We start from the raw sequence: 222,479 nt of genomic DNA, 5'->3' as shown, positions 1-222,479 counted from the left end.
CAAGAAGAAAGCCGATGAGGCCGGGCTGGTGCAGCTGGCCGTGGCCGGCGAGGACACCACTGCCCTGGCCCAGGGCCAGGCCATCGCCGCCGGCGTCGAGTTCGCCCGTGAACTGGGCAACCTGCCGCCGAACTACTGCACCCCGGCCCATCTGGCCGAGGTGGCGGTGAAGTTCGCCGCCGAACACGACGGCGCCGAGGCGGACATCCTGGACGAGCACCAGATGGAAGCGCTGGGCATGGGCTCGCTGCTGGCCGTGGCCCGCGGTTCGGCCAACCGCCCGCGCCTGGTCGTGCTGAAGTGGACGGGCGGCGGCGACGCCAAGCCCTATGTGCTGGTCGGCAAGGGCATCACCTTCGATACCGGTGGCGTCAACCTGAAGACCCAGGGCGGCATCGAGGAAATGAAGTACGACATGTGCGGTGGCGCCAACGTCATCGGCACCTTCGTGGCCGCCGTGAAGGCGCAGCTGCCGCTGAACCTGGTGGTGGTGGTCCCGGCCGTCGAGAACGCCATCGACGGCAATGCCTACCGCCCGTCCGACGTGATCACCTCGATGTCGGGCAAGACCATCGAAGTGGGCAACACCGACGCCGAAGGCCGCCTGATCCTGTGCGACGCGCTGACCTACGCGCAGCGCTTCGAGCCGCAGGCCCTGGTGGATGTGGCGACCCTGACCGGCGCCTGCATGGTGGCCCTGGGCCACCAGACGGCCGGCCTGATGACCAAGCACGACGACCTGGCCAACGAGCTGCTGGCCGCCGGCGAGCACGTGTTCGACCGCGCCTGGCGCCTGCCGCTGTGGGATGAGTACCAGCCGATGCTGGATTCGACCTTCGCCGATGTCTACAACATCGGCGGCCGCTGGGCCGGTGCCATCACCGCCGGCTGCTTCCTGTCGCGCTTCACCGAAGGCCAGCGCTGGGCCCATCTGGACATCGCCGGCGTGGCCAGCGATGAAGGCAAGCGTGGCATGGCCACCGGCCGCCCGGTCGGCCTGCTGAGCCAGTGGCTGCTGGACCAGGCCGCCGCCTGACGCCGTTGTCGACCCTGGTGGGCATCTGCCCGCCAGGGCCTCGCCCGGCATGGCCGGGCCCCTGCCCCGCCCTGGACCCGCCATGCCCCGCGCCGACTTCTACCTGATCGCCAAGCCCCGCTTCCTGACCGAGCCGCTGCGCCTGGTCTGCGAACTGGCCCGCAAGGCCAACGACGCCGGCCTGCCGACCCTGGTGCTGGCCCGTGACCAGACCCAGGCCGAAGAACTGGACGAGCTGCTGTGGGCCTTCGACGAGGAAGCCTATATTCCGCACCAGATCGCCGGTGAGGATGTGGACGAGGAGGAAGCCGTGGTGCTGATCGCCGCCCCCGGTACCGACACCCCGGCCCGGCCGCTGGTCATCAACCTGCGCGACGATCCCTGGCTGGGCCAGTGCGAACGGGTGCTGGAAGTGGTGCCGGCCGACCCGGAAGCGCGCGAACCGCTGCGCGAGCGCTGGCGCCAGTACAAGAACGCCGGTTACGACCTGTCCAAGCACGACATGTAAGTCACCCTGCCCGACACGGAGCCCCTTGATGCGCCTGCTCATCGCCCTGATCCTTCCCTGGCTGGCCTTTTTCACCATCGGCCGCCCCCTGGCCGGCATCGTCTGCCTGGTCCTGCAGGTCACCCTGATCGGCTGGGTGCCTGCGGCCATCTGGGCCGCCTATGCGGTCAGCCAGTACCACACCGACCAGAAGATCCGCCGCGCGCTCGGCGCGCGCTGATCTTCCCTCTCTCTTCCTTTCCGGTTCCCCCGCATGACCCAACTCGCCTCCAGCTACGACCCCAAGACCTTTGAAACCGAGCTGTACGACGGTTGGGAAAAGGCCGGCCACTTCAAGCCGTCCGGCCAGGGCGAGCCGTACACCATCCTGCTGCCGCCGCCGAACGTGACCGGCACGCTGCACATGGGCCATGCCTTCCAGCAGACCCTGATGGATGCGCTGGTGCGCTACCACCGCATGCGCGGCTACGACACGCTGTGGCAGGTGGGCACCGACCACGCCGGCATCGCCACCGAAATGGTGGTCAGCCGCAACCTGGCGCTGGAAGGCAAGGGGGAAACCCGCGATTCGCTGGGCCGCGAAGGCTTCATCAACAAGGTCTGGGAATGGAAGCAGCACTCCGGTGACACCATCGAGCGCCAGATGCGCCGCCTGGGCACCTCGGCCGACTGGTCGCGCAGCACCTTCACCATGGACCCGCAGCCGTCGACGGCGGTGATCGAAGCCTTCGTGCGCTGGTACGAACAGGGCCTGATCTACCGTGGCCAGCGCCTGGTCAACTGGGACCCGGTGCTGAAGACCGCCATTTCCGACCTGGAAGTGGAAAGCGCCGAGGAAGACGGCTTCCTGTGGTCGATCGCCTATGCGCTGGAAGACGGTGCCAGCTACGAGCACGTCGAGCGCGATGCCGACGGCAACGAGACCCTGCGCGAAACCCGCAGCTACCTGGTCGTGGCCACCACCCGCCCGGAAACCCTGCTGGGTGATACCGCGGTGATGGTGCACCCGGAAGACGAACGCTACGTGCACCTGATCGGCAAGCAGGTCGTGCTGCCGCTGACCGGCCGCCGCGTGCCGGTGATCGCCGATGACTACGTGGACCGTGCCTTCGGCACCGGCGTGGTCAAGGTCACCCCGGCGCACGATTTCAACGACTACCAGGTGGGCGTGCGCCACAACCTGCCGATGATCAACCTGTTCACCCCGGTGGCGGCGATCAACGAAAACGCGCCCGAGCGCTTCCAGGGCCTGGACCGCTACGCCGCGCGCAAGGCCGTGCTGGCCGAACTGGAAAACCTGCAGATCCTGCTGGAAGCCAAGCCGCACAAGCTGCAGGTGCCGCGCGGCGACCGCACCGGCCAGGTGATCGAGCCCTACCTGACCGACCAGTGGTTCGTGAAGATGGACGAACTGGCCAAGCGCGGCCTGGCGCTGGTGGAAGACGGAAGCATTTCCTTCGTGCCGCCGAACTGGATCAACACCTACCGCCACTGGATGTCCAACATCCAGGACTGGTGCATCAGCCGCCAGCTGTGGTGGGGCCACCGCATCCCGGCCTGGTTCGATGCCGCCACCGGCAGCTGCTACGTGGGCCGTAGCGAGGACGAGGTGCGCACAACGCACAACCTCGGCCCGGAAGTGGCGCTGCGCCAGGAAAGCGACGTGCTGGAGACCTGGTTCTCCTCGCAGTTGTGGCCGTTCTCGACCCTGGGCTGGCCCGACGCGCAGGCGATGGCCGAGCGCGGCTTCGACCGCTACCTGCCATCGTCGGTGCTGGTCACCGGCTTTGACATCATCTTCTTCTGGGTGGCGCGCATGATCATGGCCACCGACAACCTGACCGGGAAGATTCCGTTCAAGGACGTCTACTTCACCGGCCTGATCCGCGATGCGCGCGGCCAGAAGATGTCCAAGAGCAAGGGCAACGTGCTCGACCCGCTGGACATCATCGATGGCATTTCGCTGGAGGACCTGCTGGCCAAGCGCACCAATGGGTTGATGAAGCCCAAGGATGCCGAGCGCATCGCCAAGGAAACCCGCAAGGACTACCCCGAGGGCATCGCCGCCCACGGTGCCGACGCACTGCGCTTCACCATCGCCGCGCTGGCCACCCACGGCCGCGACATCAAGTTCGACATGAACCGCGCCGAGGGTTACAAGAACTTCTGCAACAAGCTGTGGAACGCCAGCCGCTTCGCGCTGATGAACACCGAGGGCGCGGCCTTCAGCGGCGTGCCGACGCCGCGCACCGATGCCGAGCGCTGGATTCTTTCGCGCCTGGCCGCCGTGTCCAGCGAAGCGCAGGGCCATTTCGCCGCCTACCGCTTCGACCTGCTGGCGCAGTGCCTGTATGAGTTCGCCTGGAATGAGTTCTGCGACTGGTTCCTGGAACTGAGCAAGCCGGCCCTGAACGGGGGCGACGCCGCCGATGCGGAAAGCACCCGCCACACCCTGCTGTACGTGCTGGAAGCGCTGCTGCGCCTGCTGCACCCGCTGACCCCGTTCATCAGCGAACAGCTGTGGCAGCAGGTGGCCCCGCGCCTGGGCCTGACCGACGCGACCCTGTCGCTGCGTCCCTACCCCACCGCCACCGAATTCGCCGGCGACTACGCCCAGGCCGAAGCCGACGTGGAATGGCTCAAGGCGGTGATCAGTGCCGTGCGCCGCGTGCGCAGCGAACTGAACGTGGCCCCGTCCCGGCTGGTGCCGCTGCGCCTGCAGGCGGGCCTCGAACTGGACCGCGTGCGCATCGAGCGCTTCAGCGCTTCGCTGTCGTTCCTGCTGAAGCTGGACAGCATCCAGTGGCTGGGTGACGGCGAAAGCGCGCCGCCGGCCGCCCCCGCGATCGTCGGCGAACTGAAGCTGCTGGTGCCGCTGGAAGGCCTGGTGGATCTGGACGCCGAGCGCACGCGCCTGGACAAGGAGATCAAGCGCGTGGAAGGCGAAAAGGAAAAGAGCGAAGCCAAGCTGGCCAAGTTCACCGACAAGGTGCCGCCGGCGGTGGTCGAGCAGGAACGCGTGCGCCTGGTGGACTGGAACACGCAGCTGGACGGCCTGCGCGACCAGCGCGCCAAGCTGTAACGCCTGCCGGGCCGGTGCCAACCCAGGTTGGCATCTACCGGTGCGGCACCGGAAACGCCGGGCACTGCCCGGCGTTTCCTTTTGTCCCGCATGGCATCATCGGCCGATGCCGCTTTCCCTCTTCCTGCTGGTCCTGCTTGCCGCGGCGCTGCACGCCAGCTGGAACGCCATCGTCAAGCGCGGGCCGGACAAGTTCCTCGGCACGGTGCTGGTCACCGGCAGCGCCGCGCTGCTGTCCGCTGCGGTGCTGCCCTGGCTGCCACTGCCCGCGCCGCAGAGCCTGCCCTGGCTGGCCGCCTCGGTCATGCTGCAGGTGGCCTACTACGCGCTGGTGGCGCGCTGCTACCAGCAGGTGGACATGAGCCTGGCCTACCCGCTGATGCGCGGCTGCGCGCCGATCCTGGTGGCGCTGGCCGGCAGCCTGCTGGGCCAGCCGCTGCCGCCGCTGGCCTGGGCCGGCATCGTGCTGGTCAGTACCGGCATCCTGTGCATGGCGCTGGGCGCGCGCGGCGGCCAGCTGCGCCTGCCGCTGCTGACCGCCCTGATGATCGCCACCTACACCCTGGTCGATGCGCAGGGCGCGCGCCTGTCCGGGCATGCGCTCGGCTACACGTTGTGGCTGTTCCTGCTGTCCGGCCTGCCACTGCCGCTGTGGGCGCTGCTGCGTCGCCACCGCCAGGTGCTGGCCTATGCACGCGCGCACTGGCCGTTGGGCGTGGTCGGTGGCATCGGCACCACCGCCTCGTATGCGATGGCCCTGTGGGCGATGACCCAGGTACCGGTGGCGATGGTCTCGGCACTGCGCGAATCGTCGATCCTGTTCGCGCTGCTGATCTCGGTGTTCCTGCTGCACGAACGCGTCCCACGCGTGCGCTGGCTGGCGGCCACACTGATGGTCTGCGGCGTGGTCGTGCTGCGGCAGGTGTGACCGGCAGCGTGTCGCTGCCGCAGTTACAGCGGCGGCATCACCTGCACGTCGTCGGCCACCAGTTCGATGGCCATCACCAGCGCATCCTCACGCCCTTCGGCGGCCGGGTAGTAACGCGGGCGGCGGCCGATCTCGTTGAAGCCCTCGCTGTGGTACAGCGCCACCGCCGGTGTGTTGGACGGCCGCACTTCCAGGAAGACGCGCTGCGCGCCACGCGCGCGCGCCAGTGCCACCAGTGCACGCAGCAGCTGCCTGCCCAGGCCCCGCGACTGCACCAGCGGGTCGATGCAGACGTTCAGCACATGCGCCTCGTCGGCGGCCAGGCTGATGACCCCGTATCCCACCAGCAGGCCATCACGCTCCATGGCCAGGCCGGGATAGCCCGCGCGCAGGCAGTCCACGAAGATGCCGCGCGTCCACGGGAAGGGATAGCCGCGGACCTCGATGGCCATCACCGTGTTCAGGTCGCGCTCGCACAGGGGGCGCAGTGTCACCACATCGCGCTGGCCAACCGCACTCACTGGCGGGCCTGCCGGCGCAGGGCACGCAGGACCGGCCACAACGCACGCTTGGCGGCCGGATCGCGGCGCAGCTGGTCCAGCGGCCAGCTGTCCATCACGGCCTGCGTGGCCGGATCGTTGGGGTTGCAACCGGAAGCACGCAGCAGGGCGATCTGCAGGCGGTCCGGCAGGCGCACGGCCGGTTGCCGGGTACCACTGCCGGCAGCGGCGGCGCGCACCGGCGACGGTGCCGCATCCGGCGCGGTATCCGGCGTGGACACCGGCGGACGACGACGCGTTTCCGCACTGCGGGCGGCAGCCGGCCCGGGCACCGGCGCATGCGGCGGCGGGGCCGGCTCCGGTGCCGACGGTGCGGCCTGCGCCACGCTCAGCTGCAGTGCGGCATCCAGTTCGGCCGCCAGCTGGCCATCGTGGTAGACCGTATAGCCCATGGCCTGCAGCCAGGCCTGCTGGGCCGGGGACCACAACACGGGCAGGTCCTGGCTCACGCGGCCTCGGGCTTCTTGCGCAGGCGCTGCACCGCCCAGGCCACCGGGCCGGACAGCGCGTACAGGATGCCCACCGCGAACAGCACGCGGGGCAGGTCGATCACGGCGATGGCAATGCCGATCGGCACCAGCGCCAGCACCAGGAACGGCACGCGGTCGGCACGGCCGCCCTTGGCCGCGCCCCCCTTGAAGCTCCAGAAGCGGATGCGGCTGACCATCAACAATGCCGCGACGATGGTCACCGCCAGGGCCACGTAGCGCAGCTGGTTGCCATCCCAGCCCAGCGTGCCGTCGGCGAAGGCCCAGACAAAGGACATCATCAGGCCGGCAGCGGCCGGGCTGGCCAGGCCGACGAACCAGCGCTTGTCCACCACCGCCACCTGGGTGTTGAAGCGGGCCAGGCGCAGTGCGGCGCAGGCGGCATACAGGAACGCCACCGCCCAGCCGAGGCGGCCGGCCAGTTCGCCATCGAACTTCAGTTCCGACAACGACCAGTGGTACATCACCAGCGCCGGGGCCATGCCGAAGCTGACCAGATCGGCCAGCGAGTCGTACTGCACGCCGAATTCGCTGCTGGTGCCGGTCATGCGCGCGACGCGGCCATCCAGGCCGTCCATCACCGCGGCCACGAATACCGCGATGGCGGCATTGACGAACTGCTCGTTGGCAGCGGCAATGATGGCGTAGAAGCCGGAGAACAGCCCGGCCGTGGTGAACAGGTTGGGCAGCAGGTAAATCGTGCGCGAGCGCGGCGGCGGTGTGATCGGGTCCATGGAATCCAGTTTAATCGACTTGCCAGCCGTCGGCGGCAATGCTGCAATCGGCGTCCTGCGCCCATTCCGTGGAGTCTGCCATGCGTACCCTGTCCTGCCTGGGATGCCTGTTGCTGCTGGCCAGTGCCCCGGTCGTGGCGGCACCGGTCTACAAATGGAAGGACGCCAACGGCGTCACCCAGTATTCGGAAACCCCGCCTGCCGGCAAGGCATTCGAAACCCGCGAACAGGCCCGTGGCCCGGCCAGCCGTGCCAGCACGGCCGAAACCACCGAAACACCGGTGCCCGAGCAGTGTGCCAATGCCCGCGCCAACCTGGCCCTGCTGGACGGCAAGGGGCCGGTGGTGGTGCGTGATGCCGAGGGCAAGGCCGCCGCGCCCTTGACCGAAGAACAGCGTGCCACGCAGCGGGGTCTGGCCGACGCGGCCATCAAGGCCTACTGCCCGCCGGCAGGCTGAGCAGGGCCGGGCAGATCCACCGGCATTCCGACCTGGCGTGGCGCTGCATGCGCCGTGGACAGTCAATCGACACCGGGGTGGCCCGGTTGCCAGGGCCTTGGCGCCCTGGGCCCCTGCCCTGCCCCGGCGGGCCAGGCAGGGTGCCGGCCTGCCGCCATCCCAATACCCCTCCCCCCGGCCGGGCTGGCAGAATAGAGGTCTCTGCCGTTATCCGAAGCCGACGATGCGCCTGTCCCAGTTCCACCTGCATACCACCAAGGAAACCCCCAGCGACGCCGAGCTGACCAGCCACCGGCTGATGCTGCGCGCGGGCATGATCCGCAAGCTCGCTTCCGGCCTGTATACCTGGTCGCCGCTGGGCCTGCGCGTGCTGCGCAAGGTGGAACGCATCGTGCGCGAGGAAATGGACCGCGCCGGCGCGGTGGAATTCCAGATTCCCACGATCCAGCCCAAGGAACTGTGGGAGCAGACCGGCCGCTGGGAAAAGTTCGGCCCGCAGCTGCTGAAGATCAAGGACCGCAAGGACCAGGTGTTCTGCTACAGCCCCACCGCCGAGGAAGCCGCGGCCGATTTCGCCCGCAACGAGCTGTCCAGCTACAAGCAGCTGCCGGTCAACTTCTACCAGATCCAGACCAAGTTCCGCGACGAGATCCGCCCGCGTTTCGGCGTGATGCGCGCACGCGAATTCCTGATGAAGGACGCCTATTCGTTCCACCTGCACGACGCCGACCTGGTGCGTGAATACGAGAACATGAAGGCCGCCTACAGCCGCATCTTCACCCGCCTGGGCCTGGATTTCCGCATGGTGCAGGCCGATTCGGGTGCCATCGGCGGCGATGCTTCGCAGGAGTTCCATGTCATTGCCGATTCCGGCGAGGACGCCCTGGTGTTTTCCACCGGTTCGGATTATGCGGCCAACATGGAAGCGGCCATTGCCGCTGAACCGGCCGCACGTGCGGCCGCTGGCGAATCGCTGCGCAAGGTGGATACGCCCACGCAGAAAACCTGCGAGGACGTGGCCGCCCTGCTGGGCATCGCGCTGCAGCGCACGGTCAAGTCGGTGGCGCTGATGGCCGGCGAGGACCCGGCGCAGCAGTTCGTGCTGGCGCTGGTGCGTGGCGACCACGAGGTCAACGAAATCAAGCTGGCCAAGGTACCCGGCCTGGCCACCTACCGCTTTGCCAGCGAGGCGGAAATCGCCGAGCACCTGGGCAGCGTACCGGGCTTCCTCGGCCCGGTCGGCCCGGCCAAGGCGATCCGCGTGGTCGCCGACCGCGAGGTGGCGGCGATGGCCGACTTCGTCGTGGGCGCGAACGAGGCCGGTTTCCACCTGGCCGGTGTCAACTGGGGCCGTGACCTGCCCGAGCCGGACGTGGCCGACCTGCGCAACGTGCGCGAAGGCGATCGCGCCGTCGATGGCGGCGAACTGAAAATCGCCCGGGGCATCGAAGTGGGCCATGTGTTCCAGCTCGGCCGCAAGTACGCGCAGGCGCTGGACGCCACCGTGCTGGATGAGAACGGCAAGGCCGCGGTGATGAGCATGGGCTGCTACGGCATCGGCATTTCCCGCGTGGTTGCCGCCGCCATCGAGCAGAACCACGATGACGCCGGCATCATCTGGCCCGACGCGATGGCGCCGTGGCAGGTGGTGGTGTGCGTGATCAACCCCAAGGGCGATGCGGCCGTGGCCGACGCCGCCACGGCGCTGCTGCAGGAACTGCGCGACGCCGGCCTGGACGCGGCACTGGACGACCGTGGCCTGCGCCCGGGCGCGATGTTCGCCGACATGGAACTGATCGGCGTACCGCACCGCGTGGTGGTCAGCGAACGCGGCCTGGCGGCCGGTACATTCGAATACCGTGCCCGCCGTGCCAGCGACGCCGAGAGCCTGGACAAGGCGGCCCTGTTCGGGCGCCTGAAGGACTGAGCGGAATGACAACCGGGGCCGCAAGGCCCCGGTTTTTTTTACCCCCTGGCGGAATAATGGACAGGCCGCTGGACATAATCCGGCCAAAATCGCCGCCATTTGCCTGACCGCACGCCAGCGAATGGCCTGCGGTATTTGTGCTGGCAATAATTCATCCTTATCCTGTGGGCCGACGCCACGGACCGGCTCGTCCCTGTCCCTATTAGTTTCCGGAGTAATTGTTGATGAGCATCGATCTGACCGGTCTGTCCGCGCGTGAGCTTGGCGCCCTGATCCGCACCGCCAAGAAGCAGCAGACCATCGTGGCCAAGCGTCGCCCGATCGCCAAGGTCCGGGCCCAGCTGAGCAAGCTGGCCAAGGCCGAGGGTTATACCCTGGAGGAACTGTTCGGCGGCGCCCCGGCACCGCGCGCGCGCAAGGTTGCCAAGGCGGCACCGGCCAAGACTGCCGGCCGCAAGCTGGGCAAGGTCGCGCCGAAGTACCGCAACCCGGCCAACGCCAAGGAAACCTGGACCGGCCGTGGCAAGCAGCCGCGCTGGATGGCCGAGCTGACCGCCAAGGGCAAGAAGCCGGAAGATTTCCTGATCAAGAAGGCCTGATACCAGGCCCTGCAGGAAGCGGAAACGCCGGCGGATGCCGGCGTTTTCGCATGCGTCCGCCCCGGCCGCGCCCGCTCACAGCGTCTTGCGCGCCGGGATGAGCAGGTTGCCGAACAGCAGGCCGGCCACCAGCGCCATCACCACGTTGAGCACGGTCAGGAACACGCCCTGGCCGGCACCGACGTCCTGCTGCTGCACCAGGGTCAGCACGCCGCGCAGGCTGGTGCTGCCGGGCACCATCATGATGATGCCCGGCAGGCGGATGATCGCGCCGGGCCGCTGCACGAGACGGCCGAACAGGTTACCGGCGGCGGTCAGCACCATCGCCGACAGGAAGATGCCCGCCGGTGCGCCCCAGGCATGGCCACCGAACTTGGAGATGGCATAACCGGCCACCGAAGCGGCGATCACCCATGGGAAATCGCGCCGGTTGGCCTTGAACAGCATCGCGAACGCGAAGGCCGCCAGCAGCAGCGAGGTCCACTCCACCCACGCCCCCTGCGGCCGTGACGCGCGCACCATCGGTTCCAGGCCGAGGATGTCGGCCAGGGTCACCGCGATCATCGCGCCGACGGTGAGCTTCATGATGGTGGTCAGCGCACCGGCCACGCGCGCGGTGCCCGAGACCCAATGCTGGCTGGCCAGTTCGTTCACCGCATTGGTCAGCGACATGCCCGGCAGCAGCACCACCAGCGAGGCGATCACCACCGTATTGAGATTGAGCGCGCCGATGAAGCTGGCCACCACGGTGGCCACCAGGCCGGCCAGCAGCGCGGCCAGTGCCTCGCTGGCCTCGCGGGTGGCCGGGCGCGCGGCGGTGACCAGGCTGAGCAGGCCGATCAGCAGCCCGATCACGCCTGCGGTGGCGATATCCAGCCAGGGCAGTTTCCACAGCCCGGCCACGCCGGCCGCGCCCAGGCTGAACGACAGAATCATCTTCAGCTTGCCGCGCAGGCCCGGATCCTTGTCCAGTTGCCGCAGTGCGGTGTGGCCCTGGGCAATGCTCATCCGGCCATTGGCCACATCATCGGCGATGCGGTCGGCCACGCTGAGTTTGTGCAGGTCGTTTTCCCCGGGCGCCAGGCGGATCACCCGGGTGATGTCGCTGGAGCCGATCGCACGCGCCGGGTCGCTGAAGCTGAGGATGATGCCGGTCGGGTTCGACCACGGTTCACAGTCCAGGTCCAGCTGCTGGGCCAGCGCCACCACGGCCGCCTCCAGGCGCTGGGCGGTGGTGCCATAGCTGTGCAGGCGCCCGGCGATTTCGGAAACGAAGGCCACGCGCTGCGCGTAGGTGGCCTGGGGCGTGGCGATCGTGTGAGCATCGGCGGACATGCGCCGTAGTATCACCTGATATCCCGCCCCGCAGGCTAGTCCCCTGCACCCGTGATCACGGCTTTTCATCGATTGCAGGTATGCTGCCGACCGGATGGCAACCATGACCCCACCCCACGCCCCCCAGCTTGAACGCGATGCACAGGACCCCGGGCTGATCCGGCTGTCCGGGCATTGGACCCTGCGCACCGCCCTGGCGGCGGCGGAGGTGCTGCGTGGCGCCCCCGAACGGCTGACCAGCATCGACGCCACCGGCATCGACCAGCTCGACTCGGCCGGCGTGCTGCAGGTGCTGCGCGTCGCCCACCGCGCCGACCTGGGCGAGGATGCGCTGCGTTTCCGCGAAGAACACCAGGCGCTGGTGTGCACGATCGAAGAAGTTGCCGACGACCGCCCCAAGCCCAAGCGCGACTTCGGCGTGCTGGCCGCCCTGGAGCGGCTGGGCATCAGCATGCACGGCACCGGCCACAACATCGTGGCCCTGGCCAGCTTCCTGGGCGAGGCCCTGGTCAAGGGCGCGCGGCTGATCAAGCAACCGCGCCGCTTCCGGATGACCGCCACCGTGCACCAGATGGAGCAGGTCGGGCTGGATGCGGTCCCGCTGGTGGCCCTGCTGTCCTACCTGGTCGGTGCGGTGATCGCCTTCCTCGGCTCGACCATCCTGCGCGACTTCGGTGCGGAGATCTACGTGGTCGAACTGGTCAACATCGCTTTCCTGCGCGAGTTCGCCGTGCTGCTGACCGCCATCGTGCTGGCCGGCCGCACCGCAAGTGCGTTCACCGCGCAGATCGGCGCGATGAAGGCACGCGAGGAAATCGATGCGATGAAGACCCTCGGCCTGGACCCGATGGACCTGCTGGTGCTGCCACGGCTGGTGGCGCTGCTGGTCACCCTGCCCCTGCTGACCTTCATCGCGATGGTGGCCGGCCTGGCCGGCGGCATCACCGTCGGCGCGTTCGACCTGGACATCCCGCCGCAGATGTACATCGCGCGCATGCACGACACCATGGAAGTGCGGCACATGCTGGTGGGCCTGTCCAAGGCACCGGTGTTCGCGCTGGTGATCGGGCTGATCGGCTGCCTGGAGGGCCTGAAGGTCACCGGCACCGCGCAGTCGGTGGGCGAGCGCACGACCTCCAGCGTGGTGCAGACCATCTCGCTGGTCATCATCATCGACGCCTTCGCGGCGTTGTGGTTCATGCATATGGACTGGTGAGCATGAACGAGACCCCTGTTTCCACCGACGACGAGCGCAACCTGGCCATCCGCGTACGCGGCCTGGTCAACCGCTTCGGCAGCCAGACCGTGCACGAAGGGCTGGACCTGGACGTGCGCCGTGGCGAGATCCTCGGCGTGGTCGGCGGTTCGGGCACCGGCAAATCGGTGCTGATGCGTTCGATCCTGGGCCTGCGCACGCCCGACGAAGGGCAGATCGAGGTACTCGGCCGTGATGCCCGCGCCGCCGACGCCGAGAGCCGGCTGCACATCGAGCGCAACACCGGCGTGCTGTTCCAGGACGGCGCGCTGTTCTCCTCGCTGAGCGTGGGCGAGAACGTGCAGGTGCCGCTGAAGGAACACCACCGCGAGCTGCCCGAGCGCTGGCATTACGAACTGGCCCTGCTGAAGGTCAAGCTGGCCGGCCTGCCCGCCGATGCCATCGACAAGCTGCCTTCGCAGCTGTCCGGCGGCATGCGCAAGCGCGCCGGGCTGGCGCGCGCGCTGGCGCTGGACCCGCCGCTGCTGTTCCTGGACGAACCCACCGCCGGCCTGGACCCGATCGGCGCGGCCGCCTTCGACCGCCTGATCAAGACCCTGCAGGAAGCACTGGGGCTGACCGTGTTCCTGATCACCCACGACCTGGACACGCTGTATGCGATCTGCGACCGGGTGGCGGTGCTGGCCGACCGCAAGGTGATCGCCAATGCGCCGCTGCGCGAGATCGAACGACTGGACCACCCGTGGATCCAGGAATACTTCCACGGCCCCCGTGCGCGTGCCGCGCGCGGCGAACAGACCGAGAGTGCCTGAGCAATGGAAACCAAAGCGAACTACGTGCTGATCGGCGCGTTCACCCTGGTCACCGGCCTGGCCCTGCTGGCCTTCGGCCTGTGGGCGGCCAAGTACTCCTCCGACCGCACCTGGCAGGAATACCGCGTGGTGTTCCGCGAAGCGGTCACCGGCCTGACGGTGGGCAGCCCGGTGCAGTACAACGGCATTGCAGTGGGCTCGATCACCGAGCTGAACCTGGTGCCGGATGACCCGCGCCAGGTGGTCGCGCGCATCCGCCTGAACTCCAATACCCCGGTCAAGACCGATACCCGCGCCAAGCTGGCCATCACCAGCCTGACCGGCCCGTCGATCATCCAGCTCAGTGGCGGCACGCCGCAGGCGCCGACGCTGACCACGGTCAACAAGGACCCGGCCCCGATCATCCCGACCACGCCCTCGGCGCTGCAGAACATCACCGACGTGGCCAACCGCATCGTCGAGCGCATGGACCAGATCCTCAGCGACCGCAACGTGGCGTCGATCAACGCCACCCTGGCCAACCTGGAAACCATCAGCGGCGGCCTGGCCGACCGCGACCAGGGCACCCAGGCGCTGCTGCTCAGCGCGCGCGATGCCGCGCGCAGCCTGGACACCACGCTGAAGACCACCAACGGCACCATCGAGCGCCTGGACAAGAACCTGGTGCAGCAGCTGCCGGGCATCATCGACAAGCTCGATGCCACGCTGGGCAAGCTCGATTCGGCCGCCGGCAACGCCGATTCGATCCTGGGCGAGAACCGCGCGGCCATCAACAGCTTCGCCAACGACGGCCTGGGCCAGCTCGGCCCGACGCTGACCGAACTGCGCGGCCTGATCCGCGACCTGCGCCGGGTCAGCGACCGCCTTGAGAACAACCCCGCGCGCTACCTGCTGGGCCGCGATGCACCGAAGGAGTTCGAACCCAAATGAGCCCGATGACCCTTCCGCGCCTGCTGCTGGCCGCCACCACGATCGCCCTGCTGGGCGGCTGCTCGATCCTGGGCAGCGGCGACAAGAATCCCGTCACCCTGTATTCGCCATCCGTGCAGGTGAAGGTGGACCCGAGCTGGCCGCAGGCCAGCTGGCAGCTGGTGCTGGCCAAGCCCAGCGCCGCGCGCATGGTCGACAGCCCGCGCATCAACGTGCGCCCTTCGCCCAACGAGCTGGAGATCTACAAGGGCGCCAGCTGGGCACAGCCGGCCACCGACATGATGGAAGATGCCCTGCTGCGGGGCTTCGAGGATTCCGGCCGCATCCGTGGCGTGGCCCGCAGCGCCGCCGGCATCCGTGCCGACTACAAGCTGACCACCGACATCCGCCGCTTCGAATCCGATTACCAGGGCCAGGCCACGCCGACGGTGGTGATCGAACTCAACGCCAAGCTGATCCACGTGGCCGACCAGCGGGTGGTGGCCGACCGGACCTTCCGCCAGCAGCAGCCGGTGGGCAGCACCGACGTGCCGGCCGTGGCCAACGCCTTCCAGGCCGGCCTGCAGCAGCTCACCCAGGATGTGGTCGGCTGGACGCTGCTGAGTGGACAGAACGACACGGTGGCGGCCAAGCGCTGACCGCCGGCCGCTGTCCTCGCCGGGCATGGCCCGGCGGCTTCGCATCAACGGGGCTGGACCCAACGGAACGTCAGGTTGATGCGCTCCCCCTGCACACGCGCCATCTTCGGCAGCGCGTGCTGGTAGAAACGCTGGGTCTGCCCGGCCATCACCAGCAGGTCGCCATGGCCCAGCAGGTACTCGGCCTTGCGCGTGGGATCGTCACGGCGGCGCAGCAGGAAACGCCGTGCCGCCCCCAGGCTCAGCGAGGCGATCGACGGCTCGCTGCCCAGTTCGGGCTCATCATCGCTGTGCCAGCCCATGCTGTCGCTGCCATCGCGGTAGCGGTTGGCCAGCACGCTGTTGAAACGTGCCCCGGTGGCCTGCTGCAGGCGTGCGCGCACGCCACGCAGCACCGGTGGCCAGGGGTGCGGTGCGAAGTCAGCACCGGAATAGCGGTAATGCGCATCGGCATCGCCCATCCAGCTGCTCAGCCGCGGCGAATCGACCCAGCGGCCGAACAGGTGGATGCGGTGTGTTTCCCACGCCACCTGTTCCTGCAGTGCGCGCTGCAGGGCATCGGCTTCGGCCGCCGCCAGCCAGCGCGGCAGGTGGCGGACATCGGCGTCGGGCAGGTCGTGGGGAAACAGCATGGCCCAGGGTATCACCCGGCCGGTTTGCCGTGGCGGCGGAGATTGCCGGAAAATGACCGCAGTCCCGTCGCTGGTTCCCGATGATGCACCGCGCCTTCCCTGCCAGGTCCCGCCCATGAGCTCTGCCGCCTCCGGCGCCCGGCAACTCGCCTTCTCGGTCCTGCGGGCCCTGTTCCGGGCCGTGCCGATGCCCGGCGCGCTGCGCGACCGGTTGCGCAACCGTGGGCTGGACCATATCGGTGGCTGGAGCCCCCCGCCGCCGCGCGGGCGGACCGGCGGAACGGACGATGGCGCACGCGTGCTGGTGCGGGCCGATGAACGGGCCATCGGGTACGCCGCGCCCGTGTCGGCGGCGCTGCCGGCACCACTGCCGGCAACGCTTGTCGCCTTCTACCTGCCCCAGTTCCACCCCTTTGCCGAAAACGATGCCTGGTGGGGAAAGGGCTTCACTGAATGGCGCAACGTCAGCCGGGCGCTGCCGCAGTTCGAAGGTCACGCGCAGCCGCGCCTGCCGGGCGAACTGGGCTTCTACGACCTGCGCGTGGCCGAAGTCATGCGCGAGCAGGCACGCCTGGCCAGCGATCATGGCATCGGCGCCTTCTGCTTCTACTTCTACTGGTTCAGTGGCCGCACGCTGATGGAACAGCCGCTGCGCCAGTGGTTGGCCGACAGCACGATCGAGCTGCCGTTCTGCCTGTGCTGGGCCAATGAGAACTGGACGCGGCGCTGGGATGGCCGCAACCAGGACGTGCTGATCGGGCAGCAGCACAGCGCGCAGGACGACCTGGCCTTCATTGCCCATGTTGCCGATTACCTGCGCGACCGCCGTGCCCTGAAGGTCGATGGCCGCCCTGTCCTGCTGCTGTACCGCCCGCAGCTGCTGCCGGACCCGAAAGCCACGGCCGCCCGCTGGCGGGGCTGGTGCCGCGACAACGGCATCGGCGAGATCCACCTGGCCTATGTACAGAGCTTCGAACGTCCTGACCCGCGCGATATCGGCTTCGATGCAGCCGTCGAGTTCCCACCGAACATCGCCGCGCCGCGCCAGCTGAACAGCGCACAGTTCCTGCTCAACCCCGATTACGCAGGCGACGTACGCGACTGGCGCGAGCTGGCCGCGCAGATGCGGGCGGCGCCCCTGCCGGACTACCCGCTGTATCCCGGCGTCAACCCCGGCTGGGACAACGAGGCCCGACGCCCCGGCCGCGGGCGTGTGCTGCTGCATGCTTCACCACGCGGTTACGGCGACTGGCTGCACGACACCGTGCATGGGCGCCTGCGCGCCATACCACGCGGGCAACGGCTGGTGTTCATCAATGCGTGGAACGAGTGGGCCGAAAGCGCCGTGCTGGAACCCGATGCGCGGCTGGGGCATGCCTGGCTGCAGGCAACCCGCCAGGCGCTGTCACCCCGCCCTGCGCCCCCCACGCGTCCCTGCATCGTCATTCATGCCTGGTACCTGGACGTACTGGAGGAGTTGCTGGCGTCGGTGGCGGCCAGTGGACTGCAGGCACGGCTGGTGATCACCACCGATACCGGGCGGCAGGCCCAGGTCCAGGCCATCGCCGACGCTTGCGGCATCACGGCCGAGGTCTGGACCTTCGACAACCATGGGCGCGACATCCTGCCGTTCCTGCATGCTGCCGACCGCCTGCTGCAGGAAAACGAATCGCTGGTGCTGAAGCTGCATACCAAACGCTCCACCCACCGCGACAACGGCGACCAGTGGCGCCGCGACATGGTCGACCTGCTGCTGGGCCCAGCGCAGGCCGCCCGCACGCTGGCCCACCTGCAGGCACACCCGGACATCGGCCTGATGGCGCCTGCCGGCCATCTGCTGCCCGTTGCCGACTACCTGGGCGGCAACGCAGCACGCATGGAGCGGCTGTGGGCACAGCTGGGCCTGGACGGGCAACCACAGGATGGGCAATTCGCTTCCGGCAGCATGTACTGGGCGCGCCTTCCCGCGCTGCGCCCACTGCTGGACGCGCATCTGCTGCCTGGCAGCTTCGAAGCGGAGGCCGGCCAGATCGACGGCACCCTGGCCCACGCCATCGAGCGCGCCACCGGCGCGGTGATCACCACCGCCGGTTACCGGATCGTGGACACCGCCCAGGTGGAGGGCGCCCCGGCATCACCGGGGCCTGCGGACTATCCTTTCGCCCGCAGGCACTGAATGCACCCGGCTCAGGCGTGCGCGAACGGCACGCCGGTCTTTTCCTTCAGCTCATCGGCACTGACGCCCGGCGCGGTTTCCACCAGCACCAGGCCCGCATCGGTGACGTCGAACACCGCCAGGTCGGTGATGATGCGGTCGACCACGCCCACGCCGGTCAGCGGCAGCGTGCACGCGGGCAGGATCTTGTGCTCGCCGCCCTTGGCGGTGTGCTCCATCAGCACCACCACGCGCTGCACGCCGGCCACCAGATCCATCGCCCCGCCCATGCCCTTGACCATCTTGCCCGGCACCATCCAGTTGGCCAGGTCGCCCGTGTCGGTCACCTGCATGGCCCCCAGGATGGCCAGGTTGACGTGGCCGCCACGGATCATCGCGAAGCTGTCGTCGCTGCCGAAGTAGCTGGCACCGGCACGCGCGGTGACCGTCTGCTTGCCGGCGTTGATCAGGTCGGCGTCGATCTCCGCCTCGGTCGGGAACGGGCCGATGCCAAGCAGGCCGTTTTCCGACTGCAGCCAGACATCCATGCCCTCGGGAATATGGTTGGCCACCAGCGTCGGCAGGCCGATGCCCAGGTTCACGTAGGCACCATCGGTCAGTTCGCGGGCGGCACGGGCCGCCATCTCATCACGGGTCCACGCCATGTCAGTTGCCCTCCGCGCGGACGGTGCGCTGTTCGATGCGTTTTTCCGGTTGCGGGTTGTGCACGATGCGGTGCACGTAGATGCCCGGCAGGTGCACCTGGTCCGGGTCGAAGCTGCCGACCGGCACGACCTCTTCCACTTCGGCGATGCAGACCTTGCCGGCCATCGCGCAGGCCGGGTTGAAGTTGCGCGCGGTCTTGCGGAACACCAGGTTGCCGGCCTCGTCGGCCTTCCAGGCCTTGACCAGGGCGACGTCGGCGCGCAGTGCGGTTTCCATCACGTAGTGCTTGCCGTCGAATTCGCGGGTTTCCTTGCCCTGTGCCACCACCGTGCCGTAGCCGGTAGCGGTGAAGAAGGCCGGGATGCCCGCCCCGCCCGCACGCAGGCGCTCGGCCAGGGTGCCCTGCGGGTTGAACTCCAACTCCAGCTCGCCGGCCAGGTACTGCCGTTCGAATTCCTTGTTCTCGCCCACGTAGGACGAAATCATCTTGCGGATCTGCCGGGTGGCCAGCAGCTGGCCCAGGCCGAACCCGTCCACGCCGGCGTTGTTGGAGATCACCGTCAGGCCGCTGGCGCCGCTGTCACGCAGCGCGGCGATCAGTGCCTCGGGAATGCCGCACAGGCCGAACCCGCCCACGGCCAGGGTCTGGCCATCGGCGACCACGCCCTGCAGGGCTTCCGCCGCGCTGGCAAAGCGCTTGCCGCGCTTGCCGCCGGTCGTTGCCGGATTGCTCATCTACGCCCTCACATCGTTGATGTACTGGCGCTCATTCTAGGCCACCGTGACGGCCGGTCACGTGGCGTTGCGGCATGGAAACGCTTCCCGCACATCGGCAGGATTACACTAGGGACCTTGAAGCCAACAAGGAATTCCATCGATGCCCCTGCCCGCGTTCAAGGCCTACGATATCCGTGGCCGTGTTCCCGAGGAACTCAATGAGGACCTGGCCCGCCGCATCGGCAAAGCGTTGGCGGCCCAGCTGCAGCCCGGCAAGGTGGTCCTGGGCCACGATGTGCGCCTGACCAGCCCGGCCCTGCAGGACGCCCTGGCCGCAGGCCTGCGCGGCGCCGGCCGCGAGATCATCGATATCGGCCTGTGCGGCACCGAGGAAGTCTATTTCCAGACCGACCACCTGGGCGCGGCAGGCGGGGTGATGGTCACCGCCAGCCACAACCCGATGGACTACAACGGCATGAAGCTGGTCAAGGAGCAGGCCCGCCCGATCAGCTCCGATACCGGCCTGTTCGCGATCTCCGACGTGGTGGCCGCCGATGACGCCCCGGCCGCGCCGCTGCGCGCCGGGCAGTCCGCCCAGCACGACAAGGCCGCCTACATCGCGCACCTGCTGTCCTATGTGAACACCGCTGCGCTCAAGCCGCTCAAGCTGGTGGTCAACGCGGGCAACGGCGGGGCCGGTGCGATCGTCGACCTGCTCGCGCCGCACCTGCCGTTCGACTTCATCCGCATCTGCCACGAACCCGATGGCAGCTTCCCCAATGGCATCCCCAACCCGCTGCTGCCGGAAAACCGCGCCGCCACGGCTGACGCCGTGCGCGCGCATGGCGCCGACTTCGGCATCGCCTGGGATGGCGATTTCGACCGCTGCTTCTTCTTCGACCATACCGGCCGCTTCATCGAAGGCTATTACCTGGTCGGCCTGCTGGCCAAGGCCATCCTGGCCCGCAACCCGGGCGGGAAGATCGTGCACGACCCGCGCCTGGTCTGGAACACCGTCGAGATGGTCGAACAGGCCGGTGGCGTGCCGGTGCAGTGCAAGAGCGGCCATGCCTTCATCAAGGAAAAGATGCGCGCCGAAGATGCCGTCTACGGCGGCGAGATGAGCGCCCACCACTATTTCCGCGAATTCGCCTATGCCGACTCGGGCATGATTCCCTGGCTGCTGATCGCGCAGCTGGTCTCCGAAAGCGGCCGCTCCCTGGCCGACTGGGTCGAAGACCGCATGGCGGCCTATCCGTGCAGCGGCGAGATCAACTTCAAGGTGGCCGATGCCAAGGCCGCCGTCGCCCGCGTGATGGAGCACTTCGCCGCCCGGTCGCCGGTGCTGGATTCCACCGATGGCATCAGCGCCGATTTCGGCGACTGGCGCTTCAACCTGCGCAGTTCCAATACCGAACCGCTGCTGCGGCTGAACGTCGAAGCACGCGGCGATGCGGCGCTGATGCAGGCCCGTACCGATGAGATCGCCGCCCTGCTGAAGGCCTGAGTGGAACCTGCCCGATGACCAGTACCGTCCAGCCTGTGATCCTGTCCGGCGGCTCCGGCACCCGCCTGTGGCCGCTGTCGCGCGAAGCCTACCCGAAGCAGTTCCTGCCCCTGGCCGGTGCGGTGACCATGCTGCAGGCCACCTGGCAGCGGGTGGCGCCCATCGCCGCCGGCGGGCCGCTGGTCATCGCCAACGAGGAACACCGTTTCGTTGCCGCCGAACAGTTGCAGCAGGTCGGCGCGGAACCCGCCGCGATCATCCTCGAACCGATCGGCCGCAATACGGCCCCGGCGATTGCAGTGGCTGCACTGGAAGCCAGCCGCCAGGAGGGCGATGCGTTGCTGCTGGTGCTGCCTTCGGACCATGTGATCACCGACGAAGCCACTTTCCGCGCGACCGTGCAGGCCGCGGCCGGCGCGGCCGAGGCTGGCAAGCTGGTGACATTCGGCATCGTTCCGACCGGCCCGGAAACCGGCTACGGCTACATCAAGGCTGCCGACGGCCAGGGCGTGCGCGCGGTCGAGCGCTTCGTCGAGAAGCCCGACCTGGCCACCGCAACCGGCTACGTCGCCAGCGGGCAGTATTACTGGAACAGTGGCATGTTCCTGTTCAAGGCATCGCGCTACCTGGAAGAACTGGGGCGCTTCAACCCGCAGATGCTGGCGGCCTGCCGCCAGGCCTGGGAAGGGGCACGCCGTGATGCCGACTTCACCCGCCTGGACAAGGAGGCCTTCGCCGCCGTGCCATCGGATTCCATCGACTACGCCGTGATGGAAAAGACCGCCGATGCGGTGGTGGTGCCGCTGGATGCCGGCTGGAACGATGTCGGCTCATGGACGGCGCTGCGCGATGTGTCGCAGCAGGATGGCAACGGCAACGCCCACCAGGGGGATGTGATCGCCATCGACTGCCGCAACACCTACGCCTATGGCCAGCGCCTGGTGGCACTGGTCGGGCTGGACGATGTCATCGTTGTCGAAACCGACGATGCCGTGCTGGTCGGCAAGGCCGACCGCATGCAGGAGGTCAAGGAAGTGGTGGCCCGCCTGAAGGCCGAAGGCCGCAGCGAGGCGACCTGGCACCGCAAGGTCTACCGTCCGTGGGGTGCTTACGACTCGATCGACAATGGTGAGCGCTTCCAGGTCAAGCGCATCACGGTCAAACCTGGCGGCACGCTCAGCCTGCAGATGCACCACCACCGTGCCGAGCATTGGGTGGTGGTCAGCGGCACGGCCGAAGTCACCCGCGGCAACGAGGTGATCCTGCTGGGCGAAAACCAGAGTACCTACATCCCGCTGGGGGTGACCCACCGCCTGCGCAACCCGGGCAAGCTGCCGCTGGAACTGATCGAAGTGCAGTCCGGCAGCTACCTGGGCGAAGACGACATCGTACGCTTCGAAGACACCTACGGCCGAAGCTGAGCGCCGGACGGCACGCCGGCAGGCCGCTATGGCGGCCCTGCCGCGCTGTCGATGGACACCGGCAGTATCCGCCGGATCACCGGGTCATCCAGCTGTGCCTTGAGGCGGGCCGCGTCGGGATACGGCAACTCGAACTCGCCGACATCCAGCGCATGGGGATCACCGCTGCGCAGGTAACGCACGACGTTGTCCTGTTGCAGCATGCAATCGGCCTTGAACTGGCGCATCTTGCTGAAATCCTTCGGAACCTGCCCCAGCAGGCCACCGGCGAACAACACCGCGAACAGCACCACGCCGGTACGCGCGGCCGTACGCAGCCGCGACGGCGCAGGGACCAGCCGCCAGAGCTGAAGCGCAAACCATGCATTGCCGAACAGGCCGGGTACGAACAGTTCCGTATAGCGCGACGCCGGAACGCGCATGGCGTCATGGCCGCGCCCATAGGCGATGGCCAGCCCCTGCAGTGCGGACCAGATGCACAGCCCGGCGATCAACAGGTCGGTGCGGCTGGCGCTGCGGCGCACCAGCATGCGCCCGATCATCACTACGCTGGGCAGCCACACGATGACAACCACCCAGTTCGAGCGCGCCGGCCAGGCCAGCGTATGCGTCGCCGCCAGCAGCACTTCGCCCAGGTTCTGGGCACGCAGCATGCTGTGGCCTTCCACGACCGGCAGCGTGCAGTAGGCCAGCAGCGCGATGGCCGCCAGCGCGCCGGTGGCCACGAGCGCCGGCAGGCGTCGCCCGGGCAGCAGCAGGCAGGCCAGCACGCAGGTGATGCCGACGGCTACGGCAGTGAGCATGCCCGATGCCAGGGTCACGCTGGCCAGCAGGCTCAGCACCACTGCGGCAAACAGCGCCGGCAGGCTCTGGTGGTGCCTGGCCACCAGGGCGATGGCCAGCAGGCTCGACAGGATCAGGAAATAGAACTGGCTCTGGAAGCCGACCAGGAAGTTCTCGCGGGCAAAGGGCAGCACCGACACCAGCACGGCGGCCGGCACCATCAGCCAGCGGCCGGCTGCAGTACCCGCATCGCGCAGCGCATACCAGACCAGCAAGGCCGGAATGAAGCAGTACACCACGGCACTGACCTGCGCTTCATACACGTTGTTCCACTGCCCGGTCACCAGGTAGCTGGCCAAGGTCACCAGGCGGGTCGGCAGGATCCGGTGCTCGTTATGCGGCGTGAGCAGTGTGTTCCATTGCAGGGTCCCATCCAGCCACGGCTTGAGCGCGGTCGCGCCCTCGCCATCCCACTGGTCCCAGAACGGCATGGGCGTGCTGAAGAAATGGATGTAGAGCAGGCGCACCAGCAATGCGAGCACTCCCACGCCCACCGCCAAAGCCAGTGGTGACAGGCCGCTCTTTGCAGCAGGCGCTGGAACAGCGTTGCTCATGCTTTCTTCCCGATGACGATGAATGCGCCGCGCGATGGTGGGGCCAATCGCAGCGGGCTGTCAAAGGAACGGACGCGCCGCGGTCATACCGCGTGCGCGCCCCGCTGCATGCATGCCGTCAGCCGTTGGCCGCGGCGACCTCGGCGATCACCCGCGCCAGCCCGTCCTGCCAGGCCGGCAGCACGATGCCGGCATCCTGCTGCAGCTTGCGGTTGTCCAGCACGGACCAGGCCGGGCGCTGCGCCGGCGTCGGGTACTCGCTGCTGGGAATCGCCTCCACGGCCGGCACGCGGGCCAGTACGCCGGCCGCATGGGCCTGGGCAAAGATCGCTTCGGCGAAGCCATGCCAGCTGGTCTGCCCGCTGGCGGTCAGGTGCCAGGTACCCGACAACTGCCCGGGATGCTGCAGCACCTGCGCGGTGACATCGGCGATCAGCGCGGCCGGCGTCGGCGTGCCGATCTGGTCGGCCACCACCCGCAGCTGGTCACGTTCGGCCCCCACGCGCAGCATCGTGCGCAGGAAGTTGGCACCATGCGAGGCATACACCCACGCCGTGCGGAAGATCAGGTGGCGGCCACCGGCAGCGCGCACCGCTTCCTCGCCATCACGCTTGCTGGTGCCGTACACGCCCAGCGGTGCGGTCGCTTCGTCTTCGCGGTAGGGCGCACTGCCCTGGCCATCGAACACGTAGTCGGTGGAGTAATGCACGAACGGCACGCCATGCGCCGCACACCAGCGCGCGATCACGCCCGGCGCCTGCGCATTGGCCGCGAACGCGGCCTCCACGTCCTGTTCGGCACGGTCCACGGCGGTGTAGGCCGCGGCATTGACCACCACCGACGGCTGCAGGCGATCCAGCAGTGCCGGCAGGCTGTCGGGCTGGCCGAAGTCGGCCACCTCGCAGGCGCTGCCGTCGGGCAGCTGGCCACTGCGGGTGGTGGCCACCACCGGCCCCAGCGGGGCCAGCGCGCGCAGCAGCTCCTGGCCGACCTGGCCGTTGCCGCCGAAGACCAGCACGGTCATGGCGCGCCCTGTGCAGCGATGTAGACCGGCAGGCGGTCTTCGGCGATATCCTTCAGGAACGGCGCGTTCTCGTCCTTGGCCGACAGGGTCGGCGCACTCACCGGCCAGTCCACCGCGATGTCGGCATCGTTCCAGCGCACGCCGGCATCGAAGTCCTTCAGGTAGACCTCGGTGCACAGGTAGCTGAACACCGCACGCTCGGACAGCACGGCAAATCCGTGGGCGAAGCCTTCCGGAATCCAGAACTGCTTCTTGTTCTCTGCACTGAGCACCACCGCTTCCCACTGGCCGAAGGTCGGCGAGCCGCGGCGGATGTCCACGGCCACGTCATACACCTCGCCTTCAAGCACGCTGACCAGCTTGCCCTGCGGGCGCGGCCACTGGTAATGCAGGCCACGCAGCACGCCCTGGGCCGAGGTGGAGACGTTGCTCTGCACGAAGCGGTCCGGCAAGCCCTGCGCCGCGAAACGCTCGGCGTTCCAGGTTTCAAAGAAATAACCGCGGGCATCGCCGAACACGGCCGGCTCGATCACCACGCAGCCGGGCAACTTGGTTTCAATCACTTTCACGGAACGACTCCACGCAGGGCGAGCTTGTGCAGGTACTGGCCATAGCCATTCTTGATCAGCGGTGCGGCCAGCGCTTCCAGCTGTTCGGCGCTGATCCAGCCCTTGCCGAAGGCGATTTCCTCCGGGCAGCAGACCTGCAGGCCCTGGCGGGTCTGGATGGTCTCGATGAAGTTGGACGCTTCCAGCAGCGACTGGTGAGTGCCGGTATCCAGCCAGGCATAACCGCGGCCCAGCGCTTCCAGATGCAGGTTGCCCTCGGCCAGGTAGCGCTTGTTGAGATCGGTGATCTCCAGTTCGCCACGCGGCGACGGCTTCAGTTCGGCCGCGTAGTCGCTGGCATGGCCGTCGTAGAAATACAGGCCGGTCACAGCGTAGTTGGAGCGCGGGTTCTCCGGCTTCTCCACCAGGTCGATCACCTTGCCGCTGTTGTCGAACTCGGCCACGCCGTAACGCTCCGGGTCATTCACCCAGTAGCCGAACACGGTGGAGCCGTCCACGCGCTCGTCGGCGCGCTTGAGCACCTCGCGCAGGCCATGGCCATGGAAGATGTTGTCACCCAGCACCAGGCAGCTCGGCTTGCCGGCCACGAAATCGCGGCCGATCAGGTAGGCCTGGGCCAGCCCGTCCGGGCTGGGCTGCACGGCGTACTGGATGTCCATGCCCCACTGCGAGCCGTCGCCCAGCAGCTGCTGGAACAGGGCCTGTTCGTGCGGGGTGTTGATGATGAGCACTTCGCGGATGCCCGCCAGCATCAGCACGCTGAGCGGGTAGTAGATCATCGGCTTGTCATACACCGGCAGCAGCTGCTTGCTGACGCCCTTGGTGATCGGGTACAGGCGGGTGCCGGAGCCCCCGGCCAGGATGATGCCTTTGCGTTGGGTCATGTTCTCTCCTGGTCTCAGACCGCGGTGCCGATGCGCTGCAGGCGATAGCTGCCGTCGAGCACGCCGTTGACCCAGTCCTGGTTGTCCAGGTACCAGTCCACGGTGAAGGCGATGCCCTGCTCGAAGGTGTAGGCCGGTTCCCAGCCCAGGTCGTTCTTCAGCTTGGAGGCATCGATCGCATAGCGGCGGTCATGGCCGGGGCGATCGGCCACGTAGGTGATCTGGCTGCTGCGCGGCTGGCCATCGGCGCGCGGGCGGCGCGCATCGAGCAGCGCGCAGATGGCCTGCACCACCTCGATGTTCTGCTTTTCCGAATTGCCGCCGACGTTGTAGGTCTCCCCGACCTGGCCCTTGGCCAGCACGGTGCGGATCGCCTCGCAATGGTCGGTGACGAACAGCCAGTCGCGCACCTGCTTGCCATCGCCGTACACCGGCAGCGGCTCACCGGCCAGCGCCTTGGCGATCACCAGCGGGATCAGCTTCTCGGGGAAGTGGTACGGGCCGTAGTTGTTGGAGCAGTTGGTGGTCAGCACCGGCAGCCCGTAGGTGTGGTGGAACGCACGCACCAGATGGTCCGAGGCCGCCTTGGACGCCGAGTACGGCGAATTGGGCGCATACGGGGTGGTTTCGCTGAACTTGCCGGTTTCACCCAGGGTGCCGTACACCTCGTCGGTGGACACGTGCAGGAAGCGGAAAGCCGCCCCCTGTTCGGCCGGCAGGCCCTTCCAATGGTCGCGCACGGCTTCCAGCAGGCCCAGGGTGCCGACCACGTTGGTCTGGATGAATGCGCCCGGCCCATCGATGGAACGATCGACGTGGCTTTCGGCGGCGAAATTCAGCACGGCATCGGGCTGGTGTTCGGCCAGCAGGCGGGCCACCAGGGCGCGGTCGCCGATGTCGCCCTGCACGAACACGTGGTCCGGGTTGCCGTCCAGGCTGGACAGGGTCTTCAGGTTGCCGGCGTAGGTGAGCACATCCAGGTTCACGACCTTGATGCCGCGGGCGACGGCTTCGAGAACGAAGTTACCGCCAATGAATCCGGCACCGCCGGTGACAAGCCAAGTGGGCACTACCTGTTCTCCTGTTCTCTGAAAGCATTCCTGGCGTGCCCGCAGGCACCCCGACACAGCGGCACAGCATACATGCCAGCCGTCTTCACGACTGCCTGCTGGACGTGAACGACACCCCGGGGGGAGCACACCGGCTGCCGCGCCGCAGCAAAACCATACGCATTCGCATGGTTGCCCCAAGCCCGCTAGAATCGGGATCCCACCCCCGAACCGGTTGCTGTTGCAGGACCGGACGTTCTCCCTGTTACTGAAGGACCCCGTACCAGATGAAAATCCTCGTCGCGTACAAGCGCGTGGTGGACTACAACGTCCGCATTCAGGTCAAGCCGGACGGTTCCGGCGTGGTCACCGACGGCGTCAAGCTGTCCCCCAACCCCTTCGATGAAATCGCCCTGGAAGAAGCCCTGCGCCTGCGCGACAAGGGCATCGCCAGCGAGGTGGTGGTCGCTACCATCGCCCCGGCCGACGCCCAGGCCCACCTGCGCAACGGCCTGGCCATGGGTGCCAACCGCGCCATCCACGTCGTCACCGACCAAGCCATCCAGCCGCTGACCGCCGCCCGTGCCCTGCTCAAGCTGATCGAGAAGGAACAGCCGGAACTGGTCATCCTCGGCAAGCAGGCCATCGACGACGACGCCAGCCAGACCGGCCAGATGCTGGCCACGCTCTGGGGCCGCCCGCAGGCGACCTTCGCCAGCAAGCTGGACATCGCCGACGGCAAGGCCACGGTGGTGCGCGAAGTCGATGCCGGCCTGGAAACGCTGGAAGTGGACCTGCCGGCCGTGGTCACCACCGACCTGCGCCTGAACGAGCCGCGCTTCATCAAGCTGCCGGACATCATGAAGGCCAAGGCCAAGCCGCTGGAAACCCTGCCGCTGGCCGAGCTGGGCGTTGATGCCGCCGATACCCTGAAGATCACCCACTACGCCGCGCCGTCCAAGCGCAGCAAGGGCGTGATGGTCAAGGACGCCGCCGAACTGGTGGCCGCACTCAAGCAGAAGGGGTTGCTGTAATGAGCAAGGTTCTCGTCATCGCAGAACACCACGACGGCAAGCTCAACGCCGCCACCGCCAAGACCGTCAGTGCGGCCGCGGCCATCAGCGGCGCGCAGATCGACGTGCTGGTGCTGGCCGCCGACCCGGCCGCAGCCGCAGCCGAAGCGGCGAAGATCAGCGGCGTGACCCAGGTGCGGACCGTGGCCAATGCCGCCAATGCGCACCCGGTCGCACAGGTGCTGGCCCCGCAGATCGCCAAGGCCGCCGCCGGCTACAGCCACGTGTTCGGCCCGTCCACCACCTTCGGCAAGGACCTGATGCCGTGCGTGGCCGCCCTGCTGGGCGTGGCCCAGGTCTCGGACCTGATGGCCGTGGAAGGCAGCCATACCTTCAAGCGCCCGATCTATGCCGGCAACGCCATCATCACCGTGGAGGCCCCGGCCGACCAGACCGTGGTCGCCACCGTGCGCACCGCCTCCTGGCCGGAAGCGGCCCAGGGCGGCAACGCCAGCGTGGAAGCGATCAGCGTGGATGCGGCCCTGCCGGCCCACACCCGCTTCGTCGGCCTGGCCGCGGCCAGCAGCGACCGCCCGGACCTGCAGAGCGCCAAGCGCGTGGTCTCCGGTGGCCGTGGCGTCGGCTCGGAAGAAAACTTCAAGGTGATCTACCAGCTGGCCGACAAGCTCGGTGCCGCCGTGGGCGCCTCGCGCGCCGCCGTGGATGCCGGCTACGTGCCCAATGAGCTGCAGGTCGGCCAGACCGGCAAGATCATCGCGCCGGAACTGTACGTGGCCGTGGGCATCAGCGGTGCCATCCAGCACCTGACCGGCATCAAGGACGCCGGCACCATTGTCGCGATCAACAAGGACGGCGACGCGCCGATCTTCGAGATCGCCGACATCGGCCTGGTGGGGGATCTGTTCACCCTGCTGCCGGAGCTGGAAGCGGCACTCTGATGACGGATCGCACGCCCCCGGCACCGGCAACGCCGGCCCGCCGGGGGCGCGCGGCGGGCTGGGTGCTGGCCGTCGCGGCCATCTACCTGGCCGCCCTGTGGTACCTGGACCGCGACCGCAACATCCTGTCACGGCTGCTGGACCTTGCCGCACCGCTCGCAGCCTGCAGCCTGCTGGTCCTGGCCAGCTACATCGCACGTTACCAGCGCTGGCGCCAGGTGCTGGGCACGCTGGGCCATCCGCTGCACGGCTGGGCACCGGGCCTGCTGGCCTACCTGGCAGGCTTCGCCTTCACCGCTTCGCCCGGCAAGGCCGGCGAACTGCTGCGCATCCGCTACTTCAACTGGCAGGGAATTCCTCCGGCCACGACGTTGACGGCCTTCATCTTCGAGCGTGCGCTGGACCTGCTGGTCATCACCGCGATGGCCGTGGGTGCCGCCGCGCTGGTGCCGGTGTTCGGCATGCTCGCTGCCATCATCCTGGGCATCCTGCTGGCCCTGGCGGCGATGGGATGCCTTCCCGTCCTGGCCCGTGGCACCCACCGCGCCATCGAACACCTGCCGGGACTGCCGGTACGGCGCCTGGCGCACTTTCTGGTGGGGGGTGCCAGTGCCCTGGGCCCCTTGCTGCGTCCACGCGTGCTGGCACCGGGAACCCTGCTGGGCCTGCTCGCCTGGCTGCTGACAGCCCTGGCCTTCACCCTGCTGTGCCATGCGCAGGGCATCACGCTTGCGTGGCCGCTGGCACTGGGCATCTATCCCCTGGCCATGCTGGTCGGCGCGCTCTCCTTCGTCCCCGGGGGCGTCGGCACCACCGAAGCGGCCATTGTCCTGATGCTGGCGGCCAGTGGCGTCCCGACCGACACCGCGCTGGCCGTGGCCATCGGCATCCGCTTGGCCAGCCTGTGGCTGGCCGTGCTGGTCGGCATGTTCTCGGCCGCACTGCTGGAACTCCGCTTCCGCCCGCGGCACGCCCCATGAGCCGCAGCCCGCCTGCGCGCTGCGCCTGCAGGCGGCTTCCTTTATCATTCGCGCTGAATCCAATGGCAGCAGAAGAGGGTCCCATGCCGTACCGCGCATCCTTCCGGGCTGGGGCAGCTTCACCGTGACGGCATCACGCCCCCTGTGTGTCGATCTTGATGGCACCCTGCTCCGTTCGGACATCCTCTACGAATCGTTGCTGGCCCTGCTGGCACGCAACCCGCTGTACGTGTTCCTGCTGCCGTTCTGGCTGCTCAAGGGCAAAGCCTTCGTCAAGCGCCAACTGGCGACCCGGGTGCAGCTGCCGGCTGAAACACTGCCCTACGACGAACGCGTCCTGGACATCCTGCGCACCACCCCGCAGCGCCCGCGGGTGCTGTGCACCGCATCGGACCGCCTGCTGGTGCAACCCATCGCCGATCACCTGGGCCTGTTCGACGAGGTGATGGCCAGCGACGGCAAGACCAACCTGTCCGGCTCCCACAAGGGCGAGGCACTGGCCGCCCGGTTCGGTGAGCGTGGTTTCGACTACATGGGCAATGGCCGCGTCGACCTGAAGGTCTGGGCCCATGCCGGCGGGGCCATCGTGGTCAACAACGGCGCGGCGCTGGCCCGCGATGCCGCCCGGCAGACCGAGGTGCTGGCACACCTGCCCCCGCAGAATGGCGGGCTGCTGACCTGGCTCAAGGCGTTGCGTGTCTACCAGTGGCTGAAGAACCTGCTGGTGCTGGTGCCCCTGCTGACGGCCCACCGCTTCCTGGAACCGGTGGCCATCATCGATGCCGGCATCGCCTTCCTGGCCTTCGGCCTGTGCGCGTCGGGCGTCTACCTGCTCAACGACCTGCTGGATCTGACACCGGACCGCATGCATCCGCGCAAGCGCAAGCGGCCGTTTGCCGCCGGCACCCTGCCGCTGCTGCACGGCCTGCTGCTGGCGCCGTTGATCACCCTGGCCGGCTTCGCGCTGGCCCTGCTGTGCAGCCCCGCCTTCGCCGGCGTGCTGCTCTGCTACTACGTGATGACCCTGAGCTACTCGCTCAAGCTCAAGCGCATCGTCATGATCGATGTGGTGCTGCTGGCCGCCCTCTATACCGTACGCATCATCGGCGGTGCCATCGCGATCGATTCGGAACTGTCGTTCTGGCTGCTGGCCTTCTCGATGTTCGTGTTCCTCAGCCTGGCCATGCTCAAGCGCTACACCGAACTGGCCTCGGCCCTGGCCAACGGCAAGGAAATGGCCATCGGCCGTGGCTACGCCGTTGCCGACCTGCCGCTGGTGCAGTCACTGGGTGCGGCGGCCGGCTATATCGGGGTGCTGGTGTTCGCGTTGTACATCAACAGCCCGGAAAGCCTGGAGCTGTATGGCCACCCCAAGCTGCTGTGGCTGCTGTGCCCGATCCTGCTGTACTGGATCAGCCGCATGTGGATCGTCTCCCACCGCGGCGACATGCATGATGACCCGATCGTATTCGCCGCGACGGACCGTGGCAGCCAGATCGTCATCAGCCTGTGCGTGCTCATCGTGCTGGCAGCGATATGACCCCAGCGGCCGGCCAATCCTGGGGGCGCTACCCCCGGGCCGAGCAGCAGATCATTCCCGTACACGACCGTGGGGGTGCCCTGCCCCTGCCGCCCGATGGCAGCAGCGTGCTGCCACATGGCAATGGCCGCAGCTATGGCGACAGCTGCCTCAACCCCGGCGGTACGCTGCTGCACAGCGGTGCGCTGGACCGCTTCATCGCCTTTGATCCGGCCACGGGCATCGTGCGCTGTGAATCCGGCGCCACCCTGGCCGACATCCTGGCCATCGCGCTGCCACAGGGCTGGTTCCTGCCCGTCACCCCGGGTACCCGCTACGCCACGATCGGCGGTGCGATCGGCAACGACGTGCATGGCAAGAACCACCACCGTGCCGGCACCTTCGGCCACCACGTGCGTTGCCTGGAACTGCTGCGTAGCGATGGATCGCGCCGGCGGCTGTCGCCAGCCGATGACGATGGCCTGTTCAGCGCGACACTGGGCGGCCTGGGCCTGACCGGTTTCATCACCTGGGCCGAACTGCAGCTGCGGCGTGTGCCCGGCCCATGGATCGACACCGAATCGATCCGCTTCGGCAACCTGGACGAGTTCTTCGCGCTCTCGCGCGCATCCGCAGCGGATTTCGAATACACCGTCGCCTGGATCGACTGCCTGGCCAGTGGCCGGCAACTGGGGCGCGGGCATTTCCTGCGCGGCGACCATGCACCCGGCGACGCCCTTGCAGCCACGCCCAGTTCGGCACCGCGCCGCAGCATGCCGGTGGTGCCCCCGGTCTCGCTGGTGAACCGCCTGACCCTGCGGCCCTTCAACACGCTCTACTACTGGCGGCAGCCGGCACGGCAGGCACGCCGCCTGTCCCATTACCAAAGCTATTTCTACCCGCTTGATGGCATCAACCACTGGAACCGCATGTACGGTCCACGGGGTTTCCTGCAGCACCAGTGCGTCCTGCCCCCCCAGCATGCGCGCGAGGCAACGGCCGCCCTGCTGGCGGAAATCGCACGCAGCGGCCGCGGTTCGTTCCTGGCCGTGCTCAAGGAATTTGGTGATCGGCCTTCGCCGGGCCTGTTGTCGTTCCCGCGCCCCGGCACCACGCTGGCCCTGGATTTCCCCAATGACGGCCCGGGCCTGCTGACGATGCTCGACCGGCTGGACGCCATCGTCAGCGAAGCAGGCGGTGCCGTCTACCCGGCCAAGGATGCCCGCATGTCCGGTGCCTTGTTCCGCCAGGCATTCCCGGCGTGGGAAGCATTCTCCCGCTTCATCGACCCTCGATTCTCATCCGGCTTCTGGCGCCGGGTGATGGAGTAAGCATGCAGAAGATCCTCATCATCGGCGCCACCTCGGCGATTGCAGAGGCTGTCGCCCGTTTGTATGCCACCCGTGCGGCTGCAATCTATCTGGTGGGTCGCAATGCCGGCCGCCTGGATGCCATCGCTGCCGATCTACGGGTGCGCGGCGCACAGCGCGCCGAGTACGGTGTGCTCGACGTCAACGATGTAGGCGCACACGGTGCGCTGCTCGATGCGGCGTGGAACGCGCTGGGCGGTGTCGACACCGTGCTCATCGCGCACGGCACCCTGCCCGACCAGGCGGCCTGCGATGCCTCGGTCGAGCTGTCCCTGCGTGAGTTCGCCACCAACGGCACCTCCACCATCGCGCTGGCGGCAGCGCTGGCGCAGCGCCTGCAGCATGGTGCGACACTCGCGGTGATCTCGTCGGTGGCCGGTGACCGTGGCCGTGCCAGCAACTATCTGTATGGCAGTGCCAAGGCGGCCGTCACCGCATACCTGAGCGGGCTGGGCCAGCGGCTGCGCCCTCTGGGCGTGAACGTCCTGGTGATCAAGCCCGGCTTCGTCGATACACCGATGACCGCGGCCTTCAAGAAGGGCGCGCTTTGGGCAACCCCGGACAAGGTCGCTGCGGGCATTCTGAAAGCCATCGGCAAGCGCAAGGCCGTGGCGTACCTGCCGGGCTTCTGGTGGGCCATCATGATGGTCATCAAGAACATTCCCGAATTCGTGTTCCGCAGGATCAAGCTCTGACATGGCCGGCAACCGCCCGTCCGTGCTGGCTGTCATCGTGCGCCCCCTCCTGGTGGCCCTGTTGTGCGCCGCCGTGCTGCTGCTCGGCGGCTGCGCTGCAGCGACCGATCCCGCACTGCGCGTGGACGGTGGCTGCACGCCCGAGCATTCGCCGTTCCTGTCCCCCGACCCTGCTGTCACAGGGCGCATCACCTTCTGCGAAGGCGATGATGGCTGGACCGGTACGATCACCTCCGGCTCCTACCCTCCGGGCACGCAGCACGTTGAAGTCATGCTGGCCGGCTATCCCACCACGCCCGGGGTGACTGTCAGCGCCGTCGGCAGCGATGGACAGGCCCGGTTCGATTTTTCCACGCACCAGCCCAGGGAACGCTGGGAGCGGGTGCAGCTGGAAATACCCGCCGATATCGCACGCAGCGGCTTCTACCTGCAGATCGATGACCGCTCGACGGAAAAGTTCGGCTGGGCAGGATTCGGCGCATCCAACATAACGGCCTCGGCCGCCTTCACCCGGCACGCGCTGCCGATGCTGCTGGCCATCGTGGTGGGCAACGCATGGCTGCTGGCCTTGTCGCTGTGCCTGCCCGGTCCCCGCCGCCCTGCGCTGGAGCGTTTGCTGCAGGGCATGCTGGCGGCCGGTTGCCTGTGGCTGCTCATCTTCATCGCCTATGTCAGGTCGCCGCAGCTGGGCAGCACAACCGCCCTGCTGGTACTGGCGCTGCCCTTCCCCGCCGCGGCACTCCTCGCCCGGCGGCGCCAGGGCCCTGTGATGGCAGACATCGCAGGCCTGCAGAAAGCGTTGCTGCCGGTGCTCGCGCTGTCGTTGCTGGTGCTCTGGATCGGCCTCTATCCGTTCACCTGGAATGGCCACCCCAACGGGGACCCCGCTCTGCGCTGGCCGCACCTGTCCACCGATGCCTGGCTGCCCCTGATGTTCGGCGAAATGCTGGCGCGCGGGGCATTGGACGTGCCGATGGTGGGCGATTGGCTCAGCAGCGACCGGCCGCCCCTGCAGGTGGGTACCTATCTGCTGGTACGCGCGCTGGTGCCGGGCAGCCATGAGCTGGTTTACCAGGGCATTTCCACCTGGGCACAGGCTCTGGTCCTGCTGCCGCTTGCAGCGCTGCTGGGGCGTTTCATGGGCCGACGTGCGCAGGCCATCGCCCTGTTCACGCTGTGCCTGTCCCCCCTGATGCTGCTCAACACGCTCTATGTCTGGCCCAAGCTGCTGGCAGCGGCGTTCTCATTGATCTTCTTCATCGCCCTGTTCCCACCGCGGGGTGCCCCCAGACAGTGGGGGCTGGCGGGCATCGCCTCGGCGATGGCGCTGCTGTCACATGGCGGCTCGCTGTTCTTCCTGGTCGGCGCGGCATTGACCAGCCTGGCCTGGCATCGCCGCCAGAGCTTCATGCTGCTGCTGCGCAGCGCGCCGGTCGCGCTGGCCCTGTACCTGCCCTGGGTTGCCTACCAGAAATTCATCGACCCGCCGGGAGACCGGCTGATCAAATGGCATTTCGGCGGGCAGGTGCCCATCAGCAGCGAAGGAGCACTGCAGACCATCGCCAATGCCTACCGGCATGTCACCCCGTGGGATTGGCTTTGCGCGCGCATCGACAACCTGGCCATCGTGTTCAAGGGCACCTTCACCGGGCCGCTCGATGCCGTGCGCATCACCTACCTGCATGATGCCACCACGTGGAAGCAGTTCATCGACAACGATTTCTTCCACACGTTCCATTCCCTGTGGTTCGCCTCACCCCTGCTGTTGATTCCCTGCCTGGCCGTGCTGTACGCACGGGGGCGGCGTGTACGCATGCCCGTGCCTGTGCTGCCCTCGCTGCTGCAGATGGTCATCACCACCGCGCTGTTCATCCTGGTCTGGACGACGGCCATCTTCGAGGGCGGCACGACCACCATCAACACCGGCGCCTATGCCGGCCAGCTGATGCTGCAGCTGGCCGTGCTGGCCGCAGCCTGGTGCACGCGCAGCGCCCTGTTCTACGTGATCTGCTCGGCAAACATCGTGGTCGCGGCAACGGCCTACGTACTGGACCGCCACCTGCTGCCGGGGCAGCAGGCGTTCTACCTGCTCGGCGCGGTACTCTTCGCCGGTGGCCTGCTGCTGTCCTTGATCGCAGCAACACAGGAGACGGACCGCAACCACGCTTTGGCATGACCCGCTCCCGGTCCCTTTGACTCGCGCAGTGGTGCCACGCACTCTAGCCAGGGAAACGCCGGACCCGCTGATCCACTGCCCATTCATGTTTCAACAACGAAAAGAATCAGGACGATGCCCGATATTGATCTCGATCTAGATGTTCTCTACCAGCACCGGTTCCCGGAAGAGGAACTGGCCAACAAGAACCGGATCTGGAAAGTACTGTGCACCGGCTACCTGAATCGTTATGTCGCGCCCAGCGACACCGTTGTCGACATCGGGGCCGGCTACTGCGAGTTCATCAACAACATCCCCGCGGCGAACAAGATCGCCGTGGACCTCAATCCGGATATCCGCCGGTTCGCCCACGATGACGTCCACATCATCAATGAATCGTGCACGGCCGTCAGTTCGATCCCCAGCGAGAGCGTGGACGCGGTGTTCATGAGCAATTTCCTGGAGCACCTGCCCAGCAAGGACCTGGTGCTGCAGACGCTCCGCGAAAGCGCGCGCATGCTCAAGCCGGGGGGACGCGCCATCATCCTGCAGCCGAACATCCGCTTCCTGTATGACGAGTACTGGGATTACTTCGACCACCACACCGCGCTCAGTGACCGCAGCCTGGTGGAAGGGGTGCTGATGGCCGGGCTGGAGCCCCGGGTGGTGATTCCGCGCTTCCTGCCCTACACCACCAAGAGCAGGTTGCCGCAGGCACCCTGGCTGGTATCGCTGTACCTGCGCATCCCGCTGGCCTGGCGTGTGCTGGGCAAGCAGGCACTGGTCGTGGCCTACAAGCCCGGCTGAGTTTCCGTCAACGTATTCCGAGTTCGTCCATGGCACAGAAGCATGAAAAAATCGTCCTGACCGGGGCTGCAGGCCTGGTGGGGCAGAACCTGATCGTCGAGATGAAGCAACAGGGCTATACGCACCTGGTCGCCATCGACAAGCACGCGCACAACCTCCAGATGCTGCGTGACCTTCATCCCGATGTGCAGACGGTGCTGGCGGACCTGGCCGAACCCGGTGACTGGGCCGAGGCCTTCGAGGGCGCCCGCCTGGTCGTACAGCTGCATGCGCAGATCACCGGCAAGACCACCGACCTGTTCGTGCGCAACAACCTCACCGCGACGCAGCACGTGCTGGCAGCCTGCAAGGCAGCCGCCGTGCCCTTCATGGTCCACATCAGCTCTTCGGTGGTGAACTCGGTGGCCAAGGATGACTACACCGACACCAAGCGCGAGCAGGAAGCCATGGTGGCCGCCAGCGGCCAACCCCACTGCGTGCTGCGGCCGACGCTGATGTTCGGCTGGTTCGACCCCAAGCACCTGGGCTGGCTGTCGCGCTTCATGGCACGCACGCCGGTGTTCCCGATCCCCGGTGATGGCCGGTTCATGCGGCAGCCGTTGTACGAACGTGACTTCTGCCGGTGCATCGCCCGATGCATCGACACCGAGCCGCAGGGCCAGGTCTTTGACATCGTCGGCGACACCCGCGTGGATTACATCGACATCATCCGCACGATCAAGCGCGTGAAGAAGCTGCGCACCCTGATCGTGCACATCCCGATCGGCTTCTTCGCATTCCTGCTGCGTACGTTCGCCCTCTTCAGCAAGAAACCCCCCTTCACCGCCGACCAGCTCAAGGCGCTCAGCGCCGGTGATGACTTCAAGGGCATCGATACCCAGGCCGTGTTCGGCGTGACGCAGACGCCATTCGAGGACGCCATCCGGGAAAGCTATACCGATCCGCGCTACAGCCACATCGTGCTGCAGCGCTGAGCCCAGAAAAACCAGACGGAAGAAGATTGGAATGAGCAAATTCGCCATCATCGGCAGCGGCCCCATGGGGCTCATGGCAGCGCTCGAGCTGCTCAAGCAGGGCCGCCAGGTCGATGTCTACGAACGCGACGACCGCATCGGCGGCATGTCCGCGGACTTTGACTTCGATGGCCTGCGCATCGAACGCTACTACCACTTCATCTGCAAGACCGACTACCCCCTGTTCGCGCTGCTGGAGGAGATGCAGCTGTCCGACCGCCTGCACTGGACGGACACGAAGATGGGGTACTACTACCAGGGCAAGCTGCACAAGTGGGGCACGCCGTTCGCGCTGCTGGGCTTCCCGCACCTTGGCCTGGTCGACAAGGTCCGCTACGCCCTGCACGTGATGCACACCAAGGGCATCCAGGACTGGACCGCGCTGGACAAGGAAAACGCGCGTGACTGGATCACGCGCTGGATCGGCCCGAAGGCCTACAAGGTCATGTGGGAGAAAGCCTTCGCCCTGAAGTTCTTCGAATACCAGAACGACCTGTCGGCGTCGTGGATCGGTACCCGCATCAAGCGCGTGGCGCTGTCGCGCCGCAACCTGTTCAACGAAAGCATGGGTTACCTGGAAGGGGGCTCGGCCGTGCTGCTGGAGAAAATGGCAGCCGAGGTGACCCGCCGCGGTGGGCGGATCCTGCTGTCACGGCCGATCGAGGAAGTCACCGCCGTGGACGGGAAAGTCACCGGCATCCGCACGGCCGATGGGCACCAGGACTATGACGTGGTGGTTTCCACGGCGCCGATCCAGTACGTGCCGAAGATGGTTCCCGCGCTGCCCGATGCCTTCGCGCAGCAGGTCGGTGCCATCGAGAACATTCCCGTGGCATGCGTGATCCTGAAGCTGTCGCAGCCGGTCAGCGAGAACTTCTGGATGAACATCAGCGATGACCGCATCACCATTCCCGGCCTGATCGAATACAGCAACCTCAACCCCGGCAAGGGCCCCGGCGAGCACATCGTGTATGCCCCGTACTACATGCCCAAGACCCACCCCAAGTGGCAATGGAGCAACCAGCAGCTGATCGAGGAAGTCATCAGCTACCTGCCGATGATCAACCCGGCGTTCAAGCCGGAGTGGATCCGGGCCACGCACTGCCATCGCTACGAGTTCGCCCAGACCATCTGCCCGCCCGGCTTCCAGGACAGGCTGCCGCCCATGAGGACGCCGCTGCAAGGCTTCTTCATGGCCGACACCGCCTATTACTACCCGGAAGACCGCTCGATCAACGAAAGCATCGCCGTCGGCAGCACCCTGGCCAAGGCGGCACTGCAGGGGACGGCCAGCCCGTGAGCACCGCTGCGTCTTCGCGCCAGTTCGTGCTGTTCCTGGCGGCAGGCGGCCTTGCCGCCGCCGTCAACTTCGGCTCGCGTATCGTGCTGGGCCATTGGATGGGCTATGTCCCGTCCATCGTCATCGCCTACCTCCTGGGCATGATCACCGCGTTCACGCTCAACAAGCTGTTCGTGTTCGGGCAGGCCAGCAACCGCGTCCACCACCAGATCATGTGGTTCGTGGCGGTCAACCTGGCCGCCGTGGTGCAGACCATCGCGATCAGCCTGCTGTTCGCGCACTGGCTGCTGCCACTGCTGGGCGTGGATTTCCACAATGAGACCATCGCCCATGCCATCGGCGTGGCGGTTCCGGTGTTCACCAGCTACATCGGGCACAAGCGCCTGTCATTCCGGGCATGAGCGTGCCGTGCAGACCCTCATGACCCTCCTTCCCATCGCCCAGCACCGCATGGAGAACAGACCTGCGTGAACCAGAACATCCTGGACAATCGCGCCCCCGGCGGCGCCACCCGGTCCGCCGCCACCGCCGATGCCCCACGCTGGCACCGGCGGGTGGGAGCACTGTGGTTGCTGGGAGGGCTGGCGATCCTGTTGACCACGGTCATCGGCGTCGTCATGCACTTCTCGTCCACGCTCTACATGGACGAGTGGGACGGCATGATCGGCTTCTGGCAGAAGATCAACAACGGTGATGCCGGGGCCTGGTGGGCACAGCACAACGAGCACCGCATCGTCCTGACGCGGTCGCTGTTCTGGCTCGACCTGCACTTCTTCAAGGGCCAGGGCTACCTGCTCATCCCGGCCAACGTCCTGCTTCACCTGGCCATTGCCGGTGTCTTCATCATCGGGTACATCCGCTTCGCCACCCAGCGCCATTCACTGGCGGTCATTGCCGGCGTGGTGCTGCTGGGGCGGTTCCTGTGGATGCAGGACGACAACCTGACCTGGGGGTTCCAGAGCCAGTTCATCGCCGTCTACTTCTTCGCCATCGCCGCCTTCCTGGTCTACAGCCGTGCACGCGCCGATGGCAGCTGGGTACCGCAGGGCGCTGGACTGCTGCTGGCGCTGGTGTCGATGCTCAGCATGAGCAACGGCCTGATCGCCTTCCCGATCCTGGTCGCGATGTCATTCATGCTCGGGTTGAAGTGGAAGCACCGGGTGCTGTCGATCATCGCCATGGCAGCCGCCTGGGCGATCTACTTCCGTGGCTACCACAGCCCCCCCTACCACGCCTCCCCGGTGGATGGCCTGCTGCACCACCCCCTGCAGGTAGCCCATTACGCACTGAATTTCCTGGGCTCCCCCATCGCCTTCCTCGGCGCCGGCCAGGCATCGGCCTTCGTGGCTGGCATCCTGCTGCTGGCGGCCATGTTGGCGATGAGCCTGCACCTGCTGCGCCGTGGCACGTTGAACAGCTACCGCCTCTACATCGGCGCCACCTTCGCCTTCGCGGCTGCGGCCGCCGTGCTGGCCGGCAGCGGGCGCTACAACCTGGGCATCGAGACCGCAGTGGCCAGCCGCTACACCACGCCGGCCCTCATCGCCTGGGTCAGTGCCTTCCTGCTGTTTGCCGATATCGCCAGCAAGGCACGGTTCTGGGCCGTGGCCGCCGTGCTGGCGGCCACCATGCTGCCGGCAGGCCTGTGGAGCCAGCACGCCATGCTGACCATGCCACCGCAGCCTTTCTACCGGGATGTCGCGGTACTGGGCGTCAAGATGGGGGTCCGCGATGGCAGCTACATCGACTGGATGTTCCCGCGTTCCGGCCAGGACATCGTGGTACCGCTGATGAACTACGCCGACTCGCAGGGCCTGTCGGTCTATGGCAGGGACTGGGCGAGGTCGATCGGAACACTGGCGTTCGCACGCGATCGTGTCGATGCATCGGTATGCCAGGGCTCGCTGGACGATGCCAGGGCAATCGAGGGTGCGTGGCTGCTCAACGGCTGGGCCCGGGCACCTGCCGATGCGTCGGCCAAGTTGATCGTGCTGACCGGACGGGATGACGCTACGGTGGGCTACGGCGTGCTGGGCGAGGTCCGCCCCGATGTCGCCCGCAGTGTCGCCGGTGCATCCGGAACGACAGGCTGGCGGGGCTACGTCATCCACGCAGAAGGCCCTGTCAGTGCCTGGCTGTATACCCGCGGCCACTTCTGCCCGCTCGCCGCCAACATCGATTTCCGCCCATGATCCGCACATCACTCCTGGCGCTCGCCCTCTGCCTGGCCACCGGATGCACGCGCGCACCCACGCCGGTGGTGGCGCCCCCCCAGGCGGCGGCAGCGACCCCGGCTCCCGCCGGTCCGCCGTGCCTGGCGGCGGTGATCCACGACCTGCAGCAGCAGTGGCCCGGCAACGCCACGGTCAACATCGTCGCGTTCGGGCACAGCGTGCCCGCAGGCTACGGCACCACCCCGCAGGTTCAGAAGCGTGATGCCTATCCGCGGCTGCTGGAAGATGCCCTTGCCAACGCGTACCCGTATGCCGTGCTGAATGTCATCACCGCAGGCGTGGGGGGCGAGAACTCCACGCAGGGCCGTGCACGCTTCCAGCGCGATGCGCTGGACCATCACCCCCGGGTGGTGCTGATCGACTATGGCTTGAACGATCGCGCGCTTCCATTGGCCGAATCCACGGCCAACCTCGAAAAGATGATCGAAGCCAGCCGTGCGGCCGGCGCCTGCCCGGTCCTGCTGACCCCGACCTGGGACGAACAGGCCGATCCGCAACGCAGCGACGACACGCTTGCACAGCAGGCAACGATGATCCGGCAGCTGGGGCACGATGCGCAGGTTCCCGTCGCCGACAGCCTGGCTGCATTCCAGGCCTATCCCGGCGACCGCGCTGCACTGATGGCACAGTTCAACCACCCCAACCGCCAGGGCCACCAGCTCGTCCTGGAACGGTTGCTGCCGCTGTTCCTGCCCACCCCGCCATGACCGGCCCGTGCCGGCGCACGCAGGCCCGCTAGCGGGGCGTGGGCGCGTCGGTACGGTGCAGGGACACGGCCGCTGTGCTGCACAGCCGCTGCTGGCTGCCATCTGCCTGCACCAGGCGGATCTGCGCATCCCCCGCCAGGCGACTTACGTCCAGATACGCCTCGAACCCCGCATATTCCAGGCCGGGCTGCTGGAAATAGGCGGCCACGTCGGGGCGCGCCACACGGCGTGCCGTCACCGTATGCCAGCTACCGTCCTGCCCGGTTGCCAGCAGCAGGGTGCCCTGGTTCGGCACGCCCTTCACCGCATCCACGGCCGCCCATCCGCGCACCAGCACCATGCCGGCCGCCGCATCCATCGGCGCTGCGGCCACCGGTCGGTGGTCGAACTCATCGATGCTGCAGTTGCCGCCGGTGGCGTAATGCTCCGGTGCCATGGCCGCCTGCTGCCGGCCCAGCAGCACCGCATCGGCCTGCTCCGACGGCGGCACGGCCAGCGGTGCAAAGCGCAGGTGGTACGCCTGCTGCCAAAGCAGGCGCGTTCCACTGCCACCGGATACGCCCATCGCCACAACCCGCCGTTTTCCAAGCAGCGCCTGCCGGTGATGGGAGGCCAATGCCACGTACTCGTCGGCGCGGGTGAGGGTCGGGGAAAGCAGGAATCCCGTCCGTGCCATGCCCGCAACGAGGCGGAACCGGGCGGTGTCCCCGTTCTCGTAGCGCACCCACAGCGACAGCGGAGGGGCCTTGTAGGCCATCGACGCCAGGCGCCCGGCCAATGTGGGCTGGATGTCCAGGGTGATCCACACCGGGTCGTCCCAGGCAGGCACCGGCACTTCCTGCCCCAGCACTGCAGCCACCTGCACGCCATTGCCGGGAACCAGCGCGCTCCCGTTCCCGGGCCGCCGCTCCAGGACCGCGAATTCCCCCTCGATCGCCACGGGAGCGAACGTTCCCAGCAGCGGAAGCCAGCTCGCGCCGTCCTCGATCGAGGGGTATCGCCCGTCGATCGGGTTCAGGTTGAAGTACACGCGCTGGGGTGGGTTGCGCTGCAGGTGCAGGGCATTGGCCTGCACCAGTCCCGGGGTGTAGGCCGAGTAGCTCTGCAGGATCGGGCGTGGCGCCCAGGGCTGCCCGGCGGCGATCATCGGGGTCAGATCCCACGGATAGACATCCGCGCGCATCGTCGCCCGGGCAAAGGGCGGCCGGTCGCCCAGCCGCGAGGTTTCCTGCCTGAAGCGGGCCGCAAGCTCGCCAGGGTGCGCGATACGGGTCCAGAGGCCGGCGATGGGGCTGCGCACCATCTCCAGCAGGCGGGCCTGCATGGCCTGCGGCGCCATCGGCACATAGCCATGGGAAATCACGGCCCATCCCATACAGCCAAGCAGCAGCGCCACCGGCCCCCTCCCCGCGCCCGCGCCGGGGCTGAAGCAGATCAGCAGGCCGAGCAGCAGCAATGCTGCCGCAGCGATGACGGCATGCTGTTCATCGTGGCGGACGAAGCTCGATTTGAAGATCAGGAACAGATACGCCGCCACCAGCAGGGGAACATGCCGCTGCCCGCGCCCCGCGGCAAGCACCGCAACGCCGAACATCAGGCCCCCCGCCACGAGGAACACCACGATGTCGCGTGACCGCCCCTGAACCGACATCGCCTCGGTGTACCCGGAAATGATCGGCACCTGCGCCAGGAAGTAGCCTGGCAGGTCGGCCAATGCCTGGCCGCACGCCCACCATGCCAGGAGCATCACCAGCAGCACGATTGCCGGCATCGCCACTGCCCGTGCCGGTGAGGCGCGCCGGCTCAACCACATCGCGACGGCCATGGAGAAGACGACCATCACGGTGACATTGCCCTTGGCCAAGGGAAGAATCGCCATGGCCGCACACAGCAGGCAGATCACCAGCAGGTGGGCCGCCCTGCCCAGCCGCTGCCGCGCGACAACGCAGGGCAGCAGCACCGGCAGGAACAGGAACAGCGCGTCCCGCCATCCATGCCAGGCCGAGGACCAGATCAGTGCGAGCACCACCGGCAGAAGCAGCAGCAGGGCCCGGCGGGACGGCGCCAGCAGCGCGAAGAAACCTGCCGACACCGCAAGCCCGGCAAGCAGGGAGCCGACGATCATCAGCGTGTCGGTCGCCGGATGGAAAAGCCCGGTGTAGACCGATGCCCAGGGGCCGAACGTGAAGACAATGTCCTTGCCAAACCGCAGATGCTCGGCGACAGCAACGTTCATGGCATAGGCCCAGGAACCATCCACGCCCGTTACCGGCATCGCCGGATTGAACGGAACAACCCACAGCAGGGTCAGGATGCATGCCAGCGCGGCGGCAAGCCCCTGCCATGTGCTGCTGCCACTCTTGGCGCCGCCGATATCGTTGTTCATGCTCGCCCTGATGGTTCACGGTGCCTGGCACCCATGCGGCAACGTCGTGGCCCGCCTGCTGGCGGGGCCGGCGACGGAACGCCCGGGCTCTGGCGGACGATTGTACGTCCACTGCAGGGCATGGCATGCGTTGCGGTTCCCGCTCCAGCGACAGCGCGGCCGGTGCACTGGCCCTACCCGGGACCGGGGCCGATCAGGGAGGCAGCACGGCGATGCCCTGGTCTTCGTAATCGTCGTGGCACAGCCGTTCGCCCGGCGCCCGTGTGGTCCCGGCGAAATAGCCGGCCTGTTCAATCCACAACACGAACAGCCGCTCGATCACGTGGGCCAGCGTGGCATCGAGCTGCCCCGCTTCGGGATCGAATTCCCCCAGGGAGATCGCACGTTCACGCAGCGCATTCAAGGCCGCTGGACGGAACCAGAACATCGTGCCGGCGAAGAAGCCAAGCCGGATGCATGCATCCTCGATGCCGGTCTCGGCCGCCAGCCGCCGCAGGCGCTCCTCGTTGCCGCCCCAGAACCGGGCATTGCTGACATAGGCCCGTTCCGGGCCGACAATGCCGCACCCGGGTTCATGCGTGAACGCCTGCAGGATCTTCAGCACCGTATGCGAGGACCCCAGCAGCGATTTCATCAGGTCGTCGCGCCACTGGCCGCCAGCACCGTGGTAGACGCTTTTCTTGGAATGCAGCTTGCACACCGCGTCATAACGATCGAGCAGGCCGGTGTTGAGCAGACTGACGAACGGGCCCACGTCACGGCCGATGTTGGGGTGCACATAGACGAACGCCCGCACGTTGCGTTCCTGGAAGAAACGGACGGCGACCCGCCGGTCGGCCACCGACTTCACTGAAACGAACAGATCATGGTCGACGATCATGTTGCGCATGTAGCCATGGATCGCACCGATCAGGTCCATGTGGTACAGGTGCAGCACAATCGCAAAACGCGCCTTGAGGCTGTCGGCCCGGATCGCCGTGACACCATAGCGCTGCAGTTCGTCCTGCGTCGGTGCGTCGCCGCGGGTGGTCACCAGTGGCATCGCGGTACTGCGCGTTGAGCGCATCCGTGCCACCTCTTCCTCCACGCGGGCCAGCATCGCAGGGTCGTCGATCAGGTTGGACAGGCCCACATCGGCAACGCCGTTGGGGTCATCGCGCAGCACTTCGGTCTTGATGAACCCGAACTGCCGGTACAGGTCGTCCCAGAGGTAATGGACGGGGTTGGCCTGCTGGATGTCGAACTTCCCCGGGGGCCCCACCCGGGCCGGGGCGGCATCACGCTCACGCTTGCGCTTCAGCCGGGCGGTCAGCTTGCGCATGCCCTGCGCATCGGGCTCGAACGCCGATGCGATCCGCACGCCGTGATGCAGCAGCCACTGCGTCAGGCCGATCTCATAGGAAAGAATGATCTCCCACTTGTCATCGAGCACGCGCACATCGCGCCAGAACTGGTGGAAGTACTGGCTGAAGAACACATTCCTGCGGAACACCAGGAAATAGGACTGCAGGTGGCGGCTGACCTGGCGGGACTCGGTCATGCCCCAGACACCGCAATCGACGTTGCGCATCTTCGCGAAGGCCCGGTCCAGGCCTGCCGGGTCGATCATCAGCACGCTGTCATTGGCGATGATCAGCTCGTCGTAGGAATACAGCCCTTCCACGGCCAGCACGCCGGTGCGGAAGGAATAGAAGTCGTAACCGACGTTCTCGCGGATGATGACCGTGATCCGCGCATCCAGGCTTTCCGCCGCGTCCGGCGAAAGCCGGGTGGACACCAGCACGATGCGCTCGGCATGCTGCAGCAGGCCGTCCAGCAGGTCGCGGGTGAAACGGGTCAGCCGGCCTTCGGCATCGAAATGGGCAACAACAGCAACGCGGCGGACCGCCTTCATGCCTTCCACGCGTGATAGACCCGCACCGCGAACGTGCGCAGGCGGGGGAACGGGCGCAGGCAGCGTCCGACCAGCGCACGCAGGCCCGGGCGCGGCACCGACGAAATGCCCTGCGGATTGGTCCGCCGCACTTCGGCCGACAGCAGCACCACGTCGTTGACAAGGCGTTCACGGTCTTCCAGCAGGGCCTTCATGCGCTCACCACCCACCGCATGCAGCAGGCCCTTGTCCTTCATCAGCACATCCTGGGCGGCCGGTGTTCCATGAAGCGCCGCATGCGTGGCCTCCAGGTAACCCAGCCCGTTCTTCAGGTCCGGCTCGAGGTGGCAGCCTTCGCCCCACTCGTTCCAGGCATTGATGAACACCAGCTGGTCCTCCGGCGCGTTGTTCACGCGCGTGTACTCCACCAGCCGGGTGAGCCAGTACTGGTAGATCGACGGTGATGCGCCGACCAGCGTGTGCGAAGTGTGCTGGCGCCGCGCCGTGTTGTCCCAGGAAGGCACGATGCCGCGATACCAGCGGAAGTCCGGCTTGGGACGGCTGATCGACTGGGCGACCACCTTGCGGTAGTCCACCAGGCCGCCGCGGAACTCCGGGTTGGTGATCTCCACGGCGTGGGTCACCCGGTTTTCAGCACCGATGAACGTATGCGGCGGGAACTCGACCGCTGCATCGAACCCCCACTCGTGCGGGTCCACGATGCCATAGAACTGCACGGCCGCCAGGTGGATTTCGCCAACACCGTGCTCACGGGCCACCGTGCGCCAGCGTTCAACGGTCTCCTTCGCATCGGGGAACAGGTCGGCGCGGTACACCAGCAGCATGGGCTTGCCATCGACCTTGATGGCCCGGCGGTCCTTCAGCAGCGGCAGGATGTCTTCCATGAAGCGGCGGTCTTCATCGGCGCCATGCTTCTGTTCCAGCAGCACATCCTTTTCCAGGCCGTCCCAGGTGCGCGTCCAGTTCTCGTTGGCCCAGCACACGCAGAACGGGAATTCGATGTCGCTCTTGAGATAGTTGTCCAATGGCAGCTCCAGGATGCGGCGGCCATCGAACCAGTAGTAGTAGAAGCAGAAGCCATGGATGCCATACAGCGCGGCCAGCTCGGCCTGCGCACGCATGTTGTCGATCAACCGCAGGTCATAGAAGCCCAGCTCGCGCGGAATATGCGGCTGGTAGTGCCCGACGAAGTTGGGCCGGCCTTTTGCAACATTGGTCCATTCGGTAAAGCCCGGGCCCCACCACTCGGAGTTTTCCGCTACGGGGTGGTATTGAGGCAGATAGAAGCAGATAGGCTTGACGTCAGACATATTCATCCCAAAAAAGCGGTTCATGCACCCCGGCACGGGGCTGGAAGGCGTTGAATCCAGGGGGTTTTTTCCTCGCCGCCAGAGCACCGGGGCGGGGGGATTCCTCGATCCCCGGGCAGCCTAGCAGCCGCCCTGTGGGCGTGGCGTCGATCAACGACGCCACCAGGGCCGCAGCAGCTTGTCCAGCTTCTGCTTCTGGGCATCGAGCTGCGTGCTCAACAGCGCCTGCACGTCCTCCGTGGACCGGGTCCGCTCCTCGGCCACGACGCGGCGCAGCCCTTCCATGGTCACCGCACTCTGTTCGGCCTGCTGGCGCTGCAGCTGCAGCTGCTCTTCGGCCAGGCGCACGCGCTCACGGCCGTCACGCACCTCCTGTTCCAGCTGCAGGCAGCGTTGCTGCAGCTCGTGGCCCAGCGTACCCAGGCGGTTCACTTCGCTGCGGGCATCGGTCAAACCGGCCTGGACACGCTCGATTTCCTCGGCACGCTTGATGTTGCTGCCCAGGACATCGAACAGGCGGTTGATCGGGGCGAAGCCGCCAGCGCCGGCACGGGCCGCCAGGTCGGCCAGCGCCGGGACGTGCTGCCTGCCCACCAGCAGAACCCCCAGCCCATGGGTATGGGTGAATTCAAACGCCGGGTACTGCCTGCTGATTTCGGACCAGTACTGCCAGACGCCGAAACCGCGTTCACGGACGCAGGTGTCGTGGAAGATCACCACGGCACGGTCGGAAAGCTTCGGCAGCCAGCTCTCGAAGTCCTCGCGCACGGCGTCATACGTATGCAGACCATCGATGTGCAGCAGGTCAACGCTGCCATCGGCGAAATAGGGAAGGGCCTCATTGAAGCGCATGCGCAGCATCTCGGAAATGCCCGCATAGTTGCGCTGCTGGTAATCGCGCAGCGTGTTGTAGATCTCATCGCCATAGTAGCCGGCGTGCTCATCCCCTTCCCAGGTATCGATGGCGAACACGCGCGTGGTCTGCCCCTGTTCCTGCACCGCCTGGCAGAAGGCCAGGAACGACGAACCGCGATGGGTGCCCAGCTCGACGATCGACTGCGGCTGCAGCTGCTCCACCAGCCAGGAGGCAAAAGGAATATGCCCCAGCCATGCGCTAAACGACACCTCGCGCGGGGAAATCAGCATGCTGTTCGAAAGCGGGAAATCGTTCATGGGGCGCTTGGGTTCTTGGAAGTCAATAACAGGGTCAGGCCACGGCGGCGGAAATGAACGCCTCGACGTCCCCTCCGCACAGTAGGGACTCGAACAAACGGATGCGGTCGATCGGCCAGTTCCACCAGGCGATGGCCTGCAGGCGGGCCACCGTCTGCGCGTCATAGCGGGTGCGTACGACCCTGGCGGGATTGCCGGCAACGATGGCATAGGGCGGCACATCACGCGCGACTACCGCACCGGCACCGATGCAGGCGCCATCACCGATGGTTACCCCCGAGACGATCATGGCGCCATGGCCGATCCAGACATCGTTGCCGATGACGGTCGGCCCCTTCGTGTGCGGGTGGCCGTCATGGCCGGCGCCGGGAGAATTGAGCGCGATGCGCAGCGGGTAGGTGGTCACCCAGTCCAGCCGGTGTTCACCACCGCCGAAGATCACCACGTCATCGGCGATCGAACAGAACGCGCCGATCTGGATGCGTTCGCCTTCGGACCACACCTTCAGCTGCGGCGACCCGTAGGTATAGCGCCCCACGCTGATGCGCGGGTCGGTGCTGGCCAGGGGCGGAATGAAGCCGTGCGCCTCGGTCACGCGGGGCGTGCCGGTGCTCATTGCGGTTCTCCGGCGCGCGTCATGGTCACTTCATCGAAGGGGATGCCCACCAGGCCATAGCGCAGCTTCGGCGACGCCACCCGGATCAGCACCGCGTCATGCAACCATGCATGCTGCGTGTTGGTATACGGATCGCCGTCGGCGATGGATACGGTCATCGAATATTCGCCATTGGGCAGCAGTGGCAGGGTGAACCGGAACGAGGCCTCCAGGCGCGTACCGCCCTCCACTTCCATGGGAGGCTGGATGTAGGTATAGGTGTGCTCACCGAACAGCGACTGGCCCAGGCGGTCCTTGACGAAGAAGCCGATCAGCGGGCTCTTCAGCGGCTCGTGCGCCGTCGCCCGGATTTTCAGCACCACGTGCTCGCCACCGGCGAACGTGGTGAACGGCTCGCCCTGGTCGTTGCACAGGGTGACCGCATCGATGCTGGCCACGCCGGACTGCCATCCCGCCGAATTGGCCACATTGTCGAACAGCTCGACCTTCAGTTCCTTTTCCACGCGTGCCGGCGCAGGTACGCCCGGCGTGGCCGCCGCACTGGCTGCTGCCTGCCGCGACTGCAGCTTTACGGTATCGCCGTAGACTTCCTGGGAACAGTATTCGATGTAGGCATTGCAGGTTTCCTGCGCGGTGCCATGCATGCGCATGTCGCCACGATCCAGCCAGACCGCACTCTGGCAGAAATTCAGCACGGAAGACGTGTCGTGGCTGACGAACAGCAGGGTCCCGTTCTCGCGGAACTTGCGCAGGTAACGCATGCACTTCTGCACGAAAATGGCATCGCCCACCGCCAACGCTTCGTCGATCACCAGGATGTCCGCATCCACATGGGCGATCACGGCAAAGGCCAGGCGCACGTACATGCCGCTGGAATAGGTCTTTACCGGCTGCTCGAGGAAATCACCGATGTCGGCAAAGGCGACGATATCGTCGTACTTGCGGTCGATATCCTCGCGCGACAGGCCCAGGATCGAGGCGCTCATGTAGACGTTCTCGCGCCCGGTGAATTCGGGGTTGAAGCCGGCACCGAGCTCCAGCAGGGCCGCCACGCGGCCGCGGACGCTGACCTCGCCGGTCGTGGCCTGCAGCGTGCCGCAGATGATCTGCAGCAGGGTGGATTTGCCCGAGCCGTTGCGGCCGATGATGCCGACCGTGTCGCCACGCCGGACCTCGAAGTCGATGCCCTTCAGCGCCCAGAACTCGCGGTAGTACATTCCCGCCGGACGCCCCAGGAAGCGCGACAGGCGCGGCAGCAGTGCCTGCTTCAAGCGGTCCTGCGGCTGTGCGTAGACCTGGAAGCACTTGGTGACACCGGAAACGCGGATCGCCAGATCGTCCGGTTCCCGCGGGGAGGCGTTAGATGACATCGGCAAAACCTCGGCGCATCTTGTGGAAGCAGACATAGCCGAGCCAGGCAACGACCGCAGCGAGCAGCGCGTACTTGCCCAGGCCGATGAAATCCGGCGTCTTGCCCCAGATCAGCACGTCACGGGCCTGCTCGATGATGAAGGTGAGCGGATTGAGGTAGATCCATTTGCGCATGGATTCGGGCAGGGCGTGGACGGGATAGAACACCGGCGCCAGGAACAGCAGGACCGTGGTGAAGATGCCGGTCATCTGCCCGATATCGCGGACGAAGACACCCAGCGCCGACAACAGCCAGGCCAGCCCCATCGTGAACAGCACCAACGGGAAAATGACCAGCGGGAAGTAAAGCGCGGTCACCGGCAGGACGCCCCGGATCAACAGCTGGGCCAGCAGCAGCACGACCAGGGTCACCAGGGCATGGAACAGCGCTGCGCCCATGGCCACCCAGGGCAGCGTGTCCAGCGGGAACACCACGCGTTTGACATAGCTGGCATTGCCGACGATCAGGCTGGGGGCACGGTTCACGCACTCGGCAAAGATACCGTGCACCAGGATGCCCACGAACAGGATGATCGCGAAATCCCCACGGTGCGCCGTGTCCCCGCCCCAGCGGGCGTTGAACACGACCGAGAACACGAAGGTATAGACGGCCAGCATCAGCAACGGGTTGAAGAAGGACCATGCCAGGCCCATCAACGAGCCCCGGTAGCGGCTGATCACCTCGCGCTTGGCCAGCTGGTAGATCAGCACGCGATTGCTGGCAAAGCTGCGGACCAGCGCCAGCGGCGAAACCGAAACACCGGCGGATGACACGGTCATCTGGTTCACGCGGTGGCACCTGCCAGCGTCCGCTCCAGATCCACCTGCAGGTCCCCCAGCTCTTCCACGCCCACGCTCAGGCGCACCAGCGCATCGCTGATGCCCAGCTGTTCACGGCGCGCGACCGGGATCGAGGCGTGGGTCATCACCGCCGGGTGGTTGACCAGGCTTTCCACGCCGCCCAGCGATTCGGCCAGGGTGAACAGCTCGGTCTTCTCGCAGAAGCGCTTGGCCGCCTCGAAACCGCCCTTGAGCACGATCGAGACGATGCCGCCGTAACCGGCCATCTGCGTGCCGGCCAGCGCGTGCTGCGGGTGCGAGGGCAGGCCCGGGTAGATCACCTTCTCGATGGCCGGGTGCGTTTCCAGCCACTGCGCCAGGGCCAGCGCGTTGGCGCAGTGCGCCTTCATGCGCAGCGGCAGGGTCTTCAGGCCACGCAGCGCCAGGAAGCTGTCGAACGGGCCCTGCACGCCGCCGATGGAGTTCTGCAGGAAGGCCATCTGCTCGGCCAGTTCGGCGTTGTCACCGACCACCACCATGCCACCGACCATGTCCGAATGGCCGTTGAGGTACTTGGTGGCCGAGTGCAGCACCAGGTCCGCGCCCAGCGCCAGCGGGCGCTGCAGCATCGGCGAGGCGAAGGTGTTGTCCACCACCACGATCAGGCCATGGCGCTTGGCGATGGCGGCCACCGCGGCGATGTCCACGATCTTGAGCATCGGGTTGGTCGGGGTTTCGATCCAGACCATCTTCGTCTTCGGCGTGATCGACGCTTCGAAGGCGGCCAGGTCGGTCAGGTCCACGAAGCTGAAATCCAGCCCGGCGGTGCGGCGGCGCACGCGCTCGAACAGGCGGAAGCTGCCCCCGTAGATGTCATCCATCGCCACCACATGGCTGCCGGCATCGAGCAGCTCGATCACGGTGGAACTGGCGGCCATGCCCGAGGCGAAGGCGAAACCGCGGGTACCGCCTTCCAGCGCGGCCACGCAGCGCTCATAGGCAAAGCGCGTCGGGTTGTGGGTACGCGAATACTCGAAGCCCTGGTGCTCGCCCGGGCTGGACTGCGCATAGGTGGAGGTCGCATAGATCGGCGGCATCACCGCACCGGTGCTGGGGTCGGGCGACTGCCCGCCATGGATGGCCAGGGTGGCCAGGGCCAGCGAACGGGTGGAGGTATCGGACATGGCGTTTCCTGCTTGGCGCCCGTGCGGGGCGCCGTCAAAGGAGCGGAAGTCTACCAGCGCGTCCTTAACGGACTTTGACGCGGATAAACACGAATTGAGTCGATATCTGCGGCAAACGTCGCGTTACTGGACGCGGCGGCGCAGATAGTTCAGCAGGTCGATACGGGTGATCAGGCCCAGGAAGACATCCCCGTTCATGACGATGGCCACCTGGCCACGGTCGAACACCGGCAGCAGCGCCTCGATGGGCGATTTCACGTCCAGGCGGTCCAGCTTGCTGACCATGGCGGTGGACACCGTGTCGCGGAAACGCGATTCGTCGCCATACACGTGCAGCAGCACGTCGCTTTCATCGACGATGCCGACCAGCTGGTCGCCGTCCATCACCGGCAGCTGCGACACGTCATACAGCTTCATGCGCTGGTAGGCCGTGGTCAGCAGGTCGTTCGGGCCGATCACGACAGTATCGCGCTGGCCGTAGGGACGCAGGATCAGGTCGCGCAGATCGCCGTGCTGCGGGCGCTGCAGGAAGCCGTTGTCCAGCATCCAGTAGTCGTTGTACATCTTGGACAGGTACTTGTTGCCGGTGTCCGGCACCAGCACCAGCACCTTTTTCGGCGTGGTCTGCTCACGGCAGTACTTCAGCGCCGCGGCCAGCAGGGTGCCGGTGGACGAACCGCCCAGGATGCCTTCCTTGCCCAGCAGCTCGCGCGCGGTGTGGAAGCTCTCGCCGTCGGTGATGGCGTAGGCCTTCTTGACGCGGCTGAAATCGGAGATCGACGGCAGGAAATCCTCGCCGATGCCTTCCACCAGCCAGCTGCCCGACTTGTCGTTGAGGTTGCCGTCGTTGATGTACTCGGCCAGGATCGAGCCGACCGGGTCGGCCAGCACCAGCTCGGTCTTCGGCGACAGCTTGGCGAAGGCGCGCGACAGGCCGGTCATGGTGCCCGAGCTGCCGCAGCCGAACACGATCGCGTCCAGGTCGCCCTCCATCTGTTCCAGGATTTCCGGGCCGGTGCCGAACTCATGCGCGGCCGGGTTGTCCGGGTTGCCGAACTGGTTGATGAAGTAGGCGCCCGGGGTCTGCTCGGCGATGGTCTTTGCCAGATCCTGGTAGTACTCCGGGTGGCCCTTGGCCACGTCCGACCGGGTCAGGCGTACCTCGGCCCCCATGGCCTTGAGGTTGAAGATCTTTTCCCGGCTCATCTTGTCCGGGACCACCAGGATCAGCTTGTAGCCCTTCTGCTGGGCCACCAGCGCCAGGCCCAGGCCGGTGTTGCCGGCGGTGCCTTCCACCAGGGTGGCCCCGGGGCTCAGTTCGCCGCGCTTTTCCGCCGCCTCGATCATCGACAGGCCGATGCGATCCTTGATCGACCCGCCCGGGTTGGCGCTTTCGAGCTTCAGGTACAGCTCGCACACCCCCGCATCCAGGCGCTGGGCCTTGACGATCGGGGTCTGGCCAATGAGTTCGAGAACGGAAGAATGGATGGGCATTCGGAGACTTTCGATTCGCGCCACGCAGGGCCGGACAGTCGATTATCCGACGGATGACGCCGAAAGTCAGGGGTAGCAATGGCCTATCGACGGGCACATCCGGCCCGGATCGGGCAGGTCGGGGGATGCGGGCGGTCCCGCCCGACGAGGAGACCGGTACCGCCCGCATCGTTGGGACATACCACCCGGGCACCGCCGTCATGGGGTGCCCGGGCACAGCCGGCACAGGGGCCTGGCTGCAGGGCCTTCAGTGGCCGGGCCGCGCCGGTCCAGGCGCGGCCCCGGGAGATCCTCAGGGGGCGGCGGACGCCGACGGCAACGGCGTTTCGTACATGCGCAGGAGGCGTTGCTTGGCCAGAAGCTTCTCGCGCTTCATGCGACCCAGGGTGACATCATCGATCGGGAGCACGCCCAGTTCGGCATCCATGCACTTCTTGTTCAACTTCCGGTGCTGGTCATGGAGGAGCCTGAACTCGGGATCTCGCGCACGACGGGCGTCGATCTCGCTCTGGGGCTGATCTTCAAACATGGTGGACCTCCTTCTGCAGAAACACGAACGCCCCGGCCGCAAGGCACGGGGCGTTGAACAGGGAAGAGTGCCGGTCGACACCGGGAACGGCGACCACGGCAGCCTGCGGCACTGGCCTGCGCACGTCGGCCTGCTGCGGTTGGCGCCCTGATTGCATCGGCCCGGCCCTCCCTACGTCCGGGTCCGCGGCATTGCGTCCCGGACGATTGACCCTACGCCTGTGCGGGGGCGGCTTCAAGCACCTGCGACAAAAAGACCGAACCCCGCCGTGGCGGGGTTCAGCCTGAATGCACGGGACAACGAAAAACAAACAGAATCAGTCGGTTACGGCACCACGATCAGTTCAGCCGAACGGGCCTTGGTGGAGGGCGCCTTCTTGCCGACCACCTGCACCCGGCTGCTGGCGACACCGCCGGCCACCAGGGCATCGCGCAGGGCTTCGGCACGCTTCTGGCCGACCCCGTTGGCATTGTCGTAGGCCTCGATGCGGACCCGGCCCTTCTTGCCGATATTCAGGTACTCGGCCAGTGCCTTGGCCTGGTTCTTCGCGCCACCGGACAGGCCGGCGGCACCGGCGGCGAAGGCATCGCCCGCGAAAGTGAACACTTCGCCGCGGCTGTCGAACTTCGCCCCCGGCAGCTTCTGCCCGGACACCAGCTCGGCTTCCTCGCGGGCCAGCTTGGCCGCGTTCTGCTGGGCGCTGCTCAGGCGCTGCTGCTGCTTGCCGGCCACGCTGCTCAGCGCGGCCTCGGCATCCTGCCGGGCCAGGGCCTCGGCCTCGGCGGCCTGGCGCTGGCGCTCGGCTTCCTCGGCCTGCATCTGTGCCTGCATGCGCAGCTGCTCGGCTTCCTGGCGGGCACGGGCGGCATCGCGGCGGCTGGCTTCGATCAGCAGGTCGCTGCGGGTGCGCTCCAGGCGGTCCACCTCGCGCGCGGCCAGCGCCGAACGCACGGTGGTTTCGGCGATCTCGACACGGCGCTCGGCCAGGTAGGCAGCCAGCTCGCGGTCGCGGCGCTTGGCCTGGACCAGGGTGGTGATGGCCTGCTGGGCCTGCATGCGCTCGAAGGCTGCCAGCTCGGCGGTGTCGGGATTGGCCTGGATGCTCACCAGGCGCTGGGTCAGCTGGCCCACCAGCGGGTCTTCAGCGGCAACGGCCAGCAGCGGCGCGGCCAGCAGGCCGGCCAGGATCAGCGTGCGGATCGGCTTCAACGGCGGTCCTCCCCGGTCCCCAGCTGGCGCTGCAGCTTGGTGACTTCGTTGCGGCGCAGCTGCAGCTGCGCGGTGGTGGTGGCTTCCTCGCTGCGGGCGCGGGCCAGATCGGCGTCCGCGGCGGCACGCAGGGCCAGCGCCGGGGCGTTCTTGCGTTCCCGGCGGTCGCCGGCGGCACGCTGGGCCTGTTCCAGGCCCTGCCGGGCCATGTCCAGCAGGTCCGGCGCGTACTGGTCGGCATCGGCCTGGGTGGCGCGGTCCACCGCCTGGCGGGCCTGGGCCAGTTCCAGGGCGCCATCCTGCGCCATCACCGGGCCAGAGGCCGCGAATGCAAAGGCCATCACATACAGGCCCTGGCGCATTTGTGCGAAGCTAAGTCGTTTCATTGGGGAGGCCGTGCCCGGTTGTCGGTACGCGGCCATTGTCGTCAAGCTGGCGCCGTGCTTGCAATGGTGCCCGGCGGTTTCGTTGGGGAAAATTCGCGATGGATATCGGCTACTTCCTGAAGCTGATGACCGAAAAGAACGCCTCGGACATGTTCCTGACCACCGGGGCACCGGTCTATATCAAGATCGAAGGCAAGCTGTATCCGCTGGGCAATACCGGCCTGCCGCCGGGCATGGTCAAGAAGATCGCCTACTCGCTGATGGACGAGGGCCAGGTGCCCCAGTTCGAGCGCGAGCTGGAACTGAACATGGCCATCGCCCTGCCCGACGCCGGGCGCTTCCGCGTCAACGTGTTCAAGCAGCGCGGCGAAGTGGGCATGGTCATCCGCGCCATCCGCAGCAAGATTCCCAGCATCGAAGAGCTGAACCTGCCGCAGGTGCTCAAGGACGTCATCATGACCCCGCGCGGGCTGGTGCTGGTGGTCGGCTCCACCGGCTCGGGCAAGTCGACCTCGCTGGCCTCGATGATCGACCACCGCAACAGCACGACCACCGGGCACATCCTCACCATCGAGGACCCGATCGAGTACCTGCACAAGCACAAGCTGTCCATCGTCAACCAGCGCGAGGTCGGGCTGGACACCCATGCCTTCCACAACGCGCTGAAGAACGCGATGCGTGAAGCCCCGGACGTGATCCTGATCGGCGAGATCCTGGATGCGGAAACGATGGAGGCGGCCATCGCCTTCGCCGAGACCGGCCACCTGTGCCTGGCCACGCTGCACTCCAACAATGCCGACCAGACGATCGAGCGCATCCTCAACTTCTTCCCGGAAAGCGCGCACCGCAACGTGCTGATGAACCTGTCGCTGAACCTGCGCGCGGTGATCAGCCAGCGCCTGGTGAAGAACAAGGACGGGCGCCGGCTGCCGGCCACCGAGGTGCTGATCAACACCCCGCTGATCCGCGACCTGCTGCGCCGCGGCCAGGTGCACGAGATCAAGGCCGCGATGGAGGCCTCGCTGGAGGAAGGCATGGAAAGCTTCGACCAGTGCCTGTTCCGGCTGGCCAAGGCCGGCACCATCGACCAGGAAGAAGCGCTGCGCGCGGCCGATTCACGCGACGGGCTGGCGTTGAAGTTCCGCCTGTCCGAGGGCAGCAGCGGCGAACACGACCCGTATGCGGATTACTCGGCTGGCCAGCCGACGATCACCCACGGATTCTGACCGGGAGGCTGCCGGGGAGTGCCCGGCGAACCCCGCAGTACCTCAGGCGGCGTCGGCCTGGTTTTCCGGCCGTGCCTGCACGAAGGCGTCCAGCGCCTGGCAGGCGGCCTCGATGCGGCGCAGGGTCGGGTACGGCGCCAGGTCCACGTTGAAGCGGTGGGCGTTGTACAGCTGCGGCAGCAGGCAGGCATCGGCCAGGCCGGGGCGGTCGCCGTGGCAGAACGTGCCGGTAGCGGCGCTGCCGGCCAGCATCGCTTCCATCGCGGCGAAGCCTTCCACCATCCAGTGCGCGGTCCACTGCGTGCGGGCCGGTGCCGGCAGCTGCAGGTCGCGCTCCAGGTACTGCATGACCCGCAGGTTGTTGATCGGATGGATGTCGCAGGCCACCAGCTGGGCCAGTGCCCGCACCCGCGCCCGCCCGGCCGCATCGGCCGGCAGCAGCGGCACCTGCGGGAAGCGCTCGTCCAGGTATTCCAGGATGGCCAGCGACTGGGTCAGCACCTGCCCCTCGTGCTCCAGGGTCGGTACCAGCTGCTGCGGATTGAGCGCCCGGTACGCCGCGCCGTGCTGCTCGCCGCCGTCACGCACCAGGTGCACCGGCCGCGCCTGCCAGGCCAGGCCCTTCAGGGCCAGGCCGATCCGCACGCGGTAGGCGGCGCTGGAACGCCAGTAGGTATGCAGGACGATGCCATCGTCCACCTCGATCACCATCGCCGCCTCCGCGCTCAGGGCTTGGCGGCCTGTTCGATGCGCTGTTCGATCGCACCGAAGAGGCTGTTGCCTGCCGCATCAAGCATCTCGATACGGACCACATCGCCGAAGGACATGAACGGCGTGCTCGGCTTGCCGTCGCGCAGGGTTTCCACCGTGCGCTGCTCGGCAAAACAGGATGCGCCCTTGCTGGTGTCCTCGTTGGCGATGGTGCCCGAGCCGACGATGGTGCCGGCGCCGAGCGGACGGGTTTTCGCTGCGTGCGCCACCAGCTGGGCGAAGTTGAACTGCATGTCCACGCCCGCTTCCGGTGCGCCGAACCAGGCGCCGTTGATGTGGGTCAGCAGCGGCAGGTGCACCTTGCTGTCCTGCCAGGCCCCGCCCAGCTCATCGGGGGTGACGAACACCGGCGACAGCGCCGAGCGCGGCTTGGACTGCAGGAAGCCGAAGCCCTTGGCCAGTTCGCCCGGGATCAGGTTGCGCAGCGAGACATCGTTGACCAGGCCGATCAGCTGGATATGGCCGGCGGCCTGCTCCGGGGTGACCGCCATCGGCACGTCGTCGGTGATGACCACCAGCTCGGCTTCCAGGTCGATGCCGTAGTCCTCGCTGACCACCTTCACCGCATCGCGCGGGCCGTAGAAGCCGGCGCTGGTGGCCTGGTACATCAGCGGATCGGTATAGAAGCTTTCCGGCACCTCGGCGCCACGGGCGCGGCGGACGCGCTCCACGTGCGGCAGGTAGGCGCTGCCATCGACGAATTCATACGCGCGCGGCAGCGGTGCGGCCAGCGCCTGCGGATCGATGTCGAACACGCCATCGGCGTCGCCGGCGTTGAGCGACTCGTACAGGGCATTCAGGCGCGGTGCGACATGGCTCCAGTCCTCCAGCGCCTGCTGCAGGGTCGCGGCGATGCCGGTGGCGCGCACGCCGTGCGCGAGGTCGCGCGAAACCACGATCAGGGTGCCGTCGCGGCCGCCTTCCTTCAGTGAACCAAGCTTCATGGGGTGGGTGTCCGGATGATGGGCAAACAAGTTTCAAGTGTAATCAAATGCGCGCCAGAACCAAGCTGCAGCGCGGCATCCGGACACCCTACCGCAGGCGGGGTCCGGCAGGGCTGCGCCCTGCACCTGCTTCAAGCCAAGTCAACCGCCGAAGCAACGGCCGGCATTCCGTGGGATGGCGGGACACTGTGGGTTCGCGGGGACGCCGTGAACCCATCCCTGGGGGCTTGGTCGCGGCATCCATGCCGCTCACACCCCGCAAACCCACAGTGCCCCGCCTTCGACAGATGGCCGGTAGATCCACGCCATGCGTGGATGTGCTTCGATGCATTCCAGAAATACCCGATTTCGATGGAGATCCATCCACGCATGGCGTGGATCTACAGATCACGGGGAAGTGCCGGAGGCGGGGTGGGGCCGGGGACGGGAGTGTCCGCAGCAGGGATGCCGCGGCCAAGCCCCCATGGACGGGTTTACGGCGTCTCCCGCCACCGGCCCCACCCCGCCATCCCTCAGGAAATCCGCTTTTGACGTTGACGTTGACGTTGCTTCGCCCTCTGCGGGTGCAGGGCGCAGCCCTGCAGAGAGAACCCCTTACCTGAACAGGCCTTTTTGCGCCGGTCTCAACCATCGGCTAGACTATGCAGGTCTGCAGCGGCCGTCCGTTTCCCTTCGGGACCGCCGGCGAGCCAGGTCACCCGACCCCTCGCCCGCCCCCACTCCGACGCCGTTCGCCCCGCATTCCAGTCTGCGCACCGCGCCGGCTGCACCCAATTTCTCGCAGCGCGGTTCACGGGAACGCTCCGAGTCGGCCGATCAGTTCGATCTGCCCACGTCTGGCCATTCGGCCAGGCGATCTTTGTCTTTGGAGCACTCTCAATGTCTTTTGAATCGCTGGGCCTGGCGCCCTTCCTGCTGCGCGCGCTCGCCGAGCAGGGCTACGAAAACCCGACCCCGATCCAGCAGCAGGCGATCCCGCTGGCGCTGGCCGGCCGTGACCTGCTGGCCGGTGCACAGACCGGCACCGGCAAGACCGCCGCCTTCGGCCTGCCGCTGCTGCAGCACCTGGGCACCGCGCCGCAGGAAGTGCGTGCCGGCGGCCCGCGCAAGCCGCGCGCGCTGATCCTGGCCCCGACCCGCGAACTGGCCACCCAGGTGCATGACAGCCTGCGTGGCTACAGCAAGTACCTGCGCATCCCCAGCGCCTGCATCTACGGTGGTGTGGGCATGGGCAACCAGCTGGACATCCTGCGCCGCGGCGTGGACCTGCTGGTGGCCTGCCCGGGCCGCCTGATCGACCACCTGGAGCGTCGCAGCGTGGACCTGTCCGGCATCGAACTGCTGGTGCTGGACGAAGCCGACCGCATGCTCGACATGGGCTTCCTGCCCTCGATCAAGCGCATCCTGGCCAAGCTGCCCAAGCAGAACCGGCAGACCCTGCTGTTCTCGGCCACCTTCGAGGACAACATCCGCCAGCTGGCGCTGGAGTTCATGCGCAACCCGGAACAGATCCAGGTGACGCCGAAGAACACGGTGGCCGAAACCATCACCCACCGCGTGCACCCGGTCGACGCCAGCCGCAAGCGCGACCTGCTGCTGCACCTGCTGGCGCAGGACAGCCGCCAGCAGACACTGGTGTTCGCACGTACCAAGCATGGCAGCGACAAGCTGGCCACGTTCCTGGAAAAGTCGGGCATCAAGACCGCCGCGATCCATGGCAACAAGAGCCAGGGCCAGCGCCTGCGTGCGCTGGGTGACTTCAAGGCCGGCCGGGTGACCGTGCTGGTGGCCACCGATATCGCCGCGCGCGGCATCGACATCAACGAGCTGCCGAAGGTGATCAACTTCGACCTGCCGATGGTGGCCGAGGATTACGTGCACCGCATCGGCCGCACCGGCCGCAATGGCTCGACCGGCGAAGCGGTTTCGCTGGTGGCGCAGGATGAAGTGAAGCTGCTGCGCGCCATCGTGCGCCTGCTGGGCCGCGACATGGAAATCCGCGATGTGCCGGGCTTCGAACTGCAGACGCCGATCCGCTGGGGCAACAGTGCGCCGGGCAAGGCCGAGCACGATACCGGCGACCGCGCACCGCGCAAGCACCACGCGCGCCGCCCGCATGGCGATGCGCCGCGTCACGCGCACGCCGGCCCGAAGAAGGCCGGTGGTGGCCGCCGCGAGGGCGCTGGCAACGGCCAGCAGCGCGCCGGTGCCGGCCAGGGCCAGCGCCGTGGCGGTGGTGGCAACGGCGGCGGTCGTGGCCGCGGCCAGGGCGGCAACGGCGGTGGCAACCGCGCCGGTTGATACCGCGGTCCGGAACGCTGATCGAGGGACGACGCGAAAGCGTCGTCCCTTTTTTGTTGCCGGCAGCCGCTGTGGATCCACGCATGGCGTGGATCTACAACAGCAGCGGCGTGTCATCCACGCATGGAACAGCACCGGCATGCCCGATGGCGCGTCATCCACGCATGGCGTGGATCTACAACGGCGCCGGCATGCCGCGACACGGCGCCTAGCCGCGGGCTTTCGCCGGATTCACCAGGTTGCCGAAGAAGATCGCATTGATCAGCAGGCGCTCGGTGCCATGCCAGTACTTGCGGTGTGCCGGGTCATCGGCGAACAGCACCACGTTGCCCTGCCCCTGCGGTGATACCAGCAGCCACGCACTGCCCGCCACCCGGCTGCGGTTGCGCTCTGACAGGTAGCCGTTCACCCGCGGCGGGCTGTCGATGCGCACCACGGTCGAGAACGGATTGCGGCTGGGCTGCAGGACAACGGTGTTTTCCTTGTTGATCGCCAGCTGGCCGCGCGGCACGCCGAAGGCCAGCGGATGGCTGGTATCCACATCGGCACTGAGGATGTTGCCACTCACACGCTCGATCGCGGCGATATCACGCTGGTCACCGAAGGCGCGGCGGGCTTCGTCCCCGGCCTCCTCATCCTTGCCCAGCTGCTCGCCATCGGCCAGCTTCTGCTCGATCGCCCACTTGGCCGCCGTGCCGTAGGTGACCAGTGAGCCGCCGGCCTGGATCCAGCGCTTGAGCGCGGCCACGGCGGTGGCATCGACACTGGCGTAGCTGCCACCGGACAGCACCACGGTGGTGTAGCGGTCCAGTGGCACCTTGCCCAGCTGCGCCGGGTCGAGCTTGCTGGCCGGCAGGCGCAGCTGCTGGTCAAGCAGGAACCAGGCCGAGCCGATCTCGGTGGCGGCCACGCCCTCGCCCATCACCAGCGCCACTGCCGGGGTGCGCAGTGCCTTGACGCCATCGCTGCCCAGATCGATCCCGCGCGTGCTGCGGCCGCTGGCCAGGGCGTGCACCCGCACGCCGGCGTCCCGCGCGGCGCGGTCCACGGCGGCCTGCAACGCCTCGCCCTGCAGCGGTTGGCCGCTGACCGGAATGACGATGCTGCCGGCGGCGAAGTCCACCTCCCCCTGTGCGGTGCCTGCGGTGAACGGCTGCTGGGCCGAACGGGTCGCCAGCCGCTGGCCCTGCAGAGCAGCCAGCAGGCGGCTGGCGTTGTAGTCGCGCCAGTCGAAGGCATAGGCGAAGCTGGCCGCGCCACCGGCCACACCGCCCTGCGCCGCCGGCAGTGCCATCACGCGTGCACCGCCCTCGATGCGGCTGCGGCTGCCGGCAAACGCCACGCCGTAGGCCGGCGCGATGGCATAGCTGGTGCTGCCGTAGAACACATCGCCCTTGATCGGCGGGGTGTCGGCGAAGATCGAATGCACCAGGCGGAACTGCGGCTGCTGCACCGGTACCACGTAGGCACTGCCGGGCGCGAAGTGCTGCCCTTCCACGGTGACGGCACGGTCCAGCGCGCGCACCTCGATGTGGTGCAGCAACAGCAGTTCCAGCAGGCGACGGGTCAAGGCCGGGTCATGCGCATCACCGAACACAAAGCTCTTCAGCGGCTGCTGCGCGGCCTGCTTCAGCGCCGACTGGAAGAAGTCCTTCTGCAGATCGAACAGGCCGCTGCGCTCGGCCACCGCACCGCGTACGGTGCCCAGGCCGGTGGCCACGTGGTTGCGGATGGTGAAAGCGAACGTCAGCAGGCCATTGGCCGATTCCTGCACGCGCCCGCGCGAGCTGGCCTGTTCGAAGGTCACCCCTACCGCACCGTGGAAATCGGGGTAGGTCGAGCCGTACACCGGCGAGAAATTGTCGAAATTCTCACCGGTGTAGTACAGCGAACCCAGCGCATCCAGCGACTGCGCGTGGTACCTGGCCAGCGTGCGGTTGAAGGCATAGGACGCGGCCGGAATGAGCGGGCTTTCCATGCTCTTCGGCGAGGGCTCGAAGTAGTACGTGCTGTCCTTGCCCATCTCGTGGAAGTCGATCTGCACGTTCGGGTACCACTGGTGGAACAGCGCGATCTTCGGCCGGGTGTCCTGCTGGGTCAGGGCCAGCCAGTCGCGGTTGAGATCGGTGAAGTAGTGGTTGCTGCGCCCCTGCGGGAAAGGCTCGACGTGTTCCTTGTCGGCCGGGTCCGGCGACGCCGGGTCCGACGCCCAGGCATTGTGCCAGTTGGCCGCGCGGTCACGCCCGTCCGGGTTCTGCGCCGGGTCGATCAGCACCACGGCCTGCTGCAGCCACTGCCGGGTTTCGGCACTGCGGTTGGCCACCAGGTAATAGGCGGTCAGCATCGCCGCCTCGCCGCTGGAGGTTTCATTGCCGTGCACGCTGTAGCCCAGCCACACCACCACCGGGCTGTCACCGGCGGCGCTGCGTGGCTGCGCCGGATCGACCAGGGTGGCGTGCTGCTGGCGGATCTGTTCCAGCCGCGCCTGGTTGGCGGCGGCGGTGACGGTGGCCACCAGCAGCGGCCGCCCTTCGTAGCTCTGGCCGATCTGCTGCACGCGGATCGCCTGCGAATGCCGGGCCAGTTCCTGGAAATAGGCCACCAGCTGGTCGTGGCGGGTATAGCGGCTGCCGATGGGGTAGCCGAGGAACTGTTCCGGCGTGGGAATGGCCGGATCGAAGGCAGGCTCGCTGCTGCTGGCGGCAACGGCCTGCGGGAAGAAGTACGCGTTCTGCGCCTGGGCCGGTGATACCGGCAACGACAGCGCCATCACAGCGGCAGCGAACAGGGACAGCAGGGACAACGAGGCACGACGATGGACGGACACGGTACTTCCCCCGGAAGGCAGTGCAGCACGGCAGCGGCGGCACGCACCGCCCGGCCGCTGCCTGCAGCAGCGGCCGGGCGGGCGATGGCCACGCATCAGAAGCGGTAGTCGAAACCGACGGTGAAGTAGCGACCGCGCAGGTCGTACTGGGTGAAGTCGTACGGTGCGCGGATGCCCGGGAACGAGGCGTCGTACGGCGGCGCCTTGTCGGCCAGGTTCTGCACCTTGGCGTACACCGTCAGCTTGTCGATGCCGGTCCAGGCCAGGTACAGATCCAGCTGGCTGAAGCTGTCCACGCGCGACTGCACGGCCTGTGCGGCGGCGCTGGCCTTCTGGTCGTAGCCACCGGTGTAGTACCAGGTGAGCGCGGTGCGGAAATCGCTGTACGCCCATTCCAGCGTGGTGGTCGCCTTGTTCTTCGGCAGCGTCGGGCCGAGGTTGCTGCCGGCGAAGTCCTCCAGCGGGCCACCGGTGACGCTCGGGCGGCGGTAGTCGCGCACGTGGGTGAACGCACTGGAGACGGTGAAGTCACCGAGCTGGGCCGTGGGAATACGCTGGCGCAGTTCCACGTCGATGCCGGAGGTCTTCAGTTCGCTCAGGTTCTGGTAGCGGTTGTACACGGCCAGCAGCTTGCCGCGCTCATCGCGCAGCACCGCGCCGGGCACGTTGTCGTTCACCAGGGTCTGGGTGTTGTTGGTGCCGACCAGGTTGTCCAGCGAGATGCGGTAGTAATCCGCGCTCAGGCTGGTGTTCGCCCAGGGCGAGAGCACCACGCCGACGTTGACGCTGCGGGTGCGCTCGGGCTTGAGCGCATCATTGCCGACGGTGAAGAAGGTCGGGTTCTGCCGCGAGCCGGGCACGTCCGGGTCGCGCGGATCGACCACGCTGCCGTAGGCGATGCTGGTGCTGTTGGAGTTCTCCGACAGCGACGGCGCACGGAACCCCCGCGAGGCCGAAGCACGCACCAGCAGGATGTCCAGCGGCTGCCAGCGCAGGCCGATCTTCGGCGAGAAGGCGTCGCCGAAATCATCGTAGTGGTCCGCACGCGCGGCGGCCGACAGTTCCAGTGTCGAGGCCAGCGGCACGTTCACTTCCGCATAGGCCGCGCTGACCTTGCGCTCGCCATGCACCTCGGCGATGGCCGGGCGGATCTGCAGGCCGGCGTCGATCTGCCAGGGATTGTTGGAATCGAGTTTCTCGCGGCGCCATTCGGCACCGGCGGCAAAGCCGATGTCGCCCGCCCAGGTGCGGCCCAGCGTGCCGGACACCTTCGCATCCACGCCCTGCAGCACCGATTCGGCCGGGCGCGCGGTGGACAGGTTGATCGCATCGAGCACCGACTGCGGCGTGGCCGATGGATTGAGCAGGTTGTAGCTGCCGCTGGCCAGCGCACTGGCCAGTGCCCAACGGTTGGCGAACCCACCGGACACGGTTTCATGCTCGCTGCTGCGCGCACCGAACGCGGCCGCTTCCCAATCCCAGCCGCCAATGCTGCCACGCAGGCCGAACACACCGCGGTAGGCACGCGAACGGTTGGTCTTGAGCGTGCCGCCGAGGTTGAAGAAGGTGTATTCGATCGGCACCGCACGGCCATACGGGTTGTACGGACTGCTGGCCGGCAGGGCGTTGGACACCGGCTCGGCCAGGCCGCTGGTGGCGTTGAGCGCGAAGCGGCCGCCCTCCAGGGTGAAGTACGGGCTGCTGCCGAACCAGGACGTGCCCTTGATGTCGCTGTACAGCACTTCGCCGAATGCATCGACGCTGTCGTTGAGACGGAAGGTGCCGTTGGCGTAGGCCTGCCAGCGCTTGGTGGACGGGATCAGCGTCGTGTACGGGGCCTGGTTGAAGCCGCAGGTATCGCCGGGCAGGCCATCGATGGGCGCACTGGCCACGCGGGTGGTGCCGGTGGGGCAGTTGCCGTTGGCGTCGAGCATCGGCACCGACACGCCGTTGACCAGATAGCGGGCGCCCTTGGCCGACCAGCCGTTCCAGCGGCCACCGGGCACGTCGGTATAGATGCCGCTGCGGGTCAGGTCGCGCTGGTCCTGGTCCAGGCGTTCGCGGTTGTAGCCTTCCAGGCTGAAGAGGATGTTGTAGCGGTCCTTGTCCAGATCGCCGATGCCGCCGACGAAATGCAGTTTGTGCTCGTCCAGCCCGCCCTGGTCGGCGGTGCCGGCGCTGCCGCCGATCTCGGCGCCTTCAAAGCCCTGGCGGGTGATGATGTTGACCACGCCGGCCACGGCATCGGAGCCGTACACCGCCGAGGCACCGTCCTTGAGCACCTCGATGCGCTCCACCGCCACCAGCGGCAGGGCGTTGAGGTTGACGAAGGTGTCCGACAGGCCGTTGGACGGGAAGCCGTAGTTGGCCAAGCGGCGGCCGTTGAGCAGCACCAGCGTGTTTTTCTGCGACAGGCCGCGCAGGCCGATGCCCGCCGAGCCCGAGGCCCAGCCGTTGTTGGTGGTTTCGTTGGTGGCGTTGCCGGTGTTGGCCGAGATCGAGCGCAGCACGTCGGCCACGGTGGCCTTGCCGGACTGTTCCAGCTGCTGGCGGCCGATCACCTGCACCGGGTTGGAGGCTTCGGTGTCGGTGCGCTTGATGTTCGAGCCGGTGACGCGCACGGCGGCCAGGGTACTGGCATCGGCGCTGGCGTCGGTGGCGGTATCGGCGGCCGCGGACAATGGCGTGGCCAGGGCAGTGGCAAGAGCCGCCACGAGAAGGGTGTGCTGGGGCATGGGAATCGTGGGGTGGTTGCTGACGACAAGTTCCGCAGTAGTCCATGCCGGATTGCGGCCGGACCAATAACATCTCTTCATACGGATATAAGAGAAATTATCATCTCTTCATCGCGATGGAAAGAATTTCTTCACGCATCCCTTACGCCACGGTGCCTGCCGGGCCCTCGGCACCTGCCCGCCCGGCGCTACAATGCGCCATGGAAATCTTCAAAGTGTTCATGCTCGAGGCCGCCCACCGCCTCCCCAACGTGCCGCCGGGGCACAAATGTGCGCGGCTGCACGGCCACTCCTTCCGCGTCGAGCTGAAGGTGGAAGGCGAACCGGGCCCGCAGACCGGCTGGATCATGGACTTCGGCGACGTGAAGGCCGCCTTCCAGCCGATCTACGACCGCCTGGACCATCACTACCTCAACGACATTCCCGGCCTGGAAAACCCGACCAGCGAGAACCTGGCGGTGTGGATCTGGAACGAGCTCAAGCCGCTGCTGCCGGCCCTGAGCGAGATCACCGTGCATGAAACCTGCACGTCCGGCTGCCGCTACCGCGGCCCCTGAGCCTGCGGGAAAGCGTGCCCGCCCGGCACGCAACACATTGATCTGAAAGACGATGATCGCCCAGCCCGTGCTGGGCGAAGATTCTTGTTGCAATGCGTCATGATCGGCGTATGCTGCATTGCATCAAGGTTATCGATGCTCCTGTGATGGCTGCTGCCCACGACGCCTTCCGCGATGCCACCCGCCAGCTGGCCGACGCTGCCCAGCGCGCCAGCCGCGTCGCGCTGGAAACTGCGGAAGGCGTGTTCGGCGTGCAGCTCAAGGCGTTCGGCAGTGACCTGGCGCAGACCACCGGCTACCTGGGTGAGCTGGCCCGCAGCCCGGGGCCGGACGGCATCCGCCAGCTGTTGCCGAAGGGCACGCAGCTGCTGAACGACAGCCTGGAACGCTGGGCCGATGCCCACCAGCAGGTCATGGACCTGGGCCTGCGCAGCAGAAAGGCGTGGCAGGCCGCGGTACAGGCAGGAACAACGCACAACACGGCAGGCGCGGCGGGCAACAGCCACTGACGCGACGCCACCGGACATTGCATGGGTCCCTCCCCCCATGCAATCGCAGGCCCCGACAGATCCCTCCCTCTGTCGGGGCCTTTTTTTAGGCCGCTGCCAAGCAGAACACCCCGCCCCCCGCTGGCCGGGCACGGACGCACGCGCTGCGCGGCCCCGTGCCCGGCCGGTCACGCGGCGCGCACGTCCGGCAACGGTACGTGGGCCGGCCGCAGCGACCGTGCGCCATGCCAGTGCACATGCCAGGCCTGGAACATCAGCACATTCCACAGGTGGGTATGCCACTTGCGCTCCCCGCGCAGGAAGGCCTCCCACAGGGCACGCACGCGCGGGGCGTCGAAGCAGCCCTGTTCGCGCAGCAGGCGCGGGTCCAGCAGCGCCTCGGCCCAGTCGCGCAGCGGCCCGGCCAGCCAGCTGGCCATCGGCGGACCGAAGCCGCGCTTGGGGCGGTACACCAGCGGTTCGGGCAGGTAGCGCGCCAGCAGGTGCTTGAGGATGCGCTTGTGCTCGCCGTCGTGGTACTTCAGGTGCTGTGGCAGGCGCCAGGCCAGCCGCACCACTTCCATGTCCAGCAGCGGCGAGCGGGTTTCCACGCCACAGGCCATCGCGGCACGGTCGACCTTGACCAGGATGCCCTCGGCCAGGTCCATGCGGAAATCCAGCAGCTGGATGCGCGCCTCGGCGGGCATCGCCAGGTCACGCTGGCCGAACACGGTGGCCGGTTCACGCGCACCGCGCACCACCCGTGCCGGGTCGCGCCAACGCGAGACCCGCTGCAGGTAATGGCCTTCCACATCATCGGCGGAGACTTCGGCCAGCAACGCCCGCCAGCCGCCCAGCCGTGCGCGCTCGGCATCGAGGTGGCGCCCGCCCTGACGGGCCAGGCTGCGCACCCACTCGGGCAGGCCCCCGCACAGCCGCGCGTTGCGCAGCGCACGGCCATAGCTGGGGTGGCCGAAGAACAGTTCATCGCCGCCGTCGCCGGTCAGTGCCACCGGCTTGCGCGCCCCCAGCAGCTGGCTGGCCAGCAGCGTGGGCACCTGCGAGGAATCGGCGAACGGCTCGCACCAGACCTGCGGCAGCTGGGCCAGCAGGTCGCGGGCCTGCAGGGCATCGATGCGGTGCAGGTGATGGTTCACGCCCAGGTGGCGGGCAACCTGCGAAGCCCATTCGCTTTCATCATGCCCCGGGTCATCGAAGCCGACGGTCCATGCCTCGATCGGCACTGCGGCCTGGGCCTGCATCATCGCCACCACCAGCGATGAATCGGTGCCGCCGGACAGGAACGCACCACAGGCCAGCGGGGAATGCATGCGGCTGCCGATGGCCCGCTGCAGCACCTCTTCCAGCTGGTCGGTGGCCGCCTCCAGCGTGGGCACCTCGTCCGGGCGATCATCCAGTGCGGCGCGCAGCGCCTGGCGCGGGCACCAGTAGAGGCGGCCCCCCTGCGCCGCCTCATCGGAACCACCCGCGGCCATGTCGGCCAGGTCCACCCGCAGCAGCGCACCGGCCACCAGCTTGTGGATGCCCCGGTAGATGGTGTGCGGTGCCGGCACGTAGTCATGGCGCAGCAGCAGGCTCAGCGCGTCCTGGTCGATGGCCGGATCGAACGCCGGTGAAGCCTGCAGTGCCTTGAGCTCGGACCCGAAGCGGAAATGCCCCGCGTGCCAGCCGTAGTACAGCGGCCGTTCGCCGACCGGGTCGCGCGCCAGCCACAGCGCACGTGCCTGGCGGTCCCAGACCACCAGCGCGAAAGCGCCCTCGATGGCCTGTACGGTGCGTTCCACCCCCCAGCGGCCGATGGCCTGCAGCAGCAGGGCGGCATCACTGGCCATGCGGGGTACATCGCCGATCCAGGCCTGCAGGGGCTCACGGTTGTAGAGCCGGCCGTCCAGACAGACCAGGTAACGCCCGCAGGCCGAGCCCAGCGGCTGCAGGGGGGCATCGCCTGCCGCCCGGCAATGGCCGAGCACCAGCCCGGCCGCGCTGTCGCTGGCGAACCCGCTGCGACCACGCCCGCGCTGCTGCAGCGCCTGCAGCATCGGCGCCACCTGCGCCAGCAGCACCTCGTCACCGGCGGCAGGCCCCCACAACCCGGCCAGCCCGCTCACGGCTGCCCTCCACAGGCCAGGGCCGGAAGGCAGGACGGGGCAAGGGCAGGCGATCGCGGCGACATGGCAGGCTCCTGGGTCGATACCCCCATGCTCCGCCGGGGCCCGGTCGCTTTCAGTCGCATTGCTGTCAGCGCCCGTCACTGTCATGTATCGTCAGGTAACATTACGTAACAGCGGCGTCCGTCACAGTCTCGCGCCCCCTTGGGGCACAAGGCCGGAGCGGCAGGCGGCAGCAACCCCGGCTGAACATGCCCCCCCTGTTCGGCCGGAGGAGCGTCGGGCTGGGCTAGCATCGCCGCGGCCGCATCACCGGAGACCCCTTGAAAATGCTGGATATCGTTCTGGTCGAAGACGATGCCCGTCTGGGCACGATGGTGACCGAGTACCTGCAGCGGCATGGCTACCAGGTCGCGCACGAGCGCAGCGGCGAGCGTGCCATCGAGCGCATCCTCGCCGATCCGCCGTCGCTGGTGCTGCTGGACGTGGGCCTGCCCGGCCAGGATGGTTTCGAAGTGTGCCGTCGTGTACGTCCCCACTATGACGGCATCATCTGCGTGCTGACCGCCCGCACCGACAACATCGACCAGGTGCTGGGGCTGGAACTGGGCGCGGACGACTACATCGGCAAGCCGATCGAACCCCGCGTGCTGCTGGCCCGCCTGCGTGCCCACCTGCGCCGGCACCGTCGCGAAGAACCGCGCGATGGCATGCTCCGCTTCGGCCAGCTGTCCATCGATCCGTCCACCCGCAATGTCCACCTGCAGGACCGGCTGCTGGACCTGACCACTGCCGAGTTCGACCTGCTGCACCTGCTGGCGCGCAATGCCGGCCAGATCCTGGACCGCGATGCCCTGCTGCGTGGCCTGCGCGGCATCGCCTTCGATGGCCTGGACCGCTCGATCGATGCGCGCATCTCGCGCCTGCGCCGCAAGCTGGGCGACAACCCCGAGCAGCCCGAACGCATCAAGACCGTGCGTGGCCGTGGCTACCTGTTCAGCCGGTCGGCCTGGGGATGAGCAACCAGGTTTCCATGCGGGGCCATGCCTTCCATTTCATGCGCTATGGGATCGGCTTCCTGCTGGCCCACCTGCTGCTGATCGTGCTCGGGCTGTGGTTGTGGGACAGCCTGCTGGAAGACCGCACCGAAGCCAGCCTGCAGGCCGAGATGCGCGGCACCCATGCCTTGCTGCAGCACCGCTTCGCGCAGACACCGCCTGAAGCGTGGCCGGTGCTGTCGCGCGAGCTGGACAACGAATTCGCCTATACGCTCAAGGTCATGCCGCTGCAGCAGGCCGAACAGCTGCTGCCGGCCCGCCAGCGCGCGCGGCTGGACAACGGCACCCTGCAGATCGACGTGGAGCACATGCGCAGCGTGCAGCGCCTGGGCGAAAGCAACCAGGCCGTGGTGCTCGGCCCGCTGGTGGATTACCCGCTGCCGGATGAAAGCTGGCAGGACAGCGATGTGTCCGGCGTGGCCATCGTGCTGCTGATCCTGATGGTCGCCGTGGCACTGCCGATGTATGTGATGGTCTACCGCCTGTGGCGCGATGTATCGCAGCTGGCCCAGACTGCCCGGCGCATGCGCGATGGCCAGCTCGACAGCCGCGCGCCGCGCGCCGGCACCGCGCTGGTGCGGCCGCTGGCCAAGGCGTTCAACCACATGGCCGAGCAGCTGCAGCAGCTGCTGGAAAGCCAGCGCGTGCTGGCCCAGGCCGTGGCCCATGAAGTGCGCACGCCACTGGCACGCATGCGCTTCGGGCTGGCTGACCTGGAGGACGCCGGGCTGGAAGATGCACAGCTGGCGGCCGTGGATGGCCTGCGCATCGACGTGGACCGGTTGCAGCACCTCACCGATGCCGGCGTGGAATATGCCGCGCTTGGCCGCTGCCAGCAGCTCACCCGCCAGCGCGTGCAGCTGGCCCCGGTGGTGCGTGGCGTGCTGTCGCAGTTCGATCCGCTGCCGTTGCAGGTCCAGGTGCAGCAGGTGCTGCCCCCGACCGCACTGGTATGCCTGAACCGGCAGATGCTGGAACTGGCACTGCGCAACCTGCTGGCCAATGCCCTGCGCTATGCGCGCACGCAGGTACGCATCGTGGCGGCCATCGACGATGGCACGCTGTGCCTGCAGGTGGAGGACGATGGCCCGGGCATCTGCCTGGAACACCGCCTGCAGGTGTTCCAGCCCTATGTGCGCCTGGACCCGGCCAGCCCCGGCTTCGGCCTGGGCCTGGCGCTGGTGCAGGTGGTGGCCGACAAGCACAACGGCGTGGTCGACATCCTGGATTCACGCCTGGGCGGTGCGTGCGTGCGGCTGGTGCTGCCGATGGTGACCACGCTGCCCGACGACGGCGATGGGCCCGGCGGCTGTACGCCCGCCTAGTCCTGGGCGTCGCCGCCGGCATCGGCGCGCGGCAGCTCGAACACGAACAAGGCCCCCTGCGGGCTGTCGAGCAGGTCGATGCGGCGCCCGTGCAGCTGCACGATGCGCTGCACGATCAACAGCCCCAGCCCGCCGTTGTCACCGCGCCGCGCGCCCAGCGCCGCCGGTGCCTGGAACAGCTGCGCGCGCAGCGCAGGTGCCACGCCCGGGCCATCATCGGCCACGCTCACCCGCACGCTGTCATCGCTGGACGCCAGGCCCACGCACACCCGGCCGCCGTCGGGTGCATGCCGCAGCGCGTTGTCCAGCAGGTTGGTCAGCACCCGCTCCACCAGGCCCAGGTCAGCGCGCACCAGCGGCAGGCCGGGCGGGAAATCGGCCTGCAGCTGCTGGCCGCGCGCCTGTGCGGCCAGCTCGAACTTCTGCAGCACGTCCTGCAGCAGCTCCGGCAGCGCGAACACTTCCCACTCCAGGCGCACCGCGCCGTGTTCCAGCCGCGCCAGCTCGAACAGCGCGCGCGCCAGCCCCCCCACCTTGCTGCTCTGCGCCAGCGCGATGGACAGGTAGCGCCGGCGCTCCTCCGGCGACAGCGTGGCGTCCTTCATCGCCAGCGTTTCCAGGTAGCCGTGCAGCGATGACAACGGCGTGCGCAGGTCATGGGAGATGTTGGCCACCAGCTCGCGGCGCTGCAGGTCCTGCTGGCGCAGCTGCTGCCACTGCTCGCCCAGACGGTAGGCCATCTGTGCATGGGCATGTTCCAGGATGGCCAGCTCATCGCCCTGGCGCGGCGGCATGGCCGGCGGCGGCGGCACCGTGGCAGGCGCGTCGATGTCGAAGGCCTGGATGCGCCGGGTCAGCTGCCGCAGCGGCCGGGTGACCCAGTAGAACGCGGCCAGGCCGGCCAGCAGCCCCAGCGTTCCCACCAGCACCACCGACCACAGCGTGGTGCGCCACTGGCTGGTGGCGGCCAGGTCGTCGGACAGCATCTGCCGGTGCTCGCCCACCAGCACCACGTACACATAGCCGGCCGGCTGCCCCTGCACGACCAGCGGGGCGACACTGAATACCTTGCGGCCATCAGGACTGCGCGGATCATCGCCGAGGATCGGCAGCGGCGCACCGCCCAGCAGCGCACGCAGCGGCGCGACATCCACGCGGGAGCGCTTGAGGTGGCCGCTGGGTGCATCGTGGCCGAGAATGCGGCCCTGGTCGTCCAGCAGGTACACCTCCACGCTGGGGTTGACCGCCATCAGCTGCCCGAACAGCGCGCGCACCGCGGCATCGCGCATGCCGCTGGTATCCATCAGCTCGCTGCGCTGGGCGATGTGCTCGGCCAGCCCCAATGACAGCCGCTGCACCACTTCCTGCTCGTGGCGTACATCGGTGCGCATCTGCACGGCCAGCAGCGCCATGCAGCACAGCAGCAGCAGCGCGCAGAACACGGCGGCCAGTTTCTGCCACAGGCTCAGGCGGATCACGGCGCGGCCCCGGCCGGATCGACCAGCTTGTAGCCACGTCCCCACACGGTCAGCAGCCGGCGCGGGTTGCCCGGGTCGGGCTCGATCTTGCTGCGCAGCCGGTTGATATGGGTATTGACCGTGTGCTCGTAACCATCGTGCTGGTAGCCCCAGACCTGGTTGAGCAGTTCCATGCGCGCGAATACCTGGTCGGGGTGGCGGGCGAAGAACAGCAGCAGGTCGAACTCGCGCGGGGTCAGGTCCAGCGCGCTGCCCTCCACGCTGGCGGTGCGCGCGATCGGGTCCAGCTGCAGGCCGCCGACCTCGATGGCGCCGGCGTCGATGCGTGCGTTCTGCGCCATCGCTTCGGCACGGCGCAGCAGCGCACGCACCCGCGCCACCAGTTCGGGCATCGAGAAGGGTTTGGCCAGGTAGTCATCCGCGCCCAGTTCCAGGCCGACGATGCGCTGGGTCTCGCTGCCGCGGGCGCTGATGATGATGATCGGCACGTAGCGCGTCATCGCCCGGGCACGCTTGCAGATCTGCAGGCCATCCACGCCGGGCAGCATCACATCCAGCACCAGCGCATCCCACGGGCCGTCCTGTTCAAGCAGCTGCAGGCCGCCGTCACCGGTGGCCGCGTGCTGCACGGCGAAGCCTTCATCGCCCAGGTGCAGGCGCAGCAGGTCGGCGATGTGGGCATCGTCTTCAACGATCAGGACGCGCTTGGCGGCAGGCATGGACGGCAGGCGGGCAACGAAAGGGATGCCGGCATTGTGGTGCACGGCGCGCCGGGATGTATCACGGAAAATTTAACTGCACGTGAGGATTCGTTGATCGGCCCCGGCGCAGCATGGTCCCGTCGCCCCTTCCCGGAGTTCGCCATGTCCCTTACCCGACGCCACCTGCTGGGCCTGGGCGGCATGGCGTGCGCCGCCGGCCTGGTCGGTCTTGCCGCCTGCAGCCGTGCCGCGCCCGCCGCCGCCCAGACACGCCCGCAACAACCGTTCGAAGTCACCCGCAGCGATGCCGACTGGCGCCGCCAGCTCTCGCCGGCGCAGTACGCGGTACTGCGCCAGCAGGCGACCGAGCGCCCCTACAGCAGCCCGCTGAACAAGGAACACCGGCGTGGAACGTTCAGCTGCGCCGGCTGTGGCCTGCCGCTGTTCTCCTCGTCCACCAAGTTCGAAAGCGGTACCGGCTGGCCCAGCTTCTGGGCCCCGCTGCACGATGCGGTCGGCGAGGACCGCGATACCGCCTTCGGCATGGTGCGGGTGGAAGTGCACTGCCGGCGCTGTGGTGGCCACCTGGGCCATGTCTTCGCCGATGGCCCGCGCCCGACCGGCCTGCGCTACTGCATGAACGGCGCAGCACTGGCCTTCGAACCGGCACCGGCCGGCGGCGATGCTGCCGGCGGCTGGCGCGTGCCGGTATGACCCTTCTTCCTGCTGGAGCCTGACCATGCTGCTGTTGCTGCTGGCGTACCTGGGGGGCGTGCTGACCCTGCTCAGCCCCTGCATCCTGCCGGTGCTGCCGTTCGTGTTCGCCCGTGCGGACCGGCCGTTCGCGCGCAGCACCCTGCCCCTGCTGCTGGGCATGGCGCTGACCTTCACCGTGGTGGCCAGCCTGGCCGCCGTTGGCAGCCAGTGGGTGGCCCAGGCCAACCAGGCCGGCCGATGGATCGCGCTGGCGCTGATGGCCATGTTCGCCCTGGCCCTGCTGTGGCCGACCCTGGCCGACCACCTGCTGGCGCCGTTCCAGCGCGTGGGCGCCCGCCTCAGTGCCCGCGCCGACGCGGCCGATGCGGCCGGCAAGGGCGGCGCCGGCACCTCGCTGCTGATCGGCATCGCCACCGGCCTGCTGTGGGCGCCGTGCGCCGGCCCGATCCTTGGGCTGGTGCTGACCGGCGCTGCATTGAACGGCGCGAGCGTGGGCACCAGCACGCTGCTGCTGGCCTATGCGCTGGGCGCGATGACCGCCCTGGCACTGGCCATCTGGGTCGGCGGCCGCGTCTACCGTGCCCTGCAGGCCCGGCTGGGGCTGGGCAACGTGATCCGCCGCGTGCTGGGCGTAGCGGCACTGCTGGCGGTGGTGGCCATCGGCCTGGGCTGGGACACCGGCCTGCTGACGCGGCTGTCCACGGTCAGCACCGCGCGCCTGGAACAGGGCCTGATCGATGCGGTGCCCGGTGCACAGCCCTCGGCCCCGCCGATGATGATGGCCGCCAAGGACACCGGTGCCGACGCGCCGCTGCCGGTGGAAGGCCGCCTGCCGCCGCTGGACGGTGCCACCGGCTGGCTCAACAGCCCGCCCCTGACCCGTGAGCAGCTGCGCGGCAAGGTGGTGGTGATCGATTTCTGGACCTATTCCTGCATCAACTGCCTGCGCGCCATGCCGTTCGTGCACGAATGGGAACGCCGCTACCGCGACCACGGCCTGGTGGTGATCGGCGTGCACACGCCCGAGTTCGCCTTCGAGCGCGACCCGCGCAACGTGATGAAGGCCGTGCAGCAGCTGAAGGTCGGTTACCCGGTGGCGCTGGACAACCAGTACGCCATCTGGCGCGCCTTCGACAACCGCTACTGGCCGGCGCAGTACTTCGTCGATGCACAGGGCCAGGTGCGCGGCCACCAGTTCGGCGAGGGCAACTACGCCCGCTCCGAGCAGATGATCCGTCGCCTGCTGCTGGAAGCGGGCCAGACCGACCTGCCGCCGCCGGCCGATCCCGCCGCCGGCACCCTGCAGGGCGTGGCCGTGCAGGCCGACATGGGCAACCTGCGTTCGCCGGAAACCTACCTGGGCCATGCCCGTGCCGAACAGTTCGCCTCCCCCGGTGGGCAGCGCACCGGCGCCGCGTTCGCGTACACGCTGCCCGCCACGTTGGCCCTGAACCAGTGGGGCCTGCAGGGCCGCTGGACGGTCAGTGATGAAGCCGCGCAGCTGCAGCAGGCCGGTGGCCGCATCGGCTTCCAGTTCCATGCCCGCGACCTGCACCTGGTGCTGGCACCGAAGGCCGATGGCACGCCGGCACGCTTCCGCGTGTGGCTGGACGGCAAGCCGCTGCCGGCCAGCGATGCCGGCAGCGACGTCGGCGCCGACGGCAGCGGCACGATCACCGAGCACCGCCTGTACCAGCTGGTGCGCCAGCGCGGCACGGTCGGTACCCACCGCTTCGAGATCGAGTTCCTCGATGCCGGTGTCCAGGCCTATGCCTTCACCTTTGGTTGATGCAGGAGACGCAGATGAAATTCTCGTTCGAACAGGGCATCGCTGCCGGCGTGGCCGGCCTGGTGGCCAGTGCGTTGATCGCCGGCGTGCTGCTGGTGGACCACGGTGCGATGGCCGCGCCGACCGAACCCACCGCGCAGGCACAGGCGCTGCCGGCACCGACCGGTGAGGCCGCCTACCGCGACGACCGTACCCAGGCCAGCGTGGTGTTCGCCGGTGGCTGCTTCTGGGGCGTGCAGGGCGTGTTCCAGCACGTCAAGGGCGTGAGCAATGCCGTGTCCGGCTACATCGGCGGCAACGGCAGCGATGCCCGCTATGAGCGGGTCAGCACCGGCAGCACCGGCCATGCCGAAGCCGTGAAGGTCGACTACGACCCGCGCCAGGTCAGCTACGGGCAGCTGATGCAGGTGTTCTTCTCGGTGGTGCACGACCCCACCCAGCTCAACCGGCAGGGCCCGGACCATGGCAGCCAGTACCGTTCGGCGATCTATGCCGACGATGCGCGCGAACAGGCCGCCAGCCGCGCCTACATCGCCCAGCTCACCCAGGCCGGCAGCTACCGCGCCCCGGTGGTCACCCAGCTGGGCAGCGGCAAGCGCTTCTATGCGGCCGAGAGCTACCACCAGAACTACATGACGCGCTTCCCGGAGGCGGCCTACATACGCTACTACGACGCGCCGAAGCTGGCGGCACTGCGCACGCAGTTCCCGCAGCTGTACCGCCGCGAGCCGGCGCTGGTACCGATGCGCTGAGCGCCGGCCGTGCGCAGGAAAAAAAGACGCACGGCCATCCAGCCGTGCGTTCTGGGAAGTACCGGCCGCACCCCAGGGCCCGACCGGCATGGCCATGCTAGCCTTGCCGGCACTACGGGTACAGGCGCAGCGTGGAGTGGGAACGATGGATACAGATCACGCGGCAACGGCCACGCCGCCACGCTACCAGCGCCTGTCCGATGAACTGGCCGATGCCATCCACGGCGGCCGCCTGCCGGTGGGCAGCCGCCTGCCGTCGCTGCGGCAGATGGCCAGCCAGCGCGGGCTGAGCCTGAACACCGTGATTGCCGCCTACCGCCAGCTGGAAGATGCCGGCCTGGTGATTCCGCGCGCCAAGGCCGGCTTCGAGGTAGCCCCGCGGCTGTCGGCACCGGAACGGTCCCTGCGCGATGTGCCTTCGCTGCCCAACGCCCCGGGGCAACTGGCCCTGATGGAACGGGTACTGGCCGCACAACGGCAGCCCGGCGTGGTCGACCTGGCCTTCGCCGGCCCCCGTGGGCGCCAGTTCTATCCGGCCGCTCAGCTGGCGCGGCACACCGCGCTGGTGCTGCGCCATGGCCAGCAGACACTGGAACGCTACGCGCGCCCGAACGGTTCGCAGCGGCTGCTGGCGCAGATCGTGCGCCGCGGCCCGCGCATGGGCCTGCACACCACCGCCGAACGCCTGCAGCTCACCCACGGCGGCATGGAGGCGCTGCAGCTGGCGCTGCGTGCGGTGACCTCGCCCGGTGATGCGGTGGGCATCGAGGCCCCTTCCTATTTCAATCTGTACCCGCTGCTTTCGCACCTGGGCCTGCGCGCCATCGAGCTGCCCACCCACCCGCAGACCGGGCTGGACGTGGATGCAGTGGAGACCCTGCTGGACAGCACGCCGCTGGCCGCCCTGATGGTGATGCCGACCGTGCACAACCCGCTGGGCTGCACCATGCCGGTGGCCGCCAAGCAGCGCCTGGCCACGCTGGTCAACGCACGCAGGCTGCCGCTGATCGAAGATGCGGTGTATGCCGACCTGCAGTTCAGCGAGCCACCGGCACCGCTGCTGAAGGCGTTCGACCGCGATGGCTGGGTGATGGTGGTGGCCGGGTTTTCCAAGACACTGGCGCCGGACTACCGCATCGGCTGGCTCGATGGTGGCCGCTTCGCCGAACGCATCGCTCTGCTGAAATTCCAGACCAGTGGTGCCGAGCCGCAGCTGCTCGGCGATGCGGTGGCCTCGTACCTGGAATCGGGCACCTACGAACACCACCTGCGGCGCCTGCGCCGCCTCTACCGCGACCAGGTCGGCCGGCTGCGCCAGCTGGTGGCCGAGCACTTCCCCGCCAGCACGCGGGCCACCGAACCGCAGGGCGGTTTCCTGCTGTGGCTGGAACTGCCCGGCGTGGACACGCGCGAACTGTTCGAGCAGGCCCTTGCCGAAAACATCGTGTTCATGCCCGGCCAGGTGTATTCACGCGGCGCGCGCTACCGCCATTGCCTGCGCCTGTCCTGCTGCCAGACGCTGGACGCGCGCTTCATCGGCGCGGTGCAGCGCGTGGGTGAACTCGCCCGGGAACTGGACGCCCAGCGGTAGGTCGGGGGCGCGGCGTTGCGTGACGCCGCCGCTGCGCCGACGGGCACTGCGCCTCAACCGTCCTGCAGGTACCGCGACAGGGTTTCACCGTCGGCACCGGGCAGGTGCGGCAGCCGGCCCCAGCACGGCATCGGCAGGCGCTGCACCAGCGTGGCCACGTTCTCGTCCTGGCGCTGCATGGCCGGGTCGATGTGGTTGCCGATCCAGCCCAGGCAGTCCACGCCGCGCGCCTGCAGGGCTTCGGCCGTCAGCCGCGCGTGGTTCACGCAGCCCAGCCGCAGGCCGACCACCAGCACCACCGGCAGCTGCAGCGCGCGCACCAGATCGATCTGGTCCAGCGTGGCCGACACCGGTGCCAGCCAGCCGCCCACCCCCTCCACCACCACGATGTCCGCCTGCGCCTGCAGGCGCTGGAAGGCCGCCATGATCGGGGCCAGTGCCACCGTCACCCCGTCCTCGGCGGCCGCCAGTTCCGGGGCCAGCGGCTGGCGCAGCGCATACGGGTTCAGGTCCGCGTAGGCCGGTACCGGCCAGCTGGCCGCCTGCAGGGCCAGCGCATCCTCGTTGCGCAGCCCCTGCCCCAGGTCCTGGCTGCCGCTGGCCACCGGCTTCATGCCGACCGCGCGCAGGCCGCGCCGGCGCAGGGCGTGCAGCAGCGCAGTGCTGCTGGCGGTCTTGCCGATCTCGGTATCGGTCCCGGTGACGAACACGGCGGGCGGCAGCGTAGCGGGCAGGTGCATCGACAGTTCCAGCAGGGCAACAGAGCATCCATTATCGCCGGCCTGCGTGCTTGCTAGACTGCGGGCATGTTTGCCACCTCCTCGCTCGCCGGCAGCAAGCCGGAACAGTACGCCCAGCTGCTGGACCAGGCCCGTGCCCTGGTCCACGGCGAAGCCGACCGCATCGCCAACGCCGCCAACCTGTCGGCGCTGGTCTACCACGCCCTGCCGGACCTGAACTGGGTGGGCTTCTACCTGTACGACGGCACCGAACTGGTCGTCGGCCCGTTCCAGGGCCTGCCGGCCTGCGTGCGCATTCCGCTGGACAAGGGTGTGTGCGGCGCAGCGGCGCGCCTGCGCGTGACCCAGCGCATCGACGATGTGGATGCCTTCCCGGGCCATATCGCCTGCGATTCGGCATCGCGCTCGGAACTGGTCGTGCCGCTGGTGCGCGGCGATGCGCTCATCGGTGTGTTCGACATCGACAGCCCGGTGCTGGCCCGCTTCGATGCCGATGACCAGGCCGGCCTGGAAGCCATTGCCCGCGTGTTCGTGGAGGCGCTGGGTTGAGCGCCCCGAAGCTGCGCAACATCGGCCCGAAGAGCGCGGCCTGGCTGCGCCAGGTCGGGCTGCGCAGCCGTGAGGACCTGGCCGCCATCGGTGCGGTCGGGGCCTACGTCAAGGTCAAGCGGGCCGGCTTCAAGCCCAGCCTGAACCTGCTGTACTCGCTGGAAGGCGCCCTGCTGGACTGCCACTGGCAGGAACTGGGCGAAGCGCAGCGCGAGGCGCTGGTGCAGGATTACGAAGCGCGTATCGCCGCGCATCCGCTGAAGGCGGCCGGCCCCGCTTCGGGCCCGGTGCACGAGCGGCGGTTCGATGGCGAGGATGACGATACGGACAACGACGCCGGCAGCAGCACCGACGACGATTGACCTCCATGGCCACCGCCGGGCATGAGCCGGCGAAGCACCTCAGGGCTGCTGCAGTTCCAGCAGCTCGCCGACCGGCCCGCCCTCGCCCCGCTCGATCCGCACCCGCAGGCGCGTGCCGTGGTCGATGCGCAGCGCCCAGCACAGCGACATCGGCAGCCCGCAGACCAGCGACAGCACCATGCGCAGCGGGCCACCGTGGCTGACCACCAGCGTGGCGGGCGGTTCGTCGTCATCCAGCAGCCGGTCCAGTGCACGGGCGATGCGGCGCTCGAAGTGGCCCCAGCTTTCGCCGTTCGGCGGCGGGAACGCATGCGGATCGGCATGGAACGCGGCCAGTGCCTGTTCCGGCAGGTCGAACAGCGATTGCCCGTCCCAGTCGCCGAAATCCAGCTCTTCCCATTCCTCCTCGGCCTCCACATCCAGCCCGCGCGGGGTGGCCAGCGCCATGGCGGTATGCAGCGAACGCAGGCGCGGCGAGCTGATCACCCGTTCCCAGTCATGGCCGGCATAGGCATCGACCAGTTCCTGCGGCAGCCGCGCAAGCTGCGGCGGATCACTGCGGCCATCAAGGAATTCATCGCGGCCGTTGCCCGCGTGGCGGACCAGGTCGAGGATCATGGCTGCGCCCTGGACAGGCAACGCAGGTGAAGCTTGGAACGGGCGGACATCGGCAACGGCACCACGACAGATCGAGCTGCATTCTAGTGGCTGGCGCCGCGCACGCCCACCGCCGGCCTGCAGGGGCGGGCACCGATGCCGTAGACTGCGCGCACTTCCAGGTGACCTGCGGCCATGGCCGGCAGGTTGAAACGGGAAGCCGGTGACGCCCCTTCCACGGGCCAGGCCGGCGCTGCCCCCGCAACGGTAAGCAGGTCAGTTCCAGGCTCACGCCACTGTGCCCCAGGGCATGGGAAGGCGCCTGGACGGTGGCATGTCCACCCGGCCGCAAGCCCGGAGACCGGCCCGGAAGCCCCAGGTTGCGATGCGGTGGGCATCGACGACGGCACTGCGCAGGGCGCAGCGCCTGCGTGCCCCCGTTCCGCAGCTCCCCTGCCTTTGGCCGTGCGGGCGTGCACGGCATCTGGAGTTGCCGATGAAGCCCCGTACTGCTGTTCTGTCCCTGGCCGTGATGGCCACCCTGCCGGCGCTGGCGCAGGCCGAGACCGCCACCGCGCTGGACCAGGTGCTGGTCACCGCCACCCGTACCCCGATCGCCCTGCAGGACAGCATCGCGCCGGCCCAAGTGATCGACCGCGCTGCCATCGAAAGCAGCCAGGCCACCTCGCTGCAGGAACTGCTGCGTGGCCGTGCCGGCATCAACCTGACCAACAGCGGCGGCTTGGGCAAGCAGAGCTCGCTGTTCCTGCGCGGCACCAATTCCTCGCACACCGTGGTGCTGGTCGATGGCGTGCGCATCAACACCGCCGATTTCGGCCTGGCCATGCTGCAGGACCTGCCGCTGGCGCAGATCGAGCGGGTGGAAATCGTGCGCGGCCCGCAGTCGAGCCTGTACGGTGCCGACGCGATCGGTGGCGTGATCCAGATCTTCACCCGCCGCAACACCGGTGATTTCGCCCCGCACCTGCAGCTGGGCGGCGGCAGCAACGGCCTGCGCGAGGCCAGTGGCGGCATCGGCGGTGGCACCGAGCGCGGCTGGTTCGGCGCGGACATCGCCTACCAGCACACCGATGGCATCAATGCCTGCCGTGGCTCGGTATCGCCGTTCGCCGGCTGCGGCGCCGACGAGCCCGACCGTGATGGCTACCGCAACCTGTCCAAGAGCCTGCGCGGTGGCTACACGTTCAACGACCAGTGGACGGTGGAAGGCAGCGCGCTGCGCGCCGACGGCAGGAACCATTACGACGGCTATTACAACTACTCAGAGACCCGTCAGCAGGTGCTGGCCGGCAAGGTGCGCTACACCCCGTCCGAACGCGTGACGCTGACCGCCAACGTCGGCCGCAGCGACAACGAATCGCAGGACTACGGCCCCTTCGATGCACGCGGCAGCGCGCAGACGCATCGCGATACGGCCTCGCTGCAGGGCGACATCGGCTTGGCCGAGGGCCAGCTGCTCAGCGCTGGCGTGGACTGGAGCAATGACAATCTCGATGGCAGCAGCGCCGGGTATCTGGTGGACAGCCGCCGCAATACAGGCGTGTTCGCGCAGTACCAGGGCCGTTTCGGCCGCCACCAGCTGCAGGCCAGCGTACGCAACGACGACAACGCGCAGTTCGGCAACCACACCACCGGCAGCCTGGGCTGGGCGATGGCACTGGACCACGGCCTGCGGCTCACTGCCAGCTACGGCACCGCGTTCAAGGCGCCGACCTTCAGCGATCTGTATGACCCGTGGAGTGGCGTGCCGACGCTGAAGCCGGAGAAGGCCAAGAGCGCGAACATCGGTATTGCCCAGCAGGGCCAGGGCTGGCGCTGGGCCCTGGATGCGTATGAAACACGCATCGATGACCTGATCACCTACGATGCAGCCACCTTCATGATGCACCAGGTGGAGAAGGCGCGGATCCGCGGTGCGGAACTGACCGGTGGCACCACCCTGGCCGGGTTCGACATCAATGCGCAGGTCAGCTGGACCGACCCGCGCAACCGCACCTCCGGCAGCAGCCAGTACGACAACCTGCTGGCCCGGCGTGCACGCCAGACCGCACGGCTGGACGTGGACCGCCGCTTCGGTGACCTGCGCCTGGGCGTGACCGCGCAGGGGGCCGGCAGGCGCTTCGACGATGCCGCCAACCGCGTGACCGTGGCCGGCTACGGCACCCTCGACCTGCGTGCCGAGTACGCACTGACACCGTCGTGGTCGCTGCTGGCCCGCGCGGCGAACGTGTTCGATCGCCGCTATGAAACCGTGGCCTGGTACAACCAGCCCGGCCGCGAGTACCAGCTGAGCATGCGCTACCAGCCGAAGTGAAACATCGTGCGCCGGGCCATGCCCGGCGCTGCCGGATCAGGCGGCCAGCCCCGGCAGGTCGCGCAGATCGTCGATCACGGCCACCGCATCGCTGTCATCCAGGTCCAGCCCGCGCGGGTAGCCGTAGCGCACCAGCGCGATGGGCATGCCGGCATCACGCGCGGCCCGGTAGTCGGTGATCGAATCGCCCACCATCAGGCACTGCGCCGGCGCCAGGCCGAAGTGGGCGGCGATGTGCCGCAGCGGCTCGCCACTGGGCTTGCGCTGCGGCAGTGAATCGCCCCCCAGCACCTGCGCGAAGGCATCGCCGATGCCCAGGTGCTGCAGCAGCGGCGGCACCAGTGCCGCCGGCTTGTTGGTGCAGATGGCCAGCGGTACGTTGCGTTCGCGCAACTGCGCCAGCGCCTCCGGCACACCGGTGAACAGCTGCGGGCTGCGCAGCAAGCATTCCCCGTAGTGCACCATGAAGCGCGGCATCACCGCGGCCATGTCCACCGGCAGGCCCACCGCTTCTACGGCCTGTTCGACCAGGCGGCGCACGCCATCACCGATCCAGCCGAGCACAGTGGCTTCGGCCACGCGCGCCACGCCCAGTTCTTCCAGCGTGCGGTTGAGTGCCTCGGCGATATCGGCGGCGCTGTCCACCAGCGTGCCATCAAGGTCGAACACCACCAGCGGGTACGGATAGGACACGGCAACGCCACCAGGCAACGGGGAATCGCTCATTGTACACCGGTGCCCCGTGGCGCTCGCCGCGGCGCGCGCGCAGGGCGCCAGTCGATGTCGGCAAATTCAGGGCTGGCGAAGCACTCCACCAGGTAGTCGAGGAAGCAGCGCAGCACCGCCGGCTGCTGCCGGCGCGAGGCGTACACCGCATGCACGCCCAGTTCCTCCAGGTCGTAGTCCGGCAGCAGCTGCACCAGTTCGCCACGGCGCAGCAGCGGTGCCACCTGGTAGGCGGGCAACATCGCGATGCCGGCGCCGGCACGCACCGCTTCCAGCAGCAGCGAGGCTTCGTTGGCGCTGATGTTGCCGCCCACCGCCACGGAAATCGTGCGGCCACCGCGGAACAGGTTCCACACGCTGCGCGCAACGTAGTGGTGCGTCATGCAGTTGTGGGTGGCCAGTTCCTCCGGCACCTGCGGCGTGCCACGTGCCTGCAGGTAGGCCGGCGTCGCGCACAGCACCGAACTGCAGGTCGCCAGCTTGCGCGCGATCAGGCCCGGGTCGACCCGGCGCGCGATGCGCACGGCCAGGTCCACGCGCTCCTCCACCAGGTTGACCAGCCGGTCCACCAGCAGCAGCTCGATGCGGGCGGCCGGGTGCCGTTGCACATAACCGGCCACCGCCCGCGCCAGATGGCTCTGGCCGAAGGAGACGCTGGCGGTCACCCGCAGCGTGCCGTGCGGTTCCGGGTCATCACTGGCCAGTTCGCTCTGCAGGTCCGCGCCGATCTCCAGCATCTGCCGGAAGCGCTGCAGGGCGGCCTCGCCGGCGCTGGTCAGGCTGGTACGGCGGGTGGTCCGGTGCAGCAGGCGCACGCCCAGCCACTGCTCCACCTGCGCCAGGTAGCGGGTGACCATCGCCCGCGACATGTCCAGCGCATCGGCAGCGGCGGTCAGGCTGCCGCGCTCGGCCACGTTGACGAACACGGTCATGGCGGTGAAGCGGTCCATATGATCGACTCCTGCAACAAACCTGACCGTTATACGCTGTTTTTCGGACAACTGGACCGGCCTACAGTGGGCTCACCTTCCCTCCCACTGGAACACCCGCCATGAAGATCGCCCTCGTCGGTGCCACCGGCAACATCGGCCGCCAGATCGCCCGCCACGCCCTCGCACGCGGCCACCAGGTCACCGCCCTGGTCCGCAGCGAAAACGACCTGCCGGCCGAACTGGCCGGTGCCCGCCTGGCCATCGCCCCGCTGGATGACGCTGAAGCGCTGGCCGCGGTGATCGCCGGCCACGATGTGCTGGCCAGCGCCTACGGCCCGCGCCCGGGCGATGACATCGGCCGCGTCGCCAACGTTGCCGAGCAGCTGGTCGCTGCCGCGCGCCAGGCCGGCGTGCCGCGCGTGGTGGTGGTCGGCGGCGCCGGCAGCCTGGAAGTGGCACCGGGCGTGCAGCTGGTGGACACGCCGGATTTCCCGGCCGCCTACAAGCCCTACGCCCTGGCCCACCGCGAAGCACTCACCCGCCTGCAGGCCATCGATGACCTGGACTGGACGTTCTTCTCGCCGGCCGCGGAAATCGGCCCGGGCGAAGAACGCGGCCAGTACCGCGTGCAGGCCAAGGCCTTCCTGGCCGATGCCAGTGGCCACAGCCGCATCAGCTACGGCGACTACGGTGCGGCCTTCGTGGCCGAACTGGAAGCGCACCAGTACCCGCAGCAGATCATCACCGTCGCGTACTGACGCCTGCCCAGCGGGCAGGGCCCGGCGCCGCCCCGCTGCAGCGCCAGGCCCCTGCCCGGCCCCACCCGCCACAAGGACAACCCCATGCGCACCGCCGCCCTGCTGCTTCCCCTCGCCCTGGCCGCCGGCCTCGCCAGCCCCGCACTGCAGGCGGCACCGGCCACGCCCACCGCGGCCGCCGCTGCCCGCTCGCAGCTGCAGCTGCGCCCCTTCCATCCCGGCCCGCAGGCACTGTTCTCTGTGTCCTCGGTGCTGATCGAAGGCCGCCACGATGCGGTGCTGGTCGATGCCCAGTTCGGTGCCAGCGATGCGCAGCGGCTGGTCGAGCAGATCCGTGCCAGCGGCAAACGGCTGACCACCCTCTACATCAGCCACGGCGACCCGGATTACTACTTCGGTCTGGCCACGCTGCAGGATGCATTCCCGCAGGCCCGCATCGTCGCCACCGCGCAGACCGTCGCCCACATCCAGCAGACCCAGGCCGCCAAGCTGGCGTACTGGGGGCCGAAGATGGGCGCCGACGTACCGGCACGCATCGTCATCCCGCAGGTGCTGCAGGGCGATGCGCTGGAACTGGAAGGCCAGCGGCTGCCGATCATCGGCCTGGATGGCCCGACCCCGGACCGCACGGTGCTGTGGGTGCCCGCCCTGCGCGCGATCGTCGGTGGCATTCCGGTGGTGGCCGGCGAGCACGTGTGGATGGCCGATACGCAGACCCCGCAGTCACACCGCGACTGGCTGCGGACACTCGATGCGCTGGCCGCGCTGAAGCCGAAGGTGGTGATTCCGGGCCACTACGCCCCGGGTGCGGCGCTGGATACCAGCGCGCTGCGTTTCACCGCCGGCTACATCCGCGCCTTCGACGTGGAAACCGCCAAGGCCAAGGACAGCGCCGCGCTGGTGAAGGCGATGCAGGCCCGCTACCCGGCACTGGGCGGTGACGCATCGCTGGAACTGAGCGCGAAAGTCGCCAAGGGCGAGATGGCCTGGCCGTGAGTCATGGAGCCTGACCCGGCACCCCCGGAAGATCCACGCCATGGGGGGAAGACGGCCGCGACCTGCGTCTACGGATGCACGCCATCGGCCGCATCGGCACCGTGCTCGAACAGCTCGCCCTGCACCACCGGTTCCTTGTCGCGGAACCCGCCCAGCCCCACCCCGACCAGGCGGTAGCGGGTCTGTGCCGGCAGGTCCACGCGGGCGCGCAGCGCCAGGGCGATGTCGCGCAGTTCCTCCATCGATTCCGGGGGGCGCTCGGGGGTGTAGCTGCGGGTAAGGATGCGGAACTGCGCGGTCTTCAGTTTCAGCACCACGGTGTGGCCGATGCGCTCGGTGCGGCGCGTGGCATGCCAGGTCTTTTCGGCCAGCTGCACGATCGCCGGTGCCAGGTCGTCCAGCAGCAGGTCTTCGGCAAAGGTGTCCTCGGAGGAAATCGACTGCACCGGCTGGTCCGGTTCCACCGGCCGCTCGTCGATGCCACGCGCGCGGTTGTACAGGCTGCGGCCGAAACTGCCGAAGGCCTCTTCCAGCGAGGCCAGCGGCCAGGCGCGCAGGTCGCCGCAGGTGACGATGCCCAGCGCGGCCAGCTTGCCTTCCATCACCTTGCCCACGCCGGGCACGCGCTTGACCGGCAACGGCGTGAGGAAGGCCTCCACACGCTGGGGCGGAATCACGAACTGGCCATCGGGCTTGCGCCAGTCCGAGGCGATCTTGGCCAGGAACTTGTTCGGCGCGATGCCCGCTGAAGCGGTCAGGTGGGTTTCTTCGCGGATCTGCGTGCGGATGGTGCGCGCGATGTCGGTCGCCAATGCGATGCCGCTCAGCGGCGCGGTGACATCCAGGTAGGCCTCGTCCAGCGACAGCGGTTCGACCAGCTCCGTATGGCGGTGGAAGATCTCGCGCACCTGGCGTGACACCGCCTTGTACCGCGCGAAGTCCGGCGGCACGAAGATCGCGTCAGGGCACAGGCGTTCGGCGCGCACGGCCGGCATCGCTGAACGCACACCGAACACGCGCGCTTCATAGGATGCCGCGCACACCACCGAACGTGCCCCGCGCCAGGCCACCACCACCGGCCTGCCCCGCAGCGAGGGATCATCACGCTGCTCCACCGACGCGTAGAACGCGTCCATGTCCACATGGATGATCTTGCGCAGTGGGGTCATGTCAGGTGCCAGCGGAGGGTTCGACCATGGCGGGCCACACGCTCAGGTATGGTCGTTGCACATCAACAGGATGCGCGTTTTCCCCTGAAAACACTACGCTTGCGTACGGTGGAAAGGTTTGATTGCCGGCAGCGGCACGGGCATCCTCGGGCGCTGTTTTCCCGATCGTCGCTTCCAGGATTGCGCTTTCCATGACTCGTCTCCACGCGTTCAACCGCGACCAGCTGCTGGCCAGCGCACGCGGTGAACTGTTCGGCGCCGCCGCCGGCCGCCTGCCCAACGACCCGATGCTGATGTTCGACCGCATCACCGACATCCGCGAAGACGGCGGCCCGCATGGCAAGGGCATGGTACGCGCCGAACTGGATATCCGCCCGGACCTGTGGTTCTTCGGCTGCCACTTCATCGGCGACCCGGTGATGCCCGGCTGCCTGGGCCTGGATGCGATGTGGCAGCTGACCGGCTTCTACCTGACCTGGCTGGGCGCGCCCGGCCGTGGCCGTGCCCTGGGCTGCGGCGAGGTGAAGTTCACCGGCCAGGTGCTGCCGGATGCAAAGCGGGTGCGCTATGAGATCGACATCAGCCGCGTGATCAACCGCAAGCTGGTGATGGCCCAGGCCGATGCCCGCATGTACGTGGATGACCGCGAGATCTATGCCGCGCGCGACCTGCGCGTGGGCCTGTTCACTTCTACCGAGAATTTCTGATGCGTCGCGTTGCCATCACCGGAATGGGCATTACCTCGTGCCTGGGCAATGACCTGGACACGGTCTCCGCCGCCCTGCGCGCAGGCCGCGCCGGCATCACCGCCCTGCCCGACCATGCCGATGCCGGCCTGCGCAGCCAGGTCGGGGGACGCGTGGACCTGGACCTGGATGCCCTGATCGACCGCAAGCAGAAGCGCTTCATGAGCGACGGTTCGGCCTATGCCTACCTGGCACTGCGCGATGCGATCGCCGATGCCGGCCTGTCGCCGGAACACGTCAGCCACGTGCGTACCGGCCTGATCGCCGGCTCCGGCGGCGGCTCCAGCGAATGGCAGGTGGAAGCGGCCGACATCGCCCGCAACCGTGGCGTGCGCAAGGTCGGCCCGTACATGGTGCCGCGCACGATGTGCTCCACCGTGTCGGCCTGCCTGGCCACCGCCTACCAGATCAAGGGCCTGAGCTATTCGCTGTCGGCCGCCTGCGCGACCTCGGCGCACTGCATCGGTGCGGCCGCCGACCTGATCCGCCACGGCGCGCAGGACGTGATGTTCGCCGGTGGCGGTGAAGACCTGCACTGGACCATGAGCGTGATGTTCGATGCGATGGGCGCCCTGTCCACCGGCTTCAACGACACCCCGGCCAGTGCATCGCGCCCGTACGACAAGGACCGCGACGGCTTCGTCATCGCCGGTGGCGGCGGCATGCTGGTGCTGGAGGACTGGGACCACGCCGTGGCCCGCGGCGCCCGCATCCATGCCGAACTGCTGGGCTATGGCGTGACCTCCGACGGCGCCGACATGGTCGCCCCGTCCGGTGAAGGCGCCGTGCGCTGCATGAAGATGGCGCTGCAGAACGTCGATCGCCCGCTGGACTACCTCAACACCCACGGCACCTCGACCCCGCTGGGCGATGTGACCGAACTGGGCGCGATCCGCGAAGTGTTCGGCGATGCCATTCCGCCGCTGTCCTCGACCAAGGCGCTGTCGGGCCACTCGCTCGGCGCGGCCAGCGTGCACGAAGCCATCTACTGCCTGCTGATGATGCGCGACGGCTTCGTGGCCGGCTCGGCCAACATCGGCGAACTGGACCCGAAGGTGGAAGGCTTCCCGATCCTGCGCGAAAGCCGCGAGCAGAAGCTGGATACGGTGATGTCCAACAGCTTCGGCTTCGGCGGCACCAACGCCGCGCTGGTGTTCGGCCGGGTCTGAGTGCCTGGAATCGATTGAACGGCCGCCGGGCAGCGCCCGGCCAGAGCGGTGAAGCGTGCCAACCACGGTTGGCATCCAGCAGGGCGGGCGGTTGCCCGCCCTCAGCGCGGCAGCAGCGGCAGCAGCAAGGCGTGGGCATCCACCAGCGAGCCGACGATGCGATGGCCCAGCGCGCGCAGGGCCTCATCCGGGTGCACCAGATCGGGCACCTGGATGGCGGTCATGCCCGCCGCCAGCGCGGCGCGGATGCCCGCCGGTGAATCCTCCAGTGCCAGGCAGCGCGCCGGGTCCTGGCCCAGCCGCTGCGCGGCCAGCAGGTAGATGTCCGGCGCGGGCTTGGGGTGGGCGACGTCACTGCTGGTCACCACCGCATCGAAATACGGCAGCAGCCCGGTGGCCCCCAGTTTGCGGTTGGCGCGGGGCTGCCGCGTGGAGGTGGCCACCGCACGCGGAATGCCATGGGCCCTGAGCAGCTCCAGCAGTTCGATGATGCCCGGCCGCAGCGGCAGGCCCTGCTGGGTGCGCTCCTCGTACAGGTCGTGGCAGCGCGCGGCAATGGCCAGCACGCGCGCATCGTCGGCGTGCTGGCGCATCAACGCCAGGCTGTCCTTGTCACCCAGCCCGACCATGCGCAGGAAGAACGCTTCATCCAGTGCCAGGCCGTGCTCGCGGGAGGCCTGCATCCAGCACGCCAGCGAGACCCGCTCGCTGTCGATCATCAGCCCGTCCATGTCGAAGATGACGGCGTCGGGAAGGAACGGCAGCGCGGTAATGGCGGTCATGGGGCGAACAGGGTCTGCAGATCGGTCTCGGCCAGCAGGCGCCACTGGCCTTCGTCCAGGCCGGCCAGGTCCAGGCCGCCGACACGGCTGCGGTGCAGCGCCTGCACATGGTTGCCGGTGGCGGCGAACATGCGCCGCACCTGGTGGTAACGGCCTTCATGCAGCACCAGGCGGGCCTGGCGCGGGCCCAGCACCTCCAGTTCGGCCGGCAGCAGCGGCGTCTTCTCCGATTCCAGCATCAAGGTGCCGCTGGCGAACAGCGCGGTTTCATCACCACGCAGGTCTTCGCTCAGTTCCACCTCGTACACCTTGGGCAGCTTGGCCTTGGGCGAGATGATCCGGTGCAGCAGGCCACCGTCGTCGGTCAGCAGCAGCAGGCCGCTGGTCTCGCGGTCGAGCCGGCCGACGGTGGACAGCACCGGATCGCGGTCGCGGAAACGCGGCGGCAGCAGGTCGTAGATCAGGCGGCCGGTGTCCTTGGTCGAACAGGTATAGCCGGACGGCTTGTGCAGGGCGATGCACAGGCCCGGCGCCGGGTCCAGCGGCTCGCCATCCACGCGGACCGCCTCATGTGGCACCTGGTCGTCGGCATACAGCACCTCGCCATCGGCATCGGTGATGCGGCCTTCGCGGAACATCCACTGCACCTGCTTGCGGCTGCCATAGCCCAGGTTGGCGATGTGCTTGACCAGTTTCATCGGCCCTTGCCTCGCACCGCTTCGATCAGCTTGAAGCCATCACGCTCGGCCACCACGCGCACGGCGCCGAAGCTGTCGTTGAGGATCTGCTCGTACGGCAGGTGGCGGTTGGCCACCACGTACAGGCGCCCGCCCGGGCGCAGCGCCTGCGCGGCCACGGCGATGAAGCGCTGGCCGATGTCCGGGCGGTCTTCGCGCGCCGGGGTGTGGAACGGCGGGTTGCTGACGATGACGTCGTAACCCGGCTCCACGCCGGCGGTGACATCGCGCCACAGGAACCGCAGCGGCAGCGCGCGCGGCGGCGGCGCCAGGTTCAGTTCGGCCAGGGCCAGTGCGCGGTGCTCGGCCTCGTACAGGTCCAGCGCGGTGATCTTCGGGCAGCGCTCCAGCAGTTCGCGCGAGAGGTAGCCGTAGCCGGCGCCCAGGTCGGCGGCGCGGCCGGCCAGATCCGCCGGCAGGTGTTCGGCCAGCAGGGCCGAGGCCGGGTCGATGCGGTTCCAGGCGAACACGCCCGGACGGCTGAGGAAGCGCCCGCCCATGATCGGCCGGACGGCATCCAGTGCGGCCCAGCGCGCGGCCAGGTCGGCGTCGTGCTGGCCTTCCAGCGGTGCGGTCCAGTAGGCCCGGCAGTGGTTCTTGGTCAGGCTGCCCCCCAGGCCGGCCAGCTGCTTCAGATCGCCTTCGCCGGAACGGGCGCCTTCGTTGTTGGACTGGCAGGCCACCACGCGGCCGCCCGGCGCCACCAGCGCCAGCGCGCGGGCGAACAGGGCGCGGGCTTCCTCGCGCTGGCGCGGGGGCAGCACCAGCACCAGCGGGAAGGTGCCGCGCAGGGCGGCATCGTCCAGCTGCGGCTGCACCTGCAGGCCGGCCCCCTGCAGGGCCTGGGCGAAGGGCGCAAAGCTCTGCTCGGCCACCACGGTGCGGCCCTGCGCGTTCTCGCGCAGCGGCCAGCCATCACGGGCGCGCAGGAAAGCGACCGGGCCCTCGGGCCAGCGCAGGGAACCGTTGGAGAACGGCAGGAACAGGGTCTGCAGGGGAGCGTCGTCGCTGGCGGCCATCGCGCGCGGGGTCATTCCGTGGGGAGGCCGACCATTGTACCGGCTCGGCCGGCGGCGGCCCTGCCGCGTGCGCCGGGGCCGGGGCCGGGCACGATTTGCGAAACTTCAACATTGCATTGATGCCGCAACAACGCGCCTGCGGTCAGGGTAAGGGCTCCCCCGGAACGTAGGAGAGACTGCATGCGTGCCCTGTTCGTCGGCGGCGTGGTGGACAACAGTGAAATGGACCTGGAGGGCAACCATCCGCCGGTCCACTACCCGGAGGACAGCGGCGGCGGCCACTCGCGCTACCGCCTGCACCAGGTGGGCAAGACCGCCGATGGCACCCTGGCCTATGCGGTGTACGGCGCGCCGGACCTGGCCGATGCCGAAGTCGCCCGGGTGGCCGAGGAGCGTGCCTACGCGCGCCGGTTCGACGCCACGGCCGAACCGTTCGAGCACTGAGGCTCCCCCATCGGGCACCGGGCAGGAGGACACCGGTCCTCCTGCCCCGGGCTAGGGCACGGTCGGCGGCAGCTGCCGGATGCCGCTGATTTCATCCAGCCAGAGCAGGTGCTGCTGCGCAGGGACGGCGGCGTCATCCAGCCGCAGCTGGCCATTGCTGCCTTCGTCTCCCGCGGCGTCGCGGTACTGCTGGATCGTCGGGCGCACGGCGACGGTACCGCGCAGGCGGCGGCCATCGGCCAGGGTCAGTTCGACCCGGGTCTCGCCGTCAAGCTGCGGGATCAGCGCTTCCAGCGCTGCGATGCGCGCCGGGTCGGTATGGATACGGGGTGCGGTACGGGACATCGGCAGCCTCCTGTGCCCAGACTGGCGCAGCGCCCGTGAATGTTCAGTGCAGCGCGGCAGCCGCGCGCGCGGCCTGCACGTGGCGCACGGCGGTGACCAGCTGCGCCACCGAATAGGGCTTGGCCACATGTTCCTGGAAGCCGGAGGCCAGCGCGCGCTTGCGGTCATCGGCGCGTGCCAGCGCGGTCACGGCCACCGCCGGCAGTGCCACCGCATCCACGCCCATGTCTTCGCGCAGCGTGCGCACCAGGCCGTAACCATCCATGCCGGGCATGCCGATGTCGGTCAGCATCACGTGGAACTGCTGGTGGCCGTTGTCGGCCAGCAGTGCCAGGGCCTCGCCGGCGGACATCGCCGCGCTGACCGTGGCGCCCTGTTCCTCCAGCATGCGGCGCAGGTACTCCAGCACTTCCGGCTGGTCTTCCACGGCCAGCACGTTCACGCCCTTGAGCGGGTACGGCTCGACCACCTGCTCCATGATCGGCCCGCTGAACACCTCGCGCAGCGGACGGCGCTCGGCATCGGGGACATAGCCGGGCAGGCGCACGGTGAAGGTGGCCCCTTCGCCATGGCCCGGGCTGGCCGCAGTCACCATGCCGCCATGCAGTTCCACCAGCTGCTGCACGATGGCCAGGCCCAGCCCCAGACCGCCATGGCGGCGCGTGGTGGTGCCGTCGGCCTGGCGGAAGCGGCTGAACAGGTGGCGCAGGAATTCCGGGGCGATGCCATCGCCGGTGTCGCGCACGGTGATCTTCCAGTGCCCGTCCTCGGGCTCCACGCGCACATCGATACGGCCTTCGGCCGGGGTGAACTTGATGGCGTTGGACAGCAGGTTCCAGAACACCTGCTGCAGGCGCGTGGCATCGCCCAGTACCAGGCTGGGGGCATCGGGCAGTTCCAGGCCGACATCGATCGCCTTGCCATCGGCCACCAGTTCCTGCGCCCCGATCGCCTCGGTCAGCAGCACGCGCAGGTCCAGCACTTCCACTTCCAGCTGCACCTTGCCCAGCAGCATGCTGCTCAGGTCCAGCATGTCCGAGATCAATCGCTTCTGCGCGGTGGCGCTGTTGGCGATCACCCCCAGCCCCTTGTACAGCGGGCTGGTGGCATCCACGCGCTGCAGCAGCAGTTCGCTCCAGCCCAGGATGGTGGTCAGCGGCGTACGCAGTTCATGCGACAGCGTGGCCAGGAACTCGTCCTTCAGCCGCGCCATGTTCTCCGCAGTGCTGCGCGCGGCACGCTCGGACTGCAGCAGTTCCTCGCGCGCCAGTTCGATCTCGCGCCGTTCGGTCACATCCGGGCTGCTGCCGGCCATGCCGATGAAGCGCCCCATCCGGGAAAAGCGCGGCCGGGCGTTCATCTCCAGCCAGCGCCACTGGCCATCGGCGCGGCGCGCGCGAACCAGCGCGTGCATCGAGCGCTGCGACCGCAGTGCTTCCTGCAGTTCGTACTCGAACACCGAGGTATCGTCCGGGTGCACCAGGCCGCGCCAGACATCTTCCGGCACGCGGTCTTCGTCGCCGCCGAAGAATTCGGTGAAGGCGTTGTTGACGAAGCGCGAATGGCCGCGCTCGTCCAGCACCCACACCGGCATGGGCAGGCCATCGGCCAGGGCGCTGAAACGCGCCTCGCTTTCACCCAGCTCCACTTCCATCTGCTTGCGCGCGGTGACATCGAAGAACAGGATGGCCACCTTGTTCTCGCCCGGCAGGCCGACCCGCACCGCGTCCACGGAAAAGGAACGGCCCAGCGCACGGGCTTCCATCTCGAACTGCGCCGGCCGGCCGCTGCGCGCCACTTCACCGTAGATGCGGAACCATTCCGGTTCGTGGTTGGGTTCCAGCGCACTCATGCACTGCCCCTGCACCTTCCTCAGCCCGGTATGCCGCTCGAACGCCTCGTTGACCTCCAGGAAGCGGTAGTCCACCACCGCCTCGCCTTCAAACATGACCTGGATCACGCAGAAGCCCGCATTGACCCGGGAAAGCACGCTGCGGTGCACGTCGGGGTCCGGGGCGGGCACCATCGGCGATGGACGCTCCAGGGTGGGCGGCAAGGTGGACAAGGGGCGGCTTGGCAGATGCGGTGGAGGATCCACAGCATCATCCAGAGCGCGTATTCACAGCGTCAAGCGCCGTCAGTCATGGGCAGGACCATGAATTGGCGACAACGGTTGTCGTTTGTGACGCATTTCGCCATTGCCGGCCCGAGCGGGCAGGATCACACTCGAATCAACCACAGCCGTCCCGCCGGGACGAGGAGCCTGTCATGAACCGCACGACGCTCGGCACCGTGTTGCTGGCCAGCCTGCTGGCCATCGGCACCGCCAGTGCCGCCCCCCGCACCGTCACCGACGCGCAGGCCCCGCGCGCGCTGCAGGCCGACGGCCCGGTCAGCGTGCGCTGGAACGACCCGTCCGGCTTCACCGAGATCCGCCGCAGCACCAACCGCTTCGAAGCCGAACGCGGTGACTGGGTGCAGCAGCTGGCCAAGTACGTGCGCACCAGCGCCGGCAAGCAGCTGCAGCCGGGGCAGACACTGGACGTGAACCTTGTGGACATCAAGCGCGCCGGCGACTACGAGCCCTGGCACGGCCCGCAGGCGCGCGATGTGCGCATCATGCGTGACATCTACCCGCCGCGCATCACCCTGCAATACACGCTCAAGGATGCCAACGGCCAGGTGCTCGACCAGGGCGAGGCCAAGCTGAGCGATACCGGCTACCTGCACAATGTCGGCCTGCAGAGCGATTCGGATCCGCTGCGCTATGAAAAGCGGCTGGTCGACGACTGGAGCCGCCGCGAACTGGCCCGCCAGGTCACCGCCGCACGCTGAGCGGTAACGGCCGCGCGGCTGCCCCGTGCAGCCGCGTAGTGCCAGGCCATGCCTGGCATCAGCCCACCCAGGTGCGCCGGCCCAGGCCGGCACCCTGTTCTCAGTCCTGGTACACCCGCGCCACGCGCTTGACCGCGCACGGCAGCTGGTAGGCACTCACGCCGGCACGCGGCGCCAGTTCGGACAGCGTCGGCGCACTGCCCCACAGTTCCACCACGCTGCCGATGGCGGCCTGCGGGTGCGCGGTCAGGTCCACCGTCAGCATGTCCATCGACACACGGCCGATAAGCACACCGGGCTGGCCATCGATGCGCAGCGGCGTGCCATTGGGCGCGAACTGCGGGTAGCCATCGGCATACCCCAGCGCGACCACGCCAACGCGGGTGCGCACCTTGGCGACGAAACGCGCGCCATACCCCACCGGTTCACCCGGCTCGATCCAGCGCTCGGCAATCACCCGCGACTGCATGGTCATCACCGGGCGCAGGCGCGCGGTCAGCCCGGTGTCGTCCGGCAACGGGTTGGCGCCGTACAGCATCAGGCCCGGGCGCACCCAGTCACTGCGCACGTCCGGCCACCCCAGCAGGGCTGGCGAGTTGCAGATGCTGGTCTCACCGTCCAGGCCCTCGATCGCAGCCTTGAAGGTGGCCGCCTGTTCGTGCGTGCGCTCGCTGTCCAGCTCATCGGCACGCGCCAGGTGGGTCATCATCACGATGCGCGCCACCTGCGGCAGCGCCGACAGCCGGGCATGCGCGGCGCGGAAGCCGGCCACGTCCAGGCCCAGGCGGTGCATGCCGCTGTCCAGCTTCAGCCATACGGTCAGCGGGCGCGGGCTGTCGAAGGCGGCCAGCGCCTCCACCTGCCACGGCGAGCCCACCGAGAACCACAGGTCGTGCTCGGCCACCAGCGGCAGTTCGCTGGCCTCGAAGATGCCTTCCAGCAGCAGGATCGGCGCACGGATGCCGGCCTGGCGCAGTTCCAGTGCTTCTTCGATCGTGGCCACGGCGAAGCCATCGGCCTCGCTTTCCAGCGCCTGTGCACAGCGCACGGCGCCATGGCCGTAGGCATCGGCCTTGACCACCGCCAGCGCCTTGCCGCCGCCCAGTTCACGGGCCAGGCGGTAGTTGCTGCGCAGTGCGCCCAGATCGATCAACGCGCGGGCTGGGCGCATGTGCGGCTCTCGTGTTGCGGCTGCCCGGCACGGTGGCCGTAGCGGAAGATGTCCAGCCCTTCGGTGCTGATCTGCGGCTGGCGCGCGCTCATCAGGTCGGCCAGGTAGCGGCCCGAGCCGCACGCCATGGTCCAGCCCAGGGTGCCGTGGCCGGTGTTGAGGAACAGGTTGCGCAGCGGCGTGGCGCCGATCACCGGCGTGCCATCGGGCGTTGCCGGGCGCAGGCCGGTCCAGAACTGCGCGCGCGACAGGTCACCGCCCTTCGGGTACAGATCGCGCACGACCAGTTCCAGGGTTTCGCGGCGGCGCGGCGACAGGCTCAGGTCGAACCCGGCCACCTCGGCCATGCCGCCCACGCGGATGCGGTTGTCAAAGCGGGTGACGGCCACCTTGTAGCTCTCGTCCAGGATGGTGGACGTGGGCGCCATCGACGGTTCGATGATCGGCAGCGTCAGCGAATACCCCTTCAGCGGGTACACCGGCAGGCGCAGGCCCAGCGGTGCCACCAGCTGCGGCGAGTAGCTGCCCAGCGCGACCACATAGCGGTCAGCGGTTTCCACACGGCCGCCGATGCGCACGCCGGTGATGCGGTCACCGTCGGCCTGCAGGCCATCGATGTCCTGGTCGAAACGGAACTCGACGCCGGCATCCACGCACATCTGCATCAGGCGGCGGGTGAACAGCTGGCAATCGCCGGTCTGGTCGCGCGGCAGGCGCAGGGCGCCGACCAGCCCATCGACGTGGGCCAGCGCCGGTTCGGCCTGGATGATGCCGGCACGGTCCAGCACCTCGTAGGGCACGCCGTACTGGGCCAGGATCTCGATGTCCTGCGCCGAGGCATCCAGCTGCTGCTGGGTGCGGAACAGCTGGGTGGTGCCCAGGTCGCGGCCTTCGTAGTCGATGCCGGTCTGCGCACGCAGCTCGTTCAGGCAGTCGCGGCTGTACTCGGACATGCGCACCATGCGCGCCTTGTTGATGGCATAGCGCTCGTGCGTGCAGTTGCGCAGCATCTGCCACAGCCAGCGGTACTGGGCCAGGTCCATGCCGGGGCGGATCGCCAGCGGGGCATGCTTCTCGAACAGCCAGCCGATGGCCTTCTTCGGCACGCCCGGGGCCGCCCACGGCGAGGTGTAGCCGAAGGACAGCTGGCCGGCGTTGGCGAAGCTGGTTTCCAGCGCGGGGCCCGGCTGGCGGTCGACGACCGTGACTTCAAACCCGGCCTGTCGCAGGTACCAGGCACTGGTAGTGCCGATCACGCCGCTGCCGAGGACTAGGACTCGCATGGGACTTCTCCAACCCGATCATTCCCTGCGCTGGACCACGCCGGGATCATAATTGGGGAAGTATAGTCAGCCGATACCAGTTGATTTGCCTGATTTGATACCAACAGGCAGGATGTTTCCCTGAGATTCATTCCTCGAGGTTGACGGCCATGGCCACCCGCTCCCGCGAACTGGACAAGATCGACCGCAAGATCCTGCGCCTGCTGCAGGCCGAAGGGCGCCTGTCCTTCACCGAACTGGGCGAACGGGTCGGCCTGTCCACCACCCCGTGCACCGAACGCGTGCGCCGGCTGGAACGCGAAGGGGTCATCACCGGTTACCACGCCCACCTGGACCCTGCAGCGCTGAAGGCCAGCCTGCTGGTGTTCGTGGAAATCAGCCTGGCCTACAAATCCGGTGACATCTTCGAGGAATTCCGCCGCGCCGCGCTGAAGCTGCCCAACGTGCTGGAGTGCCACCTGGTGTCAGGTGATTTCGACTACCTGCTCAAGGCGCGCATCAGCGAGATGGCCTCCTACCGCAAGCTGCTCGGCAGCACCCTGCTGACCCTGCCGCACGTGCGCGAATCCAAGAGCTACATCGTGATGGAAGAGGTCAAGGAAACCTGGGCGCTGCCCATCGCGGACTGAGCGGCGGTGCCGAGGGACACGGGCCAGATCCCGCCGTGCGGTCTCCGGCCCGTTGCGGGCAACGTCAGCCCTCAACGCTGCTGCTTGCCCTGCTGGCGCGGATCGGGCTGCCTGCCCTTCGGGTGCGGGTCCATCTGCTGCTGTTGTTGCTGCTGTTGCTGCTGGCGACCCTGCTGCGGCTTGTCCTGCTGCTCCTTGCCCGGGGTGCGGTTGTTCTGGTTGGCCATGATCGTGCTCGAGAGAGAGGGAATGTGCGCCGGCCGGTTGCCGGCGCACGCCCACGCTGGTCCCGCAGCGGTTAATCACAGGCGAAAAAACAGTGAGCCGGCGCGTTGATGCCGATGACTGCGCGGAACCGTTTTGAAGGGTTCAGGTGGCGCCATCACCGCCGGGTTCCCGCACGCTGACCGCGCACGCCCCGCAGGGCGTGGCGCTACTTGATCTGCTGGCCGTTGCCCTGCGGGATGCTGTCGTAATAGCGGCCGGTGTTGGTGTCCAGCACGCGGTTGGGGCCGACCGCCTTCATGCCCGGCACGATGCGGCCGTCCCGGTCGTACACCTTGTCCGGCAACGTGCGCGCCGGCGGTGCCACGGGCTTGGCGGGGCCACTGCTGGGAATGGGCTGGCGCGGCAGCACCGGCGACGGCAGGGGGCCCTGCACCGGGGCAGGGGCGCTGCCCGGCGGCGGCGTGGCCACCGGGGCGGGGGCCACGGTGGTGGTGCTGCGGGTGGCCGTGGGGGACGGCGGCGCGGCGATCTGCGCCAGCGCCAGGCCTGGCAGCAGGGCCAACAGCAACACGGCAATGGGGCGGTTCATGGCAGGCTTCCCCCTGTGGACAGGCCCCTACCCTGCGCCCGGGTGCGTGTGCCCCCCATGAACGGACATCACACTTGCCCGGCCACCCGGCCACCCCCATCTGCTCAGTCTGCCCTTCCCCGCCCGCCCTGGAGCCCGCTCATGACCGCCTTCGATCTCACGCCCCCCAGCGATGCCCAGCGCCAGGCGCTGGAGGCCGGGCTCAGCCACGAAGAGGCGCGGGTGCTGCTGCACCACGGCACCGAAGCCCCCTTCTGCGGCGTGTTCCTGGACAACAAGCGCGAGGGCGTCTACGGCTGCCGCCTGTGCGCGCTGCCGCTGTTCCGCTCCAGCGCCAAGTTCGATTCCGGCACCGGCTGGCCGAGCTTCTTCGCCCCGTTCGACCCGGCGCACGTCCACGAGATCCGCGATACCAGCCACGGCATGGTCCGTACCGAAATCACCTGCGCCCGCTGCGGCAGCCACCTGGGCCATGTGTTCCCGGACGGCCCGCCGCCGACCCACGAACGCCACTGCCTGAACTCGGTCTCACTTTCCTTCACCGACGCCGGGGCGCATTGGCCGGACCCGTTGCAGCGCGGCGGCGCTGAAGCCGGCGTGGCGGGCTGACGCCCCCCGCCGACCGATTTCACATATTGCCTCTTCAGAAATGGGGCCATGGGGCCGACAACGGGGATACCCCCTTCCCATCGCCAGCCCCATGCTCATCCTCATTGGTTTCCTGGTCGTCATCATCAGCGTGATCGGCGGCTACCTCGGCGCCCACGGCCGGTTGGGCGCCCTGTGGCAACCCTATGAACTGGTGATCATCGGCGGCGCCGCACTGGGCGCCTTCCTGGTCGGCACCCCGGCCAAGACCGTCAAGCAGACCCTGCGTGGCATGGTCGCCGTATTCAAGGGCCCGCGTTACAAGCAGCAGGACTACATCGATGTGCTGAGCCTGCTGTACGAACTGCTCAACAAGGCCCGCCGCGAAGGCTTCATGGCCCTGGAAGACCACGTCGAGCGGCCGGCCGAAAGCGCGATCTTCGCCAACTACCCCAAGGTGCAGGCCGACCACCACCTGGTGGACTTCATCACCGACTGCCTGCGCCTGATGATCGGCAGCAACATCGAACCGCACGAGCTGGAACCGCTGCTGGAACTGGAGCTGGAAAAGCACCATGCCGAGGCGATGGCCCCCTCGCAGGTGCTGACCAAGGTGGCCGACGGATTGCCCGGTTTCGGCATCGTGGCGGCGGTGCTGGGCATCGTCATCACCATGGGCTCGATCGGCGGGGACATCGTCGAGGTCGGCGGCCACGTCGCCGGCGCACTGGTCGGCACCTTCCTGGGCATCCTGCTGGGCTACGGCTTCGTCGGCCCGATGGCCTCGGCGATGGAGGCCCGGGCCGAGCAGGACAGCCGCATCTACGAATCGGTGAAGACCGCCCTGCTGGCCTGCCTGCGCGGCTACAACCCGAAGATCGCACTGGAATTCGCCCGCAAGACCCTGCCGTCGGACGTGCGCCCGGCCTTCTCCGATTTCGAGCAGCACCTGAAGTCGGTGAAGTAAGCCATGGCCGAGACCAAGCCCACCGTCATCGTCCGCAAGGTCAAGAAGGCCGGCCACGGCGGCCACCACGGCGGCTCGTGGAAGGTGGCCTATGCCGACTTCGTGACCGCGATGATGGCCTTCTTCCTGGTGCTGTGGCTGATGGCCAGCACCAGCAAGCCCGAGCGCGCGGCCATTTCCGAGTACTTCCGCAACCCCAGCCCGCTCAGCGGCCAGAGCGCCACCCCGGCGCCGGGCATGGCCGGGCCGGGCGGCGCCAGCACCTCGATGATCAAGCTCGGCGGTGCCACCGACGTCAGCCGCGGCAGCAGCAACGACCCCTTCCAGAACAAGCAGGAAGCCGTGCCACAGCCGGTGGACCAGCAGCAGCGCGACAAGCAGCAGCTGGAACAGCTGATGAAGGAACTGCAGGAAGCGATCAGCAAGAGCCAGGCCCTGGAACCGTTCAAGGACCAGCTGCTGCTGGACCTGACCCCCGAGGGCCTGCGCATCCAGATCGTGGACAAGCAGAACCGGCCGATGTTCGACCTGGGCAGTGCCACGCTCAAGCCCTATACCCGCGACATCCTGCACGAGCTGTCCAGCTACCTCAGCCACGTACCGAACCGGATCAGCCTGACCGGGCACACCGACACCACCGCCTATACCGCCCGCGGCGGCTACGGCAACTGGGAACTGAGCGCCGACCGCGCCAACGCCGCACGCCGCACGCTGATCGATGGTGGCCTGGACGAGGCCAAGATCACCCGCGTGGTCGGCCTGTCGTCCTCGGTGCTGTTCGACCAGACCGATCCGCAGAACCCGATCAACCGCCGCATCAGCATCGTGGTGATGACCAAGGCCGCCGAGCAGGCCGCCCTGGCCGGCGCCGGCCCGCAGGTCGGGCTGTCCGCCCCCAGCGCCGACCCGGATGCATCGCCACTGGCACCGGCGGCCGAACCGGGCGAAGCCACCGCCCCGGCCGTGGCGCGCTGAACCGCCACGGCCCAAGCGCGGCTGGGCCATGCCCCTTACAATGGCGGTCTTTCCGTTTTCAGGTCCCACCTCCATGTCCAAGTCGTCCAAGGCCAAGCGCGACCAGCGCAAGAAGCAGCAGGCCAAGCGTCCGTTCCTGCGTCTCAATGGCCAGCAGCAGGTCCAGAACCACGCCGTGCTGACCAATGAAGAAGGCCACGTCGTGGCGGCCATCGGCCTGCAGGGCCGGCAGTGGCTGCTGGCCATCGGCGGCCAGACCATGGGCAATGCCGAGAACCCGGTGCCGATGCTGGCCATGCTGCAGCACCTGGCCAACGTGCAGGAAAAGGAAGGCCGCAAGGTCACCCTGGAATACTCCGACCTGATCAAGCAGCTGCTGGCCGCCCTGGCCGCCGACGCCGGCCAGACGCCCGAGGAATACCTGGCTGCCCAGGTTGCCGAGTTCGAGAAGGTCCAGGCCGAAGACGAAGTCGACGCCGCCGTGGAAGGCGAGAGCGCACAGGACGAGGCGGTGGCCGAAACCACTGATGCCGCCCCGGCCGCTGAAGGCGACGACGCAGCCAAGCCGCAGGCCTGACGGCCACTGCCGCGCATGGCGGTCTATGTCGACGATGCAGTGCATGCCTGGCGCGGTGAGCGCTGGGCGCACCTGATGGCCGACACCCTGCCCGAGCTGCACGCCATGGCGGCGCAGCTCGGCATTCCCCGCCGGGCCTTCCAGAACAAGGCCAGCGGCGCGCACTACGACGTCACCACCGACCTGCGTGCCCGCGCCATCGCACTGGGCGCGCAGGCCATTTCCCGGCATGTCGACCGCGAACACGTCAAAGCGGTGATCGCCACCGCCAGGGCGCAGTACCAGCCGTAGGCCGCGTCGGGCGCCCCGCCCGGCGGACCCGCGGCGGGTTCAGAACGGGTCGCTGCCCAGGCGCACTTCCACGTTCAGCAGCGAACACAGCGCCAGCATGGCGTCATCGTCACGGGTCAACGCCATCCAGCCGGTGAAGCCGCCACTGCCGGCATCCACGCTCCACAGCGTGTAGTTGTGCTCGCGCAGGCGGTCGAAGGCGGTGGACATCAGCTGCACCCCGTCCAGATCCTCGGCGAAGTCCTCGTCGTCCAGGTCACCGCCCCAGTCCAGCTGCAGGTTCCAGCGCGCGGACAGCTCGTTCACCGCCGACATCAGCGATTCCAGGTCGTCACGCTCCACCTCGAAGCCCGACTGCCAGCCGATGGCGCTGAACAGGGCCGGCAGCCAGTCCGCATCGGCCTCCAGCGGTTCACCCGCCTCGGTGAGCAGCTCGCGCCAGCGGTTGAACTGCTGCAGCGCCAGTTCCTCATCGCCCGGGTTGACCAGTACCAGCAGGTTCCAGATGCGCGCCTCGAAGCCATCCTCGTCGAAATCGTGGGCGTCTTCCTCGAAGTCGAAATAATCGCTGTTGTCGGGCATGGCGGCGGCTCGGTGGGGGCAGGCCGGCATTCTACGGTTTATCCTGTGCCGCTGAAGCCGGCCGTGGTGGCCGTCACCGTGAATGAAGATGAGCGATACCCCTCCTGACCACCTGGCGATCAACCCGGCCAGCCCCCACCACGATGCGCAGGCGCTGGAGCGTGGCGTGGGCGTGCGCTTCAACGACGTCGAGCGCGACAACGTCGAGGAATACTCGGTCAGCGAAGGCTGGATCCGCGTGCAGGCCGGCAAGGCCCGTGACCGCCGCGGCAACCCGATGACCATCAAGGTCAAGGGCAAGGTCGAGGTGTACTTCCTGGACCAGAAGCCGGAATAAGCGGTTTTCCGCGCACGGGGGTCAGAGCGCTTTCCCGCGGGAAGGGCTCTGCCCCCGATGGACCCGGCCCTCAGTCGCGCTTGCGCGATTCCAGCAGGTCCAGGTTGCGGATCAGCTTGCGCGAGATCTCATCGGAAATGACCCCGCGCCGGGTCAGGCGGAACAGTTCCTCGCGTTCGGCGTTCAGGCCGGCACTGCGCAGCTGGCGGTAGCCCAGCTCCATCCGCCGCACCTTTTCCGGGTCCACGTCCGGGCCATCACTGTCCCGCTCCAGGTGGCGCTGGTAGAGCAGGCTCACCCGCGATGCCGCATCGTTGTACAGCTGCACGTTTTCCGTGCTCTGGTTCAGCACCAGCTGCTGGCGTACGCGCTCCACGCCGGACAGCGCGGCCTTCGCGGCCAGCCGGCGGGCCAGGTCCTCTTCCTTGCGTTCACTGGAGTCCGCGGGCAGCTGCAGGCCCTTGAGCAGCTGCGGCAAGGCCACGCTGGCACCGACCAGCGAGAACAGGATGACCGCCGCGGCCAGGAAGATCACCAGGTCACGGGCCGGGAACGGCGTGCCATCGGGCAGGAACAGCGGCAACGTGAGCACGCCGGCCAAGGTGATGGCACCGCGCACGCCGGCCACCGAGGTGGCCACCACGATGCGCCAGTTCGGTGCCTCGCTGTGCTGCAGGCCACGCCGGCGCGCGCGCAGCAGGTTCCAGCGCAGCGACAGCCAGACCCACAGCAGGCGCAGCGCCACCAGCGCCAGGTTGATCACCACCACGTACACCGCCAGCCACCAGGCACTCTGGTGGCCGGTCTCGTTCATGGTGGACATCGCCCGCTCGACAATGCCCGGCAGCTGCTCGCCCAGCAGCACGAACATGATGCCGTTGAAGGTGAACTGCAGCATGCCCCATACCGCCGAGCGCTGGACGCGCATGCTGCCGGAGATGCGGCCGCTCAGTTCGACGTAGCTCATGCTGATGCCTGCCGCCACCGCCGCCAGGATGCCCGAGGCGTTGATCTCTTCGGCCAGCAGGTAGGCCGCGAACGGAATCAGCAGATTGACCAGCATCGCCGCGCCGGGCTCTTCGCCGAAGCGGCGCCACAGCCAGCGCTGGAAGGTGGACACGCCCAGGGTCACCGCCACGCCCACGGCCAGGCCGGCCACGGCCACCCACAGGAAGGTCATCGACGCGGTGGCCAGCGAGAACGTGCCGGTCATCACCGCCGCCACCGCGAAGCGGAAGCAGACCAGGCCGGACGCATCGTTGAGCAGCGATTCGCCTTCCAGGATGTGCATCAGGCGCTTGGGAATGGGCGCCTTGGAGGCGATCGCGCCGACCGCGACCGGATCGGTCGGGGAAATGATCGCCGCCAGCGCGAAGCACACCGCCAGCGGCATCACCGGAATCATCCAGTGGATCAGCAGGCCGGCGCCGAGCACCGTGAACACCACCAGGCCGAAGGCCAGTTCCAGGATCGCGCCCTTGTCGCGGAACAGGCCCTGCTTGGGAATGCGCCAGCCATCCAGGAACAGCAGCGGCGGCAGGAACAGCAGGAAGAACATCTCCGGTTCCAGCGCGTGCCCACGGTTGAAGACCCCAGCGATCACCGCGCCCAGCCCGATCTGGACCAGGGGCAGCGGGAGCGAGAACGGCAGGACGCGGACCAGGTAACCGCTGGCGACAACGGCCACCAGCATCGCCAGGACGACTTCGATGGTGTGCATGCTTCTTCCAGGAAGCGGCGCGTGGGGATGGCCGTAAAGACCGCGCCGGAAACCGTAAAAAAGTTATCACAGCCCTCTGCCGCCGCGGGTGCTGGAATGGGCCATCCTCAGCGCAGCGACAGCAATCGTGCGCTGATCCACCGCCGTGTATCGTCCTGCATCGCCGCCGACAGCGTGTGCGGTGCCGGATAGGCGCGCAGTTCGTGCGCCACGCCCAGTGCCCGCAACCGGCCGGCGGCCGCTTCGGCCAGGGCGAAGGGCAGCTTCTCGTCCTGCCGCCCATGCACCAGCAGCCCCTGCAGGCCCTGCGTGCCGATGTCGGCCGGAATGTGCGGGGTGATCTCCGGCAGGATGCGCCCGCACAGCACCGCGAAGGACTTCACCTGCGCCGGCGCGGTCAATGCCACGCTGGCGCTGATGATGCCGCCCTGGCTGAAGCCGGCCAGCACCGTCCGTGCCGGCCCCACCCCCAGCCGGGCCTGCTGCGCGGCCAGCCAGTCACGCACCTGCAGGCGTGCCGCCTCGGCCTGCGCCGGGTCGATCACCGGCCCCTGCGCGCCGAAGCGTACGCTGAACCAGCCAAAGGCCTGCGGCCCGAACACCAGCGGTGCGCGCGGCAGCAGCACGTGCAGGCGCGGGTCCAGCGTGGCGGCAAACCCGGCCAGCGACTGTTCGTTGCTGCCCACGCCGTGCAGCAGCACCACCAGCCCCTGCGCCGTGCCCTGGGCCGGCCGTTCCAGCACCGGGCCCGGCAACCCGCTCATGCGGCCGCCTGCCGGAAGGGGGCACCGTCGAACCGGTAGAGGTCCATCGCCAGCATGCCCGCATCGATGCCGGCGTCGATGCGGCGTGCACCGACGTCATCATCGCCGGCCGCCCCCATCGCGAAGTACAGCGGCAGCAGGTGCTCGTCGGTGGGATGCGCGCGCTCGGCAAACGGCGCCTGCCGGCGGTAATCGAACAGCGCGTCGCGGTCATTGGCCAGCAGCCGCTGCTCGACCCATTCGATGAAGGGCCGCACGTACGGTGCCTCCTTGCCATCCTGGTAGTCGCGCCAGTCATGCAGGTTGTGGGTGATGCTGCCCGAGCCGACCAGCAGCACGCCCTGCCCGCGCAGCGGCGCCAGCGCACGGCCCAGCGCGAACTGGTGCTGTGGCCCCAGCATCGGCTGGATCGACACCGGCACCACCGGGATGTCGGCCTGCGGGTGCAGCAGGCGCAGCGGCACCCATGCGCCATGGTCCAGGCCGCGCTGCGGGTCGAGGGCGACCGGCAGGCCGGCCGCTGCGATACGGCCGGCGATCTCCTCGGCCAGTGCCGGATCGCCCGGCGCCGGGTACTGCAGGTCGAACAGTGCCTGCGGGAAACCGCCGAAATCGTGGAGGGTCGGCGGCTGCGGGTGCGCGCCGACCCGCGGTTGCCGGGCCAGCCAGTGCGCCGAGGCGATGACGATCGCGCGCGGTCGTGGCAGGTCGCGGGCCAGCTCGGCCAGGCGCACGCCCACCTGGCCCGGCTGCAGCGCCGTCATCGGCGAGCCATGGGAGATGTACAGCGAAGGCAGACGGGACATGGTGTCCTCCAGCAGGAAAGGGAAAGAGCCGCGCTCAGCGCGAGCGCAGCGTCCAGCGGCCATCGCCGACCAGGAACAGCACCAGCAGCGCCAGCGCCCACAGCGCCGGGTACTCCCAGCCACCGCCGGGGTTGCTGAAGGTGAAGCCGTTGGCACCGTGCACGGTCGCGATGGTGCCCAGCAGCAGCGGCACGCCCAGCAGGCCGACCCAGCGGGCATACACGCCCAGCAGCAGCGACGCGGCGATCAGCAGTTCAGCGGCGATGGTCAGGTACGCCAGCGCCGGGGGAAGGCCCAGCGAGGCGAAGAACCCCGCCGTACCCGCCGGGGTGAGCACCAGCAGCTTGATCAGGGCATGGACCAGGAACAGCGCGCCCAGCGCCCAGCGCAGCACGGTGGCGCCATAGGGAGCGAGCGGGGACAGCGACGGCGTGGACGGCTTCATGGCGCATCTCGGGGAAGGAAGAGGTGCTCAGGTTATTGCGCCCCTGTCAGCCAATAAATACGATCATATGACCGTATTTATTTCATAAGGTGAAACAATGGACACCCTCGATGCCATGCGCGTGTTCGTCGCGGTGGTCGAGCGCAACGGCTTCAGCGCCGCCGCCCAGGCGCTGGGGCTGTCCACCGCCGGCGTCACCCGGCAGATCGCCGCGCTGGAAAAGCGCCTGAACACCCGCCTGCTCCATCGCACCACCCGCCGGGTCAGCCCGACCACGGCCGGTGCGGCCTACTACGAACAGAGCGTGCGCCTGCTGGCCGAGTTCGACGCGCTGGAAGCCAGCGTCGGCGCGCAGGCCCTGGCCCCCTCCGGCACCCTGCGCATCAACGCCCCGGTCAGCTGGGGCATCGCCCGGCTCGGGCCGCTGCTGGCCGGCTTCCGCGCGCGTTTCCCGCAGGTGGAGCTGGACCTGGCCCTGTCCGACCGCCTGGTGGACATGGTCGAAGAAGGCTACGACGTGGTCATCCGCATCACCCGCGAGCCCAGCCCCACCCTGATCGCCCGCCGCCTGGGCCAGGCCCGCATCAGCCTGTGTGCCGCCCCGGCCTACCTGCAGGCGCAGGGCACGCCACAAAGCCCGCAGGAGCTGGCCGGGCATGCCTGCCTGACCTACAGCTACTGGTCCAGCGGTGATGTGTGGCCCCTGCAGGGACCAGGCGGCGAAGTGAAAGTGGCGGTAGGCAGCCGGTTGCGTGCGAACAACGGTGATGTGCTGTGCGCGGCTGCGATCGCCGGCATGGGCATCATCCTGCAGCCGGATTTCCTGCTGGAACCGGCCTTGGCCGATGGCCGCCTGGTGCGCGTGCTGCCCGACTGGGAAGTGCCCCCCGTGGGCATCTTTGCCGTGTACAACAGCCGCAACCACCTGGCCCCGAAGGTACGCAGCTTCATCGATTACCTGGTGGAAACCGGGGTGTAGGAAGCGGATGGGATTGCGGTTGCTCCGGTAGCGTCAACGCTACCGGCATGCATCCACCGGTACGGCTTCCAGCGCGGCGATGACCGCGTCCAGCCGGGCCGGGCGGCCCAGCAGATACCCCTGCACCTGGTCGCAGCCATGCGCGGCCAGCCATTGCAGCTGCCCCGGGGTTTCCACGCCTTCGGCGATGATCGTCAGCCCCATGCTGTGGCCCAGCGACAGCAGCGCGCGGCAGATCGAGGCATTGCGCGGGTTGGTTTCCACGTCCGCCACGAAGCTGCGGTCGATCTTCAGGATGTCCAGCGGCAGGTGCTGCAGGTAGGACATGCTGGAATAGCCGGTGCCGAAATCATCCAGCGACACGCAGATGCCCTGCTCGTTCAGGCGCTGCATGGTCTGCAGCGCCTGCGCCGGCTTGCGCATCAGGCTGCTCTCGGTCAATTCCACCTGCAGCGCGCCACGGGCCAGCCCGAACTCGCGCAGGGCATCGGTGAATTCAGCCACCAGGTCGCTGTTGAAGAACTGCACCGCCGATACGTTGACCGCGATCGGCAATTCGCCCCACCCGGCCTCGACCAGTTGCCGCTGTGCCTGTGCCGCGGTACGGATCACCCAGCGCCCCAGCGGCAGGATCAGGCCGGTGTCCTCGCACAACTGGATGAACTCGCCCGGCGGAATGAAACTGCCATCGGCCTGCGGCCAGCGCAGCAGCGCTTCCAGCGCGGCGGGGCGGCCATCGGCCGCCATGCAGATGGGCTGGTAGTGCAGCTCGAACTCGGTGTCGATGGCGGCGTGGATGCGGCCAGCCAGCCGCAGGCGGTCGGCCTGGCGCGTGGCCACCTGGGTATCGAACCAGACCACGACATTGCCTTCGGCACGCGCGGCATGCGCGGCCTGCGCGGCCATGCCGATGACCTGCTCGGCACGCAGCCCATCGCCCGGGGCGTGCACCGATACGCCGATGCGCGGCTCGAACTGGTGCAGCGAATCCTGCCCGCGCACCGGGGCGGACACCACCTGCAGCAGGCTGTCCAGCACCGACTGCGCGTTGTGCCCGGCCTCGATGGCGAACACGAAGTCCTCGGTGGGCTGGAAGGCCAGCCGCCCATGGCGTGCGCCCAGCCCGCCCAGCCGCGCGGCCATCGCCTGCAGCACGGCCTCGCCCACCTCCCGGCCCAGCGTATCGGCCACCAGCTGCAGGCCGCGCAGCTGCACATAGGCGATCGTGTAGCCGGCATCCTGCTCGTCCAGCTGCGCCGCCAGGCCGCGCACGTTGAGCAGGCCGGTGGCCGGGTTGTACAGCGCCTGGTAGGCCAGGTCACGCTCATAGGCCAGCCGCTCGCTCACGTCCTCGGCCAGCACCAGGCACGCCGGCTGCCCGTCGAAATCCAGCTGCGCCAGGTGCGCGCGCACCTCGAACACGGTGCCGTCCTTGCGCTGGTGCAGGCGCACCTTGGCGTCCTGCAGTTCGCCCGTGCGCGCCTGCTCGATCGCCCCGCGCACTTCCTCCCAGCCTTCGCGCGGGCGGATGTCGAGGATGCTCATCGACAGGAATTCCTCGCGGCTGTAGCCGTACTGGCGCACGGCCGCTTCGTTGACCTCGATGAAGCGCAGCGTGTCCGGGTCGAACACCCAGAACGGGGCCGGGTTGCGGTCGAACAGCAGGCGGAAGCGCCGCTCGACCCGGGTCACCTGCTCACGGGCCTGGTAACGCTCGCTCAGGTCGGTCAGGGCGCCGATCATGCGCCGCTGGCGGTCGGCCATCGCCACGCGCTGGCCGCGTGCCCCCACCCAGCGCACTTCGCCGCCGGGCAGCACCAGCCGGAACACCTCGTCCAGCGTCGCCGTGCCCGCAAAGGCCTGGTCGAAAGCCGCCTGCAGCCGCACCACGTCTTCGCGGTGCACCCGGTCGAAGAAGTCGGTCACCGGCAGGGCATCGTGGGCGATGCCGAAGATCTCCCGTGCCAGCGGTGACCAGCGCAGCGAAGCGGCATCCTCATCCACGTACCAGGTGCAGACGCGGCCCACCTGGTGCGCCATGCGCAGTTCGGCACTGCCGGTGCGCAGCTGCTCGGCCATGGCCTTCTGCCGGTCCAGGCTGCGGCGCACCGCCAGCAGCAGCCCCAGCAGCATCAGCAGGTAGACCAGGGTGATCACCACGGCGGCCTGCACATAGGGCCACCAGGGCGCCAGCACATCCGTGTTGGCCAGCCCCACCTGCACCGCCAGCGGGCTCCTCTCCAGCGTGCTCAGGGTGGAAATGCGCGGCACGCCATCGACCACACCGTTGAAGGTGCCCAGTTCCACCACCGCGCGGCTGCCCAGCAGTTCGCGCCCGGGCAGCACGTAGCGGGCGCCGATGCTGCCTTCCGGGGCCGGTACGCGCGCCAGCATGTAGCCCTGCGCATCGGTGATGGACACCATGCCATCCGGGCCCACATCCAGCCCGCTGATGATGGCCTGCAGTTCGCTGCAGCGCAGCCGCGCGAGCAGCCAGCGCCGGGCATCCATCGGCAGCGCCACCGGCACCACCCATTCCGGCCGTTCCCCCCCCACCCGCTGTGGCGGGCCCAGGTACAGCTGGCTGCCCTTGCCGCGGTGCAGGCCATCCAGCCACAGCGGCAGCTGCAGGTCGCCACTGCCGCCGCCCAGCGGGCGCCCATGCGGGTCCACCACCACGATGCTGTGCAGTTCGTGATGGCGCTGCAGTACCCCCTCGATGGCCGCGGCCAGCAGCGCCGGTGCCTGCTCGGGCACATACCGGTAGAGCTGCACGCCATCGGCGGCGATGCCCTGCAGGGCCCGCTCCAGGTTGCGCAGTTCCATGCCCAGCAGGCGCTCGCTGCCCACCGCCAGCGCGCGGCTCTGGCGCTGCGCGGCCTCCAGCCGCCGCTGGTGGTCGTTGGCCAGCATCACCACCAGCCCGATCACCAGCAGCAGCCCCAGCAGGATGCCGCCCCAGCTGATGGCACGCAGCGGCCGGGCCAGCGCACGGCTCAGTGCGGGCATCGCGCGTTCCTTGGCACTGCGTGGGCGGGCTTCATGCGTGTACGGCTCCTCGGCATCATCGGTCCTCAACGGCCGATGGCTGCCAATCTTGACGTCTCGAAATAAGGTCAGTGCCCGGCCCCCGCCGACGGGGAACCCGCACCCGGCGGCCAGCATGCACCACGTCGATGACGGCGGGAAGATCGATCCCGTCCGGACCGGCCGCGTGCGGCCAGATCCTGCACAGCCAACCCGCCGCCGGCGTATGGTTGCCGACGCAACCCCCTGCAGCCCCGCGCAGTAGACTGGTGCTTTCCGTTGCACGAGAAGTACGTGTCCATGTCCCTGCTGCGTCGCCCTACCCTGGTCCTGGCCGTGCTGGCCAGCCTGTCCCTGGCCGCCTGTGATCGCCCTGCCGCGCCGGTGGCCGATGCCGCCCCCGCCGATGCGGCCCCGGCCGCCGCCACGCCGATGCTCGGCAGCTTCGGCTTCGATGCCACCGGCATGGACCGCAGCATCACCGCCGGTGATGACTTCTTCGGTTTCGCCAACGGCACCTGGGTGAAGAACACCCAGATCCCGGCCGACCGTTCGCGCTACGGCAGTTTCAACGTCATCGCCGAAAAGACCCTGGCCGATACCCGCGCCATCCTCGAAGGCGCTGCGGCCAATGCGCAGGCCAGCGGCGATGACAGGCTGATCGGCGATTACTACGCCGCCTTCATGGATGAAGCCGGTATCGAGAAGCACGGGCTGGCCCCGGTGCAGCCGCAGCTGAAGGCCATCGGCGGCATCGCCGACAAGGCCGCGCTGGCCCGTGCACTGGGTGGCGACATGCGTGCCGACGTGGACCTGCTCAACGCCACCAACTTCTACACCGACCGCCTGTTCGGCCTGTGGGTGTCGGTGGACATGCTGCAGCCGGACCGCAACGCGCCGTACCTGGTGCAGGGCGGCCTGGGCATGCCCGACCGCGACTTCTACCTGGGCGATGGCCGCATGGCCGAGCTGCGCAAGCAGTACCAGGCCTATGTCGGCCAGCTGCTGCATCTGGCCGGGGTGGCCGATGCCGCCGGCAAGGCGCAGCGCATCGTGGCGCTGGAAACCAGGATCGCCCAGGCCCACGCCACCCAGGAAGAAACCAACAACGTGACCCTGGGCGCCAACCCGTGGACCCAGGCCGATTTCAGCGCCAAGGCCCCAGGCCTGGACTGGGCGGCCTTCCTTGATGCAGCCGGGCTGGGCCAGCAGCAGGACTTCATCGTGTGGCAGCCCAAGGCCGTGGCCGGGCTGTCCAAGCTGGTGGCCACCGAGCCGCTGGATGTCTGGAAGGACTACATGACCTTCCATGCCCTGGACCGCGCCGCCGCCTACCTGCCGAAGAAGTTCGCCGATGCGCGCTTCGCCTTCCACGGCACCGCGCTCAGCGGCACCCCGCAGCAGAGCGATCGCTGGAAGCGTGCGGTGGACGATGCCAACCACGCCGTCGGCGAGGCCATCGGCAAGCGCTACGTGGAAAAGCATTTCGATGCCAGGACCAAGGAACGCGCCGATGAAATGGCGAAGAACATCATCGCCGCCTTCGCCAAGCGCATCGATGCACTGACCTGGATGTCCCCGCAGACCAAGGCCAGTGCCAAGGCCAAGGTGGCCGGCCTGACCGTGGGCATGGGCTACCCGGACACGTGGCGCGACTACACCGGCCTGGAGATCCGCCGCGACGATCCGCTGGGCAACGCACAGCGTGCCGAACGGTTCGAATACCAGCGCAACATCGCCAAGCTGGGCAAGCCGGTGGACCATGGCGAGTGGGCGATGCTGCCGCAGACCATCAACGCGATGAACGTACCGCTGGAAAACCGCCTGGTGTTCCCGGCCGCGATCCTGCAGCCGCCGTTCTTCGATGGTGCCGCCGACGACGCGGTGAACTACGGCGCCATCGGCGCGGTGATCGGCCACGAGATCAGCCATGGCTTCGACAACGCCGGTGCGCTGTTCGATGAAACCGGCAAGCTGCACAACTGGTGGACGCCGGAAGACCTCAAGCAGTTCAACGCCGCCGGTGATGCCCTGGCCGCGCAGTTCAGCAGCTACGAACCGTTCCCCGGCGTGCACGTGAACGGCAAGCTGACCCTGGGCGAGAACATCGCCGATGTGGCCGGCCTGGGCACCGCCTACGACGCCTACCAGCTCTCGCTGCAGGGCAAGCCGGGCCAGACCATCGAGGGCTTCACCCCGGACCAGCGCTTCTTCCTCGGCTTCGCCCAGGCCTGGCGCAGCAAGAGCCGCGAACAGGCGCTGCGCAACTCGCTGCTGACCGACGTGCATGCCCCGGGCCAGTTCCGTGCGCTGACCGTGCGCAACATCGACGCGTGGTACCCCGCGTTCGAGGTGAAGGAAGGCCAGAAGCTGTACCTGGCCCCGGACAAGCGGGTCAAGGTGTGGTGATGTAACCGGAACGGGCGCCCTGCGGCGCCCGTTTCCGCAGGGGCCGGCCCTGCGTGCGAGGCGGTTTCCGCGCAGTTGTCCGCCAGCAGCGGCAGGATCGGCCACGGCGGCCGCCGCTTCCGCTCAGCCCCGGTTTCATGTGCAGGCGCAGCACATTTCACCCTGCGACATCTTGTCGCAGGCTGCGACCGCGCTGCTGCGATGCAACAACATTCACTCTCCCCGACAGACCCCTTGCGCCGCGTGGCCGTGCGCCCATTGCACCGCTCGCTGGAAGTGCTAGAACTGGACCTGCCACACCGTCCAATGCTGATCGACGCACGTTCCACAAGGAGCCAGCCATGATTGCTTTGTTCAAGGGTTTGGGACTACTGCTTCGCGACAACGAGCTGTACAGCAGCCCGTTCGACAAACAGGTCGCGCATTGGCGCAACCTCAGCGAACAACAGATCCGCGACGAAGTGGCGGTGCTGGCGCAGGCCAAGTGCCAATGGCTGATCGCCTCGATTATCGGCTGGCAGGCGGCCTCGCTGCTCATCCTCGGCCTGATTGCCGACTACCTGTGGCGCGATGATTTCCATATCACCTTCACCCGCGTGGTCGTGGTGTTCGGTTCCTGGGTGTCGATCCTGTTCGTGATCTGGTTCATGGCCAACATGTTCGACCGTACCGCCGGCTTCGAGCGCTGGATGAAGGCCTTCAACAGCCGCGCCCGCATCAGTTCCAAGGCCGACAGCGTGGAATGCGTGGCCGAGGCGCTGGACCTGGCCGAACACTACCCGGAAGTGCTGGACTACAAGCAGGCCGTCACCGCCCGCCGCGAGCTGCGCCATGAGGACATCCGCATCATGACCGAGATCGGCCGCATGAAGCAGCACTCCGAACTGGTCGGCCGGCTCAACCATGTCGGCGAGAACGAGCACCAGCATCCGCTCACGCTGCAACCCGCCTTCTAGCCCCCACCGCAATCGGGGGGAGCCACACTGCCACCGTGATCACTCGCGGTGGCAGTGTTCTTTCTGCACGTCGCTGACGCACTGCTGGAAGCCCTTCGGCAGGCCGGTGACCTCCGTTGTCTTGCCCGCCTCCACCTCCAGCCGCCGCAACGGCGGCTGATCGCAGGCCGCATCCACGCTGCAGCGCGGGTCCAGCACCAGGTAGTGGCAGCGGCCACTGCGGCTGGCAATGCAGTCGAAGCGCGCGATGCCGCCGGTCACGGTCACCTTGCTGTGGACCGTATCCACGCCGTTGGCGCGCACATGGGTGATGGATGTCGATGTGGAGCCGGTGCCGGGCCGGTCACAGCCGGCGATCGCCAGCACGGCAAGGCTTGCAAGCAGAAGCGGGCGCATATCAGTTCCTTCGCAGCGAGGGGCGCGGTTACATCCCGCGGAACAGGGTCATGAACGGCTGGCTGACCAGCAGCGTTTCACTCCGGTGTTTCAGGCGCAGCACACCGCGCCCGGCATCGTCGCGGCTCACGGCCGCCACCGATTTCATGTTGACGATGGTGGAGCGGTGGATCTGCCGGAACTGCTGGCCATCGAGCACGTCCAGCAGTTCCTTCAGCGGGGTGCGCAGCAGGCTTTCGCCCTCGGCCGTGACCACGGTGGTGTACTTGTTGTCGGCGCGGAAATAGATCACGTCCTCGAGCATGATCAGCTGCGTATCGCGGCCATTGCTGGCGGTGATCCAGGCCAGCGGCGGCCGCCCGGCCGCCTGCGGGGCCGCGCCCAGGCGCTGCAGCAGGTGTTCCAGCACGGCATCGTCCTGGCGGGCCGAGGGCAGCCGCGCCAGGATGCGCTCGCGCGTGGCCAGCAGCCGCTCATCGCTGACCGGCTTGAGCAGGTAGTCCATCGCCCCCTGCTCGAACGCATCGATGGCGTACTGGTCGTAGGCGGTGACGAACACCACCTGGGTGCGCGGGCTGATCTGCGGCAGAGAGCGGGCCACCTCGATACCGGTCACGCCCGGCATGCGGATATCCAGGAAGGCGATGTCCGGCTGCTTCTCTGCCAGCTGTTCCAGCGCGCTGGCACCGTCTTCGCATTCGGCCACCAGGCGCAGTTCCGGCCACAACCGGCCCAGCTGCTCCACCAGCGATTGCCGCAGCAGGTCCTCATCTTCGGCAATCAGGGCATCAAGCGGCATGGTGGGCCTCCTTGGTCGGTTGCGGCAGGGTCATGGTGGCCGCCACGCCGCTGGGGAAGTTGGCGACGATGGCCACGCCGGCCTGTTCGCCGCAGGTCAGGCGCAGGCGCTCGCGCAGGTTCTTCAGGCCGATGCCGGTACCGCTGGTGCCCTGGCCGAACCCCAGGCCATCATCGGCGACGGTGACGGTGACATGGTCATCGAAACCACGTGCCAGGATCCAGACCGTGCCACCGCCGGGCTTGGGTTCCAGCCCGTGCTTGATCGCATTCTCCACCAGGGTCTGCAGCGCCATCGACGGCAGCGGCACGCTGTGCAGCGCCGTGGGCACCTGTACATCCACCTTCAAGCGTGCGCCCATGCGGATGCGCAGGATTTCCAGATAGGCCAGGGTGCGTTCCAGCTCTACGCCCAGCGTGGACAGTGAGGCATCCACGCTGGGCAGTGAACTGCGCAGGTACTGGATCAGGTGGCCGAGCATCTGTTCGGCCCGCGCCGGGTCGGTACGGGTGAGCACCTGCGCGTTGGCCAGCGTGTTGTAGAGGAAGTGCGGTTCCACCTGCGCGTGCAGCAGGTTCAGCCGCGCCACCGACAGTTCTTTTTCCACGTGGGTCTGCGCGGCGGCCGCCTGCTCGTCGCGGCGCTGTTCGGCCACGCGGCCACTGATCGCCCGCGTCAGGGCTTCGGCATTCTCGTAGTTGCTGCCTTCATCCAGCGCCAGCAGGTCGGCCCACCAGCCGGCATCGGGTTCCAGCACCAGGGTGACGGTGCTGGTGCCCTGCCCCGGAGTGACCGTGGCCAGCACGCTGTTGCGCTTGATCGCCAGCCGCGCCGGCAGGTTCCAGCGCGAAGGCTGGCGCCCGTTCCACAGGTCCACGCGACGCACATAGGCCCGCACCTGCAGGCTGCCGCTGGCGCTTTCCACGTCTTCCACCCGCGGCAGTTCGGCCACGGCGGCTTCGACCACCTTGAAGGCCATGCCGGCATCCATCGGCACTTCGATCTGCCGGCGCTGGCGCCCGGACAGCGTGCTGGCATCCAATCGGCCGGCGACCAGCCACACCCGGCGGACATGGGTGATGCCGCTGCCCAGCGCGGACAGCATCAGGAACATGGCCAGCAGCCCGAACACCCAGCCCGGTCCGTCGTTCATGCCGCTGAAGATGCCACTCCAGACCATGCCGGCCACGACCAGCGCGGCGGCCCAGGCCAGCAGGTGACGGAGAATGTGCAGGAGGCTGGCGAACATGGCGGGCGCCGTGGAAGTCAGGGAAGGGGATGAGCCGAGCATAGGGCGGCCCATCAGGCAGACAAGCGCCCTGCGACGAAGCCCCGGAAAGCGGGGATGGAACCATCCTGGGCAACGCCGGGGCTGGCCCGACGCTGCCGGGGACGGGCGGGGCTGCGCCCCGCCACTGCTTACTTGCGCTGGTCGGCGCTGGCGTCACGCACCGCGCGGAAGGACTCGTCCTTGCTCCAGTTCGGCCACGCACGCGAATTGGCCAGCTGGTTGCCCAGCGTGTAGACCACTTCCAGGTCGCGCGCGGCACCGGCAAAGGTCCAGTCCGGCTGCCACTCGTCGCCCTGCTGGTGGTAGCGCTTGGCGGTGTAGTCGTCGGAGGCCTTCTTGCCCGCCGCTACGCCCCCGTCCACCCAGTCCTGGCCGGCCGAGTAGGACAGGGCCGGCACGCCACGCTTGGCGAAGGAGAAGTGGTCGGAGCGGAAGAACAGGCCGGCTTCCGGCTTCGGGTCCGGGGTGTAGCGGATGCCCCAGCCCTTGGCCACGTCCTTGAGCTGGTCCAGCAGCTCGAAGCGTGCCGAGCCGTAGATGCCGAAGTCGCGCGAGGGGCCGAACGGCGCCATGCCATCCATGTTGATCACCGCCACGGTCGTGGCCAGCGGGTACAGCGGATGGGTGGCGTAGTACTCCGAACCCAGCAGGCCCTTTTCCTCGGCGGTCACGGCCAGGAACAGCACCGAGCGCTGCGGACGCGGGGCCTTGGCGAAGCCACGTGCCAGTTCGACCAGCGACGCGGTGCCGCTGGCATTGTCCAGCGCGCCGTTGAAGATGCGATCGCCACGGGCATCGGGCTCGCCCACGCCGATATGGTCCCAGTGCGCGCTGTAGATGATGGTTTCATCCGGGTGCGTGCTGCCTTCCAGGCGTGCGGCCACGTTGTGCGAGGTGATGACCTCGGTCTTCACCGCGTACTTGGCGCTGAGGCTGGCACCGGTCAGCGGCACCGGGGTGAAGTCACGCTGCTGCGCCTTCTTCTTCAGCGCCTCGAAATCCTGGCCGGCCGAACGGAACAGCTCCACCGCCAGATCGCGCTGGATCCAGCCCTCCAGCAGCGGGTGGCTTTCGGCCGGGTTGTCGCGCACCACGTCGAACATGGTGTTGGTGTTGGAGCCGGCCACGGTGGCCCAGCCATAGGAGGCCGGCGCGGTCTCGTGCACGATCAGCACGCCCAGCGCACCCTGGCGCGCACCTTCTTCGTACTTGTAGGTCCAGCGGCCGTAGTAGGTCATGCCCTTGCCGTCGAAATCGCCCTGGCCGGTCTCGAAGTCCGGGTCGTTGATGAGCACCACGGCGATCTTGCCCTTCAGGTCCACGCCCTTGAAGTCGTCCCAGTTGCGCTCCGGCGCCTTCACGCCATAGCCCAGGAACACCAGCGGGGCCTTGCTGATATCGACCTGGGAGGCACCGTTCATCGCCGCACGCACGGCAATCTGCTTGCCCTGCTCCAGCGCCACGGTCTTGCCGCCCTGCTGCAGCGACAGCTGCGGGCTGCCGACGATGTCGCCCTTGCGCAGCGGCACGGCCTGGGTCCACAGGCGCTTGCCGTCCTTGAGGTCTCCGCCCGGCTGCAGGCCGGCGGCGGCGAACTGCTTGCTGAGGTAGGCAATGGTCTTTTCCTCGCCCGCCGTGGCCGGCGACCGGCCTTCATAGGCATCGGAAGCCAGTTCCTTGACGTCGGCGGAAATCCGCGCGCCATCGAATTTCGGCGTTGCCGCCATCACCGCGGTCGACACCGACAGGGCCAACACGCTCATCACCAAACGCTTCATCGCTCTCTCCAGCACAGGGTTGCAACCAGTGCCTGAGTGTAGAACGCCCACGGGCGATGCGGCGCCACCCATTTGTCATGCGCCGCGTGCCAGCCGGCATCACGGCGCGGCCGCGGTGGCCCCGGCCCGTTCCAGCAGCAGCGTGCGTTCGCGGGCGTTGTCGGTCAGTCCGGCCGCCTGCCGGAAGGCATCGCCGGCATCGTGCTGCCGCCCCAGCTGCAGCAGCAGTTCGGCCCGGACCACCTGCAGCGGGGCATAGTGCTGCAGGCGCGGCTCCCCCAGCAGCGGCTGCAGCAGGGCCCAGGCGGCAAACGGCCCTTCGGCGCGGCCGACCGCCACGACCCGGTTCAAGGCCACCACCGGTGAAGGCATCACCTCCAGCAACTGTGCATACAGCGCGGCGATGCGCGCCCAGTCGGTGTCCTGGGCGCGGCGCGCCCGCGCATGGCAGGCCGCAATGCAGGCCTGCAGCACATACGGGTCCTGGTGCCCATGGGCCTGCAGCGCGCGCTGCAGCGCCTGCTGTCCCCGTTCGATCTGCAGCCAGTCCCAGCGGGCGCGGTTCTGCTGGTCCAGCAGGATCGGCCGCCCCTGAGCATCCACCCGCGCCGCCACGCGCGAGGCCTGCAGTTCCATCAGGGCCAGCAACCCCAGCACCGGGGGCAGCGGCAGCCGGTGCGCCAGGATGCGCCCCAGCCGCAGCGCCTCGCTGCACAGGGCCGGGCGCATCCAGTCATCGCCGGCACTGGCCGCATAGCCTTCATTGAAGACCAGGTAGACCACCTCCAGCACCGACGCCAGCCGGGGCGGCAGGGCGTCCTGGCGCGGCACTTCGTACGGCACCTGCTTCTGCGCCAGGGTGCGCTTGGCACGCACGATGCGCTGGGCCACGGTCGGCTCGGGCTGCAGGAACGCGCGTGCGATCTCGGCGGTGGTCAGCCCGCCCAGCAGGCGCAGCGCCAGCGCCACCCGCGCATCGGCCGGCAGCACCGGGTGGCAGGCCACGAACATCAGCCGCAGCAGGTCATCGCCCAGGTCGTCTTCCAGCGCCTGGCTGTCGTCAGGGGCCGGCAGCGCCGCCGGCTGCAGCTCCTCCCCCCATTGCGCGTGCTGCGCCGCCACCCGCTGGTGCTGGCGCAGCACGTCGATGGCGCGGTTGCGTGCGGTGGTCATCAGCCACGCTCCGGGGTTGTCCGGGATGCCCTGCACCGGCCAGCGCTCCAGCGCGGCCAGCCAGGTGTCCTGGGCCAGTTCTTCGGCACGCCCCACATCGCCTTTCAACAGGCGTGCCAGGCGTGCGATCAGCACCGGCGACTCCATCCGCCACAGCGTGTCCAGCCGCTGTTGCAGGTCGCTTCCGTGCGCAGGCGCCGCCGGGGTCATCCAGGCGTGCCGTCCATGTGCGCGATCTCCCACAGGTGGCCGTCCAGATCCTGGAAGCCGCGCTGGTACATGAAGCCAAGATCACGCGCCGGCTGCGGTTCGCTGCCACCGGCGGCCAGCGCCTTGTCCACCAGCACGTCCACCGCCTTGCGGCTGTCGGCCGACAGGCAGGTGATCACTTCGGTCTGCGCATGCGCATCGGCAATGGCCTTGTTGGTGAACTGCCGGAAGAACGGCTGCACCAGCAGCATCACGAAGATGCTGTCGCTGACGATCATGCAGGCCGCATCTTCATTGGTGAAGGTGGGGTTGAAGGCATAACCCAGCGCGGCGAAGAAGGCCTTGGAGGCATCCAGGTCCTTCACCGGCAGGTTGACGAAGATCATCTGCGGGTTGCTCATCGGTGTGCTCCCGGGCTCAAGGCTGCTTCATGCAGTTGACCATCCACGGCTTGCCGTAGCGGTCCACCAGCATGCCCCACCGGTGCGCCCAGAAGGTCTCACCGATCGCCATCTGTACCTGGCCCCCCTCGGCCAGCGCGGCAAACACCCGTTCGGCCTCTTCCACCGTGTCCACATCCACATTGAGGGTGGTACTGCCACCACTGCCATCGCCGGGGCCATCGGCGGCCATCAGGATCGCCGCGCCCACTTCCAGCTGGCTGTGGGCCACATGGTCGAGCGTCTCGGCCGGCATCTCGTTGCAGCCGGGCATGCCATCGGAAGGCGGCATGTCGCGGTACTTCATTTCCGAGGTGACCTGGCCCCCCAATGCCTTGGCATAGAAGGCCATCGCGTCGTGTGCCTGGCCGTTGAAGCCCAGGAAAGGAATCAGTTTCATCATCGTGCTCCAGTAAGGGCGGCCCGGTGGCCACCGGGGGCGGTCAACGTTCGATCTGCTCGCGCAGACGCTGTTCCCGGGCCTGTAATTCGGGGGTGAAGGCCTCGCCGAAATCCTCCAGGCTGGCCATCGGCCGCAGTTCCAGCGTGTTGCCGGCCCTGAACGGGGCGCGGCTGGCCCATTCGGTGGCTTCCTCCAGCGAACGCACTTCCCACAGCCAGAACCCGGCGATCTGATCGCTGGCCGGGCCGAACGGGCCAGCCTCCACACGCGGCGCGCCGCCCCCGAAGTGCAGCCGCCGGCCACGCTGGGTGGCATGCAGCCCTTCGCCGGCCAGCATGATGCCGGCCGCCACCAGCTGTTCGTTGTAGGCGCCCATCTCCTCCAGTTCGGCCGTGCTGGGCATCCGCCCGGTTTCCGAATCGGCCGTGGCCTTCACAATCACCATCACCTTCATCGTCGTGCTCCTGCATGGGCCCGTTCTGCGTGCCCTTCAGGGGAAACGACGCCCCAGGGCGCGCGGGATCGACACGCCCGGGAAAAAATTTTCCGGGGAAAGCTGACTGCGTTCAGCCCTGCACAACGTGCGGTTGTTGCGCGCTGCAACACGTTCCTGCGCCGGGCTGGGCCATCATGGTGGCCTGCCATCCGCCAGGCCACCGCCATGCAGCAGTACCTGCTCCTGATCTACATCGAACCGGCCCTGCTGCAGGCATTGCCCAGCGAGGAATTCGATGCGCTGATGCGCAAGTGCCTGCAGCATGCCGACCAGCTGCAGGCCGAGGGCACGCTGCTGGCCGCGCAGAAGCTGCAACCGGTCGAACGCGCGCAGACCCTGCGCGTACGCGACGGCACGCCCCGCATCATCGATGGCCCGTTCGCCGAAACCCGCGAACTGCTGGCTGGCTTCAACCTGATCGTGGCGCGCGACCGCGACCACGCCATGCGTATTGCCCAGGCCTTCCCCTGGGCGCGTTTCGGCAGCATCGAAGTGCGGCCGCTGGAAGACATGGACGCCGAACGCGAACGCGTCGGCGCCCCGGCGGCTACGGCAGCAGCGTCACCTTGATCTCACGCGGGCCGATGCCTTCGTTGCCGCTGTAGTCACGCACACTGGCGCGCACGGTGTACTGCCCCGGCGGCAGGGCATCGGGCTGCCAGCGCCCGGGTTCCATCAAGCCATCGCGTACCGTGTTGGTGGCCAGGTAGCGGAAGCGGGTGACCGCACTGCCATGCACGGTGATGCCACTGCCCGGCGCATAGGCCACCATCACCGCCTGCGATTGCGGCGGCATGCGGTTGAACACGATGTTCCAGCGCGGCTGTTCATAGCCGGCCAGCGGCTGGCCGCCGGCATCCAGGATCTGGTAGCCCACCTGGTAGGCGCCCAGCCGGCGGCGCGGCAGATTGTTGTCCACCTGGTCCCAGGCTTCCACCACGATCTGCACGCCACGCCCGCCGCGGGCCAGGGCCACCGTGCCATCGGCACCGGCGCGCAGCGGCTGGTCGGCATCATCCAGCAGTTCCACCCCGGTGATGCGCGGTGCGAAATGGTCCGCATAGCCGGTGAAGCCCAGCGCTACCGCGTTGGTTTCAAACCCGCTGCTGCCCACGCTCAGGTGCACGTGCGCCTGGCTGTTGATGCTGCCCAGCTTGTCGCCCACGTGGATGCGCGTGCCCCGGCGCACGCGGATGCGCTCCAGCTTGCCCTCGGCATCGAACAGTTGCTGCCAGCGCGCATCGAACGGTTCGCCACGTGGCGTGCGCCCCACGCGCATGTGGATATAGCGGATGCGGTCCACCGACAGGCCCTCGGCCTGCCCGCCCACGCTCCAGGCCGCCACCGGGCTGCTGATCTTGCCGTCGGCCACGGCCAGCACGGTCTGGCCGACATCACCGCGCACATCGAAACCGTCATGCAGGTGGTGCCGGCTTTCACCGGTGAACGTGCCACGGACCTCGCCCAGCGTGCCGACCACTTCATGCCAGCCCTCCTGCGGCGCCAGCGGCCAACGGCCGCCGGTCTGCGGCAGGGCCGCATCGGCCGCCGGCCCTACCAGCGCTGGCGCCGGCAGCTCGCCCACCGGCAGCGGCCGCAGATGATGCAGGCGGAAGCCCGCTGCGTCGGCCACCAGCAGGCCATCGGCACCGTCCAGCGCCAGCCCGCTCGGGCGGGAAAAGCGCGATACGCGGCCATTGCCCACCAGCGTGACCTGGTGGCCCTGCGGGCTGACCTGCACGATGCGGCCGGACTGCGTACCGACATACAGCACGCCATCGTGGGTGCTGACCACCGACAACGGCCCGTTGATCACCCCGCCATCGCCCACCAGCGTGCTCACCTGGCCATCGGTGGTGACGCGACGGATCGCGTTGTTGAACAGATCGGCCACCAGCAGTGCGCCCTGCGCATCCAGGCTGAGCGCCACCGGCGTGTCGAAGCGTGCTTCACCCCCGGCCGCGTCCACCAGGCCCGGACGATCGCCACCGGCCAGCGTGCGCACCTGGCCATCGGGCTCGATCACACGGATACGGTCGTTCCAGGTATCGGCCACATACACGCGGCCACCAGCATCCACGGCCACGCCCATCGGCCCATCGAAGCGCGCCTGCGCAGCCGGACCATCAGCAAACCCCTGCGTGCCACCGGCCAGCGTGGTCACCTGGCCATCGGTGCCGATGCGGCGGATCGCGTGGTTGCCGGTGTCGGCCACGTACAGGTTGCCTTGTGCATCGGCAGCGATACCCGAGGGCGTGTTGAACTGCGCCTGCAGCGCCGGGCCGTCCACGCGCCCTTCGCCCTGCCCGGCCAGGGTCTGCACGCGGCCATCGGGCAGCCGGCGGCGGATGCGGTTGTTGTCGCCGGCATCGGTGAACACCACCGTGCCATCGGCCAGGCGCAGCAGCCCGTAGGGATCGGCGAAGCGGGCCTGCGCGGCGGCCCCCTCGCGATCACCGGGGTGGCCATCACCGGCCAGCAGCTCGATCTGCGCGGTCCAGGCCAGGGGCGTGGGTTGCGGGCCAGCAGGTGCCGGGGGCGCGGTGCTGCCGGGGGGCCACCACCAGGTGGCCGCCAGGGCCACCGCCGTTACCACCACCACACCCGCCACCGCTACCGCACGCTTCATCGCCATCCCTTGCCACTGGAAAGCGACGACCTTAGCCGGTGCAGGTGACGGTTGCCCAGTGCGGATGGTTGGGCATGCGTGGCACTCAGGCCTCGATCTGGGTCGACAGCGGGATCAGCTTCTTCAGCGCGGGCGGACGCACATTGATCAACGTCTGCACTCTGCGCTGGACACCCTGCTGGTTGAACAACACGTGCCCCTCTTCGATGAAGTGCCGGATCATCAGTTTTTCCGCCGCCAGCTGGGCCTTCGCGCTGTCCTGACCCGGCCTGAGCTGCAGTTCCCCGAAGCACAGCAGGCGTGCGCCATTGGGTGCCTCCTGGATGCCGACCATCAACCTGTGGTTGTTCAACTGCTGCTTGATGCGGTTACGCAGGTTGTCCGCCTTGCCCACATACAGCGCTTTGAATGTGCTGCCGTGGTTGCGGTAGAACACATACACGCCGGGCTTGGTCGGAATCTGGTTCAGATCGACCTCATACGACCGTTTGTCCGCAGACAACCGCAGCGAGTGCGGTTGGCTCCAGCTGAGATGCGGATTGATCACGTGCTTCCCCTGTTCATTCCATCGGCCGCGCGATTCTGAACCCTGCAGCACGCCGAGGCAATCACGAGGCTCCCTATTTCGCCGGTACTTCGCTGCGGATGCCCATTGCTTCGCGGTAACGCGTGTACAGGGCCATCACCTTGTCCACATAGGCCAGTGTTTCCGCATACGGCGGCACGCCCTTGTAGCGGGTGACCGCACCGATGCCCGCGTTGTACGCGGCAGCGGCCAGCGGGCGGTTGTTGTCGTAGCGGTGCAGCAGCGCGCGCATATAGCGGGCACCGCCCTGGATGGACTGTTCGGCCGAAAACGGATCGCGCACGCCGTATTCCAGCGAGGTTTCCGGCATCAGCTGCATCACACCCTGCGCGCCTTTGCTCGACACCGCCTGCGCATCGAAGTTGCTTTCGGCGTGGGCGATCGCCCGCAGCCAGGCATCATCCACGCCGGTGGCCTTGGCGGCGGCCTTGAACTGTTTGGCGTGCTGGGCCAGCTGCGGTTTGCCGACCTTGCCCAGGCCTTCATGCGCGGGTTCACCGGGCGGTGTGGCCACGGTGAACTTGAGGAACACCCGCGAGCCGGGGAGGTTGCGGGTGGAATAGACGAGCACGCCCTCCTGTTCGCGCTCATACAGCACGCCACTGAACACGCCCATGTTGCCCCACAGGTTCGGGGCCTGCACGGCGTTGTCGTCGATCTCTTTGGCCGTGCAGCGCGAGCCGGGTTCGGGCGCGGTGGCCAGGCTGACCGTATTGCCCTGCACGCAGCGGTAGACGGTGCGTGCGCTGGCCAGGCCGGGCCACAGGCCCAGCAGCAGCGACAGCGCGACGAGGGTGGGGCGGAGGGCCATGGCGGCCGGATGATCCGGCCGCAGCTGCTAATACAGGGTGAATGGGCTGTCCGGCAGAGCTGCGCCCTGCACCTGCCGAATCAGCGGCAACGGCAACGGCAAATGCGGGCTATCCATGGGAGAGCGAGGACGGTCGCGATCTGTCGGGGTCGGAGCCCGTTGCTGTGCGCCGGGCTCCGACCCCCGTGGGGAATCCATGGATGTGACGAAGCAAGGCGACGGCTTACTTCGCGTTCCGGCTCCGCAGCCAATACCCCGCGCCCAGCAGCACGAACCACACCGGGCTGGCGATCAGCGCCTGGCGGGTATCGGCCTGCAGGCTCAGCAGCACCAGCACGCCGACGAAGAACACCAGGCAGGCCCAGCACATGGCCACGCCACCGGGCATCTTGAAGATCGATGCGGCATGGCGTTCCGGGTATCGGCGGCGGTAGACCATGTACGCCACCAGGATCAGCGACCACACGAAGATGAACAGCACCGTGGCCAGCGTGGTCACCAGGGTGAAGGCGGTCACCAGGTTGGGGATCAGGTAGATCAGCAGCGTGCCGCCCAACAGGCACAGGCACGAGAACAGCAGGCCGCGGGCCGGCACCGCCGCGCGCGACAGCTTGGACAGCCCGCGCGGGGCGTGGCCTTCTTCGGCCAGGCCGTACAGCATGCGGCTGGTGGAGAAGATGCCGCTGTTGGCCGAGGACGTGGCCGAGGTCAGCACCACGAAGTTGATCAGGCTGGCGGCGGCGGGGATGCCGGCCAGCACGAACAGCTGCACGAACGGGCTCTTGTCCGGCACCACCTGGCGCCACGGGGTGACCGCCATGATCGCGATCAGCGCCAGCACGTAGAAGATGATGATGCGCACCGGGATCGAGTTGATCGCCTTGGGCAGGTTGCGCTCGGGATTGGCGGTTTCCGCTGCGGTAGTGCCGACCAGCTCGATGCCCACGAACGCGAACACCGCGATCTGGAACCCGGCGAAGAAGCCCACCGCGCCCATCGGGAACATGCCGCCGTCGTTCCACAGGTTGGCCAGCGATGCGGTGTGGCCGCTGGGCGAGGTGAAGCCCCAGGCCACCAGGCCGAAACCGGTGATGATCAGCGCGCAGATGGCGATGATCTTGATCAGCGCGAACCAGAACTCCAGTTCGCCGAACAGCTTCACCGTCACCAGGTTCAGCGCCAGCAGCAGCACCACGCACATCAGCGCCGGTATCCAGGCTTCCAGCCCGGGGAACCAGAACTGGGCGTAGGCGGCGATGGCGATCACATCGGCGATGGCGGTGACGATCCAGCAGAACCAGTAGGTCCAGCCACAGAAGAACCCGGCCCAGGGGCCGAGCAGATCGGTGGAAAAATCGATGAAGGATTTGTACTGCAGGTTCGACAGCAGCAGCTCGCCCATCGCGCGCATCACGAAGAACAGCATGGCGCCGATGATCAGGTAGACGAACACGATGGAGGGGCCAGCCAGGCTGATGGTCTTGCCCGAGCCCATGAACAGGCCGGTGCCGATGGCACCGCCGATGGCGATCAGCTGCAGGTGGCGGTTGGTGAGGCTGCGACGGAGGTGGTCCGGGGAATCGTCGTGGGGGGCGGGGTGGCTCATGGCACGTGGAAGGGGTGGACGAAGCCTGCGACGGTAGCGGTGTCCGCGGCCGCGCGCCAGTCGCAAACAGGCCGGAATCGCCATACCCCGCCGCATTCAGCAGCTTGTGACCGAGTACCGCCCATTGCCCATTCCGCTGGGCCCCGTGCCGTGGTCAGATAGGCTACCGACCAAGGACTGGCCCGCCATGTTCCCTGCCCTGCCCGCCACCCCCCAGGGTGGCCAGCCATGAACCGTGCGCAGATCATCGTCGTGGGCAGCCTGCTGGCGCTGCTGGCGGCCCTGCTGCCCATCGCCGCCATGGTCTATGCCACCTGGGACCGCGCCATCCACGTGGAACAGCAGCGCCTGCGCGGGCTGGCCGACCGCGCCCTGCTGCGTGCCGACCAGTCCTACCGCGCAGTGCTGGAAAGCCTGCAGACCATGGAAGCCAGCGGCCTGGAACCGTGCAGCCCCGAACACATCCGGCGCATGCAGGCCCTGGTGATGCGCACGGCGGCCGTCGACCAGATGGGGTACTTCGAGGATGGGCGCCTGCGGTGCACGTCCTGGGGCCCGGTCACCCAGCCGGTACTGCAGCCCCGCATGGACCATGTCACCAGCGACGGCGCCGGCATCGCCCTGGACGTACGCCCGGAAATCAACGACCGGCGGCCGATGATGGCGGTCTTCCTGGGCGCCCATGACGCGCTGGTGGACCCGGCCCGGCTGGTGGATGTCATCGGCGAACCACACCTGTGCCTGGCGCTGGCCAGCCCGGATGGCCGCCTGCTGGCCACCCAGGGCAACCCCGACCGCACCCTCATGCAGCGCCTGCTGCGCCAGCCCGGCGACGGCCTGGACGGCGATACCCTGTATGCCACCGCGCGCAGCCCGGAATGGCTGGCCATCGCCACCGGCCCACGTACCGCGCTGGCGGCTACCTTCCGCCAGCAGGCCTGGCTGTTCGTGCCGATCGGCCTGCTGCTGGCCGCCGCCGCGGTGGGTGCGGTGGTGTGGAAATCGCGCCAGCGCCTGTCCCTGCGCGGCGAACTGGCCACGGCCATCCGCCGGCGCGAACTGTTCATGCATTACCAGCCGATCATCGAACTGGAAACCGGCATCTGCGTCGGCGCCGAGGCGCTGGTGCGCTGGCAACGCCCGGATGGCAGCCTGGTGCGGCCGGACCTGTTCATTCCCATGGCCGAGGAAGCCGGGATGATCGCCGATGTGACCGACCTGGTCATCGATCTGGTGCTGGCCGACATGCGCGAACTGCTGGTGCACGACCGCAGCGCCCACATCGCCATCAACCTGGCCGCCGAGGACATTTCCACCGGCCGCGCGCTGCGGGTGCTGGGCCAGCGCATGGCCGGCACCGGGGTGCTGCCGCAGCAGATCTGGCTGGAAGCCACCGAACGCGGCTTCCTGGACATCGACCGCGCCCGCACCACCCTGGCCGCCGCGCGCCGCGCCGGCCACAGCATTGCCATCGACGATTTCGGCGTGGGCTATTCCAGCCTGCAGTACCTGGCGCAGCTGCCGCTGGACGCGCTGAAGATCGACAAGTCCTTCATCGATGCCATCGGCACCGACAGCGCCACCAGCCCGGTTACCCCGCACATCATCGGCATGGCGCGCGAGCTGGGCCTGTGGGTGGTGGCCGAAGGCGTGGAAACCGAAGCGCAGCTGGCCTACCTGCATGCCCAGCAGGTGCAGTTCGGCCAGGGCTGGCTGTTCGCCCGCCCGCTGCCGCGCGAGGAATTCATCGCCTTCCATGCGCGCCGCCAGCAGCAGTACGGCGCCGCGCGCGAAGTGATGCAGAACCCGCGCAGCGTGGATATCGAGCGCGAAGCCGACGCCGACGCGCCCTGATCCCGGTCACGCCCAGGCCCGGGGGCGGCCGGCCAGCCATACCGCGCAGGCCAGCAGCAGCACCAGCACGGCCGGCGCCAGCATGGCTGCGCCCTGCAGCTGCAGCAGCAGGCCCCCCAGCACGCCACCGGCGGCGATGGCCAGGTTCCAGCCGGTCACCAGCATCGACTGCGCCAGATCCGCCGCTGCGCCTGCACGCCGCGCCAGCGCGGTCTGGAACAGCGTGGCCGTGCCACCAAAGGCCAGCCCCCACAGCACCACCGCCGCCCACAGCAGCGCCGGCAGGTGCACCTGGCCCAGCAGCAGCATGGCGGCAGCCCCGAAACCGGCAACGCTGGCCCACAGCAGCCCACGCAGATGGCGGTCCACGCCCCAGCCGGCCAGTGCGATGCCGCCCAACGCCGCCAGGCCGAAGGCCAGCAGCACCCCGTCCAGCATGTCCTGGCGTGCCCAGCGCGCGGCCAACGGCGCAATGTAGGTATAGAGCACGTTGTGTGCCAGCACGTACAGGAACATCACCACCAGCACACTGCGCAGGCCGGGCAGCCGCCAGACCGCCAGCAACGGTGTCCGGGTGCCCCCACCGGCCGCCGGCAACGCCGGTAGCGCCAAACGCGCATAGCCCAGCAGCAGCACCGCCAGCACGCTCATCACCGCGAACGCCCAGCGCCAGCCCAGCGCCTGGCCCAGCCAGGTGCCGGCCGGAATGCCCAGCGACAACGCCAACGGCGAGCCGACCATCGCCACCGCGATGGCCCGCCCCTGCAGCGCCGGCACCACCAGCCGCGCCGCATAGCCGGCCACCAGCGACCACAGCAGCCCGGCACTGACACCGGCCACGAAGCGCGCCACCAGGGTCAGCCCGTAGTGGCTGCTCAACGCGGTCACGCTGTTGACCACGGCAAAGCCGGCAATCGCCGCCAGCAGCAACGGCCGCCGCGGCAGGCGCTGGGTCAGCGCGGTCATCGGCAAGGCTGCCAGCAGCGACCCCAGCGCGTACACCGTCACCAGCTGGCCCACGCCGGCATCGCCCACGCCCAGGCTGGCCCCCATCGGCCGCAGCACACCGGCCGGCAGCGCCTCGGTCAACAGGGTGATGAAGGCCCCGCCGGCCAATGCCAGCAGCCCCGGCAACGGCAGGCGCGTGGCAGCGCCGGTGGGCAGGCAGGCGTCCACCGACGCCCCGCTCACGACCGCCCCCGCAGCTCGGCATACACCGCATCACGCAGTGCATCGACGAACGCACCGTGCATGCCTTCGTAGAGGGTGTTGGTCAGCGCCACCACGCTCAGCCCCTGTGCCGGGTCGACGAACCAGCTGTGGCCATAGGCACCGCCCCAACGCCAGGTGCCCGGTGATTGCGGCGTGTTGCCGGCCACCGGGTCACGCAGCACGGCCCCCAGCAACCCGAAGCCCCAGCCGGCCGGCTCCGGCGGCCCCTGCTCGCCCACCTGCGGCGTGCCCAGCTGCGCCGCCAGTGCTGGCGGCAACAGCCCCGAGGCCGGCGCATCGCGCAGGGCCTCCAGCACTTGCAGCACCTCATCGGCGGTGCCGACCAGGCCGGCACCCGCCGACGGGAAGCGCCGTGCATCCAGCACGCGGCGCAGGCTGTAGCCGATGCCCACCACGCCGTCGAACGGTGCCACCACGTCGCCTTCGGCCAGCCGGTGCGGCTGCGGCGTATCGCTCACATACGGCGTGGCCAGCCGCGCCGGCTGGTCGGTGGAAAAAGCGGTATCACGCAGGCCCAGCGGTTGCTGCAGCAGGCGCGCGAACAGCACCTGCAGCGGCTGTCCGGTGGCCGTCTCGGCCACCGCACCGGCCACATCCACACCCAGCGAGTAATGCCACTGGCTGCCCGGCGCGAACAGCAACGGCGCCTGCGCCAGCCGCGCCACGTTCTCGGCCAGGCTCAACGGCGCATCGTCCAGCCCATCACTGACCCCGGCGCGCGCATAGGGCCCCTGCGCGTCCGCTTCCAGGAAGCGGTAGCCCAGCCCGCTGCTGTGGCTGAGCAGCTGGCGCAGGCTGATGTCGGGCGTGCTGCCATCGGCCAGCGCGGGGCGGAACGCCGGCAGCCAGCGCTGCACCGGCGTGTCCAGGTCCAGCACCTCCTCGGCCACCAGCCGCAGCAGCACCGCGGCCAGCAACGGCTTGCTGACCGAGGCCAAGCGGAACAGCTGGTCGTGCTGCATCGGCCGGCCTGCTTCGCGGTCGGCGTAACCGCTGGCGCTGGCGTGCAGCAGGCGGCCATGCCGGCGCACCCGCACCACCGCACCGACCAGCTGCCGGGGATGGGCATCGGCCAGCACCGCCTGCACGGCGGGCAACACAGGGGGAGAGGTATCGGCAACAGCCGTCGCGGCGAGGGACATCATGGGCATCCGTGGAAACGAGCTGCCACGGTAGGCAGCGCCCCGCTGCGGAAAAAGGCGGTCCGCGCTCCGTGCAGCCCGGACCCTGCAGTCCGCTATCAACCGCCTGCACGGAACCGGAAGGCGTGCGATCCTGAGCCGTCGCCGCGTGCTCCCCACCTGCCCTCGCCCATGTCCGTCCTGCACAACCTGGCCAACCTGCAGACCTTCGTGCTGGCCGCCGACACCCGCAGCTTCGTCGAAACCGGCCGCCTGCAGGGCATCTCCGCTTCGGCCGCCGGCAAGTGCGTGGCCCGCCTGGAGCACGCGCTCGGCGTGCGCCTGTTCCACCGCAGCACGCGCAGCATCACCCTCACCGCCGAGGGCCAGCTGTTCCTGGCGCGCTGCCGGCGCATCCTCGATGAAGCCGAGGCCGCACGCACCGAACTGGCCCAGCAGAGCGCGGCCCCCAGCGGCACGCTGCGCATCAGCCTGCCACTGGTGGGCGACCTGTCATTGCCGATCCTCGCCGAGTTCATGCAGGCCTACCCGCAGATCCGGCTGGAACTGGATTTCACCGACCGCCTGGTGGATGTCATCGAGGAAGGCTTCGACGCCGTGCTGCGCGTGGCCGAACCCAGCGATTCGCGGCTCAACGCACGGCGGCTGGGCGTGTTCCCGCGTGCGCTGGTGGCCTCACCGCGCTATCTGGCCACGCACGGCGAACCGCGCACCGTCAGCGATCTGCTGCAGCACCGCTGCCTGCACTACCGCTTCCCCAGCAGCGGCAAGCTCGAGCCCTGGCCGCTGCGCTGGCCCGATGGCCAGCTGCCGCAGGAACTGCCGGTCAGCATGGTGGGCAATACCATCGAAGCGCGCGTGGCCCTGGCCGAGCGCGATTGCGGCATCGCCTTCGTGCCCCTGCACGCCGTGCGCGCCGCACTGGCCGACGGCCGCCTGCGCACCGTGCTCGATGACGCCGTGCATGCGTGCGGCGTGTTCCATCTGCTGTGGCCCTCCGGCCGCCACGTGCTGCCCAAGCTGCGGGTGTTCATCGATTTCATGGATGCCCGCCTGGGCAGCGTGGCCTAGAGCGTTCAGCCACCGGCGCTATACTGGCCCTTCATTCCTCCCAGAGGCTCGCGACCGATGCGCCACTGATGCCGCCGTCCCCGTGACGGCCTGATTCTTCCCGCCCCTGCGTGCAGGGGGAGTCCAAGGCATCGTTGGAGGTCGCATGACCGCTGCTTTCCTCACGCTTGACCGCGTGTCCTTCCGGCTGGCCGATGGCCGCCCGTTGTTTTCCGAACTGTTCTTCACCTTCGAACCGATCGCCACCGGGCTGGTCGGTGCCAATGGCGTGGGCAAGAGCGTGCTGGCCCGCCTGCTGGCCGGGCAGCTGGCGCCCAGCAGCGGCAGCGTGCGCGGCGGTGGCCGCGTGCACCTGCTGCCCGCACTGGGTGCCCACCCCAGCGGCAGCATCGGCGCGCTGGCCGGCGTCGGCCCGGTGCTGGCGGCGTTGGCGCGCATCGAAGCGGGCAGCGTCGATGCGCGCGACTACGCCACCGTGGGCGACCACTGGGACCTGCGCGAACGCCTGCAACAGCGCTGGCAGGCGCTGGGCCTGCCCGACGATCTGCACCCGGCACAACCCGCCGCACGCCTGAGCGGTGGCCAGGCCATGCAGGTCGCCCTGTCCGGCGCCTGGGCCAGTGGCGCCGACTGGCTGCTGCTGGACGAACCGAGCAACCACCTCGACGCCCGTCACCGCGCGCAGCTGCATGACCAGCTGCAGCAATGGAACGGTGGCCTGCTGGTGATCAGCCATGACCGTGCCCTGCTGGAGCAGATGGCACAGATTGTCGAACTGGATGCGCAGGGCCTGCACCGCTATGGCGGCCCGTGGTCGCACTACGCGCAGGTGCGCCAGACCGAACGCGAGGCGGCCGCGGCGCAGCTCGACCACGCCCGTGCCCAGCACCGGCAACAGCAGCGCAACGCGCGCGAACAGCACGAACGCCAGCAGCAGCGCCAGGCGCGCGGCGAGCGCAGCGCACGCACCGCCAACCAGGCGCCGATCCTGCTGGGCGGACAGAAACAACGCGCCGAAGCCAGCCATGGTCGCGCACAGCAGATCCAGGCCGAGCGCCTGCAGGCCAGCGCCACGCGCGTGCGCGAGGCCGCTGCCGGCGTCGAGGCCCCCGTCGCGCTGGCGATGTTCGCTCCGCCTGCCAGTCACAGCACGCAACGGCTGCTGGTCGCGCAGGACGTGGTGCTGCCGCATGGCCACCCGGCGCCGATCAGCCTGGAAATCCGTCGCGGTGAACGCATCGCCGTGGTGGGCGACAACGGCACCGGCAAATCCACCCTGCTGCGCGTACTGGCCGGCGAACAGGCACCGCGCAGCGGCAGCGTGCAGCGGCTGGCACCGGTGGCCCTGCTCGACCAGCAGCTGCGGGGGCTGGGGCCCACCCAATCCATCCTGGATGCCGTGCAGGCGGCGAACCCCGGCGCCGATGCCGGTGAACTGCGCACGCGGCTGGCACTGCTGGGCCTGGATGCCCAGCGCATCACCCGCGCCAGCCACACCCTGAGCGACGGCGAACGGCTGAAAGGCGCGCTGGCCGCCGTGCTGTATGCCGATCCTGCGCCAGCGGTACTGCTGCTGGATGAGCCGGGCAACGCACTGGACATCGCCGCGCTGCAGGCACTGGAAGCCATGCTAGCGGACTACCCCGGCAGCGTGGTGCTGGTCAGCCATGACGCGCACCTGCAGGCGGCGCTGCGGCCCACGCAGGTGGTGGCGTTGTAGCCGCTGGCGGCATTCCCCGTGGGGCAGGCGGGGAATGTCGCTCTGGTTGGGGGCCCTGCTCCGGTGGGCGTCAACGCTACCAACGGATTCTCGCACCGGCCGGCATCATCCCGCCGATTGCCCCCGCTTCCACACCGGGAACGCCTGCGGCAACTGCTGCCACAACAACGGCCCAGCGCGCATCTCGATATCGTTCAACAGGCAGGCATCCAGTTCACCGCGCACCGAGGCTTCATCCATGTGCACGCCGATCACCACCAGTTCCTGCCGGCGGTCCCCCCACAGCGGATGCCACAGCTGCGCCAGGGTGCCGTAGCCACCTTGTTGCCCGTATTCCTCCGGCGTCGGCAACGGGGCGCTCCAGCACTGCGCCTGCTGCCGTGCCCACCCCAGGTCCGAATACGGTACCGGCGTAGGCGGCAGCAGCGGCGTGGTGTCTTCCAGTCCGGCACGCACGCGCTCGCGCGCCGCATACCAGAAACCCGCCGCCTGCGTGCGCGTGGCCGCACCGACTGCATTCAATTCACCCACCCAGTCCATGCGGTTGGCCAGCCAGAACCAGCCCTTGCTGCGGATCACCCCGTTCAACCCGCCCTGCAGCGCGCGCGAAAAACGCAGCGGATGGAACGGCCGGCGCGCACGGTAGACGAAGCTGGTGATGCCGTATTCCTCGGTCTCCGGCGTGTGCTCGCCACGCAGTTCCTTGACCCAGCCCGGCGCCTGCTGGGCACGCTCGTAATCGAAACGGCCGGTATCCAGCAGTTCATGCAATGGCACCTGGCCCTGCTCGGCCAGCAGCAGGCGCGCATCGCGATTCAACCCGCGCAGCACCGCCAGCGTGTCCTGCAGGGTCTGCTCATCGGCCAGATCGCACTTGCTCACCACGATCACATCGGCAAATTCCACCTGCTCGCACAGCAGGTCCACCACGCCACGGTCATCCTCGGGCCCGGCCTGCTGGCCGCGCTCGGCCAGGCGCAGGGTGGAACCGAAATCAGCCAGGAACGCACTGCCATCGACCACGGTCACCAGGGTGTCCAGGCGCGCGATATCGCTCAGGCTGAAACCGGCCTCATCGCGCACGGCAAAGGTGGCGGCCACCGGCATCGGTTCGCCGATGCCGGTCGATTCGATCAGCAGGTAGTCATAGCGGCCACTTTCAGCCAGCCGCCGCACTTCCTGCAGCAGGTCATCGCGCAGCGTGCAGCAGATGCAGCCGTTGCTGAATTCCACCAGCGTTTCTTCGGTGCGGCGCAGTTCGGCGCCGCCATCGCGCACCAGCTGCGCGTCGATGTTGACCTCGCTCATGTCGTTGACGATCACCGCCACGCGGCGGCCCTCGCGGTTGCGCAGGATCTGGTTCAACAGGGTGGTCTTGCCCGCGCCCAGGAAACCGGACAGGACAGTGACGGGCAGGCGGGTATCGGCAGGGGCAAACGTGTTCATGCGGGGCGGCAGCGGCTGCGGGAACGGAAATGTTACTGTATAACACTTATCGCTCCAGCGGTGGCCCGGGGCCGGATCCCCCGCTCTCTCTCCAAGGTTGATGGATCCGGTCCCGGCCCCGACCCCGCTAGCGCCCGTAGCGCTTGAGCAGTTCCACCAGCACCTGGGCCTCGTCCGCCCGTACCTGCGGGTCCTCGGCGGCCACCACGTGTTCCTGCAGGTGGTCGTGCAGCAGTTCCATCAGCAGGCTGTGGGCGGCGCCGCGCACGGCGGCCACCTGCACCAGCACGTCGGCGCAGTCGCCGCCCTGCTCCAGCGCGGTTTCCAGGGCCGACACCTGGCCGCCCAGACGGCGGACGCGGGTGAGCAGCTGTTTCTTGTTCTTGTGGGTATGTGCCATGCCCCGGATCATATACCCTATGGGGGTATCAACACAGCCCCTTCCGACCATGTACCTGGATTCCCTCGCCGATGCCCGCCGCCACCATCACCGCTTCGATGATGGCAACCCGCTGGCCGAACGCAGCACCCGCCGCGCCTTCTGGCTGACCGCCGCGATGATGATCGTGGAGATCATCGGCGGCTGGTGGTTCAACTCGATGGCAGTGCTGGCCGATGGCTGGCACATGAGTTCGCATGCCCTGGCCCTGGGCCTGTCCGTGTTCGCCTACCGCTGCGCGCGCCACTATGCCGGCGATGCGCGCTTTGCCTTCGGCACCTGGAAGATCGAGATCCTGGCCGGCTATACCAGCGCCATCGCGCTGCTGGGCGTGGCCGCGCTGATGGTGGTGCAGTCGCTGCAGCGGCTGTGGGAACCGGCCGCCATCCACTACAACGAAGCCATCGCCATCGGTGCGGTGGGCCTGGTGGTGAACCTGGTCTGCGCCTGGTGGCTGCACGACAGCCCGGGCCATGCGCACCAGCATGGGCATGGGCATGGGCACGATCATGGCCATGCGCACGATCATCACGGCCACGCCCACGATGACCACAATGCAGCACACGGGCACGGCCACGATCTCAACCTGCGCTCGGCCTACGTGCATGTGCTGGCCGATGCGGCCACCTCGGTGCTGGCCATCGTCGCCCTGCTGGGCGGCAAGCTGTTCGGCATCGCCTGGCTGGACCCGGTGATGGGCCTGGTCGGCGCGGTGCTGGTGGCGGCCTGGGCCTTCAGCCTGCTGCGCGACACCGGCCGCATCCTGCTTGACGCCCAGATGGATGCCCCGGTGGTGGCCGAGGTCCGCGAGGCCATCGAGCAGGGCCCGTGGCAGGCCCGCCTGTCCGACCTGCACGTCTGGCAGGTGGGGCGCGGCAAGTTCGCGGTGTCGGCCAGCGTGGTCACCGACGATGCCGGGCTGGATGCCGATGCCATCCGCCGGGCACTGGCCATCCACGAGGAGCTGGTGCACGTCACCGTGGAAGTCCACCGGGCCTGAGCAGCCGCCCGGCAAATCTTGCCGAATTTCCGTAAACGGCCGGGGTTTGCCCGGCCTACACTGCGCGCACCTGCCCTGTCGGGACCCACCGATGCGCGCACGCCACCTGTTGCTGACCGGCCTGCTCCTGCTGCTGGCCGCCTGTTCCGACCGCGGCTACCTGCCGACCTCGTCCGACCCGCTGCTGGGGTGCTTCGCCACCGGTGCACGCAAGCCACCGGATTTCCGCATCGAACGCGATGACGGCCGCTACTACGCGGCCTTCCTGCGCAACGAAACGTGGGAACGCGAGCAGGCGCCACTGTACAAAGCAACCCGCAACGACATCACCCGCTACTTCCGCGATGACGCCGACCAGATCGGCGATGCCCTGATCCGCCAGTCCGGCGGCTTCGGCATCTTCCACTTCAACAAGGGCGCTACGCTGAAGGGCAAGGCCAGCGACAGCGATTACATGGCGCTGGTGCTGATCGGGGCCGGGCCGGTGTATCCGGTGAAGTGTGATTGAGCGGAAGGCATACACGCGATCGATCGAATGAGGAAAGTTTTAATCACACTCATACCCACCTCACGTCACAGCCAAGACTTCGAACTTTGTTGACTCTCGTGTCTCCACAACAGAGAAACGGAGACTCACAGATGTACAAGAAGATTCTGGCAATGTGCGTGACGATGACTGCGGCCATGCCCGCCTTCGCAGATTCCGACCTGAGCACCGACAGGACCGAACGCAGTCCTCAGGGAGACCTGATCATCGTTCGTCGCACTGCGTGGCCGGATTTTGATGGCGGCACGGTTCAGGTAGAGCAGCATCTGAAACCAGATGGATCAGGTCGTCTCATCTATCGATACAAGGACCAGCCGGAAGCCACAAAGCTCTATCACCAGGCATTCTGTGCCTCCATGGATATGCAGCCTTCGCAAGGGGAAGGAAGGATAGAGGGGCCGGCAGCCGGTTGGGCGTGCACGAGTGAAATGGATATCGACGGGCGAAGCTCCCATGTGGGGCCAAAGAGCATCGACTGGGTAACGGCAACAGCACCGAGCGGGCAGGTTCCTGTCGGGGTCTCTTACTACTCGACGGGGCAGATGGCTGCAGAAAGCTCGGTCGCCGGCACCCGAACAGCAAGAATCGGGGTAGACAATGGCCGGTGCGACTTCAGTGATACGCGCCATTACACGTCCTCCTTCTCTCTCAGGGAAGCAGTGGGTGTCACCTGCATCGTTCATGAGTCACGATTCGTCAGTACCTCGCTGGACGTCTGCATTCCAAAGCAATGTGCATCCAACCGCGGGACACAATTTGCCAGGTAGCTGAATCCGTCCCGGCGACCTTCGGTCTCCCCAAGGAGGTCGCTGGGATTCGCATCACTGAAACGCCGAGCACAGCCTGAACGATTGCCAATTTCGCCAACCTGGGTGAGATGAACGCTCGTCCAGACCCTGATGGAAGCTGCGGTACCATGCCCTCCCCCAATCCGCCCCGGTAACCGCCGTGCCCCACTACACCGGCCCCCTGCTGACCCGTGACTCTGCCGCCACCCTGCAGGCCGCCCAGGCCAAGGGTGCGGTTGAATGGCAAGGATCGCTGGATCTGGGCCGCAGCCAGGAAGTTGTGGCGCTGGGCGGCGAGGGCTTCACCTTCCGTGGCCAGGCCTACCCGTGGCCGGGCAAGCTGAAGGACCGTACGCTGTACTACTGGGATGGCGAGGAATTCGCGCCGATCTCGCGCTTCAGCGGCTCGCTCATCAAGCTGGTCCCCACCGAATGGGGCGCGCCCACCTTCGAGATCGACGGCATCAAGATGCTGCCGACGTCCAAGCTCTCCCCCTTCGAGGATGCCCGCCGCAAGGTTGAACTGGTGGCCCCGGCTGGCAAACGCCTGCTCGATACCTGCGGTGGCCTGGGCTACTTCGCCGCCTGTGCGCTGGACGCCGGTGTCGGCCACATCCAATCGTTCGAGAAGAACCCGGATGTGATGTGGCTGCGCACGCTCAACCCGTGGTCACCCGACCCGGAATCAGCCGCCGCCGGTGGCCGCCTGCAGTTCGGCCAGGGCGATGTCTCGCAGCAGATCGAACAGATCGCCAGCACCAGCGTCGATGCCATCCTGCACGACCCGCCACGCTTCGGTATCGCGGGGGAACTGTACTCGCAGGTGTTCTACAACCACCTCGCCCGCGTGCTGCGCAAGGGCGGCCGGCTGTTCCACTACACCGGCGCGCCGAACAAGCTGACCAGCGGCCGCGATGTACCGCGCGAAGTGGCCACGCGCCTGGAAAAGGCCGGGTTCAAGGCGGCGCTGGCGCTGGATGGGGTGCTGGGCGTGCGGCGCTGAGCCTCACTCCGACTCCACCTTCGCCAGCTGCATCACCCACGCCGGCACGGTCGGCTCACCGGCATAGAATTCCTTCGGCTTCTTCTCGGCCATCGCCCAGCGGTGCAGCCAGCTGGGGCCGAAGCGCCCGTTGTAGCCTTCGCTGCCGCGCGCATACGCCGGGTCGCGCAGCGCTTCATCCAGCGAAATGAAGCGGTAGCCCCGGCGCTTCGTGGCCGCCACCAGTTCAGCAAACGTGGCGGCATTGAGTTCATTGGCATGCATCAGCCACACCTGCGGCAACGCATAGCCCAGCAGCACCTGTGACTGCTGCTCGTAGTAATCCACCTTGTTCAGCATGTACGGCACATAGCCCTTGCGCAGCCGCTCCAGCACCGCCTCGCGCGCGGGACCGGCCGGCTGCTCGTTCATCACGTTGGCATAGGCGAACGCCCAGACCCACTCGCCGTTGTCCACCGTCACCGGCGCGATGCGGTAGCCATGCACGGCGTAGAACGTATCCATCAGCGCGCGGTCTTCGGGCGTCCTGCCAGCGCGCAGGTAGGGGTGGCGCATGTAGCGGGGCACCTGCCCGCGCTCGGCCAGCAGCGGGCGCAGTTGCTGTTCGCCACGCAGGAAATCCTGCTGGAACGCCGCCACGCCCTGCGCATTGAGGTCCATGTGCGAATAGGTGTGGTTGCCCAGCTCGTACCCCGCGTCCAGCCAGTCGCGCAGCATCTGCACGCGCTCCGGGCGCACCTGGCCGTCCACTTCCAGCTTGCTCTCGTTGACGAAGCCGATCACCGGCACGCCGGCCCGGCGCAACTGCTGCTGCAGTGCCTGGTGGCGCGCCTGCAGGTCAGGCGGGGTGATCTTGTCCACCCGTGCCCACGGCAGATCATCGATGGTGACAGCAATACGGCGGTCGGGCCCGGCCGCATGAACGGCCAAGGAAAGCAGCAACAATGGCAACGCGCGCAGCAGTGATCGCATGGGGTCCCTCCTCGATGACGCTGGCATCATAGAGCCATCCCTTTGCTGCATGCGCCAGCTGTGGCGAAAGTCATGGGCGGTTGCCGGTGCATCGGCGATGATGGTCCGGCATGAACAGGAGAATGAAGCATGGATGCGCTGTACCAGGTCGTGCGGTTTCTGGCCCCGCCGTTGGCCGCCGTGGTGGTGACCGCACTGGGGCTGGCCTGGGCCCGGCACCGTACCGCCCGGCTGCCGCCCGTGCCACTGCTGCCCGAGCACAGCCAGTCCCCCCACCCGGCCGCACAGCGGCGCTACCGGCGCCTGCTGCGCCGCAAACCCCACCTGCGCACGCAACTGCGGCCGGCCGACATGCCGCGCCGCTGGGGCATCACCGCCGGCGTACTGGGCCTGCTGGCGCTGGTGGCTACCAGCCTGGCACTGCCCGATGGCGCACATTTCCAGGTGAAGGTGGAACGCATGGTGGGCTACCCGGCCACCGTGGTCGAACTGCGTGTACCGGCATCCGCGCAGGCGAAGGTACTGCAGGCCTGGCAGCCCGTCCTGCAGCCGGCGGCGCGACAGGTGGTGATGCGCTATCGCCTTCCACGCACCAACACTGACACCGTCACCACCGCCGTGCAGCCCATACAGGTGCGGCAACGCGGCGATCTGCTGCAGGTCGCAACCGCGGTGCCCGTCGACCACGACAGTCTTCGTCAGGCACTGGCCGATTGCGTGGGGATCGCCCCCTCTGCCCTCCAGGTGCACGATGACGGCCGGTTTGCCCCCGCATGGCAGATGGGCTGGGCAGCCCTGGCCGACTGAGCCGGCGCTATTCCCCGCGGGGCAGCTTGGCCGCCCACATGTTGTCGATCAGATTGGGATACGGGCGCCCGTTTTCCTCGGCGCGCTGGCGCGCAGCATCCTTCTGTACCGGCGACAGCGGCTGTGATTTCTGGCCCTTCGGGTTGGGCTTTTTCCACGGGGGTGTCTTGGACTGGCGCATCTGCGCAGCTTAGCGCTTCAGGAAGTCCAGCAGCGCCAGATTGAACGCATCGGCATCACTGGCATTGCAGCCATGTGGCGCATCCTTCAGCAGCACAAGCTCACTGCCGGCGATGGCCGCGTGCGTGCGCTTGCCCGAGCCCTCAAATGGCACGGTCGCGTCACTGTCACCGTGCAGCACCAGCGTGGGCACGGTCACTTTTTTCAGGTCGGCGCGGAAATCGGTAGTGGCAAAGGCCTTCATGCACCCCAGCGCCGCCGTCTGGTCCGACTGGTGGCACAGCGCGATGGCCTCCTTGCGCTGCGCCTCGGTCACCTTCAGCTGGCCGTTGGCACTGAAGAAATCGTTGATGAAGCCATCGAAGAACGCCTCGCGGTCCTTTTCCAGACCTTCGCGCATCTGGTCAGCCTTGTTCTGCGGCAGCGGGCCATCAGGGTTGTCGGGCGACGTCAGCAGATACGGGGGTACCGCCGCAGCGAAGACCACACTGTGCAGGCGCTCTTCGCCATGGTTGGCCACGTAGCGCGCCACTTCACCGCCGCCCATCGAAAAGCCCACGAGGGTGACGTCCTTCAGGTCCAGGTCGTCGATGATCCCGGCCACGTCCGCCGCCAGCGTGTCGTAGTCATAGCCATCGGCGGGCTTGTCCGAACGGCCGAAACCACGGCGGTCGTAGGCGATCACCCGGTAGCCGGCATCGCGCAGTATGGGCACCTGCGGTTGCCACGCCTGCGCCGACAGCGGCCAGCCATGGATGAGGATGACCGGGCGACCGGTGCCGCCGGAGTCTTCTACGTGCAAACGAACGCGGGGAGCGGTCATGGGAACACCTCGGGGAAGGGGAACGCTCAGGCTAGGCGGGGCGGGCTACGGGCCTCGTGAAGGAATCGGCGCGGGTACTGACATGGCGTGCACAGGGCCTGCCGGAACCGCGCCTGCGTAGCTGTACGCCATCCATGGATACGGTTCGTACGATCTGCCCCTGCATTTCAAGGCCGTATTTCAATCAACGTACCTGCCTGGAACAGCAGCGGCACCTTCACCTGCCCCGCGCTGGTGGATACGCGCAGGGTCAACACCTGCCGGCTGCGGGTACAGGACGTCGTGATGCCGTCCCACCAGCCGCGCCCAGGCAGCCGGGCATTGATCGCTTTCAACTGCGCCGGTGCCAATGCGCTGCCATCCACCGTCAGGCTGACCAACCGTACCGGGTGCGGCGAGGCGATCTCCAGCACGAACGCGGTATCGCCGCAGCGCAGCCGATGCGTGGAGGTGTAGTCACTGGCCGGCACCCCGTCTTCGGTGCGCACCGACTGCAGCGGCGCAGCCGCCAGCACCACCATCGGGCACGCCAGCCCCATGGCCACAACGGCCAACCCTGCAATACGGGAAAGTATTCTGTTCACTGCGCGTTCTCCTGTGCCAAGTGCAATGTCCATGGGCGCACCGGTGATGACGGCGCAGCGGCATGACACCACGATGACAGGCCCCTGCACAGGGGTGATCGCAGATGGCTGAACCTGTCCGCGCCCGGTCTGTGGTACACCTCGTCTGGTCTGGATGGAGCCATGGAACCGATGCAATGAAGGCAGGGATGTTCATCGCGCTGTGCCTGGCGCTGGCCGCGCCTGCAGCGGCCGCCACGCGCAACGTCGTCGCACAGGACAGCAACGGCATCACGCTGGCCGTGCTGCGCGGCGATGCGCCCGCCCTGCAGCGCATCGGCAAGAGCGAATCGGTCGCCAGGCTGGCGGGCCGCGCGGGCTATTACCGGGTGCGTGGGGATATCGCCCAGTCCAACCGCTGGGCCGACGCCTGCATTGCCGATGCAGCCGTGCTGGCCGAAAAGAACCACGGCACCCTGTACCTGTGCCGCAGCCTGCGCGCCGGCAACCGGCTGATCGAGGGCGATGTAGCGGGCTGGGCCACGGACATGCTGCAGGTGCGTGCGCTGTACCAACACCACGTGGCGCCGCAGCTGCAACCTGGCGAAGGCGTGCATGCGCTTACCGAACCGGCCTTCGCGCGGTTCAGCCACTGGCCCACATCCACCACGTTGCAGGCACCGGTAACGGCCGGCACGCGGCTGGCCGTGTCCGACCGCGCGGGCGTGCCGGTGGCCCGGGGCACCCTGCGCGATGGCCGCGACGGCACCCGGCGCGCCATCGAATCGGATTTCATCGTCGATACCGGTGCCACGCACTCCCACCTCAGCCGCCAGGCCGCTCAGGCGATGGGCCTGGCCGTCACCGAAGGCTTCGCGGTGGAAGACGCCGGCACCGGACACCCGGTACGGATCGGCCTGGCCACCCCACTGGATCTGGAATTCAACGGCATCCACTTCAAGGACGTGGCCTTCACCGTGACCGATACGATGCCGGTCAACCTGATCGGGCTGGACCTGCTGCGGCGCCTGGGGCCCTTCGTGCTGCGCGGCGGCCAGCTGGAAACACTGGCGGCCCTGCCGGCGGCCTGCCAGTCGCCACTGAGCGTGACCTCCGGCCTGTGGGGCGAGCAGTATTCATTGCGCCTGCCCATGCGCATCGGAAAGCGCGATGAGCGCGTGCTGCTGGATACCGGTTCCAATGGGGTGCTGGAAGCCTCCGGCATCAGCCTGGCCGGCTACCCACCGCAGGCGCTGGTGCAGACCCAGCGGCTGACCGTGCATGGCATGCAGCCGGTACGCCACGCCGAGGCCACCTCGCCGGTCACCTTCAATGGCATCACCGCCACGCTGCCCACGCGCGTGAACGACCAGCCCGCCCGCGTGTTCCCCGTGGCATGGACACTGGGCTATGGCCTGCATGACCGCTACGACTACTACCTGGACGTGGCCAACGCCCGCGGTTGCCTGCTGCCCGTCCCCCCGCCCGGATGACCGTAGACCGTTCCGATGGCCGGCAACCTGGCGTGGCTGCTTTCAACGCCCACGGTTCTTTGCTTCCTTCACGATGTCCACCATGATCCTGCGCTCTCCAAGCTGGGCGAGGAACATCAGGTGTTCGGCCGCTTTGACCTTCTTCAGGTGATCCAGGCGGCACGGCCCGCCCATGGCCAGTGCCGGGACGAAGCCATACATCTCGTCGTGGGCCAGCGGGCCCAGCAGTTTCACGGCGCGGTCAAAGAGGGGGACATCCTTGTCGTCGGTCTGATCGACCCTGTTCAACGTCATGACAGCCAACCAACCTGAAATCAGCAAGTCTTCTTCGCCTGCGTTCATCCAGCGGGATTGATCCGTTGGAAAGATCATTGCCCATGGGCAATTGATGGTCAGGCTGCGACCGGTCTTGGTTCCCCATAGGGTCAAGTCCCCGAACGCCTTGCGCCCGATAACGTAGTAGTCGTCTTGTCCATGGAACTCGGTTCCGTAGAGCCAGGCGTTGAGCACCTCAGCGTAGTCGTCCGGATCGGTCATCCAGAATCGTCCCTCGCCGTAGCCTGCGAAGCCGTAGGCCTGCCAGTATTCCAGCAGCTTGTCGGGAACCTTTCCCCGGTAGTGCTGCAGCGTTGACGGAGGCACGGGCCGGGCATCAACCGCCGGCCCAAAACCCTCGTCTGAGTAGAAGAGTTCGAAGTCCTCATCAACCATCTTTATCATCTGCAGCGCTCCAATCCTCCGTTCATCTTTGTGGTGCGTCGCTCGCTTGCCGGCACCTGTCGTGCCGCTGCATCCAGGTCCTGGATACGCGCGGTCTGGTCCTTCTTTGCCTGACGCCATTGACGACCGATGGTGTGGTTGACCTCGCCATCGCCGAAGTCGGCGATGATGTCCTTGCCGCCTGCCACAAGGTCGGGATTGTGCAAGGCGTTCAAGGTCTTCATCGTTTCATCGGCATACGCATCCGCTAAACGCTTTGCTTCTCTTGCAGAGAAACTTCGCTTCAACTCATTGAATTTTTCATTCTGGAGTTTGTCTCTGAAGTCCTCTCTTGCCTGCCTGGCGGCCGTTCTATTGCGGTTCTTCGGATCAAATGCCTCACGGGCACTGAGGTAATCCTCCACGCTCATATCGTTGAGCCCCTGTTCCTGCCCCTTCAGTTGCCGGTCCATCTCCGGGTACTTCGATGCGGGCAGCTTTTGCGGACTGAAACAGGGTAGCGCTTTACGGGGCATGCGCTTGGGGAGCCGCTTGGTTTCCACGGTGTGGTTGCCATCGGGCCTTCGGTTGCCATCGGCCTGCCGTCGCTTGCCATGGCGCAGCGCCTTGCCCAGGCCCTTGAAGGCATCCTCCACACCTTCCATCAGATGCAGAAGCCGTTTACCGATGCGCGTGGCGGTGTTGCCCGCCTTGGCCGCCGCATACCCAAACCCACCTGCGCCCCCCAGCTCGACCGTCACCGCCGCCAGCAGGATGGACACCACCACATCCATCATGATCTGCCCGCCGAAACGGGCTTTCAGATTGTCCTGCTCATCCGGCGGCACCGCTTCCCACCAGGCCAGGCCAAACGCGGGTAGCAGCTGGGTGATGGCGGGGTCTTCGATGAGCAGGTTGAACAGCTCTTTGCTCTCGCTGGCCGCTTCCATCACCTTGATGCCGGCCGCGCGCAGGGTGGCGATCCTGCGATCCATTCCATCCCGGTCGCCCGTGAGCACCAGGCCGGTCCACGCCTTGATCTCGCGGTCGGTCCTGTACATCAGCACGGCCAGGTCCACGGCGGTCTCTACCGTGCCCACCACGTAGTCCCAGGCCCCCTGCCCAGCGCCTAGCACCTGATTGCCGCGCTGCAGACCCCAGCGCTTGATCGGGCCGGCCTCGTCCCACTGCCGCCACTCCGATGCCATGTCGATGCGGGTCTGGGCCACGATGGCATCCAAAGCAGCCTTGAGCCGCGCACGCGCTGCCAGGATGGCCGCGTCGTCTTCGTCGCTCACATCGGGCTGGAACAGCACCTGGACCGTCTGCATCGGTCCGATGGTTACTTCAGGGATGCGTGCGCGCCCTGCATCATCCAGCTGACCGGTCACCACCCGGTCGTCGGGCAGCATCAGCTGATAGCCCACACCACGCACCGGCGTACGGTCGAGATCGCCGTAGTGGTAGTGCAGCAGGATGTCCTGCTTCTGTGGCTGCGCTACCGCTGGCTTGCATGGGGCGGTGCCGGTGGCGACAAGCCCGGCGGACGATGCCGCGGCAGTTGCAATTGCAGATGCAGCCAAGGGCCTACCGCTGCCGCCCGATGCCACCGAGACCGTATGTTGCCGGTTGGCCAACAGACGGCACCCGCACGCCAGCGAATCGCCATGGCGGGCCAGGGGCTGGCCATCGATCAGGAAGGTGGCATCGCCGGTGACGATGGCGAAGAAGCCGCCATGTTTCGGGCAGCTGGCCTTGTCGCCTACGCGGGCGATGGCCATGCCGTTGATATCGGTATCCGGTGAACCGGTCAGCACCTCGCCGCCGCCGGTAGTGCGGTCGCCAACGACGATCACGATCCGCGTCATGTGCTGTCCATTGCCCATTGATGGGCAAGGAGGCTAATGAGCGGTGTCGCAGGCAGGTCTTTCCGTGCAGATTTTTGCGAGTACTCCTAGAAGCGCGCGGTCCATTGAGCTTCCTGGGTGCTACATGCCTCGCTTTCGATCAACTGAAACAATGCTGATTGCGACGTCGGTACTGATGGCTATCTGCCACACACCGATCGCTTTTGACCGTCCGCCCCCGGCAAGTGCCGAGGGCGGACCGCGACACGTTTACTTGCCCAGCTGAATCCGCGCCACGCTCTCTTCCGAGCCCTTGGCGTCCTTCTCACCATTCTTGATGGTCACGTACAGCACGTTGTTCCTGGCATCCAGCGCCAGGCTGTTCGGGTGGGTCGGCACGTTGTAGCTGGCCACCTTCTTGTAGGTGTCGCTGTTGTACGCCGTCACCGTGCCGCCTTCGCGGTTGGTCACATACAGGCGCTTGCGCGGTGCATCCAGCAGGATGCCCAGCGGGCCGGCGTCGGACGGGATGCTGGCCAGTTCCTTGCCATCGGTGCGATCGATGACCAGCACGCGCTGGCCTGGGTGCTTGCTGGTGAAGCCCGGGGTGCTCTTGGCCTGGTAGTTGCGGATCATCTCCAGGCCCTGGTCGGTCACGAACAGGCGCTTGCCGTCCGGGTCCAGCGCGATGTTCATCGGCTGCTCGGCGCTGATCTTGTACTGCTGCACCACCTTGCCGGTATCGGTGCCCACCACCACCAGATCGGCCAGCAGGTTGCTGGTGTACACACGCTTGGCCTTGGTATCCAGCGCCAGGCCCGGTGCCTTGGCCTTGCCCAGGCCCGGGATGGTGTCGATCAGCTTCAGGGTCTGGGTATCGACCACGAACAGCACACTGCCCTCGCCGGAATGGCCGGTTACGTACAGGCGGTGCGCCGGGCCATCGACCACCAGCTCGCGCAGGTCATGGGTGTAGCCGGCCTTGCCGTCCTTGCCCACCTTCTTTTCCATCAGCTGCACGGTGCCGATGGCCTTGTTCTGTGCGGTATCGACCACGGTCACCGAGGTGTCCACGGTGTTGCCCACGTACAGGCGGTTGCTGGCATCGTCCAGCACCACGCCGAAGGCCTTGCGCTCCAGCGGGATGCGGGTTTCCACGGCCAGCGTGGCCGGGTTCAGGCGCAGCACCTGGGACGGGCCGGCGGCATCGCCGAAGCCACCGGAGGAAGCGACGAACACGGCGTTCTGCTTGGCGCTGTAGGCCAGTTCATACAGGCCCTGGGCAACGGCCTTGCGCTGCACGGCGGTGCTGGCGGCCGGTGTGGCAGTGGCTTTGTCAGCGGCGAAGGCGGACGGCGCGCCCAGGCTGAGGGAAACGGCGAGGGCCAGGGTGGCCGAACGGATAAGGGGATTGCGGTACATGCGAGCGTCCTTGAATGGGCACGGGAAGGTGTCCTGGCTCGCTGGGCCGTTCTGCGACGGCCCGGACCTGCATCTGTCTGCGCGGGTGGGCTGGCTGGGTAGCGGGGGCATGGTAGCAGGGTGGGCGCGGCTGGGGCCCTGCGGATGGTCATGGAGGGGCTGCGGGATGCTTGGGCGGGGCATTGGCGCTAGGCTTGGCACATGTCCTATTGGAATGCCCGGCGCTGCGGCGCCCTGTGGGTGCCCGCCTTGCTGCTGTGCCTGGCCACGCCGGTGTACGCGCAAGCGCCAGGCCGTGCGGACCCGGCACCGATCTCGACCGAGGTATTCTTCAGGCCGGGCGATGTTCCCAGCACCGGGGCTTTCGTTGCGCCGGTAGTGCAGCATTCGCCGCCCCCTCGGTTCCCGCCCGATTCGGTGCCGGCCGATACCCCGGTGGAGATGTTGCTGTCGATGGACATTGGTCTGGAAGGTGAGGTGACCAATGTGGACATCCTGCGTTCAACCCGCAACCGCGACCTGGACCGCGCGGCCCTGGCTGCCTTGCAGCAATGGCGGTTCACACCTGCGCTGAGCGAGGGCATGGCGGTGCGATCGCGGATGGGGGTGAAGGTTGTGTTCGGGATGCGCGAGCCTGTCGTTCCCATTCCCTGATCTCCGGCCGGGCTGGGTGTGTGGCAATTGCCTTGGCCAAACAGGCAACGTGTCGCAATCAGGCTTCTGGGTGGTTTCCTTGGGCTGCTGACCCTGATTGGGTGGGCGGCTTCTGAATGCCTGCTGGAACCGTTGCCCTGCAAGCAATTCGGCCTTTCTGCACATGTGCGACAATGCCGTAAGCGTCAGAACTGACGGCCTTATTGGGCTGCGGTTCCTTGGCATTTGGTATCTGCGCGGGTACACCTGTGCGTGCCACCGAAAAGGGGTGGCGCGGGCGTCGAAAACCCGCTTTTAGAGTCAAGTGTTTACGCTTGTCAGCCGGCGTCACCTCTGCGTGGCGCCGGCTGGCAATCCGTTCGCGTTCCATGGCGGGCGGTGCGTGGGGACCTTCGGGTCCGCCGACTGACTCTAATCGGTTTTCGAGCCACGCATCGTCCGCCACCTCTATTGGTGGCCCCGTCGTTTGTCCTGCACGGAGCACTGCCATGAACGCATCGGAATTCCACTCTCTGCACGCCACCGCCGATTCGGCCAATGCCGAAACCGAAGGTGAGTTCTCGCCCAACCCCAATGCCTTTGTTGCCACGTTGCGGCGCATCGAGATCGGCGTTGCTGCGGATGGCCAGCCCTGGCCCGAGCTGCATCAGCTGCTCGGCCGGCGTATGCAGTTGGCGAATGCGGATTGCGCGTTGGCGGGGTTACGGGTGGTGCAGGAGATTCTGCTGGCGGCCGAGCGCACGCGGCAGAACGGGGAGCCGGAGGAGTATCTGGGGGATCGGGTTATGGAGGGGTTGATGATGGCGTGTGTGGCGTTGACGGCGCAGGCGACGGAGCGGTTGCAGGTGGAGGAGTAGCGCACGCGACTGCAATGCGCCGGATCGTTTGAACGGTTCGATGCATTCACCATTGCCTCAGCCCCTTGGCCTCTAACGTTTGCCTCACTATGCCAAGCCGAACTTTGCTTGTCCTAACGGCAGCAGCGCTACTGGGATTGCTCATCGGCCGGGCGTATGCGCCGGCCACAATGAATCTTGAGATCTATCCGAGACTCACCGCCTCGGAGTTTGCGCTGTTTCAGGCCGGAGCCGAAAGCTTCGCTGACGACTTGGCTTGCCAAGGCATCACCATCGGGAAGCATGATGCCAGTACGCACTTCTTTGTTCTGAGCGTGCGCAGAGATCCCATTCTGTTCGTGGACAACTCTGGGCCGAATCTGCTGGTCGTCACCATGGCTGCGGTTGCAGACGAGGCAATAGCGCCACAACGCTGGAAAGATGGATGGGGCTCATCAAAGAGACGAATGAGGAACTTCAGCGTACCTGAGAGCACCTGCCCTCGATCTGCCTCCCAATAGCCCCATTCGCCCCTCCTGGCGGCCAAATGCGTCAACCAATGACACAAGTAACCTTGTTCTAGCTAGAATCCTGGGCACTTAGCTTCTGGGACAGGGATCTAGGATGGAACTCCCATTCGAGGTAGGCGCGCTCTACAACCGTCAAAAGCAGATCCATGCCGTATTCGGTGGGCAACAGCAAGGCGGCATTTCGACACCCAAGGAGCATCCCCTAGTCATCGCATTCACTGGCGAGGCAGGTGTGTCTCATGGTTACCATGACTTCTGGGACGACGACGAAGTGTTCCATTACTTCGGCGAGGGCCAAGTCGGGGACATGAAATATGTCGCAGGTAACCGAGCGATTGGCGAGCACGTCAAGGACGGCAAGACGCTCGCCGTGTTTCAGATGATGGGCAAGGGGCGGCCTTACCGATACCTTGGTAGGTTCATGTGCCAGTCCTCCTACGTTCAACCTGGCATGCCGGATCGAGAGGGGCAGCCGAGGTCTGCCATCGTGTTCCGCTTGAGGTCGCTGGAAGCTTCACTGGGCCTTGCGGCTAGTGAGTCGGACCAGGCTGCTATCGATGCCGCTATCGATGACGTCGGCGCGACCAGCGCAAGACGCGAAACCGAGGTGCGGACGAAGCAACGCCTGTTCCGCGAGCGTTTGATTGGCGTTGAGAAGGGTTGCCGGCTGACCGGCATTGAGGACCTCAGATTCCTCCGTGCGAGCCATATCAAACCGTGGGCAGATTGCACTCATAGCGAACGCGTTGATGGCGAGAACGGGCTTCTGCTGGCTCCGCATGCGGACCTGCTGTTTGACCGCGGCTGGATTAGCTTTTCGTCGAACGGCCGCCTACTAGTTTCGAGCAGCCTACCGTTTGACGTCCAAGATCGGCTCGGTCTGAAGTTGGATACATCGCTTCGGCATGGAATTTTCTCACCGAGGCAACTTGGCTTCTTGGAGTTCCACCGAGACGTTGTTTTTGATAGGCGCCATCCCACATCGCCCCTCCCAGAGTATTGACTCGAAAACTTTCTGTAATGATCCACCGGCTTCTGCTCACGTAATGCAGTTGGTTTAGCGGCATAGGCCACGTCCGGGGCCATCAACTTCAGGACCTGATGAGAGCGCTGTTGGTCATAGAGGGTGATCCAGCCAGTAAATCACCCGTGCAGCATGCACTTGGATCTCGAAGCGATGCCGGTGCAGGCAGTGATCCCCCGGAGTCCGGATACTCCAACCACCATGCCGTTCTGCTGCTGGCAGTCTACCGTGATGAACTGCTTCTTCAGGTATAGCTGCAAACCAGACGAATGTAGTCGCGACTGGTGAACAGTAAGCCGTTGTGCGAGCGCAGCAGGAATGGCTCAGGCACCCGCCCTAGCGGGCCGTAGCGTGTGACCAGAGTCTGCTCCAGCGCCGCCGATGCGGTGCTCGCCTTACCGATTCACGACAGGAGCCATCCCAGCAACTGTCGCGGACCACAGTCGATCGCCAGCACCAGGCTGAGCCAGCCGTCCATGCCACCCCAGAGCCGGCACAAATCCGTAGCCCATCACTGAACCTGCCCCTCGGCGCGCGAAGTCTTCGCTTCGATTCGCGGACGCTGACCAATAGCGCGCTTTCGCACCTGCCAGCCCTTGAGTTAGAAGATCCGCTGCACGGTGTTCTTGCTCATGGATTATCTCCACCAGCGTGGAATTGACCGTGACCAGGACCTTGGTCGACTTGTAGTGCGTCGTCCGGCGCGCCACACCTAATTTCTTACACAGCTTGGTCATCGGAACGGCAACATCCTCGTCCTTCAAACCCGGCCGGATTGAGAGCACCAGCTCTCGTCCTTTACCTGCAGGGAGGGCGGCTTTTGTCACGCATGGATATCCAGCATGGCCTCGCCGTAGGCTTCCTGGAAATTCTTCATCTGCAGCTCGTACTACCCACGCACGTCCTCAAGCTTGGCACGCGGGGCATTCTCCATGCCGCGCTTGCCGTCCTCGGCCCAGCTTTCGATTGCAGCCGGGGCAGATCGAACTGCCGGCTGGTTGCAGCCACTGCCGTCTTGCCGTGGATGATCTCAAAGACCAGCACCAACTTGCGCCGAGCGGTCCAGCGCTTGATCCTTTCTTCAATGATTTCGCTCATCTTTGTCTTCTTCAGGGAAAATAACACCTGAGCAGGAAATCAGAGGGTCATTACAGTGTGTCACCGATGCGCGGTGAGTGAAGCTCAGGTACCGTACAAGGCGCAGACTAGAAGATAAGCGTCCCCTGCCTATTCAAACGGGTCAACCCATGGATTCGAGACATGCCCTCGCGGAAGTCGGAAATTCCCCCGTAGCTCGGGTGTCGCACCTGGTCAACCTCAACTCCCAGCTTGGATGCATAGATAGCCGCGTCCTGCCCAATGGCGACAATTCGCTCAATCTTCAGGAGCCTAATCAACTGAATATTGAGCTCGCTCGCAACCGCGAATTCATTCGCGGTGAACTTTCTGTTTGAAAATTCATCCCCATCCAAATACGGATGAAATGGGAATACATTCCAAAGCATAGGCGGGGCGCTTATTTGACGCAAAACCGACCAAATCTCTGTGGCAGTTCGTTCAGCCATGACTGGCCCCACTGTTGATCGCTGCGGCTGCGAAAATCCATACAGCATACCCAGTTCCGACAAGTGCGCCTCATCCGTTAGGGCGACGCCTGTCCGTCGCCCTCCACGGTAGCCGAGATCCCGACCCATCCACATGACCCTGGAATCAATTGCCCTGACCGCATTTAGATAGCTGAGGAGGAGTGCCCTTCGAATGAACGGACTCTCAACAGACTTATCGTGTCTTGCGCACACGTCTGCGTAAGGATTGAACACTCTTGGCAGGCTTACGCCTGCCAATCGCTCTACGAACTTCTTTGTGCTTAGTAAGCTCATTTACTTCCTGAAGCCCTTTATACGTAATTCTGCGCGCATTGAGATCGGCGACAACATAACCGCCTCGCTCCTTCTTCAGAGTTCTGAAGACCTCGAACCCCATAAGGATAGCATTTGCCCACTCCCAGGGCTGGCACGCCTCGACCTCATACCCCTTAACAAGTGACTGAACCTGCTTCAGAACTGAGTAAGGAAATTTCTCCAAGCGCACTCCCTCAAAGAGATGCTCGCGCCCGATGTTAAACATCCACGTGGAAATAGCCTCCTCGATTATTATCGCGCGCGCACCGTCCTCATTCTCATCAAGCGTTGGCGATGACTTTCTTTTTCGTTTAAGAAGGGCGCGAAGCACTGGCGACCAACCCAGGCAAGCAGCGTATGCCAGATGAAATACGTCATGAAACCGATAATCGTCCGCTTCGTGACTGTTGTCGGTCAAGCGATCTCCGACATTAACGCCATTTACCGAGATGAACACGTACGGAACTGAGCGGACATTTCGCTCTTCAAACCGTACCCAAAGCATGCGCGGGAGCTGTTCGTTCTGATCTGAAGCTGAGTCGAAAAGCTTCGATGGCGGGGGACTCGCGCCCGGCCATCGCGCACGAACCTTATCAACATTCTCTCTGACGATCTGCTCCAGGTCGAGGCTCAAGGAATGCGCCAAGAGCGCAAGATCCGCCAGCAGTCCTGCCAGCACAGGAAGCGCTGCACCAGGCGACGAGACCAGAGCACCCGCCCGCCCAGCAACACGCTGGAGGGCTTCGTTCTCCCCCATCTGAACCGAGCTCTTGCTAGCGTTAACAAAGCCCGTCAGACGCCGAAAACTCACCTCAACGTTTTTCCCCCCGAGCGGCCTCACACGCAGAACGACCGCAACTTCATTAATGGCTGAACTTAGCAAAGCTGACATCTTAAATTTCTGATGCTTAGCTATTGCAAACAGATACCAGAGACTATCACCGATTTCCTCAGACGCGACACTTGCTTCTGCGTCCGTTAGCGCGTCCCTCTTCGCCTTTTTGATCCCCGAGCAAAGCTCACCAACCTCACCTATTAGGCCAAGCTTATGCTTGAAGAGCTCATCATCTGTCCCTTGGAACTGATTTGAACTCATAGCAGAGCTCAGATATTGGTCAAATCCGAAGGCGCTCTTAAGGCGAGTCATGTTCAGAAGGCCCCCTTCCATTGCGCCGGCTGACCGTGAACTCCGGCAGCATGGCTAGACATGAGCCAGGCAAGGAAGGAATCCTTGAGTGATTCCGGGATGTTAACGATGTGCCCCCGCCCTGGGCGACATAAGTCATGCCTCCCCTGTCTCCTCGCAGACATCGGAACAACCACCCTGCGATCTCCGAAATAATAGAACTCACCCGAAATCAAAACCCTATCCGCGCTAACGTCACGCTTCAAGTTTTCGAGATTAGCTCTACCACCCGGAAAACTATGGTGGGAGTCCGCCTGAATCCATGCACCCGCTTCCTTGTGGTAGATATTGTCACCATAGGCGCGCTTTAAACTTCCATTGAGCACCGGCCGCTTCACTTCAAAACGTGGATCATTCCAGTAATCATCGAAACTCAGCGCTTCGCCAACCTTCATCGCATAGATCAGATCGCCTTGCCTGCCTGTTGAAACGGCACCAACTCCAATTACCCAATCCCCGATTGACGCATTCCCGCGTATCTTCGGCTTACAGGTAGCAAGAGTACATGATCCAGAGAATGGATTTGGCGCAAATCCGAAGTCCCGAACCACTACATAGCTATATAAGCGACTCATTGGCATTTGATCCTTTTGATCTCCCTATCCTCCATCTCAGATCCATCTGAGCACTCCCAACTATCTTTCCCCTCGATGGCTGAAATGATCCGCTCCGAGTTCCATCCGACAACTGAATCGGCATACTTCACGAGAGATTCTGGGAGATCGCAACCACCCTCCCCATGCACCCATATCCCTACAATCCGCTTCCCCAGCGCGCTTGCGCGCTCCACCTCCCAGTTCACCCAATCGCTGGTCCGGGTACCAGGGGTAATCAACACAACAACCACCCCAGCCCACTCTATTTTAGGCGATATCACCTGGTATTTTATGTAATCTTCACTCTGCGCATTATTTGGAGTCTGTGAGGTTATTGAAGAATCCTTGCACTGAAACCCCGATCGACCAAGCAGGTCATAGAGTTTTTGGATGTGCGCCTCGTCCTCTTGTATATGGCTAACGAAAACATTCCTTGATTTCATACCCCCCCCTACTTGGTTAGATGTCCTTTCTTGCCTCCCACTGAGTATGCTCCCTAGAAAAAGCATTCTCAGCATCTCCGACGAATAGAGAGAATTCCCGCTCGCCCTTTACCTGCGCAAGCTGCTCTTCTACGATTCCAATCTCATGCGCTGTTAACGCATACGAAGCGGCTAGTTCAGAGTATCGCTTTGACTGCAGGTAGGCCAGCGCCCCGGACGCGATTGCGACCAGGACATCTGTTGGCCAATACTGAAAATCTGGAAACTTTATCTTCAGGAGCGCCGAGGCAACGGCGACGATATTCGCGACCACAACTACAGCGAAGCATGTCCTACTGCGCGAAGAATTCTCCTTCGCCTTCGACGCGTACCATGCCCTTTGATTCGAGATTCGCTGGGACCGATAAGTCGCAACGCGCATAGCCAGGTCGTTGCTCCTGAGAGAACGCATCTGCTCAGTGATCTGACGCCCTACCAAGTCGCTCTGGAAACGACCTGCAAGCTCTCTATTCTGATGAAGCGTCGCTGCTAAGCGGCATTGAAGTAACCTTTCCGCGTCCTCGTCAGCCTCGTCAAATGGCTCGGCACGTGATAGGAATCGCCATGTGAGCGTTTTCGTTGATTCTGCCAATGCTCGGGCTGCGTACCAAATACGCTCAGCCCTAATGAAATATAGCGCAACTGAGAACGCCAACGCAGCAAGAAGCGCTAATGCCTGCAGGAGCGCGATCACCCAATGATCAATTGAGCCGAAAGAGAGTGCCGCTCCGAGAATCAAGAAGCCGAGGTTGCATCGAAGCAAAAGAAAGAACCGGCGCTGCTCACGTCCTGCGAGATCGTCTGCAGATCGGTACAAAGCTGGGAAGTCTTCTACAAGCATCCGTGCTCCCTCACCCATGTAAAAAAAGGGACGGCGATTGCCGTCCCTTTTTTCAATCAAACCCCAACAGGGTTAGCCTTCTCCGGATCAATCTTGTACTGCTTGATCGCCCGGGCCACATCCTTGCCCGTCATCTTCCCTTCCTTCGCCAGCGCTGCAATCGCGGCGTGCGCGATGTAGTACCGGTCAACCTCGAAGAAGCGACGCAGGTTCGCACGGGTATCCGAACGGCCGAAGCCATCGGTGCCCAGCACGGTGTAGGTGCCCGGCACGAACGCGCGGATCTGGTCCGCATACGCACGCACGTAGTCAGTGGCCGCAATCACCGGGCCCTGGCGGCCTTCCAGCAGCTCGGTCACGTAGGCCTTGCGCTGTTCGCCTTCCGGGTGGAAGCGGTTGTGGCGTTCGGCGTCGAAACCATCGCGGCGCAGCTCGTTGAAGCTCGGGCAGGACCAGATATCGGCGGTCACGCCGAAGTCCTTGTCCAGCAGTTCGGCGGCGGCAATGGCTTCACGCAGGATGGTGCCCGAACCCAGCAGCTGCACGCGCAGTTCGCCCTTCTTCGGCTTGCCGGCGTCGGTCAGCAGGTACATGCCCTTGACGATGCCTTCGGCTGCGCCTTCCGGCATTTCCGGGTGGGCGTAGTTTTCGTTCATCAGGGTCAGGTAGTAATACTCGTCTACCTGGTCTTCCATCATGGCCTTGGTGCCGTGCTGCAGGATCACCGTCACTTCGAAGCCGAAGGTCGGGTCGTAGCTGCGCACGTTGGGAATGCCGCCGGCCACCAGGTGGCTGAAGCCATCTTCGTGCTGCAGGCCTTCACCGTTCAGCGTGGTGCGGCCGGCGGTGCCACCCAGCAGGAAGCCGCGGGTACGCATGTCGGCGGCCTGCCAGGCAATGTCGCCCACGCGCTGGAAGCCGAACATCGAGTAGTAGATGTAGAACGGCAGCATCGGCACGTTGCTGACCGAGTAGCTGGTACCGGCCGCCATCCACGAGCTGATCGCACCCGGCTCGCTGATGCCCTGCTGCAGCACCTGGCCGCTCTGGTCTTCGCGGTAGAACATCAGCTGGTCGGCGTCGACCGGCTTGTACTTCTGGCCGAACGGCGCATAGATGCCGATCTGGCGGAACAGGCCTTCCATACCGAAGGTACGGGCTTCGTCGGCCACGATCGGCACGATGTGCGGGCCCAGTTCCTTGTCACGCAGGGTGATGTTCAGGCTCTGCACGAACGCCATGGTGGTGGAGTAGGTGCGCTCGCCGCTGCTCTTGAGCAGGCGCTCGTAGGTTTCCAGCTTCGGCGCGTTGAAGCTCTTGCTGGCCTTCTGGCGGCGCTGCGGCAGGTAGCCACCCAGGGCGGCACGGCGTTCCTGCAGGTACTTCACTTCCGGCGAATCCGGGCCCGGGTGGTAGAACGGCACCTGGCCATCGGCCAGCTGCGCGTCGGTCACCGGAATGTTGAAGCGGTCGCGGAAGTGCTTGACCGCTTCGTCGTCCAGCTTCTTGGTCTGGTGGGTCGGGTTCAGCGATTCACCGGCGCTGCCCATGCCGTAGCCCTTGACCGTCTTGGCCAGGATGACGGTCGGCATGCCCTTGGTGTTCACGGCCTGGTGGTAGGCGGCGTACACCTTGTGCGGGTCGTGGCCGCCACGGTTCAGGCGCCAGATGTCGTCGTCGCTCAGGCCGGCCACCATTGCGGCGGTTTCCGGGTACTTGCCGAAGAAATGCTCGCGCGTGTACGCGCCGCCGAAGGCCTTGCAGTTCTGGTATTCGCCGTCGACGGTTTCCATCATCAGCTTCTTCAGGACGCCATTGGTGTCCTTGGCCAGCAGGGCATCCCAGTAACCGCCCCACAGCAGCTTGATGACATTCCAGCCGCCGCCACGGAACACGCCTTCCAGTTCCTGGATGATCTTGCCGTTGCCGCGCACCGGGCCGTCCAGGCGCTGCAGGTTGCAGTTCACCACGAAGATCAGGTTGTCCAGGCCTTCACGGCCGGCCAGGGCGATGGCGCCCAGGGTTTCCGGCTCGTCCGATTCACCGTCGCCGATGAAGCACCACACCTTGCGGTCGCTCTTTTCGATCAGGCCGCGGTTTTCCAGGTACTTCATGAACTGCGCCTGGTAGATCGCCGCCAGCGGGCCCAGGCCCATCGACACGGTCGGGGTCTGCCAGAAGTCCGGCATCAGCCACGGGTGCGGGTAGGACGACAGGCCACCGCCGTCCACTTCCATGCGGAACTTGTCCAGCTGCTCTTCGCTGATGCGGCCTTCCAGGAAGGCGCGCGAGTAGATGCCCGGGGCGCTGTGGCCCTGGATGAACAGCAGGTCGCCCGGGTGGCTGTCGCTCGGGGCGCGCCAGAAGTGGTTGAAGCCCACGTCATACAGGGTGGCGCCGGAGGCGAAGGAGGCGATGTGGCCGCCCAGGTCGCCCGGCTTGCGGTTGGCACGGACCACCGTGGCCATCGCATTCCAGCGGATGATCGAACGGATGCGCCATTCCAGATCGGCATTGCCCGGGCTCTTGGCCTCCAGCTGCGGCTCGATCGTATTGACGTACTCGGTGGTGGGGGAGAACGGCAGGTACGCACCCGAACGACGGGTCAGTTCCACCATGCCTTCCAACAGTTGATGCGCGCGCTCGGGGCCCTCGACATCAATCACGGCCTTCAACGACTCGATCCACTCCTGGCTTTCAACAGGGTTCGGGTCGTTGTTCAGCAGCTCGTTCAACCAGTTCATTAGCGCTCCCATTACCGCACGCACGCGCGCGACTGTGTTTGGATTTCTAGACCGCAAAGTGTAGCGCACCAAGGGCTTTCGTCACTTGGCTACGCTGGCGTATGGAGCAACAGACCCGTGTCCGCACAGCCTGTCCGGGACAGCCTCGGGGCAGCGCAACAGCCACCTTCTGCCGCACCGTGGCGTGTTCGCAGGCAGGCGCGGGGTGCCTGGATGGCACCGCTGGGCAGGCTGCTTCCATCGGCAGGACGGAGTGTTGCCGATGGCGATGACCGTTGTGGGGCAAGCCCTGTGCGCGATGGGAAGGCGCTGACGGATCAAGTGCACCAGGCGTCATTGACTGTCGCCATTGCCTCTAGACCTGCCCCGTCCGCTGGGTAGACGCTGGGTATCGCCTGTCAGGCAATGCCGCCGCCCGTGCACGCCTGCCGTTGGTTCTGATCCCCGTGCGGCTTGGCACGCCCGCCGGGGAGGCCGCCCCTTCCACCCGTGCCCTGCCGCCCCACCGGCCCTTTCAACGAGGGCCCGGTGGGGCCGGCATTCCCCGTCCGCCCGCTGAACGCCACCGCCGGCCGGTGTTGGGGATGCTTGTCGTTCGCACGTCTATCGATATATCGTTTGCGCACTCGTTACCGATATATCGAAATGGACCTCCCCGACCCCACCGACCTGCGTCCGGAGCGCCCACGCCGCGGCGGCCAGCGCATGCTCACCCGCGGTGACCTGCGCCTGCTGGTACTGGCCCTGCTGGGCGAGCAGCCACGGCACGGGTACGAGCTGATCCAGCACATCGCGGCGCTGTTCGGGCAGGTCTACACCCCCAGCGCCGGCACGATGTACCCGCTGCTGGCCAGCTTCGACCAGGCCGGCTGGATCGTGGCCGAGGATGAGGACGGCCGCCGCCGCTTCCGCATCACCGAGGCCGGGCGGGCCGAACTGGAACTGCAGCGCCCGCAGGTGCGCGCCGCGCAGCGCCGGGCGATGGACCGCGTGCGCGAGGTGACCAAGGCCGCGCTGCCGCCGGAGCTGCGCGATGCCCTGCGCGAGTTCAAGCGGGCGCTGGTGCTGCACCACGGCCGCTGGCGCGAGGGCGAGGCGGTGCAGGTGGCCGCCCAGCTGGCCCGTGCCACCGCCCTGCTCAACGGCCCGTTGGCCGACCAACCCCCTTCAACGACCCAGCCAGACTGATCCAGCCAGGTCACCCCCGATGCCGCGCCCCGTGCGCGACCCCACTGCTGCAGGTACTGCAATGACGACCCATGACAACAAGCGCGTGCGCCTGGACGTGCGCTTCCGCGAACTGAAGGTGCTGCGCACCGAACCGGTCACCCCCCACATGCGCCGGGTGGTGCTGGGCGGTGCCGACCTGGCCGGCTTCCAGTCGCCCGGCCCGGACGACCACATCAAGCTGTTCTTCCCCAACCGCAGCGGCGAGATGGTGCTGCCGACCATGACCGCCGAGGGCCCGCGCTACCCCGAGGGCAAGGAACATTCCCCCGCCCGCGATTACACCCCGCGCGCCTGGGACCTGGACGCCGGCGAGCTGGCCATCGACTTCGTGCTGCACGGCGATGACGGCATCGCCGGCCCGTGGGCCGCGGCCGCCCAGCCCGGCGATACGCTGTACATCGGCGGCCCGCGCGGTTCGTTCGTGGTCGCCGACGACTACGACGCCTATGTGCTGATCGGCGATGAAACCGCGCTGCCGGCCATCGCCCGTTGGCTGGACATCCTGCCCGAGGGCGCGGTGGCCGAGGTGTTCATCGAAGTGGCCGACGAGGACGAGCGCCAGGACCTGCCGCAGGATGAGAACGTGCGCATCCACTGGCTGGAGCGCAACGGTTTCCCGGCCGCCAGCAGCACGCTGCTGGAAGACGCGCTGACCGATTTCGAGGAGCCCGAAGGCGATGTGTTCTTCTGGATCGCCACCGAATCACGCCGCGCGCGGATGATGCGCAAGTTCATCGAAGGCCACCTGGGCGTGCCCCGCGACTGGATCCGCTCGACCGGCTACTGGAAGGCGCACCCGGACGATACCGACGGCGATTGAGGGGCACCGCGCGGCCCCGGGTCAGCGCCCTGTCCCTGCGGGGGCGGGCGCCGGCACGCGGGCCGGCAGCCACCGGAAACGGTGTGCCGCCACGATTTCCAGCGCCACCAGCAGCGCGATCAGCGCCAGCGGCAACAACAGGCCCACGTACACGCCCGGCATCATGCCGTTGATCTGGGCTTTCACCAGCCGCAGCGCGCCGCGCGTATGCAGCAGCTCGGCCACGTGCATGCCCAGCGCTTCGCGCACCACGCCCGATTCCAGCCCCACCCGGCCGGCCTGTTCGACCAGGGTGTCTTCCACCACGCCGCGCATCACCCCGGCACGGACCTTGCCGATCACCCAGCCGGCCGCGCGCCCTACCGGCCCGTCACCCAGGCGCTCCACGCCCGGCAGCGGGTGCTCGCTGAGGTAGGCGGCCACCACCGCATCGGCCACATCGCCTACCGTGCCTTCGCTGCGCAGCGCCTGGCGCATGCGCTCGTCCTCCAGTGCGTTGCCGAGCCCTTCGCCCCAGCCGCCGACCAGCGTTTGCAGGTGCGGCTGGAAGTGATCGAGCTGCTTGAACAGCGCGCGATGGGCACCGGCGGTAAAGCCCACCTGCAGGCCGAAGAACGCCACGGCCAGCGGCAGCAGCACCACCTGGCTGCCGACCAGCAGGTGGTGCCAGCGGCGGCGGCGTGCCAGCCAGCCGCGCCGGTGCATCACCCGCCACCAGGCAATGCCCAGCGCCAGCCCGACCACGCTGCCCAGCACCGTACCCGCCACCAGGTCGAACACGCTCAACCCGGTCCAGAATTCGCCCCACCAGTACTGTGCGTCCTGCATGTGCTGCTCCTTGGCTGTCCTGCCGTCGCTGCCATGGTAACGGCAGCGGGCACCGCCCTTCCCGCCACGGCAGGATTTGGCCCCATGCAAGCGGACAATGCGACAATCGCGGCCCTTTTCCGTACCAACGAGGCCCACCATGGGCAAACTGACCCTGGCCGGCCTGGACGCGCTGCAGGCACGCCTGCAGGACGACGACGCCTGCGATGCCGCACTGGCCGCCTTCGCCGATCCGGCCGCCCTGCGCGCCCCGCTGCGCGAACTGGTGGCCGCACAGCAGCGCTACCTGCGGGCCGAACATGAAGTGGGCCAGGTGGCCGACATCCTGCGCCGCGACCAGAAATACGCCCCGGTGGGGCGCCCGTCGGTGCATATCGTGCAGCTGCGCAAGCAGCAGGCCACGGTGAAGCAGGCCGCCCTGATCGCCCGCCAGGTGCTGGCCCAGGCCGCGCAGACCTTCGTGCGCGTGACGGCGTTGCCGGTGAAGCCCAAGCAGAGCCCCAGCGATGTGGCCGGGATGTGGCTGCAGGCGGTGAAGTAAGCAGCGACGGCATGACGGCAGCGTCGTTTGCTGATCGATGATCGCGCGCAGCGCGGCATCTCCCAAAAAGAAGGCCCGCTTTCCAGCGGGCCTTCTGCCTTCTCACGACGAGTGAGCGGGGTGCATCAAGCGGCCGGCTTTTCGCCGGTGGCTTCGGTGGTGATGCGGATCTTCACTTCATCGCTGACGTTCGGGGCGTAGGCACCCACGCCGAAATCGCTGCGCTTGAGGGTGGTGGTGGCATCGAAGCCGGCAGCCGGCACCTTGGCCATCGGGTGCTCGCCACCGCCGTTGATGGTCACATCCAGGGTGACCGGCTTGGTGATGTCCTTGATGGTCAGGTCACCGGTGACGGTCAGCTTGTTGGTGCCGGCGGCTTCCACCTTGGTGCTCTTGAAGGTGGCGGCCGGGAACTTGGCGGCGTCGAAGAAATCGGCGCTCTTCAGGTGCTCGTCGAACTTGGCGGTGAAGCTGTTCAGGCCGCTCAGCGGCAGCTTCACTTCTACGGTGGACTTGGTCACGTCGGTGGCGTCGTACACCAGGGTGCCTTCGGCGTTGCCGAAGTGGGCGCTGGGGTGCGAGAAACCGAAGTGGCTCCACTGGGCCAGCACGTCGGTGTGGGTGGGGTCCAGCTTGTAGGTGCCCGAGGCGATCTGGATCGCTTCGGCGGCCGGGGCAGCAGCGGCAGCATCAGCGGCCGGGGTGGCGGCCGGCTGTTCGGTGGCGGGCGGAGCGGCGGCATCGGCGGCCGGGGCAGCGGTGTCGGCCGGCTTGGAGCAGGCGGCGATGGCCAGGGTCAGGGCCAGCGGCAGCAGCAGTTTGCGGGTGGTGCTCATTTCAGGGTCTCTCCGGATCGTTGGGTGGGGACACGCGCGGTGCAGCAGACGGTACAGACAAAACGCGACCCGCCGGGCAGGCGGGCGTTGAACCGGTACAACGCTTACGCGATGCGCGCGGCCTCGTCGAAGGACAGGCGCGGCAGGCGCGGGAACAGGCCCGAGGGATCACCGTACCCCAGGTTGACCAGGAAGTTCGACTTGAGGGGCGTGCCGGCGAAGAACGCCTCGTCCACCTTGGCATTGTCGAAGCCGGACATCGGGCCGGCATCCAGGCCCAGCGCACGCGCGGCCAGGATCAGGTAGGCGCCCTGCAGGCTGCCATTGCGGAACGCGCCTTCGTGGCGGCCTTCACGCGGGCCGTCGAACCAGGCCTTGGCGTCGGCGTGCGGGAACAGATACGGCAGCTTTTCGTGGAAATCCTGGTCGAAGGCGACGATGACGGTGACCGGCGCGGCCAGCGTCTTGTCGTGGTTGCCTTCGGACAGGGCCGGGGCCAGCTTGGCCTTGGCCTCGGCCGACTTCACGAACACGAAGCGCGCCGGGCTGCCGTTGGCGGCCGTCGGGGCCCACTTCAGCAGGTCGTACAGGGCATGCAGCTGGCTGTCTTCCACCGGGGTATCGAGGAAGGCGTTCTGGGTGCGGGCAGTACGGAACAGCTGGTCGAGGGCGGCAGCGTCGAGCGCGGTGGACATCAGGAAACCTCCAATGGCAGCAGGGCCGCGCCGGTGGGGGCGGTGCGGCGCGTAAGAATGTCCGGCAGTGTAGAGTGTCGCGACTGTTGCAACACCCAGCAGGGCTGAAACGAATTAATGCCAATGGTGAAACGATCGAGCGCCCCGTGGACGGTCACGGACGGCCGTGCCGGCAATGTCCGCCAGGCCGTGGCGCTGGCCTCGGCCCTGCGGCTGGGCGTGCACCATCCGCTGACCCTGCAGCCGCGCGCGCCCTGGCGCTGGCTGGCCCCGCGCCGCCTGCCCGGTGACCGGCACGGCTATGGGGATGCCTTTGCAGCCGCGTTGCAGGACCCGCCGGCGCTGGCGATCGGCTGTGGCCGCCAGGCCGCCGGGGCCCTGCGTGTACTGCGCGCGCACGGCAGCCGCGTGGTGCAGGTGCTGGACCCGCGCATCAGCGCCCGCCACTGGGATCTGGTGGTGGTACCCGAGCACGACCGCCTGCGCGGCGGCAACGTGCTGACCCTGCTGGGCAGCCTCAACCCGGTCAGCGATGACTGGCTGGCGCTGGGCCGGGCGGCCTTCGCCGATTTCGGTGCCCTGCCCGGCCCGCGCACTGCCCTGCTGGTGGGCGGACCGACACCATTGGCCCCCTGGGACGAACGCGCGATGGTGCAGGTGTTCGGGCAGGTGGTCGCGCAGCTGCGTGCCGAGGGTGGCAGCCTGCTGGCCACCACCTCCCGGCGCACACCGCCGGCACTGGCCGAGCGCCTGCGCGCGATGGCCGCCGACGTTCCGAACGTGATCTGGGGCGACGGCGGCGATGGCGTGAACCCCTATGCCGGCCTGCTGGGCTGGGCCGACCGCGTGGTGGTCTCACCCGATTCGGTGAACCTGCTGTCCGAGGCCTGCGCGACGCGCCTGCCGGTCTGCGTCGCGCTGGCCGATGCCGTGCAGGGCCGGTTGCTGCATTTCCAGCGCGCGCTGCGCGAGCGCGGTCGCCTGCAGGCGGGCTGGCTGGAGTGGGATCACGACGGGATTGCCCCGCTGCGCGAAACCTCGCGGATCGCCGCGGAGGTAGTGGCCCGGCTTGGGCTGCAGGTACCACGCACTGATGTTTCCCCCGCGCCCCCGGCAGCTACCGATTTTTGAACATTTCCATCCGGCTGCCCCGGTAGAGTCCAGCCATCCCGCCGGACTGGGTTTCCCCATGCGAATTCTGCTGTTGCTGCCCCTGGCCCTGCTGTCCGCCTGTGCCAGCACCCCCACCGAACTGGAAGCCATTTCCTGGCAGTGCCAGCAGCAGCTGGATGCCAGCCGGGCACAGCCCCGCACGCGCGATGGCAGCCTGCCCCCGCACGCGCTGGCCCCCATCAGCGATACCTGCCGCAAGGAGCTGGAAAGCAAGGGCGTCTCGCACTGATCCCGGCGCTGACAGCAGCGCTATGATGCGCGGGCGGGCAGACCGGCCCGCCTGGAGACCTGTACATGGAGCGTACTGCCCCCCCGTTGCTGCGCATGGCCCTGCTGGCGGGCGTGCTGCTGGGCACGGCCCATACCGCCGGTGCGCAGAGCGCGGTCTGCAACGAACGCATTCCCAGCGTGCCCGCGCAGGCGGCGATGTTCGATGTGGCCTGGGTGACCGGCGAACGTCTGGATGCCCTGGACAACGTGGACGTGGTGATTGCCGCGCGCGGTGGCCAGGACCTGAGCCGCTACGGCCTGCGCCACAGCCATCTGGCCTTCCTGCTGCGCGAAGCCGACGGCCGCTGGCGCGCCATCCACCTGCTCAACCGCTGCAAGACCGACCACTCGCAGCTGTACCGCGAAGGGCTGGGCAATTTCATCGGTGAAAGCGGCGGCCATACCGACCTGCGCATCGGCGTGCCGACCCCAGCCGTGCGTGCCGCGCTGAAGGCGATGCTGGCCGCCCCGGCCATCCAGCCGCGCGTGCTGCACGAACCGAAGTACAACGTGGTGGCCTACCCGTTCGCCACCGATTACCAGAATTCCAACCAGTGGATCCTGGAAGTGCTGGCCGCGGCGATGGCGCAGGCCAACGGTGATGCCCCCATCATCAACCGCAGCCAGGCCCAGCAGTGGCTGCGCACGCACGACTACCTGCCCAGCAAGCTGCACCTGGGGCTGGGCAAGCGCCTGGGCGCACGCCTGTTCGTGGCCAACGCCACCACCACCGACCACCCGGCCGGTGAACGCATTTCCGGCAACTACTCGGTGGTGACCGTGGAATCGGTGTTCGATTTCCTGCGCGCCCGCGACACGCTGCAGCAGGAACTGGCCATCCCGCACGTGAAAGTGGACGGCGCCGCGCCGCCCGCCCCTTGAACAAGGAGACTGCGATGAACCTTCGTTTTTCCGCCTGCACCGCCGCCGTGCTGCTGGCTGCCACCACGGCCCTGGCCCCCACCACCCATGCCGGTGAAATGAACAGCAGCGAGGCCAGCATGGTCATCACCTCGGTGATCGTCGTTTCGATGCCGCTGGCCATGTCGGCACGGATGTTCGAGTACTCCACCGCGGCGTCGCAGGGCAAGGACACGCCGGCCACCCCGGAACGCACCAAGGCCGCCGAGCTGCCGCCGATGGAAGTCACAGCCGTGGAAGACCGCAAGGAAGGCGGCCGCCAGGTGCAGCTGCAGGTCCCCGGCCATGCCGACCAGACCGCCACACTGAAGTGGCCGGCGGTGACCGGGCAGGACCCGGCAGCGGCGTTCGCCGTGGGCCAGACCGTGCACTTCAGCCCCACCCCGGCCGGTTCCGGCTGGACGGTGCGTGACACGGCCGACACGCCGCTGGCCTATGTGCCCACGGCCTACGCGGCCAACGACAACACCACCGCCACCTGGTGACCCCGGCCGCTGCCTGAACGGCGCCGGTGGCCCCGGCGCCGCTGCGGGCGGATAATGCGCGGTCCCCACACCTCCCCCGGCTCGCCATGCCTGTGCGTCCTTCCCCTGTGTTTGCCCCGCTGACCGCGCGTGCGCTGGTGCTGGCGGTGCTGGCCATGGGCGCGGTGGTGCTGGGCTCCAACGTGCTGGTGCAGTACCCGATCAACGACTGGCTGACCTGGGGGGCCTTCAGCTACCCGGTCGCGTTCCTGGTCAGCAACCTGATCAACCGCCGCTTCGGCCCCGGCCCGGCGCGCCGCGTGGCATGGGCCGGCTTCGCGGTGGCGGTGGTGCTGTCGGTCTGGGTGGCCACGCCGCGCATCGCGGTGGCCTCGTGCTCGGCCTTCATCGTGGCGCAGCTGCTGGACATCACCGTGTTCGACCGCCTGCGCCAGGGCAGCTGGTGGCGCGCACCGATGGTGGCCACCACCTGCAGCGCCACGGTGGACACCACGATTTTCTGGTCGATCGCCTTTGCCGGCTCATCGCTGCCGTGGCTGAGCTGGGCCGCCGGCGATCTGGCGGTGAAGCTGGCGATGGGCATCTGCCTGCTGGCCCCGTTCCGCGCCCTGCTGTGGAAGATGGCCCCGGCGCGGTAACACCGTGGTGCGGCACCGATCACCAGGGTAGAGCCACCCCATGGGTGGCTGCGCGGTGCCTACCCAAAACAGCCACGCATGGCGTGGCACTACACAAACGCCAGACCCGCCTGCTGTAGAGCCACCCCATGGGTGGCTGTGCGGTGCCTACCCAAAACAGCCACGCATGGCGTGGCACTACACAAGCGCCAGACCCGCCCCCCGCTGTAGAGCCACCCCATGGGTGGCTGCGCGATGCCTACCCAAAACAGCCACGCATGGCGTGGCACTACACAAGCACCAGACCCGCCTGCTGTAGAGCCACCCCATGGGTGGCTGCGCGATGCCTACCCAAAACAGCCACGCATGACGTGGCACTACACAAGCGCCAGACCCGCCCGCTGTAGAGCCACCCCATGGGTGGCTGCGCGGTGCTCGCCGGGTGCAGCCACGCATGGCGTGGCGCTACACACGCTTCGTTCTGCTGCGGATTACCCGAATGCCAACCCGGCCGTGGCGCAGGCCGCGCTGATCGCTGCGCAGGCCTGTTCGATGGCCGGGGTGGTCGGTGCCAGCCGTGGACGGCGGTCCAGCGTGCAGGCCAGGCCGACCTCCAGCAGCGTGGCATGCGCTGCGTGCAACGCCTGCGCCGTGCGCTCCGGCAGGAAACCGGCATCGGCCAGTGCATCGATCAGCGCCGGGGTGGCGCGCGGCGGCAGCAGTTCGGGGTGCTGTGCAGCACGATCGAGCACGCCGGTCTGCAACAGGAATTCCATGTCCACCACACCGCCGGCACCCTGCTTCAGGTCCAGCCGCGCGGCATCGCTGCGGTCCAGTTCGGTACGCATGCGCGCACGCATCTTCAGCACGTCGGCATACAGCGTGTCGCGGTCACGCACGCGGCCCAGCGTCTGCGCGCGCACCTGCTCGAAGTCGGCCAGCAAGGTGGCATCGCCGGCCACGCCGCGGGCGCGCACCAGCGCCTGGTGTTCCCAGGTCCACGCGCGTTCGCGCTGATAATCGGTGTAGCTGGCCAGCGAAGACACCAGTGCGCCCTTGCCGCCATCCGGGCGCAGGCGCACGTCGATGTCGTACAGGCGCCCGGCGGCGGTGACCGCACCCAGCAGCGCCATCACCTTCTGCGCCAGCCGCGCGTACCAGCGCCCCGGTTCCAGCGGGCGCGGGCCGTCGCTGGCGTCCACATCGGCGGCGTGGTCGTGCAGGAACACCAGATCCAGATCCGAGCCGAAGCCCAGTTCCAGCCCGCCCAGGCTGCCGTAGCCGATGATCGCAAAGCGCCCACCGGGAATGTCGCCGTGCGCGGCACGCAGGTCGGCCTCGGCCATCGCCAGCACGGTCACCACCACCGCCTGGGCCAGTTCGGCCAGTTGGCGGGTGCTGTCAACCGCGCCCTGGCGGCCGTCGAGCGTGGCCATGGCCATGCGGAAACTCAGCGCCAGGCGGATCTCGTTGAGCCAGCGCAGCGCGGCTTCCGGGTCATCCACCGCCAGCACCTGCTGGCACTCGGCCAGCATGGCGGCCGCATCGGGCATCGGCCCGGACACGCGTACGTCCAGCAGTTCATCCAGCAGCAGCGGATAGGCCGCCAGCCGTTCGGCCAGCAGCGCGCTGCGCGCCAGCACGTCCACCAGCCGCGCCAGTGCGCTGGGTTGTTCGTCCAGCAGCGCCAAATAGCTGGTCCGGCGCAGCACGGCCTGCAGCAGGCCCAGCACGCGCTTGAGTGCGGCGTCGGCCTGCGGTGAGCGCGTGGCGGCGTGCAGCAGCGCCGGCAATACGCGGTCCAACCGCGCACGCGCCACGTCGGACAGCGATTTGACCCCCAGCGACTGGGCGAAATCGCGCAGTGACTGATCCGCGCCGCCGGCATCGAGGAAGCCGGCCTCGGCCAGTACCTGCGCATCGCTGCCTTCGGGCAGGCTGCGCCAGTAGTTGGCCAGCGCGTCCGGTGCAGCCTGGCCCTGGCGCGGGGCCAGCAGCGCGCCGAATTCGGTACTGACCCGCGCCTGCTGTTCGGCCAGGGCTGCACGCAGCACGTCCCAGTCCGGGTAGCCCAGGCCGACGGCAATGCGCTGGCGGTCCAGCGCATCGGCCGGCAGCACGTGCGTCTGTGCATCGCGCAGCATCTGCAGGCGGTTTTCCAGCCGGCGCAGGAACAGGTAGGCCTCGCGCAGCGCAGCGCCGTCCTCGGCGGCGATCTGGCCCCCCTCCACCAGCGCCGGCAGCGCCACCAGCAGGCGACGTTCGCGCAGCGCCGGCTCACGCCCGCCACGGATCAGCTGCAGCGCCTGGCACAGGAATTCAATCTCGCGGATGCCCCCCGCGCCGCGCTTGATGTCCTCGTGCAGCTCGCGGCGCGCGACTTCGGCGGTGATCGCCGCCTTCATCTCGCGCAGGCCATCCAGTGCAGTGAAATCCAGGTAGCGGCGGTAGACGAACGGGCGCAGCGTCTGCAGCCACGCTTCACCGGCGGCGGTATCGCCGGCCACCGCGCGCGCCTTCAGCCAGGCATAGCGTTCCCAGTCGCGTCCTTCGCGCTGGAAGTACTGGTCCATCGCCGCGAAGGACAGCGCGACGCGCCCGGCCGAGCCGAACGGGCGCAGGCGCAGATCCACGCGATGGCTGAAGCCATCCACCGTGGTTTCATCCAGCAGCTTGGCCAGGCGCTGGCCCAGGCGCGCGAAGTATTCCTCGGCTGCCAGCGGGCGGGCACCATCGGATTCACCGGCCTGCGGGTAGGCGTAGACCAGATCGATATCCGAGCTGAAGTTCAGTTCTCCCCCGCCCAGCTTGCCCAGGCCGAACACCACCAGTTGCTGCGGCTGCCCCTGCGCATCGCGCACCACGCCGTGGCGCTGCGCGAATTCCTGGGACAGCGCCGCCAGCGCCAGCGCCAGGCACTGCTCGGCCAGCAGGGTGGCCCCGGCCAGGGTCTGCGGCACATCATCCAGCCCTTCCAGATCACGCCAGACCAGGCGGGTGGACATCGCCGCACGCCAGCGCCGCAGGTGCGCCGGCCAGTCGCTGGGCTGCAGCGGGTCCAGCACCGGTGCCGGCAGCGGCGGGCAACCGGGCGCGGCCAGCTGCGCCAGCAGGCCGGGCTGGCGCACCAGGGTATCCAGGGCGAAATCACTGGCGATGGCCAGGCGGGTGACTGCCGGCAGCCATTCTGTCGGGATCGGCTCGGGCAGCGCCTGGGTCAGGCGGGCCAGTGCACGCTCGACGGTGGGCTTCAGGGCGGCGGGCAGTTCAGCGGGAGCGAGGGTCATGCGCTGATTCTCGCGGCGCCGGATCGCTTTGCCAACGCCGGCGCGTTGCTGCGGCCGGTGTGGTAACGGAAAGGCCGGTAGTGCCGTCATTGGCAGCGCTCGGCTGCCCTGCCACCGCGTGGCCCTGACCGTCAGGCAATAAAAAAGCCCGCTTGCAGCGAACTGCCAGCGGGCTCTGCTCCCTCCCCCACGTCGGGATGCAGGGCCATCGTGCGGGGTCTGGCGGCGGTTTGCACGCTGCACTGCAAAACAAAATCCCATGCCCCGAATTCAGGATACGCAGCGGCCGCCGGGCGTATGTCCGCCACGCCCGGCGGAGAATGTCCTGTGATATTCCCCGATGGCCACCCACGCCCCCCCGGTGGCCGCCATCCCACCAAGGTAGAACACCCCACCGTACGGTGCATGGCGGATAATCCGGTTTCCCCCATGAAACAGTGTCCTCATGTCTGTTGATCGCATCGCCAACGCGCGTCTTCGCGACCGCGTGGTCTCTGCCGAGGCCGCCGCCGCGCTGATCCAGCCCGGTGAAACCGTGGCCATGAGCGGCTTCACCGGTTCGGGTTATCCCAAGGCCGTGCCGGTCGAGCTGGCCCGTCGTATCGAGGCCGTGCATGCCCAGGGCCAGCCGTTCCAGATCAAGCTGATGACCGGCGCGTCCACCGCCCCGGAACTGGACGGCGCGCTGGCCAAGGCCGATGGCATCGCCATGCGCATGCCGTTCCAGAGCGACCCGGATGCGCGCAACCGCATCAACGAGGGCAAGCTGGATTACATCGACATCCACCTGAGCCATGTCGCCCAGCACGTGTGGTTCGGTTTCTATGGCCAGATCGACACGGCGGTGATCGAAGTGTCGGCCATCCGCGAGGATGGTTCGCTGGTGCCCTCCACCTCGGTGGGCAACAACAAGACCTGGCTGGACCTGGCCAAGAAGGTGATCGTCGAGGTCAACGAATGGCAGCCGGCCGGCGTGGACGGCATGCATGACATCTACTACGGCACCGCGCTGCCGCCGCACCGCAAGCCGATTCCGCTGGTCAACGCCAATGACCGCATCGGCGATACCGCGCTGCGCTGCGACCCGGACAAGATCGTGGCGGTGGTGCGCACCAACGGCCCGGACCGCAACAGTCCGTTCAGCCCGATCGATGCGACCAGCGAGCAGATCGCCGCGCACCTGATCGACTTCCTCAAGTACGAAGTGAAGCACGGCCGCCTGCCGCCGAACCTGCTGCCGCTGCAGTCGGGCGTGGGCAACATTCCCAACGCGGTGCTGGCCGGCCTGGCCAGGAGCGGTTTCCGTGATCTGACCGCGTTCACCGAGGTGATCCAGGACGGCATGCTCGACCTGCTGCGCGACGGCGTGCTCAGCCATGCCTCGTGCACCGGCTTCGCGCTGAGCCCACAGGCCAATGAGACGTTCAAGCAGAACATCGATTTCTACCGTGAGCGCATCATCATGCGCACGCAGGAAATCTCCAACCATCCCGAGCTGGTGCGCCGCTTGGGCTGCATCGGCATGAACGGCATGATCGAGGTGGACATCTACGGCAACGTCAATTCGACGCACGTGATGGGCACGCGGATCATGAACGGCATCGGCGGCTCGGGCGACTTCGCGCGCAACGGCTTCCTGTCCGCGTTCCTGAGCCCGTCCACGGCCAAGGGCGGCACCATCTCGGCCATCGTGCCGATGGCCAGCCATGTGGACCACACCGAGCACGATGTGTCGGTGATCGTCACCGAACAGGGCCTGGCCGATCTGCGCGGGCTGACCCCGCGCAAGCGCGCGCAGGTGCTGATCGACAACTGCGCGCACCCGGATTTCCGCGCGCAGCTGCAGGACTACTTCGACCGTGCCAGCCGCGAAAGCTACGGCAAGCACACCCCGCACCTGCTGCCCGAAGCGTTGTCCTGGCACCAGCGCTGGCTGGATACCGGCACGATGAAGGCCTGATCTCCGGTTCGCCGGGCAGGGCCCGGCGCTGCCGGCTTCCGGTGGGTGCGGACCTTGGTCCGCACCCACCACACGCACCCAAGCGGTGCCGATCAGGTGCGGAGCGCCGCCAGCGAGTCGGCCTGCAGCTGCGCGTAGATCTCGAACTCGTCATTCACCGCCACGCCCAGCGCCTGCTCGAAGGCCTCGCGGTTGGCCTGCGCCGCATACGCGCGCTGTTCTTCGCCGCCCAGGTTGGACTGGAAGATGCCCGCGGCGCTGACCGGCAGGAAATCCTCGTAGACAATCGGGTCGGCCGTGGCCAGGCCGCTGGCCACCAGCACCTCCGCCGGCAGGTCGGCCACGCGCGCGGGGTCGGCGCGGCCGGCTTCGGTCAGCTGGTAGCGGTAGAACCCCAGGCCCTCCTGGCGCAGGGTGTCATGGTCATCCGGGAACGCGGCGAACACCGCCTGCAGGCGCTGCCCATAGTCGCCACCGGTGCTGCCTGCACCGCCCGTTTCGCGGGCCTGCGACAGCAGCTGATCGTACAGCGCGCGGCCCTTGCGGGTCAGCGCCAGGCCGCGCTGTTCGATCTCGCCGAAGCGCGCGGTATGGGTGCCGGCATCGCCGCCCTGTCCATCAGGGAAGTGCACGGCCTCTTCCAGCGCCTTGAAGCTGGTCTGCCGCAGCAGGATCGGACAGGCGCGCCGCGGTGGGCCTTCGATCACCGCCTTGGCCGCCATGCCCTGCTCGATCATCGCCACCTGTGCGGCATCGATATCCAGCGTGCGCGGGGTGAGGTGGTTGATGTGCGGGCCACGGAAGCTGACCACGTCGGCGATCAGCCGGTGGGCGTCGTGCAGGGCGTGGTAGGTGGGCAGGTCCACGGTGGCATCGCCGTGCCAGCGGAAGGTTTCCAGCGCACCAGCGACGAAGCGCTCGGCATCGGCCTGCGACAGCCCACCGTCACGCTCGGCCTGTTCGATCAGCGCCAGCGCGTCGTCGGTGAAGATGCGGCGGCGCGCGAGGATCTGCGCGGACTGCGCGCGCAGCGCTTCGTCTTCGATCAGTTCCAGGCGCAGCAGCGAGGTGAACACGCGGAACGGGTTCTGCGCCAGCGCCGCGGCGGTAAGCGGGCGGAACGCGGTGGAATGCACGGGCACGCCGGCCACCGACAGGTCGTAGTAGCCCACCGGGTACATGCCCATCACCGCGAACAGGCGGCGCAGGGTCGCCAGCTCCTCCACCGTGCCGACACGGATGGCGCCGTGGCGTTCCTCATCCAGGCGGGCGCGCTCATCGTTGCGCTGCAGCTGCGCGGCCAGTACCGGGTCGTCGGCCAGCACCTGCGCGTTGATGCGCTCCACCAGCTCCACCAGCGTGCCGTACAGCGGCACTTCGGTGCGGTACATGCGGGACATGGCCTGGGCGAACAGGCGACGGATCACATCAGGCGAAACGAAAGGGGCGCTCATCAGTCACTCGATTACGGGAACGGGGAACAGCCAGAACCGGTATTGTCGCCGGAGCGCGCGGCGGCGGCGATATGCAGAGCAACATGGGAACCGGTAGCGCCCGGTCATGCCCGGCGGGCGCACGCACGCGTCATTTGCCCAGCTGCCGCTTCAAGGTGGCATCCAGGCTGATCGGCCGGTCCCAGTGGCCGAAGCTGGCCACCACGGCATGGCGCACCGCGCGCAGGTGCAGGTTCTGCGGCTTCACCGGCAGGCGCCGGACCACCGCCTCCCAGCCACCGTCGGGGTCCTGGCTGAAGGCGCGCACGCTATCGCGGCAGCTCTGGCCGCTGGCCTTGGCCCAGAAACAGGCGAAGTAGATATCCCCGGCCTGCCAACCGTGGCTGTACAGCAGCGCGGCCACGTAGCCGCGCGACACGCCGCTGTAGCGCGCCACCTCATCCAGGAAGGCATCCGGGTAGCGCTCGGCGTAATGGTTGATGTCGGCCAGCTGGGCATCCAGCCAGGCATCGCCGGTGTCCACCTGGTAGGCGTCGGAACGCTCGGCGGTCTGCTGGGCCGGCGCCAGGGCCGGCACCAGCAGCAGGGACAGCAACAGCGGTCGCAGCAGCAGGGCCATGTGCCGATTCTGCCGCAGCCGCCGTGCCCTGTCAGGCCGCCGCGGCGGCCTTGGCCTCGATGGTGGCCAGCGCAGCCGGCCAGTCCCAGGCGGTATCGGCGTTGACCATGCGCGGTTCATCGTCGGCCACACCATGCTGGGTCTCGTGCGCCCAGGTCACCGCGTACGGGGTATGGATGCCCCAGCCGCCCAAGGTAACCACCGGCTCGATGTCCGAGCGCAGCGAATTGCCAACCATCACGAAGCGCTCCATCGGCAGGTCGAACTCGGCCAGCACGCGGGCATAGGTCTGCGGGTCCTTCTCGGACACGATCTCGATGCGCGGGAACAGGTCGTGCAGGTCAGCGACCTTGATCTTGGCTTCCTGGTGGAACAGGTCGCCCTTGGTGATCAGCACCACCGGATACTCGGCGGCGATCTTCGCCACCGACTCGCGTACGCCCTCGATCAGCTCCACCGGGTGGCGCAGGGTGGCATGGCCGATGTCCAGGATGCGCTGGATGTCGCGCGCCTCGATGCGCTGGCCGGTGATCTCGATGGACGCTTCGATCATCGACAGCGCCATGCTCTTTACGCCGTAGCCGAACGTGCCCAGGTGGCGCTGCTGTACTTCCAGCAGGTGCCGGGCGGTCTGGGTATCGTGCACATCGATGTAGCGCGACAGCAGGTCCAGGTAATCCTGTTCAGCCTTGCGGTAGTAGTCCTCGCTCTTCCACAGCGTGTCGTCACCGTCAAAACCAACCAGGCCGATGGCGCGCGACGGCGCAGGCGTGGGGGTGTTCATCGGCCAAGGATACAGGCTGGCCGGTTGCGGAAAAAACCCGGGCGGCCGCAGCCGCCCGGGTTCCATTGGGCCCATGCGCCCGATGAACGGATCAGTTGCCCTGCGCGGCCCCGGCAGCGCCCTGCTGGGACTGCACGAACGCCTTGTACTCGTCCGGCGTCAGCTGGCCGTCCTTGTTGGTGTCGGCCTGGTCGAACACCTGGGCCAGGCCGGCGTTGACCTGGGCTTCGGCCTTGCTGATGGTGCCGTTGCCATCGGTATCGATGCTGGCCCAGGTCTGGCCGCCACCGCCGCCGTTGGCCTGCGCGGAAGCAGCGGCGGCCGAATCAGTGGCCTGGGTTGCGGCCTGGCCCGCCTGCGCAGCAGCCTGCTGCGCCTGCGCGGCCTGGGACTGTGCCTGCGCGGCCTGCTGCTGTGCGCTCTGCGCCATGGCCGGCAGGGCCAGCAGGCTGCCCGCGGCGATGACCAGGGCGATCAGGGGCTTGCGGTTGCGAATAGTCATCAGGTGGGTCTCCGTTGGGGTGGTGATGCGCGGCCTGTTGTGTCCGCACGGCACCCACCCTGCCACCGGTTTTGTGAATCGCTTTTGCGCTGCAACCGGCGCGAACACGCACGGTTAACCACCGAACGCCGTGCGTGCGTTAGCGCGGTTGTAAGCCATGCGTGAGCAGGGAGTAAGGCACGCATTCAATACGCGCGGATTTAACCGCACGCGAACGAAAAACCTGCGTCAGGCCTCGGTTTTGGACGATGAGCGCGAACTGAACACCAGCCACCCCAGCGCAACACCACTCAACGCACCGGCGATTTCCAGCACCACGCGCGAGCCGAGTTCGTTCGGGTCATGGATGGTGGCCAGGAACAGGCGCGCATACAGCGGCGATTCCAGCCGAACGATGCCCATGTAGAACAGCTTCCACGCATCCGTGCCGGCGGCGATGGCCACGGCGATCACGCACGACCAGCCGATGGCATGGCCGACCGACCAGCGCAGCAGGCGGCACAGGTGGTGCCACAGGAAGTACACCAGCAGCCCGACCAGCAGGGCGATGGCACCGGCTTCCAGGGTGCCGAGCAGGCCGAAGTGCAGAGGAAGGTTCATGCGGGTGGGCAGTTGGGAGGCGGTAATGAGTGTAAGGGTATCGGCAGGGCTTGCAGCCCTGCACCTGCCCAATGCGACGGCAACGTCAAAGGCAAGAGCGGCATTCCGTGGGATGGCGGGCAGTAGCAACTGTCTTGTCAGGGGCTGCGTCAACAGATGGGCCATCTGTGCCAGCACCCAGGTTGGAAGGCGCACGCTGGGAGTACCAGCGGGTGCCGTCGATATCCAGGTGTTCGATCGGGCCGAGCTGATCCCTGCGCGCGAGCTCGGCATCGGCCAGGTCGGGAACCCAGCGGCGTACGGCGGATTCCGCTGCGGCTTCGTCAGCAGCAGCGCGCACACAGGCCTGCGGCGGCAGGCAGACGCGGTTTGCGAACGGCCGGATCCACAGCGACACTTCCCCAGCACGGGTGCCAACGGCTGTGCAACACGGGCCAGACAGGGGGTAAGTTATTTATTCTTGATTTCGTAGATGAAAGGAATAAGCATTCCAAAACAGTTCGCCGACAACCGGAGCCCGTGCGGGATGGAACAGACTCACCTGCGTTGCCCCCAGTGCAGCGCGCCGTTCGTGCCGGACGCCGCAGGCCTTGCGCTGCTGCAGCAGTCCCGCGCCAAAGGCATGCGCCTGGTGATGATCGAGTGCACCCGCTGCGGCAGCTATGGCGATTTCGATCCACATACCGGTAAGCGCCCGCTGGCCAGTACAGCGGACGCAACACCGGCCATCCCCTGCCCGGAGCCCGGTTGCGACGGTCTGGTCAGCCATGTTGAAACCCTGCGCCCACCGATCTGGGGCTGCGGCCACTGCGGCACGGTCTGGGCCGACCGCGCTGCACTGGACGCGCAAATCGCCCAGCAGGCGCCGGCGACGCCGTAAAGGCCGGCGCGGGCCCCCGCCACATGTTCCAACGGATTCGATAGGGAGCGTTGCGCATGAATCAATCGCTCGCTGCACCTCGGCACTGGCCGCGCCGGTTCACTCTGGCCCTGTGCCTGCTGGCCGTACCGGCCTCTGCGCAGGCGCCGCAGGCACCTGATCCCGGCGCGCCGCTGCCGTATGTGATCGGCCTGCACGAGGCCTACCTGACCCCGCAGTACTGGGCCGCACGGCTGGACAACGCTGATACCCCCCTCCTGGACCGCACGCAGATCAACGCGCAGAACGCGCGTATGCGCACGCAGGACGCACACATCCAGGACATCGCCGCCCTGCCCCCGCAGCTGACCGCCGCGCAGGTGCGCGCCAGCGTCAGCGCGCTGTCGATCTGGCCGACATGGCCTCTCTATGACGACCGGGGCCAGCCCATCACGGCAGCGCTGCGCGCGTCGATCGAGGCCAACCTGGGCGTGGCGGCAATCGCCGCACAGGTAGCGCCGCAGTACGGCCTGGTAGTGAAGCGCGCTGCCTTGCGCACCTTCCCTACCGATACGCGGGTGTTCAGCACGCCGGGCGACACCGATATCGACCGCTTCCAGGAATCGGCGCTGTTCCCCGGCGATGCCGTGGCGATCATCCACCGCAGCGCCGACGGCCGCTGGCTGTTCGTGCACAGCCAGCGCTACAGCGCGTGGATCGACGCCGGTTCGGTCGCCAGCGGCGACAAGGCCACCGTGCTCGGCTATGGCACGCAGGGCCCCTACCGCATCGTCACCGGTGCGGTGGCGCACACTGCCTTCACCCCGGAAGAACCACGGCTGTCGCAGCTGCAGTTGGAGATGGGCGTGCGCGTGCCGGTGCTGGCCGACTGGCCGGCCGGTACCCCCGTGAACGGCCAGCAACCGCATGCCGGCTGGGTGGTGCAGTTGCCGGTGCGCGAGGCCGACGGTCGGCTGGCACTGCGTCCGGCCCTGCTGCCGCGCTCGCAGGACACCGCCCCCGACTACCTGCCGCTGACCCCGCGCCTGCTGCTGCAGCAGGCCTTCAAGTTCCTCGGCGAACGCTACGGCTGGGGCCACGACTACAACGCGCGCGACTGCAGCGGCTTCATCTCGGAAATCTACCGCAGCTTCGGCGTGCTGCTGCCGCGCAATACCGGTGCGCAGGCCAGCAGCCCGGCGCTTGACAGCCTGCCCTTTGGCGCCGGCGATGATACTGTCCACCGCGACCGCGCCGTGGCCGCCGCACAGACCGGCGATCTGGTCTACATCCCCGGCCATGTGATGCTGACGCTGGGCCACGTCGATGGCCGCACCTGGGTCATCCACGATGTGGCCGGCGGCAGCTGGCGCGACGGCGACGGCACGCACGTGCAGGCCCGCCTCAACGGCGTCTCGGTCACCCCGCTGGAGCCGATGCTGGCCAGCGACAGCGCGCGCTACATCGACCGCATCACCCATATCGTGCGCTTGCGCACCCCATTGAAAATCCGCGAATGAAGATCACCGCCATCGACCTGGGCATGCTGCGTGTGCCGTTGAAGACGCCGTTCAGGACGGCGCTGCGCACGGTGGACGCGGCCGAGAGCGTGGTGGTGGTGATCCGCACCGACAGCGGCCACACCGGCCACGGTGAAGCGGCCGCCACGGCGGTGATCACCGGCGATACGCACGGTTCGATCATCGCCGCCATCCGCCAGCACCTCGCGCCGTGCCTGATCGACCAGCCCGTGGCCGATCTCAACCGCTTGTGCGCGATGGTGCAGGGGGCGATGGAACGCAACACCAGCGCCAAGGCCGCCGTGGAGATCGCGCTGTACGACCTGTGGGCGCAGCTGCACGGTGCGCCGCTGTACCAGCTGCTGGGCGGCGGAACGCCCCGGTTGCGCACGGACATCACCATCAGCGTGGATACCGTGGACACGATGGTGGCGCAGTCGCTGGCCGCGCTTGATCGCGGCTACACGGCGCTGAAGATCAAGGTCGGCAAGGACATCCGCGAGGACATCGCGCGGGTGCGGGCGATCGACCGTGCCGTAGCCGGCCGGGCCACACTGCGCCTGGATGCCAACCAGGGCTGGACCGCCAAGCAGGCCGTGCAGGCGATGCACCGTCTGGAAGCCGATGGCATCGCACTGGAACTGCTGGAGCAGCCGGTGAAGGCCGCCGATGTGGCCGGGCTGGCCTATATCTGCGGGCGCATCGCCACGCCGGTGCTGGCCGACGAAAGCGCGTTCGGGCCGCGCCAGGCCATGGAGCTGATCCAGCGCCGTGCCGCCGACATCTTCAACATCAAGCTGATGAAGACCGGCGGCCTGTCCAATGCCCTGCGCATGGCCGATATCGCCGCCGTGCACGGTGTGCCGTGCATGATCGGCTGCATGATCGAGACCAGCATCAGCGTGGCCGCCGCCGCGCACCTGGCCGTGGCCCGCGCCGATGCGATCGGCCTGGTCGACCTGGACGGGCCGGCACTGTGCGCGTTCGATCCGGTCAGCGGCACCACCCGCTTCGACGACGCCGTGATCGAGATTGGCACTGGGCCCGGGCTGGGCATCGCCCAGGTGCACGGCGTGCAGTGGCTGCACGGTTGAAACGCCCCGCACTGCGGTAACGTGGCAGGCAGACGCCCAGCCCGCCCGGAGTACCCCCGATGAAAGCGCTGTTGCCAGGCCTTGCCGTTGCCGTGCTGTTGGCGGCCCTGCCCTTGGCGGTACGGGCGCAGGCACCGCTGGACGGTGCGCGGCAGCTGATCGTGGTCACCAGTGAGGGCTGGGACAGCACCGAGGGCCAGCTGCAGGCCTATGTGCGCAGGGGCCGGCAATGGCAGCGGCATGGCCAGGCCTTCAGCGTGGCGCTGGGCCGCAGCGGCAGTGCCTGGGGCCTGGGTCTGCACCCGGCCCAGGCCGAGGGCCCGCAGAAGCAGGAAGGCGATGGCCGCAGCCCGGCCGGCGTGTTCGCGCTCGGCAGCGCCTTCGGCTACGCCACCACCGCACGCAGTGGCCTGCCCTACCAACCGATGCTGGCCAGCAGCTACTGCATGGATGTGCCGGCCTCGCCGTACTACAACCGCATCGTCGATGCGCGCACGGTCGGTACGGCAGCCGTGGCCGGGTCCAGCGAACCGATGCGGCTGGACCTGCACGATGCCAGCGATATCCGCTACCGGCAGGGCTTCGTCATCGCCCACAACCCGCAGAACACGCCCGGGCGCGGCAGCTGCATCTTCGCCCACCTGTGGCGCCAGCCCGGCGAAGCCACCGCCGGCTGCACGGCGATGACCGCCGCGCACATGCAGGCGCTGCTGGCGTGGCTGCGCCCACGCGACACCCCGCGCTTCGTGCTGCTGCCGCGCGCCGAGTACCAACGCCTGCAGGCGCAGTGGCAGCTGCCGGCACTGACCGGGGATGCCCAATGAGCGCGCAGGACGAACCCCAGCTGCAGCGCGCGGTCAGCCGCTGGCAGATCGTCGGGCTGTCCATCAATGATGTGATCGGCAGCGGCATCTACCTGCTGCCGGCCGCCACCGTCGCCCTGCTCGGCCCCTTCAGCCTGTGGGGCGTGGTTGCCGCCGGCATCGTGGTGGCGCTGCTGGTGCTCTGCTATGCGCAGGCCGCCAGCTATTTCGATGAACCGGGCGGCAGCTACCTGTACGCGCGCGAGGCGTTCGGCCGTTTCGCCGGCTTCGAGATCGGCTGGATGATCTGGCTGACCCGCATCAGTTCGGCAGCGGCGTTGAGCAATGCGCTGGCCGATGCGGTGGCGCGCTTCTGGCCGTGGGCGGGCGCCGGGGCGGGCCGCCTGGCGGTGATCGTGCTGTCACTCGGCTTCCTGACCGGGGTGAACATCATCGGCGTGCGCTCGGCCGCGCGGACCGGCGTGGTGCTGGTGGTGGGCAAGCTGCTGCCACTGCTGCTGTTCGTGGCCATCGGCGCCTTCTACATCGACCCGCAGCTGGCCTTCTCCGGCCAGCGCCCGGACCCGCACGACCTGCAGCGCATGGGCGAGGCCGCGCTGCTGTTGCTGTACGCCTATGCAGGGTTCGAGAACATTCCCGCCGCGGCCGGCGAGTACCGCAACCCGCGGCGCGATATTCCGTTCGCGCTGATCACCATGATCGTCACCGTCACCGTGGTCTACGGCGCGGTGCAGGTGGTGGCGCAGGGCACGCTGGCGGGCCTGGCCGGTTCGGCCACGCCGCTGGCCGATGCCGCCGCAGGCTTCGGCGGCGAAGCGCTGGCGCTGATCCTCACCGTGGGCGCCACGATCTCCATCCTGGGCACCAACAGCAACACGATGATGATGGGGCCGCGCTTCCTGTTCGCGCTGGCGCGCGATGGTTACGGCCCGAAGATCCTGGCGCAGGTGCATCCGCGCTTCCGCACGCCGGCCGCGGCAATCCTGTGCCAGGGCGTGATCGCACTGGCGCTGGCCCTGACCGGTTCGTTCGTGCAGCTGGCGCTGCTGTCGATGACCACGCGCCTGTTCGCCTACATCGGTACCGCAGCGGCGGTGCTGGTGCTGGCGCGGCGCTTCGGTGACCGCCCCGGCGCGCTGAAGCTGCCGGGTGGGCCGCTGATTCCGGTACTGGCGCTGCTGCTGTGCCTGGCCCTGTTCATCAGCGCCAGCTGGCAGAACATCGCCGCCGCCCTGATCGCCTTCGCCGTGGGCGCGGTGATCTACCGGCTGCCACGCAAGGGCGACGACGCGGCCTGAACGGTTGACCTGGCAGTCACGCTGCCGGCCCGGTGCGTTCACCGCCGGGCTGGCACGCTGCAGACTCGTCCAAAAAACGGAGCCCGAACCATGAGCCCCGACTATCAGATCCCCGGCCGCGTGCCGCAGGACGGCGTTGCCCGCCAGGCCGTTTCCGATTTCTGGCGCACGCGTTATACCCACGAGCCGTATTACGACAACACGCGCTTCTTCGACGACTACGAGCCGGCGTACCAGATCGGCCACGCCGCCCATGCCGAGAACCGGGCACAGGCAATGATCCGCGCCTATGAGGACGTGGAACACGAACTGGAATCACGCTGGCATGCCGACCACGGCAAGAGCCGGCTGAACTGGGAACAGGCCCGCAACGCGGTACGCCGTGGCTGGGAGGAAGCCAGCAAGCTGGACCCGCACGTGCAGATCAACCGGTGATCATGCCGGGGCGGGTCCGCAGGATCCGCCCCGGCACGCAGACCTCAGTCCTGTTCCGGCAGCGGCGGCACCGCCGTGCTGCGGCGGTCTTCAGCACCACCGGCGGCGATCAGGTCACGGGTGTTCTTCTGCACCGCCACCGCGCCGAACAGCGACAGCGCGAAGGCCATGCCGTAGAAGCCCTTCTCGCTCAGCAGCAGCGTGGCGTTCCACAGCCCGACCAGCAGCAACAGCAGCGCCGACAGCAAGGCAAACCAGCACAGCGCGTAGTACAGGCCGCTGACCGGAATGCCTTCGACGCGGTCGCGCACGCTTTTCTGCAGGGACACGGCAGCGAACAGGCCGAACAGCAGCAGGGTCAGGTAATAGCCTTTCTCGTTCAGCGCCATCGGTGCGTTGAACAGGCCGATCAGGTAAGCCACCGCGCCCAGCAGCAGCGCCACCCAGGACGCGGCGATGAAGGCGGGTGAAGGCTTGTGGGCAGGGGCAGGTGTCATTCCGGTTCCTTGGCAGACAGGCGGGCAGGCGTGCCCGGGCGTGCCTACCCTAGTGCATTCGGCCCGCCCCGCCCAGCGTCAGGCAGGACCTTCGGGCCACGCCCCTCACCCCCCGGGTGGTATACAAGAGGGGTTGGCCATCCGCATCCCCGCATGGAGATACCCATGACCCGCAAGCCCTTGCCCCTGCTGCTCGCCCTCGGCCTGGTGCCGATCCTCGCCACCACCGCCTGCAGTGCCGCCGATCCGGCCGCCACCGCGGCAACCGACGCCAAGGCGACCGCCAGCACCGGCACCCACGCCAGCCAGCGCCCTTTCACTACCACCGAGGTCAGCCGCTTCGACCAGCCGTGGGCGATGACCTTCCTGCCCGACGGCAGCCTGCTGGTCACCGAAAAACGCGGCCGCCTGCAGCACCTGGACCTGGCCAGCGGCCAGAAGCATGAAATCACCGGCATTCCCAAGGTCGCCTACGGCGGCCAGGGCGGCTTCGGCGATGTGATCCTGCATCCGGATTTCGCCAACAACCGCGTGGTCTACGTCAGCTATGCCGAACAGGGCGACCTGGATACGCGCGGGGCGGCCGTGGCCCGTGCCACGCTGGCGCTGGACGCCAGCGGCGGCGGCACCCTGCAGGACGTCAACGTGATCTGGCGCCAGGTGCCCAAGGTCAGCGGCCAGGGCCATTACGGCCACCGCATGGCCTTTGGCCCGGATGGCAAGCTGTGGATCACCTCCAGCGAACGCCAGAAGTTCGATCCCGCCCAGGACATGGCCAGCAACCTGGGCAAGATCATCCGCCTCAACGACGATGGCAGCGTGCCGGCGGACAACCCGTTCGCTTCCCAGGGTGGGGTGGCCGCGCAGGTGTGGTCGCTGGGCCACCGCAATGCGCTGGGCATCGCCTTCGATGGCCGCGGCAAGCTGTGGGTGCACGAGATGGGCCCGGCCGGTGGCGACGAGCTGAACCTGATCGAGCGCGGCGCCAACTACGGCTACCCGATCGTCTCCAACGGCGACCACTACGATGGTCGGCCGATTCCCGACCACGACACCCGCCCGGAATTCAACGCACCCAAGGTGACCTGGACGCCGGTGATTTCCCCGGCCGGCTTCGTCATCTACACCGGCACTGCGTTCCCGCAGTGGAAGGGCAGCGGCTTCATCGGCGGCCTGTCCTCGACCTCACTGGTGCGGGTGGCCTTCGACGGCGACAACGCGCGCGAGGCCGAGCGCTTCAACATGGGCGAGCGCATCCGCGAAGTGGAACAGGGCCCGGACGGCGCACTGTGGCTGCTGGAAGACGGCAGCAACGCCCGCCTGCTCAAGCTCACGCCGAACGAAGCGTAAGCCATCACCGGGTGCAGCACACGGCTGCACCCGGGACCGGCAGCGTCAGTCCTGGATGGCGACGATGCCCACCTGCGGGTGCGCGCAGGTGTTGTCCGCACAGATGCCGTTGATCCACACCTGGCCCTTGCCCAGCATCACGCCCTTCCAGTTCACGAACAGGTCGTCGAACTTCTGCGCGGCGATGGCCTTGGCGATATCGGCGGTGATGATGCTGTCGTACTCGCGCTCGAACGCGGCGGCATCGGCGATCTTGCGTTCCTTGCCGCCCACGTTCACCCGCAGCGGGTAGATCGGCAGCGCGGCCACGGCCTTGGCATCGTTCGCGGCCACGCCCTTCTGCAGGGTGGTGAACACGGTTTCGTAAGGGGCCACATCGCCCAGCAGCTGGCCGATGCGCTGGCGTGCGTCACCCTGCGAGGCACCGTCGGCCGGGGCGTCGGCACCAGCCGGCGCCGCACCCGTCATCGGCGGCGGTGCACCGGTCATGGGCGGGGGCGCGCCGGTCATCGGGGCCGGGGCATCATCGGCAGCCGGGGTCGCCGTGGCGGACGCCTGCATCGGCGGCGGGGCATCGTTGGCCGCAGCCGCCGGCGGCGGTGCCGGCTGCGAACAGGCCGCCAGCAGGGCGGTGGACATCAGGATCAAGGGCAGGCGCATGGGACAGGCTCCGTGGACAGGTGCCCAGCGTAGCGGGCCTGCGCTCGCCCGGGTATGCACGGCAGCACACGGATCCACTGTCCGCTGCCTGCCATTCAGCCATGGCGCGCGCCGGGCATCGCCCGGCGCGCACGGCGTGGATCAGCCCTTCAGCAGTTCAAACACCACCGCCTCACCGGCAGCCGACGAGGCGCACACCCACACGTCGAACAGGCCCGGCTCGGCGCGCAGCACACCGTCGCGGCCGGTGAAGGCCAGCTGGTCGCGGTGCAGGGTGAACACCACCTCGGTGGATTCGCCCGGCTGCAGGGCGACCTTGCGGAAGTCCTTCAGTTCACGCACCGGGCGCACGCGGCTGGCCACGCGGTCGTGGATGTACAGCTGCACCACTTCCTCACCCGCCACGGTGCCGGTGTTGGTCAGCGTGGTGGTCAGGGTCAGCGTGTCGTCCCAGCCGAGCGTGGGGCTGCTCAGCTGCGGCACGCCGTAGGCGAAGGTGGTGTAGCCGATGCCGTGGCCGAACGGATACAGCGGCTCGTTCGGAATCTCGCGCCAGCGTGCCTTGAATTCCGACATGGTCGGCAGTTCCGGGCGGCCGGTGCGCGGGTGGTTGTAGAAGTACGGCTGCTGGCCGGACACCTGCGGGAAGCTGACCGGCAGGCGCGCGGACGGGCTGTAATCGCCGAACAGCACGTCGGCCACGGCGTGGCCGGTCTGCGTGCCCAGGTACCAGGTGACCGCCACCGCATGGGCATTGCGCACCGCACCCTGCAGCGCCAGCGCACGGCCGTTGCGCAGCAGCACCACCAGCGGCTTGCCGGTCATCGCTACCGCTTCGGCCAGCGCCTGCTGCGCCGGCGGCAGGGTGATCTCCACGCGCGACTGGGCTTCGCCGCTGTAACGCTGCGGTTCGCCCAGCGCCAGCACCACCACGTCGGCACGCAGCGCCGCGGCCACGGCCGCTTCGGTACCGCCGGCAATGGCGGTTTCCAGATCGCAGCCCGGCACGATCTCCAGCAGCGCGTCATCGCCGATGGCCGCGCGCACGCCGGTTTCCAGGTCCACATAGCGCTGCTTGTCGCCGAACAGGGTCCAGCAGCCTTCGATGTTCTCGCGGTCCTGCACGAACGGGCCGATCAGCGCGATCTTCTGTCCGTGCTTCTGCAGCGGCAGCACGTTGTCGCGGTTGTTCAGCAGCACGATCGAACGGCGCGCGGCATCGCGCGAGAGTTCGTCATGGGCAGCGATGTGCGAGGTATCGGCTTCGCGCGCCGGGTCCAGCGAGCGGTACGGGTCATCGAACAGGCCGATGGTTTCCTTCAGCCACAGGATGCGGCGCACGCCTTCATCCAGCACCGCCATCGGCACCTCGCCACTCTGCACCAGGCCCGGCAGGTGTTCGGCGTAGAAGCCGCTCTGCATGCTCAGGTCCAGGCCGGCGGTGAACGCCTTGGCGGTGGCATCGCGGTCGTCGGCGGCATAGCCGTGGGCGACCAGTTCCATGTCCGCGGTGTAGTCGGAGATCACCACGCCCGGGAACTTCCATTCCCCGCGCAGGATGTCGGTCAGCAGTTCGGCATTGGCGCTGGCCGGCACGCCGTTGATGTCGTTGAAGGAGGACATCACGGTGACCGCACCGGCTTCAAAGGCGGCCTTGAACGGCGGCAGGTGCACATCGCGCAGGGTCTGCGGCGAGATATCCACCATGTTGTATTCCATGCCGGCCATCACTGCGCCATAGGCGGCGAAGTGCTTGGGCGTGGCCAGCAGCGAATCGGCCGCGCGCAGGTCGCTGCCCTGGAAACCGCGCACGCGGGCGGCGGCGAACGCGCAGCCCAGCACCACGTCCTCACCGGCGCCTTCGGCACCACGGCCCCAGCGCTGGTCGCGGGCGATGTCCACGGCCGGCGCATAGGTCCAGTGCAGGCCGGCGGCGGTGGCCTCGACGGCGGTGGCGCGTGCGGTGCGCTCGGCCAGCCCCGGCTCGAAGCTGGCCGCTTCGCCCAGCGGGATCGGGAACACGGTGCGCATGCCATGGATCACGTCGGCGGCCAGGATCACCGGGATACCCAGGCGGCTTTCTTCCAGCGCGACCTGCTGGATGCGCCGGCCCAGTTCGGCACCGACACCGTTGAACAGCGAGCCGACCTTGCCCTCGCGCACCTGCTGCAGGACCTGGTCGGCGTTGCGGACGTTGGCTTCCGGATTCACGTCGGGGGCGAACGGGCGGACCATGTCGGCGAAAACGCCCAGCTGGCCGACCTTTTCCTCGACGGTCATCTGGGCAATGAGGGATTCGATGCGTTCGGAGGCCACCAGCTGTCCTTGATGAAAACGTTTACAGGCCCGGCATTCTAGCGTTTCCGAACCATTTGGCGAGTGATTTCGACATTCAGTTACACGCGCGTCCGCCCCCGTATGGCCGGCGGACGCGCCCGGCAGCTTACTCCGCCGCGCCCAACTGGCGCTGCCCCGCCATCAGCATGGCGTCGCTGGAGGCCTGGAAGACGCGCAGGCCGAAGGCCGGCAGGATGGCCAGCAGGTGGTCGAAAATGTCCGACTGCACGCCCTCGTACTCGCCCCAGGCGGTGCTGCGGGTGAAGCAGTACAGCTCCAGCGGCAGGCCCTCGGTGGTTGGCTGCAGCTGGCGCACCAGCAGGGTCATGTCGGTGTGGATGCCGGGATGGCTGCGCAGGTAGCGCTCCACGTAGGCGCGGAAGGTGCCCAGGTTGGTCACCCGGCGGCTGTTGACCTCGGCCACCCCGTCCTGGCGCAGGCGGTCGTTCCACTGCGCCAGCTCCTGCTGCTTGCCCTGCAGGTAATCGCCCAGCAGCGCGAACTGGCCCAGGAAGGCCAGGTCCTGCGCATCCAGGAAACCCACGCTGTGCTGGTCCAGGTACAGCGCGCGCTTGATCCGGCGGCCACCGGCTTCCTGCATGCCGCGCCAGTTCTTGAACGATTCGGTGACCAGCTTCTTGGTCGGGATGGTGGTGATGGTCTTGTCGAAGTTCTGCACGGTGATGGTGTGCAGGGCAATGTCGATGACATCACCATCGGCGTTCTGGCTGGGCATCTCGATCCAGTCGCCGATGCGCACGCGGCCATCGCCGCTGATCTGCACGCTGGCCACCAGCGACAGGATGGTGTCCTGGAAGATCAGCATCAGCACCGCCGTGGCCGCCCCCAGGCCAGTCACCAGCGGCCCCAGCTTCACCCCCAGCAGGGTGGCGAGGATGGACAGCCCGGCCGCCACGTACACCACGATCTTGACCACCTGCAGGTAGCCCTTGATCGGCTTGTTGCGCGCTTCCGGCTTGCGCTCGTACAGGTCGTTGGCGGCGTCCAGCGCGTGCGAGACCGCCAGCGCCAGGGTCAGCACCGCCCAGGCCGTGCACAGCCCGACAACGATCTTGACCAGGCGTTCGGGCAGGTCGGGAACCAGCAACACGCCCGAGGCGATCACCTGGCTGGGCACCACGTTGGACAGGCGGGCGATCACCCGCATCAGATGGCTGCCACGCCCCGAATCGGCGCCGGGCAGGCGCTGCAGCAGGCGCCGCAGGCCGCGCAGCAGGATGCGCTTGGTCAGCCAGTTGGCCAGCCCCGCCGCGATCAGCAGGGCCGCGATCATCAGGGCCAGGTAGGCCCCGGGATAGGGTTCCAGTGTCCGTTGCAGGCCATCAAGCCACTGTACCGCCACCACCGCATCCACCATCCGTTGTCTCCTTCTGTCGTTGCAGGCCGGCCCACGGCCAGCCGGAAAATCCTCAGGTGCGCTCGCGCTCGATGATCACGCCCACCGCGCGCGCGCCGCGCACCGCACCGGGCTTGCTCAGCTTCAGCCGCAGCCACTTCACATCGAATTCGGCCAGCACGATCTGCGCGCAGCGCTCGGCCAGCGTTTCCACCAGGCCGAACTCCGATTCGCGCACGAACTGCTCCAGGCGCTTGCTGACGGCCTTGTAGTTCAGGGTATGGGCGATGTCGTCGGTCGCGGCCGGGCGGCGGTTGTCGAAGCCCATTTCCAGATCGAACACCAGGTCCTGGCGGATCCGCCGCTCCCAGTCATAGATGCCGATCAGGGCATCGATCGTCAGCCCTTCGATGAAAACCTTGTCCATTGCGCCATCCGGCCGGAAAACAGGCGGTCATGGTAACGGGACGGGGCGACGGTTGCCTGAAACGGGCATGGACGGGCGCGGTCTGGAAAAACAAAGGGCCCTGCTAGCGGGGCCCTTTGGTACTACCGTTTGTCCCCGGGGGGAGCATGTTCAAGCCGCGAGTCCCGGTGGCGCAGGTAATCAGAGTAGGCAAGGAGGAAGCCGGGGGTCAAGGCCAATTGCGACAGTCCGGGACAGCCTGATTTCCCGAGGGCAAACACAGCACGTCTGCCATCAATACCAGGGCGTTCCCTGATGGCGATCGACTTTCATCCACGCAAGCATGGAGCCATCCCCAGACGATCCACATCGCAATGGCTGCATATGACGCACTGAGGCGTGCACTGTCGGCGGAACGCCTGTCGACTTACGAGAGAATCGCATCGACCTGCCGCCCTGGCGTCACTGCCGAATCGCTGTATCTCTGGAACATGCGATTGTGCGGCGCCTTGATGATGCCGATCCATCTGTGCGAAGTAGTCATCCGCAATGCAGCAGCCTCGGCACTGGCCCGGCAGCATGGTCCGCAATGGCCATGGAATGATGCCTTCCGGCGCAGGCTGCCGGCATCAGCGTCTGCCGTTGCAAGGCCAGCACTGGAACAGCTGATCGGTCGCGCAACCGACACCTCCGAGATCGTCGCCAACCTGCCACTGGTGTTCTGGCAGCAGCTGTTCACCTGCCGCTTCGATGCCACGCTGTGGATACCGGCGCTAGGCGGGGTGCTGCGCCATGCACCTGCGGCTCATCCCAGTGTCGTCAGGAAGGCCATCTACACAGACATCGATCGCATCCGCCACCTGCGCAACCGCATCGCCCACCACGAACCCATCCTGGAACGTGACATCGGCGCCGACCTTGCCGCCATCGGGCGACTGATCCACGCCCGCTGCCCGCAGACGCTGGGCTGGCTGCAACGGCATGAACGGGCAACCACGGTGCTGGCGGCCTCACCGATAGCAAAGCACCGGTAATGCGCCCGCAGGCAAGCATCCGGCTGTCTGGCCCGGCGCTACCGGCTCACACCGCCGGCAGCGTCGCCATGTCCCAGCGCGGGGTGACATCCACCTTCGGCGGGCTGCTCTGCCCGGCCTGCAGGCGCAGGGCGCCGGCGAAGGCAATCATCGCGCCGTTGTCGGTGCACAGCGACGGGCGCGGGAAACAGGCCCGGCCACCCAGGCGCTGGGCCATCTCCTGCAGGCGCGCGCGCAGGCGCTTGTTGGCCCCCACGCCACCGGCGACCACGATCACGTTGGTGCCGGCCGCCTCCAGCGCGCGCTCGCACTTGATGGCCAGGGTCTCGACCACCGCATCCTCGAAGCCCCGGGCGATGTCGGCGCGGGTCTGCTCGCTCTGGTCGCTGTCGCGCCAGGCCATCAGTACCTGCGTCTTCAGGCCGGAGAAGCTGAAATCCAGCCCCGGCCGGTCGGTCATCGGCCGCGCGAAGCGGTACGCGCCCGGGGTGCCCTTTTCGGCCAGCGCCGCCAGTTGCGGACCGCCGGGGTACGGCAGGCCCATCAGCTTGGCCGTCTTGTCGAAGGCCTCGCCGGCGGCATCGTCCAGGGTTTCACCCAGCAGGCGGTACCGGCCGATGGCATCGACGGCCACCAGCTGGGTATGGCCACCCGATACCAGCAGCGCCACGAACGGGGCCTGCGGCGGGTCATCCTCCATCAGCGGGGCCAGCAGGTGGCCTTCCATATGGTGGACACCGATGGCCGGCACCTCCAGCGCCCAGGCCAGCGAACGGGCCACGCCCGCGCCCACCAGCAAGGCACCGACCAGGCCCGGGCCGGCGGTGTAGGCCACCCCGTCCAGATCGTCGATACGCAGGCCCGCCTCGGCCAGGGTCTGGCGTACCAGCGGCAGCAGCTTGCGTACGTGGTCACGGCTGGCCAGCTCGGGCACCACCCCGCCGTACTCGGCGTGCAGCGCGATCTGGCTGTAGACCGCATGGGCGCGCAGGGCCGCGCTGCCGGACAGGTCGGTGTCATACACCGCCACGCCGGTCTCATCACAGGAAGATTCAATGCCAAGGACTCGCATGGCTGCTATTATGGCGCCCCTGCCGCCCCTCTGGGGCCGTGCAGGCCTTCCACTGCAGCACAAAGGCTGGCCCGCATTCAGGGCCGGTGGCTTGCAGTTTCAAGATTCGCCGCTATAATGTGCGGCTCGCCGGGCGTGACCCGGTTCTACTGTGTCCCGGAGATTCCATGCCCAGCGTCAAAGTCCGCGAGAACGAGCCCTTCGAGTTTGCTCTTCGCCGCTTCAAGCGCACTTGCGAAAAGGCCGGTGTGCTGGCCGAAACCCGCAAGCGCGAGTTCTACGAAAAGCCGACCCAGGAGCGCAAGCGCAAGGCCGCCGCTGCTGTGAAGCGTCAGCTGCGCCGCTCGTCGCGCGACGTCACCAAGCGTCAGCGCCTGTACTGATCGGACGCATCTTCATTGCGGTGGGTTCGTCCTTCCGCGGTGAAGCCGAAGCCGGCACGCGCGAGCGTCGCCGGCTTTTTGCGTTTCCAGGGTCTGGCCACCGCCCTACCCGACTACCACCAAGAGGTCTCCCATGAGCATGAAGCAGCAGCTCACCGATGACATGAAGGCCGCCATGAAGGGCGGCGAGAAGCACAAGCTGGGCGTGATCCGCCTGATCAACGCCGCCATCAAGCAGAAGGAAGTGGACGAGCGCATCGAACTCGACGATGCCGCCGTGATCGCCGTGCTGGACAAGATGGTCAAGCAGCGCAAGGACTCGGTCAGCCAGTACGAAGCGGCCAACCGTGAAGACCTGGCCGAGATCGAACGCGCCGAGATCGTGGTCATCGAAGCCTACCTGCCGGCCAAGATGGGCGAGGCGGAGATCGTGGCTGCCATCCAGGCCGCCATCGCCGAGACCGGTGCCACCGGTGCGGCGGACATGGGCAAGCTGATGGGCGCCCTGAAGCCCAAGCTCGCCGGCCAGGCCGACATGGGCCTGGTGTCCAAGCTGGTCAAGCAGCAGCTCTCGTAAGCCTGCGTTGATCCGGTGGCGCCGGGCCCTGCCCGGCGTTGCCGATGTTTCACCACACCTTCGGACGCGGCTTGCTACAACACCGGCATGGTTGATTCCCCGCCCCATGCACCTGCCCCCCTGCAGAAGTACCTGCAGCGCCTGCAGGACAGCTTCGCGATGGCCGTGGCCAAGCGTTTCGTCGAGATCGATGTCCTGACCCAGGCCGCCTCGGTCTCCTTCTATGCCCTGCTGTCGATGGCACCGCTGCTGGTGCTGCTGCTGTGGCTGACCGCATCGTTGTACCCACCGGCACAGCAGGCGCTGATCGGGCAGATCGGCTCGGTGGCCGGCAGCAGCGTGGCCAGCGTGGCCGACACCGTCCTGCACAATGCCAACAGCCAGCCCAGCGTCGGCTCATTGGCCGGGCTGTGGAGCACCCTGCTGCTGTTCGTCGGCGCCACCGCCGTGTTCGCCCAGCTGCAGAACGCGCTGAACCGCATCTTCCACACCAGCGGGCAGCAGCTCGATGGCCTCAAGGCCTGGCTGCGCAAGCGTGTGTTCTCCTTCGGCGTGGTGCTGGCGCTGGGCTTCCTGCTGATCCTGTCGATGACCGCCACCACGGCGCTGCAGGTGGTGTTCGCGCAGTTGCCCTCGGTGCTGCCGGCCATCGGCTACCTGACCTCGCTGCTGCTGTATGCGCTGGCCTTCGCCTTCCTGTACCACTACCTGCCCGACCGTCGCGTGGCCTGGCGCCAGGCGTTCATCGGCGGTGCCATCACCTCGGTGCTGTTCGCGCTGGGCCGCTATGGCATCGGCGTCTACATCGCCACCGTCGCCCCGGGTAGCGCCTACGGGTCGATGGGGGCCCTGGTGATCGCGCTGGTCTGGATCTACTACGCCACGGCGGTGTTCTTCGTGGGCGCCTTGATGACTGCGGTGATCGACGATCGCCAGCATGCCCGCAGCCGCCTGGCCGCGGCCGGCATCAGCACCGAAAGCACCGGCCCGGCCACCGCCAGCGAGTAGACCAGCGGGTAAACTAGGGGGAAACCTGCCGCCCCTGCCGCGCGCCCTGGCGGCCGCGCCCTGCCCTGTTGCCCATGGCCCGTATCCCCGACGCTTTCATCGACGACCTGCTGGCCCGCACCGACATCGTCGAGGTGGTCGGCAGCCGCGTGCCGCTCAAGCGCCAGGGCAAGGAGTATTCGGCGCGCTGCCCGTTCCATGATGAGCGCTCGGCCTCGTTCACCGTCTCGCCCACCAAGCAGTTCTACCACTGCTTCGGCTGCGGCGCGCACGGCACTGCCATCAGCTTCCTGATGAACTACGACCGCCTCGAATTCCTCGATGCGGTGGACGAACTGGCCAAGCGCGCCGGCATGGAAGTACCGCGCAGCGAGAACCCGCGCAGCGCCCAGCAGCAGGACGACAGCCGCGAGCTGTACACCGCGCTGGACGCCGCCATGAAATTCTTCCAGAAGCACCTGGAAGGCAGCGACAAGGCCCGCAGCTACCTCGATGGCCGCGGTGTGGACGAGGAAAACCGCGCGCGCTTCCAGATCGGCTATGCACCCGATGGCTACAGCGGCCTGCGCGATGCCCTGGGCAAGGACGAGCGGCGCATGAAGCTGCTCGACCGCGCCGGCCTGTTCTCCAAGAACGACCGCGGCCATGTCTACGACAAGTTCCGCGACCGGGTGATGTTCCCGATCTTCGACCGTCGTGGCCGGGTGATCGCCTTCGGTGGCCGCGTGTTCGAGAAGGACGACGGCCCCAAGTACCTCAATTCGCCCGAGACGGCGCTGTTCCACAAGGGTCGCGAGCTGTACGGCCTGTGGCAGGTGCGCCAGGCCAACCAGAAGATCGAGCGTCTGATCGTGGTCGAGGGCTACATGGACGTGGTCTCGCTGTTCCAGTTCGGCGTCACCCAGGCGGTGGCCACGCTGGGCACGGCCACCACCCCGGACCATGCCGAGCTGCTGTTCCGCAACGCACCGGACGTGTTCTTCTGCTTCGACGGCGACGCCGCCGGCCGCCGTGCCGGCTGGAAGGCGCTCGAATCGGTGCTGCCGCGCATGAAGGATGGCCGCCAGGCCTTCTTCCTGTTCCTGCCCGATGGCGAAGATCCGGACACCATCGTGCGCAAGGAAGGCGCCGAGGTCTTCAACGACCGCCTGAAGCAGGCCACGCCGCTGTCGCAGTTCTTCTTCGATGAACTGACCCGCGAGATCAACCTGGGCACGCTGGACGGCAAGGCCCGCCTGGCCGAGCGGGCCAAGCCGATGCTGGCGCAGATTCCCGACGGCGCCTTCGGCGACCTGATGAAGCAGCAGCTGGCACAGTTGACCGGGCTGGGGGCCGGCGCTGCCGCGCGTCCGGTGCCGACCAGCCGCCCGGCCCCCCGGCCGATCCAGCCGGTGGCCAAGCGCAGCCTCGTGCGCGGTGCCATCGCGGTACTGCTGCAGCAGCCCTCGCTGGCCCTGACCCTGGGCGGCCGCCACCACTTCCAGGGGCTGCGCCTGCCCGGCGTGGACCTGCTGCTGGACCTGCTGGCGCTGGTCGAACAGCGCCCGGACATCAGCACCGGCGCCCTGCTGGAGCACTTCGATGGCCGCGAAGAACAGGCCGCCCTGCACACCCTGGCCGCGCAGGTGCTGCCGGGCGATGAGGCCAAGTGGACCGAAGAACTGCACGACGCGGTGGCCCAGCTGGAAAAACAACTGTTGCAGCAACGTCTGGAAGAGCTGACCGCAAAGCAGCGCCAGCAGGGTCTGGACGATACTGACAAGTACGAACTGCGCGAGCTGCTCAAGGCCCGCGCCAGCCTGGGCCGCTGATGGCCGCGCAGGGCGATGACAGGACAGTCACCGGCCTGCTGCGACCGTCATGCCCGGGGTTTGCTGTGTGATCGCCCTTCCCCCTAGAGGAGCCTGTCCCCCATGACCCGCTGGTGGTCGCGCCTGCGACCGGACAATTTCACGCTGGCCCTGCTCAGCACGGTGCTGCTGGCCTCGCTGCTGCCAACCCACGGAGCCGCTGCCATCGTGCTGGACGATGTCACCGACGTCGCCATCGCCGCGCTGTTCTTCCTGCACGGCGCACGCCTGCCCCGCGAGGCCATCCTCGGCGGCATGCTGCACTGGCGGCTGCACCTGACCATCCTGGCCTGCACCTTCATCCTGTTCCCGCTGCTGGGACTGCTGTTCCACCCGCTGTCGGGCCGGCTGCTGACGCCGGAGCTGTACATGGGCGTGCTGTTCCTGTGCACGCTGCCCTCCACCGTGCAGTCGTCCATCGCCTTCACCTCGATGGCGCGCGGCAACGTACCGGCGGCAGTCTGTAGCGCATCGCTGTCGAGCATCCTGGGCGTGTTCCTGACCCCGCTGCTGCTGACGGCACTGGCCGGCACCCAGGGCGGCGTGCACGACCCGCTGCATGCCATCGGCGGCATCATGCTGCAGCTGCTGGTGCCGTTCGTGGCCGGCCACCTGCTGCGGCCGTGGATCGCCGGCTGGGTCGAGCGCCAGCGCGGGCTGCTGCGCTACACCGACCAGGCCACCATCCTGCTGGTGGTGTATTCGGCCTTCGGCGAAGCCGTGACCGAAGGGCTGTGGAGCAAGACCCCGCTGCTGTCACTGCTGGCCGTGGCGGTGGTGGCCGCGGTGCTGCTGGGTATCGCCATGCCCCTGATCGGCTTCATCGCCCGTGGCCTGCGCTTCAACCGCGAGGACCGCATCGCCATCGTGTTCTGCGGCTCCAAGAAGAGCCTGGCCACCGGCGTGCCGATCGCCAAGGTCCTGTTCGCCGGGGGCAGCCTGGGCGCGATCGTGCTACCGGTGATGATCTACCACCAGATCCAGCTGATCGTCTGCGGCGTGATCGCCCAGCGTTACGGGCGGGAAGCAGCGGCACAGGCCGTGGAACAGCACACGCCCTGAGCAGAACCACGCGGCCCCGGGAACACCCACCCGGGCCCGTAGATCCACGCCATGCGTGGATGGGGCGGCCCCGGATATCGTCCGGGCTCACCTGGCCTCGCCCTGCCCCCCGTAGATCCACGCCCTGCGTGGATACCGACGCACCTCACAGCCAGGGCAGGATCCAGTGATCCACCAGCAGGAACGCGAACAGGGCCATCAGGTAGACGATGGACCAGTGGAACATCTTCATCGAGAAGAATTCATCCGGCGGGTTCTGCATGCGCCAGGCGTACCAGAGGAACACCGCGTTGAGCACGATCGCCCCGCCCAGGTAGAACGCACCGCTCATGCCCACCAGGTACGGCACCACGCACACCAGGGCCAGTACCAGCGAATAGGCCAGGATCTGCCGGCGCGTATGCACCACACCGTGGGTCACCGGCAGCATCGGGATCTTGGCCTTGGCGTAGTCCTCGCGGCGGAAGATCGCCAGGGCCCAGAAGTGCGGCGGGGTCCAGATGAAGATGATCAGCACCAGCAGCGATGAATACGCCCAGTCCGATGGGCCCTGCATGCCGGTGATCGCCGCCCAGCCCAGCATCGGCGGCATCGCGCCGGCCAGGCCGCCGATGACGATGTTCTGCGAGGTCGCGCGCTTGAGGTAGACGGTGTAGACCACCGCATAGCCGATCAGCGAGGCGAAGGTCAGCACCGCGGTGATGAGGTTGACCCACAGCACCAGGATGGCCATCGACAGCACGATCAGCACGCCGGCAAACACCAGCACCTGCCACGGCTTGACCTTGCCCACCACCAGCGGCCGCCACGAGGTACGCGCCATCTGCGCGTCGATGTGGGCATCGAGCAGCTGGTTGATCGCCGCCGCCGCCGAAGCGGCCAGCCAGATGCCCAGGAAGCCCAGTGCGCCCAGGCGCAGCTGCTCCGCGCTGGGCATGCCCGGGATGGCCAGCACCATGCCCACCAGCGCGGTGAACACGATCAGGGCGACGACCTTGGGCTTGGTCAGGTCCCAGTACTGGCGATAGTTGGAAAACATGGAATCAGTCCGGGGCACGCAGGCGGGCCAGCAGGCTGACCAGCACGAACAACAGGGCAACGGCCACGCCGTTGTGCATCACCGCTACTTCCAGCGGCAGGGCCAGCTTCACATTGAGGATGCCCAGGCTGACCTGGGCCACCAGCAGCAGCACCAGGGCTGCGGCCCAGCAGCGCATGCTGGGCAGGCGGAACAGGCGCAGGCCCAGCCACAGCAGGTAGGCGGCCACCACGATCGCGAACAGGCGGTGCGCCATCTGGATGGCGATGCGCGAGGCCCCATCGAGCACGCCCCCTTCGTAATCCACGCCGATGCCACGCCACAGGGTGAAGCCTTCGACGAAGTTGTGCTGCGGCCACCACTGGTTGGCACAGCGTGGGAAGTTGTCCAGCGACAGGCTGCCGCCGCCGCAGGCCAGCGCGGCGTAGTTGGCGCTGACCCAGCCGCCCAGGGCGATCTGGGTGACCAGCACCGCCACGCCGATGCGCAGCAGCCATTTCAGCTTGGGCGCCTCGGCCAGTGTGATCGGCAGGTGGGTCGCGCGCCAGGCCATCCAGGCCAGCAGCGCGAACATCAGCATGCCGCCCAGCAGGTGGCCCATCACCACGATGGGCTTGAGCAGCAGGGTGACCGTCCACATGCCCAGCAGCGCCTGGAAAATCACCACCGCCAGGGTCAGCACCGCCGCGCGCGCCAGGTCGATGTTGCTCCAGCGCAGCGCGGCGATCAGCAGTATCGCCTCGCCGATCAGCGCCAGCGCACTGGCCGTTCCGTGCCAGCCGGCCATGTACAACGGTATGCCGGCGGCCACCAGCACGCAGGCGGTGACGACCGCCGTGCTTCCAAAACGCCGCTTGCGGGTGGCCAGCAGGGCCAGGGTGAGGATCTCGATGCCCAGTGCGCCGGCCAGGAAGCGGTGCACCTGTTCACGCCAGGCCTTGTGCGTTTCCAGCGGGCGGATCTCGGCGGCCGGGTGGCCGACGGTTTCCTCGATGTGCTGCGGCCAGGTGGCACGGCCATAGCAGGTCGGCCAGTCCGGGCAGCTCAGGCCGGCGTCGGACAGGCGAACGAACGCACCGAACATGATCGTGCTCGCCGTCATGATCATGGCGAACCAGGCCAGGCGGTGGAAATTTCGCTGCAGCGCCGGGCGCGCGGAAAGGCTCATCAAACAGGACTCACTTCAGTTTCAGCAACGTGGCCAGGTCCTTGCGCAGGCCCCCCAGATCACTACCGGGGGCATGGCGCATGATCACGAAGCCATTCGGATCGACCACGTAGACCGGCAGGCCGGCGGGGTCATCGACGCCGGGCAGCGCCGCGCGCAGCGCCGGTGCGGGAGCCAGCGCACGCAACGCAGGCAACGGGGCGATGGCCGCCGGTGGCGTGCCCAGCCACAGGATCTCCACATTATCGGCGTTATGGCCGAACAGCTGCCACATCTTCGCCAAGCCCTGCGACAAAGTGACGCACTGTGCATCGCACTGCGCGCCGGGGGCGACCAGCACGCGCCAGACCTTGTGCTCGCCTCCGGTCCAGGCATAGGGCTGGCCGGTGGCCAGCCGTGGCGGCTGCCCGCGCAGGTCCACCGGGGGCTGCAGCAGCTGGCCCACGTTGCGGTGCCCGGCCGGCTGCCAGCCGGAAAAGCGCAGCACCCCGGCCAGCGCCATCGCACCGAAGAACACGGCAAACAGCAGCAGCAGGGTACGGCGGCCAGTGCCGCGCGCGGGGGACTGCGGGGACGAGGCTGCATTCATGGGCACGATTTTCTCATGGTTGGGTACAAGGATGCCGCCGGCACTACCTGGCCGCGCGGCGGCGGCGCCATTCCAGCACCAGCGCAACGACCAGCACGGTCAGTGCCAGGCCGAACCACTGCACGGCATAGCCCAGGTGGCGCTCGGGCGGCAGGGTGTTGGGCAGCAGTTCCAGATCGCGCTCGTCGCCGAAGGGCAGTGCCGGGTCCAGGCGCAGCACGCGGTCGGGCAGCCCCGGCACCCCCAGCACGGCGGCCAGGCCCGGTGCCGGCAGGCGGCTGGCCAGCCATTGCCCGGTTCCCGTGCCGGGCACGAACGCCGGCCCCAGCGCCAGCCCCGGGGCAGGGGCCGGAGCCAGCAGGCCCCGCACGGCCACCGGTGATGGCGGCGCGGGAGGGTGCGGCAACTGCCGGTCCGCCGGCAGCGCGCGCCAGCCCAGGTCGGCCAGCACCAGCGCACCACTGTCGCTGCGGAACGGACGGTAGATCTTCACCCCGGCGCGGCCGTGCCGTATCTGGTTGTCCAGCAGCACCACCCCGGGCAGGAAACGGCCGTGGTCGGCCACCCCGTGCAGCGGCCCGGCCGCGGCCAGCGCCTGCTGCAGTGGCATCACCCGGGCAAGGGCCGGGCCCTGCGCATCCAGCAGGGCCTGCTTGGCCTGCATGCGCTGCAGCTGCCAGCCGCCCAGGGCACTGAAACCGGCCATCGCCAGCAGCGCCGCCGCCCACCCGATCACGCGCGTGTGCTGGCGCATCATGACAAGTCCGTGCAAACACGGTCAGATAGGCGCCACCACCCTGCCACCGAGCCCTGCATGAGCGATTCGCTGAAGACCCTGCTGGTTATCGCGTTTCTGATCGTCATCATCTGGAACCTGGGGGCCGGCCTGTACTACCTGCTGGTCGACCGCGGGCAGACCAAGCGCACGGTGAACGCATTGACCCGGCGCATCGCGCTGTCGGTGGCGCTCATCGTGCTGGTGGTCATCGGCATCTATACGGGGTGGATCAAGCCGCATGGCATCGGCGGCTGACGCCGCCGCGCCGCGTGCTCAGAGCACGTAGACGAACAGGAACAGCATCAGCCACACCACATCGACGAAGTGCCAGTACCAGGCCGCCGCTTCGAAACCGAAGTGGTTGTCGCGGGTGAAGTGGCCCTTGGCCGAGCGCAGCCACATCACCACCAGCATGATCGTGCCCAGCAGCACGTGCGCGCCGTGGAAGCCGGTCAGCATGAAGAAGGTGGACCCGTAGATGCCCGAGCCCAGGGTGAGGTTGAGTTCCTTGTAGGCGTGGATGTATTCCTCGGCCTGCAGGGTCAGGAAGAAGGCACCCAGCAGCACGGTCAGCCCCAGCCAGACCAGCAGCTGGCGGCGGTGGCCGGCCTTGAGCGCATGGTGGGCGATGGTCAGGGTGATGCCGGAGGTGAGCAGGATCAGCGTGTTGATCAGCGGCAGGCCCCAGGCCGGAATGGTCTGGAAGTGGCCGCCGATGGCACCGGGGCCGTTGGTCGGCCAGGCCGCCGAGTAACCGTCCCACAGCAGTTCATTGGTCATCACCCCGTCGCCCTCGCCGCCCAGCCACGGCAGCCCCAGCGTGCGGGTGTAGAACAGCGCGCCGAAGAACGCACCGAAGAACATCACCTCGGAAAAAATGAACCAGACCATGCCCATGCGGAACGAGCCGTCCACCTGGCGGTTGTAGTGCCCGGCCTGCGACTCGCGCACCACATCGCTGAACCACCAGAACAGGGTCAGCACCAGCATCACCAGGCCGGCATAGAAGGTCCATTTTCCCCACCCGGCATCGTTGAGCCAGCTGGCCACCCCGACCATGGTGACCATCATCGCGATGGAACCGACGAACGGCCATCGGCTGTGGCTGGGGACGAAGTACACGTTGGCATCGGTCGGCGGCTGGGCCATGGTCGGTGTCCTCAGGGAGCGGCGTGCACGGCCAGCGGTGCGGCGGCCGGAGCCAGCCGCGCCGACAGCGCGTCGTTCTTGTAGAAGGTGTAGGACAGCGTGATCGTCTTGATTTCCGGCGGCAGGTCCGGGTCGACGATGAAGCGCACGGGCATGTCGCGTTTCTCGCCGGCCTGCAGGGTCTGCGCGGTGAAGCAGAAGCATTCGGTCTTGCTGAAGTACCCCGATGCACGCGCCGGCGCCACCGAGGGCACCGCGCTGCCCACCAGGGCGGCATCGCTGTCGTTGCGGGCGAAATACAGCGCCTCGTTGAGCTCGCCGGGCACCACATCCATCGTCAGCTGCTCGGGGTGGAAGGCCCAGGGCAGCTTCGAGTTCACCCCGCCATCGAATTCCACCCGCACGGTGCGCTTGCCGGCGGCTGCCGCTGCACTGGCCTGCGCCCCCGGGCCGCGCTCCAGGCGCACGCCAAAGACCTTCTCGCAGGCGATGCGGTACAGCGGCACCAGCGAGAACGTCAGCAGGAACACCGCCACGGCCACGCCGATCAGCCGTGGCAGGCCCGCGTGGCGCGACGGCGTGCTGGCCGGGGTATCACTCATCGCCCGACCACCCCGCTGAGGATGAAGCCGACGTAGACCAGCAGGGCCACGCCGCCCACCCACAAGGCGGTGCGACGGGCACGCTGGCGCTGCTGGTGCTGCAGCCCGGCCATGCCCGGCGGCGTGGGGGCCTGTGCCGCGCTTTCAGCCGTACGTGGCTCGGCTCTGCACGGAATGATCGGGCTTTCGTTATGCATGCCCCACCTCAATGCGTGATGTCATCGTGGGCCAGGTCGCCCGGGCGGATCGTCGGCGGCGTGGTGAAGGTATGCGCCGGTGCCGGCGACGGCACCGTCCACTCCAGGCCGCGCGCGCCCTCCCAGGAACGGGCCTCGGCCTTTTCACCGTTGCGCAGCGAAGACAGCAGGATCGCCGCCATCATGAACGGGGTGACGAACATGCCGAACGCACCGATGGAGCTGATCAGGTTCCAGTCGGCGAAGGCCACCGAATAGTCGGGAATGCGGCGCGGCATGCCGGCCAGGCCCAGGAAGTGCTGTGGGAAGAACAGCAGGTTGACGAACACGATCGACCACCAGAAGTGCACCTTGGCCCACTTTTCGCTGTACATGCGCCCGGTCCACTTCGGCCACCAGTAGTACACCGCGGCGATCAGCGCGAACACTGCGCCGGTCACCAGCACGTAGTGGAAGTGGGCCACGACGAAGTAGGTGTCGTGGTACTGGAAATCAGCGGCCACGATGGCCAGCATCAGGCCGGAGAAGCCACCGATGGTGAACAGGATCACGAACGCCACCGACCACAGCATCGGCGCTTCGAAGGTCAGCGAACCGCGCCACATCGTGCTGACCCAGTTGAACACCTTCACCCCGGTCGGGATGGAGATCAGCATGGTGGCGAACATGAAGTAGATCTCGCCGCCCAGCGGCATGCCCACGGTGAACATGTGGTGGGCCCAGACGATGAACGACAGGAAGGCGATGGCCGCCGTGGCGTAGACCATCGCCTGGTAGCCGAACAGCGGCTTGCGGCTGAAGGTCGGGATGATCTCGCTGACCACGCCGAAGGCCGGCAGGATCATGATGTAGACCTCCGGGTGCCCGAAGAACCAGAAGATGTGCTGGAACATCACCGGGTCACCGCCACCGGCGGCATTGAAGAAGCTGGTGCCGAAGAACTTGTCGGTCAGCAGCATGGTCACCGCACCGGCCAGCACCGGCATCACCGCGATCAGCAGGAAGGCAGTGATCAGCCAGGCCCAGCAGAAGATCGGCATCTTCAGCAGGTCGATGCCCGGCGCCCGCATGTTCAGCACGGTGGCGATGATGTTGATCGCGCCCATGATCGAACTGATGCCGGCCACGTGGATGGCGAACACGGTGAAGGCCACGTTGTAACCGCCCTGCAGCGACAGCGGCGGGTACAGCGTCCAGCCACCGGCCGGCGCGCCACCGGGCAGGAAGAAGGTCAGCAGCAGCAGGCTGAAGGCCACCGGCAGCAGCCAGAACGACCAGTTGTTCATGCGCGGCAGGGCCATGTCCGGCGCGCCGATCTGCATCGGGATCATCCAGTTGGCCAGGCCGACGAAGGCCGGCATCACGCCGCCGAAGATCATCACCAGCGCATGCACGGTGGTCATCTGGTTGAAGAATTCAGGCTTGACGAACTGCAGGCCCGGCTGCGCCAGCTCGGCGCGGATCACCACGCTCATCGCCGCGCCGATGATGAACATGATGAAGCTGAAACCCAGGTACAGCGTGCCGATGTCCTTGTGGTTGGTCGAGAAGAACCAACGCTCGAAAAAGCCCTGCTGGTGACCGTGGTGGTCGTCGTGCCCAACTGCCGAGTGCGCCATCGCAAAACACCTCTCAGAATCGGTTGTCGCCACGGCCGCGACGCGGCCGTGGGCTTCACATCACGCGCCGGCGGCGGCAGTGGCAGGCGCGCTGCCAGCCTCGGCGGCCGCCGGTGCTGCCGGCGCCTCGCCCGTCGGTGCCGCCGGTTCGGCAGGTGCCGAGGGGGGTGCAGGCGCGGCCGGCGGTGCAGGTTTGCGCTGCGCCAGCCACTGCTTGAAGTCTTCCTTGGACACCGCCTCGACCACGATCGGCATGAAGCCGTGGTCCTTACCGCACAGCTCGGCACACTGCCCGCGGTAGACGCCCGGTGTCTCGATGTTGGTCCAGGCCTCGTTGATGAAGCCGGGGATGGCGTCCTGCTTCCAGCCCAGCGCCGGCACCCACCAGGCATGGATCACGTCATCGGAGGTGATGACGAAGCGCACCTTGGTGTCCACCGGCAGCACCAGGCGGTTGTCCACGTCCAGCAGGTAGTGCGGGTGGCTGTCGCGGGTGGGGACCTTGCCGCTCTGCCGCATGCGGTCCGATTCACGGTCCAGGCGGCTGGTGAAGGCCACGTTCTCGCCCAGGTACTCGTACTTCCACATCCACTGGTAGCCGGTGACCTTCACCGTCATCTCGGCATCGCGGGTGTCGTACATCTTGATCAGGTTGGCCGTGGCCGGCCAGGCCATGACGATCAGGATGACCACCGGGATCACCGTCCAGATCACTTCGGCCCGGGTGTTGTGGCTGAAGGTGGCCGGCACCGCCCCCTTGGATTTGCGGAACTTGAACATGGCATAGGCCATCGCGCCGAACACGATCACGCCGATCACCGTGACCACGATCAGCGAGAACAGGTTCGATTCCCAGGCCAGGCGCGAGGTCTGGGTGACCCCCTTGCCCATGTTCAGCTGCCACGGCTTGGGATCGGCCGCCTGGGCCCACGCCAACGCCGGAACCATTCCCCCGGCCACCAGGGCGGTGACCGCTGCAACGCACTTCGTGCCCCACCTGCTGCTTTGCTTCATTGCCTAGACCCTTGACGTCGTCGGTGGCCGCCATCGCTGGCGGCGAGCAAGCTTTCAAGTGCTTCTACGAGCATCTGGCGTTCGGCCGGCGCGAGGAAACTCCCCACCTCCACCTGCCGGCCGCTGGACGCAAGCCGGACCCTCGTGCCGTCGATGAGCAGGCGCACCCAGTGCGGGTGGGCCCGGAACACCGGCGACCCGCCGGCGGTGGGGATGACCTCCACACACGCCGGTACTACCCGGATCTCCTCCTGCCGTTCGCCGCTGCGCCACAAGGCACGCAACGCGGCTGCCAGCAGGAGGCTGTACAGCAGCGCGAACAGGGGAGCGAATGCATTGCCGGCCAACCAGCCCAGGCCGGCCACCAGCCACATCGCTCCCGTCAACACGGCAAACAACAGGATGAACTGCCGGGCATCAAGCGCCCGTGGGGGACGCAGCCGCAGTTGCGTACCTGACCCATCCGGAGCTGGAAGCACCTCGATCATGTCGCAACCGCGTTCCTGCCGCGGGAAACGATTCGATGGTAGCCCTGCCTTCCAACCAGCCGCAAGGGTTCATTCACACTTTCAGCCATGTTGCAATACAGCATGGCACCGTCGGCCGATTTGCCGAATTCTGCACAATACTGGCCCGACATCCTGAACGCGCGGAATCGCCCGGCCACAAAGGGATCCCAGCCTTCACGAAGGTGGCTGCGGGACGCTACCGGACCGCCAAAAAATGATTAAAATCGCCAAGTTTTCCACGGGCCCCTTCGGCATGAACGCACCTTCGTCCCCTACTCACGCCAGCGCGTCACCGGCGCTGCTGTCACCGGAACTGCCGGCCTCTCCCACCCCGTTCCGCCAGGCCATCACCGATGCCTGGCTGAAGGATGAAACCCAGCACGTGCGCGAACTGCTGGCCCAGGCCCGCCTGCCGGCCGACGAGCAGGCGAAGGTGCAGGCGCTGGCCGCCGACCTGGTCGGCCGGGTGCGCGTGCGCGCCAAGGACCAGGGCGCGATCGAAGCCTTCATGCGCCAGTACGACCTGGGCAGCGAAGAAGGCGTGCTGCTGATGTGCGTGGCCGAAGCCCTGCTGCGCATTCCGGACCAGGAGACCGCCGACAAGCTGATCCGCGACAAGCTGGCCGACGCCGACTGGGAAAAGCACCTGGGCGGCAGCGATTCGGTGCTGGTCAACGCCTCCACCTGGGGCCTGATGCTCACCGGCAAGCTGGTGCAGATCAACGACGCCACCCGTGCCGATGCCCCGGGCGCCTTCAAGCGCCTGGTCGGCCGCGTGGGTGAACCGGTGGTGCGCCTGGCCGTGCGCCAGGCGATGAAGATCATGGGCCACCAGTTCGTCATGGGCCGCACCATCAGTGAAGCGCTGGCGCGCTCGCACAAGGGTGACAACGCCAGCTACCGCTACTCCTTCGACATGCTGGGCGAAGGCGCGCTGACCATGAAGGACGCGCTGCGCTACCTGGAGGACTACCGCCGCGCGATCCATGCCATCGGCGGTGACCACAAGGCACGTGGCGGCCGTCCCGACGGCGACGTCAACAATGCACCGGGCATCTCCATCAAGCTGTCGGCGCTGTACCCGCGCTACGAGCACGCCAAGCGCGAGCGCGTGCTGGCCGACCTGGTGCCGGGCGTGCTGGAACTGGCCCAGCTGGCCAAGAGCTACGGCATCGGCTGCACGGTCGACGCCGAAGAAGCCGACCGCCTGGAGCTGTCGCTGGACATCATCGAGCGCGTGTTCTCCGACGCCTCGCTGGCCGGCTGGGATGGTTTCGGTGTGGTCGTGCAGGCCTACCAGAAGCGTACCCCGTACACGATCGACCACCTGGCCGACATGGCCCGCCGCAACGGCCGCCGCCTGCAGGTGCGCCTGGTCAAGGGCGCCTACTGGGATGCGGAGATCAAGCGCGCGCAGATCGAAGGCTACCCGGGCTACCCGGTGTTCACCCGCAAGCAGAACACCGACGTGTCCTACCTGGCCTGCGCCAAGCGCCTGTTCGGCCATGCCGATGCGATCTACCCGATGTTCGCCACGCACAACGCGCACACCATCGCCGCGGTGCGCAGCATCGCCCAGGGCGGCGTGTACGAGCACCAGAAGCTGCACGGCATGGGCGATGACCTGTACGCCGAAGTCGTGCCGGCCGACCGCCTAAGCCTGCCGTGCCGCGTGTACGCGCCGGTCGGCTCGCATGAGGACCTGCTGCCGTACCTGGTGCGCCGCCTGCTGGAAAACGGCGCCAACTCCAGCTTCGTCAACCGCATCACCGACGAGCGCGTGCCGATCACCGACCTGATCCGCGATCCGGTCGAGATGGTCGCCGCGTTCGATTCGATCCCCCACCCGAAGATCCCGCTGCCGGTCGACCTGCTGCGCAGCCAGAACCACGACAGGAAGAACTCCATGGGCGCCAACCTCGCCAACGACAACGAACTGCGCGCCCTGGCCGAGCAGCTCAACGCCGCCATCAAGCCGTGGGCCGCCGCACCGCTGGTGCCGGGCGCCGCCCCGGCCGGTGCCAGCCAGCCGGTCACCAACCCGGCCGATACGCGCGAGGTGGTCGGCCAGTGGCAGGCCGCCGATGCGGCCACCGTGCAGAAGGCCCTGGCCAATGCCGTAGCCGCGCAGCCGGCCTGGAACCGCACCCCGGCCGCCAGCCGCGCCAGCATCCTGGAACACGCCGCCGACCAGCTCGAAGCGCGCATGCCCGAGTTCATGGCCCTGTGCGTGAAGGAAGCCGGCAAGAGCCTGCCCGACAGCGTTGCCGAAGTGCGCGAAGCGGTCGATTTCCTGCGCTACTACGCCAAGCAGGCGCGCGAGCAGTTCGGCCATGCCGAGAAGCTGCCCAGCCCGACCGGTGAATCCAACGAACTGCAGCTGCACGGCCGTGGCGTGTTCGTCTGCATCAGCCCGTGGAACTTCCCGCTGGCCATCTTCCTGGGCCAGGTCGCCGCCGCGCTGGCGGCCGGCAACAGCGTCATCGCCAAGCCGGCCGAGCAGACCAACCTGATCGGCTATTACGCGGTGAAGCTGCTGCAGGATGCCGGCGTGCCGGCCGAGGTCGTGCAGTTCCTGCCGGGCGACGGCGCCACCGTCGGCGCCGCGCTGACCGCCGATGCGCGCGTGGCCGGCGTGGCCTTCACCGGCTCCACCGACACCGCCCGTGCGATCAACCGCGCGATGGCCGCCCGTGATGCCGCCATCGGCGTGCTGATTGCCGAGACCGGCGGCCAGAACGCGTTCATCGCCGACTCCTCGGCGCTGCCGGAACAGCTGGTCAAGGATGCGATCGGCTCGGCCTTCACCTCCGCCGGCCAGCGCTGCTCGGCCGCACGCGTGCTGTTCGTGCAGGACGACATCGCCGACAAGGTGATGACCATGCTGGCCGGTGCGATGAAGGAACTGAAGGTCGGCAACCCCGGCCTGCTGTCCACCGACGTCGGCCCGGTGATCGACGCCGACGCGCTGCAGATCCTGCAGGACCATGCCGTGCGCATGGACCGCGAAGCCCGCCTGATCGCCGCCGCCGAGCTGTCGGCCGAAGCGGCCAACGGCACCTTCTTCGCGCCGCGCGCCTATGAACTGAAGGACCTGGGCCAGCTGCACAAGGAAATCTTCGGGCCGGTCCTGCACGTGATCCGCTGGAAGGCCGACCAGCTCGATGCGGTGATCGACCAGATCAACGCCACCGGCTACGGCCTGACCCTGGGCGTGCACTCGCGCATCGACGAGACCGTGGACCGCATCGCCAACGGCGTCCATGTCGGCAACGTCTACGTCAACCGCAACCAGATCGGTGCGGTGGTGGGCGTGCAGCCGTTCGGCGGCCAGGGCCTGTCCGGCACCGGCCCGAAGGCTGGCGGCCCGCACTACCTGCTGCGCTTTGCCACCGAAAAGACGGTGACGGTGAACACCACCGCCGCCGGCGGCAACGCCTCGCTGCTGACGCTGGGCGACTGATACACCCCCTCCCCTTCCACGGGTGCTGCAGCAACACGGAAAAACCCCGCGAAAGCGGGGTTTTTCTTTACATGGCGCTGTACAGGACGGTGCGGGGTCAGCGCACCTCGCTACGCATCAGATGCCGCCAGTGGCGCAGCGCCACCAGCGCGTTGATCCAGAAGCCGATGTACAGGATCGACGTCAGGTGCAGGCCGCGGCTGTAGTACAGCGGCACCGCGATGGTGTTGACCAGCAGCCACACCCACCACGATTCCAGCTTGCGCCGCATCATCAGCACCTGCGCGATCACGCTCAGCACCAGCACCGCCGAATCGATGTAGGGCGCATAGGCATGGGTGAGCCGGGTCAGCATCCAGCCATAGCCGGAGGTGGCCAGCAGCGCCAGCGGCAGCAGCCAGGCCCATGCCCGCGCGCGCAGCGAGGTGATCGGCAGCGGTGCGCCATGGTCGCCGCGCAGCCATTGCCACCAGCCCAGCACGCTGATGGCGATGAAGAAGAACTGCAGCACCATGTCCGCGTACAGGTGCGAGCGTTCGAACACCAGCGCGAACAACCCGCAGCCGACAATGCCCATCCACCAGGTGTGCACGTTGTTGCGGCCGGCCAGCAGGATGGAACCGGCCACGGCGATGTTGGCGGCCAGCTCGAGCTGGAAGGGAGGGTCGGACAGGTTCATGCCCTATTGTCACCCGTGCCGCACGTGCAGCGCACGCCCGTGCGGCCGGGCCGGCCTCACTCGCTGGTGATGCTGTCGATCTCGTCGCTGAAGAGCAGGCTGTCGCCGCTGTAGCGCTCGAACTTGATGCGGCCGAAGCCGGGCGCATACCACGCCTCCACACGGCCACCCTCGACCGCAGCGGTCAGGTGGCAGGTGTCCTTGAAGGTACGCGGCGCATAGTCGATTTCGGTGTCCAGGTCCTGGAAGCCCACGAACGTGTAGTCACTGAAGCCGTCGTACTCCAGTTCCGATTCGCTGCCCTCACCGTGGTTCACCCGCGTGCCCTTGCCGGTGACGGTGAAGCGCTGGCCGGGCGTGGCGGTCGCCGGGAACGTCGGCGCAGGGTCGTAACGGTCGGTCATCATCGGCTTGCTGCCGTCGGCCCCCCACGCGGCGATGCCGTAGTGGACGGTCCCGAGCCGGCGACGGCCCGTGGTGTCATACAGGTTGGCCACGGTCATGCCGCTGCCGGAGGTCACCACGGCCAGCGCCGGTGCCTCGGCGAAGGTGGTCGCGACGATGCGGGTGTTCTCGCGCCCCACCGACCACGAGACCGACGGGTCCAGGCGGAAGCAGGCGGCGAAATCAGCGGCGGCCAGCGCCGGGGTGGCCACGCAGGCCAGCGAAGCGGTGGCCAGCGCGCGGCGGATCAGGATCGACATGTACAGCTCCTTGTCTATGCAATCTTCCGTGCGAAGACCGCACGGATGGCCGGCGATTGTAGCCGCCCGCTTCCTGCGGTGGGGCTGCCGGCTGCCGGACGATGGCTGCCGCCTGCGCGGCCGAACCGTGGCCCTCAACGCAGAAGGCCCCGCTTGCGCGGGGCCTTCCGGTTCAACTCAGGTCAAGCGCTGGATCAGAACTTGTACTGGAACGACGCCGCCAGCACGTCGCCACGCACCTTGTACTTGCCGGTCAGGGTGTTGCCCTGGTTGGTGGTGCTCGGCTTGATGTTCACGTTCGGATCGCTGGTGAACAGGTGGGTGTAACCGATGTTCCATTCGGTGTTCTGCGACGGGGTCCAGCCCACGCCCAGCGACAGCCACTTGCGGCTGGTATCGGGCACGCGCACGTCACGATGGGCGTCGGTGGTCGGGGTCTGGTCCAGGGCCACACCGCCACGCAGGGTCACGGTGTCGCTCAGCTTGAAGTCGGTGCCCAGCGACACGAAGGTGGTGTCGCGGTAGCCGAACTCCAGCACCGAATCCGGCTGGGAGGACGCGTAGTCGATGGTGACCTTGTCGAACGCGGTCTTCCAGGCGGTACGGGTGACATCACCCATCACGGTCCAGCGGTCGTTGATCTTGTGGGTCACGCTCAGGGTGGCCGAGGCCGGCATCGTCACCGTGGCCTTGCCGCTGGTGCTGATGAAGTTGCCCGGCTGCACCTGGGCCAGCACGGCGGCAGCCTGGCCCGGCACGGTGAAGGTCGCATCGCCGCCGGTGATCTTGTGCTCGACCTTGGAACGGTAGCTGATGCCGATGTGGGTGTTCTCGTCCGGGCTGAACAGGCCACCGACGGTGTAACCCACGGCATTGTTGTCGCCTTCGACCTTCAGGGTGCCGTCATGGCTGCCCGGGCGGAAGATCGGCAGGCGGGTCGGCAGCAGGGCCGTACCGAAGTCGATGTTGTTGCTCAGTTCGATGGTCAGGTGTTCGACGAACACCGACGCACCGAAGGACACGTACGGATTGACGTCATACGACGCGGCGAAGCCCAGGTCGATGGCCTTCAGGTCGGTCTTCAGACCGCTGTAGCGACCCACCCAACCGTTGTCGTATTCGGTCTTGAAGCCGAACGGTGCGGTCAGCGAGATGCCGAAGTGGGCCTTTTCACCGACCGGCATGTGGAAGTAGGCCGCCGGAACCGGGGCGATCATGCCGGCGTCGCCGCCGTTGCCGCCGGTGGCCGGGGTGCCGGCCGGGGTGCGACCGGTGCCCTTGAACTTGGCGCCGAAGCTGATGGCGCTGACGTCGCCCTGCAGCATGCGGCCATCGAGCTGGCGCATGCCGGCCGGGTTCACCGCGATGATGGAGGCGTCGCCCTCGGCGCTGCCGGAGCCGGCGAAGGCGCGGCCCAGGCCCTTGGCGCTGTTTTCCTTCAGCTGGAAGGCGGCGGCGTTGGCGTCGGCCGCAGCCAGGGCGCCGGCAACGCCGACGGCCAGCAGGGTGAGGCGGGCAATGGTGGAAGCGTTCTGCATCGTTTTTCTCTCCGGAAAGCGGTGATTGTGCTCTGCGTGCGCCTGCGTCACCGCCTGGCCAAGGGCCTTGCGGAACGCGCCGGATTCCCCTCCCGACATACGACGCCGTATGCGAGTATTACCCAGAGCTGTTAATGAAACAATAACAGCGGAGCGGGTTTCTCCCCCTAAAAGCTGAACACGACACAGACCGTCGGACCCGGTCGCGTTAGGCTACGCCCATGTTCGTTTCCCTCCCCTCGCGCAGGAAAGCCGCGGTGCGCTGGGCCACACCGCTGCTGTTCGCGGCGGTCTGGCTGGCCTTCGTCTGGTCGATCTCGCGACCGGACGACGCCCGCAGCAGCCTCTGGCTGGACTGGGGCGCGCTGTCCACCGGGCTGACCCAGCCCCGGGACTGGTGGGAAACCCTCAAGGACGGCAGCGTGCTGCGGTTGTTCACCGCCCTGTTCCTGCACGCCGACTGGTCGCACCTGCTGGGCAACCTGGTGTTCCTGCTGATCTTCGGCCTGCCCGCCGAGCGCGTGCTGGGGCCCTGGCGCCTGCTGCTGCTGTTCCTGGTCGGGGGGGCGGTATCGAACCTGGTGGCCATCTACACGATGGGCAGCCCGGACCAGATCATCATCGGCGCCAGTGGCGCGGTCTCGGCGCTGATCGGGGCCTACCTGGCCCTGTTCCCCGGCGCACGGCTGGGCGTGGTCATCCCGTTGGGCCTGTTCCTGGAATTCGTGCGCGCCCCGGCCTATCTGCTGATCGGCGTCTGGGCCGGGCTGCAGGTGGTATTCGCCTACATCGGCCCCAGTTTCGGCATGGTGGCCTGGTGGGCACACATCGCCGGGTTCGTGTTCGGCGTGGCCTACGGCGTCTACGTCCGCGCGGCCATTGCCCGGCGCCTGCGCAAGCGGCATGGGTTCTGAGCCGTCGGTTGGCAGAGTCGAGCTTGCCCGACGGCTTCATCGGTCTGGATACGCTCCGTCCACGGTGATGCCATAAGCGTCACTCGCGGCTGACCACCAGCGTGTTGTGGTGGGTGTCGAACAGCAGCGTTGCGCCGCCATCCAGCACCAGGAAGTACTCGAAGAACGGCAGCTCGCCGAGCAAAGGAATCACCTCGCTTGGCTCAAGTGCCCACAGAGGCCAGGGCGATGCGCGCTCGTCTGACGCCACCAGATAGATTTCTCCGCGCACGTCTGCCAACAGCGCGCGCAGGCAGGAAAGGCCTTCTTCACTGCCGTCATATTGAATCTCGCGATCCATCAAGGGCGCACCCGCCCACCAGAAGGTGCGGCGGGAATCTATCCCATGACGTGCGGCCAAAGCGTCCAACAGGAGGGAAGTCCGCTCCAACGGAAATGGCTCGCGTCCCAGCAGAGCGCTGATCGCAGTGACGAGGGTCGAATCGTCCATGCGCCGATTCTAGCGGCACAGCAACTGTGACCGCGTCGCCTTCCGGATGAGCAGAGTGGTCGCCGGGCGTTGCCCGGCGCTACCGTCACGGCTTGGCCGGCTCGGGCTTCGGTTCGGGCTTCGGTTCGGGCTTCACCTCGGGCTTCGGCTCGCTCTTCGGTTCCGGCTTGGCATCCGCCTTCGGTTCCGCCTTTGCCGCCGGCTTCTTCGCTGCCTTCTCCGCTTCGGCCTTGGCGGCTTCAGCCTTCAACCGTGCCGTCACCGAGCCGGGGTTCTTCAGTTCGGCCAGGGCATCGTTGATCGGGCCATCGCCCGGCAACACCGCCCCGGCGTGGTAGCCCTCGGCGCCTTCGTCATCACCGCGCAGGTGGCCCGGCAGGGTCGCTTCGCTGTAATCGCTCAGGCTCGCCGGCAGATCGTCATCGGCGGTGCCCGGCGCGGGCTTCAGTTCCACATCCGGCACGATGCCGGTGGCCTGGATCGACTTGCCACTGGGCGTGAAGTAGCGCGCCGTGGTCAGCTTGACCGAATCACCGTTGTCCAGCGGCAGCACGGTCTGCACCGAGCCCTTGCCGAAGGTACGGCTGCCGATCACGCGTGCGCGCTTGTTGTCGCGCAGTGCACCGGCCAGCACTTCGGACGCGCTGGCCGAACCGGCATCGGCCAGCACCATCACCGGCGCGCCTTTCAGCAGATCGCCCGGGGTCGCGTCGAAACGGGCATCGGAAATGCTGATGCGCCCGCGCGTGCTGACGATGTTGCCCTTCTCCAGCAGGTCATCGGCCACCTGCACCGCCGCGGTCAGCAGGCCGCCCGGGTTGCTGCGCAGGTCAAGCACCAGCCCTTTGAGCTGGCCACCGGCCTGCTTCTGCAGCTGCTGCACGTGCTTCTGGAAATCGGCACCGGTGTCGGCCTGGAAGGTACTCAGGCGGATGTAGCCATAGCCCGGTTCCAGCATGCGGCTGCGCACGCTGGTCACACGGATCGTCTGCCGGGTCAGCGACACGTCGAACGGCTTCTCGCGGCCGGTGCGGACGATGGTCAGCACCACCTTGCTGCCGGCTTCACCCCGCAGCGGCTCACTGGCATCGATGGCGCTGATCGGCTTGCCGTCGATGGCGATGATCAGGTCACCGGCCAGGATGCCGGCCTTGGCCGCCGGCGTGTCATCGATCGGCGAGATGACCTTCAGGCTGCTGTTGTCCGGCTGCTGCTGCAGCTCCACGCCGATGCCTTCGTAGGCGCCATTGGCCTGTTCGTCGAACGCCTCCGCATCTTCCTTGTTGAAGTAGGTGCTGTGCGGGTCCAGGTCCAGCAGCAGGCCGCGCACGGCCGACTGCATCAGCTTGTTGTCATCGACCGGATCGACATACGCCGCACGTACCGCGTTGTAGACCGCCACGAAGCGCCGGATGTCTTCCAGCGGCACCTTCGAGGTGACCGCCTCTTCGCTGCTGGCCGCCTGCCCGGTCGCAGGCGCGGCCGGCGCGGTCTGCTGCGCCCAGGACAGCGCCGGCAGCAGGGCCAGCAAGAGGGTGGCGGTTCGGGCTACGCGCATGAAGCACTCCTGTCGACGTTGGCAGTCACGCCATGGGGGCGTGCGGCGATTATGCGCGAATCGACAGTAAATTCCCGTTGAACCTGCCCGCCTGGCGGGCAGGAAGATTCAGCGGCGCTGCAGCCAGCTGTCCGGGTTGACCGGCTGGCCGTTGCGGCGCAGTTCGAAATACAGCGCCGTCACGCCCTGTCCACCGGAATTGCCGACCTTGGCCACGGCATCGCCGCGCTTGATGCGCGCGCCGGCATCCTTGAGCAGCGTGTCGTTGTGCGCGTACAGGCTCATGTAGCCGTTGCCGTGGTCAACGATCAGGATCATGCCGTAGCCGGTCATCCAGTCGGAGAACACCACCGTACCGTCAGCCACCGCGGTGACGGTACTGCCGGCCGGCGCGCCGATCAGCACACCACTGCTGGTGCGGCCGTCCGGCAGCTTGCCGCCATAGCGGGCCAGCAGGTTGCCCGACAGCGGCCAGCCCAGTCCGCCGACCTTTGGTGCCGGGGCCGAAGCCACCTGCGGGGGCACCTTGGTGGCCTTCGGCGGCGCGCGGCCTGCGGCAGCCGCCTGGGCCGCCGCCTTGTCCGCAGCGGCCTTCTCGGCGGCGGCACGCCTGGCCGCAGCACGACGCTCGGCCTCGGCCCGGGCCGCCGCCGCACGCAGGTTGGCCAGCAGCGTTTCCAACGCCTGCGCATCCTGGCCCAGCGCTTTCTCGCGGTCGGCCTTGTCCTTGAAACGCTCGTCCAGGCTGGCCACGGTCTTCGCACGCGCGGTGCGGTCGGCGGCCAGCGAGGCGGCCTGCTGCCGCTGCTGCTGGTGGGTGGACTGCAGCTGCTGCTGGCGCTCGCCGATCTGGGACTGCAGGGTCTCCAGCTCCTTGAGGTCGGCGGTCAGCGTGCCGATGCGTTCGGCACGTTCCCGCTGCAGGTAGCGGTGGTAGGCCAGCGCCCGGTTGGCATCGGCCACGGTGTCCTGGGACAGCAGCAGCTTCAGCGGCGCATGGTTGCCCAGCTGGTAGGACGCCCGCAGCAGCCCGGCCAGGTCACGCCGCTGCTGGGCCAGGTTGCCCTGCAGTTCATCACGGCGACGCTGGGCATCGGCCAGGGCCTGGCTCTGCTCGCGCAGCGCCGCCTCGGTCTGGGCCAGGACGCGGCCGGTGCGGGCCACCTTTTCATCGGCCTCGCGCAGCTGCCGCGACGCTTGGCCACGCTGGCCCTCGATCTCACGCCGTTCCTGCGCCACGCCCTTCAGTTCGTTGCGCAGCTTCTGCAGCTTGCGCTCGGTATCGCGCTGGTTCTGCTGTGCGCTGCCCGGCACCGGCAGGGCCAGGCCCAGGGCGATGCCCAACAGCAGCAGACGGCCCCCGCGCAGGACGCGATTGTTATCTCGGCGTGATGGCAACATGTTGTCGCGCAAGGGCTTTCCAGTGACTTCAGGCAGGTGCGGATTGCAGTGATGCATGGTGACATCTCCACAGGCGGCCTGCCAGCCGCGCACCACCGGGAGACGCCCCATGAAACGCCATTCCATTCCAGTGCTGGTCGCCCTGCTGCTGGCCACCGCCCCCGCCCTGGCCCAGCAGAGCCTGAGCAAGGTCAATGGCAGCATCACCGCCGAAAGTGGCCAGCGCTACGGCAAGCTGGACACCGTCAACGGCAGCATCAAGGTTGGCGAAGGCAGCGAGACCGGCGACATCGAGACCGTCAACGGCGGCATCCGCATCGACGATCGCGCCCGCACCGGCTCCATTTCCACGGTCAACGGCAGCGTGCGCCTGGCGCGCGAGGTCATCGCCAGCGGCGGCATCGAGACCGTCAACGGCAGCATCTTCAGTGATCGCGGCGGCCAGATCCAGGGCGGCCTGGAAACCGTCAATGGCGGTATCGGCCTGGTCGAGAGCCAGGTCCGCGGCGATATCGAGACCGTCAACGGCGATATCACGGTCGGCATCGGCTCACAGGTCGATGGTGGCATCCGCGTCCGCAAGCCCAGCTTCAGCCTGTCACTGACCGCCACCCGCAAGCCGCGCATCATCATCGGCCCCAACGCCACGGTCAGCGGCAGCCTTGTCTTCGACCGCGAAGTGGTGCTCTACGTGCACCGCACCGCGAAGATCGGCGCGGTCACCGGCACGCAGCCGGTGCCGTTCGACAGCGAAACGGCCCCCACGGATTGATCATCCACGGACCGGCCGCGCGGCCGGCCCTTTTCCAGGAAACAACGATGCCCCGCAAACTTCTTCTGTGCCTGGCCGCCGCGGCCGCGCTCAGCGCCTGCAAAGGCCAGGACACGCCCGCTCCGGCACCGGCCGATGGCACCGCCAGCACCGCCCCGGCCCACAGCTTCTCGCCGGAAATCAACGCTGCCGACTTCGGCGAACTGGTCAAGACCCTGTCTTCGGACGCCTTCGAAGGCCGTGCCCCCGGCAGCCAGGGCGAGGAGCTGACGGTCAACTACATCCGCGACCAGATGCAGCGCATCGGCCTGCAGCCCGGCAATGGCGACAGTTGGTTCCAGGACGTGCCGATGACCGAAACCACCGCCGATGAATCGACGGTGCTGAAGATCACCCAGGGCGGCAAGACCACCGAGCTGAAGTTCGGCACCGACATGGTGGTGGGCACCCGTACCGGCCAGGCCGAGGTGAAGGTCGATGCCAGCGACCTGGTGTTCGTCGGCTACGGCGTGGACGCGCCCGAGCAGAAGTGGAACGACTACGCCGGCCAGGACTGGAAGGGCAAGACGGTGGTGATGTTCGTCAACGACCCCGGCTTCCATGTGGGCGACGAGACACTGTTCGACGGCAAGCGCATGACCTACTACGGGCGCTGGACCTACAAGTTCGAGGAAGCCGCCCGCAAGGGTGCGGCCGCGGCGCTGATCGTGCACGACACGGCCGGCGCCTCCTATGGCTGGGACGTGGTGAAGAATTCCTGGGCCGGCCCGCAGTACGACCTGCCGGCCAAGGATGACGCCGAGCCGCGCCTGCCGGTGCAGGGCTGGCTGAGCGCCGACGCTGCCAAGGCGCTGTTCGCGGGTGCCGGGCTGGACCTGGCCCAGGCCTACAAGGACGCCAGCAAGCGCGGCTTCAAGCCGGTGCCGCTGAAGGCCACCGCCGCGGTGGACCTGAAGAGCCAGATCGCACAGAAGCAGTCGCGCAACGTGGTGGGCGTGCTGCCGGGCAGCAAGCGGGCCGACGAGGCCGTGCTGTACATGGCACACTGGGACCATCTGGGCAAGCACGAGGGCGAGACCGGCGACAACATCTACAACGGTGCCGTCGACAACGCGACCGGCGTGGCCGGCATCCTGGAGATCGCCGGCGCGATGGCCCAGCAGCAGCCCAAGCCGGAGCGTTCGGTGGTGTTCCTGGCCGTGACCCTGGAAGAATCCGGCCTGCTGGGTTCGAAGTACTACGTCGCCCACCCGACCTTCCCGCTGGACAAGATCGCCGGCGTGATCAACATCGATGCGATGTCCGTGGCCGGCCGCGCCAAGGACGTGACCGTGACCGGTTTCGGCAGTTCGGAGCTGGAAGACATCCTCAAGCCGCTGGCGGCTGCACAGGGCCGCACCCTGCACGGTGAGGGATCGGTACAGAGCGGCTTCTACTTCCGTTCGGACCACTTCAACTTCGCCAAGGCCGGCGTGCCGGCACTGTATGCCGATGGCGGCGAAGACCTGCGCGAGGGCGGCGTCGAGGCCGGCCGCAAGGCCGCCGAAGACTACGGCACGCACCGCTATCACAGCCCGAAGGACGAGTACGACCCGGCTACCTGGAAGCTGGATGGCACGGTGGAGGATCTGCAGCTGATGTATGGCGTCGGCAAGGAGCTGGCCGGTGGCGATCGTTGGCCGAACTGGTACGAAGGCAACCCGTTCAAGGCCGCCCGCGACGCGATGATGAAGGACAAGGCCCCGGCCAAGTGATGGCCAGGCGTTGGTGAACGCAAAGCGGCGCCCGCAAGGGCGCCGCTTTTTTTGTACGTGCCCCACCGGTAGCGCCAGGCCATGCCGGGCTGCGGTGTGTCCATATTCGGCAGGCAAAGAAAAACCCCGCTGCGTGAGCAGCGGGGTTTTGGGTGAAAACCCTGGCGATGACCTACTCTCGCATGGCTTGAGCCACACTACCATCGGCGCAGCTGCGTTTCACTTCCGAGTTCGGGATGGGATCGGGTGGGGCCACAGCGCTAATTTCACCAGGGAGACGGTTGCAGCGGCGCTTGCAGCGCCAGCTTCGCGATCTTGCCCTTGGGGCGGAAGGAACCCGGAAAATGCAGTGCCTTCACTTAATAAGAAAAACCCCGCTGCGTGAGCAGCGGGGTTTTTGGGTGAAAACCCTGGCGATGACCTACTCTCGCATGGCTTGAGCCACACTACCATCGGCGCAGCTGCGTTTCACTTCCGAGTTCGGGATGGGATCGGGTGGGGCCACAGCGCTAATTTCACCAGGGAGGCTTTTGGAGAGTCGCACTCGTCCCGATGGGACAAGGCGCCAGCCTCGCATAGTTCTTGTGACGTAGCGTGCACTTGGATGCTCTTACGACGCTGTCGTAAAGCCAAGGCAACTTGAGGTTATATGGTCAAGCCGCACGGATCATTAGTATCAGTTAGCTCAATGCATTGCTGCACTTACACACCTGACCTATCAACCACGTAGTCTACATGGTTCCTTTAGGGGGCTTGTGCCCCGGGAGATCTCATCTTGAGGCGCGCTTCCCGCTTAGATGCTTTCAGCGGTTATCGCTTCCGAACATAGCTACCCGGCAATGCCACTGGCGTGACAACCGGAACACCAGAGGTTCGTCCACTCCGGTCCTCTCGTACTAGGAGCAGCCCCTCTCAAATCTCCAACGCCCATGGCAGATAGGGACCGAACTGTCTCACGACGTTCTGAACCCAGCTCGCGTACCACTTTAAATGGCGAACAGCCATACCCTTGGGACCGACTACAGCCCCAGGATGTGATGAGCCGACATCGAGGTGCCAAACACCGCCGTCGATATGAACTCTTGGGCGGTATCAGCCTGTTATCCCCGGAGTACCTTTTATCCGTTGAGCGATGGCCCTTCCATACAGAACCACCGGATCACTAAGTCCTAGTTTCCTACCTGCTTGATCCGTCGATCTTGCAGTCAAGCACGCTTATGCCTTTGCACACAGTGCGCGATGTCCGACCGCGCTGAGCGTACCTTCGAGCTCCTCCGTTACTCTTTAGGAGGAGACCGCCCCAGTCAAACTACCCACCATACACGGTCCCCGACCCAGATAATGGGCCCAGGTTAGAACGTCAAGCACGACAGGGTGGTATTTCAAGGATGGCTCCACTGCAGCTAGCGCCACAGTTTCATAGCCTCCCACCTATCCTACACAGACGAACTCAACGTTCAGTGTAAAGCTATAGTAAAGGTTCACGGGGTCTTTCCGTCTTGCCACGGGAACGCTGCATCTTCACAGCGATTTCAATTTCACTGAGTCTCGGGTGGAGACAGCGCCGCTGTCGTTACGCCATTCGTGCAGGTCGGAACTTACCCGACAAGGAATTTCGCTACCTTAGGACCGTTATAGTTACGGCCGCCGTTTACTGGGGCTTCGATCAAGAGCTTCGCCTTGCGGCTGACCCCATCAATTAACCTTCCAGCACCGGGCAGGCGTCACACCCTATACGTCCACTTTCGTGTTTGCAGAGTGCTGTGTTTTTGATAAACAGTCGCAGCGGCCTGGTTACTGCGACCCTCGATAGCTTGTGCTCGCATGAGCCACCATCAAGGGTGCACCTTCTCCCGAAGTTACGGTGCCATGTTGCCTAGTTCCTTCACCCGAGTTCTCTCAAGCGCCTGAGAATTCTCATCCTACCCACCTGTGTCGGTTTACGGTACGGTCTGCGTAAGCTGAAGCTTAGGAGCTTTTCCTGGAAGCGTGGTATCAGTGACTTCGCCATAAAGGCTCGTCTCGGTGCTCGGTCTTAAAGGATCCCGGATTTGCCAAAGATCCAAACCTACCGCCTTTCCCCAGGACAACCAACGCCTGGTACACCTAACCTTCTCCGTCCCTCCATCGCACTTACGCGAGGTGCAGGAATATTAACCTGCTTCCCATCGACTACGACTTTCGTCCTCGCCTTAGGGGCCGACTCACCCTGCGCCGATTAACGTTGCGCAAGGAAACCTTGGGCTTTCGGCGTGCGGGTTTTTCACCCGCATTATCGTTACTCATGTCAGCATTCGCACTTCCGATACCTCCAGCAGACTTCTCAATCCACCTTCAACGGCTTACGGAACGCTCCTCTACCGCGCATAACAAAGTTATGCACCCCAAGCTTCGGTTCTGTGCTTAGCCCCGTTAAATCTTCCCCGCAGACCGACTCGACCAGTGAGCTATTACGCTTTCTTTAAAGGGTGGCTGCTTCTAAGCCAAC

At 67.5% G+C, this 222,479-nt stretch carries 209 protein-coding genes, 3 rRNA genes, 2 pseudogenes and 1 riboswitch (2 of these 215 cut by a window edge); of the genes and pseudogenes, 98 read left to right on the top strand and 116 right to left on the bottom strand.

What is annotated here, in order from left to right; all coding sequences use genetic code 11:
• The 5 genes from Q9R17_RS11100 to Q9R17_RS11080 all read left to right on the top strand — a co-directional run.
• On the top strand, window positions 1-1,036 hold the 3' portion of the coding sequence (locus Q9R17_RS11100) for a leucyl aminopeptidase (protein ID WP_308154703.1). 440 nt of this gene lie to the left of the window's left edge; the window shows 1,036 of its 1,476 coding nt (coding positions 441-1,476); its start codon lies off the left edge, out of view; the stop codon is at window positions 1,034-1,036.
• 82 nt (window positions 1,037-1,118) lie between these two features.
• A complete protein-coding gene (locus Q9R17_RS11095; protein WP_308154702.1) occupies window positions 1,119-1,544 on the top strand; it encodes a DNA polymerase III subunit chi in 426 nt (141 codons plus the stop codon).
• A gap of 28 nt (window positions 1,545-1,572) precedes the next feature.
• Entirely contained in the window at window positions 1,573-1,764 is a 192-nt protein-coding gene (locus tag Q9R17_RS11090) for a YqaE/Pmp3 family membrane protein (protein WP_308154701.1), read from the top strand.
• Window positions 1,765-1,797: 33 nt separating this feature from the next.
• Window positions 1,798-4,626: a valine--tRNA ligase gene (locus Q9R17_RS11085; RefSeq protein WP_308154700.1), complete on the top strand. Its 2,829-nt coding sequence runs from the start codon at window positions 1,798-1,800 to the stop codon at window positions 4,624-4,626.
• A gap of 106 nt (window positions 4,627-4,732) precedes the next feature.
• The gene (locus Q9R17_RS11080) at window positions 4,733-5,554 is read left to right on the top strand and encodes an EamA family transporter (RefSeq protein ID WP_308154699.1); all 822 of its coding nucleotides are present in this window, start codon (window positions 4,733-4,735) and stop codon (window positions 5,552-5,554) included.
• Between the two features lie 23 nt (window positions 5,555-5,577).
• Here the strand turns inward: Q9R17_RS11080 and rimI are convergent, their stop codons facing one another.
• From rimI to pssA, 3 genes are read right to left on the bottom strand one after another with little or no spacing between them, the layout of a single operon-like run.
• On the bottom strand, window positions 5,578-6,075 hold the full coding sequence (gene rimI, locus Q9R17_RS11075; protein WP_308154698.1) for a ribosomal protein S18-alanine N-acetyltransferase: 498 nt from the start codon (window positions 6,073-6,075) through the stop codon (window positions 5,578-5,580).
• The gene (locus Q9R17_RS11070) at window positions 6,072-6,506 is read right to left on the bottom strand and encodes a hypothetical protein (RefSeq protein WP_308158330.1); all 435 of its coding nucleotides are present in this window, start codon (window positions 6,504-6,506) and stop codon (window positions 6,072-6,074) included. The genes rimI and Q9R17_RS11070 overlap by 4 nt, the downstream gene beginning before the upstream one ends.
• 53 nt (window positions 6,507-6,559) lie before the next feature.
• Window positions 6,560-7,336 (bottom strand): CDP-diacylglycerol--serine O-phosphatidyltransferase, encoded by a 777-nt coding sequence (gene pssA / locus Q9R17_RS11065; RefSeq protein WP_308154697.1) that lies wholly within the window; start codon window positions 7,334-7,336, stop codon window positions 6,560-6,562.
• An 80-nt stretch (window positions 7,337-7,416) separates the two neighbouring features.
• Here pssA and Q9R17_RS11060 point away from each other — a divergent pair, with 80 nt between their 5' ends.
• The 3 genes and pseudogenes from Q9R17_RS11060 to Q9R17_RS11050 form a co-directional block, all read left to right on the top strand.
• Window positions 7,417-7,794, top strand: coding sequence for a DUF4124 domain-containing protein (locus Q9R17_RS11060; protein ID WP_308154696.1), 378 nt, complete (start codon window positions 7,417-7,419; stop codon window positions 7,792-7,794).
• 223 nt (window positions 7,795-8,017) lie between these two features.
• On the top strand, window positions 8,018-9,721 hold the full coding sequence (locus Q9R17_RS11055) for a proline--tRNA ligase (protein ID WP_308154695.1): 1,704 nt from the start codon (window positions 8,018-8,020) through the stop codon (window positions 9,719-9,721).
• A 224-nt stretch (window positions 9,722-9,945) separates the two neighbouring features.
• Window positions 9,946-10,314: pseudogene (locus Q9R17_RS11050) on the top strand (H-NS histone family protein); the annotation flags it as partial.
• Window positions 10,315-10,395: 81 nt separating this feature from the next.
• Here the strand turns inward: Q9R17_RS11050 and Q9R17_RS11045 are convergent.
• The gene (locus Q9R17_RS11045) at window positions 10,396-11,655 is read right to left on the bottom strand and encodes a threonine/serine exporter family protein (protein WP_308154694.1); all 1,260 of its coding nucleotides are present in this window, start codon (window positions 11,653-11,655) and stop codon (window positions 10,396-10,398) included.
• A 103-nt stretch (window positions 11,656-11,758) separates the two neighbouring features.
• Here Q9R17_RS11045 and Q9R17_RS11040 point away from each other — a divergent pair, with 103 nt between their 5' ends.
• From Q9R17_RS11040 to Q9R17_RS11025, 4 genes are read left to right on the top strand one after another with little or no spacing between them, the layout of a single operon-like run.
• The gene (locus Q9R17_RS11040; protein ID WP_308154693.1) at window positions 11,759-12,871 is read left to right on the top strand and encodes an ABC transporter permease; all 1,113 of its coding nucleotides are present in this window, start codon (window positions 11,759-11,761) and stop codon (window positions 12,869-12,871) included.
• A gap of 2 nt (window positions 12,872-12,873) precedes the next feature.
• Window positions 12,874-13,683 carry an ABC transporter ATP-binding protein gene (locus Q9R17_RS11035; RefSeq protein WP_308154692.1) on the top strand — a complete coding sequence of 270 codons (810 nt, stop codon included), beginning with the start codon at window positions 12,874-12,876 and terminating at the stop codon, window positions 13,681-13,683.
• 3 nt (window positions 13,684-13,686) lie between these two features.
• The gene (locus tag Q9R17_RS11030) at window positions 13,687-14,613 is read left to right on the top strand and encodes an MlaD family protein (RefSeq protein ID WP_308154691.1); all 927 of its coding nucleotides are present in this window, start codon (window positions 13,687-13,689) and stop codon (window positions 14,611-14,613) included.
• On the top strand, window positions 14,610-15,251 hold the full coding sequence (locus Q9R17_RS11025; RefSeq protein ID WP_308154690.1) for an ABC-type transport auxiliary lipoprotein family protein: 642 nt from the start codon (window positions 14,610-14,612) through the stop codon (window positions 15,249-15,251). Before Q9R17_RS11030 ends, Q9R17_RS11025 begins: the two co-directional genes overlap by 4 nt.
• 44 nt (window positions 15,252-15,295) lie before the next feature.
• Here the strand turns inward: Q9R17_RS11025 and Q9R17_RS11020 are convergent, their stop codons facing one another.
• Window positions 15,296-15,883 carry an alpha-ketoglutarate-dependent dioxygenase AlkB gene (locus Q9R17_RS11020; protein WP_308154689.1) on the bottom strand — a complete coding sequence of 196 codons (588 nt, stop codon included), beginning with the start codon at window positions 15,881-15,883 and terminating at the stop codon, window positions 15,296-15,298.
• 115 nt (window positions 15,884-15,998) lie between these two features.
• Here Q9R17_RS11020 and Q9R17_RS11015 point away from each other — a divergent pair, with 115 nt between their 5' ends.
• On the top strand, window positions 15,999-18,059 hold the full coding sequence (locus tag Q9R17_RS11015) for a glycoside hydrolase family 99-like domain-containing protein (protein WP_308154688.1): 2,061 nt from the start codon (window positions 15,999-16,001) through the stop codon (window positions 18,057-18,059).
• A gap of 11 nt (window positions 18,060-18,070) precedes the next feature.
• Here the strand turns inward: Q9R17_RS11015 and Q9R17_RS11010 are convergent, their stop codons facing one another.
• Complete coding sequence (locus tag Q9R17_RS11010; RefSeq protein ID WP_308154687.1) at window positions 18,071-18,703, bottom strand: CoA transferase subunit B; 633 nt, start codon at window positions 18,701-18,703, stop codon at window positions 18,071-18,073.
• A 1-nt stretch (window position 18,704) separates the two neighbouring features.
• Window positions 18,705-19,439: a CoA transferase subunit A gene (locus Q9R17_RS11005; RefSeq protein WP_308154686.1), complete on the bottom strand. Its 735-nt coding sequence runs from the start codon at window positions 19,437-19,439 to the stop codon at window positions 18,705-18,707.
• A 142-nt stretch (window positions 19,440-19,581) separates the two neighbouring features.
• Here Q9R17_RS11005 and Q9R17_RS11000 point away from each other — a divergent pair, with 142 nt between their 5' ends.
• Together Q9R17_RS11000 and Q9R17_RS10995 are read left to right on the top strand one after the other, a co-directional pair.
• Window positions 19,582-20,928 (top strand): phosphomannomutase, encoded by a 1,347-nt coding sequence (locus Q9R17_RS11000; protein ID WP_308154685.1) that lies wholly within the window; start codon window positions 19,582-19,584, stop codon window positions 20,926-20,928.
• Between the two features lie 14 nt (window positions 20,929-20,942).
• Window positions 20,943-22,349: a mannose-1-phosphate guanylyltransferase/mannose-6-phosphate isomerase gene (locus Q9R17_RS10995; protein ID WP_308154684.1), complete on the top strand. Its 1,407-nt coding sequence runs from the start codon at window positions 20,943-20,945 to the stop codon at window positions 22,347-22,349.
• A gap of 26 nt (window positions 22,350-22,375) precedes the next feature.
• Here the strand turns inward: Q9R17_RS10995 and Q9R17_RS10990 are convergent, their stop codons facing one another.
• The 5 genes from Q9R17_RS10990 to rfbB all read right to left on the bottom strand — a co-directional run bounded on the left by Q9R17_RS10990 (window position 22,376) and on the right by rfbB (window position 27,293).
• Window positions 22,376-23,746 carry a hypothetical protein gene (locus Q9R17_RS10990; protein ID WP_308154683.1) on the bottom strand — a complete coding sequence of 457 codons (1,371 nt, stop codon included), beginning with the start codon at window positions 23,744-23,746 and terminating at the stop codon, window positions 22,376-22,378.
• 118 nt (window positions 23,747-23,864) lie between these two features.
• A complete protein-coding gene (rfbD, locus tag Q9R17_RS10985) occupies window positions 23,865-24,770 on the bottom strand; it encodes a dTDP-4-dehydrorhamnose reductase (RefSeq protein WP_308154682.1) in 906 nt (301 codons plus the stop codon).
• Window positions 24,767-25,339 (bottom strand): dTDP-4-dehydrorhamnose 3,5-epimerase, encoded by a 573-nt coding sequence (gene rfbC, locus Q9R17_RS10980; protein ID WP_308154681.1) that lies wholly within the window; start codon window positions 25,337-25,339, stop codon window positions 24,767-24,769. The genes rfbD and rfbC overlap by 4 nt, the downstream gene beginning before the upstream one ends.
• Window positions 25,336-26,223 carry a glucose-1-phosphate thymidylyltransferase RfbA gene (gene rfbA / locus Q9R17_RS10975; RefSeq protein WP_308154680.1) on the bottom strand — a complete coding sequence of 296 codons (888 nt, stop codon included), beginning with the start codon at window positions 26,221-26,223 and terminating at the stop codon, window positions 25,336-25,338. Before rfbA ends, rfbC begins: the two co-directional genes overlap by 4 nt.
• 14 nt (window positions 26,224-26,237) lie before the next feature.
• Window positions 26,238-27,293, bottom strand: a complete 1,056-nt coding sequence (gene rfbB, locus Q9R17_RS10970; RefSeq protein ID WP_308154679.1) for a dTDP-glucose 4,6-dehydratase — start codon at window positions 27,291-27,293, stop codon at window positions 26,238-26,240.
• Window positions 27,294-27,559: 266 nt separating this feature from the next.
• Here rfbB and Q9R17_RS10965 point away from each other — a divergent pair, with 266 nt between their 5' ends.
• From Q9R17_RS10965 to Q9R17_RS10905, 13 genes are all read left to right on the top strand, one after another.
• The gene (locus Q9R17_RS10965) at window positions 27,560-28,306 is read left to right on the top strand and encodes an electron transfer flavoprotein subunit beta/FixA family protein (protein WP_308154678.1); all 747 of its coding nucleotides are present in this window, start codon (window positions 27,560-27,562) and stop codon (window positions 28,304-28,306) included.
• Window positions 28,306-29,244, top strand: coding sequence for an electron transfer flavoprotein subunit alpha/FixB family protein (locus Q9R17_RS10960; protein WP_308154677.1), 939 nt, complete (start codon window positions 28,306-28,308; stop codon window positions 29,242-29,244). The genes Q9R17_RS10965 and Q9R17_RS10960 overlap by 1 nt, the downstream gene beginning before the upstream one ends.
• Entirely contained in the window at window positions 29,244-30,224 is a 981-nt protein-coding gene (locus tag Q9R17_RS10955; RefSeq protein ID WP_308154676.1) for a lysylphosphatidylglycerol synthase transmembrane domain-containing protein, read from the top strand. Before Q9R17_RS10960 ends, Q9R17_RS10955 begins: the two co-directional genes overlap by 1 nt.
• Window positions 30,225-30,366: 142 nt before the next feature.
• Window positions 30,367-31,764, top strand: a complete 1,398-nt coding sequence (locus Q9R17_RS10950) for a UbiA family prenyltransferase (RefSeq protein WP_308158329.1) — start codon at window positions 30,367-30,369, stop codon at window positions 31,762-31,764.
• The gene (locus Q9R17_RS10945; RefSeq protein ID WP_308154675.1) at window positions 31,761-33,074 is read left to right on the top strand and encodes an FAD-binding oxidoreductase; all 1,314 of its coding nucleotides are present in this window, start codon (window positions 31,761-31,763) and stop codon (window positions 33,072-33,074) included. The genes Q9R17_RS10950 and Q9R17_RS10945 overlap by 4 nt, the downstream gene beginning before the upstream one ends.
• A gap of 2 nt (window positions 33,075-33,076) precedes the next feature.
• Complete coding sequence (locus tag Q9R17_RS10940; RefSeq protein WP_308154674.1) at window positions 33,077-33,808, top strand: SDR family oxidoreductase; 732 nt, start codon at window positions 33,077-33,079, stop codon at window positions 33,806-33,808.
• A gap of 1 nt (window position 33,809) precedes the next feature.
• Window positions 33,810-35,984 (top strand): hypothetical protein, encoded by a 2,175-nt coding sequence (locus Q9R17_RS10935; protein ID WP_308154673.1) that lies wholly within the window; start codon window positions 33,810-33,812, stop codon window positions 35,982-35,984.
• Window positions 35,985-36,098: 114 nt separating this feature from the next.
• Window positions 36,099-36,770 (top strand): class I SAM-dependent methyltransferase, encoded by a 672-nt coding sequence (locus Q9R17_RS10930; protein WP_308154672.1) that lies wholly within the window; start codon window positions 36,099-36,101, stop codon window positions 36,768-36,770.
• 29 nt (window positions 36,771-36,799) lie between these two features.
• The gene (locus Q9R17_RS10925) at window positions 36,800-37,744 is read left to right on the top strand and encodes an NAD-dependent epimerase/dehydratase family protein (protein WP_308154671.1); all 945 of its coding nucleotides are present in this window, start codon (window positions 36,800-36,802) and stop codon (window positions 37,742-37,744) included.
• Window positions 37,745-37,775: 31 nt separating this feature from the next.
• Window positions 37,776-39,083, top strand: coding sequence for an NAD(P)/FAD-dependent oxidoreductase (locus tag Q9R17_RS10920; protein ID WP_308154670.1), 1,308 nt, complete (start codon window positions 37,776-37,778; stop codon window positions 39,081-39,083).
• Entirely contained in the window at window positions 39,080-39,484 is a 405-nt protein-coding gene (locus Q9R17_RS10915) for a GtrA family protein (RefSeq protein ID WP_308154669.1), read from the top strand. The genes Q9R17_RS10920 and Q9R17_RS10915 overlap by 4 nt, the downstream gene beginning before the upstream one ends.
• Before the next feature lie 66 nt (window positions 39,485-39,550).
• Complete coding sequence (locus Q9R17_RS10910; protein ID WP_308154668.1) at window positions 39,551-41,275, top strand: hypothetical protein; 1,725 nt, start codon at window positions 39,551-39,553, stop codon at window positions 41,273-41,275.
• The gene (locus tag Q9R17_RS10905) at window positions 41,272-42,024 is read left to right on the top strand and encodes a GDSL-type esterase/lipase family protein (protein ID WP_308154667.1); all 753 of its coding nucleotides are present in this window, start codon (window positions 41,272-41,274) and stop codon (window positions 42,022-42,024) included. Before Q9R17_RS10910 ends, Q9R17_RS10905 begins: the two co-directional genes overlap by 4 nt.
• A 28-nt stretch (window positions 42,025-42,052) precedes the next feature.
• Here the strand turns inward: Q9R17_RS10905 and Q9R17_RS10900 are convergent, their stop codons facing one another.
• The 12 genes from Q9R17_RS10900 to Q9R17_RS10845 form a co-directional block, all read right to left on the bottom strand.
• Window positions 42,053-44,410, bottom strand: a complete 2,358-nt coding sequence (locus Q9R17_RS10900) for a hypothetical protein (protein ID WP_308154666.1) — start codon at window positions 44,408-44,410, stop codon at window positions 42,053-42,055.
• 193 nt (window positions 44,411-44,603) lie between these two features.
• Window positions 44,604-46,304, bottom strand: coding sequence for a rhamnan synthesis F family protein (locus Q9R17_RS10895; protein ID WP_308154665.1), 1,701 nt, complete (start codon window positions 46,302-46,304; stop codon window positions 44,604-44,606).
• Window positions 46,301-47,620: a glycoside hydrolase family 99-like domain-containing protein gene (locus Q9R17_RS10890; protein ID WP_308154664.1), complete on the bottom strand. Its 1,320-nt coding sequence runs from the start codon at window positions 47,618-47,620 to the stop codon at window positions 46,301-46,303. Before Q9R17_RS10890 ends, Q9R17_RS10895 begins: the two co-directional genes overlap by 4 nt.
• 144 nt (window positions 47,621-47,764) lie before the next feature.
• Window positions 47,765-48,787: a class I SAM-dependent methyltransferase gene (locus Q9R17_RS10885; RefSeq protein WP_308154663.1), complete on the bottom strand. Its 1,023-nt coding sequence runs from the start codon at window positions 48,785-48,787 to the stop codon at window positions 47,765-47,767.
• 34 nt (window positions 48,788-48,821) lie between these two features.
• Window positions 48,822-49,403 (bottom strand): CatB-related O-acetyltransferase, encoded by a 582-nt coding sequence (locus tag Q9R17_RS10880; protein WP_308154662.1) that lies wholly within the window; start codon window positions 49,401-49,403, stop codon window positions 48,822-48,824.
• Window positions 49,400-50,773 (bottom strand): ABC transporter ATP-binding protein, encoded by a 1,374-nt coding sequence (locus Q9R17_RS10875; protein ID WP_308154661.1) that lies wholly within the window; start codon window positions 50,771-50,773, stop codon window positions 49,400-49,402. Before Q9R17_RS10875 ends, Q9R17_RS10880 begins: the two co-directional genes overlap by 4 nt.
• Complete coding sequence (locus Q9R17_RS10870; RefSeq protein ID WP_308158328.1) at window positions 50,763-51,593, bottom strand: ABC transporter permease; 831 nt, start codon at window positions 51,591-51,593, stop codon at window positions 50,763-50,765. The genes Q9R17_RS10875 and Q9R17_RS10870 overlap by 11 nt, the downstream gene beginning before the upstream one ends.
• Window positions 51,594-51,598: 5 nt before the next feature.
• The gene (locus Q9R17_RS10865) at window positions 51,599-52,777 is read right to left on the bottom strand and encodes a cystathionine gamma-synthase (RefSeq protein WP_308154660.1); all 1,179 of its coding nucleotides are present in this window, start codon (window positions 52,775-52,777) and stop codon (window positions 51,599-51,601) included.
• Window positions 52,778-52,900: 123 nt separating this feature from the next.
• The gene (locus tag Q9R17_RS10860) at window positions 52,901-54,271 is read right to left on the bottom strand and encodes a pyridoxal-phosphate dependent enzyme (RefSeq protein WP_308154659.1); all 1,371 of its coding nucleotides are present in this window, start codon (window positions 54,269-54,271) and stop codon (window positions 52,901-52,903) included.
• Between the two features lie 292 nt (window positions 54,272-54,563).
• Window positions 54,564-54,800, bottom strand: coding sequence for a YdcH family protein (locus Q9R17_RS10855; protein WP_308154658.1), 237 nt, complete (start codon window positions 54,798-54,800; stop codon window positions 54,564-54,566).
• 324 nt (window positions 54,801-55,124) lie between these two features.
• Entirely contained in the window at window positions 55,125-56,009 is an 885-nt protein-coding gene (locus Q9R17_RS10850) for a hypothetical protein (RefSeq protein ID WP_308154657.1), read from the bottom strand.
• A complete protein-coding gene (locus Q9R17_RS10845) occupies window positions 56,006-56,371 on the bottom strand; it encodes a DUF4398 domain-containing protein (protein WP_308158327.1) in 366 nt (121 codons plus the stop codon). The genes Q9R17_RS10850 and Q9R17_RS10845 overlap by 4 nt, the downstream gene beginning before the upstream one ends.
• Window positions 56,372-56,493: 122 nt before the next feature.
• On the opposite strand from Q9R17_RS10845, the gene Q9R17_RS10840 reads away from it, so the two are divergent.
• Window positions 56,494-57,621: a PilT/PilU family type 4a pilus ATPase gene (locus Q9R17_RS10840; RefSeq protein ID WP_308154656.1), complete on the top strand. Its 1,128-nt coding sequence runs from the start codon at window positions 56,494-56,496 to the stop codon at window positions 57,619-57,621.
• A 42-nt stretch (window positions 57,622-57,663) separates the two neighbouring features.
• Here Q9R17_RS10840 and maiA read toward each other — a convergent pair whose 3' ends face one another.
• A complete protein-coding gene (maiA, locus tag Q9R17_RS10835) occupies window positions 57,664-58,332 on the bottom strand; it encodes a maleylacetoacetate isomerase (RefSeq protein ID WP_308154655.1) in 669 nt (222 codons plus the stop codon).
• Between the two features lie 14 nt (window positions 58,333-58,346).
• On the bottom strand, window positions 58,347-59,336 hold the full coding sequence (locus tag Q9R17_RS10830) for a fumarylacetoacetate hydrolase family protein (protein ID WP_308154654.1): 990 nt from the start codon (window positions 59,334-59,336) through the stop codon (window positions 58,347-58,349).
• An 879-nt stretch (window positions 59,337-60,215) separates the two neighbouring features.
• On the opposite strand from Q9R17_RS10830, the gene Q9R17_RS10825 reads away from it, so the two are divergent.
• Window positions 60,216-61,637 (top strand): DEAD/DEAH box helicase, encoded by a 1,422-nt coding sequence (locus Q9R17_RS10825; protein WP_308154653.1) that lies wholly within the window; start codon window positions 60,216-60,218, stop codon window positions 61,635-61,637.
• Between the two features lie 208 nt (window positions 61,638-61,845).
• Here the strand turns inward: Q9R17_RS10825 and Q9R17_RS10820 are convergent, their stop codons facing one another.
• Window positions 61,846-64,464, bottom strand: coding sequence for a M14 family zinc carboxypeptidase (locus tag Q9R17_RS10820; RefSeq protein WP_308154652.1), 2,619 nt, complete (start codon window positions 64,462-64,464; stop codon window positions 61,846-61,848).
• 95 nt (window positions 64,465-64,559) lie between these two features.
• On the bottom strand, window positions 64,560-67,199 hold the full coding sequence (locus Q9R17_RS10815; protein ID WP_308154651.1) for a TonB-dependent receptor: 2,640 nt from the start codon (window positions 67,197-67,199) through the stop codon (window positions 64,560-64,562).
• Between the two features lie 200 nt (window positions 67,200-67,399).
• Between Q9R17_RS10815 and queD the strand changes: the two genes are divergently transcribed.
• Together queD and Q9R17_RS10805 are read left to right on the top strand one after the other, a co-directional pair.
• Window positions 67,400-67,756 carry a 6-carboxytetrahydropterin synthase QueD gene (queD, locus tag Q9R17_RS10810; RefSeq protein ID WP_308154650.1) on the top strand — a complete coding sequence of 119 codons (357 nt, stop codon included), beginning with the start codon at window positions 67,400-67,402 and terminating at the stop codon, window positions 67,754-67,756.
• Window positions 67,757-67,902: 146 nt separating this feature from the next.
• Complete coding sequence (locus Q9R17_RS10805) at window positions 67,903-68,265, top strand: phasin family protein (RefSeq protein ID WP_308154649.1); 363 nt, start codon at window positions 67,903-67,905, stop codon at window positions 68,263-68,265.
• Between the two features lie 167 nt (window positions 68,266-68,432).
• Here the strand turns inward: Q9R17_RS10805 and asnB are convergent, their stop codons facing one another.
• The gene (asnB, locus tag Q9R17_RS10800) at window positions 68,433-70,373 is read right to left on the bottom strand and encodes an asparagine synthase (glutamine-hydrolyzing) (protein WP_308154648.1); all 1,941 of its coding nucleotides are present in this window, start codon (window positions 70,371-70,373) and stop codon (window positions 68,433-68,435) included.
• Window positions 70,374-70,702: 329 nt separating this feature from the next.
• On the opposite strand from asnB, the gene Q9R17_RS10795 reads away from it, so the two are divergent.
• Window positions 70,703-71,392, top strand: coding sequence for a winged helix-turn-helix domain-containing protein (locus Q9R17_RS10795; RefSeq protein WP_308154647.1), 690 nt, complete (start codon window positions 70,703-70,705; stop codon window positions 71,390-71,392).
• A 14-nt stretch (window positions 71,393-71,406) separates the two neighbouring features.
• Entirely contained in the window at window positions 71,407-72,756 is a 1,350-nt protein-coding gene (locus Q9R17_RS10790) for an ATP-binding protein (protein ID WP_308158326.1), read from the top strand.
• Here Q9R17_RS10790 and Q9R17_RS10785 read toward each other — a convergent pair.
• On the bottom strand, window positions 72,753-74,234 hold the full coding sequence (locus Q9R17_RS10785; protein WP_308154646.1) for a HAMP domain-containing sensor histidine kinase: 1,482 nt from the start codon (window positions 74,232-74,234) through the stop codon (window positions 72,753-72,755). The genes Q9R17_RS10790 and Q9R17_RS10785 overlap by 4 nt on opposite strands.
• Entirely contained in the window at window positions 74,231-74,953 is a 723-nt protein-coding gene (locus Q9R17_RS10780) for a response regulator transcription factor (RefSeq protein WP_308154645.1), read from the bottom strand. Before Q9R17_RS10780 ends, Q9R17_RS10785 begins: the two co-directional genes overlap by 4 nt.
• Window positions 74,954-75,097: 144 nt before the next feature.
• Here Q9R17_RS10780 and msrB (Q9R17_RS10775) point away from each other — a divergent pair, with 144 nt between their 5' ends.
• The 4 genes from msrB (Q9R17_RS10775) to Q9R17_RS10760 all read left to right on the top strand — a co-directional run bounded on the left by msrB (Q9R17_RS10775) (window position 75,098) and on the right by Q9R17_RS10760 (window position 79,784).
• Window positions 75,098-75,649, top strand: coding sequence for a peptide-methionine (R)-S-oxide reductase MsrB (gene msrB / locus Q9R17_RS10775; protein ID WP_308154644.1), 552 nt, complete (start codon window positions 75,098-75,100; stop codon window positions 75,647-75,649).
• A 25-nt stretch (window positions 75,650-75,674) separates the two neighbouring features.
• Complete coding sequence (locus Q9R17_RS10770; RefSeq protein ID WP_308154643.1) at window positions 75,675-77,441, top strand: cytochrome c biogenesis protein DipZ; 1,767 nt, start codon at window positions 75,675-75,677, stop codon at window positions 77,439-77,441.
• A 14-nt stretch (window positions 77,442-77,455) separates the two neighbouring features.
• Window positions 77,456-78,193, top strand: a complete 738-nt coding sequence (gene msrA / locus Q9R17_RS10765) for a peptide-methionine (S)-S-oxide reductase MsrA (RefSeq protein ID WP_308154642.1) — start codon at window positions 77,456-77,458, stop codon at window positions 78,191-78,193.
• Window positions 78,194-78,338: 145 nt separating this feature from the next.
• On the top strand, window positions 78,339-79,784 hold the full coding sequence (locus tag Q9R17_RS10760) for a PLP-dependent aminotransferase family protein (RefSeq protein ID WP_308154641.1): 1,446 nt from the start codon (window positions 78,339-78,341) through the stop codon (window positions 79,782-79,784).
• 53 nt (window positions 79,785-79,837) lie between these two features.
• Here Q9R17_RS10760 and bioD read toward each other — a convergent pair whose 3' ends face one another.
• Window positions 79,838-80,524 carry a dethiobiotin synthase gene (gene bioD, locus Q9R17_RS10755; protein ID WP_308154640.1) on the bottom strand — a complete coding sequence of 229 codons (687 nt, stop codon included), beginning with the start codon at window positions 80,522-80,524 and terminating at the stop codon, window positions 79,838-79,840.
• Between the two features lie 66 nt (window positions 80,525-80,590).
• Here bioD and Q9R17_RS10750 point away from each other — a divergent pair, with 66 nt between their 5' ends.
• Together Q9R17_RS10750 and Q9R17_RS10745 are read left to right on the top strand one after the other, a co-directional pair.
• Window positions 80,591-81,073 carry a GAF domain-containing protein gene (locus Q9R17_RS10750; RefSeq protein WP_308154639.1) on the top strand — a complete coding sequence of 161 codons (483 nt, stop codon included), beginning with the start codon at window positions 80,591-80,593 and terminating at the stop codon, window positions 81,071-81,073.
• Window positions 81,070-81,435: a TfoX/Sxy family protein gene (locus Q9R17_RS10745; protein WP_308154638.1), complete on the top strand. Its 366-nt coding sequence runs from the start codon at window positions 81,070-81,072 to the stop codon at window positions 81,433-81,435. Before Q9R17_RS10750 ends, Q9R17_RS10745 begins: the two co-directional genes overlap by 4 nt.
• 39 nt (window positions 81,436-81,474) lie before the next feature.
• Here the strand turns inward: Q9R17_RS10745 and Q9R17_RS10740 are convergent, their stop codons facing one another.
• Entirely contained in the window at window positions 81,475-82,053 is a 579-nt protein-coding gene (locus tag Q9R17_RS10740) for a histidine phosphatase family protein (RefSeq protein WP_308154637.1), read from the bottom strand.
• Window positions 82,054-82,195: 142 nt separating this feature from the next.
• Window positions 82,196-82,417, top strand: a riboswitch (cobalamin riboswitch).
• A 111-nt stretch (window positions 82,418-82,528) separates the two neighbouring features.
• Here Q9R17_RS10740 and btuB point away from each other — a divergent pair.
• The gene (gene btuB, locus Q9R17_RS10735; RefSeq protein ID WP_308154636.1) at window positions 82,529-84,367 is read left to right on the top strand and encodes a TonB-dependent vitamin B12 receptor; all 1,839 of its coding nucleotides are present in this window, start codon (window positions 82,529-82,531) and stop codon (window positions 84,365-84,367) included.
• Between the two features lie 36 nt (window positions 84,368-84,403).
• On the opposite strand, the gene gph is transcribed toward btuB, so the two are convergent.
• Together gph and Q9R17_RS10725 are read right to left on the bottom strand one after the other, a co-directional pair.
• Window positions 84,404-85,060: a phosphoglycolate phosphatase gene (gene gph / locus Q9R17_RS10730; RefSeq protein ID WP_308158325.1), complete on the bottom strand. Its 657-nt coding sequence runs from the start codon at window positions 85,058-85,060 to the stop codon at window positions 84,404-84,406.
• Between the two features lie 29 nt (window positions 85,061-85,089).
• Entirely contained in the window at window positions 85,090-86,043 is a 954-nt protein-coding gene (locus Q9R17_RS10725; RefSeq protein ID WP_308154635.1) for a LysR family transcriptional regulator, read from the bottom strand.
• Between the two features lie 101 nt (window positions 86,044-86,144).
• Between Q9R17_RS10725 and Q9R17_RS10720 the strand changes: the two genes are divergently transcribed.
• Both Q9R17_RS10720 and Q9R17_RS10715 read left to right on the top strand, forming a co-directional pair.
• A complete protein-coding gene (locus Q9R17_RS10720; RefSeq protein WP_308154634.1) occupies window positions 86,145-86,783 on the top strand; it encodes an NAD(P)H-binding protein in 639 nt (212 codons plus the stop codon).
• Window positions 86,784-86,867: 84 nt separating this feature from the next.
• A complete protein-coding gene (locus Q9R17_RS10715; RefSeq protein WP_308154633.1) occupies window positions 86,868-87,779 on the top strand; it encodes an MBL fold metallo-hydrolase in 912 nt (303 codons plus the stop codon).
• 68 nt (window positions 87,780-87,847) lie between these two features.
• Here Q9R17_RS10715 and dinB read toward each other — a convergent pair whose 3' ends face one another.
• Both dinB and Q9R17_RS10705 read right to left on the bottom strand, forming a co-directional pair.
• Window positions 87,848-88,948: a DNA polymerase IV gene (gene dinB / locus Q9R17_RS10710; RefSeq protein ID WP_308154632.1), complete on the bottom strand. Its 1,101-nt coding sequence runs from the start codon at window positions 88,946-88,948 to the stop codon at window positions 87,848-87,850.
• A gap of 1 nt (window position 88,949) precedes the next feature.
• On the bottom strand, window positions 88,950-89,141 hold the full coding sequence (locus Q9R17_RS10705; protein ID WP_308154631.1) for a hypothetical protein: 192 nt from the start codon (window positions 89,139-89,141) through the stop codon (window positions 88,950-88,952).
• On the opposite strand from Q9R17_RS10705, the gene fabA reads away from it, so the two are divergent.
• Window positions 89,140-89,655 (top strand): 3-hydroxyacyl-[acyl-carrier-protein] dehydratase FabA, encoded by a 516-nt coding sequence (fabA, locus tag Q9R17_RS10700; RefSeq protein ID WP_308154630.1) that lies wholly within the window; start codon window positions 89,140-89,142, stop codon window positions 89,653-89,655. The two genes, Q9R17_RS10705 and fabA, sit on opposite strands and share 2 nt — an antisense overlap.
• Window positions 89,655-90,863, top strand: coding sequence for a beta-ketoacyl-ACP synthase I (fabB, locus tag Q9R17_RS10695; protein ID WP_308154629.1), 1,209 nt, complete (start codon window positions 89,655-89,657; stop codon window positions 90,861-90,863). The genes fabA and fabB overlap by 1 nt, the downstream gene beginning before the upstream one ends.
• 101 nt (window positions 90,864-90,964) lie before the next feature.
• On the opposite strand, the gene Q9R17_RS10690 is transcribed toward fabB, so the two are convergent.
• From Q9R17_RS10690 to Q9R17_RS10680, 3 genes are read right to left on the bottom strand one after another with little or no spacing between them, the layout of a single operon-like run.
• Window positions 90,965-91,645 (bottom strand): HAD family phosphatase, encoded by a 681-nt coding sequence (locus tag Q9R17_RS10690; protein WP_308154628.1) that lies wholly within the window; start codon window positions 91,643-91,645, stop codon window positions 90,965-90,967.
• On the bottom strand, window positions 91,642-92,343 hold the full coding sequence (locus Q9R17_RS10685; protein WP_308154627.1) for a pseudouridine synthase: 702 nt from the start codon (window positions 92,341-92,343) through the stop codon (window positions 91,642-91,644). Before Q9R17_RS10685 ends, Q9R17_RS10690 begins: the two co-directional genes overlap by 4 nt.
• Window positions 92,340-93,401, bottom strand: a complete 1,062-nt coding sequence (locus tag Q9R17_RS10680; protein WP_308158324.1) for a class I SAM-dependent methyltransferase — start codon at window positions 93,399-93,401, stop codon at window positions 92,340-92,342. The genes Q9R17_RS10685 and Q9R17_RS10680 overlap by 4 nt, the downstream gene beginning before the upstream one ends.
• Before the next feature lie 180 nt (window positions 93,402-93,581).
• Here Q9R17_RS10680 and Q9R17_RS10675 point away from each other — a divergent pair, with 180 nt between their 5' ends.
• Window positions 93,582-93,845, top strand: a complete 264-nt coding sequence (locus tag Q9R17_RS10675; RefSeq protein WP_308154626.1) for a hypothetical protein — start codon at window positions 93,582-93,584, stop codon at window positions 93,843-93,845.
• Between the two features lie 51 nt (window positions 93,846-93,896).
• Here Q9R17_RS10675 and Q9R17_RS10670 read toward each other — a convergent pair whose 3' ends face one another.
• Both Q9R17_RS10670 and Q9R17_RS10665 read right to left on the bottom strand, forming a co-directional pair.
• Entirely contained in the window at window positions 93,897-94,190 is a 294-nt protein-coding gene (locus tag Q9R17_RS10670) for a DUF3247 family protein (RefSeq protein WP_308154625.1), read from the bottom strand.
• Window positions 94,191-94,233: 43 nt separating this feature from the next.
• Window positions 94,234-96,216 carry an ATP-binding protein gene (locus Q9R17_RS10665; RefSeq protein WP_308158323.1) on the bottom strand — a complete coding sequence of 661 codons (1,983 nt, stop codon included), beginning with the start codon at window positions 96,214-96,216 and terminating at the stop codon, window positions 94,234-94,236.
• 242 nt (window positions 96,217-96,458) lie between these two features.
• On the opposite strand from Q9R17_RS10665, the gene Q9R17_RS10660 reads away from it, so the two are divergent.
• Window positions 96,459-97,025, top strand: coding sequence for a DUF3016 domain-containing protein (locus tag Q9R17_RS10660; protein WP_308154624.1), 567 nt, complete (start codon window positions 96,459-96,461; stop codon window positions 97,023-97,025).
• A 100-nt stretch (window positions 97,026-97,125) separates the two neighbouring features.
• On the opposite strand, the gene alr is transcribed toward Q9R17_RS10660, so the two are convergent.
• Together alr and Q9R17_RS10650 are read right to left on the bottom strand one after the other, a co-directional pair.
• The gene (gene alr, locus Q9R17_RS10655; RefSeq protein ID WP_308154623.1) at window positions 97,126-98,196 is read right to left on the bottom strand and encodes an alanine racemase; all 1,071 of its coding nucleotides are present in this window, start codon (window positions 98,194-98,196) and stop codon (window positions 97,126-97,128) included.
• Window positions 98,175-99,479 (bottom strand): D-amino acid dehydrogenase, encoded by a 1,305-nt coding sequence (locus tag Q9R17_RS10650; RefSeq protein WP_308154622.1) that lies wholly within the window; start codon window positions 99,477-99,479, stop codon window positions 98,175-98,177. The genes alr and Q9R17_RS10650 overlap by 22 nt, the downstream gene beginning before the upstream one ends.
• A gap of 149 nt (window positions 99,480-99,628) precedes the next feature.
• Here Q9R17_RS10650 and Q9R17_RS10645 point away from each other — a divergent pair, with 149 nt between their 5' ends.
• Entirely contained in the window at window positions 99,629-100,108 is a 480-nt protein-coding gene (locus Q9R17_RS10645; RefSeq protein ID WP_308154621.1) for an Lrp/AsnC ligand binding domain-containing protein, read from the top strand.
• Window positions 100,109-100,179: 71 nt separating this feature from the next.
• Here the strand turns inward: Q9R17_RS10645 and Q9R17_RS10640 are convergent, their stop codons facing one another.
• Entirely contained in the window at window positions 100,180-100,335 is a 156-nt protein-coding gene (locus Q9R17_RS10640) for a lana protein (RefSeq protein WP_308154620.1), read from the bottom strand.
• Between the two features lie 206 nt (window positions 100,336-100,541).
• Window positions 100,542-100,925, bottom strand: a complete 384-nt coding sequence (locus Q9R17_RS10635; RefSeq protein ID WP_308154619.1) for a classical arabinogalactan protein 4 — start codon at window positions 100,923-100,925, stop codon at window positions 100,542-100,544.
• Between the two features lie 141 nt (window positions 100,926-101,066).
• Here Q9R17_RS10635 and msrB (Q9R17_RS10630) point away from each other — a divergent pair, with 141 nt between their 5' ends.
• From msrB (Q9R17_RS10630) to Q9R17_RS10610, 5 genes are all read left to right on the top strand, one after another.
• Window positions 101,067-101,534 (top strand): peptide-methionine (R)-S-oxide reductase MsrB, encoded by a 468-nt coding sequence (gene msrB, locus Q9R17_RS10630; RefSeq protein ID WP_308154618.1) that lies wholly within the window; start codon window positions 101,067-101,069, stop codon window positions 101,532-101,534.
• A 91-nt stretch (window positions 101,535-101,625) separates the two neighbouring features.
• Entirely contained in the window at window positions 101,626-102,480 is an 855-nt protein-coding gene (motA, locus tag Q9R17_RS10625; protein WP_308154617.1) for a flagellar motor stator protein MotA, read from the top strand.
• A gap of 3 nt (window positions 102,481-102,483) precedes the next feature.
• Window positions 102,484-103,455, top strand: a complete 972-nt coding sequence (gene motB / locus Q9R17_RS10620; protein WP_308154616.1) for a flagellar motor protein MotB — start codon at window positions 102,484-102,486, stop codon at window positions 103,453-103,455.
• Window positions 103,456-103,528: 73 nt separating this feature from the next.
• The gene (locus Q9R17_RS10615; RefSeq protein WP_308154615.1) at window positions 103,529-104,032 is read left to right on the top strand and encodes a hypothetical protein; all 504 of its coding nucleotides are present in this window, start codon (window positions 103,529-103,531) and stop codon (window positions 104,030-104,032) included.
• 15 nt (window positions 104,033-104,047) lie between these two features.
• Window positions 104,048-104,323, top strand: a complete 276-nt coding sequence (locus Q9R17_RS10610; RefSeq protein ID WP_308154614.1) for a DUF4031 domain-containing protein — start codon at window positions 104,048-104,050, stop codon at window positions 104,321-104,323.
• A 39-nt stretch (window positions 104,324-104,362) separates the two neighbouring features.
• Here the strand turns inward: Q9R17_RS10610 and Q9R17_RS10605 are convergent, their stop codons facing one another.
• Window positions 104,363-104,905 (bottom strand): hypothetical protein, encoded by a 543-nt coding sequence (locus tag Q9R17_RS10605; RefSeq protein WP_308154613.1) that lies wholly within the window; start codon window positions 104,903-104,905, stop codon window positions 104,363-104,365.
• Window positions 104,906-104,993: 88 nt separating this feature from the next.
• Between Q9R17_RS10605 and Q9R17_RS10600 the strand changes: the two genes are divergently transcribed.
• Window positions 104,994-105,242 carry a DUF3297 family protein gene (locus Q9R17_RS10600; protein ID WP_308154612.1) on the top strand — a complete coding sequence of 83 codons (249 nt, stop codon included), beginning with the start codon at window positions 104,994-104,996 and terminating at the stop codon, window positions 105,240-105,242.
• Between the two features lie 70 nt (window positions 105,243-105,312).
• On the opposite strand, the gene Q9R17_RS10595 is transcribed toward Q9R17_RS10600, so the two are convergent.
• The 4 genes from Q9R17_RS10595 to Q9R17_RS10580 all read right to left on the bottom strand — a co-directional run bounded on the left by Q9R17_RS10595 (window position 105,313) and on the right by Q9R17_RS10580 (window position 108,977).
• Window positions 105,313-106,962, bottom strand: a complete 1,650-nt coding sequence (locus tag Q9R17_RS10595) for a Na+/H+ antiporter (RefSeq protein WP_308154611.1) — start codon at window positions 106,960-106,962, stop codon at window positions 105,313-105,315.
• A gap of 107 nt (window positions 106,963-107,069) precedes the next feature.
• Entirely contained in the window at window positions 107,070-107,726 is a 657-nt protein-coding gene (locus Q9R17_RS10590; RefSeq protein ID WP_308154610.1) for a phospholipase, read from the bottom strand.
• Window positions 107,723-108,532 carry a class III extradiol ring-cleavage dioxygenase gene (locus Q9R17_RS10585; protein WP_308154609.1) on the bottom strand — a complete coding sequence of 270 codons (810 nt, stop codon included), beginning with the start codon at window positions 108,530-108,532 and terminating at the stop codon, window positions 107,723-107,725. The genes Q9R17_RS10590 and Q9R17_RS10585 overlap by 4 nt, the downstream gene beginning before the upstream one ends.
• Window positions 108,533-108,566: 34 nt before the next feature.
• Window positions 108,567-108,977 carry a DoxX family protein gene (locus Q9R17_RS10580; protein WP_308154608.1) on the bottom strand — a complete coding sequence of 137 codons (411 nt, stop codon included), beginning with the start codon at window positions 108,975-108,977 and terminating at the stop codon, window positions 108,567-108,569.
• Window positions 108,978-109,074: 97 nt separating this feature from the next.
• Between Q9R17_RS10580 and Q9R17_RS10575 the strand changes: the two genes are divergently transcribed.
• Entirely contained in the window at window positions 109,075-109,956 is an 882-nt protein-coding gene (locus tag Q9R17_RS10575) for a LysR family transcriptional regulator (RefSeq protein WP_308154607.1), read from the top strand.
• Window positions 109,957-109,995: 39 nt separating this feature from the next.
• On the opposite strand, the gene Q9R17_RS10570 is transcribed toward Q9R17_RS10575, so the two are convergent.
• The gene (locus tag Q9R17_RS10570) at window positions 109,996-112,965 is read right to left on the bottom strand and encodes an EAL domain-containing protein (RefSeq protein WP_308154606.1); all 2,970 of its coding nucleotides are present in this window, start codon (window positions 112,963-112,965) and stop codon (window positions 109,996-109,998) included.
• Between the two features lie 318 nt (window positions 112,966-113,283).
• On the opposite strand from Q9R17_RS10570, the gene Q9R17_RS10565 reads away from it, so the two are divergent.
• On the top strand, window positions 113,284-115,392 hold the full coding sequence (locus tag Q9R17_RS10565) for a M13 family metallopeptidase (RefSeq protein ID WP_308154605.1): 2,109 nt from the start codon (window positions 113,284-113,286) through the stop codon (window positions 115,390-115,392).
• A gap of 341 nt (window positions 115,393-115,733) precedes the next feature.
• Complete coding sequence (locus tag Q9R17_RS10560; RefSeq protein WP_308154604.1) at window positions 115,734-116,348, top strand: hypothetical protein; 615 nt, start codon at window positions 115,734-115,736, stop codon at window positions 116,346-116,348.
• A gap of 39 nt (window positions 116,349-116,387) precedes the next feature.
• Here the strand turns inward: Q9R17_RS10560 and Q9R17_RS10555 are convergent, their stop codons facing one another.
• From Q9R17_RS10555 to Q9R17_RS10520, 8 genes are all read right to left on the bottom strand, one after another.
• Window positions 116,388-116,744, bottom strand: coding sequence for a hypothetical protein (locus Q9R17_RS10555; protein ID WP_308154603.1), 357 nt, complete (start codon window positions 116,742-116,744; stop codon window positions 116,388-116,390).
• Window positions 116,745-116,772: 28 nt separating this feature from the next.
• The gene (locus Q9R17_RS10550; RefSeq protein ID WP_308154602.1) at window positions 116,773-117,543 is read right to left on the bottom strand and encodes a LytTR family DNA-binding domain-containing protein; all 771 of its coding nucleotides are present in this window, start codon (window positions 117,541-117,543) and stop codon (window positions 116,773-116,775) included.
• On the bottom strand, window positions 117,533-118,792 hold the full coding sequence (locus tag Q9R17_RS10545) for a histidine kinase (protein WP_308154601.1): 1,260 nt from the start codon (window positions 118,790-118,792) through the stop codon (window positions 117,533-117,535). Before Q9R17_RS10545 ends, Q9R17_RS10550 begins: the two co-directional genes overlap by 11 nt.
• 170 nt (window positions 118,793-118,962) lie before the next feature.
• Complete coding sequence (locus Q9R17_RS10540; protein WP_308154600.1) at window positions 118,963-120,612, bottom strand: M28 family metallopeptidase; 1,650 nt, start codon at window positions 120,610-120,612, stop codon at window positions 118,963-118,965.
• A gap of 99 nt (window positions 120,613-120,711) precedes the next feature.
• Window positions 120,712-121,995: a sigma-70 family RNA polymerase sigma factor gene (locus Q9R17_RS10535; protein ID WP_308154599.1), complete on the bottom strand. Its 1,284-nt coding sequence runs from the start codon at window positions 121,993-121,995 to the stop codon at window positions 120,712-120,714.
• Window positions 121,992-122,396, bottom strand: coding sequence for a VOC family protein (locus Q9R17_RS10530; protein ID WP_308154598.1), 405 nt, complete (start codon window positions 122,394-122,396; stop codon window positions 121,992-121,994). Before Q9R17_RS10530 ends, Q9R17_RS10535 begins: the two co-directional genes overlap by 4 nt.
• A gap of 16 nt (window positions 122,397-122,412) precedes the next feature.
• Window positions 122,413-122,835, bottom strand: a complete 423-nt coding sequence (locus tag Q9R17_RS10525) for a VOC family protein (RefSeq protein WP_308154597.1) — start codon at window positions 122,833-122,835, stop codon at window positions 122,413-122,415.
• Between the two features lie 43 nt (window positions 122,836-122,878).
• Window positions 122,879-123,292 carry a YciI family protein gene (locus Q9R17_RS10520; RefSeq protein WP_308154596.1) on the bottom strand — a complete coding sequence of 138 codons (414 nt, stop codon included), beginning with the start codon at window positions 123,290-123,292 and terminating at the stop codon, window positions 122,879-122,881.
• Window positions 123,293-123,499: 207 nt separating this feature from the next.
• Between Q9R17_RS10520 and Q9R17_RS10515 the strand changes: the two genes are divergently transcribed.
• Entirely contained in the window at window positions 123,500-123,904 is a 405-nt protein-coding gene (locus Q9R17_RS10515; RefSeq protein WP_308154595.1) for a YciI family protein, read from the top strand.
• On the opposite strand, the gene Q9R17_RS10510 is transcribed toward Q9R17_RS10515, so the two are convergent.
• The 4 genes from Q9R17_RS10510 to cycA form a co-directional block, all read right to left on the bottom strand.
• Window positions 123,882-125,963 (bottom strand): gluconolaconase, encoded by a 2,082-nt coding sequence (locus Q9R17_RS10510; protein WP_308154594.1) that lies wholly within the window; start codon window positions 125,961-125,963, stop codon window positions 123,882-123,884. The genes Q9R17_RS10515 and Q9R17_RS10510 overlap by 23 nt on opposite strands.
• Before the next feature lie 85 nt (window positions 125,964-126,048).
• Window positions 126,049-126,510: a GIY-YIG nuclease family protein gene (locus tag Q9R17_RS10505; protein WP_308154593.1), complete on the bottom strand. Its 462-nt coding sequence runs from the start codon at window positions 126,508-126,510 to the stop codon at window positions 126,049-126,051.
• Between the two features lie 73 nt (window positions 126,511-126,583).
• Window positions 126,584-127,360, bottom strand: coding sequence for a lytic transglycosylase domain-containing protein (locus Q9R17_RS10500; RefSeq protein WP_308154592.1), 777 nt, complete (start codon window positions 127,358-127,360; stop codon window positions 126,584-126,586).
• 223 nt (window positions 127,361-127,583) lie between these two features.
• Entirely contained in the window at window positions 127,584-128,966 is a 1,383-nt protein-coding gene (gene cycA, locus Q9R17_RS10495; protein ID WP_308154591.1) for a D-serine/D-alanine/glycine transporter, read from the bottom strand.
• Between the two features lie 228 nt (window positions 128,967-129,194).
• Between cycA and Q9R17_RS10490 the strand changes: the two genes are divergently transcribed.
• On the top strand, window positions 129,195-130,820 hold the full coding sequence (locus Q9R17_RS10490; RefSeq protein WP_308154590.1) for an EAL domain-containing protein: 1,626 nt from the start codon (window positions 129,195-129,197) through the stop codon (window positions 130,818-130,820).
• Window positions 130,821-130,826: 6 nt separating this feature from the next.
• Here the strand turns inward: Q9R17_RS10490 and Q9R17_RS10485 are convergent, their stop codons facing one another.
• Both Q9R17_RS10485 and Q9R17_RS10480 read right to left on the bottom strand, forming a co-directional pair.
• Window positions 130,827-132,011 carry an MFS transporter gene (locus Q9R17_RS10485; RefSeq protein WP_308154589.1) on the bottom strand — a complete coding sequence of 395 codons (1,185 nt, stop codon included), beginning with the start codon at window positions 132,009-132,011 and terminating at the stop codon, window positions 130,827-130,829.
• Window positions 132,008-133,195 carry a serine hydrolase domain-containing protein gene (locus Q9R17_RS10480; RefSeq protein ID WP_308154588.1) on the bottom strand — a complete coding sequence of 396 codons (1,188 nt, stop codon included), beginning with the start codon at window positions 133,193-133,195 and terminating at the stop codon, window positions 132,008-132,010. Before Q9R17_RS10480 ends, Q9R17_RS10485 begins: the two co-directional genes overlap by 4 nt.
• 171 nt (window positions 133,196-133,366) lie before the next feature.
• Between Q9R17_RS10480 and Q9R17_RS10475 the strand changes: the two genes are divergently transcribed.
• Window positions 133,367-134,266, top strand: coding sequence for a LysR family transcriptional regulator (locus Q9R17_RS10475; protein ID WP_308154587.1), 900 nt, complete (start codon window positions 133,367-133,369; stop codon window positions 134,264-134,266).
• A gap of 145 nt (window positions 134,267-134,411) precedes the next feature.
• Window positions 134,412-135,986, top strand: a complete 1,575-nt coding sequence (locus Q9R17_RS10470; protein WP_308154586.1) for an ATP-binding cassette domain-containing protein — start codon at window positions 134,412-134,414, stop codon at window positions 135,984-135,986.
• 105 nt (window positions 135,987-136,091) lie between these two features.
• Here Q9R17_RS10470 and Q9R17_RS10465 read toward each other — a convergent pair whose 3' ends face one another.
• On the bottom strand, window positions 136,092-137,432 hold the full coding sequence (locus Q9R17_RS10465) for a GTP-binding protein (RefSeq protein ID WP_308154585.1): 1,341 nt from the start codon (window positions 137,430-137,432) through the stop codon (window positions 136,092-136,094).
• A 127-nt stretch (window positions 137,433-137,559) separates the two neighbouring features.
• Window positions 137,560-137,832 (bottom strand): metal/formaldehyde-sensitive transcriptional repressor, encoded by a 273-nt coding sequence (locus tag Q9R17_RS10460; RefSeq protein ID WP_308154584.1) that lies wholly within the window; start codon window positions 137,830-137,832, stop codon window positions 137,560-137,562.
• 49 nt (window positions 137,833-137,881) lie between these two features.
• On the opposite strand from Q9R17_RS10460, the gene dmeF reads away from it, so the two are divergent.
• The 4 genes from dmeF to Q9R17_RS10440 all read left to right on the top strand — a co-directional run bounded on the left by dmeF (window position 137,882) and on the right by Q9R17_RS10440 (window position 141,209).
• The gene (gene dmeF, locus Q9R17_RS10455) at window positions 137,882-138,871 is read left to right on the top strand and encodes a CDF family Co(II)/Ni(II) efflux transporter DmeF (protein WP_308154583.1); all 990 of its coding nucleotides are present in this window, start codon (window positions 137,882-137,884) and stop codon (window positions 138,869-138,871) included.
• Window positions 138,872-138,962: 91 nt separating this feature from the next.
• On the top strand, window positions 138,963-139,379 hold the full coding sequence (locus Q9R17_RS10450; protein ID WP_308154582.1) for a hypothetical protein: 417 nt from the start codon (window positions 138,963-138,965) through the stop codon (window positions 139,377-139,379).
• A gap of 131 nt (window positions 139,380-139,510) precedes the next feature.
• The gene (locus tag Q9R17_RS10445; protein WP_308154581.1) at window positions 139,511-140,185 is read left to right on the top strand and encodes a hypothetical protein; all 675 of its coding nucleotides are present in this window, start codon (window positions 139,511-139,513) and stop codon (window positions 140,183-140,185) included.
• Between the two features lie 181 nt (window positions 140,186-140,366).
• Window positions 140,367-141,209: an MnmC family methyltransferase gene (locus Q9R17_RS10440; protein WP_308154580.1), complete on the top strand. Its 843-nt coding sequence runs from the start codon at window positions 140,367-140,369 to the stop codon at window positions 141,207-141,209.
• 3 nt (window positions 141,210-141,212) lie between these two features.
• Here the strand turns inward: Q9R17_RS10440 and Q9R17_RS10435 are convergent, their stop codons facing one another.
• The gene (locus tag Q9R17_RS10435) at window positions 141,213-142,181 is read right to left on the bottom strand and encodes a polysaccharide deacetylase family protein (protein ID WP_308154579.1); all 969 of its coding nucleotides are present in this window, start codon (window positions 142,179-142,181) and stop codon (window positions 141,213-141,215) included.
• A 129-nt stretch (window positions 142,182-142,310) separates the two neighbouring features.
• Here Q9R17_RS10435 and Q9R17_RS10430 point away from each other — a divergent pair, with 129 nt between their 5' ends.
• Window positions 142,311-142,988: a hypothetical protein gene (locus Q9R17_RS10430; protein ID WP_308154578.1), complete on the top strand. Its 678-nt coding sequence runs from the start codon at window positions 142,311-142,313 to the stop codon at window positions 142,986-142,988.
• Window positions 142,989-142,995: 7 nt separating this feature from the next.
• Here Q9R17_RS10430 and Q9R17_RS10425 read toward each other — a convergent pair whose 3' ends face one another.
• The 3 genes from Q9R17_RS10425 to Q9R17_RS10415 all read right to left on the bottom strand — a co-directional run bounded on the left by Q9R17_RS10425 (window position 142,996) and on the right by Q9R17_RS10415 (window position 144,575).
• Entirely contained in the window at window positions 142,996-143,169 is a 174-nt protein-coding gene (locus tag Q9R17_RS10425) for a hypothetical protein (RefSeq protein WP_308154577.1), read from the bottom strand.
• A gap of 9 nt (window positions 143,170-143,178) precedes the next feature.
• A complete protein-coding gene (locus tag Q9R17_RS10420) occupies window positions 143,179-143,991 on the bottom strand; it encodes an alpha/beta hydrolase (RefSeq protein WP_308154576.1) in 813 nt (270 codons plus the stop codon).
• 167 nt (window positions 143,992-144,158) lie between these two features.
• Window positions 144,159-144,575 (bottom strand): hypothetical protein, encoded by a 417-nt coding sequence (locus Q9R17_RS10415; protein ID WP_308154575.1) that lies wholly within the window; start codon window positions 144,573-144,575, stop codon window positions 144,159-144,161.
• 176 nt (window positions 144,576-144,751) lie between these two features.
• Here Q9R17_RS10415 and Q9R17_RS10410 point away from each other — a divergent pair, with 176 nt between their 5' ends.
• Entirely contained in the window at window positions 144,752-146,047 is a 1,296-nt protein-coding gene (locus Q9R17_RS10410; RefSeq protein WP_308154574.1) for a retropepsin-like aspartic protease, read from the top strand.
• A gap of 42 nt (window positions 146,048-146,089) precedes the next feature.
• Here the strand turns inward: Q9R17_RS10410 and Q9R17_RS10405 are convergent, their stop codons facing one another.
• The 3 genes from Q9R17_RS10405 to Q9R17_RS10395 all read right to left on the bottom strand — a co-directional run bounded on the left by Q9R17_RS10405 (window position 146,090) and on the right by Q9R17_RS10395 (window position 150,015).
• A complete protein-coding gene (locus Q9R17_RS10405) occupies window positions 146,090-146,767 on the bottom strand; it encodes a GAD-like domain-containing protein (RefSeq protein ID WP_308154573.1) in 678 nt (225 codons plus the stop codon).
• A complete protein-coding gene (locus Q9R17_RS10400; RefSeq protein ID WP_308154572.1) occupies window positions 146,764-148,614 on the bottom strand; it encodes a PAAR domain-containing protein in 1,851 nt (616 codons plus the stop codon). The genes Q9R17_RS10405 and Q9R17_RS10400 overlap by 4 nt, the downstream gene beginning before the upstream one ends.
• A 249-nt stretch (window positions 148,615-148,863) precedes the next feature.
• Complete coding sequence (locus tag Q9R17_RS10395; RefSeq protein WP_308154571.1) at window positions 148,864-150,015, bottom strand: YncE family protein; 1,152 nt, start codon at window positions 150,013-150,015, stop codon at window positions 148,864-148,866.
• Between the two features lie 249 nt (window positions 150,016-150,264).
• On the opposite strand from Q9R17_RS10395, the gene Q9R17_RS10390 reads away from it, so the two are divergent.
• The 3 genes from Q9R17_RS10390 (at window position 150,265) to Q9R17_RS10380 (ending at window position 153,038) form a co-directional block, all read left to right on the top strand.
• Window positions 150,265-150,669 (top strand): energy transducer TonB, encoded by a 405-nt coding sequence (locus Q9R17_RS10390; protein ID WP_308154570.1) that lies wholly within the window; start codon window positions 150,265-150,267, stop codon window positions 150,667-150,669.
• Between the two features lie 488 nt (window positions 150,670-151,157).
• Complete coding sequence (locus Q9R17_RS10385) at window positions 151,158-151,526, top strand: hypothetical protein (RefSeq protein ID WP_308154569.1); 369 nt, start codon at window positions 151,158-151,160, stop codon at window positions 151,524-151,526.
• A gap of 603 nt (window positions 151,527-152,129) precedes the next feature.
• The gene (locus tag Q9R17_RS10380; RefSeq protein WP_308154568.1) at window positions 152,130-153,038 is read left to right on the top strand and encodes an HNH endonuclease signature motif containing protein; all 909 of its coding nucleotides are present in this window, start codon (window positions 152,130-152,132) and stop codon (window positions 153,036-153,038) included.
• Between the two features lie 416 nt (window positions 153,039-153,454).
• Here the strand turns inward: Q9R17_RS10380 and Q9R17_RS10375 are convergent, their stop codons facing one another.
• Window positions 153,455-153,886, bottom strand: coding sequence for a hypothetical protein (locus tag Q9R17_RS10375; protein ID WP_308154567.1), 432 nt, complete (start codon window positions 153,884-153,886; stop codon window positions 153,455-153,457).
• A 2-nt stretch (window positions 153,887-153,888) separates the two neighbouring features.
• On the opposite strand from Q9R17_RS10375, the gene Q9R17_RS10370 reads away from it, so the two are divergent.
• Complete coding sequence (locus Q9R17_RS10370) at window positions 153,889-154,188, top strand: hypothetical protein (protein WP_308154566.1); 300 nt, start codon at window positions 153,889-153,891, stop codon at window positions 154,186-154,188.
• A 650-nt stretch (window positions 154,189-154,838) separates the two neighbouring features.
• Here the strand turns inward: Q9R17_RS10370 and Q9R17_RS10365 are convergent.
• The 5 genes from Q9R17_RS10365 to aceE are packed head-to-tail and all read right to left on the bottom strand — an operon-like array spanning window position 154,839 to window position 160,809.
• Complete coding sequence (locus Q9R17_RS10365) at window positions 154,839-156,107, bottom strand: MazG nucleotide pyrophosphohydrolase domain-containing protein (RefSeq protein ID WP_308154565.1); 1,269 nt, start codon at window positions 156,105-156,107, stop codon at window positions 154,839-154,841.
• Window positions 156,108-156,109: 2 nt separating this feature from the next.
• The gene (locus Q9R17_RS10360; protein ID WP_308154564.1) at window positions 156,110-156,721 is read right to left on the bottom strand and encodes a hypothetical protein; all 612 of its coding nucleotides are present in this window, start codon (window positions 156,719-156,721) and stop codon (window positions 156,110-156,112) included.
• Window positions 156,718-157,185, bottom strand: coding sequence for a TIR domain-containing protein (locus Q9R17_RS20515; protein WP_343238700.1), 468 nt, complete (start codon window positions 157,183-157,185; stop codon window positions 156,718-156,720). The genes Q9R17_RS10360 and Q9R17_RS20515 overlap by 4 nt, the downstream gene beginning before the upstream one ends.
• 16 nt (window positions 157,186-157,201) lie before the next feature.
• Entirely contained in the window at window positions 157,202-158,065 is an 864-nt protein-coding gene (locus Q9R17_RS10355) for a DUF4231 domain-containing protein (RefSeq protein ID WP_308154563.1), read from the bottom strand.
• Between the two features lie 56 nt (window positions 158,066-158,121).
• Window positions 158,122-160,809, bottom strand: coding sequence for a pyruvate dehydrogenase (acetyl-transferring), homodimeric type (gene aceE / locus Q9R17_RS10350; protein WP_308154562.1), 2,688 nt, complete (start codon window positions 160,807-160,809; stop codon window positions 158,122-158,124).
• A gap of 645 nt (window positions 160,810-161,454) precedes the next feature.
• Here aceE and Q9R17_RS10345 point away from each other — a divergent pair.
• Window positions 161,455-161,997, top strand: coding sequence for a helix-turn-helix transcriptional regulator (locus tag Q9R17_RS10345; protein ID WP_308154561.1), 543 nt, complete (start codon window positions 161,455-161,457; stop codon window positions 161,995-161,997).
• Window positions 161,998-162,058: 61 nt separating this feature from the next.
• Window positions 162,059-162,859, top strand: a complete 801-nt coding sequence (locus tag Q9R17_RS10340) for a siderophore-interacting protein (RefSeq protein WP_308154560.1) — start codon at window positions 162,059-162,061, stop codon at window positions 162,857-162,859.
• A 21-nt stretch (window positions 162,860-162,880) separates the two neighbouring features.
• Here the strand turns inward: Q9R17_RS10340 and Q9R17_RS10335 are convergent, their stop codons facing one another.
• Entirely contained in the window at window positions 162,881-163,687 is an 807-nt protein-coding gene (locus tag Q9R17_RS10335) for a hypothetical protein (protein ID WP_308154559.1), read from the bottom strand.
• A 139-nt stretch (window positions 163,688-163,826) separates the two neighbouring features.
• On the opposite strand from Q9R17_RS10335, the gene Q9R17_RS10330 reads away from it, so the two are divergent.
• Window positions 163,827-164,228 carry a hypothetical protein gene (locus tag Q9R17_RS10330; RefSeq protein WP_308154558.1) on the top strand — a complete coding sequence of 134 codons (402 nt, stop codon included), beginning with the start codon at window positions 163,827-163,829 and terminating at the stop codon, window positions 164,226-164,228.
• Between the two features lie 125 nt (window positions 164,229-164,353).
• Here Q9R17_RS10330 and Q9R17_RS10325 read toward each other — a convergent pair whose 3' ends face one another.
• Window positions 164,354-165,064: a YceI family protein gene (locus Q9R17_RS10325; RefSeq protein WP_308154557.1), complete on the bottom strand. Its 711-nt coding sequence runs from the start codon at window positions 165,062-165,064 to the stop codon at window positions 164,354-164,356.
• Between the two features lie 104 nt (window positions 165,065-165,168).
• Window positions 165,169-165,759: a malonic semialdehyde reductase gene (locus Q9R17_RS10320; RefSeq protein WP_308154556.1), complete on the bottom strand. Its 591-nt coding sequence runs from the start codon at window positions 165,757-165,759 to the stop codon at window positions 165,169-165,171.
• 123 nt (window positions 165,760-165,882) lie between these two features.
• On the opposite strand from Q9R17_RS10320, the gene Q9R17_RS10315 reads away from it, so the two are divergent.
• From Q9R17_RS10315 to Q9R17_RS10295, 5 genes are all read left to right on the top strand, one after another.
• Window positions 165,883-166,890, top strand: a complete 1,008-nt coding sequence (locus Q9R17_RS10315; protein ID WP_308154555.1) for a mitochondrial fission ELM1 family protein — start codon at window positions 165,883-165,885, stop codon at window positions 166,888-166,890.
• 58 nt (window positions 166,891-166,948) lie between these two features.
• On the top strand, window positions 166,949-167,161 hold the full coding sequence (locus Q9R17_RS10310) for a hypothetical protein (protein ID WP_308154554.1): 213 nt from the start codon (window positions 166,949-166,951) through the stop codon (window positions 167,159-167,161).
• Between the two features lie 65 nt (window positions 167,162-167,226).
• A complete protein-coding gene (locus Q9R17_RS10305) occupies window positions 167,227-168,084 on the top strand; it encodes a DUF2145 domain-containing protein (RefSeq protein ID WP_308154553.1) in 858 nt (285 codons plus the stop codon).
• A 14-nt stretch (window positions 168,085-168,098) separates the two neighbouring features.
• Complete coding sequence (locus tag Q9R17_RS10300) at window positions 168,099-168,608, top strand: hypothetical protein (RefSeq protein WP_308154552.1); 510 nt, start codon at window positions 168,099-168,101, stop codon at window positions 168,606-168,608.
• A gap of 86 nt (window positions 168,609-168,694) precedes the next feature.
• Window positions 168,695-169,246 (top strand): queuosine precursor transporter, encoded by a 552-nt coding sequence (locus tag Q9R17_RS10295; RefSeq protein WP_308154551.1) that lies wholly within the window; start codon window positions 168,695-168,697, stop codon window positions 169,244-169,246.
• Between the two features lie 470 nt (window positions 169,247-169,716).
• Here Q9R17_RS10295 and glnE read toward each other — a convergent pair whose 3' ends face one another.
• Window positions 169,717-172,512, bottom strand: coding sequence for a bifunctional [glutamate--ammonia ligase]-adenylyl-L-tyrosine phosphorylase/[glutamate--ammonia-ligase] adenylyltransferase (gene glnE / locus Q9R17_RS10290; RefSeq protein WP_308154550.1), 2,796 nt, complete (start codon window positions 172,510-172,512; stop codon window positions 169,717-169,719).
• A 445-nt stretch (window positions 172,513-172,957) separates the two neighbouring features.
• On the opposite strand from glnE, the gene Q9R17_RS10285 reads away from it, so the two are divergent.
• Window positions 172,958-174,472, top strand: a complete 1,515-nt coding sequence (locus tag Q9R17_RS10285) for an acetyl-CoA hydrolase/transferase family protein (protein ID WP_308154549.1) — start codon at window positions 172,958-172,960, stop codon at window positions 174,470-174,472.
• A 92-nt stretch (window positions 174,473-174,564) separates the two neighbouring features.
• Here the strand turns inward: Q9R17_RS10285 and Q9R17_RS10280 are convergent, their stop codons facing one another.
• The 6 genes and pseudogenes from Q9R17_RS10280 to Q9R17_RS10255 form a co-directional block, all read right to left on the bottom strand.
• Entirely contained in the window at window positions 174,565-175,926 is a 1,362-nt protein-coding gene (locus Q9R17_RS10280; RefSeq protein WP_308154548.1) for a VOC family protein, read from the bottom strand.
• A gap of 130 nt (window positions 175,927-176,056) precedes the next feature.
• The gene (locus Q9R17_RS10275) at window positions 176,057-176,545 is read right to left on the bottom strand and encodes a hypothetical protein (RefSeq protein WP_308154547.1); all 489 of its coding nucleotides are present in this window, start codon (window positions 176,543-176,545) and stop codon (window positions 176,057-176,059) included.
• Between the two features lie 31 nt (window positions 176,546-176,576).
• Entirely contained in the window at window positions 176,577-177,329 is a 753-nt protein-coding gene (locus Q9R17_RS10270) for an HAD family hydrolase (RefSeq protein WP_308154546.1), read from the bottom strand.
• Window positions 177,330-177,420: 91 nt separating this feature from the next.
• Window positions 177,421-177,831, bottom strand: a complete 411-nt coding sequence (locus Q9R17_RS10265) for an EF-hand domain-containing protein (protein WP_308154545.1) — start codon at window positions 177,829-177,831, stop codon at window positions 177,421-177,423.
• Between the two features lie 228 nt (window positions 177,832-178,059).
• Window positions 178,060-178,431: a hypothetical protein gene (locus tag Q9R17_RS10260; protein WP_308154544.1), complete on the bottom strand. Its 372-nt coding sequence runs from the start codon at window positions 178,429-178,431 to the stop codon at window positions 178,060-178,062.
• A 178-nt stretch (window positions 178,432-178,609) separates the two neighbouring features.
• A pseudogene (locus Q9R17_RS10255) lies at window positions 178,610-178,820 on the bottom strand (hypothetical protein); the annotation flags it as partial.
• 83 nt (window positions 178,821-178,903) lie between these two features.
• On the opposite strand from Q9R17_RS10255, the gene Q9R17_RS10250 reads away from it, so the two are divergent.
• From Q9R17_RS10250 to Q9R17_RS10225, 6 genes are all read left to right on the top strand, one after another.
• A complete protein-coding gene (locus tag Q9R17_RS10250) occupies window positions 178,904-179,311 on the top strand; it encodes a hypothetical protein (protein ID WP_308154543.1) in 408 nt (135 codons plus the stop codon).
• Window positions 179,312-179,367: 56 nt separating this feature from the next.
• Complete coding sequence (locus tag Q9R17_RS10245; protein ID WP_308154542.1) at window positions 179,368-180,810, top strand: SH3 domain-containing protein; 1,443 nt, start codon at window positions 179,368-179,370, stop codon at window positions 180,808-180,810.
• Window positions 180,807-181,904 carry a dipeptide epimerase gene (locus Q9R17_RS10240; RefSeq protein ID WP_308154541.1) on the top strand — a complete coding sequence of 366 codons (1,098 nt, stop codon included), beginning with the start codon at window positions 180,807-180,809 and terminating at the stop codon, window positions 181,902-181,904. Before Q9R17_RS10245 ends, Q9R17_RS10240 begins: the two co-directional genes overlap by 4 nt.
• 59 nt (window positions 181,905-181,963) lie before the next feature.
• On the top strand, window positions 181,964-182,728 hold the full coding sequence (locus Q9R17_RS10235; RefSeq protein WP_308154540.1) for a L,D-transpeptidase family protein: 765 nt from the start codon (window positions 181,964-181,966) through the stop codon (window positions 182,726-182,728).
• Entirely contained in the window at window positions 182,725-184,026 is a 1,302-nt protein-coding gene (locus Q9R17_RS10230) for an amino acid permease (protein WP_308154539.1), read from the top strand. The genes Q9R17_RS10235 and Q9R17_RS10230 overlap by 4 nt, the downstream gene beginning before the upstream one ends.
• 90 nt (window positions 184,027-184,116) lie before the next feature.
• Window positions 184,117-184,461 carry a hypothetical protein gene (locus tag Q9R17_RS10225; protein WP_308154538.1) on the top strand — a complete coding sequence of 115 codons (345 nt, stop codon included), beginning with the start codon at window positions 184,117-184,119 and terminating at the stop codon, window positions 184,459-184,461.
• Between the two features lie 44 nt (window positions 184,462-184,505).
• Here Q9R17_RS10225 and yiaA read toward each other — a convergent pair whose 3' ends face one another.
• Entirely contained in the window at window positions 184,506-184,958 is a 453-nt protein-coding gene (gene yiaA, locus Q9R17_RS10220; protein ID WP_308154537.1) for an inner membrane protein YiaA, read from the bottom strand.
• 165 nt (window positions 184,959-185,123) lie between these two features.
• Here yiaA and Q9R17_RS10215 point away from each other — a divergent pair, with 165 nt between their 5' ends.
• A complete protein-coding gene (locus Q9R17_RS10215; RefSeq protein ID WP_308154536.1) occupies window positions 185,124-186,308 on the top strand; it encodes a PQQ-dependent sugar dehydrogenase in 1,185 nt (394 codons plus the stop codon).
• A gap of 45 nt (window positions 186,309-186,353) precedes the next feature.
• Here Q9R17_RS10215 and Q9R17_RS10210 read toward each other — a convergent pair whose 3' ends face one another.
• From Q9R17_RS10210 to folB, 4 genes are all read right to left on the bottom strand, one after another.
• On the bottom strand, window positions 186,354-186,968 hold the full coding sequence (locus tag Q9R17_RS10210; protein WP_308154535.1) for a hypothetical protein: 615 nt from the start codon (window positions 186,966-186,968) through the stop codon (window positions 186,354-186,356).
• 141 nt (window positions 186,969-187,109) lie between these two features.
• On the bottom strand, window positions 187,110-189,284 hold the full coding sequence (locus Q9R17_RS10205) for a glycoside hydrolase family 3 N-terminal domain-containing protein (RefSeq protein ID WP_308154534.1): 2,175 nt from the start codon (window positions 189,282-189,284) through the stop codon (window positions 187,110-187,112).
• Window positions 189,285-189,411: 127 nt separating this feature from the next.
• A complete protein-coding gene (locus Q9R17_RS10200) occupies window positions 189,412-190,683 on the bottom strand; it encodes a mechanosensitive ion channel domain-containing protein (RefSeq protein WP_308154533.1) in 1,272 nt (423 codons plus the stop codon).
• Between the two features lie 52 nt (window positions 190,684-190,735).
• Window positions 190,736-191,089, bottom strand: a complete 354-nt coding sequence (gene folB, locus Q9R17_RS10195) for a dihydroneopterin aldolase (protein WP_308154532.1) — start codon at window positions 191,087-191,089, stop codon at window positions 190,736-190,738.
• A gap of 353 nt (window positions 191,090-191,442) precedes the next feature.
• On the opposite strand from folB, the gene Q9R17_RS10190 reads away from it, so the two are divergent.
• Window positions 191,443-192,102 carry a hypothetical protein gene (locus Q9R17_RS10190; protein WP_308154531.1) on the top strand — a complete coding sequence of 220 codons (660 nt, stop codon included), beginning with the start codon at window positions 191,443-191,445 and terminating at the stop codon, window positions 192,100-192,102.
• Between the two features lie 46 nt (window positions 192,103-192,148).
• Here the strand turns inward: Q9R17_RS10190 and tsaD are convergent, their stop codons facing one another.
• Window positions 192,149-193,174: a tRNA (adenosine(37)-N6)-threonylcarbamoyltransferase complex transferase subunit TsaD gene (gene tsaD / locus Q9R17_RS10185; RefSeq protein ID WP_308154530.1), complete on the bottom strand. Its 1,026-nt coding sequence runs from the start codon at window positions 193,172-193,174 to the stop codon at window positions 192,149-192,151.
• A 167-nt stretch (window positions 193,175-193,341) separates the two neighbouring features.
• Here tsaD and rpsU point away from each other — a divergent pair, with 167 nt between their 5' ends.
• The 5 genes from rpsU to Q9R17_RS10160 all read left to right on the top strand — a co-directional run bounded on the left by rpsU (window position 193,342) and on the right by Q9R17_RS10160 (window position 198,054).
• The gene (rpsU, locus tag Q9R17_RS10180; RefSeq protein WP_002808376.1) at window positions 193,342-193,557 is read left to right on the top strand and encodes a 30S ribosomal protein S21; all 216 of its coding nucleotides are present in this window, start codon (window positions 193,342-193,344) and stop codon (window positions 193,555-193,557) included.
• A 133-nt stretch (window positions 193,558-193,690) separates the two neighbouring features.
• A complete protein-coding gene (locus Q9R17_RS10175) occupies window positions 193,691-194,134 on the top strand; it encodes a GatB/YqeY domain-containing protein (RefSeq protein ID WP_308154529.1) in 444 nt (147 codons plus the stop codon).
• Window positions 194,135-194,221: 87 nt separating this feature from the next.
• Window positions 194,222-195,142, top strand: coding sequence for a YihY/virulence factor BrkB family protein (locus Q9R17_RS10170; protein WP_308154528.1), 921 nt, complete (start codon window positions 194,222-194,224; stop codon window positions 195,140-195,142).
• A 74-nt stretch (window positions 195,143-195,216) separates the two neighbouring features.
• Window positions 195,217-196,953 (top strand): DNA primase, encoded by a 1,737-nt coding sequence (dnaG, locus tag Q9R17_RS10165; protein WP_308154527.1) that lies wholly within the window; start codon window positions 195,217-195,219, stop codon window positions 196,951-196,953.
• Window positions 196,954-197,055: 102 nt separating this feature from the next.
• A complete protein-coding gene (locus Q9R17_RS10160; protein ID WP_308154526.1) occupies window positions 197,056-198,054 on the top strand; it encodes a bile acid:sodium symporter family protein in 999 nt (332 codons plus the stop codon).
• Between the two features lie 145 nt (window positions 198,055-198,199).
• Here the strand turns inward: Q9R17_RS10160 and cyoE are convergent, their stop codons facing one another.
• From cyoE to Q9R17_RS10140, 4 genes are read right to left on the bottom strand one after another with little or no spacing between them, the layout of a single operon-like run.
• Window positions 198,200-199,093: a heme o synthase gene (gene cyoE / locus Q9R17_RS10155; RefSeq protein WP_308154525.1), complete on the bottom strand. Its 894-nt coding sequence runs from the start codon at window positions 199,091-199,093 to the stop codon at window positions 198,200-198,202.
• Between the two features lie 4 nt (window positions 199,094-199,097).
• Window positions 199,098-200,261 carry a COX15/CtaA family protein gene (locus Q9R17_RS10150; RefSeq protein WP_308154524.1) on the bottom strand — a complete coding sequence of 388 codons (1,164 nt, stop codon included), beginning with the start codon at window positions 200,259-200,261 and terminating at the stop codon, window positions 199,098-199,100.
• Between the two features lie 10 nt (window positions 200,262-200,271).
• Window positions 200,272-200,850: a hypothetical protein gene (locus Q9R17_RS10145; RefSeq protein WP_308154523.1), complete on the bottom strand. Its 579-nt coding sequence runs from the start codon at window positions 200,848-200,850 to the stop codon at window positions 200,272-200,274.
• 43 nt (window positions 200,851-200,893) lie between these two features.
• A complete protein-coding gene (locus tag Q9R17_RS10140) occupies window positions 200,894-201,607 on the bottom strand; it encodes an SURF1 family protein (RefSeq protein WP_308154522.1) in 714 nt (237 codons plus the stop codon).
• A 57-nt stretch (window positions 201,608-201,664) separates the two neighbouring features.
• Here Q9R17_RS10140 and Q9R17_RS10135 point away from each other — a divergent pair, with 57 nt between their 5' ends.
• Window positions 201,665-201,883, top strand: a complete 219-nt coding sequence (locus Q9R17_RS10135) for a twin transmembrane helix small protein (protein WP_308154521.1) — start codon at window positions 201,665-201,667, stop codon at window positions 201,881-201,883.
• Window positions 201,884-201,901: 18 nt separating this feature from the next.
• Here Q9R17_RS10135 and Q9R17_RS10130 read toward each other — a convergent pair whose 3' ends face one another.
• From Q9R17_RS10130 to Q9R17_RS10105, 6 genes are read right to left on the bottom strand one after another with little or no spacing between them, the layout of a single operon-like run.
• Window positions 201,902-202,777 carry a cytochrome c oxidase subunit 3 gene (locus Q9R17_RS10130; RefSeq protein ID WP_308154520.1) on the bottom strand — a complete coding sequence of 292 codons (876 nt, stop codon included), beginning with the start codon at window positions 202,775-202,777 and terminating at the stop codon, window positions 201,902-201,904.
• Window positions 202,778-202,788: 11 nt separating this feature from the next.
• Window positions 202,789-203,379: a cytochrome c oxidase assembly protein gene (locus Q9R17_RS10125; RefSeq protein WP_308154519.1), complete on the bottom strand. Its 591-nt coding sequence runs from the start codon at window positions 203,377-203,379 to the stop codon at window positions 202,789-202,791.
• Window positions 203,376-203,576 carry a hypothetical protein gene (locus Q9R17_RS10120; RefSeq protein WP_308154518.1) on the bottom strand — a complete coding sequence of 67 codons (201 nt, stop codon included), beginning with the start codon at window positions 203,574-203,576 and terminating at the stop codon, window positions 203,376-203,378. Before Q9R17_RS10120 ends, Q9R17_RS10125 begins: the two co-directional genes overlap by 4 nt.
• A gap of 8 nt (window positions 203,577-203,584) precedes the next feature.
• Entirely contained in the window at window positions 203,585-205,195 is a 1,611-nt protein-coding gene (gene ctaD, locus Q9R17_RS10115; RefSeq protein WP_308154517.1) for a cytochrome c oxidase subunit I, read from the bottom strand.
• A gap of 60 nt (window positions 205,196-205,255) precedes the next feature.
• Entirely contained in the window at window positions 205,256-206,209 is a 954-nt protein-coding gene (gene coxB, locus Q9R17_RS10110) for a cytochrome c oxidase subunit II (RefSeq protein WP_308154516.1), read from the bottom strand.
• A complete protein-coding gene (locus Q9R17_RS10105) occupies window positions 206,206-206,697 on the bottom strand; it encodes a DUF2244 domain-containing protein (protein WP_308154515.1) in 492 nt (163 codons plus the stop codon). The genes coxB and Q9R17_RS10105 overlap by 4 nt, the downstream gene beginning before the upstream one ends.
• A 274-nt stretch (window positions 206,698-206,971) precedes the next feature.
• Here Q9R17_RS10105 and putA point away from each other — a divergent pair, with 274 nt between their 5' ends.
• The gene (gene putA, locus Q9R17_RS10100; RefSeq protein WP_308154514.1) at window positions 206,972-210,181 is read left to right on the top strand and encodes a bifunctional proline dehydrogenase/L-glutamate gamma-semialdehyde dehydrogenase PutA; all 3,210 of its coding nucleotides are present in this window, start codon (window positions 206,972-206,974) and stop codon (window positions 210,179-210,181) included.
• A 97-nt stretch (window positions 210,182-210,278) separates the two neighbouring features.
• On the opposite strand, the gene pnuC is transcribed toward putA, so the two are convergent.
• From pnuC to Q9R17_RS10085, 3 genes are all read right to left on the bottom strand, one after another.
• Window positions 210,279-210,860 carry a nicotinamide riboside transporter PnuC gene (gene pnuC, locus Q9R17_RS10095; RefSeq protein ID WP_308154513.1) on the bottom strand — a complete coding sequence of 194 codons (582 nt, stop codon included), beginning with the start codon at window positions 210,858-210,860 and terminating at the stop codon, window positions 210,279-210,281.
• 56 nt (window positions 210,861-210,916) lie between these two features.
• Window positions 210,917-211,564 (bottom strand): hypothetical protein, encoded by a 648-nt coding sequence (locus Q9R17_RS10090; protein WP_308154512.1) that lies wholly within the window; start codon window positions 211,562-211,564, stop codon window positions 210,917-210,919.
• A gap of 194 nt (window positions 211,565-211,758) precedes the next feature.
• Window positions 211,759-213,102 carry an outer membrane protein transport protein gene (locus tag Q9R17_RS10085; RefSeq protein ID WP_308154511.1) on the bottom strand — a complete coding sequence of 448 codons (1,344 nt, stop codon included), beginning with the start codon at window positions 213,100-213,102 and terminating at the stop codon, window positions 211,759-211,761.
• Window positions 213,103-213,323: 221 nt separating this feature from the next.
• Between Q9R17_RS10085 and Q9R17_RS10080 the strand changes: the two genes are divergently transcribed.
• The gene (locus tag Q9R17_RS10080; protein ID WP_308154510.1) at window positions 213,324-214,016 is read left to right on the top strand and encodes a rhomboid family intramembrane serine protease; all 693 of its coding nucleotides are present in this window, start codon (window positions 213,324-213,326) and stop codon (window positions 214,014-214,016) included.
• 79 nt (window positions 214,017-214,095) lie between these two features.
• Here the strand turns inward: Q9R17_RS10080 and Q9R17_RS10075 are convergent, their stop codons facing one another.
• The 3 genes from Q9R17_RS10075 to Q9R17_RS10065 all read right to left on the bottom strand — a co-directional run bounded on the left by Q9R17_RS10075 (window position 214,096) and on the right by Q9R17_RS10065 (window position 217,477).
• Entirely contained in the window at window positions 214,096-214,506 is a 411-nt protein-coding gene (locus Q9R17_RS10075) for a hypothetical protein (protein WP_308154509.1), read from the bottom strand.
• A gap of 85 nt (window positions 214,507-214,591) precedes the next feature.
• Entirely contained in the window at window positions 214,592-216,064 is a 1,473-nt protein-coding gene (locus Q9R17_RS10070; RefSeq protein ID WP_308154508.1) for a S41 family peptidase, read from the bottom strand.
• Window positions 216,065-216,172: 108 nt separating this feature from the next.
• Entirely contained in the window at window positions 216,173-217,477 is a 1,305-nt protein-coding gene (locus Q9R17_RS10065; protein WP_308154507.1) for a peptidoglycan DD-metalloendopeptidase family protein, read from the bottom strand.
• Window positions 217,478-217,574: 97 nt separating this feature from the next.
• Between Q9R17_RS10065 and Q9R17_RS10060 the strand changes: the two genes are divergently transcribed.
• Together Q9R17_RS10060 and Q9R17_RS10055 are read left to right on the top strand one after the other, a co-directional pair.
• Window positions 217,575-218,237 carry a hypothetical protein gene (locus Q9R17_RS10060; RefSeq protein WP_308154506.1) on the top strand — a complete coding sequence of 221 codons (663 nt, stop codon included), beginning with the start codon at window positions 217,575-217,577 and terminating at the stop codon, window positions 218,235-218,237.
• A 47-nt stretch (window positions 218,238-218,284) separates the two neighbouring features.
• Window positions 218,285-219,991, top strand: coding sequence for a M28 family metallopeptidase (locus Q9R17_RS10055; RefSeq protein WP_308154505.1), 1,707 nt, complete (start codon window positions 218,285-218,287; stop codon window positions 219,989-219,991).
• A gap of 159 nt (window positions 219,992-220,150) precedes the next feature.
• On the opposite strand, the gene rrf (Q9R17_RS10050) is transcribed toward Q9R17_RS10055, so the two are convergent.
• The 3 genes from rrf (Q9R17_RS10050) to Q9R17_RS10040 form a co-directional block, all read right to left on the bottom strand.
• A 5S ribosomal RNA gene (rrf, locus tag Q9R17_RS10050) occupies window positions 220,151-220,265 on the bottom strand.
• 134 nt (window positions 220,266-220,399) lie between these two features.
• Window positions 220,400-220,514: ribosomal RNA gene (rrf, locus tag Q9R17_RS10045) — 5S ribosomal RNA — on the bottom strand.
• 126 nt (window positions 220,515-220,640) lie between these two features.
• Window positions 220,641-222,479 (bottom strand): 23S ribosomal RNA (locus tag Q9R17_RS10040); it runs 1,039 nt beyond the window's last position.

The organism is Stenotrophomonas sp. 24(2023) (assembly GCF_030913365.1).
Taxonomy (GTDB): Bacteria; Pseudomonadota; Gammaproteobacteria; order Xanthomonadales; family Xanthomonadaceae; genus Stenotrophomonas.
Note: the sequence above shows the minus strand (reverse complement) of the source record. Positions and strands in the feature narration are given on the sequence as shown.

What these genes read in the sequence shown, in the direction of transcription:
- Q9R17_RS11095 (WP_308154702.1), top strand. Translation starts at nt 1,119, where the DNA reads ATGCCCCGCGCCGACTTCTACCTGATCGCCAAGCCCCGCTTCCTGACC.
- Q9R17_RS11090 (WP_308154701.1), top strand. Translation starts at nt 1,573, where the DNA reads ATGCGCCTGCTCATCGCCCTGATCCTTCCCTGGCTGGCCTTTTTCACC.
- Q9R17_RS11085 (WP_308154700.1), top strand. Translation starts at nt 1,798, where the DNA reads ATGACCCAACTCGCCTCCAGCTACGACCCCAAGACCTTTGAAACCGAG.
- Q9R17_RS11080 (WP_308154699.1), top strand. Translation starts at nt 4,733, where the DNA reads ATGCCGCTTTCCCTCTTCCTGCTGGTCCTGCTTGCCGCGGCGCTGCAC.
- Q9R17_RS11070 (WP_308158330.1), bottom strand. Translation starts at nt 6,506, where the DNA reads ATGGGCTATACGGTCTACCACGATGGCCAGCTGGCGGCCGAACTGGAT.
- pssA (WP_308154697.1), bottom strand. Translation starts at nt 7,336, where the DNA reads ATGGACCCGATCACACCGCCGCCGCGCTCGCGCACGATTTACCTGCTG.
- Q9R17_RS11060 (WP_308154696.1), top strand. Translation starts at nt 7,417, where the DNA reads ATGCGTACCCTGTCCTGCCTGGGATGCCTGTTGCTGCTGGCCAGTGCC.
- Q9R17_RS11055 (WP_308154695.1), top strand. Translation starts at nt 8,018, where the DNA reads ATGCGCCTGTCCCAGTTCCACCTGCATACCACCAAGGAAACCCCCAGC.
- Q9R17_RS11045 (WP_308154694.1), bottom strand. Translation starts at nt 11,655, where the DNA reads ATGTCCGCCGATGCTCACACGATCGCCACGCCCCAGGCCACCTACGCG.
- Q9R17_RS11040 (WP_308154693.1), top strand. Translation starts at nt 11,759, where the DNA reads ATGACCCCACCCCACGCCCCCCAGCTTGAACGCGATGCACAGGACCCC.
- Q9R17_RS11035 (WP_308154692.1), top strand. Translation starts at nt 12,874, where the DNA reads ATGAACGAGACCCCTGTTTCCACCGACGACGAGCGCAACCTGGCCATC.
- Q9R17_RS11030 (WP_308154691.1), top strand. Translation starts at nt 13,687, where the DNA reads ATGGAAACCAAAGCGAACTACGTGCTGATCGGCGCGTTCACCCTGGTC.
- Q9R17_RS11025 (WP_308154690.1), top strand. Translation starts at nt 14,610, where the DNA reads ATGAGCCCGATGACCCTTCCGCGCCTGCTGCTGGCCGCCACCACGATC.
- Q9R17_RS11020 (WP_308154689.1), bottom strand. Translation starts at nt 15,883, where the DNA reads ATGCTGTTTCCCCACGACCTGCCCGACGCCGATGTCCGCCACCTGCCG.
- Q9R17_RS11015 (WP_308154688.1), top strand. Translation starts at nt 15,999, where the DNA reads ATGAGCTCTGCCGCCTCCGGCGCCCGGCAACTCGCCTTCTCGGTCCTG.
- Q9R17_RS11010 (WP_308154687.1), bottom strand. Translation starts at nt 18,703, where the DNA reads ATGGCGTGGACCCGTGATGAGATGGCGGCCCGTGCCGCCCGCGAACTG.
- Q9R17_RS11005 (WP_308154686.1), bottom strand. Translation starts at nt 19,439, where the DNA reads ATGAGCAATCCGGCAACGACCGGCGGCAAGCGCGGCAAGCGCTTTGCC.
- Q9R17_RS11000 (WP_308154685.1), top strand. Translation starts at nt 19,582, where the DNA reads ATGCCCCTGCCCGCGTTCAAGGCCTACGATATCCGTGGCCGTGTTCCC.
- Q9R17_RS10995 (WP_308154684.1), top strand. Translation starts at nt 20,943, where the DNA reads ATGACCAGTACCGTCCAGCCTGTGATCCTGTCCGGCGGCTCCGGCACC.
- Q9R17_RS10990 (WP_308154683.1), bottom strand. Translation starts at nt 23,746, where the DNA reads ATGAGCAACGCTGTTCCAGCGCCTGCTGCAAAGAGCGGCCTGTCACCA.
- rfbD (WP_308154682.1), bottom strand. Translation starts at nt 24,770, where the DNA reads ATGACCGTGCTGGTCTTCGGCGGCAACGGCCAGGTCGGCCAGGAGCTG.
- rfbA (WP_308154680.1), bottom strand. Translation starts at nt 26,223, where the DNA reads ATGACCCAACGCAAAGGCATCATCCTGGCCGGGGGCTCCGGCACCCGC.
- Q9R17_RS10965 (WP_308154678.1), top strand. Translation starts at nt 27,560, where the DNA reads ATGAAAATCCTCGTCGCGTACAAGCGCGTGGTGGACTACAACGTCCGC.
- Q9R17_RS10960 (WP_308154677.1), top strand. Translation starts at nt 28,306, where the DNA reads ATGAGCAAGGTTCTCGTCATCGCAGAACACCACGACGGCAAGCTCAAC.
- Q9R17_RS10955 (WP_308154676.1), top strand. Translation starts at nt 29,244, where the DNA reads ATGACGGATCGCACGCCCCCGGCACCGGCAACGCCGGCCCGCCGGGGG.
- Q9R17_RS10945 (WP_308154675.1), top strand. Translation starts at nt 31,761, where the DNA reads ATGACCCCAGCGGCCGGCCAATCCTGGGGGCGCTACCCCCGGGCCGAG.
- Q9R17_RS10940 (WP_308154674.1), top strand. Translation starts at nt 33,077, where the DNA reads ATGCAGAAGATCCTCATCATCGGCGCCACCTCGGCGATTGCAGAGGCT.
- Q9R17_RS10935 (WP_308154673.1), top strand. Translation starts at nt 33,810, where the DNA reads ATGGCCGGCAACCGCCCGTCCGTGCTGGCTGTCATCGTGCGCCCCCTC.
- Q9R17_RS10930 (WP_308154672.1), top strand. Translation starts at nt 36,099, where the DNA reads ATGCCCGATATTGATCTCGATCTAGATGTTCTCTACCAGCACCGGTTC.
- Q9R17_RS10925 (WP_308154671.1), top strand. Translation starts at nt 36,800, where the DNA reads ATGGCACAGAAGCATGAAAAAATCGTCCTGACCGGGGCTGCAGGCCTG.
- Q9R17_RS10920 (WP_308154670.1), top strand. Translation starts at nt 37,776, where the DNA reads ATGAGCAAATTCGCCATCATCGGCAGCGGCCCCATGGGGCTCATGGCA.
- Q9R17_RS10905 (WP_308154667.1), top strand. Translation starts at nt 41,272, where the DNA reads ATGATCCGCACATCACTCCTGGCGCTCGCCCTCTGCCTGGCCACCGGA.
- Q9R17_RS10900 (WP_308154666.1), bottom strand. Translation starts at nt 44,410, where the DNA reads ATGAACAACGATATCGGCGGCGCCAAGAGTGGCAGCAGCACATGGCAG.
- Q9R17_RS10895 (WP_308154665.1), bottom strand. Translation starts at nt 46,304, where the DNA reads ATGAAGGCGGTCCGCCGCGTTGCTGTTGTTGCCCATTTCGATGCCGAA.
- Q9R17_RS10890 (WP_308154664.1), bottom strand. Translation starts at nt 47,620, where the DNA reads ATGAATATGTCTGACGTCAAGCCTATCTGCTTCTATCTGCCTCAATAC.
- Q9R17_RS10885 (WP_308154663.1), bottom strand. Translation starts at nt 48,787, where the DNA reads ATGAACGATTTCCCGCTTTCGAACAGCATGCTGATTTCCCCGCGCGAG.
- Q9R17_RS10880 (WP_308154662.1), bottom strand. Translation starts at nt 49,403, where the DNA reads ATGAGCACCGGCACGCCCCGCGTGACCGAGGCGCACGGCTTCATTCCG.
- Q9R17_RS10875 (WP_308154661.1), bottom strand. Translation starts at nt 50,773, where the DNA reads ATGTCATCTAACGCCTCCCCGCGGGAACCGGACGATCTGGCGATCCGC.
- Q9R17_RS10870 (WP_308158328.1), bottom strand. Translation starts at nt 51,593, where the DNA reads ATGACCGTGTCATCCGCCGGTGTTTCGGTTTCGCCGCTGGCGCTGGTC.
- Q9R17_RS10865 (WP_308154660.1), bottom strand. Translation starts at nt 52,777, where the DNA reads ATGTCCGATACCTCCACCCGTTCGCTGGCCCTGGCCACCCTGGCCATC.
- Q9R17_RS10860 (WP_308154659.1), bottom strand. Translation starts at nt 54,271, where the DNA reads ATGCCCATCCATTCTTCCGTTCTCGAACTCATTGGCCAGACCCCGATC.
- Q9R17_RS10855 (WP_308154658.1), bottom strand. Translation starts at nt 54,800, where the DNA reads ATGTTTGAAGATCAGCCCCAGAGCGAGATCGACGCCCGTCGTGCGCGA.
- Q9R17_RS10845 (WP_308158327.1), bottom strand. Translation starts at nt 56,371, where the DNA reads ATGCGCCAGGGCCTGTATGTGATGGCCTTTGCATTCGCGGCCTCTGGC.
- Q9R17_RS10840 (WP_308154656.1), top strand. Translation starts at nt 56,494, where the DNA reads ATGGATATCGGCTACTTCCTGAAGCTGATGACCGAAAAGAACGCCTCG.
- maiA (WP_308154655.1), bottom strand. Translation starts at nt 58,332, where the DNA reads ATGGTGATCGAGGTGGACGATGGCATCGTCCTGCATACCTACTGGCGT.
- Q9R17_RS10830 (WP_308154654.1), bottom strand. Translation starts at nt 59,336, where the DNA reads ATGAAGCTTGGTTCACTGAAGGAAGGCGGCCGCGACGGCACCCTGATC.
- Q9R17_RS10825 (WP_308154653.1), top strand. Translation starts at nt 60,216, where the DNA reads ATGTCTTTTGAATCGCTGGGCCTGGCGCCCTTCCTGCTGCGCGCGCTC.
- Q9R17_RS10815 (WP_308154651.1), bottom strand. Translation starts at nt 67,199, where the DNA reads ATGCCCCAGCACACCCTTCTCGTGGCGGCTCTTGCCACTGCCCTGGCC.
- queD (WP_308154650.1), top strand. Translation starts at nt 67,400, where the DNA reads ATGGAAATCTTCAAAGTGTTCATGCTCGAGGCCGCCCACCGCCTCCCC.
- Q9R17_RS10805 (WP_308154649.1), top strand. Translation starts at nt 67,903, where the DNA reads ATGGCTGCTGCCCACGACGCCTTCCGCGATGCCACCCGCCAGCTGGCC.
- Q9R17_RS10795 (WP_308154647.1), top strand. Translation starts at nt 70,703, where the DNA reads ATGCTGGATATCGTTCTGGTCGAAGACGATGCCCGTCTGGGCACGATG.
- Q9R17_RS10790 (WP_308158326.1), top strand. Translation starts at nt 71,407, where the DNA reads ATGCGGGGCCATGCCTTCCATTTCATGCGCTATGGGATCGGCTTCCTG.
- Q9R17_RS10780 (WP_308154645.1), bottom strand. Translation starts at nt 74,953, where the DNA reads ATGCCTGCCGCCAAGCGCGTCCTGATCGTTGAAGACGATGCCCACATC.
- msrB (WP_308154644.1), top strand. Translation starts at nt 75,098, where the DNA reads ATGTCCCTTACCCGACGCCACCTGCTGGGCCTGGGCGGCATGGCGTGC.
- Q9R17_RS10770 (WP_308154643.1), top strand. Translation starts at nt 75,675, where the DNA reads ATGCTGCTGTTGCTGCTGGCGTACCTGGGGGGCGTGCTGACCCTGCTC.
- msrA (WP_308154642.1), top strand. Translation starts at nt 77,456, where the DNA reads ATGAAATTCTCGTTCGAACAGGGCATCGCTGCCGGCGTGGCCGGCCTG.
- Q9R17_RS10760 (WP_308154641.1), top strand. Translation starts at nt 78,339, where the DNA reads ATGGATACAGATCACGCGGCAACGGCCACGCCGCCACGCTACCAGCGC.
- bioD (WP_308154640.1), bottom strand. Translation starts at nt 80,524, where the DNA reads ATGCACCTGCCCGCTACGCTGCCGCCCGCCGTGTTCGTCACCGGGACC.
- Q9R17_RS10750 (WP_308154639.1), top strand. Translation starts at nt 80,591, where the DNA reads ATGTTTGCCACCTCCTCGCTCGCCGGCAGCAAGCCGGAACAGTACGCC.
- Q9R17_RS10740 (WP_308154637.1), bottom strand. Translation starts at nt 82,053, where the DNA reads ATGATCCTCGACCTGGTCCGCCACGCGGGCAACGGCCGCGATGAATTC.
- btuB (WP_308154636.1), top strand. Translation starts at nt 82,529, where the DNA reads ATGAAGCCCCGTACTGCTGTTCTGTCCCTGGCCGTGATGGCCACCCTG.
- Q9R17_RS10725 (WP_308154635.1), bottom strand. Translation starts at nt 86,043, where the DNA reads ATGGACCGCTTCACCGCCATGACCGTGTTCGTCAACGTGGCCGAGCGC.
- Q9R17_RS10720 (WP_308154634.1), top strand. Translation starts at nt 86,145, where the DNA reads ATGAAGATCGCCCTCGTCGGTGCCACCGGCAACATCGGCCGCCAGATC.
- Q9R17_RS10715 (WP_308154633.1), top strand. Translation starts at nt 86,868, where the DNA reads ATGCGCACCGCCGCCCTGCTGCTTCCCCTCGCCCTGGCCGCCGGCCTC.
- dinB (WP_308154632.1), bottom strand. Translation starts at nt 88,948, where the DNA reads ATGACCCCACTGCGCAAGATCATCCATGTGGACATGGACGCGTTCTAC.
- fabA (WP_308154630.1), top strand. Translation starts at nt 89,140, where the DNA reads ATGACTCGTCTCCACGCGTTCAACCGCGACCAGCTGCTGGCCAGCGCA.
- Q9R17_RS10705 (WP_308154631.1), bottom strand. Translation starts at nt 89,141, where the DNA reads ATGGAAAGCGCAATCCTGGAAGCGACGATCGGGAAAACAGCGCCCGAG.
- fabB (WP_308154629.1), top strand. Translation starts at nt 89,655, where the DNA reads ATGCGTCGCGTTGCCATCACCGGAATGGGCATTACCTCGTGCCTGGGC.
- Q9R17_RS10690 (WP_308154628.1), bottom strand. Translation starts at nt 91,645, where the DNA reads ATGACCGCCATTACCGCGCTGCCGTTCCTTCCCGACGCCGTCATCTTC.
- Q9R17_RS10685 (WP_308154627.1), bottom strand. Translation starts at nt 92,343, where the DNA reads ATGAAACTGGTCAAGCACATCGCCAACCTGGGCTATGGCAGCCGCAAG.
- Q9R17_RS10680 (WP_308158324.1), bottom strand. Translation starts at nt 93,401, where the DNA reads ATGGCCGCCAGCGACGACGCTCCCCTGCAGACCCTGTTCCTGCCGTTC.
- Q9R17_RS10675 (WP_308154626.1), top strand. Translation starts at nt 93,582, where the DNA reads ATGCGTGCCCTGTTCGTCGGCGGCGTGGTGGACAACAGTGAAATGGAC.
- Q9R17_RS10670 (WP_308154625.1), bottom strand. Translation starts at nt 94,190, where the DNA reads ATGTCCCGTACCGCACCCCGTATCCATACCGACCCGGCGCGCATCGCA.
- Q9R17_RS10665 (WP_308158323.1), bottom strand. Translation starts at nt 96,216, where the DNA reads ATGGTGCCCGCCCCGGACCCCGACGTGCACCGCAGCGTGCTTTCCCGG.
- Q9R17_RS10660 (WP_308154624.1), top strand. Translation starts at nt 96,459, where the DNA reads ATGAACCGCACGACGCTCGGCACCGTGTTGCTGGCCAGCCTGCTGGCC.
- alr (WP_308154623.1), bottom strand. Translation starts at nt 98,196, where the DNA reads ATGCGCCCAGCCCGCGCGTTGATCGATCTGGGCGCACTGCGCAGCAAC.
- Q9R17_RS10650 (WP_308154622.1), bottom strand. Translation starts at nt 99,479, where the DNA reads ATGCGAGTCCTAGTCCTCGGCAGCGGCGTGATCGGCACTACCAGTGCC.
- Q9R17_RS10645 (WP_308154621.1), top strand. Translation starts at nt 99,629, where the DNA reads ATGGCCACCCGCTCCCGCGAACTGGACAAGATCGACCGCAAGATCCTG.
- Q9R17_RS10640 (WP_308154620.1), bottom strand. Translation starts at nt 100,335, where the DNA reads ATGGCCAACCAGAACAACCGCACCCCGGGCAAGGAGCAGCAGGACAAG.
- Q9R17_RS10635 (WP_308154619.1), bottom strand. Translation starts at nt 100,925, where the DNA reads ATGAACCGCCCCATTGCCGTGTTGCTGTTGGCCCTGCTGCCAGGCCTG.
- msrB (WP_308154618.1), top strand. Translation starts at nt 101,067, where the DNA reads ATGACCGCCTTCGATCTCACGCCCCCCAGCGATGCCCAGCGCCAGGCG.
- motA (WP_308154617.1), top strand. Translation starts at nt 101,626, where the DNA reads ATGCTCATCCTCATTGGTTTCCTGGTCGTCATCATCAGCGTGATCGGC.
- motB (WP_308154616.1), top strand. Translation starts at nt 102,484, where the DNA reads ATGGCCGAGACCAAGCCCACCGTCATCGTCCGCAAGGTCAAGAAGGCC.
- Q9R17_RS10615 (WP_308154615.1), top strand. Translation starts at nt 103,529, where the DNA reads ATGTCCAAGTCGTCCAAGGCCAAGCGCGACCAGCGCAAGAAGCAGCAG.
- Q9R17_RS10610 (WP_308154614.1), top strand. Translation starts at nt 104,048, where the DNA reads ATGGCGGTCTATGTCGACGATGCAGTGCATGCCTGGCGCGGTGAGCGC.
- Q9R17_RS10605 (WP_308154613.1), bottom strand. Translation starts at nt 104,905, where the DNA reads ATGCCCGACAACAGCGATTATTTCGACTTCGAGGAAGACGCCCACGAT.
- Q9R17_RS10600 (WP_308154612.1), top strand. Translation starts at nt 104,994, where the DNA reads ATGAGCGATACCCCTCCTGACCACCTGGCGATCAACCCGGCCAGCCCC.
- Q9R17_RS10595 (WP_308154611.1), bottom strand. Translation starts at nt 106,962, where the DNA reads ATGCACACCATCGAAGTCGTCCTGGCGATGCTGGTGGCCGTTGTCGCC.
- Q9R17_RS10590 (WP_308154610.1), bottom strand. Translation starts at nt 107,726, where the DNA reads ATGAGCGGGTTGCCGGGCCCGGTGCTGGAACGGCCGGCCCAGGGCACG.
- Q9R17_RS10585 (WP_308154609.1), bottom strand. Translation starts at nt 108,532, where the DNA reads ATGTCCCGTCTGCCTTCGCTGTACATCTCCCATGGCTCGCCGATGACG.
- Q9R17_RS10580 (WP_308154608.1), bottom strand. Translation starts at nt 108,977, where the DNA reads ATGAAGCCGTCCACGCCGTCGCTGTCCCCGCTCGCTCCCTATGGCGCC.
- Q9R17_RS10575 (WP_308154607.1), top strand. Translation starts at nt 109,075, where the DNA reads ATGGACACCCTCGATGCCATGCGCGTGTTCGTCGCGGTGGTCGAGCGC.
- Q9R17_RS10570 (WP_308154606.1), bottom strand. Translation starts at nt 112,965, where the DNA reads ATGCCCGCACTGAGCCGTGCGCTGGCCCGGCCGCTGCGTGCCATCAGC.
- Q9R17_RS10565 (WP_308154605.1), top strand. Translation starts at nt 113,284, where the DNA reads ATGTCCCTGCTGCGTCGCCCTACCCTGGTCCTGGCCGTGCTGGCCAGC.
- Q9R17_RS10560 (WP_308154604.1), top strand. Translation starts at nt 115,734, where the DNA reads ATGATTGCTTTGTTCAAGGGTTTGGGACTACTGCTTCGCGACAACGAG.
- Q9R17_RS10555 (WP_308154603.1), bottom strand. Translation starts at nt 116,744, where the DNA reads ATGCGCCCGCTTCTGCTTGCAAGCCTTGCCGTGCTGGCGATCGCCGGC.
- Q9R17_RS10550 (WP_308154602.1), bottom strand. Translation starts at nt 117,543, where the DNA reads ATGCCGCTTGATGCCCTGATTGCCGAAGATGAGGACCTGCTGCGGCAA.
- Q9R17_RS10545 (WP_308154601.1), bottom strand. Translation starts at nt 118,792, where the DNA reads ATGTTCGCCAGCCTCCTGCACATTCTCCGTCACCTGCTGGCCTGGGCC.
- Q9R17_RS10540 (WP_308154600.1), bottom strand. Translation starts at nt 120,612, where the DNA reads ATGAAGCGTTTGGTGATGAGCGTGTTGGCCCTGTCGGTGTCGACCGCG.
- Q9R17_RS10535 (WP_308154599.1), bottom strand. Translation starts at nt 121,995, where the DNA reads ATGACCCCGGCGGCGCCTGCGCACGGAAGCGACCTGCAACAGCGGCTG.
- Q9R17_RS10530 (WP_308154598.1), bottom strand. Translation starts at nt 122,396, where the DNA reads ATGAGCAACCCGCAGATGATCTTCGTCAACCTGCCGGTGAAGGACCTG.
- Q9R17_RS10525 (WP_308154597.1), bottom strand. Translation starts at nt 122,835, where the DNA reads ATGAAACTGATTCCTTTCCTGGGCTTCAACGGCCAGGCACACGACGCG.
- Q9R17_RS10520 (WP_308154596.1), bottom strand. Translation starts at nt 123,292, where the DNA reads ATGAAGGTGATGGTGATTGTGAAGGCCACGGCCGATTCGGAAACCGGG.
- Q9R17_RS10515 (WP_308154595.1), top strand. Translation starts at nt 123,500, where the DNA reads ATGCAGCAGTACCTGCTCCTGATCTACATCGAACCGGCCCTGCTGCAG.
- Q9R17_RS10510 (WP_308154594.1), bottom strand. Translation starts at nt 125,963, where the DNA reads ATGAAGCGTGCGGTAGCGGTGGCGGGTGTGGTGGTGGTAACGGCGGTG.
- Q9R17_RS10500 (WP_308154592.1), bottom strand. Translation starts at nt 127,360, where the DNA reads ATGGCCCTCCGCCCCACCCTCGTCGCGCTGTCGCTGCTGCTGGGCCTG.
- cycA (WP_308154591.1), bottom strand. Translation starts at nt 128,966, where the DNA reads ATGAGCCACCCCGCCCCCCACGACGATTCCCCGGACCACCTCCGTCGC.
- Q9R17_RS10490 (WP_308154590.1), top strand. Translation starts at nt 129,195, where the DNA reads ATGAACCGTGCGCAGATCATCGTCGTGGGCAGCCTGCTGGCGCTGCTG.
- Q9R17_RS10480 (WP_308154588.1), bottom strand. Translation starts at nt 133,195, where the DNA reads ATGTCCCTCGCCGCGACGGCTGTTGCCGATACCTCTCCCCCTGTGTTG.
- Q9R17_RS10475 (WP_308154587.1), top strand. Translation starts at nt 133,367, where the DNA reads ATGTCCGTCCTGCACAACCTGGCCAACCTGCAGACCTTCGTGCTGGCC.
- Q9R17_RS10470 (WP_308154586.1), top strand. Translation starts at nt 134,412, where the DNA reads ATGACCGCTGCTTTCCTCACGCTTGACCGCGTGTCCTTCCGGCTGGCC.
- Q9R17_RS10465 (WP_308154585.1), bottom strand. Translation starts at nt 137,432, where the DNA reads ATGAACACGTTTGCCCCTGCCGATACCCGCCTGCCCGTCACTGTCCTG.
- Q9R17_RS10460 (WP_308154584.1), bottom strand. Translation starts at nt 137,832, where the DNA reads ATGGCACATACCCACAAGAACAAGAAACAGCTGCTCACCCGCGTCCGC.
- dmeF (WP_308154583.1), top strand. Translation starts at nt 137,882, where the DNA reads ATGTACCTGGATTCCCTCGCCGATGCCCGCCGCCACCATCACCGCTTC.
- Q9R17_RS10450 (WP_308154582.1), top strand. Translation starts at nt 138,963, where the DNA reads ATGCGCGCACGCCACCTGTTGCTGACCGGCCTGCTCCTGCTGCTGGCC.
- Q9R17_RS10445 (WP_308154581.1), top strand. Translation starts at nt 139,511, where the DNA reads ATGTACAAGAAGATTCTGGCAATGTGCGTGACGATGACTGCGGCCATG.
- Q9R17_RS10435 (WP_308154579.1), bottom strand. Translation starts at nt 142,181, where the DNA reads ATGCGATCACTGCTGCGCGCGTTGCCATTGTTGCTGCTTTCCTTGGCC.
- Q9R17_RS10430 (WP_308154578.1), top strand. Translation starts at nt 142,311, where the DNA reads ATGGATGCGCTGTACCAGGTCGTGCGGTTTCTGGCCCCGCCGTTGGCC.
- Q9R17_RS10425 (WP_308154577.1), bottom strand. Translation starts at nt 143,169, where the DNA reads ATGCGCCAGTCCAAGACACCCCCGTGGAAAAAGCCCAACCCGAAGGGC.
- Q9R17_RS10420 (WP_308154576.1), bottom strand. Translation starts at nt 143,991, where the DNA reads ATGACCGCTCCCCGCGTTCGTTTGCACGTAGAAGACTCCGGCGGCACC.
- Q9R17_RS10410 (WP_308154574.1), top strand. Translation starts at nt 144,752, where the DNA reads ATGAAGGCAGGGATGTTCATCGCGCTGTGCCTGGCGCTGGCCGCGCCT.
- Q9R17_RS10405 (WP_308154573.1), bottom strand. Translation starts at nt 146,767, where the DNA reads ATGATAAAGATGGTTGATGAGGACTTCGAACTCTTCTACTCAGACGAG.
- Q9R17_RS10400 (WP_308154572.1), bottom strand. Translation starts at nt 148,614, where the DNA reads ATGACGCGGATCGTGATCGTCGTTGGCGACCGCACTACCGGCGGCGGC.
- Q9R17_RS10395 (WP_308154571.1), bottom strand. Translation starts at nt 150,015, where the DNA reads ATGTACCGCAATCCCCTTATCCGTTCGGCCACCCTGGCCCTCGCCGTT.
- Q9R17_RS10385 (WP_308154569.1), top strand. Translation starts at nt 151,158, where the DNA reads ATGAACGCATCGGAATTCCACTCTCTGCACGCCACCGCCGATTCGGCC.
- Q9R17_RS10380 (WP_308154568.1), top strand. Translation starts at nt 152,130, where the DNA reads ATGGAACTCCCATTCGAGGTAGGCGCGCTCTACAACCGTCAAAAGCAG.
- Q9R17_RS10370 (WP_308154566.1), top strand. Translation starts at nt 153,889, where the DNA reads ATGGATATCCAGCATGGCCTCGCCGTAGGCTTCCTGGAAATTCTTCAT.
- Q9R17_RS10365 (WP_308154565.1), bottom strand. Translation starts at nt 156,107, where the DNA reads ATGACTCGCCTTAAGAGCGCCTTCGGATTTGACCAATATCTGAGCTCT.
- Q9R17_RS10360 (WP_308154564.1), bottom strand. Translation starts at nt 156,721, where the DNA reads ATGAGTCGCTTATATAGCTATGTAGTGGTTCGGGACTTCGGATTTGCG.
- Q9R17_RS20515 (WP_343238700.1), bottom strand. Translation starts at nt 157,185, where the DNA reads ATGAAATCAAGGAATGTTTTCGTTAGCCATATACAAGAGGACGAGGCG.
- Q9R17_RS10355 (WP_308154563.1), bottom strand. Translation starts at nt 158,065, where the DNA reads ATGCTTGTAGAAGACTTCCCAGCTTTGTACCGATCTGCAGACGATCTC.
- aceE (WP_308154562.1), bottom strand. Translation starts at nt 160,809, where the DNA reads ATGAACTGGTTGAACGAGCTGCTGAACAACGACCCGAACCCTGTTGAA.
- Q9R17_RS10345 (WP_308154561.1), top strand. Translation starts at nt 161,455, where the DNA reads ATGGACCTCCCCGACCCCACCGACCTGCGTCCGGAGCGCCCACGCCGC.
- Q9R17_RS10340 (WP_308154560.1), top strand. Translation starts at nt 162,059, where the DNA reads ATGACGACCCATGACAACAAGCGCGTGCGCCTGGACGTGCGCTTCCGC.
- Q9R17_RS10335 (WP_308154559.1), bottom strand. Translation starts at nt 163,687, where the DNA reads ATGCAGGACGCACAGTACTGGTGGGGCGAATTCTGGACCGGGTTGAGC.
- Q9R17_RS10330 (WP_308154558.1), top strand. Translation starts at nt 163,827, where the DNA reads ATGGGCAAACTGACCCTGGCCGGCCTGGACGCGCTGCAGGCACGCCTG.
- Q9R17_RS10325 (WP_308154557.1), bottom strand. Translation starts at nt 165,064, where the DNA reads ATGAGCACCACCCGCAAACTGCTGCTGCCGCTGGCCCTGACCCTGGCC.
- Q9R17_RS10320 (WP_308154556.1), bottom strand. Translation starts at nt 165,759, where the DNA reads ATGTCCACCGCGCTCGACGCTGCCGCCCTCGACCAGCTGTTCCGTACT.
- Q9R17_RS10315 (WP_308154555.1), top strand. Translation starts at nt 165,883, where the DNA reads ATGGTGAAACGATCGAGCGCCCCGTGGACGGTCACGGACGGCCGTGCC.
- Q9R17_RS10310 (WP_308154554.1), top strand. Translation starts at nt 166,949, where the DNA reads ATGCGAATTCTGCTGTTGCTGCCCCTGGCCCTGCTGTCCGCCTGTGCC.
- Q9R17_RS10305 (WP_308154553.1), top strand. Translation starts at nt 167,227, where the DNA reads ATGGAGCGTACTGCCCCCCCGTTGCTGCGCATGGCCCTGCTGGCGGGC.
- Q9R17_RS10300 (WP_308154552.1), top strand. Translation starts at nt 168,099, where the DNA reads ATGAACCTTCGTTTTTCCGCCTGCACCGCCGCCGTGCTGCTGGCTGCC.
- Q9R17_RS10295 (WP_308154551.1), top strand. Translation starts at nt 168,695, where the DNA reads ATGCCTGTGCGTCCTTCCCCTGTGTTTGCCCCGCTGACCGCGCGTGCG.
- glnE (WP_308154550.1), bottom strand. Translation starts at nt 172,512, where the DNA reads ATGACCCTCGCTCCCGCTGAACTGCCCGCCGCCCTGAAGCCCACCGTC.
- Q9R17_RS10285 (WP_308154549.1), top strand. Translation starts at nt 172,958, where the DNA reads ATGTCTGTTGATCGCATCGCCAACGCGCGTCTTCGCGACCGCGTGGTC.
- Q9R17_RS10280 (WP_308154548.1), bottom strand. Translation starts at nt 175,926, where the DNA reads ATGAGCGCCCCTTTCGTTTCGCCTGATGTGATCCGTCGCCTGTTCGCC.
- Q9R17_RS10275 (WP_308154547.1), bottom strand. Translation starts at nt 176,545, where the DNA reads ATGGCCCTGCTGCTGCGACCGCTGTTGCTGTCCCTGCTGCTGGTGCCG.
- Q9R17_RS10270 (WP_308154546.1), bottom strand. Translation starts at nt 177,329, where the DNA reads ATGAACACCCCCACGCCTGCGCCGTCGCGCGCCATCGGCCTGGTTGGT.
- Q9R17_RS10265 (WP_308154545.1), bottom strand. Translation starts at nt 177,831, where the DNA reads ATGACTATTCGCAACCGCAAGCCCCTGATCGCCCTGGTCATCGCCGCG.
- Q9R17_RS10260 (WP_308154544.1), bottom strand. Translation starts at nt 178,431, where the DNA reads ATGAACCTTCCTCTGCACTTCGGCCTGCTCGGCACCCTGGAAGCCGGT.
- Q9R17_RS10250 (WP_308154543.1), top strand. Translation starts at nt 178,904, where the DNA reads ATGAAAGGAATAAGCATTCCAAAACAGTTCGCCGACAACCGGAGCCCG.
- Q9R17_RS10245 (WP_308154542.1), top strand. Translation starts at nt 179,368, where the DNA reads ATGAATCAATCGCTCGCTGCACCTCGGCACTGGCCGCGCCGGTTCACT.
- Q9R17_RS10240 (WP_308154541.1), top strand. Translation starts at nt 180,807, where the DNA reads ATGAAGATCACCGCCATCGACCTGGGCATGCTGCGTGTGCCGTTGAAG.
- Q9R17_RS10235 (WP_308154540.1), top strand. Translation starts at nt 181,964, where the DNA reads ATGAAAGCGCTGTTGCCAGGCCTTGCCGTTGCCGTGCTGTTGGCGGCC.
- Q9R17_RS10230 (WP_308154539.1), top strand. Translation starts at nt 182,725, where the DNA reads ATGAGCGCGCAGGACGAACCCCAGCTGCAGCGCGCGGTCAGCCGCTGG.
- Q9R17_RS10225 (WP_308154538.1), top strand. Translation starts at nt 184,117, where the DNA reads ATGAGCCCCGACTATCAGATCCCCGGCCGCGTGCCGCAGGACGGCGTT.
- yiaA (WP_308154537.1), bottom strand. Translation starts at nt 184,958, where the DNA reads ATGACACCTGCCCCTGCCCACAAGCCTTCACCCGCCTTCATCGCCGCG.
- Q9R17_RS10215 (WP_308154536.1), top strand. Translation starts at nt 185,124, where the DNA reads ATGACCCGCAAGCCCTTGCCCCTGCTGCTCGCCCTCGGCCTGGTGCCG.
- Q9R17_RS10210 (WP_308154535.1), bottom strand. Translation starts at nt 186,968, where the DNA reads ATGCGCCTGCCCTTGATCCTGATGTCCACCGCCCTGCTGGCGGCCTGT.
- Q9R17_RS10200 (WP_308154533.1), bottom strand. Translation starts at nt 190,683, where the DNA reads ATGGTGGATGCGGTGGTGGCGGTACAGTGGCTTGATGGCCTGCAACGG.
- folB (WP_308154532.1), bottom strand. Translation starts at nt 191,089, where the DNA reads ATGGACAAGGTTTTCATCGAAGGGCTGACGATCGATGCCCTGATCGGC.
- Q9R17_RS10190 (WP_308154531.1), top strand. Translation starts at nt 191,443, where the DNA reads ATGGCTGCATATGACGCACTGAGGCGTGCACTGTCGGCGGAACGCCTG.
- tsaD (WP_308154530.1), bottom strand. Translation starts at nt 193,174, where the DNA reads ATGCGAGTCCTTGGCATTGAATCTTCCTGTGATGAGACCGGCGTGGCG.
- rpsU (WP_002808376.1), top strand. Translation starts at nt 193,342, where the DNA reads ATGCCCAGCGTCAAAGTCCGCGAGAACGAGCCCTTCGAGTTTGCTCTT.
- Q9R17_RS10175 (WP_308154529.1), top strand. Translation starts at nt 193,691, where the DNA reads ATGAGCATGAAGCAGCAGCTCACCGATGACATGAAGGCCGCCATGAAG.
- Q9R17_RS10170 (WP_308154528.1), top strand. Translation starts at nt 194,222, where the DNA reads ATGGTTGATTCCCCGCCCCATGCACCTGCCCCCCTGCAGAAGTACCTG.
- dnaG (WP_308154527.1), top strand. Translation starts at nt 195,217, where the DNA reads ATGGCCCGTATCCCCGACGCTTTCATCGACGACCTGCTGGCCCGCACC.
- Q9R17_RS10160 (WP_308154526.1), top strand. Translation starts at nt 197,056, where the DNA reads ATGACCCGCTGGTGGTCGCGCCTGCGACCGGACAATTTCACGCTGGCC.
- cyoE (WP_308154525.1), bottom strand. Translation starts at nt 199,093, where the DNA reads ATGTTTTCCAACTATCGCCAGTACTGGGACCTGACCAAGCCCAAGGTC.
- Q9R17_RS10150 (WP_308154524.1), bottom strand. Translation starts at nt 200,261, where the DNA reads ATGAGCCTTTCCGCGCGCCCGGCGCTGCAGCGAAATTTCCACCGCCTG.
- Q9R17_RS10145 (WP_308154523.1), bottom strand. Translation starts at nt 200,850, where the DNA reads ATGAATGCAGCCTCGTCCCCGCAGTCCCCCGCGCGCGGCACTGGCCGC.
- Q9R17_RS10140 (WP_308154522.1), bottom strand. Translation starts at nt 201,607, where the DNA reads ATGATGCGCCAGCACACGCGCGTGATCGGGTGGGCGGCGGCGCTGCTG.
- Q9R17_RS10135 (WP_308154521.1), top strand. Translation starts at nt 201,665, where the DNA reads ATGAGCGATTCGCTGAAGACCCTGCTGGTTATCGCGTTTCTGATCGTC.
- Q9R17_RS10130 (WP_308154520.1), bottom strand. Translation starts at nt 202,777, where the DNA reads ATGGCCCAGCCGCCGACCGATGCCAACGTGTACTTCGTCCCCAGCCAC.
- Q9R17_RS10125 (WP_308154519.1), bottom strand. Translation starts at nt 203,379, where the DNA reads ATGAGTGATACCCCGGCCAGCACGCCGTCGCGCCACGCGGGCCTGCCA.
- Q9R17_RS10120 (WP_308154518.1), bottom strand. Translation starts at nt 203,576, where the DNA reads ATGCATAACGAAAGCCCGATCATTCCGTGCAGAGCCGAGCCACGTACG.
- ctaD (WP_308154517.1), bottom strand. Translation starts at nt 205,195, where the DNA reads ATGGCGCACTCGGCAGTTGGGCACGACGACCACCACGGTCACCAGCAG.
- coxB (WP_308154516.1), bottom strand. Translation starts at nt 206,209, where the DNA reads ATGAAGCAAAGCAGCAGGTGGGGCACGAAGTGCGTTGCAGCGGTCACC.
- Q9R17_RS10105 (WP_308154515.1), bottom strand. Translation starts at nt 206,697, where the DNA reads ATGATCGAGGTGCTTCCAGCTCCGGATGGGTCAGGTACGCAACTGCGG.
- putA (WP_308154514.1), top strand. Translation starts at nt 206,972, where the DNA reads ATGAACGCACCTTCGTCCCCTACTCACGCCAGCGCGTCACCGGCGCTG.
- pnuC (WP_308154513.1), bottom strand. Translation starts at nt 210,860, where the DNA reads ATGAACCTGTCCGACCCTCCCTTCCAGCTCGAGCTGGCCGCCAACATC.
- Q9R17_RS10090 (WP_308154512.1), bottom strand. Translation starts at nt 211,564, where the DNA reads ATGTCGATCCTGATCCGCCGCGCGCTGGCCACCGCTTCGCTGGCCTGC.
- Q9R17_RS10085 (WP_308154511.1), bottom strand. Translation starts at nt 213,102, where the DNA reads ATGCAGAACGCTTCCACCATTGCCCGCCTCACCCTGCTGGCCGTCGGC.
- Q9R17_RS10080 (WP_308154510.1), top strand. Translation starts at nt 213,324, where the DNA reads ATGTTCGTTTCCCTCCCCTCGCGCAGGAAAGCCGCGGTGCGCTGGGCC.
- Q9R17_RS10075 (WP_308154509.1), bottom strand. Translation starts at nt 214,506, where the DNA reads ATGGACGATTCGACCCTCGTCACTGCGATCAGCGCTCTGCTGGGACGC.
- Q9R17_RS10070 (WP_308154508.1), bottom strand. Translation starts at nt 216,064, where the DNA reads ATGCGCGTAGCCCGAACCGCCACCCTCTTGCTGGCCCTGCTGCCGGCG.
- Q9R17_RS10060 (WP_308154506.1), top strand. Translation starts at nt 217,575, where the DNA reads ATGAAACGCCATTCCATTCCAGTGCTGGTCGCCCTGCTGCTGGCCACC.
- Q9R17_RS10055 (WP_308154505.1), top strand. Translation starts at nt 218,285, where the DNA reads ATGCCCCGCAAACTTCTTCTGTGCCTGGCCGCCGCGGCCGCGCTCAGC.